The 210,644-nt window shown below is 70.6% G+C and carries 193 protein-coding genes, 1 tRNA gene and 1 riboswitch; of the genes, 124 read left to right on the top strand and 70 right to left on the bottom strand.

Annotation, left to right across the window (positions count from 1 at the left end; genetic code table 11):
• Positions 1-370 precede the first annotated feature (370 nt).
• A complete protein-coding gene (locus DEJ12_RS08485) occupies positions 371-766 on the top strand; it encodes a hypothetical protein (RefSeq protein ID WP_071405987.1) in 396 nt (131 codons plus the stop codon).
• 120 nt (positions 767-886) lie between these two features.
• On the opposite strand, the gene DEJ12_RS08480 is transcribed toward DEJ12_RS08485, so the two are convergent.
• From DEJ12_RS08480 to DEJ12_RS08470, 3 genes are all read right to left on the bottom strand, one after another.
• Positions 887-2,284, bottom strand: a complete 1,398-nt coding sequence (locus DEJ12_RS08480) for an FAD-binding oxidoreductase (RefSeq protein ID WP_111029645.1) — start codon at positions 2,282-2,284, stop codon at positions 887-889.
• A 61-nt stretch (positions 2,285-2,345) separates the two neighbouring features.
• Positions 2,346-2,570, bottom strand: coding sequence for a VOC family protein (locus DEJ12_RS08475; RefSeq protein WP_111029644.1), 225 nt, complete (start codon positions 2,568-2,570; stop codon positions 2,346-2,348).
• Positions 2,571-2,704: 134 nt separating this feature from the next.
• Positions 2,705-3,580: a DUF808 domain-containing protein gene (locus DEJ12_RS08470; protein ID WP_111029665.1), complete on the bottom strand. Its 876-nt coding sequence runs from the start codon at positions 3,578-3,580 to the stop codon at positions 2,705-2,707.
• A gap of 94 nt (positions 3,581-3,674) precedes the next feature.
• Between DEJ12_RS08470 and DEJ12_RS08465 the strand changes: the two genes are divergently transcribed.
• A complete protein-coding gene (locus tag DEJ12_RS08465; protein WP_071245932.1) occupies positions 3,675-3,944 on the top strand; it encodes a hypothetical protein in 270 nt (89 codons plus the stop codon).
• Between the two features lie 19 nt (positions 3,945-3,963).
• On the opposite strand, the gene DEJ12_RS08460 is transcribed toward DEJ12_RS08465, so the two are convergent.
• Positions 3,964-4,374 (bottom strand): VOC family protein, encoded by a 411-nt coding sequence (locus tag DEJ12_RS08460; RefSeq protein ID WP_111029643.1) that lies wholly within the window; start codon positions 4,372-4,374, stop codon positions 3,964-3,966.
• Positions 4,375-4,422: 48 nt separating this feature from the next.
• Positions 4,423-5,001, bottom strand: coding sequence for a TetR family transcriptional regulator (locus tag DEJ12_RS08455; RefSeq protein WP_111029642.1), 579 nt, complete (start codon positions 4,999-5,001; stop codon positions 4,423-4,425).
• Between the two features lie 68 nt (positions 5,002-5,069).
• On the opposite strand from DEJ12_RS08455, the gene DEJ12_RS08450 reads away from it, so the two are divergent.
• The 3 genes from DEJ12_RS08450 to DEJ12_RS08440 all read left to right on the top strand — a co-directional run bounded on the left by DEJ12_RS08450 (position 5,070) and on the right by DEJ12_RS08440 (position 6,928).
• Positions 5,070-5,831, top strand: a complete 762-nt coding sequence (locus DEJ12_RS08450) for an SDR family NAD(P)-dependent oxidoreductase (protein ID WP_111029641.1) — start codon at positions 5,070-5,072, stop codon at positions 5,829-5,831.
• A 72-nt stretch (positions 5,832-5,903) separates the two neighbouring features.
• On the top strand, positions 5,904-6,509 hold the full coding sequence (locus DEJ12_RS08445; protein WP_111029640.1) for a nucleotidyltransferase domain-containing protein: 606 nt from the start codon (positions 5,904-5,906) through the stop codon (positions 6,507-6,509).
• Entirely contained in the window at positions 6,506-6,928 is a 423-nt protein-coding gene (locus DEJ12_RS08440; protein WP_111029639.1) for a hypothetical protein, read from the top strand. Before DEJ12_RS08445 ends, DEJ12_RS08440 begins: the two co-directional genes overlap by 4 nt.
• A gap of 301 nt (positions 6,929-7,229) precedes the next feature.
• Here the strand turns inward: DEJ12_RS08440 and DEJ12_RS08435 are convergent, their stop codons facing one another.
• Together DEJ12_RS08435 and DEJ12_RS08430 are read right to left on the bottom strand one after the other, a co-directional pair.
• Positions 7,230-7,817: a TetR/AcrR family transcriptional regulator gene (locus tag DEJ12_RS08435; RefSeq protein ID WP_051596480.1), complete on the bottom strand. Its 588-nt coding sequence runs from the start codon at positions 7,815-7,817 to the stop codon at positions 7,230-7,232.
• A gap of 76 nt (positions 7,818-7,893) precedes the next feature.
• The gene (locus DEJ12_RS08430; RefSeq protein WP_258370598.1) at positions 7,894-10,113 is read right to left on the bottom strand and encodes an MDR family MFS transporter; all 2,220 of its coding nucleotides are present in this window, start codon (positions 10,111-10,113) and stop codon (positions 7,894-7,896) included.
• A 96-nt stretch (positions 10,114-10,209) separates the two neighbouring features.
• On the opposite strand from DEJ12_RS08430, the gene DEJ12_RS17980 reads away from it, so the two are divergent.
• The 3 genes from DEJ12_RS17980 (at position 10,210) to DEJ12_RS08415 (ending at position 14,225) form a co-directional block, all read left to right on the top strand.
• Positions 10,210-10,674, top strand: a complete 465-nt coding sequence (locus DEJ12_RS17980; protein WP_163343313.1) for a MarR family winged helix-turn-helix transcriptional regulator — start codon at positions 10,210-10,212, stop codon at positions 10,672-10,674.
• Between the two features lie 91 nt (positions 10,675-10,765).
• Positions 10,766-12,565, top strand: a complete 1,800-nt coding sequence (locus DEJ12_RS08420; protein ID WP_111029638.1) for a DEAD/DEAH box helicase — start codon at positions 10,766-10,768, stop codon at positions 12,563-12,565.
• Positions 12,566-12,884: 319 nt separating this feature from the next.
• Positions 12,885-14,225: a fibronectin type III domain-containing protein gene (locus DEJ12_RS08415; protein ID WP_181433147.1), complete on the top strand. Its 1,341-nt coding sequence runs from the start codon at positions 12,885-12,887 to the stop codon at positions 14,223-14,225.
• A 116-nt stretch (positions 14,226-14,341) separates the two neighbouring features.
• Here the strand turns inward: DEJ12_RS08415 and DEJ12_RS08410 are convergent, their stop codons facing one another.
• Positions 14,342-15,265, bottom strand: a complete 924-nt coding sequence (locus DEJ12_RS08410; RefSeq protein WP_111029636.1) for an NAD-dependent epimerase/dehydratase family protein — start codon at positions 15,263-15,265, stop codon at positions 14,342-14,344.
• A gap of 155 nt (positions 15,266-15,420) precedes the next feature.
• Here DEJ12_RS08410 and DEJ12_RS08405 point away from each other — a divergent pair, with 155 nt between their 5' ends.
• The 4 genes from DEJ12_RS08405 (at position 15,421) to opgC (ending at position 21,363) form a co-directional block, all read left to right on the top strand.
• The gene (locus DEJ12_RS08405) at positions 15,421-16,206 is read left to right on the top strand and encodes a TetR/AcrR family transcriptional regulator (RefSeq protein ID WP_111029635.1); all 786 of its coding nucleotides are present in this window, start codon (positions 15,421-15,423) and stop codon (positions 16,204-16,206) included.
• Between the two features lie 308 nt (positions 16,207-16,514).
• On the top strand, positions 16,515-18,470 hold the full coding sequence (locus DEJ12_RS08400) for a glycosyltransferase (protein WP_258370599.1): 1,956 nt from the start codon (positions 16,515-16,517) through the stop codon (positions 18,468-18,470).
• Positions 18,467-18,877 (top strand): ATP-binding protein, encoded by a 411-nt coding sequence (locus DEJ12_RS08395; protein ID WP_111029634.1) that lies wholly within the window; start codon positions 18,467-18,469, stop codon positions 18,875-18,877. Before DEJ12_RS08400 ends, DEJ12_RS08395 begins: the two co-directional genes overlap by 4 nt.
• Positions 18,874-21,363, top strand: a complete 2,490-nt coding sequence (opgC, locus tag DEJ12_RS08390; protein WP_146245588.1) for an OpgC domain-containing protein — start codon at positions 18,874-18,876, stop codon at positions 21,361-21,363. The genes DEJ12_RS08395 and opgC overlap by 4 nt, the downstream gene beginning before the upstream one ends.
• Before the next feature lie 139 nt (positions 21,364-21,502).
• On the opposite strand, the gene DEJ12_RS08385 is transcribed toward opgC, so the two are convergent.
• The 5 genes from DEJ12_RS08385 to DEJ12_RS08365 all read right to left on the bottom strand — a co-directional run bounded on the left by DEJ12_RS08385 (position 21,503) and on the right by DEJ12_RS08365 (position 26,621).
• Positions 21,503-22,606: a Gfo/Idh/MocA family protein gene (locus tag DEJ12_RS08385; RefSeq protein ID WP_111029632.1), complete on the bottom strand. Its 1,104-nt coding sequence runs from the start codon at positions 22,604-22,606 to the stop codon at positions 21,503-21,505.
• Positions 22,603-23,451 (bottom strand): ThuA domain-containing protein, encoded by an 849-nt coding sequence (locus DEJ12_RS08380; RefSeq protein ID WP_111029631.1) that lies wholly within the window; start codon positions 23,449-23,451, stop codon positions 22,603-22,605. The genes DEJ12_RS08385 and DEJ12_RS08380 overlap by 4 nt, the downstream gene beginning before the upstream one ends.
• Positions 23,452-23,495: 44 nt before the next feature.
• Positions 23,496-24,383: a carbohydrate ABC transporter permease gene (locus tag DEJ12_RS08375; RefSeq protein ID WP_017886803.1), complete on the bottom strand. Its 888-nt coding sequence runs from the start codon at positions 24,381-24,383 to the stop codon at positions 23,496-23,498.
• Positions 24,380-25,240: a carbohydrate ABC transporter permease gene (locus tag DEJ12_RS08370; protein ID WP_017886802.1), complete on the bottom strand. Its 861-nt coding sequence runs from the start codon at positions 25,238-25,240 to the stop codon at positions 24,380-24,382. The genes DEJ12_RS08375 and DEJ12_RS08370 overlap by 4 nt, the downstream gene beginning before the upstream one ends.
• Positions 25,241-25,388: 148 nt before the next feature.
• Positions 25,389-26,621 (bottom strand): sugar ABC transporter substrate-binding protein, encoded by a 1,233-nt coding sequence (locus tag DEJ12_RS08365; protein WP_111024619.1) that lies wholly within the window; start codon positions 26,619-26,621, stop codon positions 25,389-25,391.
• A 153-nt stretch (positions 26,622-26,774) separates the two neighbouring features.
• Between DEJ12_RS08365 and DEJ12_RS08360 the strand changes: the two genes are divergently transcribed.
• From DEJ12_RS08360 to DEJ12_RS08345, 4 genes are all read left to right on the top strand, one after another.
• Positions 26,775-27,791 (top strand): LacI family DNA-binding transcriptional regulator, encoded by a 1,017-nt coding sequence (locus DEJ12_RS08360; protein WP_181433146.1) that lies wholly within the window; start codon positions 26,775-26,777, stop codon positions 27,789-27,791.
• 363 nt (positions 27,792-28,154) lie between these two features.
• Positions 28,155-29,474 (top strand): ABC transporter substrate-binding protein, encoded by a 1,320-nt coding sequence (locus DEJ12_RS08355; protein ID WP_111029630.1) that lies wholly within the window; start codon positions 28,155-28,157, stop codon positions 29,472-29,474.
• A complete protein-coding gene (locus DEJ12_RS08350; RefSeq protein ID WP_181433145.1) occupies positions 29,471-30,439 on the top strand; it encodes a carbohydrate ABC transporter permease in 969 nt (322 codons plus the stop codon). Before DEJ12_RS08355 ends, DEJ12_RS08350 begins: the two co-directional genes overlap by 4 nt.
• Entirely contained in the window at positions 30,439-31,287 is an 849-nt protein-coding gene (locus DEJ12_RS08345; RefSeq protein ID WP_027464448.1) for a carbohydrate ABC transporter permease, read from the top strand. The genes DEJ12_RS08350 and DEJ12_RS08345 overlap by 1 nt, the downstream gene beginning before the upstream one ends.
• 95 nt (positions 31,288-31,382) lie before the next feature.
• Here DEJ12_RS08345 and DEJ12_RS08340 read toward each other — a convergent pair whose 3' ends face one another.
• On the bottom strand, positions 31,383-31,829 hold the full coding sequence (locus tag DEJ12_RS08340) for a MarR family winged helix-turn-helix transcriptional regulator (RefSeq protein ID WP_111029629.1): 447 nt from the start codon (positions 31,827-31,829) through the stop codon (positions 31,383-31,385).
• Between the two features lie 121 nt (positions 31,830-31,950).
• Between DEJ12_RS08340 and DEJ12_RS08335 the strand changes: the two genes are divergently transcribed.
• Entirely contained in the window at positions 31,951-32,934 is a 984-nt protein-coding gene (locus DEJ12_RS08335) for a helix-turn-helix domain-containing protein (RefSeq protein ID WP_111029628.1), read from the top strand.
• Positions 32,935-32,947: 13 nt separating this feature from the next.
• On the opposite strand, the gene DEJ12_RS08330 is transcribed toward DEJ12_RS08335, so the two are convergent.
• On the bottom strand, positions 32,948-33,991 hold the full coding sequence (locus DEJ12_RS08330; protein ID WP_181433144.1) for a LacI family DNA-binding transcriptional regulator: 1,044 nt from the start codon (positions 33,989-33,991) through the stop codon (positions 32,948-32,950).
• Between the two features lie 146 nt (positions 33,992-34,137).
• On the opposite strand from DEJ12_RS08330, the gene DEJ12_RS08325 reads away from it, so the two are divergent.
• The 4 genes from DEJ12_RS08325 to DEJ12_RS08310 are packed head-to-tail and all read left to right on the top strand — an operon-like array spanning position 34,138 to position 39,876.
• The gene (locus tag DEJ12_RS08325; RefSeq protein ID WP_071405208.1) at positions 34,138-35,433 is read left to right on the top strand and encodes an ABC transporter substrate-binding protein; all 1,296 of its coding nucleotides are present in this window, start codon (positions 34,138-34,140) and stop codon (positions 35,431-35,433) included.
• 2 nt (positions 35,434-35,435) lie between these two features.
• Positions 35,436-36,458, top strand: a complete 1,023-nt coding sequence (locus tag DEJ12_RS08320) for a carbohydrate ABC transporter permease (protein ID WP_027464452.1) — start codon at positions 35,436-35,438, stop codon at positions 36,456-36,458.
• Positions 36,458-37,339: a carbohydrate ABC transporter permease gene (locus DEJ12_RS08315; protein WP_017886791.1), complete on the top strand. Its 882-nt coding sequence runs from the start codon at positions 36,458-36,460 to the stop codon at positions 37,337-37,339. The genes DEJ12_RS08320 and DEJ12_RS08315 overlap by 1 nt, the downstream gene beginning before the upstream one ends.
• Positions 37,336-39,876 (top strand): glycoside hydrolase family 3 N-terminal domain-containing protein, encoded by a 2,541-nt coding sequence (locus tag DEJ12_RS08310; RefSeq protein ID WP_220034805.1) that lies wholly within the window; start codon positions 37,336-37,338, stop codon positions 39,874-39,876. The genes DEJ12_RS08315 and DEJ12_RS08310 overlap by 4 nt, the downstream gene beginning before the upstream one ends.
• Before the next feature lie 97 nt (positions 39,877-39,973).
• Here DEJ12_RS08310 and DEJ12_RS08305 read toward each other — a convergent pair whose 3' ends face one another.
• The 3 genes from DEJ12_RS08305 to DEJ12_RS08295 form a co-directional block, all read right to left on the bottom strand.
• A complete protein-coding gene (locus DEJ12_RS08305) occupies positions 39,974-40,999 on the bottom strand; it encodes a glycosyl hydrolase family 18 protein (protein WP_111089903.1) in 1,026 nt (341 codons plus the stop codon).
• Positions 41,000-41,054: 55 nt separating this feature from the next.
• A complete protein-coding gene (locus DEJ12_RS08300; RefSeq protein ID WP_071245963.1) occupies positions 41,055-41,432 on the bottom strand; it encodes an ATP-dependent DNA ligase in 378 nt (125 codons plus the stop codon).
• Between the two features lie 106 nt (positions 41,433-41,538).
• The gene (locus DEJ12_RS08295) at positions 41,539-42,297 is read right to left on the bottom strand and encodes an AraC family transcriptional regulator (protein ID WP_111029626.1); all 759 of its coding nucleotides are present in this window, start codon (positions 42,295-42,297) and stop codon (positions 41,539-41,541) included.
• Between the two features lie 196 nt (positions 42,298-42,493).
• Here DEJ12_RS08295 and DEJ12_RS17975 point away from each other — a divergent pair, with 196 nt between their 5' ends.
• Both DEJ12_RS17975 and DEJ12_RS08290 read left to right on the top strand, forming a co-directional pair.
• Positions 42,494-42,661 (top strand): hypothetical protein, encoded by a 168-nt coding sequence (locus tag DEJ12_RS17975; RefSeq protein WP_163343324.1) that lies wholly within the window; start codon positions 42,494-42,496, stop codon positions 42,659-42,661.
• Positions 42,658-43,620: a helix-turn-helix transcriptional regulator gene (locus tag DEJ12_RS08290; RefSeq protein WP_111029625.1), complete on the top strand. Its 963-nt coding sequence runs from the start codon at positions 42,658-42,660 to the stop codon at positions 43,618-43,620. The genes DEJ12_RS17975 and DEJ12_RS08290 overlap by 4 nt, the downstream gene beginning before the upstream one ends.
• A gap of 20 nt (positions 43,621-43,640) precedes the next feature.
• On the opposite strand, the gene DEJ12_RS08285 is transcribed toward DEJ12_RS08290, so the two are convergent.
• The 3 genes from DEJ12_RS08285 to xylA all read right to left on the bottom strand — a co-directional run bounded on the left by DEJ12_RS08285 (position 43,641) and on the right by xylA (position 47,426).
• Positions 43,641-44,630, bottom strand: a complete 990-nt coding sequence (locus DEJ12_RS08285; protein ID WP_111029624.1) for an acetylxylan esterase — start codon at positions 44,628-44,630, stop codon at positions 43,641-43,643.
• Between the two features lie 82 nt (positions 44,631-44,712).
• Entirely contained in the window at positions 44,713-46,170 is a 1,458-nt protein-coding gene (gene xylB, locus DEJ12_RS08280; protein ID WP_111029659.1) for a xylulokinase, read from the bottom strand.
• Positions 46,171-46,232: 62 nt separating this feature from the next.
• Positions 46,233-47,426: a xylose isomerase gene (gene xylA, locus DEJ12_RS08275; RefSeq protein ID WP_110865068.1), complete on the bottom strand. Its 1,194-nt coding sequence runs from the start codon at positions 47,424-47,426 to the stop codon at positions 46,233-46,235.
• A 97-nt stretch (positions 47,427-47,523) separates the two neighbouring features.
• On the opposite strand from xylA, the gene DEJ12_RS08270 reads away from it, so the two are divergent.
• From DEJ12_RS08270 to DEJ12_RS08225, 10 genes are all read left to right on the top strand, one after another.
• The gene (locus DEJ12_RS08270) at positions 47,524-48,720 is read left to right on the top strand and encodes a Gfo/Idh/MocA family protein (RefSeq protein WP_258370596.1); all 1,197 of its coding nucleotides are present in this window, start codon (positions 47,524-47,526) and stop codon (positions 48,718-48,720) included.
• Positions 48,717-49,424 (top strand): ThuA domain-containing protein, encoded by a 708-nt coding sequence (locus tag DEJ12_RS08265; protein WP_110865025.1) that lies wholly within the window; start codon positions 48,717-48,719, stop codon positions 49,422-49,424. The genes DEJ12_RS08270 and DEJ12_RS08265 overlap by 4 nt, the downstream gene beginning before the upstream one ends.
• Complete coding sequence (locus tag DEJ12_RS08260) at positions 49,409-50,521, top strand: Gfo/Idh/MocA family protein (protein ID WP_111029623.1); 1,113 nt, start codon at positions 49,409-49,411, stop codon at positions 50,519-50,521. Before DEJ12_RS08265 ends, DEJ12_RS08260 begins: the two co-directional genes overlap by 16 nt.
• Before the next feature lie 34 nt (positions 50,522-50,555).
• The gene (locus DEJ12_RS08255; protein WP_110865026.1) at positions 50,556-51,605 is read left to right on the top strand and encodes a sugar phosphate isomerase/epimerase; all 1,050 of its coding nucleotides are present in this window, start codon (positions 50,556-50,558) and stop codon (positions 51,603-51,605) included.
• A 46-nt stretch (positions 51,606-51,651) separates the two neighbouring features.
• Positions 51,652-52,914: an ROK family transcriptional regulator gene (locus DEJ12_RS08250; RefSeq protein ID WP_111029622.1), complete on the top strand. Its 1,263-nt coding sequence runs from the start codon at positions 51,652-51,654 to the stop codon at positions 52,912-52,914.
• Entirely contained in the window at positions 52,911-53,942 is a 1,032-nt protein-coding gene (locus DEJ12_RS08245) for an NAD(P)-dependent alcohol dehydrogenase (protein ID WP_111029621.1), read from the top strand. The genes DEJ12_RS08250 and DEJ12_RS08245 overlap by 4 nt, the downstream gene beginning before the upstream one ends.
• A gap of 665 nt (positions 53,943-54,607) precedes the next feature.
• Complete coding sequence (locus DEJ12_RS08240; protein WP_111029620.1) at positions 54,608-55,990, top strand: MFS transporter; 1,383 nt, start codon at positions 54,608-54,610, stop codon at positions 55,988-55,990.
• Between the two features lie 150 nt (positions 55,991-56,140).
• Positions 56,141-57,568, top strand: coding sequence for a bifunctional UDP-N-acetylglucosamine diphosphorylase/glucosamine-1-phosphate N-acetyltransferase GlmU (gene glmU, locus DEJ12_RS08235; protein ID WP_111029619.1), 1,428 nt, complete (start codon positions 56,141-56,143; stop codon positions 57,566-57,568).
• 61 nt (positions 57,569-57,629) lie between these two features.
• Positions 57,630-58,607, top strand: a complete 978-nt coding sequence (locus tag DEJ12_RS08230; RefSeq protein ID WP_027464468.1) for a ribose-phosphate diphosphokinase — start codon at positions 57,630-57,632, stop codon at positions 58,605-58,607.
• Positions 58,604-59,383, top strand: coding sequence for a putative protein N(5)-glutamine methyltransferase (locus tag DEJ12_RS08225; protein ID WP_111029618.1), 780 nt, complete (start codon positions 58,604-58,606; stop codon positions 59,381-59,383). The genes DEJ12_RS08230 and DEJ12_RS08225 overlap by 4 nt, the downstream gene beginning before the upstream one ends.
• A gap of 540 nt (positions 59,384-59,923) precedes the next feature.
• Here DEJ12_RS08225 and DEJ12_RS08220 read toward each other — a convergent pair.
• Complete coding sequence (locus tag DEJ12_RS08220; protein WP_111029617.1) at positions 59,924-61,558, bottom strand: molybdopterin-dependent oxidoreductase; 1,635 nt, start codon at positions 61,556-61,558, stop codon at positions 59,924-59,926.
• A 109-nt stretch (positions 61,559-61,667) separates the two neighbouring features.
• Here DEJ12_RS08220 and DEJ12_RS08215 point away from each other — a divergent pair, with 109 nt between their 5' ends.
• Positions 61,668-62,423, top strand: a complete 756-nt coding sequence (locus tag DEJ12_RS08215) for a hypothetical protein (protein ID WP_146245071.1) — start codon at positions 61,668-61,670, stop codon at positions 62,421-62,423.
• Positions 62,424-62,504: 81 nt separating this feature from the next.
• On the opposite strand, the gene gndA is transcribed toward DEJ12_RS08215, so the two are convergent.
• Entirely contained in the window at positions 62,505-63,962 is a 1,458-nt protein-coding gene (gndA, locus tag DEJ12_RS08210; RefSeq protein WP_027464472.1) for an NADP-dependent phosphogluconate dehydrogenase, read from the bottom strand.
• Between the two features lie 112 nt (positions 63,963-64,074).
• Between gndA and DEJ12_RS08205 the strand changes: the two genes are divergently transcribed.
• The 3 genes from DEJ12_RS08205 to DEJ12_RS08195 all read left to right on the top strand — a co-directional run bounded on the left by DEJ12_RS08205 (position 64,075) and on the right by DEJ12_RS08195 (position 65,368).
• Entirely contained in the window at positions 64,075-64,614 is a 540-nt protein-coding gene (locus DEJ12_RS08205; RefSeq protein WP_111029615.1) for a gluconokinase, read from the top strand.
• A gap of 176 nt (positions 64,615-64,790) precedes the next feature.
• Complete coding sequence (locus tag DEJ12_RS08200) at positions 64,791-64,994, top strand: ribbon-helix-helix protein, CopG family (RefSeq protein WP_175330845.1); 204 nt, start codon at positions 64,791-64,793, stop codon at positions 64,992-64,994.
• Positions 64,991-65,368 (top strand): type II toxin-antitoxin system death-on-curing family toxin, encoded by a 378-nt coding sequence (locus tag DEJ12_RS08195; RefSeq protein WP_111029614.1) that lies wholly within the window; start codon positions 64,991-64,993, stop codon positions 65,366-65,368. The genes DEJ12_RS08200 and DEJ12_RS08195 overlap by 4 nt, the downstream gene beginning before the upstream one ends.
• Positions 65,369-65,398: 30 nt before the next feature.
• Here DEJ12_RS08195 and DEJ12_RS08190 read toward each other — a convergent pair whose 3' ends face one another.
• From DEJ12_RS08190 to DEJ12_RS08180, 3 genes are all read right to left on the bottom strand, one after another.
• Complete coding sequence (locus DEJ12_RS08190) at positions 65,399-66,007, bottom strand: class I SAM-dependent methyltransferase (RefSeq protein WP_111029613.1); 609 nt, start codon at positions 66,005-66,007, stop codon at positions 65,399-65,401.
• 118 nt (positions 66,008-66,125) lie between these two features.
• Positions 66,126-67,622: a glucuronate isomerase gene (uxaC, locus tag DEJ12_RS08185; protein WP_111029612.1), complete on the bottom strand. Its 1,497-nt coding sequence runs from the start codon at positions 67,620-67,622 to the stop codon at positions 66,126-66,128.
• 47 nt (positions 67,623-67,669) lie between these two features.
• Entirely contained in the window at positions 67,670-68,755 is a 1,086-nt protein-coding gene (locus DEJ12_RS08180) for a LacI family DNA-binding transcriptional regulator (RefSeq protein WP_181433143.1), read from the bottom strand.
• Positions 68,756-68,875: 120 nt separating this feature from the next.
• On the opposite strand from DEJ12_RS08180, the gene DEJ12_RS08175 reads away from it, so the two are divergent.
• The 15 genes from DEJ12_RS08175 to mfd all read left to right on the top strand — a co-directional run bounded on the left by DEJ12_RS08175 (position 68,876) and on the right by mfd (position 87,066).
• Positions 68,876-70,231 carry an ABC transporter substrate-binding protein gene (locus DEJ12_RS08175; RefSeq protein WP_181433142.1) on the top strand — a complete coding sequence of 452 codons (1,356 nt, stop codon included), beginning with the start codon at positions 68,876-68,878 and terminating at the stop codon, positions 70,229-70,231.
• Positions 70,231-71,253, top strand: coding sequence for a carbohydrate ABC transporter permease (locus DEJ12_RS08170; protein ID WP_111029611.1), 1,023 nt, complete (start codon positions 70,231-70,233; stop codon positions 71,251-71,253). Before DEJ12_RS08175 ends, DEJ12_RS08170 begins: the two co-directional genes overlap by 1 nt.
• On the top strand, positions 71,250-72,209 hold the full coding sequence (locus DEJ12_RS08165) for a carbohydrate ABC transporter permease (protein ID WP_181433141.1): 960 nt from the start codon (positions 71,250-71,252) through the stop codon (positions 72,207-72,209). The genes DEJ12_RS08170 and DEJ12_RS08165 overlap by 4 nt, the downstream gene beginning before the upstream one ends.
• 93 nt (positions 72,210-72,302) lie before the next feature.
• Positions 72,303-73,139, top strand: a complete 837-nt coding sequence (locus DEJ12_RS08160) for a sugar phosphate isomerase/epimerase (protein WP_111029610.1) — start codon at positions 72,303-72,305, stop codon at positions 73,137-73,139.
• A complete protein-coding gene (locus DEJ12_RS08155) occupies positions 73,136-74,347 on the top strand; it encodes a Gfo/Idh/MocA family protein (RefSeq protein ID WP_111029609.1) in 1,212 nt (403 codons plus the stop codon). The genes DEJ12_RS08160 and DEJ12_RS08155 overlap by 4 nt, the downstream gene beginning before the upstream one ends.
• Entirely contained in the window at positions 74,344-75,231 is an 888-nt protein-coding gene (locus DEJ12_RS08150; RefSeq protein ID WP_111029608.1) for a sugar phosphate isomerase/epimerase, read from the top strand. The genes DEJ12_RS08155 and DEJ12_RS08150 overlap by 4 nt, the downstream gene beginning before the upstream one ends.
• On the top strand, positions 75,228-76,511 hold the full coding sequence (locus DEJ12_RS08145; RefSeq protein WP_111029607.1) for a mannitol dehydrogenase family protein: 1,284 nt from the start codon (positions 75,228-75,230) through the stop codon (positions 76,509-76,511). Before DEJ12_RS08150 ends, DEJ12_RS08145 begins: the two co-directional genes overlap by 4 nt.
• Complete coding sequence (gene manD, locus DEJ12_RS08140) at positions 76,508-77,860, top strand: D-mannonate dehydratase ManD (RefSeq protein ID WP_246521547.1); 1,353 nt, start codon at positions 76,508-76,510, stop codon at positions 77,858-77,860. Before DEJ12_RS08145 ends, manD begins: the two co-directional genes overlap by 4 nt.
• Before the next feature lie 31 nt (positions 77,861-77,891).
• A complete protein-coding gene (locus DEJ12_RS08135) occupies positions 77,892-78,794 on the top strand; it encodes a hypothetical protein (RefSeq protein WP_111029606.1) in 903 nt (300 codons plus the stop codon).
• A gap of 84 nt (positions 78,795-78,878) precedes the next feature.
• Complete coding sequence (locus DEJ12_RS08130) at positions 78,879-80,156, top strand: sensor histidine kinase (protein WP_111029605.1); 1,278 nt, start codon at positions 78,879-78,881, stop codon at positions 80,154-80,156.
• On the top strand, positions 80,153-80,809 hold the full coding sequence (locus DEJ12_RS08125; RefSeq protein WP_111029604.1) for a response regulator transcription factor: 657 nt from the start codon (positions 80,153-80,155) through the stop codon (positions 80,807-80,809). Before DEJ12_RS08130 ends, DEJ12_RS08125 begins: the two co-directional genes overlap by 4 nt.
• Before the next feature lie 8 nt (positions 80,810-80,817).
• Positions 80,818-81,792 (top strand): hypothetical protein, encoded by a 975-nt coding sequence (locus tag DEJ12_RS08120; RefSeq protein WP_111029603.1) that lies wholly within the window; start codon positions 80,818-80,820, stop codon positions 81,790-81,792.
• A gap of 328 nt (positions 81,793-82,120) precedes the next feature.
• Positions 82,121-82,744 carry a 50S ribosomal protein L25/general stress protein Ctc gene (locus DEJ12_RS08115; protein ID WP_071405234.1) on the top strand — a complete coding sequence of 208 codons (624 nt, stop codon included), beginning with the start codon at positions 82,121-82,123 and terminating at the stop codon, positions 82,742-82,744.
• A gap of 43 nt (positions 82,745-82,787) precedes the next feature.
• Entirely contained in the window at positions 82,788-83,375 is a 588-nt protein-coding gene (gene pth / locus DEJ12_RS08110) for an aminoacyl-tRNA hydrolase (protein ID WP_111029602.1), read from the top strand.
• 82 nt (positions 83,376-83,457) lie between these two features.
• Positions 83,458-87,066 carry a transcription-repair coupling factor gene (mfd, locus tag DEJ12_RS08105; protein ID WP_111029601.1) on the top strand — a complete coding sequence of 1,203 codons (3,609 nt, stop codon included), beginning with the start codon at positions 83,458-83,460 and terminating at the stop codon, positions 87,064-87,066.
• A 159-nt stretch (positions 87,067-87,225) separates the two neighbouring features.
• On the opposite strand, the gene nhaA is transcribed toward mfd, so the two are convergent.
• On the bottom strand, positions 87,226-88,404 hold the full coding sequence (gene nhaA / locus DEJ12_RS08100; protein WP_071406115.1) for a Na+/H+ antiporter NhaA: 1,179 nt from the start codon (positions 88,402-88,404) through the stop codon (positions 87,226-87,228).
• A gap of 90 nt (positions 88,405-88,494) precedes the next feature.
• Here nhaA and DEJ12_RS08095 point away from each other — a divergent pair, with 90 nt between their 5' ends.
• The 8 genes from DEJ12_RS08095 (at position 88,495) to DEJ12_RS08060 (ending at position 97,054) form a co-directional block, all read left to right on the top strand.
• The gene (locus DEJ12_RS08095) at positions 88,495-89,235 is read left to right on the top strand and encodes a MazG family protein (protein WP_111029600.1); all 741 of its coding nucleotides are present in this window, start codon (positions 88,495-88,497) and stop codon (positions 89,233-89,235) included.
• 251 nt (positions 89,236-89,486) lie between these two features.
• Positions 89,487-90,728, top strand: coding sequence for a histidine--tRNA ligase (hisS, locus tag DEJ12_RS08090; RefSeq protein ID WP_111029599.1), 1,242 nt, complete (start codon positions 89,487-89,489; stop codon positions 90,726-90,728).
• A gap of 123 nt (positions 90,729-90,851) precedes the next feature.
• Positions 90,852-92,135: a phosphopyruvate hydratase gene (gene eno, locus DEJ12_RS08085; protein WP_027464494.1), complete on the top strand. Its 1,284-nt coding sequence runs from the start codon at positions 90,852-90,854 to the stop codon at positions 92,133-92,135.
• Between the two features lie 460 nt (positions 92,136-92,595).
• Positions 92,596-93,129 (top strand): septum formation initiator family protein, encoded by a 534-nt coding sequence (locus tag DEJ12_RS08080; protein ID WP_111029598.1) that lies wholly within the window; start codon positions 92,596-92,598, stop codon positions 93,127-93,129.
• Between the two features lie 76 nt (positions 93,130-93,205).
• Positions 93,206-93,754, top strand: a complete 549-nt coding sequence (locus DEJ12_RS08075) for a DUF501 domain-containing protein (RefSeq protein ID WP_071406119.1) — start codon at positions 93,206-93,208, stop codon at positions 93,752-93,754.
• 40 nt (positions 93,755-93,794) lie between these two features.
• Complete coding sequence (locus tag DEJ12_RS08070; RefSeq protein ID WP_017886746.1) at positions 93,795-95,270, top strand: NAD(P)/FAD-dependent oxidoreductase; 1,476 nt, start codon at positions 93,795-93,797, stop codon at positions 95,268-95,270.
• Between the two features lie 71 nt (positions 95,271-95,341).
• A tRNA-Leu gene (locus DEJ12_RS08065) sits at positions 95,342-95,415 on the top strand.
• 298 nt (positions 95,416-95,713) lie between these two features.
• Positions 95,714-97,054, top strand: a complete 1,341-nt coding sequence (locus DEJ12_RS08060; RefSeq protein WP_027464496.1) for a threonine/serine exporter family protein — start codon at positions 95,714-95,716, stop codon at positions 97,052-97,054.
• A gap of 67 nt (positions 97,055-97,121) precedes the next feature.
• On the opposite strand, the gene DEJ12_RS08055 is transcribed toward DEJ12_RS08060, so the two are convergent.
• Positions 97,122-98,903: a class I adenylate-forming enzyme family protein gene (locus tag DEJ12_RS08055; RefSeq protein WP_111029655.1), complete on the bottom strand. Its 1,782-nt coding sequence runs from the start codon at positions 98,901-98,903 to the stop codon at positions 97,122-97,124.
• 240 nt (positions 98,904-99,143) lie between these two features.
• Positions 99,144-101,549 carry an Ig-like domain-containing protein gene (locus DEJ12_RS08050; RefSeq protein ID WP_146249183.1) on the bottom strand — a complete coding sequence of 802 codons (2,406 nt, stop codon included), beginning with the start codon at positions 101,547-101,549 and terminating at the stop codon, positions 99,144-99,146.
• Between the two features lie 218 nt (positions 101,550-101,767).
• On the opposite strand from DEJ12_RS08050, the gene DEJ12_RS08045 reads away from it, so the two are divergent.
• Both DEJ12_RS08045 and DEJ12_RS08040 read left to right on the top strand, forming a co-directional pair.
• Positions 101,768-102,349, top strand: coding sequence for a LemA family protein (locus tag DEJ12_RS08045; protein ID WP_027464499.1), 582 nt, complete (start codon positions 101,768-101,770; stop codon positions 102,347-102,349).
• 19 nt (positions 102,350-102,368) lie between these two features.
• Entirely contained in the window at positions 102,369-103,271 is a 903-nt protein-coding gene (locus DEJ12_RS08040) for a M48 family metalloprotease (protein WP_071406122.1), read from the top strand.
• A 4-nt stretch (positions 103,272-103,275) separates the two neighbouring features.
• On the opposite strand, the gene DEJ12_RS08035 is transcribed toward DEJ12_RS08040, so the two are convergent.
• Positions 103,276-104,559: a winged helix-turn-helix domain-containing protein gene (locus DEJ12_RS08035; protein WP_111029596.1), complete on the bottom strand. Its 1,284-nt coding sequence runs from the start codon at positions 104,557-104,559 to the stop codon at positions 103,276-103,278.
• Between the two features lie 92 nt (positions 104,560-104,651).
• Between DEJ12_RS08035 and DEJ12_RS08030 the strand changes: the two genes are divergently transcribed.
• The gene (locus DEJ12_RS08030; RefSeq protein ID WP_051596497.1) at positions 104,652-105,911 is read left to right on the top strand and encodes an AI-2E family transporter; all 1,260 of its coding nucleotides are present in this window, start codon (positions 104,652-104,654) and stop codon (positions 105,909-105,911) included.
• Positions 105,912-105,959: 48 nt separating this feature from the next.
• Entirely contained in the window at positions 105,960-107,219 is a 1,260-nt protein-coding gene (ilvA, locus tag DEJ12_RS08025; RefSeq protein WP_071406124.1) for a threonine ammonia-lyase, read from the top strand.
• 132 nt (positions 107,220-107,351) lie between these two features.
• Here the strand turns inward: ilvA and greA are convergent, their stop codons facing one another.
• Both greA and DEJ12_RS08015 read right to left on the bottom strand, forming a co-directional pair.
• Positions 107,352-107,840: a transcription elongation factor GreA gene (gene greA, locus DEJ12_RS08020; RefSeq protein ID WP_017886739.1), complete on the bottom strand. Its 489-nt coding sequence runs from the start codon at positions 107,838-107,840 to the stop codon at positions 107,352-107,354.
• Between the two features lie 71 nt (positions 107,841-107,911).
• Positions 107,912-108,403: a DUF4307 domain-containing protein gene (locus DEJ12_RS08015; RefSeq protein ID WP_017886738.1), complete on the bottom strand. Its 492-nt coding sequence runs from the start codon at positions 108,401-108,403 to the stop codon at positions 107,912-107,914.
• A 19-nt stretch (positions 108,404-108,422) separates the two neighbouring features.
• Between DEJ12_RS08015 and mca the strand changes: the two genes are divergently transcribed.
• A complete protein-coding gene (gene mca, locus DEJ12_RS08010) occupies positions 108,423-109,313 on the top strand; it encodes a mycothiol conjugate amidase Mca (protein ID WP_027464504.1) in 891 nt (296 codons plus the stop codon).
• The gene (locus DEJ12_RS08005; RefSeq protein WP_017886736.1) at positions 109,310-109,615 is read left to right on the top strand and encodes a hypothetical protein; all 306 of its coding nucleotides are present in this window, start codon (positions 109,310-109,312) and stop codon (positions 109,613-109,615) included. Before mca ends, DEJ12_RS08005 begins: the two co-directional genes overlap by 4 nt.
• A gap of 181 nt (positions 109,616-109,796) precedes the next feature.
• On the opposite strand, the gene DEJ12_RS08000 is transcribed toward DEJ12_RS08005, so the two are convergent.
• A complete protein-coding gene (locus DEJ12_RS08000; protein ID WP_071406128.1) occupies positions 109,797-110,510 on the bottom strand; it encodes a hemolysin III family protein in 714 nt (237 codons plus the stop codon).
• Positions 110,511-110,606: 96 nt separating this feature from the next.
• Here DEJ12_RS08000 and DEJ12_RS07995 point away from each other — a divergent pair, with 96 nt between their 5' ends.
• From DEJ12_RS07995 to DEJ12_RS07985, 3 genes are all read left to right on the top strand, one after another.
• Positions 110,607-111,392, top strand: a complete 786-nt coding sequence (locus tag DEJ12_RS07995; protein ID WP_110864496.1) for an isoprenyl transferase — start codon at positions 110,607-110,609, stop codon at positions 111,390-111,392.
• An 85-nt stretch (positions 111,393-111,477) separates the two neighbouring features.
• Positions 111,478-112,587 (top strand): aminotransferase class V-fold PLP-dependent enzyme, encoded by a 1,110-nt coding sequence (locus DEJ12_RS07990; RefSeq protein ID WP_071406125.1) that lies wholly within the window; start codon positions 111,478-111,480, stop codon positions 112,585-112,587.
• A 521-nt stretch (positions 112,588-113,108) separates the two neighbouring features.
• The gene (locus tag DEJ12_RS07985; protein WP_175330838.1) at positions 113,109-114,470 is read left to right on the top strand and encodes a PhoH family protein; all 1,362 of its coding nucleotides are present in this window, start codon (positions 113,109-113,111) and stop codon (positions 114,468-114,470) included.
• 93 nt (positions 114,471-114,563) lie between these two features.
• On the opposite strand, the gene DEJ12_RS07980 is transcribed toward DEJ12_RS07985, so the two are convergent.
• The 5 genes from DEJ12_RS07980 to xseA all read right to left on the bottom strand — a co-directional run bounded on the left by DEJ12_RS07980 (position 114,564) and on the right by xseA (position 118,949).
• Positions 114,564-115,967 carry an aspartate ammonia-lyase gene (locus DEJ12_RS07980; protein WP_111029595.1) on the bottom strand — a complete coding sequence of 468 codons (1,404 nt, stop codon included), beginning with the start codon at positions 115,965-115,967 and terminating at the stop codon, positions 114,564-114,566.
• Between the two features lie 126 nt (positions 115,968-116,093).
• Entirely contained in the window at positions 116,094-116,708 is a 615-nt protein-coding gene (locus tag DEJ12_RS07975) for a carbonic anhydrase (RefSeq protein WP_027464510.1), read from the bottom strand.
• Between the two features lie 56 nt (positions 116,709-116,764).
• Positions 116,765-117,400 carry a DUF4245 domain-containing protein gene (locus tag DEJ12_RS07970; protein WP_111029594.1) on the bottom strand — a complete coding sequence of 212 codons (636 nt, stop codon included), beginning with the start codon at positions 117,398-117,400 and terminating at the stop codon, positions 116,765-116,767.
• The gene (locus DEJ12_RS07965; protein ID WP_017886728.1) at positions 117,397-117,642 is read right to left on the bottom strand and encodes an exodeoxyribonuclease VII small subunit; all 246 of its coding nucleotides are present in this window, start codon (positions 117,640-117,642) and stop codon (positions 117,397-117,399) included. Before DEJ12_RS07965 ends, DEJ12_RS07970 begins: the two co-directional genes overlap by 4 nt.
• 71 nt (positions 117,643-117,713) lie before the next feature.
• Positions 117,714-118,949 carry an exodeoxyribonuclease VII large subunit gene (gene xseA / locus DEJ12_RS07960; RefSeq protein ID WP_111029593.1) on the bottom strand — a complete coding sequence of 412 codons (1,236 nt, stop codon included), beginning with the start codon at positions 118,947-118,949 and terminating at the stop codon, positions 117,714-117,716.
• A gap of 126 nt (positions 118,950-119,075) precedes the next feature.
• Between xseA and DEJ12_RS07955 the strand changes: the two genes are divergently transcribed.
• Positions 119,076-120,140: a 4-hydroxy-3-methylbut-2-enyl diphosphate reductase gene (locus DEJ12_RS07955; RefSeq protein ID WP_081827167.1), complete on the top strand. Its 1,065-nt coding sequence runs from the start codon at positions 119,076-119,078 to the stop codon at positions 120,138-120,140.
• The gene (locus DEJ12_RS07950) at positions 120,137-120,883 is read left to right on the top strand and encodes a DUF6264 family protein (RefSeq protein ID WP_111029592.1); all 747 of its coding nucleotides are present in this window, start codon (positions 120,137-120,139) and stop codon (positions 120,881-120,883) included. Before DEJ12_RS07955 ends, DEJ12_RS07950 begins: the two co-directional genes overlap by 4 nt.
• A 406-nt stretch (positions 120,884-121,289) precedes the next feature.
• On the opposite strand, the gene DEJ12_RS07945 is transcribed toward DEJ12_RS07950, so the two are convergent.
• Both DEJ12_RS07945 and fbaA read right to left on the bottom strand, forming a co-directional pair.
• Complete coding sequence (locus tag DEJ12_RS07945; RefSeq protein WP_111029591.1) at positions 121,290-122,549, bottom strand: M18 family aminopeptidase; 1,260 nt, start codon at positions 122,547-122,549, stop codon at positions 121,290-121,292.
• 105 nt (positions 122,550-122,654) lie between these two features.
• Positions 122,655-123,683 (bottom strand): class II fructose-bisphosphate aldolase, encoded by a 1,029-nt coding sequence (gene fbaA / locus DEJ12_RS07940; protein WP_017886723.1) that lies wholly within the window; start codon positions 123,681-123,683, stop codon positions 122,655-122,657.
• A gap of 159 nt (positions 123,684-123,842) precedes the next feature.
• Between fbaA and glpX the strand changes: the two genes are divergently transcribed.
• The 9 genes from glpX (at position 123,843) to DEJ12_RS07895 (ending at position 131,429) form a co-directional block, all read left to right on the top strand.
• The gene (gene glpX / locus DEJ12_RS07935) at positions 123,843-124,832 is read left to right on the top strand and encodes a class II fructose-bisphosphatase (protein ID WP_017886722.1); all 990 of its coding nucleotides are present in this window, start codon (positions 123,843-123,845) and stop codon (positions 124,830-124,832) included.
• A gap of 83 nt (positions 124,833-124,915) precedes the next feature.
• The gene (locus DEJ12_RS07930) at positions 124,916-125,731 is read left to right on the top strand and encodes a hypothetical protein (protein WP_111029590.1); all 816 of its coding nucleotides are present in this window, start codon (positions 124,916-124,918) and stop codon (positions 125,729-125,731) included.
• Between the two features lie 148 nt (positions 125,732-125,879).
• Positions 125,880-127,469: a toxin glutamine deamidase domain-containing protein gene (locus tag DEJ12_RS07925; protein ID WP_146245551.1), complete on the top strand. Its 1,590-nt coding sequence runs from the start codon at positions 125,880-125,882 to the stop codon at positions 127,467-127,469.
• Positions 127,470-127,475: 6 nt separating this feature from the next.
• Complete coding sequence (locus tag DEJ12_RS18325; RefSeq protein ID WP_081612280.1) at positions 127,476-127,757, top strand: YrhB domain-containing protein; 282 nt, start codon at positions 127,476-127,478, stop codon at positions 127,755-127,757.
• Positions 127,758-127,872: 115 nt separating this feature from the next.
• Complete coding sequence (locus tag DEJ12_RS07915) at positions 127,873-128,631, top strand: PoNe immunity protein domain-containing protein (RefSeq protein ID WP_111029588.1); 759 nt, start codon at positions 127,873-127,875, stop codon at positions 128,629-128,631.
• Positions 128,632-128,819: 188 nt separating this feature from the next.
• Positions 128,820-129,236, top strand: a complete 417-nt coding sequence (locus DEJ12_RS07910; protein ID WP_111029587.1) for an SMI1/KNR4 family protein — start codon at positions 128,820-128,822, stop codon at positions 129,234-129,236.
• A 3-nt stretch (positions 129,237-129,239) separates the two neighbouring features.
• On the top strand, positions 129,240-129,779 hold the full coding sequence (locus tag DEJ12_RS07905; protein WP_309147156.1) for an RNA 2'-phosphotransferase: 540 nt from the start codon (positions 129,240-129,242) through the stop codon (positions 129,777-129,779).
• A 221-nt stretch (positions 129,780-130,000) separates the two neighbouring features.
• Complete coding sequence (locus DEJ12_RS07900) at positions 130,001-130,780, top strand: ankyrin repeat domain-containing protein (RefSeq protein WP_111029585.1); 780 nt, start codon at positions 130,001-130,003, stop codon at positions 130,778-130,780.
• Between the two features lie 73 nt (positions 130,781-130,853).
• Positions 130,854-131,429, top strand: coding sequence for a hypothetical protein (locus DEJ12_RS07895; protein WP_056072871.1), 576 nt, complete (start codon positions 130,854-130,856; stop codon positions 131,427-131,429).
• 30 nt (positions 131,430-131,459) lie between these two features.
• On the opposite strand, the gene DEJ12_RS07890 is transcribed toward DEJ12_RS07895, so the two are convergent.
• Positions 131,460-132,560, bottom strand: a complete 1,101-nt coding sequence (locus DEJ12_RS07890) for a DUF1266 domain-containing protein (protein WP_111029584.1) — start codon at positions 132,558-132,560, stop codon at positions 131,460-131,462.
• Positions 132,561-132,583: 23 nt separating this feature from the next.
• On the bottom strand, positions 132,584-133,846 hold the full coding sequence (locus DEJ12_RS07885; protein WP_111029583.1) for a DNA recombination protein RmuC: 1,263 nt from the start codon (positions 133,844-133,846) through the stop codon (positions 132,584-132,586).
• Between the two features lie 190 nt (positions 133,847-134,036).
• Here DEJ12_RS07885 and iolC point away from each other — a divergent pair, with 190 nt between their 5' ends.
• The 11 genes from iolC (at position 134,037) to DEJ12_RS07830 (ending at position 146,389) form a co-directional block, all read left to right on the top strand.
• Positions 134,037-135,092: a 5-dehydro-2-deoxygluconokinase gene (gene iolC / locus DEJ12_RS07880; RefSeq protein WP_111029582.1), complete on the top strand. Its 1,056-nt coding sequence runs from the start codon at positions 134,037-134,039 to the stop codon at positions 135,090-135,092.
• Entirely contained in the window at positions 135,085-136,074 is a 990-nt protein-coding gene (locus DEJ12_RS07875) for a class I fructose-bisphosphate aldolase (protein WP_035807563.1), read from the top strand. Before iolC ends, DEJ12_RS07875 begins: the two co-directional genes overlap by 8 nt.
• On the top strand, positions 136,071-137,582 hold the full coding sequence (locus tag DEJ12_RS07870) for a CoA-acylating methylmalonate-semialdehyde dehydrogenase (RefSeq protein ID WP_110864410.1): 1,512 nt from the start codon (positions 136,071-136,073) through the stop codon (positions 137,580-137,582). The genes DEJ12_RS07875 and DEJ12_RS07870 overlap by 4 nt, the downstream gene beginning before the upstream one ends.
• 8 nt (positions 137,583-137,590) lie before the next feature.
• Entirely contained in the window at positions 137,591-138,514 is a 924-nt protein-coding gene (gene iolB, locus DEJ12_RS07865; RefSeq protein WP_111029581.1) for a 5-deoxy-glucuronate isomerase, read from the top strand.
• A 17-nt stretch (positions 138,515-138,531) separates the two neighbouring features.
• Positions 138,532-140,421, top strand: a complete 1,890-nt coding sequence (gene iolD, locus DEJ12_RS07860) for a 3D-(3,5/4)-trihydroxycyclohexane-1,2-dione acylhydrolase (decyclizing) (protein ID WP_111029654.1) — start codon at positions 138,532-138,534, stop codon at positions 140,419-140,421.
• A 33-nt stretch (positions 140,422-140,454) separates the two neighbouring features.
• Positions 140,455-141,408: a sugar phosphate isomerase/epimerase gene (locus DEJ12_RS07855; RefSeq protein ID WP_111029580.1), complete on the top strand. Its 954-nt coding sequence runs from the start codon at positions 140,455-140,457 to the stop codon at positions 141,406-141,408.
• Between the two features lie 44 nt (positions 141,409-141,452).
• On the top strand, positions 141,453-142,526 hold the full coding sequence (locus tag DEJ12_RS07850; protein ID WP_111029579.1) for a Gfo/Idh/MocA family protein: 1,074 nt from the start codon (positions 141,453-141,455) through the stop codon (positions 142,524-142,526).
• A 3-nt stretch (positions 142,527-142,529) separates the two neighbouring features.
• Entirely contained in the window at positions 142,530-143,399 is an 870-nt protein-coding gene (locus tag DEJ12_RS07845) for a sugar phosphate isomerase/epimerase family protein (protein WP_111029578.1), read from the top strand.
• Positions 143,396-144,508, top strand: a complete 1,113-nt coding sequence (locus tag DEJ12_RS07840) for a transaldolase family protein (protein WP_111029577.1) — start codon at positions 143,396-143,398, stop codon at positions 144,506-144,508. The genes DEJ12_RS07845 and DEJ12_RS07840 overlap by 4 nt, the downstream gene beginning before the upstream one ends.
• Positions 144,509-144,726: 218 nt before the next feature.
• Entirely contained in the window at positions 144,727-145,920 is a 1,194-nt protein-coding gene (locus DEJ12_RS07835) for a Gfo/Idh/MocA family protein (protein ID WP_111029576.1), read from the top strand.
• Between the two features lie 61 nt (positions 145,921-145,981).
• Positions 145,982-146,389 carry a tautomerase family protein gene (locus DEJ12_RS07830; RefSeq protein ID WP_111029575.1) on the top strand — a complete coding sequence of 136 codons (408 nt, stop codon included), beginning with the start codon at positions 145,982-145,984 and terminating at the stop codon, positions 146,387-146,389.
• 143 nt (positions 146,390-146,532) lie between these two features.
• On the opposite strand, the gene DEJ12_RS07825 is transcribed toward DEJ12_RS07830, so the two are convergent.
• Complete coding sequence (locus DEJ12_RS07825; RefSeq protein ID WP_071405736.1) at positions 146,533-147,291, bottom strand: GntR family transcriptional regulator; 759 nt, start codon at positions 147,289-147,291, stop codon at positions 146,533-146,535.
• A gap of 105 nt (positions 147,292-147,396) precedes the next feature.
• Entirely contained in the window at positions 147,397-148,032 is a 636-nt protein-coding gene (locus DEJ12_RS07820; RefSeq protein WP_051596555.1) for an exonuclease domain-containing protein, read from the bottom strand.
• 74 nt (positions 148,033-148,106) lie between these two features.
• On the opposite strand from DEJ12_RS07820, the gene DEJ12_RS07815 reads away from it, so the two are divergent.
• From DEJ12_RS07815 to DEJ12_RS07805, 3 genes are read left to right on the top strand one after another with little or no spacing between them, the layout of a single operon-like run.
• Complete coding sequence (locus DEJ12_RS07815) at positions 148,107-148,676, top strand: hypothetical protein (protein ID WP_111029574.1); 570 nt, start codon at positions 148,107-148,109, stop codon at positions 148,674-148,676.
• 59 nt (positions 148,677-148,735) lie between these two features.
• Positions 148,736-149,809 (top strand): redox-regulated ATPase YchF, encoded by a 1,074-nt coding sequence (gene ychF, locus DEJ12_RS07810; protein ID WP_110864417.1) that lies wholly within the window; start codon positions 148,736-148,738, stop codon positions 149,807-149,809.
• A gap of 37 nt (positions 149,810-149,846) precedes the next feature.
• Complete coding sequence (locus tag DEJ12_RS07805) at positions 149,847-150,236, top strand: DUF2510 domain-containing protein (RefSeq protein WP_111029573.1); 390 nt, start codon at positions 149,847-149,849, stop codon at positions 150,234-150,236.
• 98 nt (positions 150,237-150,334) lie between these two features.
• Here DEJ12_RS07805 and DEJ12_RS07800 read toward each other — a convergent pair whose 3' ends face one another.
• Positions 150,335-150,622: a hypothetical protein gene (locus DEJ12_RS07800; RefSeq protein ID WP_017887091.1), complete on the bottom strand. Its 288-nt coding sequence runs from the start codon at positions 150,620-150,622 to the stop codon at positions 150,335-150,337.
• A gap of 272 nt (positions 150,623-150,894) precedes the next feature.
• Positions 150,895-151,506, bottom strand: a complete 612-nt coding sequence (locus tag DEJ12_RS07795) for an HD domain-containing protein (RefSeq protein ID WP_111029572.1) — start codon at positions 151,504-151,506, stop codon at positions 150,895-150,897.
• A 139-nt stretch (positions 151,507-151,645) separates the two neighbouring features.
• Here DEJ12_RS07795 and DEJ12_RS07790 point away from each other — a divergent pair, with 139 nt between their 5' ends.
• Together DEJ12_RS07790 and DEJ12_RS07785 are read left to right on the top strand one after the other, a co-directional pair.
• Positions 151,646-152,455, top strand: a complete 810-nt coding sequence (locus tag DEJ12_RS07790; protein ID WP_111029571.1) for a hypothetical protein — start codon at positions 151,646-151,648, stop codon at positions 152,453-152,455.
• Positions 152,452-154,323, top strand: a complete 1,872-nt coding sequence (locus DEJ12_RS07785; RefSeq protein WP_111029570.1) for an amidase family protein — start codon at positions 152,452-152,454, stop codon at positions 154,321-154,323. Before DEJ12_RS07790 ends, DEJ12_RS07785 begins: the two co-directional genes overlap by 4 nt.
• An 84-nt stretch (positions 154,324-154,407) precedes the next feature.
• Here DEJ12_RS07785 and DEJ12_RS07780 read toward each other — a convergent pair whose 3' ends face one another.
• Positions 154,408-155,184 (bottom strand): isocitrate lyase/phosphoenolpyruvate mutase family protein, encoded by a 777-nt coding sequence (locus DEJ12_RS07780; protein WP_111029569.1) that lies wholly within the window; start codon positions 155,182-155,184, stop codon positions 154,408-154,410.
• 112 nt (positions 155,185-155,296) lie between these two features.
• On the opposite strand from DEJ12_RS07780, the gene DEJ12_RS07775 reads away from it, so the two are divergent.
• Together DEJ12_RS07775 and DEJ12_RS07765 are read left to right on the top strand one after the other, a co-directional pair.
• Positions 155,297-156,484: a MalY/PatB family protein gene (locus DEJ12_RS07775; RefSeq protein ID WP_258370502.1), complete on the top strand. Its 1,188-nt coding sequence runs from the start codon at positions 155,297-155,299 to the stop codon at positions 156,482-156,484.
• Positions 156,485-156,878: 394 nt separating this feature from the next.
• Positions 156,879-157,259: a hypothetical protein gene (locus tag DEJ12_RS07765; RefSeq protein ID WP_111029567.1), complete on the top strand. Its 381-nt coding sequence runs from the start codon at positions 156,879-156,881 to the stop codon at positions 157,257-157,259.
• Positions 157,260-157,287: 28 nt separating this feature from the next.
• On the opposite strand, the gene DEJ12_RS07760 is transcribed toward DEJ12_RS07765, so the two are convergent.
• Together DEJ12_RS07760 and DEJ12_RS07755 are read right to left on the bottom strand one after the other, a co-directional pair.
• The gene (locus DEJ12_RS07760) at positions 157,288-157,473 is read right to left on the bottom strand and encodes a hypothetical protein (RefSeq protein WP_017887087.1); all 186 of its coding nucleotides are present in this window, start codon (positions 157,471-157,473) and stop codon (positions 157,288-157,290) included.
• A 62-nt stretch (positions 157,474-157,535) separates the two neighbouring features.
• Complete coding sequence (locus DEJ12_RS07755) at positions 157,536-158,024, bottom strand: GNAT family N-acetyltransferase (RefSeq protein WP_111029566.1); 489 nt, start codon at positions 158,022-158,024, stop codon at positions 157,536-157,538.
• A gap of 68 nt (positions 158,025-158,092) precedes the next feature.
• Between DEJ12_RS07755 and DEJ12_RS07750 the strand changes: the two genes are divergently transcribed.
• Positions 158,093-158,977 carry a LysR substrate-binding domain-containing protein gene (locus DEJ12_RS07750; protein ID WP_111029565.1) on the top strand — a complete coding sequence of 295 codons (885 nt, stop codon included), beginning with the start codon at positions 158,093-158,095 and terminating at the stop codon, positions 158,975-158,977.
• 46 nt (positions 158,978-159,023) lie between these two features.
• Here DEJ12_RS07750 and DEJ12_RS07745 read toward each other — a convergent pair whose 3' ends face one another.
• Genes DEJ12_RS07745 through DEJ12_RS07730 form a run of 4 tightly spaced genes read right to left on the bottom strand, consistent with a single transcriptional unit; the run spans position 159,024 to position 160,920 of the window.
• Positions 159,024-159,278 carry a hypothetical protein gene (locus DEJ12_RS07745; RefSeq protein WP_017887084.1) on the bottom strand — a complete coding sequence of 85 codons (255 nt, stop codon included), beginning with the start codon at positions 159,276-159,278 and terminating at the stop codon, positions 159,024-159,026.
• Positions 159,275-159,757 (bottom strand): FBP domain-containing protein, encoded by a 483-nt coding sequence (locus DEJ12_RS07740; protein WP_027464546.1) that lies wholly within the window; start codon positions 159,755-159,757, stop codon positions 159,275-159,277. Before DEJ12_RS07740 ends, DEJ12_RS07745 begins: the two co-directional genes overlap by 4 nt.
• Before the next feature lie 37 nt (positions 159,758-159,794).
• Positions 159,795-160,532 carry a M56 family metallopeptidase gene (locus tag DEJ12_RS07735; protein WP_071404179.1) on the bottom strand — a complete coding sequence of 246 codons (738 nt, stop codon included), beginning with the start codon at positions 160,530-160,532 and terminating at the stop codon, positions 159,795-159,797.
• Between the two features lie 13 nt (positions 160,533-160,545).
• Positions 160,546-160,920, bottom strand: coding sequence for a BlaI/MecI/CopY family transcriptional regulator (locus DEJ12_RS07730; protein WP_110864431.1), 375 nt, complete (start codon positions 160,918-160,920; stop codon positions 160,546-160,548).
• Between the two features lie 229 nt (positions 160,921-161,149).
• Positions 161,150-161,255: riboswitch (glycine riboswitch) on the top strand.
• Between the two features lie 49 nt (positions 161,256-161,304).
• On the opposite strand from DEJ12_RS07730, the gene gcvT reads away from it, so the two are divergent.
• The 8 genes from gcvT to DEJ12_RS07690 all read left to right on the top strand — a co-directional run bounded on the left by gcvT (position 161,305) and on the right by DEJ12_RS07690 (position 172,316).
• Positions 161,305-162,450 carry a glycine cleavage system aminomethyltransferase GcvT gene (gcvT, locus tag DEJ12_RS07725; protein WP_111029564.1) on the top strand — a complete coding sequence of 382 codons (1,146 nt, stop codon included), beginning with the start codon at positions 161,305-161,307 and terminating at the stop codon, positions 162,448-162,450.
• Positions 162,451-162,454: 4 nt separating this feature from the next.
• Positions 162,455-162,832: a glycine cleavage system protein GcvH gene (gcvH, locus tag DEJ12_RS07720; protein WP_111029563.1), complete on the top strand. Its 378-nt coding sequence runs from the start codon at positions 162,455-162,457 to the stop codon at positions 162,830-162,832.
• The gene (gene gcvP, locus DEJ12_RS07715; protein ID WP_111029562.1) at positions 162,829-165,750 is read left to right on the top strand and encodes an aminomethyl-transferring glycine dehydrogenase; all 2,922 of its coding nucleotides are present in this window, start codon (positions 162,829-162,831) and stop codon (positions 165,748-165,750) included. The genes gcvH and gcvP overlap by 4 nt, the downstream gene beginning before the upstream one ends.
• 538 nt (positions 165,751-166,288) lie before the next feature.
• On the top strand, positions 166,289-167,914 hold the full coding sequence (locus tag DEJ12_RS07710; RefSeq protein WP_111022606.1) for an ABC transporter substrate-binding protein: 1,626 nt from the start codon (positions 166,289-166,291) through the stop codon (positions 167,912-167,914).
• A gap of 224 nt (positions 167,915-168,138) precedes the next feature.
• Positions 168,139-169,068, top strand: a complete 930-nt coding sequence (locus DEJ12_RS07705; RefSeq protein WP_111022607.1) for an ABC transporter permease — start codon at positions 168,139-168,141, stop codon at positions 169,066-169,068.
• Positions 169,058-170,008 carry an ABC transporter permease gene (locus DEJ12_RS07700; RefSeq protein ID WP_111022608.1) on the top strand — a complete coding sequence of 317 codons (951 nt, stop codon included), beginning with the start codon at positions 169,058-169,060 and terminating at the stop codon, positions 170,006-170,008. The genes DEJ12_RS07705 and DEJ12_RS07700 overlap by 11 nt, the downstream gene beginning before the upstream one ends.
• Positions 170,005-171,747: an ABC transporter ATP-binding protein gene (locus tag DEJ12_RS07695; protein ID WP_071404173.1), complete on the top strand. Its 1,743-nt coding sequence runs from the start codon at positions 170,005-170,007 to the stop codon at positions 171,745-171,747. The genes DEJ12_RS07700 and DEJ12_RS07695 overlap by 4 nt, the downstream gene beginning before the upstream one ends.
• Before the next feature lie 62 nt (positions 171,748-171,809).
• Positions 171,810-172,316: a PH domain-containing protein gene (locus tag DEJ12_RS07690; protein WP_071404172.1), complete on the top strand. Its 507-nt coding sequence runs from the start codon at positions 171,810-171,812 to the stop codon at positions 172,314-172,316.
• A gap of 104 nt (positions 172,317-172,420) precedes the next feature.
• Here DEJ12_RS07690 and DEJ12_RS07685 read toward each other — a convergent pair whose 3' ends face one another.
• The 3 genes from DEJ12_RS07685 to DEJ12_RS07675 are packed head-to-tail and all read right to left on the bottom strand — an operon-like array spanning position 172,421 to position 176,480.
• Entirely contained in the window at positions 172,421-174,565 is a 2,145-nt protein-coding gene (locus DEJ12_RS07685; RefSeq protein WP_111029561.1) for a dipeptide ABC transporter ATP-binding protein, read from the bottom strand.
• Positions 174,558-175,496, bottom strand: a complete 939-nt coding sequence (locus DEJ12_RS07680; protein ID WP_071404170.1) for an ABC transporter permease — start codon at positions 175,494-175,496, stop codon at positions 174,558-174,560. The genes DEJ12_RS07685 and DEJ12_RS07680 overlap by 8 nt, the downstream gene beginning before the upstream one ends.
• A 3-nt stretch (positions 175,497-175,499) precedes the next feature.
• A complete protein-coding gene (locus tag DEJ12_RS07675; RefSeq protein ID WP_110864437.1) occupies positions 175,500-176,480 on the bottom strand; it encodes an ABC transporter permease in 981 nt (326 codons plus the stop codon).
• Positions 176,481-176,735: 255 nt separating this feature from the next.
• Here DEJ12_RS07675 and DEJ12_RS07670 point away from each other — a divergent pair, with 255 nt between their 5' ends.
• Both DEJ12_RS07670 and DEJ12_RS07665 read left to right on the top strand, forming a co-directional pair.
• Complete coding sequence (locus DEJ12_RS07670; RefSeq protein ID WP_111029560.1) at positions 176,736-178,454, top strand: ABC transporter family substrate-binding protein; 1,719 nt, start codon at positions 176,736-176,738, stop codon at positions 178,452-178,454.
• Positions 178,455-178,665: 211 nt separating this feature from the next.
• Positions 178,666-179,130, top strand: coding sequence for a hypothetical protein (locus tag DEJ12_RS07665; protein ID WP_146245552.1), 465 nt, complete (start codon positions 178,666-178,668; stop codon positions 179,128-179,130).
• A 114-nt stretch (positions 179,131-179,244) separates the two neighbouring features.
• On the opposite strand, the gene DEJ12_RS07660 is transcribed toward DEJ12_RS07665, so the two are convergent.
• The 3 genes from DEJ12_RS07660 to DEJ12_RS07650 form a co-directional block, all read right to left on the bottom strand.
• Positions 179,245-179,796: a PH domain-containing protein gene (locus tag DEJ12_RS07660; RefSeq protein WP_111029558.1), complete on the bottom strand. Its 552-nt coding sequence runs from the start codon at positions 179,794-179,796 to the stop codon at positions 179,245-179,247.
• Positions 179,797-179,989: 193 nt separating this feature from the next.
• Positions 179,990-180,469, bottom strand: coding sequence for a peroxiredoxin (locus tag DEJ12_RS07655; protein ID WP_111029557.1), 480 nt, complete (start codon positions 180,467-180,469; stop codon positions 179,990-179,992).
• 112 nt (positions 180,470-180,581) lie between these two features.
• Entirely contained in the window at positions 180,582-181,331 is a 750-nt protein-coding gene (locus DEJ12_RS07650) for a CPBP family intramembrane glutamic endopeptidase (RefSeq protein WP_035807570.1), read from the bottom strand.
• A 121-nt stretch (positions 181,332-181,452) separates the two neighbouring features.
• Between DEJ12_RS07650 and typA the strand changes: the two genes are divergently transcribed.
• The 7 genes from typA to DEJ12_RS07615 all read left to right on the top strand — a co-directional run bounded on the left by typA (position 181,453) and on the right by DEJ12_RS07615 (position 189,483).
• A complete protein-coding gene (gene typA, locus DEJ12_RS07645) occupies positions 181,453-183,375 on the top strand; it encodes a translational GTPase TypA (protein ID WP_027464562.1) in 1,923 nt (640 codons plus the stop codon).
• Between the two features lie 100 nt (positions 183,376-183,475).
• Complete coding sequence (locus DEJ12_RS07640) at positions 183,476-184,669, top strand: amidohydrolase (RefSeq protein WP_220034787.1); 1,194 nt, start codon at positions 183,476-183,478, stop codon at positions 184,667-184,669.
• A gap of 115 nt (positions 184,670-184,784) precedes the next feature.
• Complete coding sequence (locus tag DEJ12_RS07635) at positions 184,785-185,333, top strand: hypothetical protein (RefSeq protein WP_071404165.1); 549 nt, start codon at positions 184,785-184,787, stop codon at positions 185,331-185,333.
• A 19-nt stretch (positions 185,334-185,352) separates the two neighbouring features.
• Entirely contained in the window at positions 185,353-186,537 is a 1,185-nt protein-coding gene (locus DEJ12_RS07630) for a PIG-L family deacetylase (RefSeq protein WP_111029555.1), read from the top strand.
• Between the two features lie 35 nt (positions 186,538-186,572).
• The gene (gene fdxA, locus DEJ12_RS07625) at positions 186,573-186,890 is read left to right on the top strand and encodes a ferredoxin (RefSeq protein WP_017887060.1); all 318 of its coding nucleotides are present in this window, start codon (positions 186,573-186,575) and stop codon (positions 186,888-186,890) included.
• 11 nt (positions 186,891-186,901) lie between these two features.
• Positions 186,902-188,020 (top strand): succinyldiaminopimelate transaminase, encoded by a 1,119-nt coding sequence (gene dapC / locus DEJ12_RS07620; protein ID WP_111235445.1) that lies wholly within the window; start codon positions 186,902-186,904, stop codon positions 188,018-188,020.
• A 164-nt stretch (positions 188,021-188,184) separates the two neighbouring features.
• Complete coding sequence (locus DEJ12_RS07615) at positions 188,185-189,483, top strand: citrate synthase (RefSeq protein ID WP_111029554.1); 1,299 nt, start codon at positions 188,185-188,187, stop codon at positions 189,481-189,483.
• Positions 189,484-190,317: 834 nt separating this feature from the next.
• Here DEJ12_RS07615 and dapD read toward each other — a convergent pair.
• Positions 190,318-191,283 carry a 2,3,4,5-tetrahydropyridine-2,6-dicarboxylate N-succinyltransferase gene (gene dapD, locus DEJ12_RS07610; RefSeq protein WP_111029553.1) on the bottom strand — a complete coding sequence of 322 codons (966 nt, stop codon included), beginning with the start codon at positions 191,281-191,283 and terminating at the stop codon, positions 190,318-190,320.
• A 151-nt stretch (positions 191,284-191,434) separates the two neighbouring features.
• Here dapD and dapE point away from each other — a divergent pair, with 151 nt between their 5' ends.
• From dapE to DEJ12_RS07590, 4 genes are all read left to right on the top strand, one after another.
• Positions 191,435-192,517 carry a succinyl-diaminopimelate desuccinylase gene (dapE, locus tag DEJ12_RS07605; RefSeq protein WP_111029552.1) on the top strand — a complete coding sequence of 361 codons (1,083 nt, stop codon included), beginning with the start codon at positions 191,435-191,437 and terminating at the stop codon, positions 192,515-192,517.
• The gene (locus DEJ12_RS07600) at positions 192,502-193,746 is read left to right on the top strand and encodes a hypothetical protein (protein ID WP_111029551.1); all 1,245 of its coding nucleotides are present in this window, start codon (positions 192,502-192,504) and stop codon (positions 193,744-193,746) included. Before dapE ends, DEJ12_RS07600 begins: the two co-directional genes overlap by 16 nt.
• 147 nt (positions 193,747-193,893) lie before the next feature.
• A complete protein-coding gene (locus DEJ12_RS07595) occupies positions 193,894-194,064 on the top strand; it encodes a DUF3117 domain-containing protein (RefSeq protein WP_017887054.1) in 171 nt (56 codons plus the stop codon).
• Between the two features lie 114 nt (positions 194,065-194,178).
• Entirely contained in the window at positions 194,179-194,907 is a 729-nt protein-coding gene (locus DEJ12_RS07590; RefSeq protein ID WP_111029550.1) for an AAA family ATPase, read from the top strand.
• Between the two features lie 27 nt (positions 194,908-194,934).
• Here DEJ12_RS07590 and DEJ12_RS07585 read toward each other — a convergent pair whose 3' ends face one another.
• Entirely contained in the window at positions 194,935-195,567 is a 633-nt protein-coding gene (locus DEJ12_RS07585; RefSeq protein WP_017887052.1) for an O-methyltransferase, read from the bottom strand.
• A 64-nt stretch (positions 195,568-195,631) separates the two neighbouring features.
• On the opposite strand from DEJ12_RS07585, the gene DEJ12_RS07580 reads away from it, so the two are divergent.
• Positions 195,632-196,000 carry a twin-arginine translocase TatA/TatE family subunit gene (locus DEJ12_RS07580; protein ID WP_110894138.1) on the top strand — a complete coding sequence of 123 codons (369 nt, stop codon included), beginning with the start codon at positions 195,632-195,634 and terminating at the stop codon, positions 195,998-196,000.
• A gap of 221 nt (positions 196,001-196,221) precedes the next feature.
• On the opposite strand, the gene DEJ12_RS17825 is transcribed toward DEJ12_RS07580, so the two are convergent.
• The 4 genes from DEJ12_RS17825 to DEJ12_RS07560 all read right to left on the bottom strand — a co-directional run bounded on the left by DEJ12_RS17825 (position 196,222) and on the right by DEJ12_RS07560 (position 203,183).
• On the bottom strand, positions 196,222-200,094 hold the full coding sequence (locus tag DEJ12_RS17825) for an NACHT domain-containing NTPase (RefSeq protein WP_146245553.1): 3,873 nt from the start codon (positions 200,092-200,094) through the stop codon (positions 196,222-196,224).
• A gap of 66 nt (positions 200,095-200,160) precedes the next feature.
• Entirely contained in the window at positions 200,161-201,321 is a 1,161-nt protein-coding gene (locus DEJ12_RS07570) for a P-loop NTPase (RefSeq protein WP_111029549.1), read from the bottom strand.
• Positions 201,314-201,811, bottom strand: a complete 498-nt coding sequence (locus DEJ12_RS07565) for a DUF1003 domain-containing protein (RefSeq protein WP_042539423.1) — start codon at positions 201,809-201,811, stop codon at positions 201,314-201,316. The genes DEJ12_RS07570 and DEJ12_RS07565 overlap by 8 nt, the downstream gene beginning before the upstream one ends.
• A gap of 52 nt (positions 201,812-201,863) precedes the next feature.
• A complete protein-coding gene (locus DEJ12_RS07560) occupies positions 201,864-203,183 on the bottom strand; it encodes a magnesium transporter MgtE N-terminal domain-containing protein (RefSeq protein ID WP_027464574.1) in 1,320 nt (439 codons plus the stop codon).
• A 130-nt stretch (positions 203,184-203,313) separates the two neighbouring features.
• Between DEJ12_RS07560 and DEJ12_RS07555 the strand changes: the two genes are divergently transcribed.
• Positions 203,314-204,204 carry a general stress protein gene (locus DEJ12_RS07555; protein WP_111029548.1) on the top strand — a complete coding sequence of 297 codons (891 nt, stop codon included), beginning with the start codon at positions 203,314-203,316 and terminating at the stop codon, positions 204,202-204,204.
• 371 nt (positions 204,205-204,575) lie between these two features.
• Here the strand turns inward: DEJ12_RS07555 and DEJ12_RS07550 are convergent, their stop codons facing one another.
• Complete coding sequence (locus DEJ12_RS07550) at positions 204,576-205,046, bottom strand: GNAT family N-acetyltransferase (RefSeq protein ID WP_071405472.1); 471 nt, start codon at positions 205,044-205,046, stop codon at positions 204,576-204,578.
• A gap of 15 nt (positions 205,047-205,061) precedes the next feature.
• A complete protein-coding gene (locus DEJ12_RS07545; RefSeq protein ID WP_111029547.1) occupies positions 205,062-206,546 on the bottom strand; it encodes an aminopeptidase P family protein in 1,485 nt (494 codons plus the stop codon).
• A 70-nt stretch (positions 206,547-206,616) separates the two neighbouring features.
• Between DEJ12_RS07545 and DEJ12_RS07540 the strand changes: the two genes are divergently transcribed.
• Positions 206,617-207,489 carry a PHP domain-containing protein gene (locus DEJ12_RS07540; RefSeq protein WP_027464577.1) on the top strand — a complete coding sequence of 291 codons (873 nt, stop codon included), beginning with the start codon at positions 206,617-206,619 and terminating at the stop codon, positions 207,487-207,489.
• Between the two features lie 177 nt (positions 207,490-207,666).
• Here the strand turns inward: DEJ12_RS07540 and DEJ12_RS07535 are convergent, their stop codons facing one another.
• Positions 207,667-209,181, bottom strand: a complete 1,515-nt coding sequence (locus DEJ12_RS07535) for a DEAD/DEAH box helicase (protein WP_111029546.1) — start codon at positions 209,179-209,181, stop codon at positions 207,667-207,669.
• A gap of 159 nt (positions 209,182-209,340) precedes the next feature.
• Between DEJ12_RS07535 and DEJ12_RS07530 the strand changes: the two genes are divergently transcribed.
• Entirely contained in the window at positions 209,341-210,054 is a 714-nt protein-coding gene (locus DEJ12_RS07530; RefSeq protein WP_239001467.1) for a ferritin-like fold-containing protein, read from the top strand.
• 42 nt (positions 210,055-210,096) lie between these two features.
• Here DEJ12_RS07530 and DEJ12_RS07525 read toward each other — a convergent pair whose 3' ends face one another.
• A complete protein-coding gene (locus tag DEJ12_RS07525; protein ID WP_111029545.1) occupies positions 210,097-210,393 on the bottom strand; it encodes a hypothetical protein in 297 nt (98 codons plus the stop codon).
• Between the two features lie 4 nt (positions 210,394-210,397).
• Positions 210,398-210,622 carry a DUF3107 domain-containing protein gene (locus DEJ12_RS07520; protein WP_031259670.1) on the bottom strand — a complete coding sequence of 75 codons (225 nt, stop codon included), beginning with the start codon at positions 210,620-210,622 and terminating at the stop codon, positions 210,398-210,400.
• Positions 210,623-210,644 lie beyond the last annotated feature (22 nt).

The following is a 210,644-nucleotide window of genomic DNA, read 5'->3' as shown; positions in this document are numbered from 1 at the left end:
GGCCTGGGCGGAGGAGATCCCGAACGCGGCACCGCCGAGGACGAGGGCGCCGGTCGTGGCGAGGGTGATGGAGGTCTTGAGGCTCTTACGCATCGTGATCAGTCCTTTGCTGTTGTCGCGCTCGGCGCGGCTGCTGTGTGCGCGCCGAACACACCCTTGGTGGGGTGGAGAACCAGCGATGTGCGGCTGGTGAGCGCTCCGGGTGTTTCCCGGTCGTTGCAGGTGATTCGGCACCCTGCCGCGAAGGGTTTGGACCGATCTGCCGTCGTTACCGCTCTGTGACCTTCGGGCACATCCGGACAGCGGTCACGCCCGCAAGTACGTTCTCTGAGAGGCCGCTGAACGTGGTCCATCGAGAAAGGCACTCCCCATGGCATCGACGTCCAGTCGTCCCACGTCCGTCACCGTCGCGTTCGTCATCTGGCTGGTGGTGGTCCTGGCGAACATCCTGCAGGGCATCATCAACCTCACGTCGGGCTCCTCCGCCGACGTCGCTGACAGTGTCGGCACGGCCCCGCTCGTCGGCGGCGCGATCTTCGCGTTCATCCTCGCCGTGATCGAGCTCATCATCGTCTTCAAGATGCGCGACGGCCGCAACTGGGCCCGCATCGTGCTGACGGTCCTCGCGGTCCTGCAGCTCATCGGTGTCGGCGTCGGCGCGGCCTCGGGTGGCAACGCCTTCGGGTTCATCGGTGGCATCGCGGTGCTCATCGCCACGATCCTGATGTACGTCGGCGGCGCGAACGGGTACTTCCGTCGCCACTGAGCGGGCGTGCGTGCGGATGCGCTCCTGCGTGACGCACACCGGTCGCTGAACGCGACCACCTGACGGACGGGAGGCCCGGTGCCAGCTGGCACCGGGCCTCCCGTCCGTCGTCCGCTCGGGTCAGAACGCCTTGCCCGGGTTCAGGGTCCCCGCCGGGTCGAGCGCGTCCTTCACGGAGCGGTGCATCGCGAGCACGCGGTCGCCGAGCTCGACGCGCAGGCCCGGCAGCTTCAGCAGGCCGACGCCGTGCTCACCGGTCACGGTCCCGCCGAGCGCCAGGCAGTCCGCCACGATCTGGTCGAACGCGGTCTTCGCGCGGGCCTTCGCGGCGTCGTCGCCCTCGGGCGCGATGATCAGCGGGTGCAGGTTGCCGTCGCCGGCGTGCGCGATGTTGGCGATCGTGACGTCCTGTGCGTCCGCGGTCACCTGGATCCGCCGGAGCATCTCGGGCACCGCGCTCCGCGGCACGCAGATGTCCTCGGTCAGCACCGGACCGAGCCGTTCGAGCGCCGGGTAGGCGAGTCGGCGGGCCTGGAACAGCCGGTCGATGTCCCCGGGGTCGGTGGCCCGCTCGACGTCCGTGCCGCCGGCCTCGGCGAAGACGTCCGCGACGTGGTCGGCGATCGCGTCCCCGGCGGCACCGCGCTCGTCGACCCGGGCGAGCAGCAGGGCGTCGACGTCCGCCGGCAGCCCGAGGTGCATCCAGTCGTCGACGGCGCGCAGGCAGGTGCGGTCGACGATCTCGAGTGCTGCGGGAATGATCCCCGCCCGCGAGATCGCGGCCACGGCGTCGCCCGCGGCGGTCAGCGAGGGGAAGTACCCGATCACCGCCCGTTCGTCACGGCCGGCCAGGGGGAGCAGCTGCACGGTGACCGACACGACGATGCCGAGCGTGCCCTCGGAACCGACCATCAGCCCCGTGAGGTCGTACCCGGCGACGCCCTTCGCGGTCCGGCGGCCGAGCTCGACCACCGACCCGTCGGCAAGCACGACGGTCATGCCGAGGACGTAGTCGCGGGTGACCCCGTACTTGACGCAGCAGATGCCGCCGGCGTTCGTCGCGACGTTGCCGCCGATCGTCGAGATCGCCGAGCTCGCGGGGTCCGGCGGGTACCAGAGGCCGTGCTCGGCGACCGCGGCGCGGAGTGCGTCGTTGATGACGCCGGGTTCGGTGACCGCGTACCGCTCGTCGGTGTTCACCTCGAGCACCCGGTCCATCCGCTCGAGCGACACGACGATCGAGTCGGCCATCGCGTTGGCGCCGCCGGACAGACCGGTGCCGGCACCGCGGGGGACGACCCGGAGACCGGCGGCGGCTGCCCAGCGGACGGCGGTGACGACGTCGTCGGTGCTGCGTGCCAGGACCACGGCGAGCGGTGCCGTGGAGTCGGCCCACTCGACGTCGTCGTGGCGGTAGCGCTCGAGCGACTCCGGGTCGCGGAGGACCTGGTCGGACCCCAGCAGGTGTTCGAGGGCGGTGGCGTCGGCTGCGGTGGCGGATGCGGCGGTGACGGTCATGCGGGGTGGGGGTCCTTCCGTGGCGCGGCGGTGCGGTTCGGGTCCGTCGACGATACGCCGGTCAGTGCAGGCAGAACTCGTTGCCCTCGACGTCCTGCAAGACGATGCACGACTCGTTCACCTGGTCCGCCGTCATCCGACGGACCTGGGTGGCGCCGAGTCCGACCAGTCGGGCGCTCTCGGCGTCGAGGGCCGCGAGCCGTTCGGCACCGACCATCCCGGTTCCGACCCGGACGTCCGGCTCGGCGCAGTCGAACGTCACCTGGACCTGTCGCACCGTTGCCATGGCGCCGAGGATACGACGATGCACGACCGGCGTCCGCTGAGCGCGGCCGCGCCGTCAGCGGTGGGCGTGCGGTGCGCCGGACGGGAGGCACGGTGCCGGGCCGCCACGGGCCTCCCGTCCGTCGCGCAGCCGCGTCAGTGCTGCGTGCCGCGCAGGCGGCCGATGCCCAGCACGATGCCGACGACGACCATGCCCAGCGCGAGGCCGGCCACGGCCGACACCGCGGTGTCGGCGACCCAGACGACGACGGGGCCTGCGGCCTCGAGTGCGTGCTCGATCACGTGCAGCAGGTCGTACGGTCCGTGCCAGACGGTCTCGGCGAGGTTCGCGATGACCAGGTGTCCGCCGACCCAGAGCATCGCGACCGTGCCGATGACGCTGATGACCCGGAAGACCATCGGCATCGCGCGGACGATGCGGGCACCGATCCGACGGGTGCGGCGGACCGAGTTCTTCATCATCTGCAGGCCGATGTCGTCGACCTTCACGAGCAGTGCCACGGCACCGTAGACGACGGCCGTCATGACCAGACCGATCACGATCAGGGCGCCGAGCGTCGGCCAGAGCCCCAGGTCGGGGTCGAGGCCCGCCAGCGCGATGAGCATGATCTCGGTGCTCAGGATGAGGTCGGTGCGGATGGCGCCGAAGACGAGCTTCGGTTCGGTGACGGCCTCGTCCGACCCGCCCTCGTGGTGCACACCGAACCACTCGGTCACCTTCTCGGCACCCTCGAAGCACAGGTACGTGCCGCCGAGCAGCAGCAGCCACGGCAGCACGCCGGGCGCGAAGGCAGTGAGCAGCAACGCCAGCGGGATGATGATGATGAACTTGTTGAACAGGCTGCCGAGGGCGATGCGCCCGACGACGGGGAGTTCACGAGCGGGCTCGAGGCCCTGCACGTACTGGGGCGTGACGGCGGCGTCGTCGATGACGACCCCGGCGGTCTTCGCGCTGGCCTTGAGGGCTGCGGAGAGGATGTCGTCCACCACGGCGAGCAATCCGACTGACAATGCGTTCTCCACTCGTCTGACCTGTGACCGTGCACAGCGTAGTGGCCGCGGGGCATCCTGAACGCCAGCCGCGGGGCGTCCGTAGGCTCGCGGCATGGCTGACTTCACCGCATCCCAGGCCGCCGTCGTCCGGATCGAGCGTTCCGAGCAGGGGCGCTGGGACCTCTCCGTCATCAGCGACGCCGGTGTCGCGATGGGGCACGGCGTGTACCTGTTCGACGCGGACCACGACGACGCCGAGGACGAGCAGGCCGCGGCCCTCGACTTCGTGCGCGACTACGGGTTCCGGTTCGAGCGCGACGCGGTGCAGGCCGATGGTCCCGACGCCTTCTGGGCACCGCTGCTGCCGTCCGACCAGCAGTAGGCGCTGCAGCGCGCGGGAGTCAGCGCGCCGAGTCCTCGAACCCGATCAGCCAGGTGACCCCGTGCGCGTCGCGGACGGTGCCGTCCCAGTCGCCCCACGGGCGTTGCTGCAGCGGGTCGATCACCGTGCCGCCCTCGGCGAGCTGGTCGAACCACCGACGCAGGACGTCCGGTTCCGCAGCGCCGAGCAGTGAGAAGAGCAGCCCGGTCGCCGAGAACGGGGTGTCGCCCTCGCTCGCGTCCGCGGCGAACAGCTGCAGCTCGCCGGTGAGCTGGCCGTGCGCGACGGCGTCGGCCGGGCCGTCCGTGCGGGAGAAGTCCGCGTAGGTCGCGATCTGCACGTCGCCGCCGAACACCCGCTGCCAGTGCTCGAGGGCCTGCCTGGCGGTGCCGGCGAACTGGAAGTACGGCGCGGGTCCGGTCGTGTGCATGCCCGGCAAGGTACTCCGGAGTGCGGCGAGCGGGAACCCCGGGGCTCGTCAGTCGAGCAGCGCCAGTGCGCGCTCCAGGACGTCCTCCGGACGGCCGTCGCCGTGCAGTGCCCACCAGGTCAGTGCGGCGCTCGCGGCGGCGGCCAGCGTGTGGGCGCGCACGGCGACGGCGAGGTCGTCGGCGGTGACCCCGTCCCGCTCGGCCACGTACCGCAGGATCTCGTCGGTCAGGGCTGTGACCGTGGCAGCGCCGACGTGCTCGAGCGACGGGTTCGCGCGGATGACCCGGAGCCGGTGTCGGGTGACCTCGACGGCGTCGTCCGGGAACGTGGCACCGATCCGGTAGGCCGCCCGGAGCGCCACCGCCGAGGGCTCGTCGGACGGCCGTGACCGCAGGGCCTCGCGGAACCGTGCGGCGAACTCGTCGAGGCCGCCCCAGACCAGCGCCGCCTTGTTCGGGAACAGCCGGAAGAGCGACCGGCGACTGACCCCGGCCGCCGCGGCGACGTCGTCCATCGACACCGCGTCGAAGCCCTGGTCGTCGAACAGCCGCAGTGCGACGAGGGACACGGCGTCGGGGTCGATGGTGCGCGGGCGCCCCGTCGGACGGTCGTTCGTCGAGCTCATGGAGACCTTTCGGCACTGAGTGCTATAACCGGTGTGGCGCAGCGAGCGCCCCGCATCGAGGAGACGACATGACCGACACCACCACCGCCGGACGGTTCACCGGCAGGACCATCATCGTCACCGGAGCGGGTTCCGGCATCGGACGCGCCACGGCGACGCGCATCGCGAACGAGGGCGGGCGGGTCATCGCGACCGACGTCGTGGCCGAGCGGCTCGACGCACTCCGCACGGAGCTCGAGGGCTTCGCCGTGGAGACCGTCGTCGGGGACGTCGCCGCGAGCGAGACCATCGACGCACTCATCGCCGCCGCAGGCGACCGGGTGGACGGGCTCGCCAACGTCGCCGGCATCATGGACGCGTTCCTGCCGCCGGACGAGGTTGACGACGCCACCTGGGAGCGTGTCTTCAGCGTCAACGTCACCGGCCCGATGCGCCTGACCCGCGCGGTGCTGCCGCTGATGATCGCCGCCGGCAAGGGATCGGTCGTGAACGTCGCGTCCGAGGCTGCGTTGAAGGCCTCGGCTGCCGGTGCTGCCTACACCTCGTCGAAGCACGCCATCGCCGGGTACACCAAGAGCGTCGCGTTCTTCCACGGGCCGCAGGGCATCCGGGCGAACGCCGTGGCGCCGGGGGCGGTCGCCACGAACATCGAGGCGCCGATGCGCAGCGAGTACGCGGCCCGCCGGGTCGGTCCGATCATGCAGACCACCATCCCGCCGGTCGCCCAGCCCGAGCAGCTCGCCGCCGCCATCACCTGGCTGCTGAGCGACGACTCGGCGAACGTCAACGGTGCGGTGCTGCCGAGCGACGGTGGCTGGTCAGTGGTCTGACGGATTTGCTCAGATACGAGTAGAAATCTACCTGGAGTGGTAGATTTCTACTCGATCTGATCGGACATCTCCATGCAGTTGCAATCTCCCCTCGCGACGGTCACCACCTCCGTGGACGGCGATGTCCTCGCGGTGTTGGCACTGGCCCCAGGGCCGTTGACTATCGCGGGCATCTGCAACCTGGTACCGGACCGGTCGTACGCCGGGGTCCGGAACAGTGCGGATCGGCTGGTCGAGCAGGGCCTCGTCGACGGGCATCGGACCGGACGGACGAAGTCCTTCACCCTGAACCGAGAGCACCTCGCCGCCGATGCGGTCACCGCCCTGGCCGACCTCCGGCGTGCCCTGCTCGAACGACTCCGCTCCGGCTGTCGGTCGATCCCCCTCCGGTACGCCGCGCTCTTCGGATCCGGGGCCCGCGGTGCGATGCGCCCGGACAGCGATCTCGATCTCTGCTTCGTCGTCACTCGCGGCCGACGCCCGGACGCCGAGGACCAGATCCACGCCTTGTGCCGCGCAGCCGGTCGTTGGACCGGCAACGCCGTGCGGCCGGTCGTCTTCGACGAGGACGAGATCGAGGGCACCGATCCGCTCCTCGCGTCGGTTGCTCGGGACGGGATTCCCATCGCAGGTGACGGTCGTTGGCTGTCCCGGAAGCTCCGTACGCTGACCGGATGACCCCGCGAACCGGCACCACCGCACCGGGCGACGATTCGTTCCGGAGGGGCCGGCTCGCCAAGGCGACGGAGTTCCTCGACGCCGCTGACGTCCTCCGCGCGTTGGGTGGTGACGGAGGGGTGTTCAGCGCCGGTTCACAGTTCGCGAACGCGTTCGTCACACAGTGCGTCCTCAGCGGCATCGCTGCGGCTGACGCGATCTGCGTGGCTCGGACCGGCAACTACTCGCGATCGGGAGCGCACCACGAGGCGGTGCCCGTGCTCCGCGCAGCTGCCGGGCCAGCGGTCGCGAAGCACCTCGAGGTGCTGTTGGCGGTGAAGACCAAGGCCGAGTACAACGCGAAGTCGGTCAGTGACGGTGACATCGTGCGCGCCGGCGAAGCCGCTGAGGCACTCGAGGCGGCCGCGCGGTCGGTCTGACGCGCTGGTCGAGCGAGCGACCACGACATCGTCGTGCTGCGCGTGCTCCGGTTCGCCCGCGACCGCTCGCGTGACGCCCTCGTGTGGCACCGGCCGGCGCGGCGGCGTCAGGGCGTCTCCACCTGACGGACGGGAGGCCCGTGGCGACGCCGCCACGGGCCTCCCGTCCGCCTTCGCGCACGTCGACGACGCGCGGTTCCTTCCCATTGCGCGTGCGCTGGAAAGCGGAATCGGGCGTACCTGGCGGGAAGTTCCTGCCAGGTACGCCCGATTCGACCAGGTACGCCCGAAGGGCCCCGCCTCAGGAGACGAGCGCCGCCATCTCGCGCACGACGGCACGGAGCCGGTCCGCGAGCTCGTCGTTGCTCCGCACGGTCTCGCGGTGCGCCACCTCGCTGAGCGCCGACATCACCAGGGTCACCGCGGTGCGGGCGGTCTGCGCGTCCGTGCGGGTGCCGACGACGCTGAGCAGGGACTGACGCGACTCGGCCATCCACTGCATCACCATCGAGGACATCTCCGGCCGGAGTACGAGCAGCTCCTTCATGCGACGGCGGTCCTGCGAGAGCGGGACGGTGGCCGCGACCAGGGCGCACAGGTCGTCGACCAGGGCACCGTCGGCCTCGGCGAACCAGGCCGCTGAGCGCTCCGGGACCTCGACGGAGTCGAGCCCGAGCGCGGCGTGCGCCTTCGATGAGAAGTAGTTGAAGAAGGTGCGGGGGGAGACGTCGGCATCGGCGCAGATCTGCTCGACCGTGACGCCGTCGAGCCCGTGCGCGGACACGAGCGTGAGCGCTGCGTCGTGCAGTGCCTGCCGGGTCTGCTGCTTCTTCCGTTCACGCAGCGTGCACGGCTCCGTTGCCGCAGCCGCTGCCGGGGTGGTGATCACGTGGACTCCTGCTGGGTTGGTGTGTGTGGGAGGGGCGCCCGCCCGGAAAGGGGGCACGGACGGACGCCCCGGTCGGTCACCGACGGTGCGTCGGCGTGGATCCGGTCGAACCCGAACCGGTCGAACCCGAGCCGGTCGGCACGGACCCGGTCGGCACGGACCCGGTCATCGGGCCCGTGAACGAGCCGGCCTCGGCTGCGGCGGCGCCCGCCTCGGCCTCGAGCTGCGCCTCGGCGGACATGTCGGCCTGCTCCTGCAGCGCGGACCGCTGGCGCAGCGGCGGCACCCGGAAGAACCAGGTCAGCACGAACGCGAGCAGGATGACGCCGAGACCGACCCAGTAGATCGTCACGGACGAGGCGTTGAAGCCCGCCATGAACGGCCGGGTCAGGCGGCTGTCGGCACCGGTCAGGAACGAGGTGTCGTTCGTGCTGGTGGCGCTGTCGCTCGTGGTGTTGCCGTCGTCGATCTTCTTCGCCAGCTCCGGGGTGAGCTCGTCGACCCAGTAGGAGCGCTGGTCGGCGTCCGCCCAGTCGACGGACACGGTGTCGCCCTGCACGCTGGCGTGCGCCTGGTCGGCGACCTGCTCGAGTGCGGACTGCTCGGCGGCCGGCGTGGCCGCGGCGACCTGCTGGTCGATGACGGTCTGCGCTGCTGCGGCGGGCACGGCACCGGCGGTGACCTGCTGCTGCACGGCCGCGGTGACCTGCTCGGTGACCGCGGCGTCGGCGGCCTGCTTCGCCTTGGCCGAGGCTGCGTCGAGCTGCGACTGCACGGTCTTCGTCAGCGGGGTGACGACGGGCGTCCAGATCTTGTCCATGGCGCCCTGGTTCGCCTTCGCGCTGGCGACGGTCGGGTTGAGCGCGGCGTCGAGCGCCGGACCGAGGTCCTTCTGGTTCGCGGTCGCGGTCAGGATGTTCGCCGGCATCACCGAGAACAGGATGGACAGCAGGACGGCGGTGCCGAGCGTGCCACCGATCTGGCGGAAGAACGTGGCGGAGGACGTGGCGACGCCCATGTCACGAGCCTCGACGGAGCCCTGCGACGCCAGGGTCAGCGACTGCATGACCGAGCCGAGACCGAGACCGATGAGGAACATGCCGATCATCAGGAACCAGAGCGGCTTGTCGATCGACATGAAGGTCAGGACGACGTAGCCGGCGGAGACGAGCGCGGTGCCGATGACCGGGAAGATCCGGTACCGGCCGACGCGGGCGACGATCTGACCGCTCGTGATCGAGGCGATCATCAGACCGCCGACGAGCGGCAGGGTCGCGAAACCGGACTCGGTCGGGGTGAGCCCGACGACGATCTGCAGGTAGAGCGGGATCGTGAGCATCGCGCCGAACATCGCGAAGCCGACCAGGAACCCGATGACGGTCGCCATCGAGAACGTGCCCGAGCGGAACAGCTTGAGCGGGATGATCGCCGCGTCGCCCATCTTCGACTCGATGAGCAGCAGACCGATCAGGCCGACGACACCGACGACGTAGCAGGCGATGGCGGCGGGGGAGCCCCAGCCCCAGATGCGGCCCTGTTCGGCGACGAGCAGGAGCGGCACGAGGGTGACGATGACGGCGGTCGCGCCCCACCAGTCGACCTTCGGCTTCGCGTCGCCGGCGCCGTGCACCTTCGGCAGGTGCAGGAACACGATGACCATGAGGAGCGCCGCGACGCCGATCGGCACGTTGATCAGGAGCACCCAGCGCCAGCCCGTGATCCACAGGATCTCGGAGGAACCGGCGAGCAGACCGCCGATGAGCGGGCCGATCACGGACGAGATGCCGAACACGGCGAGGAAGTACCCCTGGTACTTGGCACGCTCACGCGGGGCGAGGATGTCGCCCATGATCGCGAGCGGCAGCGACATCAGCGCGCCGGCACCGATGCCCTGCACCGCGCGGAAGGCGGCGAGCATGAGCATCGAGGTGGACATCGACGACAGGACGGCGCCGAGGATGAAGACGACGATGCCGAAGATGTACAGCGGGCGGCGGCCGAAGATGTCGGACAGCTTGCCGTAGATCGGCGTCGCGATCGTCGAGGTGATGAGGTACGCGGTCGTCACCCAGGCCTGCTGGTCGAGCCCGTGCAGGTCGTCGCCGATCGTGCGGATCGCCGTGCCGAACACCGTCTGGCCGAGCGAGGACAGGAACATGCCCGCCATCAGGCCGTAGATCACCAGGAGGATCTGACGGTGGGTCATCAGCGGCTGCTGGCCGGCGCCTCCGGAGGCCGCGGGGGCCTCGGCGGTGTGCCGACCGTGCTGCACCGAGACGGGTGCGGTGGCGGTCATCGAACTCCTTTTTCTGGCTGTGAAACTTTGCAGACCGCGCAACGATACATCTGTTGCTTCCGGCAAGCAACTAAATGTGCCCGCTACGCTGAGCGCGTGACCGACGACCGGCGTGCCGCCGAGCGACTCCTGCGATCCCAGCTCGACCGGCTGTGGGTCCGGCAGACCCTGCGCTCCTCGCTCATCGAGTCCCGAGGCGGCCTCGACCCGACGGCCCGCGTGATCCTGCGCGCCGTCGCCGGGCACGGCCCGGTCCGGGCGACCGCGATCGCCGACGCGACGGGGCTGTCGCGCCCGGTGATCAGCCGCCGGGTCGCCTCGCTGATCGAGGCCGAGCACCTGATCGGATCGCCGGACCCCGCGGACGGCCGCGCCACACTCGTCACGCTCGCCCCCGCCGGCCGACGGCTGCTCGACGAACTGGACGCCGCCGGTGCCGAGGTGTTCGACGACCTGACGGAGGAGTTCGCCTCGGACGAGCTGCGCTCGCTCGCCGAGATGCTGACGCGACTGAACGACCGGGCGGACGCGGTCCTGGGGATCGGCACCACGCGCTCCTGACGTGACCAACACGGCGGACGGGAGGCCCGTGGCGGCGCCGCCACGGGCCTCCCGTCCCTGCGGAGCGCGCATTCGAGATACCGTTGGTGGTATGAGCACGGACACCACCCCCACCACTGAGACCCTCGACGACGGGCCCGTGGTGACGTTCGCCGATCTCGGCCTGAGCGACGCTGTGCTCAAGGCCGTCAAGGACATCGGTTACGAGACCCCTTCCGCCATCCAGGAAGCCACCATCCCCACCCTCCTCGCCGGGCGCGACGTCGTCGGCCTGGCACAGACCGGTACCGGCAAGACCGCGGCCTTCGCGCTGCCGATCCTGTCCCGCATGGAGTCCGGCAGCAAGAAGCCCCAGGCGCTCGTGCTGTCCCCGACGCGCGAGCTCGCCCTGCAGGTGTGCGAGGCGTTCGAGCAGTTCGCGTCCCACATGAAGAACGTCCACGTCCTGCCGGTCTACGGCGGCCAGGCGTACGGCGTGCAGCTCTCCGCCCTGCGCCGCGGCGTCGACGTCATCGTCGGCACCCCCGGTCGCATCATGGACCACCTGGCGAAGGGCACGCTCGACCTGTCCGAGCTGAAGTACCTGGTGCTCGACGAGGCCGACGAGATGCTCAAGATGGGCTTCGCCGAGGACGTCGAGACGATCCTCGCCGACACCCCGGACGACAAGCAGGTCGCGCTCTTCTCGGCGACGATGCCCGCGCAGATCCGCCGCATCTCGCAGCAGTACCTGACCGACCCGGCCGAGATCACCGTCAAGACCAAGACGAAGACCGCCGCGAACATCACGCAGCGCTACCTGATGGTCTCGTACCCGCAGAAGGTCGACGCGCTCACCCGCATCCTCGAGGTCGAGGACTTCGAGGGCATGATCATCTTCGTCCGCACCAAGAGCGAGACCGAGACCCTGGCCGAGAAGCTCCGTGCCCGCGGGTACGCCGCCGCCGCGATCAGCGGTGACGTCGCCCAGGCCCAGCGTGAGCGCACGGTCAACCAGCTGAAGTCGGGCAAGCTCGACATCCTGGTCGCCACCGACGTCGCCGCCCGTGGTCTCGACGTCGACCGCATCACGCACGTCGTGAACTTCGACATCCCGGTCGACATCGAGTCCTACGTGCACCGCATCGGTCGTACCGGCCGCGCCGGTCGTTCGGGTGACTCGATCAGCTTCGTCACCCCGCGTGAGCGTCGCCTGCTGTCCGCGATCGAGCGCCACACCAAGCAGCCGCTCACGCAGATGCAGCTGCCGACCATCGACGACGTCAACGAGACGCGCCTGACCCGCTTCGACGACGCCATCACCGCGGCGCTCGAGGACCAGGGCCGGATCGCGGCCTTCCGCGACGTCATCGCGCACTACGTCGAGCACCACGACGTCCCCTCGGACGACGTCGCCGCCGCCCTGGCCGTCGTGGCGCAGGGCGACTCGCCGCTGCTCCTCACCGCAGCCGACGACGCCCTCCGCAGCCAGATGGAGCGCGACGCCCGCCGCAGCGAGCGCGACGAGCGTGGTGCCCGCGACGACCGTGGCGGCCGCAACGACCGCGGCGACCGTGGTGGCGACCGCGACCGCGGCGACCGTGGCCCGCGCCGTTCGCAGCCGATGTCCCCGTACCGCATCGAGGTCGGCCGTCGTCACCGCGTCGAGCCGCGCCAGATCGTCGGTGCCCTGGCCAACGAGGGTGGCCTGCGCCGCGACGACTTCGGTGCGATCCAGATCCGACCGGACTTCTCGATCGTCGAACTGCCGGCCGACATGGACCCCGGTGTGCTCGACCGCCTGACCGACACCCGGATCAGCGGCAAGCTCATCGAGATCCGTGCGGACCGCCGTGGTGGTGGCCGCCGCGACGACCGCGACGACCGTCCGGAGCGCAAGCCGCGCTACTGAGACGCGCCGCGTCCGAGACGCGACCCCCTTCTGACGGGAGGCCCGGTGCCAGCTGGCACCGGGCCTCCCGTCCGTCGTCGGTGCGGGTCCCGTGCCCGCGAGACGCCGTCGTGTCGTCTCCACGCCGCCGAGTCGGCGAGACGCCGTCGGATTCGGCGGCGTCTCGGGAACACGACGGCGTCTGCCGGTCCAGCCATGCGGCATCTTGCGGTGCGGGGAACCGCAGATCCGACCCGCAAGCGTTCCCCTGGGGTCAGCGCGGTGCTGTGATACGTGGAGCCGTGACGCAGGGAGCCGCGGAGAAGGCAGGGGAACCATCGTGTACCGAGCACTCATCACCGCGGTCGCCGCCGCGGCGCTCGTCTTCGGAGGTGCGGTGCCGGCGACGGCGCACACCTCTCCGTCGGTGCCGGGAGCACCGACCGCCGTCCGCGTCACCGGCGACGCGGACAGTGCCACGCTGACGTGGCGCGGCCCGAAGCACGGCGCGAAGGTGACGGGCTGGAAGGTCGCGGTCGCCGCCGTCGCGAACCGCCACGACCGCCAGGTCGACCGACTCCACCCGCGTGCCCGCTCCGACCGCTTCGACGAGCTCTCGCCCGCGACCACGTACCGGTTCTCCCTCCGTGCCCTCGGACACCGGGGGACCGGACGCACGATCACGCTGCGCTGGACGTCACCGTCGGTGCCCGAGCCGGAGACGACGCAGTCGCTGTTCGCGCTCGACGGCAACGGTGACGTCGTGCGGTTCGCGGACTCCGGCAGCGGTGCGAAGACCGTCGTCGCGACGGACGGCGAGGGCTTCACCGCGAACGCCGACGGTGACGTGTTCACCCCGTCGGCGGACGGCACCGACATCCTGCGGGACCCGGCCGACGGCAGCGGGGTCTCGATCATCGCGTCCGGCCTGCACCTGACCCCGGACCTGCGTTCCGACGCCGACGGCAACCTGTACTGGGTGGACTCGGTGAGCGGTGCGGTGCAGAAGCTGTCCGTCGGCACCTCGACCCCGAAGGTCGTGCTGGACCTGGGTGGCAAGGCCGTCGGGAGCGATCAGCGTTTCTGGACGGTCACCCCGGACGGCAAGGTCGTCGTGCTCGGCGGAACGGTCAGCCAGCCGTACGTCAAGGGCACCGGCATCGCGCCCCGCACGTTCACCGGGCCCGCCGGCTCGACCGTCGGCTACCCCGCCGGTGTGCTCGCGGACTCGCAGGGCAACGTCTACGTCGACATCCGCTCGCCCGGTGCCGCCGGGTCGTGGATCTGGTACCAGCTCAAGCCCGGGGCGACCGAACTGACGAAGATCGAACCGCGGTACGCGTTCGAGTACGCCGCCGCGAACGCGGACGGCTTCTCGCTCCTGCAGTCGGCGCAGTTCTGCCCCGCCCCGTCGGAGTACCCGACCAGCCCGACCGGTTGCACGATCGACCGCGGTATCCCGGACAAGCTCGTGGTGGGCAGCGGCGGGACGTCGACCGTGCCGGTGACCGGGCTGACTGCCGGGTCGCGTGGCGAGCACCTGGGTGCCGCCTCCGCCGACGGGGACGTGTTCGTCTCCATCGACAGCGGCCCCTCGGTCGGGCTGTGGAAGGTCCCCGCTGCGGGTGGAGCTGCGCAGCAGCTCGACGCGGCGCAGTACTCGAGGCTGCTGGTGATCTGACCGGCGGTGCGAGGCGGAAGGGGGTGGGACGCAACGGCGCGTCCCACCCTCTTCCGTGTGTGGCGTCGGCGGGTTGTGGCGCCGGCGGTGGCGGTGGCGGTGTCGGCGGCTTTGTTTCAGGCCGCGCCGGCGGCCGTCCGGCGGCACACCTCGTCCCACGGGGTCGGCTCGATGCCGAAGTGCGCCCGGCTCTCGCGGTCGTCGACCACGTACGGCGCGGTCCACTGGTAGGTCAGGTCGGCCAGCTCGCGCATCATCGGCGACACGAGCCCGCCGACGCGGAACAGCGCCGCGGGCATCCGGCGCACCGGCACCGCGGGCTTCCCCGCCGCCGCGAGGACGTCGGTGAGGGCCTGGCGCTGCGTCCGCGGCGCGTTGCTCGGCACCATCCACGTGTGGCCGTGGGCGCTCTCGTCCTCGGCAGCGGCGATCAACGTCCGAGCGACGTCGAGCACGTCCGTGAAGGTGTGCGGCAGGTCGGTGCGCCCGACCATCGCCACCGCACGGCCCCGGAGCGCGGCCGGGAGCACACGCGTCACGTGGCCGTTGGCACCGATCCCGGGGCCGAGGTAGTCCGAGGCGCGGACCTCGACGGCCCGGACACGGCCGGCGTCGTGCGCGGCGAGGGCATCGGCCCACAGCGTCGCCCGGAGCACCCCCTTGTGGTCTGTGGCGGCGTCCGGCAGTCCCTCGTGCATCGGCCCGTCGACCGGGCCGTACGGGTACAGGTTCCCGGTGATGGCGTAGGTCGACCCGGTCCGTTCGGCCGCGGCGAGCAGTGCTGCGGCGAGCGGGGGCCAGGTGCGCTCCCACTGCGTGTAGTCGCCGGGGTTCGCGCAGTTGTAGAGGGTGGCTGCTCCCTCGGTGGCGCGGGAGAGGGCGTCGGCATCGGAGGCGTCGAGCGCGAGGTGCTCGACACCGGCGATGCCCGTGCTGCGACCGGAGCGGGAGACGACGGTGACGCGGTCGCCCCGGACGGTCAACAGCTCCGCGACGTGCCGGCCGACGGGGCCGGCGCCGACGATGAGGTGGTGGGGCATGGGCTCCTGCTTCCTGGTTGATCGCTTCTTGGTCGATCGCTTCGTGGTCGTTGCGAGAGCACCGCTCTCGGAATCGAGCATGACGGCTCGCCTACGCGAAAGCAAGAGCAGTGCTCTCCTTTGTGTGCGCTGCTCTCTCGTGCCAGGATCGTCGGATGGCACCCACCGCCCGAGCACTCGCACGGCAGACGGTCACCGCGGACATCCTGGCCGCGGCACGCACCCGCCTGACCGAAGAGGGTCCGGCCGCCCTCAGCCTGCGTGCCGTCGCCCGTGACGTCGGGATGGTCTCGTCGGCCGTGTACCGGTACTTCCCGAGCCGCGACGACCTGCTGACGGCCCTGCTCATCACCGACTACGACGAACTCGGCGCCGCGGTCGAGGCCGCCGGTGCTGCGGCCGGACCGGCTCCCGGTGCACGCTGGGTCGCGATGTGCCGGTCGATCCGCGACTGGTCGATCGCGCACCCGGGGGACTTCGCGCTGCTGTTCGGTTCGCCCGTGCCCGGCTACGCGGCGCCGCGCGAGACCGTCGTGCCCGCGTCGCGGACGGCGCTGGCGCTGGTGCGCGTGGTCGCGGACGCCGTCGGGTCCGGTGCGCCCGGTACGTCCGGTGCGCCTGGTGCGTCCGGTGCGTCGGACTCGTCCGTCACGTCGACGCCGGGGGCGGCCGGGAGGCCCGGATCACCCACCGCTCCTCCGGCGGCTCCCGGGGTGGCCGGTCCCGCCGTCGCGGACGGGGTCGCCACCCTGCGCTCGTTCGGCATCACCCTGCCCGACGAGGTCCTGGTCCGCACCCTGATGGCCTGGACGACGGTGTTCGGGACGATCTCGTTCGAGCTCTTCGGGCACTTCGTCGGTTCCGTGTCCGACCCGGCCGCCTACTTCGACCAGGTCATCGTGCGCCTGGCGGATGACCTGGGGTTCACCGCCACGTTCTGACGGGCGTGCTGTCCCCAGATCGGGTGCGCTGCCTGACAGAGCACCCGCCCGTGCGGTAGACAGGTCGTCACGCCGAGGTCGTGCCCGATGACCGGAGCGGACGACCGGCACGGTGCCCTCCGGGTCAGCTGCCGGACGGAACCACACTCGGGCGTGCGACGCGGCCGGGGCCCGCGCGGGGATCAGGAGGAACGCTTGCGACGCAGCACGTCCGGCGACGCCGCGGACGGGGAGACCCGGTGACCGCGCTCGACGTCAGCAGACAGGACCGCCGCCGCCTGAGCACCGGCACCGCCCGCCGACGCCTGGTGGCCGTGCGCACGGTGGCGCTCCTGGCGTCCCTCGCCGGGGCGAACTACATCGTGTGGCGCTGGGCGGCCTCGGTGAACTGGCACTCGTGGTGGATCGCGGTGCCGCTGATCCTCGCCGAGACCTACAGCGTCATCGACTCCCTGCTCTTCGCCCTCGGGGCCTGGCGGCTCCGGGAGCGCGGCGAACCACCGGCGAAGCCGTCCACCGACGTCACCGTCGACGTCTTCATCACGACCTACAACGAGCCGATCGACCTGGTCGAGCGCACCGCCCGGGCGGCGAAGGCGATCACGCACCCGCACACCACCTGGATCCTCGACGACGGCAACCGCCCCGAGATGCGTGCGGCGGCCGACGCGCTCGGCATCGGCGTCATCACCCGCGGTGCCGACTGGGTGGACCGACCCCGGCACGCCAAGGCCGGCAACCTCAACAACGCCCTGCTCGCGACCCAGGGCGAGTTCCTGCTCATCCTCGACGCCGACCAGGTGCCCGATCCGGCGATCCTCGACCGCACCCTCGGCTACTTCAAGGACCCGAAGATGGCGCTCGTGCAGACGCCACAGTGGTTCGAGAACGTGCCGGACGACGACCCCCTCGGCAGCCAGGCGCCGCTGTTCTACGGTCCGATCCAGCAGTCGAAGGACGGCTGGAACGCCGCGTTCTTCTGCGGGTCGAACGCCATCCTGCGACGCGAGGCGCTCATGCAGCTCGGCATCTCGCGCTACGTGGCCGAGGTCGAGGCGTCCGTGCAGCGCACCCTCGCCACCTCGCGCAAGCTCCTCGCCCGCTCCCGTGAGACCGAGACCGACCCGCGCGTGCTCGCCGCCCTCGACGACGCCGAGGCCGTGGTGGACCAGGCGCGCGAACAGGTCCGCGCCGGTGAACCCCTCGGTGACGTGACGTACGGGTTCCAGCGGGGGATCGACGCCATCGCCTTCCGGTTCGCCGCCGCCGACCTCGAGTCCGTGCGGAACGACCTGCAGGAGCTCGCGGCGATGTCGACCGACGCCAACACCTTCGCCGGTCTCGACGACGCCGCGCTCGACGTGCTCGGCCGGCGCGAGGCTTCACCGGTCGCCGCCATCGAGTCCATCGCGGTGCTCGCCCGTGCCCTCGACGTCAACCGCGACGACGAGGCGCAGCCGATCATGCCGCTGGCGACGATCTCGGTGACCGAGGACATGGCCACGGCGATGCGCCTACACGGCCTCGGCTGGAAGTCGGCGTACCACGACGAGATCCTGGCGAAGGGCCTGGCCCCCGAGGACCTGCCGACGATGCTCGTGCAGCGACTCCGCTGGGCGCAGGGCACCATGCAGGTGTTCTTCCGCGAGAACCCCCTGGTGCAGAAGGGGCTGTCGTGGGGGCAGCGGCTCATGTACTTCTCGACGATGTGGAGCTACCTGTCGGGGTTCGCCGCGATCGTCTACATCGCCGCCCCGGTGCTCTGCCTGTCGTTCGGGGTCATCCCGGTGCAGGCCTACAGCGTCGACTTCTTCGCCCGGCTCATCCCGTTCCTGGTTTTCAACCAGCTTCTGTTCTGGGTGGTGGCCGCCGGCAGACCGACCTGGCGCGGGCAGCAGTACTCGCTCGCCCTGTTCCCGGTCTGGATCGAGTCGGTGACCAGCGCGTTCCAGAACGTCTACCGGGGCAGGCCGCTCGGGTTCCGCGTCACCCCGAAGGTGCGCGACGAGACGGAGCAGAAGCCGCGGTGGGACCTGGTCAAGCCGCAGCTGTACGCGATGGGTGCCCTGGTCGCCGCCCTGGTGATGATCGGCATCCGCTACCTGACCGGCCAGGCCGAGGGGATCGCACCGCTCGTGAACACCGCGTGGGTCGTCTTCGACCTGTTCATCTTCAGCATCGTGATCCGGGCCGTCCGGTACCGGGGCCCGGCCACCCCAGCCCAGTCCGAACACGAGTCGAGCACCGCCGGAGGACCCCTGTGAGCACCGAGACCACGTTCGAGGTAGGTGCGACGCCCGACTCCCTCGACGAGGTGCAGGACCGCTTCGCCGCGTGGTGGGACGGCCTGGGCATCGACGACGTGCGGCTCCGGTTCGCACTCGAGACCGCGTTGGCCGAGGTCGCCGCGAACATCGTCGAGCACACCGTCCGCGCCGACCGGGGGACCGGGCGCCGGTACTCCGTGCACCTCGAGGCCACCGACCAGGCCCTGACCGCGGTGCTCACCGACAACGGGATGCCCGTCGACATCGACCTGAGTGCCGTCACCATGGCCGACGTCGAGCAGGAGAGCGGCCGCGGGTTGGCGCTCGCCATCGCCGCCCTCGACCGCCTCGAGCACCGGCACGAGCCCGGCCACAACGTCTGGACGCTTGCGTGCGACCGGTGAAGCAGCCGGTGGTCCGCGCGGTCGCCCTCCTCGTCACGATCGCCACGCTCCTGCTCGGTGGTGCGCTGCCGGCGTCGGCTGCGTCCGTGCACCCGGCCGCCGCCGTCCAGCCGGCCGAGGGGACGACGTGGTTCGGCCCCGACCTCGACTGGGCCAGCGACTCGCCCGAAGGGTACGAGGGACGGCTCGGCGCGACGCCGTCGATGTACGGGGTCTCCGTCGACTACCCGCTCGACCGCACGGCGAAGCAGGAGCTCCTCCGCTCGGCGCGTGCGGCGGCGACCCAGGGCGCGGTGCTCGTCGTGAGCCTCGAACCCGACCGCGAACTGCGGTCGCTCGACACCGCGGACACCCGTGCCGTCAACACCGTGTTCGAGGACCTGCACGACCAGTACGACACCCAGGTACTCGTCCGGTTCGCACCGCAGATGAACGGCACGTGGGTCCGCTGGGGCCAGCAGCCGACGGAGTTCGTCCGGGCGTTCCGGGCGCTCGGGACGACCGTGCACGCGGGCACGTCGGACGCGCTCATGGTCTGGTCGCCGGGGTACGGTGCCGGCTACCCGTTCGGCGAGTCCGCCGGGCGGCTGCGGAACCTGTCCCCGGTCGACGTCGCGAAGGCGGACACGAACGGCGACGGACAGCTCACCGGTGCCGACGACCCGTACGGGCCGTACTGGCCAGGGGCGGAGGCCGTCGACTGGGTCGGGCTCTCGATGTTCTCGTACGGCAAGGGCGACCCGACCGAGGCCGCCGGTCGCGCCGTGCCGCTCACCCGCAGCGGTGAGGTCGAGTCGCGGTTCGACGAGGACTGGGGCTACGACCAGCCGCAGTCGGGCACGTTCTACGACCGGTTCGCCGCGGCCGACGACCGTCCGATGCTGCTCGACACCGGTGCCCTGTACAACCGCGAGCTGCAGGGCGACGCCGAGCTCCAGGTCAAGCGGAGCTGGTGGCGGCAGGTGCTCGCCGCGGTGCAGGAGCGCCCGCTGATCCGGGGCATGACCGTGCTCGAGGCGGAGCGACGCGAGCCCGAGGCCGGCAACCGCGTGGCCGACTGGCGGCTCACCGCGGACCCGGACGTCGCGGAGGCCTTCCGCGCCGATCTCGAGCGGTCCGGTGACTTCGCCTTCGGCCCGGTCACCGACCGCGTGACCGTGCAGCAGGGCAACGCCGCGATCTCCCAGGAGTACGAGACCGGCGGCGACCAGATGGCGTGGATCGTCTGGCTGGCCGCCGGCCTGGCGATCGTGTTCCTGCTGAGCGGGGTGTTCGGTCGGCTGCTGCCGAGCTGGCGCTACCCCGACGACGGCAAGCCCGGCCGTGACCTGCGCCTCGACCTGTTCCGCGGGTTCATCATCCTCGCCGTGGTGATCACCCACATCGAGATCGGCGGGCCGTACTCGTACCTCACGCTGCACGCCGTCGGGGCGATCACCGGCGCCGAGATGTTCGTGTTCCTGTCCGGCATGGTCCTCGGCATGACGTACCCGTTCGCCGTGAAGAAGTTCGGCGAGTGGGCGGCCGCGATCGGGGCGTGGAAGCGCGCGCGCAAGCAGTACGTCGTCACGCTCGTGGTGATCCTGGTGGTCTTCGCGCTGAGTTTTGTCCCGTTCCTGAACACCGACGCCATCACCACGTTCACCGACCGCGGCACGGGCACCGGCGGCGTCGAGGCCGAGGGCCGGGTCTACGACCTGTACCCGAACGCGATGCAGCTGCTCGCCTACCCGCCGCCCTGGTACGCGATCCGGCAGTTCCTGCTGCTCGAGATGGGGCCGTGGCCGTTCAACATCATGGGCCTGTTCGTGGTGCTGAGCCTGTTCATCCCGGCGTTGATCTGGGTGATCCGCCGCGGGTTCTGGTGGGTGGTCCTCGCCGCCAGCTGGGCGCTCTACGTGTTCCAGGCGCTCAACCCCGACTTCCGTCCGCTGAACTCACAGTTCGAGGCGGTGTTCCCCCTGTTCACCTGGCAGGTGGTGTTCACCCACGGGCTCGTGCTCGGGTACTACCGGCGGCAGATCGTCGGCGCGCTCACCGGACGTCTCGGCAAGGTCCTGGTCGGCGTCGCCGTCGGCGGGTACGCGGCGTTCCTGGTCTACGTGTGGGCCGGTGACCACTTCGGGTTCACCCCGGTGCCGTTCCCGGCGACGATGTACGAGTCCCTGTACAACACGGCGTACCAGCGGGTGGACCTGCAGTGGGGCCGCCTGGTGGACATCGCGTTCTTCGCGGTCGTGTCGTACGCGATCCTCACCGTGTTCTGGAAGCCCATCGCCGCAGCGATCGGCTGGCTCTGGATCCCGCTCGGGCAGGCGAGCCTGTACGTGTTCGTCTGGCAGGTGTTCTTCGCCCTGGCGATCGCGTCGATCCCCGGTGTGCCGTGGGGGGACTTCTGGATCGGGTTCGTGGTGCACACCGCGCTGATCCTGCTGGCCTGGTACATGGTCCGCAAGAAGTTCCTGTTCTCGGTCATCCCGCGCTGACCGCGCGCACGGATGGTGAGCAGGAATGGTCGGGTCCGACGTGCGGACCCGACCATTCCTGCTCACGAAGCGAGGCAGGACGGACGGGAGGCCCGTGGCGGTGTCGCCACGGGCCTCCCGTCCGTCCTGCGGTCGCGTCTCAGGACGCGGGCAGGCGCTCGCGCAGGGCGCCGCGGACCGACTCCCAGCCGGCCAAGCGGTCGCGGATCGCGTCGTCCTGCTCGGCGGCCAGGGCGTCCCGGTGCGCCTGTTCGAGCACCTCGTCGATGACGACCCGGCGGCCGCTGCGGGCCGACGTGATGGCTGCGTCGACCATCGTGAGGCTCATCACGTTGCCGTGCACCTCGCCGTCCGGCACCTCGCCCGAGCGGACCGCCCGGACGAAGGACGCCAGCGACCCGGCGATCTCGTGCCCGACCGACGGCGCAGCGGCAGGGGAACCGGGGGTGCCGTCGAGGTCGCTCGACGGGTCGTGGTCGCCGTCCCAGAGCGCCGTGCCGGCCGCGCCGGAGGCACGCCAGTCGCCGTTCCACGAGGTCTCGGCACCCGGCGCGCACCACGAGCCGTCGTAGACGTAGCGGACGTCGTCCTCGAACGTGAAGACGGCCGCGGCGGCCGCGTCGCCCCGGTACCAGGACCACGACGGGTTCCACGACTCGCAGTACACCGACACCGGGTCGCATTCGAGCACGTACCGGGCGGAGTCGAAGGCGTGGATGGCCATGTCGAGCAGCAGGACGTCGTCCATCTCCTCGCGGAACCCACCGAAGTGCGGCGCCTTCGCGAACCGGGTGCTCAGCCCGCCCACGGCACCGAGGTCGCGGACGTGCTGCCGGAACGCGACGAGCTGGTCGTTGTACCGGCGGGACTGCGACACCATGAACAGCTTGCCCGTGGCCTCGGCGGCGGCGGCGAGCGAGAGTGCCTCGGCGACGGTCTGCGCTGCTGGCTTCTCGCCGAGCACGGGGAGCCCGGCCCGGAGCGCCTGCAGCGTGACCGGGTGGTGCGCGACCGGCACGGTGATGTCGAGGACGGCCTCGGCACCGGTCTCGGCGGCCAGCGCGGTCAGGTCCGTGCCGACCGGGATCGACGGGTTGCCGGCGTGCTCGGCCCCGGCGCGTGCGGCGTCGAGGTCGAGGTCGACGATGCCGACCAGCTCGACCTCGGGGTCGGCGGCGACGGTGGCGAGCCAGGCCCGTCCCATCCCGCCGGCGCCGACCTGCAGGACGCGGAGCGGGCTCACGCCTGCGCCCCGTCGCGCTCGGCTGCCTGCTCGCTGGCTGCCGGCTCGCTGGCTGCCGGCTCTGCGGTCTCGGGCTCGGCGTCGTCGAACGGGCCGCGGTAGTGCTGCCCGTCGAAGTACTCGCCCAGGTCGTATCGGCGGAGCGTCGGGATCTCCCGCTCCCGCTCGGGCCGGGCCCACTCGGCGCCGTTCGCGATCACGCGGCGGACGTCCGGGTGGTGGTAGACGGGGAAGTCCTGGTCACCGGGGGAGAAGTAGAAGATCTTCCCGAGGCCGCGGCGGTAGGTCATGCCGCTCCGGAACACCTCGCCGCCCGTGAAGCCCGAGATGAACACGAGCTCGTCGGGCGTCGGGACGTCGAAGTACTCGCCGTACATCTCCTGCTCGGGGATGACGATCGGGTTCGGCACCCCGCGGGTGATCGGGTGCTGCGGGTTGACGGTCCAGACGAGCTCCTGGTCGTGCTCGCTGCGCCAGCGGAGGGTGCAGGTGGTGCCCATCAGCCTGCCGAAGATCTTCGACCAGTGCCCGGAGTGCAGGACGAGCAGCCCCATGCCGGAGAGCACGTGCTTGTGCACGCGGTCGACCACGGCGTCGTCGACGTCCTGGTGTGCGGCGTGCCCCCACCAGGTGAGGACGTCGGTGTTCGCGAGGACCTCGTCGGTGAGGCCGTGCTCGGGCTCCTGCATGGTGGCGGTCCGGACGACGGCCTCGGGCAGGTGCTCGCGGATGCCGTCCGCGATCGCGCCGTGCATGCCGTCGGGGTACCGCTCGGCGACGTGCTGCTCGACCTGTTCGTGGACGTTCTCGCCCCAGACGGTGATGCGGAGCGGGGTGGTGGTCATGGTGTGCCTTTCGGGGGATGCGTGGCGGCGTCGGTCCGGTGCCGTCACTTGACGGCACCGCCGAGGGCACCAGCGGAGATGTACTTCTGCGCGAAGATGAGCAGGACAGCAGCGGGCAGGGACGCCAGCACCGAGGTCGCCATGACGGGCCCCCAGTCGGTGACGTTCGACCCGATGTAGTTGTAGATGCCGAGCGTGATCGGTCGGACCGCTGTCGTCGACGTCAGGGTCAGTGCGATGAGGAAGTCGCCCCACGCGCCGAGGAAGGTGAAGAGCGCCGCGGTGACGATGGCGTTCCGGCTGATCGGCACGACGATCGACACGAACGCCCGGAAGTCGCTGGCGCCGTCGACCAGTGCGGCCTCGACCAGGCTCGGCGGGATCGACTCCATGAACGCCCGCATGAGCAGGATGGCGAAGGGCACCTGGACCGCGCTGTCGGCCAGGATCAGGCCGACGTAGCTGTTGAGCAGCCCGATGTTGTTGAACAGCGTGTACAGCGCGTTCGCGATGACGATCGCCGGGATCATCTGGGTGATCAGCAGCACGAGCAGGAACACCCGGCCGCCGCGCATCCGGAACCGTGCGAGCCCGTACGCGGCGGGTGTCGCGATGGCCAGCGTCAGCAGGACGGTGCCGAGTCCGATGATCATGCTCGACACGAAGTTCTGCCCCTGCTGGGCGAACGCGGCCTGGTACCCGGCGAAGGTGGGGGAGAACGGGAACCACGTCGCCGTGGCGGCCCCGGACGTCGCCTGCAGGCTGGTGTTCACCATCCAGTAGACGGGGAACACCATGATCGCGAGGAACACGCAGCCGAGGATCGTGAACGGGATGCCCTTGGCCGAACCGCGTGGCCGGGGAGCACGGGCGCTCTTGGTCGTGATCGCGCGGGTGGCGGTGACGGTCTGGTTCGCGAGTCCGACGCTCATTCGTCGACCGCCTTCCGTGAGATCGCGATGTACACCATCGCGAAGACGAACGAGACGACGATCAGCACGTTGCTGACCGCGGCTCCGATGCCGAACTGGAAGTTGATGAACGACTGGTGGTAGGCGTTCGTGGCCAGGGTCTGGGTCGAGTTCGCCGGGCCGCCGCCGGTCAGGCCGAGGATGATGTCCACGACCTTCAACGTGTAGACGACCCCGAGCACGATCACGACGCTGACCACCGACCGGATGCTGGGCCACGTGATGTACCAGAACGCCTTGAACCCGGTGGCGCCGTCGAGCGAGCCGGCCTCGTAGAGCTCCGGGGGCACGGACTGCAGACCGCTGTACAGGATCGTCGTGTTGAACGGGATGCCGAGCCAGACGTTGACGCCGATCACGGCGATGAGTGCGAGGCTCGGGCTGACCAGCCACGGCACGGGGGCGATGCCCACCACTCCGAGGAGCTGGTTGAGCGCGCCGCTGTCCTGGTCGAGCAGCCACTTCCACACCGCGCTGGACGCGATGAGCGGCAGGAGCCACGGCAGGAGCAGGAGCCCCCGCAGGAAGCCCGACAGCGGGAAGTGCCGGCGGAAGAACAGCGCCAGGCTCAGCCCGATGACGAACTGCAGGATGATCGAGCCCGCCGTGAACAATGCGGTGTTCACGAGGCTCGTCGTGAAGACCGAGCTCTGGAACACCGAGATGTAGTTGGCGAGTCCCACCCAGGGGGCCTCGCCGGTGAAGAAGGTCGCCGTCGTGTAGTCCTGGAAGGACATGACGATGTTCTTCACCACCGGGTAGCCGAAGAAGACGGCCACGAAGACCGCCGCTGGCACCACGAAGAGCCATCGGGTCACGCCGGATCGGAACCGGGCCCGTCGTTGCCCGGGTCGTGGTGTCGTCACGGGCGGGATCGTCCGTGGTCGTGTCTGTGTCGAGGCGCTCACGCCGGGGTCCTTTCCTCGTCGCCGGAGGGAGCCGACCGGTCGGCCGGCTCCCCGTGGACTACTGCTCTTGGGACTGCGCCTGCTTGAGCGCTGCCTCGGGGCTGGCCTTGCCGGTGAGGGCGAGCTGGACGGCGGTGTAGATCTTCGTGGCGGCCTTGGGCCAGTCGGGTCCGAGCTCACCGGTGCGGGCGCGAGCGGTCTGCACCGTGGTCACGAAGGACGCGACCTGCGGGTGGTCCTTCGCCCACGCGGCGCCGGCCTCGAGGTTCGTCGGCACGTTGCCGCTCACCTCGGACAGGGCCTTCTGCATCTTCTGGGTGTGCAGGCAGCCGACGAACTTGCCGGCGAGCTGCATCTTGTCCTTGTCGCCGGTCTGCGGGACGGTGAAGGCCTCGCCGCCGAGCGGTGCGACCGTGGCCTCGCCGGTGCGTGTCGGGATCGGCACGCTGTCGAACTCGAGGCTCTTCTTCTCGTTGAGCGCCGGGAGCTGCCAGGGGCCGTTGATCATCATCGCGGCCTTGCCTGCCAGGAACTGGTTGTTGACGTCTGCCTGGGCCCAGTTGATCGAGCTCTTGGACATCGAGCCGTCGTCCTGCAGGTCCTCGACGAGCTGCAGGGCCTGGGTGGCGTCCGCGGTGGCGATGTTCTTCTCGTCACCACCGTTCGACCAGAAGAAGGGCAGGAACTGCCAGGTGCCCTCGTACGTGTTGATGTTGCTCATCGCGAAGCCGTAGGTCGAACCCTTGGTGAGCTTCTTCGCGGCGGCCTTGAGCTCGTCCCACGTCTTGGGCGGCTGGACACCGGCGTCCGAAAGCAGCTTCTTGTTGTAGTAGAGCGCGATGGAGTTCGTGTTCGACTGCAGGCCGTAGAGCTTGCCCTTGTAGGTGCTCGCCGCCTTCACGCCGGGGACGTCGCCGTCGGCGTCGAGCCCGTAGGCCGACAGGTCGGAGAGGGCACCCGACGAGGCGATCTGCTGCACGTCGGGGTTGTCGAGCATGAGGACGTCGGGCAACGTCTTCGACGACGCCTGCTGCAGCACCTTCGAGATCAGGCCGGCGCCGGCGACGTGGTTGATCGTGACCGTCGCGCCGACCTCCTTCGCGCACTGCTTGTAGACCGGGTTGTAGTTCGCGTCGTAGTAGTCCTCGATCGTCAGGGCCTTGCTGCCGCCCGACGAGGCCGATCCGGAGCCGGAGCACCCGGACAGGACCAGGGGGACCGTGGCGAGCACGGCGACGGCGCCGACGAGGGCGCGGGTCCGGCGCGACTGGGAGGGGAATCTTTGCTTCATTGCAGAGCTCTTCTCTTGACGGATGCTGGGACAGGCACGCATCGACGAGGCCGCTGACGTCATCGTCGCTGTGCTCCTGGGGCGAGAAGCTAGCAGATAAGCGCTTCACCTGTAAAGCGCTTTTCTGACTTGACGAGCGCTAGGATCGGCGGCATGGCCACGATGCAGCAGGTCGCCGATCGGGCGGGGGTCTCGATCGCCACCGTGTCCTTCGTGGTGAACGGGACGAAGTACGTGACCCCCGGAACCACGGCGCGGGTGCGGACCGCGATGCGCGAGCTGAAGTTCCGCGGCAACGTCGTCGCCCGTGCGCTCGCGAGCCGGCGGACTCGGATCATCGCACTGCTGTTCCCGACCACCGGCAACCGCTTCAGCCCGACCACCTCGCAGTTCTTCATGAGCGCGGCGGAGCGTGCGTCAGAGCGGGGGTACCACCTCGTGCTCTGGCCCGTGGACCCCGCGGGAGACGACCTCGACGACCTCGTGTCCGGCGGGCTCGTGGACGGCGTCATCCTGATGGAGGTGCGGATGGACGACCCTCGCGTCGCCGTCCTCACCGACCTCGACGTGCCGTTCACCCTGATCGGCCGGACCCGCGACAGCAGCGGGCTGCCCTTCGTCGACATCGACTTCGAGACGACGATCGAGGACAGCCTCGACCACCTCCAAACCCTCGGGCACCGGCGGTTCGGGCTCGTCCTCGAGGACCTCGAGGGCACCCCGATGGCCGGCTACGCACCGCACCTGCGCGTCGAGTCGACGTTCCGGCACGCGATGGACGAGCGCGGACTGACCGGGACGATCGTCACGGCGGGGCCCGGGAGTGACGGCGGGCGGCAGGCCACGAGCGACCTGCTCGCGGCGGACCCCGACGTCACCGCCGTGCTCGTGATGAAGGACGACTCGTCCGCCGGCGTCCTGGTCGGGCTCTACACCGCCGGGCGGCGGGTCCCCGAGGACGTCTCGGTGCTCAGTATCGCGTCGTCCGAGGCGAACGCCGACCAGCACTACCCGCGGCTGTCGACGATGGTCGCTCCCGGCCCGGAGCTCGGTGTGCGGGCGGCCGACGCCCTCATCGAGCAGCTCGATGGCACCTCCGAGGACCTGCCGCACTTCCTGCTGCCGTGCACGCTGCGGATCGCCGAGTCGACGGCCCCCGCCCCCGCCTGACCCCCTGCCGGCCTGGAGGCGCGGGTCGGCCCCATCTGCGAAAGCGACAGATCTCCGCCAACGGTTCGCGGCACACTGTCGCTTTCGCGGGGACTGACGGGTTCGGCCGCGCGGGTTCTGTCGCTTTCGCGACCCCCTGCCGGCCTGGAGGCGCGGGGCGGCCCCGCCACGCGCCTCCAGGCCGCCGCCCCGCGGTCCCACGCCCCCACCCGCGAAACCGACAGATCCCTGCGGACGTTCCGCGGCAGGGTGTCGCTTTCGCGACAGCGACCGCGCAGGCGCCCCGCCGCCTGGCGGACAGACCAGGCTCCGCCTGGTTGTGTGGATGCACAGGTTCGCAGCACCACACGTCGAGGAGGACGGATGGCAATCGACCGGAGGACGTTCATGCTCGGGGGAGCGGGGGTGCTGCTGCTCGCCGGCTGCTCCACCCGACCCGAGCGCACGCGGGTCGAGGACTGGCCCACCGAACCGCCCGAGGGCGAGGCGACGATCAGCTGGTGGGCCGGCCAGGTCGCCTCGAAGGACGGCGGTGACCTGCGCCGCCGGCTCATCGCGGAGTTCCAGAAGGAGCACCCGAACATCCGCGTCCGGATCGTCAGTGCCCCGAGCGACACCGACACGAACCGCACCAGCCTGACGACCCAGATCGCGGCCGGCAGCAGCACGCCGGACGTCTACCTGGGTGACGTCGCCTGGCCCGGGCAGTTCGCGAAGAACAAGCTCGCGACCCCCGTGAACCAGCTCGTCGGCGAGGCCTTCTTCGACCAGTTCCCCGAGGGCCTGCGGCTGGCGGCGAGTGTCGACGGCACGTACTACATGTTCCCGCTCTACATCGACGAGTCGTTCTTCCTGTACCGGAAGGACCTGCTCGCGAAGCACTCCCTGCAGGTGCCGGGGTCGTGGGAGGAAGTGCGCGAGACCGCCGCGAAGCTCGTCGACACCGGCGACGTGTCGTACGGGTTCGCGTTCCAGGGCGACGTGTACGAGGGACTGACCTGCAACGTCACCGAGTTCGTCGCCGACGCGGGTGGGTCGCTGCTCAACGACGACCTCACGAAGCCCGAGACGACGAGTTCCGAGACCAAGCGCGCGTTCGAGTTCATGCGCTCGCTGGTCACGTCGGGGGCATCGCCACGGGCCACCCTGACGTACCAGGAGCAGGACACCAACGACGCCTTCTCCGGCGGCCGCGCGGCCTTCCTCCGCAACTGGTCGTACGCGTGGGGGATCGCGAACGGCCCGGACAGCCAGGTCGCCGGCAAGGTGGGGCTCGCCGCCCGGCCGACGTTCGACGGCATGGACGAGCACCACTCGACGATCGGCGGGTGGGGGAACTACATCAACCCGCACACCCAGGAGCCCGCGGCGGCACTGACCTTCGCGCGCTGGATGTCGAGTGAGACCGCGCAGCAGTTCCTGACCCGCGAGGGCGGGGTCCTGCCGGCCCGGTCGGCGAGCCTCGTCAGTGCGGACGCGAAGCGGCAGGAGCGCCCGACCTACGACACGGCGGCGGGCATCACGCTCGTGCCCCGCCCGACCTCGACGGCCTACTACCCGAAGGTCTCGCAGGGCGTCTACCAGAACGGCAACAGCATCCTCGGCGGGCAAGCGTCCGTCGACGGTGGCACCAGCGCGATGGCCTCCGCCATCTCGCTCGCCCTGCAGGGAGCAGCGCTGTGAGCGCCGGCACGGCGACACGACCGGCACGGCCTGGAGGCACGGGTCGCGTCGATCCGCCGCCCCGGCCTTCGGGGCGGTCGCGTCTCGACCGCATCCGCTCGCGGGGCGCGTGGGGCTTCGCGGCCCCGGCGCTCCTGGTGGTCGCGGCGGTGACGATCTTCCCGGTCGTGTACTCGGTCGTGCTGAGCTTCGCGGACGTCGAGGTCGGCTACGAGGCCTTCACGATCCAGTCGTTCGGGTTCGACAACTACGCGGCCCTGCTGCAGAGCGCCGACTGGTACCGGGCGCTGGGCTTCACGGTGCTCTACACGGTGGTGACGGTGTCGGTCGAGCTCGTGCTCGGCATGCTCGTCGCGCTGGTGCTCGAGCGGCTCGGGGCCACCCGCGGCTGGATGCTCGCGCTCATGCTCATCCCGTGGTCGCTCGTGACCATCGTCAACGCGCAGCTGTGGAAGTACATCTACGACAGCACCTACGGCGTCGCGACGTGGTTCTTCGGGTTGTTCGGGGACGCTCCGGTGATCCTCGGCGAACCGGTGCCCGCGATCACCGGGCTGATGGTCGCGGACATCTGGAAGACGACGCCGTTCGTCGCGATCATCCTGCTCGCCGGCCTCGTGCAGATCTCCGAGGACCACTACGAGGCCGCCGAGCTCGACGGTGCGAGCACCTGGCAGACGTTCTGGCGCGTGGTGCTGCCGCAGCTCACCCCGACCCTGACGATCGCGGTGCTGTTCCGCATCCTGCAGGCGTTCGGGGTCTTCGACCTGCCGTTCGTGCTGACGAACGGCGGCCCGGGCACCGCCACCCAGTCGCTCGCGATCATGGGCTACAAGGTGCTCTTCCAGGACATCAACATCGGACCGGGCGCGGCGATCGCGACTTCCACCGCGGTCATCGTCGCGGCCGGGTGTCTGCTGTTCCTCCGGGCGTTCCGGAACCAGGCGAAGGGAGGGGACGACTGATGCCCCGTCAACGTGTGCGCAAGGGTTGGCGCAAGTGGGTCAACACCGTCAACGTCAGCGGTGTCGTCATCGCGGTGCTCACCGCGCTGCCGCTCTACTGGCTCGTCACGACGTCGCTCAAGCCGGCGTCCGAGATCGGGCAGTCGCCGCCCACCGTCTGGCCGCAGTCGTTCACCTTCGACAACTTCGTGGTGGCCTTCCGCGACAACGCGCTCGGCCAGTACATGGTGAACAGCGTCATCGTGTCGGTGTCGACCACGGTGATCGTGCTCGCGCTGGCGTTCCTCGCCGGGTACGCCCTGGCCGGCCGGTTCATCCGGGGGCGGACGGCGATCATGACCTCGCTGCTCATGCTGTCGGTGTTCCCGGCGATCGCGGTGCTGACGCCGCTGTACCTGCTCGAGCGCAACCTCGGGCTGCTCAACTCGTACCCGGGTCTGATCGTGCCGTACGTGGCGTTCAACCTGCCGTTCGCCATCTGGATCATGCGGAACTACCTGCAGGGGATCCCGTCGACGATCGAGGAGGCGTCCGAGATCGACGGCGCCGGGGCCTGGCGGACCGTGCTGTCGGTGATCCTGCCGATGGCGAAGCCGGGCCTGTTCACGGTCGGCGTCTTCACCTTCACGGCCTCGTGGAGCGAGTTCCTGATGGCCTTGACGTTCAACAGCGAGAACTCGTTCCGGACGATCCCGGTCGGCATCGCGCTCTTCGGGACGCAGTTCACGGTGCCGTTCGCGCAGATCTTCGCCGCGAGCGTCGCTGCGACGGTGCCGATCGTCATCCTGGTGCTGGTGTTCCGCCGCTCGATCGTGTCCGGTCTGACCTCCGGAGCCGTCAAGGGGTGACGGGTGTCCGGCATGCGGAGATAGGTAGAGAACTTACCTAGCTGCGCATGCTGGACATTCGTCCGAGCGCCGTCCTGACCGCCCGTACCCTGCCGTCAGGGGCTCGGTGCGCCGAGATCGACGGCTGCGACGATGCGGTCGATGATCCGCACGAACCTGGCCCGCTCCCGTTCCGAGAAGGAGGCCATCAGGTCGTGCAGGTGCTTGTTCGTGCCGTCCATCGCGCGCGCGTAGTCGCGGCGGGCAGCATCGGTCAGCTCGATGTACCGGCTGCGGCCGTCGTCGGGGTTCGGGACACGGCTGAGGTGTCCGCTGTGCTCGAGGCGGTCCACCATGCCGGTGACCGCCGGGCCGGTGAGTCCCAGGTGCTTCGACAGGTCCTTCACGCGCACCGTCCGACCCGCTTCCTCGGCGCGCGAGACGAACTGCAGCAGCGTCAGGTCGCCGCCGGAGACGCCGAGCTCGTCGCGCAGTCGACCGCGCAGTTCGGAGACAGCGGCCTCGAGCCTGGTCAGCGCCGCGTTCAGGTCGACATCGCTCACGACAACGTCCCCTCTGCACGGGTCTCGTCCGGGTCACGATACGCCGCAGTCACCGCACCAGCGTATCCACATAACGCGGAGCGTGGAACGGTGCGGGTGACGGCATCGGGAGCGGGGCACCGTGGCTGACCCCGTCCCGAGTCCACAGTCCGCTGCACCCGCCGGGGAACCGGTCCGTTTCGAGGTCTCCGGCGGGGACCCTGACGCCGCCGAGCGCGACCTCGCCGCCGTCCACGGCGCCGATCGGTGGTCCGTCCGGCGCATCGACGAGGACTTCTCGTACCGGTACACGGCCGTCGGGGACTCCGACGTGAGCATCCGGCGTTCGCAGCTCCGCGGTGCCGTGCGCGGCTCGGTGCCCGTCGGTGCCGACTACGTGGTGACGTGGATCACCAGCGGGACCGCGCACCTGGACTCCGGGCGCGTCCGGATGGAGTTGCGCCGGGACGTCCCCGTGCTCCTGCCCCCCGAGGACGACTTCGTGTTCACGGCCGAGGACCATGACCAGCGGCTGGTGCACTTCGGGCGGGAGTACGTGCACCGCGTCGCGTTCGAGCACCTGGAGGTCGAAGCGGCACCGCTGCGGTTCGACCCGACCCGCATGCCGGAACCGGAGACCGCCGAGCGCTGGCAGGGGGCGCTCGTGGCGCTGTCCCGCGCCTTGCGCGCCGAGGGCCCCGACTCGGACGCTTGGCACGAGGCCAAGCGGTCGGCGGCCACCGCGTTCCTGGACACCTTCCCGCCGCAGGCCGACGACCTGCCCGCGGTGCTCGGCCTGCCCCGGAACGCCCGGCTGCGGGCAGCGGTGGAGTACATCCACGCGCACGCTGCCGAGCCGGTCACGGTCCAGGAGCTGTCCGAGGTCGCCGGCCTGAGCGTGCGGTCGGTCCAGGAGTCGTTCCGCCGGGTCTTCGACGTGTCGCCGCTGACCTACCTGCGCGAGGTCCGGCTCGATCGGGTGCGCGGCGAACTGCTCGAGCTCGACCCGCAGGCCGGGGTCGTCGGCGACGTTGCCCGCCGCTGGGGGTTCGCCCACCTCGGCCGGTTCTCGGCGGCCTACGCGGCCCGGTTCGGCGAGTACCCGAAGCAGACCCTGCGCCGCTGACGGCGGCGGGTGCTCAGCGGCCGGGCGTCGGCCTCGGCGCGGGGCCCGTGCTTGCCCGAACCCGCAGGGTCGTGGGGAGCCGGACGTGGTCCGTGGTCGGTTCGCCACGGAGCATCGTCAGGAGCATCTGCACGGCGTGCGACCCGAGTTCGGCGAGCGGCTGCGACACCGTGGTGAGCGGCGGGGTCGTGGTGGACGCTTGCGGCACGTCGTCGAAGCCCACGACGGACAGGTCCTGGGGGACGCGGAGCCCGACCTCGGCCGCGGCGCGGAGCACACCGATCGCCGACGAGTCGTTCGCGGCGAACACCGCGGTGGGGCGGTCGGCGAGGGTCAGGAGCTCGCGGGCGACGGCCGCGGACTGGTCCTCCTGGTAGCCGCCGTCACGCAGCAGGCACTCGTCGACCGTGATGCCCGCGGCGGTCAGGGCCGAGCGGTACCCGGCCGCGCGCAGCTGGGCGGAGGCCAGGTCCGCGCGTCCCTGCAGGTGCGCGATGCGGGTGTGCCCGAGGGACAGCAGGTGTTCGACGGCCTGCACCGCGCCGGCCTCGTTGTCCGCGTCGACGGTGGCGTGCCCCTCCGGCCCGGTGTGCGGGTCGATCGCCACGACGGGGATCGACGAGCTCGACAGTGCCGTGGTCGGGGTGACGACGATCGCGCCGTCGATCAGGGTGCCGGACAGGCGGGACAGCGACCGGCGCTCCCACCCGGGTCGGTCGGCGCCGGTCATCAGGCCGGCGTAGGCGAGGAGCTCGTAGCCGGTGCCGGTGGCCGCCCGCGAGATGCCGCGGAGCAGCTCGGTCGAGAACGGCTCGAACTCGGGCACCAGGATGCCGACGACCCCGGTCCGCGAACTCCGCAGGCTCCGGGCGACCAGCGACGTCTCGTACCCCAGGTCGTCGACCACCTGCTGCACGCGGAGCATCGTGGCGGGTGCGACCCCGTCCCGCTGGTTGATCACCTTGGACACCGTCGGGATCGAGACCCCGGCCACCCGCGCCACGTCGCCGATCGTCACCCGGCCGGCACCGGGACGCGCGCCGAGTGCCGAGTCCATGTGCACACCGTACCGCTGCGGCACCATGCGAACGGTAAAGAAAACGTTATCGATATCGATTGACATGGACCTGGAGCAGCAGGCATGCTCTCCGCAGCGGCAGTCGATGTCGCGCATGTCAACGACGACACTTCAGGAGTTCCACGATGACGAGGAAGATCCGTGCCGCGGCAGCCATCGCGCTGATCGGGGCCACAGCACTGGTGGCCAGTGGGTGCTCGGCGGGCAGCGATGCCTCCGAGGACGGCGGGAAGGTCACGATGACCTTCTGGCACAACTCGACCACCGGACCGGGCAAGGCCTACTGGGCCTCGACGGTCAAGGCGTTCGAGGAGAAGTACCCGAACGTCACCATCAAGACCCAGGCGATCCAGAACGAGGACCTGGACGGCAAGCTCCAGACCGCCCTCAACTCCGGCGACGCCCCCGACGTGTTCCTGCAGCGCGGCGGCGGCAAGATGGACGCGATGATCGCTGCCGGGCAGCTCATGGACATCTCCGACTCCATCAGCGCCGACGCGAAGAAGTCCATCAGCGCGGGCACGTTCGCCGGGTACGAGAAGGACGGCAAGACCTACGCCATGCCGGGCGCGGTGCTCCCCGAGGGCATCTGGTACTCGAAGGACCTGTTCAAGGAAGCCGGCATCGAGGGCACGCCCACGACCATGGACGAGCTGAACGACGCGATCACGAAGCTCAAGGCCAAGGACATCGACCCGGTCGCCGTCGGCGCGAAGGACGCGTGGCCGGCCGCCCACTGGTACTACAACTTCGCGCTCCGCGAGTGCAGCCAGAAGACCCTCGAGGACACGGCGAAGTCGCTGAAGTTCGACAACGCCTGCTGGACGAAGGCCGGCGAGCAGCTCGAGGACTTCAACGCCACCAAGCCCTTCAACAACGGCTTCCTGACCACCGCCGCACAGCAGGGCGCCGGCAGCTCGGCCGGTCTCCTCGCCAACCACAAGGCCGCCATGGAGCTCATGGGCGCGTGGGACCCGGGCGTGATCGCGTCGCTGACGCCGGACGCCAAGCCGCTGCCCGACCTCGGCTGGTTCCCGTTCCCCGCGATCGACGGTGGCAAGGGTGACCCGAAGTCGATGATGGGTGGTGTCGACGGCAACTCCTGCTCGGCACAGGCCCCGAAGAAGGCGTGCACCGACTTCCTGAACTTCATCGTGCAGAAGGACAACCAGGAGGCCTACTACAAGGCCTTCAACGCCATCCCGGTCAACAAGGAGGCCCAGTCGGTCGTCGACTCGGACTACCTGAAGTCGGCCCTGGCCGCCTACCAGGAGGCCCCGTTCGTCTCGCAGTACCTCGACACCCTGTACGGCCAGAACGTCGGCAACGCGCTGAACACCAGCGTCGTCGACCTGCTCGCCGACAAGGGCAGCGCGAAGGACATCGTCGAGACCACCAACCAGGCTGCGGCCAAGGGCTGAGCATGACCCTCGACACCTCGCTCGGTACGACTCCGACCACCGGGTCGGACACGGCCGCGGGGACGTCCCCAGCGGGGAGCGGTTCGCCGCTCCCCGCCGGTCGGCGGACCAAGCGCCGCATCGCGGACTGGCGGAAGCGCGTCGAGATCGCGGTCCTCGCCGGACCCGCGGTCATCGTCTTCGTCACGTTCGTGATCCTGCCCGTGGCGCTCGCCGCCTACTACGGGTTCTTCAAGTGGCAGGGCTACGGCCCACCCACCGACTTCGTCGGGCTGCAGAACTACCTGATCATCTTCCAGGACAAGGCGTTCCACGCGGTCCTGATGCACAACGGCTTCATCGTCGTGCTCTCGCTGGTGCTGCAGGGGCCGATCGCGATCGTGCTCGCGCTGCTGCTCAACCAGAAGATGCACGGCCGCGGGCTCGTCCGCGTGCTCGTCTTCGTGCCGTACGTCATCTCCGAGGTGATCGTCGGCACCGGGTGGAGCCTGATGCTCCAGTCGAACGGCGCCGTGAACGACCTGTTCCAGAGCATCGGCCTGGGCGGACTCCGTGCGGACTGGCTGTCGAACCCCGACATCGCCATCTGGACGCTGCTCGTGATCATCTCGTGGAAGTACATCGGCTTCGCGGTGATCCTGTTCCTCGCCGGCCTGCAGAGCATCCCCGAGGAACTGTTCGAGGCCGCCGCCATCGACGGCGCCGGCTACTGGCAGATCCAGCGGCGCATCACGCTGCCGCTGCTCGGTCCGACGATCCGCATCTGGGCGTTCCTGTCGATCATCGGCTCGCTGCAGCTGTTCGACCTCGTCTACATCATCTGGGGGCAGTACATCGCGTCGACCGCGGGCACCTCGACGATGGCGACGTACATGGTCGCCAACGGCCGGACCTCGGGCAACTTCGGCTTCGGCAGCGCCGTCGCGGTCGTGATGTTCGTGATCTCGCTCGTGGTCGCCCTGATCTACCAGCGCTTCGTGCTCCGCCGCGACACCGCGGGTGCACTCACCGAGAGGAAGAACTGATGGCCACCACGAGCATCGTCGCCCCCGGGCGCCGGGCCGTGCGGGAGCGCCGGTCCAGTGCCGCGATCGGACGCGCGAACCCGCTGACCTACGTCGTCGCGATCCTGTTCGTCGCCGCCAACCTGGCACCCGTGCTGTACATCGTGCTGGGCGGCTTCCGGACCAACTCGCAGATCACCACGAGCCCCGCCGGGCTGCCGGCACCGTTCGAGTTCGGCAACTACGGGTCCGTGCTGTCCAGCGGCATCTTCTGGCAGCAGCTCGGCAACTCCACGATCAGCGCCGTCACGACCACCCTCGGGGTCGTCGTGCTCGGGCTGATGGTGAGCTTCGTGCTCGCCCGCTACCGGTTCGCCGGCCGCGGGGCGCTGTACGCCCTGTTCGCTGCTGGTCTGATGTTCCCGATCACCGTCGCGATCACCCCGCTGTACCTGCTCGTCAAGGACCTCGGTCTGACGAACAGCCTGGCCGGCGTGATCCTGCCGCAGATCGCGTTCGCGCTGCCGACCACCGTCATCATCCTGGTGCCGTTCCTGCGGGCGATCCCCGACGAGCTCGAGGAGGCGGCGTCGATCGACGGAGCGAGCCGTCTCGGGTTCTTCTTCCGGATGGTCGTGCCGCTGTCGCTGCCCGGCGTCGTCACGGTCGGCATCCTGGCGTTCATCGCCAGCTGGAACAGCTACATCCTGCCGCTGTTCATCCTGAACAACGAGGCCGCGTACACGCTGCCGCTCGGGGTCCAGTCGTTCTCGTCGCAGTACTCCGTCGACACCGCCAAGGTGCTCGCGTTCACCTCGATGTCGATGATCCCGGCGCTCGTGTTCTTCACGATCTTCCAGCGCCGCATCGTCGGCGGCCTGACCGGGGCGGTGAAGGGGTGACCGCGACCGACGCGACGCGGACCGCCGGACGCGATCCGCGCCTCCAGGCCGACAGCACGACGGACGCGACGACCGCGACGGACGCAGCCGCGACGGACGCGACCGCGACGGCGACGGCGACCGACGCGACCGCGACCACCGCCGGACCCCGCGCCGACGCCCTGCTCGCCGTGATGACCCTCGACGAGAAGGTCGCCCAGCTCGTCGGCTACTGGCTCGACCAGAACGGCGTCGTCGCCCCCATGCAGGGCGAGATGGCGGCCGTGCAGCAGGGCAGCACCCTGGCGGACATCACCCGCGACGGCATCGGGCAGTTCACCCGCGTCTACGGCACCCGCCCCGTCGAACCCGACGAACGTGCTGCCTGGCTCTGGGCCGAACAGCGCCGCCTGCAGCGCGAGACCCGGCTCGGGATCCCGGCGCTCGTCCACGAGGAGTGCCTGACCGGCCTCGCCGCGTGGAAGGCCGCGACGTTCCCGACCCCGCTGGCGTGGGGCGCGTCGTTCGACCCGGAACTCGTCGAGCAGGTCGGCGCCGCGATCGGTGCGTCCATGCGCCAGCTCGGCGTCCACCAGGGGCTCGCACCGGTGCTCGACGTGATCCGCGACCCGCGTTGGGGGCGGGTCGACGAGTGCATCGCCGAGGACCCCTACCTGGTCGGCACGGTCGGCACCGCGTACGTGCGTGGCCTGCAGTCCGCCGGGGTCGACGCGACGCTGAAGCACTTCCTCGGCTACTCGGCGTCGCAGGCGGGGCGGAACCACGCCCCCGTGCACGCCGGGGCCCGCGAGGTCGCCGACGTCTACCTGCCGCCGTTCGAGATGGCGCTGCGCGACGGCGGCGCTCGGAGCGTCATGAACTCGTACGCCGAGATCGACGGCGTGCCCGTCGCGGCGAGTGGCGAGCTGCTCACCGACCTGCTCCGCGACCGGCTCGGCTTCGACGGCACGGTCGTCGCGGACTACTTCTCGGTGGCGTTCCTCGAGGTCATGCACGGCATCGCCGCCGACCGTGGCGAGGCCGCGGCGCTGGCGCTCGAGGCCGGCATCGACGTCGAGCTCCCGACCGGTGACGCGTACCTCGCGCCGCTGGTCGAGCGGGTCCGCAGCGGGCAGGTGGACGAGGCACTCGTCGACCGTGCCGTGCTCCGGGTGCTCCGGCAGAAGGAGCGGCTCGGCCTGCTCGAACCGGACGCGTTCGCCGAGGACGCCCCCACCGGGATCGACCTCGACACCCCGCTGCACCAGGCACTCGCACGCCAACTGGCGGCGAAGTCGCTCGTGCTGCTGTCGAACGACAGCGGCACCGCCGACAGCGGCAGCGCCACCGTCGACGGCACCACCCCCGTCCTCCCGCTCGCACCGGAGGCCTCCGTCGCGGTCATCGGCCCGAACGCCGACCGCGCCGAGGCCCTGCAGGGCTGCTACTCGTTCGCCAACCACGTGCTCGCCTCGCACCCCGACCTGCCGCTCGGCTTCGCGATCCCCACCGTCCGCGAAGCCGTCGCCCGGGCCCTCGGCCCGTCGGCGGTCCGCTTCGCCGCGGGCTGCGGCGTCACGGGCGACGACCGGGCCGGCTTCGCCGACGCGGTCGCCGTGGCCGCCGCCTCGGACGTCGCGGTGGTCGTCGTCGGCGACCAGGCCGGACTCTTCGGCCGCGGCACGGTCGGCGAGGGCAACGACACCGAGTCGCTCGACCTGCCCGGCGTGCAGCGCGAGCTGGTCGAGGCCGTCGTCGCGACCGGCACCCCCACGGTGATGGTGCTGCTGACCGGCCGGCCGTACGCGATCGGCTGGGCGCTCGACGGCGACCAACCGCGTCCGGCCGCGGTCGTGCAGGCGTTCTTCCCGGGCGAGGGCGGCGGGCTGGCGATCGCCGACCTGCTGACCGGCGCGGCCTCGCCCTCGGGCCGGCTGCCACTGTCCCTGCCCCGGTCCGCCGGCGCGCAGCCGTTCACGTACCTGCACCCGCGGCTCGGCGGTCCGTCCGACGTCACGGCCGCCGACTCGACGCCGGTGCGGCCGTTCGGCTTCGGCCTCGGCTACACCGACTTCGCCTACGAGGAGCTCGTCGTCGACCCGGACGTCCGATCCGACGGCGTCTTCACCGCGTCGGTGACGGTCCGGAACACCGGGTCCCGTGCCGGCGAGGACGTCGTGCAGCTCTACGGGCACGACGTGCACGGCAGCGTCACCAGGCCCGAGGTGCAGCTCCTCGGGTACGCGCGGGTCGCGCTCGCCGCGGGGGAGTCCGCGCGGGTCCGCTTCCGCGTCCCGGTGCAACGCTTCGCGTTCACCGACCGTCGGATGCGCAAGGTCGTCGAGCCCGGCGACGTGCAGGTCTGGGTCGCGTCGCACGCGGCGGCGTCCCGGCCGGGAGGCCCGGTGGCAGCGGGTGGGATCGTCGCCTCGGGCGACGGGCCGGTCCGACACCCCGTCCCCGGCACCGCCACGGAGCGCGCCACCGTCGCGGTCACGGGCGCGGTGCACGAGGTCACCCTCGACGACCCCCGCCTGGTGGAGTGGTCCCTCGTCTGACCTGCTGACGGACCACGCGCCCTGGGCGTGACCGAGTGACGGACAGGAGGCGCGGTGCGGGCTCGCACCGCGCCTCCTGTCCGTCAGCGGGTCGGGATCACCCGACCGGTTCGATCCGGTCGGACAGGTCCAGCGACCAGACGGCGACGCCCGTCAGGCCGAGCCGCTCCGCCAGGGCGACCCGTTCGCGCAGCGAGCGTGCGTCGGACCACCAGAGCACCTCACCGCTCGGCAGGGTCGCGGTCCACTCGCCGACCGTCGCGTCCCAGCGGGCGGTCGCGCCCGCCTTCCGGACCCGGAGCCGGGCCTGGGCGTCGGAGAGCTGACCGGCCGGACGCTTCCCCTTCCAGTGGTAGCCGTACCCGGCGACACCGAGCACGATCTGGTCGGCGGGAGCGAGGGTCGCGAGCGCGCGGGCGGCCTTCGACGACCACGCGAGCGACCCGACCGGGCCGGGTGCGTCCGGCTCCCAGGGGCCGTGCTGGTCGTAGGCCATGAGCGTCAGGTGGTCGAGCGGGGCGCGGAGGGCGCGCACGTCGTAGCCGAGGCGGGCGTAGCCGGCGGCGGTGGTCGACGCGGACAGGGCGATGTCGAGCCGGACGTCGTCGCCGACGGCGGCCCGGAGCTCCCGGGCGAAGGCGGTGAGACCGGGCTTCTCGGCCGGGGTCAGCGCCTCGAGGTCGATCATGACCGAGTCCCAGCCGCCCGTCGCCACGTCGGCGGCGAGCGATCGGACGACCCGGGCGCGGTTCGCGGGCGAGGTGAGCAGCTTCCGCGCGATCGGCTCGCTGAAGTCCCCGTCGGCCTCGGAGTAGTTGCTGACGAGCAGCTGCGCGGTGAGGCCGTTCGCGTGCGCCCGGTTGCGCTGGGCCTTGGCGGCGCGCGAAGGGACGGTGACCTTCGTGCCGGTGCGGTTCACCAGCAGGCCGTCGACGCCGACCACGTCCATCGCGGTGGCGTCCGCGTCCACCAGGGCGGTGTCGGCGTTCTCGGGCTGGAAACCGGTCACGTCGAACCCGTCGGCCTGGGCGGCGGTCGGGGCCGTGCAGCCGGCGAGTGCGAGTCCGGCGGTGAGCGTGGCGGCGAGCAGCGCGGAGCGGCGTCGACGCGGGGTGGTGGTCACGGGGAGGGGCATCCTGTCGTTCGTGCCCGGTCGGGGCGCGTCGTCGGCGCCCCGGTCAGGAGGCGCTGATGGTCGTGGTGGGTCGTGCCGGCGGGGCGCCGGCGACGTCGTCGGCGGAGACCGGGCCCTCGGCGTCCGTCGGTTCCGGGCTCAGGACGAGGCCGGAGCCGCTCGCCGCGCTCGCGTAGAGCTCGTCGAGCCACGAGCGGTTCACGCTCGGGGACTTGCCGCCGGCGAACTTGAAGTGCAGTCCGCAGTACGGGTGGATCCAGATGCTGCTGCGGCCGCCCCCGACGGCGGGGTCGTCCTTCCACGAGAACACGAAGCTCTCCCCGCGGCGGATGAGGTTCACGATGACGATCTGCAGGTGCGTGAGGGCACGGTCGTCAAGGCGGAGTTCGAGGGGTTGGGAGTCGTAGATGAGCTGGCCCATGGCGCTGCCTTCCGTTCGCCGGGGCCCGCCGCACGTGCCGGGCCCGCGGCGTCCATCCTCCCGCGGATCCACGAAGCGTGGCGCATTCCGTCCATCGACGGCGTGATCAGTCCCGGTCCGGGCCGATGCCCGACGGCGGGACGGCCGGTGCCGACCACGGCGGGAGCTCGGCGGACGGGTACCCGCCGTGCTCGTCCGGAGCCCGCAGCATCGGGTTGACCGCACGCAGCCGGATGCCGGAGGTGTCCCCGGCGACTCCGCGGACGGCGTTCGCCAGCAGGAACGCGACGACGTCCGCCGTGCTGCCGTCGGGGTCGTAGCCGTGCCAGGGGCGGTCGTCGCCCTGGGCGCGGCGCAGGGCATGGGCGAAGGCCGCGTCGGCGTCGTCGACCTCCACCTCGCAGTCGAGCACGATCCGGAAGCGTGATCCCTCGCCCGGGGACCCGGCGAGGTCCGACGTGGCGCGGGGGTCCGGGTCCTCCGGGTCGAACGACCGGAGCGCCGCCGACGGTGCGGTGCCGAAGGCGGCGCGGTACTCGGCCGCCATCCGGCCGGCGTTGCTGAAGTGCCAGTGCTTGGCGACGTCCGCGATGGTGCGACGGTCGGCCGGTGTCATCGACAGCAGGTCGCGGCGGACGCCCTCGAGCCGCACCCCGCGCAGGTACGACGCGGGTGAGGTCTGCAGCTCCCGTCGGAACGCGCTCTGCAGGCCGCGGGTCGACAGGTGTGCGGCGGCGGCGATGTCCGGTACGGAGATCGCTTCGCGGGCGTGGGCGTGCACGAACCGCAGCGCCTCGTGCACGGTGCGGGACAGCCGTGCTCCGCCGTGCTCGGGACCACTCGCCGTGGTCGGTGCCTGGTCCATACGTGGAGGGTACGAGTCGGTCGGGCCGATCGGCCTCCGACGCCACGACGCCGCCGTTATCCGGCGTGCGCGGATGTGGATCGCACCCGTTCGGGGGCCATTGTGGCCCCCGGTGAGGGCGCTTATCGTCCAAGAGGTACTCAAACTGTCCCCCTCCGAACAGGGTCGGAGGCACGGGGACAGATCGGAGGATCTGATGAGTGGTTACGAGCGTGCACCGGGGGTCGCCCCGGTCCACATCACCTCCTACCGGGCTCGGGCACGCGCTGCCCGACGCGGGTGGATCGTGCAGTCCGAGGACGACGTCGACCGCGAGCGGTTCACCTTCGCGGACCTCCGCGCCCGGCGAGGGTCGGGCCAGTGAGCAGCGACACCGTCCCGCGGGTCGCCGTCGGCAACGCGCCCCGGACCGCCGAGCGGTGCGGCCGGACCCCCGCGGACGCCGTCCGGACGGTGCGTGCCGTGTACGACGGTCGCGACGTCCGGTTCGCACCCACCGACCGGTTCGCGTTCCGCCACCGGACGGTGCGCCACCACAACGTCGCACTGCTGTCATCGGCGGTGTCGACGACCACCGCCGCCTCGTTCACGCCGGACGGCACACCGGTGCTGGCGTGGTCGACCGCGGGGTGCCTGCGGGTCGACGACGACGCGCCCACCCGGCCCGGTGTGCCGGTGCTCCTGCCGACGGACCGGCCGTTCACGCTGCTCGTGCCGGCGGGGACCGTCCAGGTCCTGCGGGTCGACCGCGGCTTCCTCGACGCCGTGAACGGGGTCGTGTTCGACCACCGCTTCGCCGGCCGACTGCGATCCCGCCCGACCGAGGCCGAGGTGTCCCAGCTGCTCGCCCGCATCGATGCGGTCGCCGTCAACGCGCTGCACCCCGACCGCAACCCGGGCGGGCACCTGTCGGCACAGGTGCTGCTGGCCGAGTCCGTGCTGCGGGCCTTCGGCGGGACGGACGCCGAACCCGACGCATCGCCGGTCCGCCGGACGGTGAACACCGTGCAGCTCGCACAGGCCTGGCTCGCGGAGCACTGCGACCGGCCGCTCCAGCTCGCGGACGTCTGCGGGGCCGTCGGGGTCAGCTCCCGCACGCTGCAGGAGAACTTCGTGCAGCACGTCGGCGTGAGCCCCATGACGTACCTGCTGCAGGTCCGCCTCGACCGGGTCCGGATCGCGCTCCAGCTCGCCGACGGTGCGCAGACGACGGTGGCCGAGGTCGCGCACCGGTGGGGCTTCCGCCACATGGGGCGGTTCTCGAGCACGTACTTCCAGCGCTTCGACGAGTACCCGAAGAAGACGCTCCAGACGAGCACCTGACCCCTGGCGCCCGACGTCCGTCAGCGCAAGCGGTCCGCCAGGAACGCCGCCTGACGCTCCCAGTGCCGGAAGCCGCCACCCTCGTGTCCGTTGTACGGGTACACGACGATCTCGCGGTCGGTGGAGCCGAGGGCGTTGAACGCGGCGAAGGTCGTGCGCGGCGGCACGACGTCGTCCATCAGCGCGACCGAGAACAGCGCCGGGGCGGTGATGCCGGCGGCGTGGTTCACCCCGTCCAGGTACGCGGCGGTCGCCCACACGGTGTCGGCCGCGTTGCGGTGGACGGCGAGGTACTGCGCGAGCTCCAGGTACGGCCCGCCGACCGCGACGTCGGTGCCGTTCCGCCAGTCGGCCAGGAACGCCACGTCGGGCAGCACCGCGGCGACCGGTCCGACGTGTGCCTCGACCAGGGCCGCTGCGGCGATCGTGATGCCGCCGCCCTGGCTGCCGCCGGTCAGGGCGATGCGCTCGGGGTCGACCCCGGGCAGCGTGCGCACCGCCTCGACGAGCCGCACGCCGTCGGTGTAGACGCGGCGGTAGTAGTGGTCGGCGGGCGAGCCGATGCCGCTCGTCATCCAGCCGCTGGCGTGCGGTGCGGAGCCGTGCGGGTCCGGGGTGTCACCGCCGGCCCACCCGGAGCCCTGGCCGCGGGTGTCCATCACGACGTGCACGTAGCCGGCGAGGGCCCAGTGCACGCGCTCGCCCGGGCGACCACGGCCACCGCCGTAGCCGAGGAACTCGACGACGACCGGCAGTGCGCCCGGGTCATCGGTCACGGGACGGTTGACCCACGCGCGCACCGGATCACCGGCGAACCCGGGGAACGTCAGGTCCTCGACGACGAGCCCGGTCACCGGGGTCTCGGCCGGCACGAGGGTCACCTCGATGCCCTCGCCCGCGGTCCGTGCAGCGGCGATCGTGTCCGCCCAGAAGGCGTCGAAGTCGGCGGGACGACGGACGTCCGAGCGGTGGGTGCGGAGCGCGTCGAGGGGCAGGTCGGTCAGTGGCATGGGGGTCCTCCGGGGACGATGATGCCCCCGGCGCCCTGCTGGAGGGCGCCGGGGGCGGGGAGTGTCGGATCCGGTGCGTCGGTCAGCGCGCCGCGGCGCGGTACTGCTCGAGCACCTCGGGGTGCGGGTCGGACGGCACGTTGGTCGTCGCGGTGTCCCACGTCGGCAGTGCGCCGGTGAGGGCCCACGCGGCCTGCTTCGCAGCACCCGCGGCGACGTACTCACCGGGCTCGGGCACCAGGACGTCACGGCCGAACACCTGCGCGGCGACGGCACGGACCGCCGGGTTCCGCGCCGCGCCGCCGATGAGCAGCAGCCGCTCGACGGTCACGCCGGTGTCCTGCACCGCGGCCAGTCCGTCGGCGAGGGCGCAGAGCATGCCCTCGACGGCCGCCCGGGCCAGGTGCGCCCGGTCGGTGGTCGCCGGCGTCATGCCGAGCAGCGATGCGGTCGCGTCCGGCCGGTTGGGCGTGCGCTCGCCGACGAAGTACGGCACCAGCACGAGGCCGTCGGCCCCGGCCGGCGCCTGCAGCGCCAGCTCGCCGAGTGCGTCGTGGTCGACGCCGAGCAGGCCGCCGATCACCTCGAGCACGCGGGCCGCGTTGAGCGTCGTGACGATCGGGAGGCGCGACCCGGTCCCGTCGGCGAAGCCCGCCACGGTCCCGCTCGGGTCACGCACCTCGGCGTCGCTGACCCCGAAGACCGTGCCGCTCGTACCGAGGGACACCGCGACGTCACCCGGGCCGAGACCCAGGCCGAGCGCTGCCCCGGCGTTGTCGCCGAGTCCGGCACCGACGACGAGGCCGGACCGGGCGACCGCGCCGCCGGGCAGCTCGACGTCGGTGGACAGGGTGCCCATCGCCTCGTCGGGAGCGACCACGCGGGGCACGACCACGGCGTCGTCGTCACCCATCGACGCCGGACGCATCGGCCGCCCGAGCGCGAGCTCGAACAGCTCCGGGTCGTACTCGCGGCGCACCGGGTCCCAGTACCCCGTGCCGCTGGCGTCGGACGCATCCGTCGCCAGGGCGTCGAGGTCGGGGCCGAGCGGGCTCTCGTCCGCCGGTCCGTACCCGCGGAGCCGCCACGACAGCCAGTCGTGGGGGAGCGCCACGGCCGCGACGCGGGCCGCGTTCTCGGGCTCCGCGTCACGGAGCCACCGCAGCTTAGTACCGGTGAACGACGCGACCGGCACCAGCCCCGTCCGGGCGACCCACGCCTCCTGGCCGAGCTCGTCGACCATCTGCGCGGCCGCGTCCGCACTGCGGACGTCGTTCCAGAGCAGGGCGTCGCGGACGACGCGGCCGTCGGCGTCGAGCGCGACCATGCCGTGCTGCTGCCCGGCGATGGCGACGGCACCGACGTCGTCGAGGCCGCCGGCGTCCGCGACGGCGGCACCGAGCGCGTCCCACCAGTGACGGGGGTCGACGGCGGTGCCGTCCGGGTGGGACGCGCGTCCCTCGCGGACGACCGCACCGGTCGCGGCGTCACGGATGGTGACCTTGCAGGACTGGGTCGACGAGTCGACGCCGGCGACCAGGTCAGCCCCCTCGGCGGCAGGCCGCCTCAGCGCGCGGAATGCAGCCGCTGGCGCGTCTGCCTTCAATTCCGCGCGCCCATCAGGTGCTCGATGGCGAGCTGCTGCAGACGAACGAAGCCGAAGCCCTTGCCGCCGAAGTACGCGTCGGCGTCGAAGTCCTCGTAGGCCGAACGGTCGGCGAGGAACGTGTCGTACGACTCGCCGTCGTTCAGCGTCGGCGTCGACAGCTCGCCGACCTTGGAGGCCTCGAGCGCTGCCTGCACCTCGGGGTCGGCGCGGAACGCCTGCGCACGCTCCTTGAGGAGCAGGTACATGCGCATGTTGGCCGATGCGGAGTCCCAGACACCGGTGATGTCCTCGGTGCGGCTGGGCTTGTAGTCGAAGTGGCGGGGGCCGTCGTACGCCGGGCCGCCCTGCGGGGCGCCGTGCTCGAGCAGGTCGACGAGCGAGAACGCGTTCTGCAGGTCGCCGTGACCGAACACCAGGTCCTGGTCGTACTTGATGCCGCGCTGGCCGTTGAGGTCGATGTGGAAGAGCTTGCCCTGGTAGAGCGCCTGGGCGATGCCGGCCGTGAAGTTCAGGCCCGCCATCTGCTCGTGGCCGACCTCGGGGTTGATGCCGAACATCTCCGGGCGCTCGAGCGTCTCGGTGAAGGCGATCGCGTGGCCGAGGGTCGGCAGGAGGATGTCGCCGCGGGGCTCGTTCGGCTTCGGCTCGATGGCGAACCGGATGCCGTAGCCCTTGTCGGTGACGTACTGGGCGAGCAGGTTGACGGCCTCGCGGTAGCGCTCGAGCGCGGCCTGCACGTCCTTGGCGCTGTCGTACTCGGAGCCTTCGCGGCCACCCCACATCACGAACGTCGACGCGCCGAGCTCGGCGGCGAGGTCGATGTTGCGGAGCACCTTGCGGAGCGCGAAGCGGCGGACCTGGCGGTCGTTCGAGGTGAAGCCGCCGTCCTTGAAGACCGGGGCGGAGAACAGGTTCGTCGTGACCATCGGCACGACGAGGCCGGTCGACTCGAGCGCGCCCTTGAGGCGGTCGATCTGGGTCTGGCGTTCGGCGTCGGTGGAACCGAACGCGAACAGGTCGTCGTCGTGGAAGGTCAGGCCGTAGGCCCCGAGCTCGTCGAGCTTCTCGACCGCCTCGACCACGTCGAGGGCGGGTCGGGTCGGCCCGCCGAAGGGGTCGGAGCCGTTGTAGCCGATGGTCCAGAGACCGAAGGAGAACTTGTCTGCACGGGTGGGCGTCGTTGCCATGGTGGTCACCGTTCGTCGTCGAAACAAAATGTTGCCGCGCCCAACATAAGCGGTAGTGTTGGCTGTGGCAAGCACGTGATCGCAAAGGAGCGAGCGGATGGCAAGTGAGTCGACGGTGCAGCAACGACTGCGGGTCGCGATGGTGGGGCACGGCTTCATGGGAGCCGCACACTCACAGGCGTGGCGGACCGCCCCGAGGTTCTTCGACCTCGGCGCCGAGCCGGAGATGGCGGTGATCGTCGGGCGTGATCCCGAACGCACCGAGGCCGCTCGGCAGCAGTACGGCTGGCAGGCGGCCTCCACCGACTGGCGTGCCGTCGTCGCCGATCCGGACATCGACGTCGTCGACGTCGTGTCCCCGGGGTCCTCGCACGTCGAGATCGCGATCGCCGCGCTCCAGGCCGGCAAGCACGTCCTGTGCGAGAAGCCGCTCGCGAACACCGTCGCCGAGGCCGAGGCGATGACCGCCGCCGCCGATGCCGCCCGTGCACAGGGTGTCCGGGCGATGGTCGGGTTCAGCTACCGCCGGGTGCCGGCCATCGCGTTCGCGCGGCAGCTGATGCAGGACGGACGGATCGGCACCGTGCGCCAGGTCCGCGCGCTCTACCTGCAGGACTGGTTGGCGGACGAGGACGGCCCGATGACCTGGCGCCTCGACAAGTCGCTCGCCGGCTCCGGTGCGCTCGGTGACATCGGCGCGCACGCCATCGACCTGGTCGAGCACGTCACGGGCGCGTCGCTCGCCACCGTGTCCGGCACACTCGAGACCTTCGTGACCGAGCGTCCGCTGATGGCCGAGGGGGTCGGGCTCTCCGGCACCGCGTCGAGCGAGCGCGGGCAGGTCACCGTCGACGACGCCGCGTTCTTCACCGCGCGGCTCGACGGTGGCGCGGCCGACGGTGCGATCGGCACGTTCGAGGCCACGCGCTACGCGACCGGGCGGAAGAACGGTCTGACGCTCGAGATCAGCGGGTCCGAGGGCGCGATCCAGTTCGACCTCGAGGCGATGAACGAGCTCCGGCTGTACGAGTCGAACGCCCCGGCGGGGGAGCAGGGGTTCCGCCGCATCCTCGTCACCGAGCCCGAGCACCCCTACATGGCCGCGTGGTGGCCGACCGGGCACCTCATCGGGTACGAGCACACCTTCAGCCACCAGGTGAAGGACTTCGTCGACGCGATCGTCGCCGGCACCGACCCGTCGCCCTCGTTCGCCGACGGCCTGCACGTACAGCGGGTCCTCGACGCGGTCGAACGCAGCGCCGCCGCCGGCAGCACCTGGACGGCGACGTCGTGAGCGCCGCCGAGCAGACCCGCCAGGCGCTCGTCGTCCGCGGCGGGTGGGACGGCCACCAGCCCGTCGAGACCACCGACCTGTTCGTCCCGTTCCTGCGCGAGAACGGGTTCGAGGTCCGGGTGTCGGACTCGACGGCCGTCTACGCCGACGCCGCCGTCATGGACGAGGTCGACCTGATCGTGCAGGTCGTCACGATGTCGACCATCGCCGACGACGAGTTCGCCGGGCTGCAGCGCGCGGTCCTGGGCGGCGCCGGACTGGCCGGCTGGCACGGCGGCATCGCGGACGCGTTCCGGAACACCGCCGACTACCTGCACATGGTCGGTGGCCAGTTCGCCCACCACGCCGGCAAGCACCCCGACGAGCGCGTCGGGGAACAGTCCGACAACTACATCCCCTACACGGTGCACCTCACCGACCTCGGGCACGAACACCCGATCACGCAGGGCATCGAGGACTTCGACCTCGTCACCGAGCAGTACTGGGTGCTGTCCGACGAGTACAACGACGTCCTCGCGACCACCACCCAGGACGCGCGCGACTTCGACGCCTGGAACCGACCGGTCACCGCACCGGCGATCTGGACACGGCAGTGGGGCGAGGGCCGCGTGTTCGTCTCCGCACCAGGGCACCGCCTCGAGGTCGTCGAGTCGCAGCCACTCCGCACCATCATCGAACGGGGACTCCTGTGGGCAGCACGGTGAACGAAGGGGTGCTCCGCGTCGGTGTCGTCGGCGTCGGGGTCATCAGCCAGCAGTACTTCGAGCACTTCCCGGCGCTGCCCGGGCTGTCGCTCGTGGCGGTCGCCGACCTCGACGTCGCCCGTGCCCAGCAGGTCGGTGCGGCACAGGGCGTTCGCGGCACCACCGTGGACGACCTGCTCGCCGCCGACAACGTCGACGTGGTGCTCAACCTGACGATCCCGGCCGCGCACGCCGACATCGCCACCCGGGCTCTCGCCGCCGGCAAGCACGTCTACGGCGAGAAGCCGCTCGCGATGTCCACCGCCGAGGCCGCACCGGTGCTCGAAGCAGCCCGCGCCGCCGGCCTGCGCGTCGGCAGTGCCCCGGACACCGTCCTCGGCACCGGCATCCAGACCGCACGGGCCGCCCTCGACGACGGCGCGATCGGCACCCCGGTCGGTGCCGCCGTCGCCTGGAGCGCCCCCGGGCACGAGCTCTGGCACCCCGCGCCGGCGTTCTACTACCAGCCTGGCGGCGGACCGCTCCTCGACATGGGGCCGTACTACCTGACCAGCCTCGTCACGTTCTTCGGGCCGGTCGTCCGGGTCAGCGGCAGCGCGACCCGCTCCACCCGCGAACGGACGATCGCGACCGGACCGAACGCCGGCACGTCGATCCCGGTCGACATCGACACCCACGTCGTCGCGATCCTCGAGCACGAGGGCGGCGTGGTCTCCACCGTGACCGTCTCGTTCGAGGTCTGGGCAACCCGCGCCCCGCTGTTCGAGGTGTACGGCACCGCCGGCACCCTGGGCGTCCCGGACCCGAACCGGTTCTCGGACACCGTGTCGATCGCCACCGCCGACGACCGCTCGTGGCGCGACCTGCCGGTCGCCGCCGGGTACGCCGACGCCGGCCGCGGCTACGGCCTCGCCGACATGGCCCACGCGATCGCGACGGACCGGCCGCACCGAGCCTCCGGTGACCTCGCGTTCCACGTGCTCGAAGTCATGGAGGCGGTCTCCGCCGCCGCCCGAGACCACTCGGTCGTCGACGTGCACTCGCGCGTCGAGCGACCCGCCACCGTCCCCGCCGGGTCCGCACCCGGATCCTGGTGACGGAACCCGACCACCGCGAAGAAGGACGACGACGATGACGACGACGGACGCGAGCGACACGACGGAGACGACCCGGGCCTCCCGGCCGGTCACCCTGTTCACCGGACAGTGGGCCGACCTGCCCTTCGAGGAGGTCGCCCGGCTCGCCGGCGAGTGGGGCTACGACGGGCTGGAGATCGCCTGCTGGGGTGACCACCTGGACGTCCGGCGCGCCGCGACGGATCCCTCGTACGTCGCCGAGCGCAAGGCGATCCTGGAACGCAACGGGCTGCAGGTCTGGACGATCGCCAACCACCTGGTCGGCCAGGCCGTGTGCGACGACCCCATCGACCAGCGGCACGAGGACATCGTCCCGCCGCACGTGTGGGGCGACGGCGACCCCGAGGGCGTGCGGCAGCGTGCGGCCGAGGAACTGCAGTGGACCGCCCGTGCCGCCGCGGCGCTCGGCGTGGACACCGTCACGGGCTTCTCCGGCTCGTCGATCTGGAAGACCGTCGCCGGGTTCCCGCCCGTGCCCCCGGGGATGATCGACGCCGGGTACCAGGACTTCCACGACCGCTGGTCACCGATCCTCGACGTCTTCGAGGAGGTCGGGGTCCGGTTCGCACTCGAGGTGCACCCGTCCGAGATCGCCTACGACTACTGGACCGCTGCGCGGACCCTCGAGGTGTTCCGCGACCGGCCGGCGTTCGGGTTCAACTTCGACCCGTCGCACTTCGTCTGGCAGGACCTCGACCCCGCGGCGTTCCTGCTCGACTTCGCCGACCGGGTGTACCACGTGCACTGCAAGGAGTCGGTGAAGCAGCTCGACGGGCGCAACGGTCGGCTGTCCTCCCACCTGCCGTGGGGCGACCCCCGGCGCGGGTGGGACTTCGTCACCGCCGGCCACGGGGACGTGCCGTGGGAGCGGGTGTTCCGCGTGCTGAACCACATCGGGTACGCCGGCCCGACCAGCGTCGAGTGGGAGGACGCCGGCATGGACCGGCTCGTCGGCGGGCCCGAGGCGCTGGCGTTCGTCCGGCAGCTCGGTACCATCGCGCCGCCGGACGCTTCGTTCGACGCCGCGTTCTCGCAGTCGCGCTGACCGGCCGACCACGACCCAGGACCCCACCCACCACCGAGGAGGACCCATGGCACGGCAGCCCACGGCGACGCCGGGCAACGCCGCGCGCGTCCTCCGGCTCGTCCACGAGGACGGCCCCGTCACCCGCGCCGAGCTCACCCGGCGCACCGGCCTGAACCGCTCGACGATCCTCGCGCTCGTCGGGGAACTCGTCGACGCCGGGCTCGTGCACGAGGAGACCCCCGCCGCGGGCACCCCCGGTGCCGGTGTCGGACGGCCGAGCGGGGTCGTCCGGGCGTCCGCCGACGTCCTCGCCGCCGCGGTCACGGTCGAGATCGACGCCGTCGGGGTCGCCCTCGTCGGCCTCGACGGCACCGTCCGCGACCGGCTGGTCGAGCCGCAGACCACCGTGCCCACCGCGGCGCAGGCGATCGACGCCGTCGCCCGGGTCCTCGCAGCACTCCTTGCCCGCACCGGACCGGCGGCCCGGATCGTCGGGGTCGGCGTCGCCGTGCCCGGCATCGTGCGGGTCGAGGACGGCACCGTGCGCGACGCCCCGCACCTCGGCTGGCGTGACGAACCCCTCGCCGCACCGCTCGCGGAACGCCTGGGGCTGCCGGTCCGGGCCGCGAACGACGCCAACCTCGGCGCCTGGGCGGAACGGCTGTACGGCAGCGCCCGCGGCGTCGACGACCTCGTGTACCTGAACGGCGGCGCGAGCGGCATCGGCGGTGGGATCGTCAGCGCCGGCCGGCCCTTCAGCGGCGCCGACGGGTACGCGGGCGAGCTCGGGCACACCTTCGTCGCGGCGAACGGGATCCGCTGCCACTGCGGTGCGGTCGGCTGCCTGGAGACCGAGGCCTCACGCTCCGCCCTCACCGCGGTGACCGGGACCCCGCCGGACGACCTCGACGCGCTCGCCGCGGCGCTCGCCGAGGGCCGGCCCGAGGTCGAGCGGGTCGTCGACCGACAGGTCACCGCACTCGCGACCGCACTGCGGAACGCCATCCACACCGTCGACCCGGAGGTCGTCGTGCTCGGCGGGTTCCTCGGTGCACTGCTCGGGCACGTCGGCGACCGGGTCGAGACCGACGTCCGGGCGCAGACGATGGCCGCGATGACCGATCGGCTCCGGATCGTCCCGGCGGCACTCGGCCGTGACGTCCTGGTCCGTGGCGCCGCCGAGATCGGCTTCGCGGTGCTGCTGCGCGACGCCGCGATGCCGGCGGCACCGGCACCGGCGACCATGTCCTCGGCGCCCGCAGCCGCCCCCTCCACCACCCTCACGTCCGGCCGCGACGACGCGGCCGAGGAAGCGAGAACCGCATGACCTCCACCCAGCGCACCAGCGTCCTGCTCGGCACCCAGGACCTCACCGTCGAGGACCGCCCCGTCCCCGCTGTCGACCCCGGCGACGTGCTCGTCCGGGTCGCCGCCGTGGGTGTCTGCGGCTCCGACGTGCACTACTTCCGCCACGGCCGCATCGGCGACTTCGTCGTCGAGGAGCCCCTCGTCCTCGGGCACGAGCTCTCCGGCACGATCGAGGCCGTCGGCGAGGGCGTCGACCCGTCCCGCGTGGGGGAGCGCGTGGCCATCGAGCCGCAGCGCCCCTGCCACCGCTGCGCGCAGTGCCTGGCCGGCCGCTACAACCTCTGCCCGCACATGCGCTTCTACGCGACGCCGCCGGTCGACGGGGCCTTCACCGAGTTCGTCACCATCGAGGCCGAGTTCGCGCACGTCCTGCCCGACGCCGTCTCGTTCGAGGCCGGCGCGCTCCTCGAGCCCCTGTCCGTCGGCATCGCCGCCGTCCGCAAGGCCGGCATCGTCCCCGGTTCGTCGGTGCTCATCGCCGGCGCGGGTCCCATCGGCATCATCTGCGCCCAGGTCGCGAAGGCCTTCGGTGCGTCGCGCATCGTCGTCAGCGACCTGGTGCCGGAGCGTCGTGCGCGGGCCCTGGAGTACGGCGCCACCGAGGTCGTCGACCCCACCGCCGTGTCCGTCGCGTCCGACATCGTCCCCGTCGACGCGTTCATCGACGCCAGCGGCGCACCCCGAGCGGTGTCGGACGGCATCAAGGCGGTCGGTCCGGCGGGTGCAGCGGTGCTGGTCGGGCTCGGCAACTCCGAGATGACGCTGCCGGTCGAGCACATCCAGAACCTCGAGGTCACGGTCACCGGGATCTTCCGGTACACGAACACGTGGCCGGTCGCCATCGAGCTGGTCGCGTCCGGGCAGGTCGACCTCGACTCGCTCGTCACCGGCCGCTTCGGGCTCGACGACGTCCGCGAGGCCCTCGAGAGCGACACCGACCCGGAGTCGCTCAAGTCCGTCGTCTACCCCGGCGGCGTCCCCGCCTGAGCGGGCACGGTGCGGGTTTCGCCGGCCCGGGCCGCGTTGCGCGCTTGGTGCGGCGTTGCCGCCGGGCACGGTGCGCGGAAGCTCGCACCGGGTGACGACGCACGCACGGTGCGGACGGGAGGCGCGGGGCCAGGCCGCCCCGGTCCTCCCGTCCGGCACGGTGCGCGGCCTGTCGGACGGTGCGGTGTTGGCCGCCTGGTGCGGCGTTGCCGCCGGGCACGGTGCGCGGAAGCTCGCACCGGGTGAGGACGCACGCACGGTGTGGACGGGAGGCGCGGGGCCAGGCCGCCCCGGTCCTCCCGTCCGGCACGGTGCGCGGTCTGTCGGACGGTGCGGTGTTGGCCGCCTGGTGCGGCGTTGCCGCCGGGCACGGTGCGCGGAAGCTCGCACCGGGTGGCGACGCACGCACGGTGCGGACGGGAGGCGCGGGGCCAGGCCGCCCCGCGCCTCCCGTCCCGCAGGGTGCACGGCCTGTCGGATGGTGCGGTGTTGGCCGCCTGGTGCGGCGTTGCCGCCGGGCACGGTGCGTGGAAGCGCGCACGGGGTGACGACGCACGCACGGTGCGGACTGGAGGCGCGGGGCCGGGCCGCCCCGCGCCTCCCGTCCGGCACGTGACCCGGAACGGGGCCACCGCCGCGTCACCGGGACGCGCTACGGTTCGCGCATGACCGCTTCACCGGCCGCCGTCGTGCCGCAGCGCACCGACCGGCGCGCGCTCGTCTCCTGGGCGCTCTGGGACTGGGGTTCCGCCGCGTTCAACGCGGTCGTCACCACCTTCGTGTTCAGCACGTACCTGGCCAGCCGGGCGTTCGTGGACCCGGCGCTCGTCGGCGACACGTCCGCGGCCGGCAAGGCGATCGTGGAACGTGAGCTCGCGCACAACGCGGCCGTCGTGTCCACCGCACTGACCATCGCGGGGATCGTCGTGGCCCTGGTGGCACCGGCCATGGGGCGGCTCGCGGACTCGTCCGGACACCGCCGCCGGTCGGTCCTCATCGCCACGATCGGCGTCGCGCTGTCGATCGGCGGCATGGTCTTCGTCGCGCCGAGCCAGCCGTACCTGCTGCTCGGCGCAGCCCTGCTCGGCATCGGGACCGTCGCCTACGAGATCGCGAGCGTCGGCTACAACGCCATGATCGGGCAGGTCGCCTCCGGGGAACGCACCGGCCGCGTCTCCGCCATCGGGTGGGCGGCCGGGTACTTCGGCGGGATCGTGCTGCTCGTCCTGCTGCTCGTGCTCTGCATCCAGGACTTCCGCGGCGACGGGGTCGTCGGCGGGCTCCTGCAGTTGCCGGCCACCGTCGCCACCGGGCAGTGGGACGTCCGCGTCGCGATCGGCATCGCCGCCGTCTGGCTGGCCGTCAGCTCGATCCCGCTGTTCCTCACCGTGCCCGAGGCGGTGCCCGACCGCACCCGCGGTGGCGGCGTGTTCAGCGCCTACGCGGACCTCGGCCGGGACATCGCGCGGCTGTGGCGCGAGCGCCGCAACGTCCTCGCGTTCCTGCTCGCCAGCGCGGTGTTCCGCGACGGTGTCGGGGCCGTCTTCACGTTCGGCGGGATCGTCGCCGCGCAGGTGTTCGGGTTCACGCCGTCGCAGGTCATCCTGTTCGCCATCGCCGCGAACGTCGTGGCCGGCATCGCGACGTTCGTCTCCGGACGCCTCGACGACCGGTTCGGGTCGCGTGCGCTCATCATGGTCTCGCTCGTCGGCCTCGCCGTGTGCGGGGTCGGGGTCTTCGCCGCCGGCAACGAGACGCAGTGGTTCTGGGTGCTCGGGCTGACCCTCGCCGTGTTCGTCGGCCCGGTGCAGTCGTCGTCCCGCGCGTACCTGGCGCGGCTGACGACCCCCGGCCGCGAGGGCGAGCTCTTCGGCCTCTACGCCACCACCGGCCGGGCCGCGTCGTTCCTCGCGCCGGCGCTGTTCGGCGTCGCGGTGACCGTCGGTGGGTCGACCCGGTTCGGGATCTTCGGCGTGGTCGTCGTGCTCGTCGCCGGGCTGGTGCTGATGGCGTTCGTCAAGCGGGAACCGCAGGGCGCGCGGGCCTGATCCTCGGCGTGCGGGGTCTGCCATAGGTCCCCGTCAGGCGGCCTGGAGGCGCGGTTCCCGTCCGTCCACAGGCTGCGGTTGTGCGCACGGTTCCGCACAGGGCCGTGGTCGCGTCGGGCGGCCCGGGCTGCGGTGCGCCAGGATGGGTGCATGACCGACCAGCGCATCGCCGTCGTCGTCCTCGCCGCCGGGCAGGGCACGCGCATGAAGTCGTCCACGCCCAAGGTGCTGCACCGGCTCGCCGGACTGCCGCTCATCGGGCACGTCCTGCGCACGGCGTCGTCGCTCAGCCCCGAGCACGTCGCCGTCGTCGTGCGGCACGAGCGTGACCTCGTCGCGGCCGAGGTCGTCGAGCGCGCCCCCGACGCGATCGTCGTCGACCAGGACGACGTCCCCGGCACCGGCCGTGCGGTCGAGGTGGCGGTCGAAGCACTGCCCGCCGACTTCGACGGCGCCGTCGTGGTGCTGTCCGGCGACGTCCCGCTGCTCGACGCCGCATCGCTCCGGCTCCTCGTCGACGCCCACGTCGGTGGCGGCAACGGGGCGACCTTCGTGAGTGCGATCGCCCCGGACCCGACCGGCCTCGGGCGGATCGTGCGCGACGCGTCCGGCGCCTTCGTCAGCGTCGTCGAGCACAAGGACGCGACGGCCGAGCAGCTGACCATCACCGAGGCGAACGCGGGCATCTACGCGTTCGACGTCGCACGCCTCCGGGCGGCCCTGCCGTCGCTCACCACGGCGAACGCCCAGGGCGAGAAGTACATCACCGACGCTCCGGCGCTGATCAGCGAGCGCGGCGGGCGCATCGACGTGGTCACCCTGACCGACCCGTGGCTCGTCGCCGGCATCAACGACCGTGCCCAGCTCTCCGACGCCGCGCGTGAACTCAACGCCCGCATCGTCCGCCGCCACCAGCTCGCCGGCGTCACCGTGCAGGACCCGGCGTCCACCTGGATCGACCTCGACGTCACGATCGAACCCGACGCCGAGGTCCTGCCCGGCACCCAGCTCATCGGCGCCACCGCGATCGCCGCCGGTGCCGTCGTCGGACCGGACACCACGCTCCGCGACACCGAGGTCGGGGCCCGCGCCACTGTGAACCGCGTCGACGCCACCCTCGCCGTGATCGGGGACGGTGCCTCGGTCGGCCCGTTCGCCTACCTGCGGCCTGGCACGATCCTCGGTGACGGCGGCAAGATCGGCACCTTCGTCGAGACGAAGAACGCCCGGATCGGCCGGGGCAGCAAGGTCCCGCACCTGTCCTACATCGGCGACGCCGAGGTGGGCGAGGACTCGAACATCGGCGCGAACACCATCACCGCGAACTACGACGGCGTGCACAAGCACCGCACCGAGGTCGGCTCGAACGTCCGTACAGGCTCGCACAACGTGTTCGTCGCCCCCGTTAGGATTGGTGACGGTGCGTACACCGGTGCCGGGACCACCGTCCGCAAGGACGTTCCGGCAGGATCGCTCGCGATCAGCTACGCCCCACAGCGCAACACCGACGGATGGGTCGAGGAACACCGACCCGGCACACCGGCGGCCGAGGCTGCTCGGCTCGCGAACGGCGAATAGATCCCGGCGACCACCCGTCGCCGACATCGACCCCTCGTGGGTCAGGGAGTGAGCACCGCACTTGTCCGGAATCAAGACAACCGGCCAGAAACGACTCGTCCTCGTCTCGGGGCGAGCACACCCGGCGCTCTCTGCCGAGATCGCGGAGGAGCTCGGGGTCGACCTCGTGCCGACCGATGCCCGGACCTTCGCGAACGGTGAGCTCTACGCCCGCTTCGACGAGTCGGTCCGTGGCTGCGACGCCTTCGTCATCCAGTCGCACACCGCGCCGATCAACGAGTGGCTCATGGAGCAGCTCATCATGGTCGACGCACTGAAGCGTGCCTCGGCGAAGCGCATCACGGTCGTGGCGCCGTTCTACCCGTACGCCCGCCAGGACAAGAAGGGCCGCGGCCGCGAGCCGATCTCGGCTCGCCTCGTCGCCGACCTGTTCAAGGCCGCCGGCGCGCACCGCATCATGAGCGTCGACCTGCACGCCGCGCAGATCCAGGGCTTCTTCGACGGCCCCGTCGACCACCTGTTCGCCATGCCGGTGCTGCTCGAGCGCTTCCGCCAGATCCTCGACCCGAAGACGCTCACCGTCGTGTCGCCCGACATGGGCCGCGTCCGTGTCGCCGACATCTGGTCCGAGAAGCTCGGTGCCCCGCTCGCCATCATCCACAAGCGCCGCGATCCGCTCGTGCCGAACCAGGTATCGGTGCACGAGATCGTCGGAGACGTCAGCGGCCGCGTGTGCCTGCTCGTCGACGACCTCATCGACACCGGCCGCACTATCGCCAAGGCTGCCGAGGCGCTCAAGAACGCCGGCGCCACGGGTGTCGTCGTCGCCGCGACCCACGCCGTGTTCTCCGACCCCGCCACCGAGCTGCTGCAGAGTGAGTTCATCGACCGCGTGGTCGTGACGGACACCCTGCCCCTGCCGATGGACAAGCGCTGGGACCGCCTCGAGGTCCTGCCGATCGCCCCGCTCATCGCCCGTGCCATCCACGAGGTCTTCGACGACGGTTCCGTGACGTCGATGTTCGACGGCGCCGCTTGACACATCCCGCGCGTGATGCCCTCGCGGCCCGGCTCCGGGCCGCGGGGTGCGTCTTCGCCGAGGACGAAGCCGACCTGTTGCTCGAGGCCGGCGACGGTGAGCCGGTGCGGCTCCGCACCCTCGTGCAGCGTCGGCTGGCCGGTGAGCCGCTGGAGTACGTGCTCGGGTGGGCTGCCTTCGACGGGCATCGCATCCGGGTGACCCCCGGGGTCTTCGTGCCGCGAGCCCGCACCACCGTCGTCGTCGAGCAGGCTGCGCGTCGGCTGCAGCGCTACGACCGCGTGGTCGACCTGTGCTGCGGTGCCGGCGCGATCTCGGTCGCCCTGTTCGGTCGGGTCGGCGCGCTCGACCTCGTCGCGACCGACATCGACCCGGACGCCGTCGACGTCGCAGCCGAGAACATCGGCGACCGCGGCATCGTCGTCGCCGGAGACCTGTTCGCGCCGCTGCCCGATCGGTTCCGCGGGGCCGTGGCGGTCATCGCGGTGAACGCCCCCTACGTGCCGACGGCCTCGATCGAACTCATGCCGAGCGAGGCCCGCGAGCACGAACACCGTGTCGCGCTCGATGGTGGTGCGGACGGCCTCGAAGTGCACCGCCGGATCGCAGCGGGTGCGGGGGAGTGGCTCCGTCCCGGTGGCGCCGTGGTCATCGAGGTGTCCGAGGCCCAGGCCGAGGCGTCCGCCGCTGCGTTCACGGCCGCCGGCTTCTCCACCGTGATCGAGCGGGACGCCGAGGTCGACGGCACCTGCGTCGTCGCGACCCTGCCCGCCTGACCCCGGTCTGTACGCCTGGTCCTGGTCTGCCTGGCCGTGGTGCCGAGCGGTCACGACATGCCGCTCAGGTTCGTCGAGCCGGCACGAAGTGTCGCCTGCGCGTCCGGGAACCGACGCTTTCTGCGCCCCCGGCGTGACGCACGTGGCGTGTCGCGCGGCCAGGGCGAGGGGCGGGGCGGGCTGTCACCGGGCCTCCAGGCCGTCTGGTGACCGGAGCGGGCCGGCGCCGAGCGGTCACGACATGCCGCTCAGGTTCGCCGAGGCGGCACGAAGTGTCGCCTGCGCGCCCGCGAACCGACACTTTCTGCACCCCCGGCGCGACGCACGTGGCGTGTCGCGCGGCCAGGGCGAGGGGCGGGGCGGGCTGTCACCGGGCCTCCAGGCCGTCGGGTGAGCGGAGCGCGCCGGCGTCGAGTGATCACGACATGCCGCTCAGGTCCACCGAGGTGGCACGAAGTGTCGCCTGCGCGTCCGCCTACCGACGCTTTCTGCCACCTCGACGGCCGTCTGCGGGCGTGTCGCGGACCCGCTCCAGGACGGTCAGCGCGCGTCGACCGTCACCGTGTGCCAGCCCGTCGCACCGTTGGGAGCCGGCGGCCGGTCCACGCTCGTCTGCACCTCGCCGTCCGCACTGGTCGCGCGCACCTCGATGCGGTGCGAGCCGGTGGTCGGCGTCCACCGCACCACCCACTGCCGCCAGGTGTCCGCGGAGACCGAGTCGGCGAGTTCGGCGCGCTGCCAGTCGCCGCCTCCGACGCGGACCTCGACGGCCTTCACGCCCTTGTGCGGCTGCCACGCGACCCCGGCGATCGCGACCGGCTTGCCTGCGGTCACGGTCGACCCGTTCCGCGGGGTGTCGATGCGGGACTCGAGCTTGACCGGGCCACGCTCCGACCAGCCACGCGGGGTCCAGTAGCCCTGCGCGTCGGCGAACCGGGTGACCTCGAGCTCGGTGACCCACTTCGTCGCCGAGACGTACCCGAACAGGCCCGGCACGACCATCCGCACCGGGAACCCGTGCTCGGTCGGCAGGGGCTCGCCGTTCATCCCGACCGCGAGCAGCGCCGCGGTGCCGTCGTCCTGCAGCACGTCGAGCGGGGTGCCGGCGGAGAACCCGTCGATGCTCCGTGAGAGCACCATGTCGGCATCGCCCGTCGGACGTGCCCGGGCGAGGAGCTCCCGGATGGGGTAGCCCAGCCAGCGGGCCGTGCCGATGAGGTCACCGCCGACCTCGTTCGACACGCAGCTCAAGGTGGCCACGTGCTCCTCGAGCGGCAGTGCGAGCAGCTCGTCCCAAGTCAGCGTGATCTCGTTCTCGACCGCGCCATGGATGCGGAGCGACCAGTCGGCGGGGTCGACCTGCGGCACCCGCAGGGCCGTATCGATCCGGTAGAAGTCGGCGTTCGGCGTGATGTAGGGGGTGATGCCGTCGACGTCCAGCGACGCACCCGCGGGGACCGCCGGTGCAGGGGTCGCGGCGGCGGGCAGCCGGATGGCCCGCCTGGCAGCAGCGGCCGCCTGCATCCCGGACGACCCCAGCCGGGAGGCGGTGCCCACCACGACCGCGACGGTCGCCGTCGCGACGCCCCAGACCAGGAACGTCCGCCGCTCCGTCGACGCCGGTCGCGGTGCCGCCGTCGGCACGGTCGCCGCGGCCTCCCACCGGCGCAGCCGCTGGAGCAGCAGGCGCAGGACGACCACTGCTGCCGCGATGCCGAGGACCGTCGGGGCGCCGTCGAGCGTCCCGCTGCCCGAGCGGGTACTGACGGCCAGCAGCGCCAGCACACCACCGGCGGCGAACACGAGGGCACCGAAGGGCGGTCGTGCACGTTCGAGGACACCGGCACCGGCGCTGATCGCGATGACGATCACCGTCATGAGCACGAACAGGGCGACCTTGTCCCCGGTGCCGAACACGGCGACCATGAAGTCCTTCGCACCCGGGGGAGCGAGGTCGATGACGGCGGATCCGACGGCGACCAGGGGGCTGCCCGCTCCGCCGAGCAGCAGCGCGCCGAACTCGGCGACACCGAGGAACGCGGCGGCGGCCACGACGCCGACGATCGCGGCGATCAGCGTCCAACGTCGGGTCGAAGGGGCATCGGGCCCGCCCGGGCCGTCCGACGGACCCGCCGTCGGTTGGCCGATCGGTTCGTCCGTCGTCTCGGTGGTCACCGCCCGAGCGTAGGTCGCCCGGCCGCTCGTGGGCTGTGTGTGCGGGCTTCCCCGCGCGTTCATCGGGTTCGGCCAGCAGGTGGCGCGCGGCTCGTGGGAGGATCGGACCGTGCTGCAGCGTCCGGATGGTGTCCCGCGGTCCGGTCGTGCCCGCGGTGCCGGGCGGACACCGATGTCTCCGGCACGTCGACTCGCCACCCTGCGCTGGGTCATCGTCGTCGTCTGGCTGGTCCTCCTGATCACCCGGATCGTCGTGGTCTCGACGGCGCCGGGCGTCGACCTCTCCTGGTACGGCATCGTGGAGTTCGGCGCGATCGCCCTCGGTGTCGTGGTCATCGTGGTCGCCGTCGTGCGGACCGCGACGGCACGGCGGCGGCAGGCGGACGAGGCCCTCGCGCTCGCCATCCGGCGGATCGACCCGACGGTGTGGCTGGTGCCGGCGGCGCCGACGCCCGAACTCCGTGGCGTCGTCGACGAGGTCCGTCCGGACACCCACCTCGGTTCGCGCGTGACTTGGGCCTTCGGCGCTACCGAGGCCTCCCTGTGGGAACTCGACGAACGGCGGGCGACCCGGCTGCTCGTGATCCGGTGGAGTCGTGTCGTGCACGTCGGACTCGAAGACGTGGCGGACGGCGTCGACGGCTCGGACGGCTCGGGGCGAGACGGTGGCTCCGAGCGCCCTGGCCGTTCCGCTGGCGCTCGCCGCGCGTGTGCGGTGGCGATCCACCACGTACGACCGGACGAAACCCCCGCGGTGGCGACGTTCTTCGTCCGGACCGCCCCCGGTTCGCGTCGGCTGCTCGGGCGCGGTCCACGGCTGGACCGGCTCGTCGCCGACCTGGCACGGGAACGCATCGTCGCCTGACGCGACGGAGGGCCCCGTGGTCAGCGAGGCCCTCCTTGCAGGACCCGCACCGACCTCCGTGGTCGGCAGCGGGTGCGGTCGTCAGTGCGTGGACGGCTCCTGCTCGACCTCGCGGCGGTCGTCGTCGGACCACAGCGTGTGGAAGGTGCCGTCCTTGTCGATGCGCTGGTAGGTGTGCGCGCCGAAGAAGTCGCGCTGGCCTTGGATCAGCGACGCGGGCAGACGGTCGGACGCGAGCGAGTCGAAGTACGACAGCGCGGACGAGAAGCCCGGAGCGGGGACGCCCGACGCAGCCGCGATGCCGACGATGCGGCGCCAGGCGGCTTCGCCCTCGGCCACCGCGTTCGCGAAGTACGGGTCGACCAGCAGCGACTCGAGCTTCGGGTTCTCGGCGTACGCCTCGACGATGCGGTTCAGGAACTGAGCTCGGATGATGCAGCCACCCCGCCAGATCTTCGCGACGTTGCCGAGGTCGATGTCCCAGCCGTACTCCTTCGCCCCGGCGATGATGAGGTCGAAGCCCTGTGCGTACGCGACGACCTTCGAGGCGTACAGCGCCGCACGCACGTCGTCGGCGAAGGTGTCCGGCACCTCGGCGATCTGCGGACGGTTCTTGACCGACTGCTGCACCGCGGCACGCTGCGTCGGCTTCGACGACACGGCGCGGGCGAACACGGCTTCGCCGATGCCCGAGACGGGGATGCCCAGGCCCACGGCGTTCTGCACGGTCCAGACGCCGGTGCCCTTCGAGCCGGCCGCGTCACGGATGACGTCGACGAGCGGCTTGCCGGTGTCGGCGTCGCGCTGCTTGAGGACCTCACCGGTGATCTCGATCAGGTAGGACTCGAGGTCGCCCTTGTTCCACTCGTCGAAGACCTGCACCAGGTCCTCCACCGAGAGCCCGCCGACGCGACGGAGCAGGTCGTACGACTCGGCGATGAGCTGCATGTCGGCGTACTCGATGCCGTTGTGCACCATCTTGACGAAGTGCCCGGCGCCGTCGGTGCCGATGTGGGTCACGCACGGTTCACCTTCGGCGACCGCGGCGATCGACTTCAGGATCGGCCCGAGCGTCTCCCAGGCCTCCTTCGAGCCACCGGGCATGATCGACGGGCCCTTGAGTGCGCCCTCTTCTCCACCGGAGATGCCGGTGCCGACGAAGTTCAGGCCCTTCTCGCGCAGGTCGTGCTCACGTCGGATGGTGTCGTGGAAGTTCGCGTTGCCGCCGTCGACGATGATGTCGCCCGGTTCGAAGCGTTCGGCGAGCTGTCCGATCACGGCGTCGGTGCCCTTGCCGGCCTGCACCATGATGATGGCGGTCCGGGGCTTCGACAGCGAGGCGACGAACCCGTCGATGTCCTCGGACGCGATGAACCCGGCGTCGCCGTGCTCCTGGAGCAGCTCCTCGGTACGGGCGTACGTGCGGTTGTAGACCGCCACCGTGTTGCCTTCGCGCGATGCGAGGTTGCGGGCGAGGTTCGAGCCCATCACTGCGAGTCCGACGACTCCGATGTTCGCCTGACCGTTGTTGTCTGCCACGAGGGCCTCCTTTGTCCTGACGTTGGCGCCCAACCTACGACCGGCGGTCTGGGATCGCACAGGTGTTGCGGGAACTGGGGACCAGAGTTCACCGGATCAATACTGTGGAGGGATGAGCGAGCTCGCTGTCCACCCGCCCGTCCTCGTGATGGGGGTCTCCGGCTCCGGCAAGTCCACCATCGGCCAGGCGCTCACCGACGCCCTGGTCGCGCAGGGCGAACCGTGCGTCTTCGTCGACGCCGACGACCTGCACCCGGTCGCCAACAAGGAGAAGATGCGGCAGGGGATCCCGCTCACCGACGACGACCGCTGGCCGTGGCTCGACGCCTGCGCCGAGCGGATCGCCGCGGTGGAATCGGACGGCTCCCGGTGCGTGATGGCGAACTCGGCGCTCAAGCGCGCCTACCGGGACCGGCTGCGCGAGTCCGCGCCGGGTCTCGTCATCGCCTTCCTCGACGGGTCGCGCGACCTGATCGCCGAACGGCAGTCCCACCGCCAGCACGAGTACATGCCGACGACGCTGCTCGACTCGCAGTTCGCGACCCTCGAGTGGCCGCAGCCCGACGAGGCCGCCGTCGCGGTGTCGATCGACGGATCGGTCGACGACACCGTGCGGGAGATCCTCGCCGCGCTCGCGGTCACCACCGCCTGACGAGCGTCGACGACCCGCGACGGATCCGGGCAGTTCCTCCACAGGGCGCAGTGCGGCCGTCGCCATCCCCAACCGATCCCCGGTCCCGTCCGCGTCGAGGGAGACGCTCGTACCGTCGCTCCATGACCACGATCACTGCCGCGCGTTCAGATACCACTCTTGATACCATCGACCCCATGGCCATGACCCTCCGACTCGACGACGACGAGGCAGCGGCGTTGCGCAAGCGTGCTGACCTCGAGGAGCGCTCGATGCAGGACGTCGCGCGCGCCGCCATCCGCGAGTACGTCGAGCAGCACAGCCGCAGCGATCTGATCGACGGCATCCTCGACCGAGAACTCCCGCGCTACGCCGAGGCGCTCGAACGACTCGGCAAGTGATCCACCTCACGACCGACGAGGCGTTGCACGTCGCTCGTCGGACCCTGGGAGCTGACTACGCGATCCGCGACGTCGGACTGCTCGAGGCGGCGGTCGCGCGACCCGCCGCGTCGGTGGGCGGGAACGACGCCTACCCGACGCTGGTCGAGAAGGCGGCGGCGCTCGTCCACTCCGCCGTCCGGAACCACGCCCTGGTCGACGGCAACAAGCGCCTCGGGCTGATGCTGCTCGTGGTCTTCCTCGGCGTGAACGGCGTCCGGCTCCACGCCTCGAACGATCAGGCGTACGACTTCATCGTCGCGATCGCCGAGGGGGAACTCGATGCCGTGCCGGAGATCGCTGCTGCTCTGACCGCGATGGTCTCGGACGCCTGACCGGCCGCTGGAACGGACAGCGGTCAGCGATCAGCGGCGCACCGCACTGATCGCCCCGTGCGGCCGGGCCCCCGGGTCCGTGCGGGTGTGGACGTCCACGACGTCGAAGCCCGCTTCGTCCAGCAGCGCCGCCAGGGACGCGACCGGCCAGCGGTAGGCGGTGACGACGGCGTGGTCGAAGGCCTCGACCGCGGCGCCCTCGAAGAACCCGAGCAGCAGCCCACCGCCGGGGGCGAGCACCCGACGGAACTCGGCGAGTGCCCCACCGATCTGCGACGGTTCGTGGTGGATCACCGAGTACCAGGCCAGGACCCCGTCGACGCTGCCGTCCACGAGCGGGAGCGCGTCGAGCGACGCGACCCGGAAGTCGATGTCCGCGTCCACGGCGCCGTGCGTCCGTCGTGCGTGCTCGACGAACTCAGGCGCCGCGTCGATGCCGCTGACACGGTGCCCCTGCCGTGCGAGGTGCGCCGTCCAGTGACCGGGGCCGCACCCGGCGTCGACCAGGGGACCGCTTCGACCGGCTGCCCAGGCGTCGACGAGGGCTCGGTCGTCGGGGTGGACGGTGTCCATCGACCCGAGCAGTGCCGCGTACTCGTCGGCCCGAGCGCCGTACGCCGCCGTCACCCGCTCCGTCATGCGCCCGACCGTACCGCCGCAGCGCCGAACCGTGCGAGGTTCCGTGTTCCGTGCGACCCGGCACCCCTCGCACCAGGCACGGAACCTCGCACCACGCGGCAGTGCGGCGCCGCCAGCGTCAGAGCTTGAACGTCGCCCGAGGGATGTCGGACACGATGCGGCGGGCGGTGCGGACGGCGTCCTCCTCGGAGACCTGGTGCGTGACCACGAGCGACGCCAGGTACGCCGCGTCTGCCCGCCGCGCCATGTCGTGCCTCGCGGGGATGGAGCAGTACGCGCGGGTGTCGTCGATGAACCCGGAGGTCTTGGTGAACGACGCCGAGTCGGTGACGGCCGACCGGTAGCGCCCGATGGCCGCCGGGGTGTCGATGAACCACCACGGCGCGCCCGCGTACACGGCGGGGTAGAAGCCCGCGAGCGGCCCGATCTCGCGCGAGAAGACGGTCTCGTCGACGGTGAAGAGCACGAGGTGGAACCCGGGAGCGGTGCCGAAGGACTCGAGCAGCGGCCGGAGCGGCTCGGTGAAGGACCCGACGGCCGGCAGGTCGTGCCCGGTGTCCGGCCCGAAGCGCTCGAGCGTCGGGGTGTGGTGGTTCCGGATCACCCCGGGATGCAGCTGCATGACGAGGCCGTCCTCCACGCTCATCTCCGCCCAGCGGTAGAGCATGTCGTGCCGGTACGCCGTCGCCTCGGCCTCGGTGACCGAGGACGCATCGCGCAGCGCCGCGGCGTGGATGCGCTCCCGCTCGCTCGACGGCAGGGGAGCGGAGCCCGCGTCGAGCACTCCGGTGTCCGTGGCGGTCGCACCGTGCTCGATGAAGTAGTGGCGACGTGCGCGGAGAGCCGCCAACAGCCCTGCGTGGCTGCCCGTGTCAATGCCGGCGGCCTCGCCGATCGACGCGACCACGGGCCTCCAGTCCGACCGCGTCGGGTCGAACACGGCGTCCGCGCGGAACGTGGGGAGGACCCGGCCGGTGAAGCCGGGGTCCGCCGCGAGCTGCGCGTGCGCAGCGAGGTCGTCCGCCGGGCCGTCCGTGGTGGCGAGGACCTCGATGCCGAAGGCGTCGAAGAGCGCGCGTGGCCGGAACGGGGGCGACGCCAGCAGGCCGGCGATGTGGTCGTACTGGTCGTCCGCGTTCGCCGCGGACGGCGCCTGGTCGAGCCCGAACACGTCGTGCAGCTCCGTCTCGAACCAGTAGCGCACGGGGGTCCCGAGGAAGTCGTCCCAGTGCTCCGCCAGCTGCCGCCAGATGGCACGGCCTGGCGGCGTCGGCTCAGCGGCATCGCGCCAGCGATGCGCCGACGCCGCCGGGCGAGCCTGCGAGCCCGGGCGGGGCCCCGACCGGTCCGCGCGTCCCAGCGCGGCCAGGTCCACCCCGTTCGCGTGCAGCAGGCGGAGCACGTAGTGGTCGGGCGTGATGAGCAGCGATGCGGGGTCGCTGAACGGCTGGTTCGAGGCGATCAACGCCGCATCGACGTGCCCGTGCGGCGAGATGATCGGGGCGTCCTTGACCGCCTCGTACACGGTGCGTGCCACGGCTCGCGCTCCGGGGTCGGCGGGGAACAGCCGGTCGGGGTGCGGTGCGAGCCGGGTGGGGGTGCTGGTGCGGGTCATCATCGACTCCTTCGGGGGCGGCGGGTTCGCCGGTGGCGAGTGCGGGATCAGTCGTTGTGGGCGCGCGGTGCCGGCCCGGTCGACTCGCGCACGGTCAGGTGGGTGGGCAGGGCGACGGCGCCGGACATGTGCTCCCCGGGCAGTTCGTCGGCGGGCAGGGCGCCGAGCCGTCCGAGCAGCATCCGGATCGCGACCCGGCCGGCCCGCTCGATCGGCGAGGTCATCGTGGTGAGCGGCGGGTTGCAGAAGTCGGCGCCGAAGATGTCGTCGCAGCCCACGATGCTCATGTCCTCGGGGACGCGGACCCCGCGCTCCCGCAGCCGGGCGAGCATCCCGATGGCGATCAGGTCGTTGAAGGCGATGCACGCGGTCGCACCGGCGTGCACGGCGGCGTCGGCGGCCGCGGCGCCGGAGTCGACGAAGGGTGCGTGCGGCCCGACCCGGGCGACGCGGATCCCCAGGCGCTTGGCGACCTGCACGAGCGCGCGCCACCGACGCTCGTTCGACCACGAGCTGTCCGGCCCGGCGACGTACAGGATCTCCCGGTGTCCCAGCGACACCAGGTGCTGCACCGCCTGCTCCACCCCGCCGGGGGTGTCGATGAGCACCGAGGGCACGCCGGTGGGCCGACGGTTCACGACGACCAGGGGGATCCGTTCGGCGAACCGTGCGATCTGCGCGTCGGACAGTCGTGACGCCGTGAGCACGACCCCGTCGGCCTTCGCCCCCACGGCGGTGAGTGCGGCCATCTCGGCGTCGGCGGACTCCTCGGTGTCGACGAGCAGCTGCGTCCAGCCGGCCCCGGCGAGCTGGTGCTGCGTGCCCCGGATGACGTCGAAGTAGAACGGGTTCGTGATGTCGGACACGAGCACGGCGACGGCACGGGTGCGGCCGGACGTCAGCGCCCGGGCCTGCGAGTTGGCGACGTAGCCGAGCTCGCGGGCTGCCCGCTGGATGCGCTCCTGGGTGACGGGGTTGACCCGGTCGGGCAGGGACAGGGCGCGGGAGACGGTGGACGCGGCGACCCCGGTGGCGTCGGCGATGTCGCGGATGGTGACGCGACGTGCGGCACCAGCGGCGGTGCCGGCAGCACCGCCCGTGCGCCCGCCGCCGTCCGTCGAGAGGTCCTTCACGAGGCCGAACGTATTCGCGTCTGGCAACAAGTGGCAACCGGTTGCCGCATGTTGCCAACGGCGGAACAGTGGTGCCACCGAGCAGCGCCGCTCGGAGGAGGTCTCGAGGAGGAAACCCCCGTGAAGACGCGAAGACTGCAAGTCCGCACCATCGTCGGTGCCGTCGCCGTGGTCGCCCTCGCCGCACTGTCCCTGCAGGGATGCGCTGTGGTGAACGGCAGCGGCGACGACCCGAACACCCTCCGCGTGATGATGGGCGCGGACACCACCTACCCCAAGGAACGCAAGCAGTGGCAGCGGGAGACCGCCGCCGAGTTCAAGCGCACGACCGGTGCGGACATCCAGTGGGAGACCTACTCGTCCGCGCAGGAGGAGTTGACCGCGATCCAGACGAGCGTCATCTCCGGGCAGGGCCCCGACGTCTACGCGATCGGCACCACCTTCACCCCGACCGCGTACGCGACCGGTGCCTTCGTCGAGATGGGCACGAAGGAGTGGGACGCGATCGGCGGCAAGGACCAGTTCGACCCCGCGTCGTTCGGCATCTCCGGTCCGAGTGCGTCGAAGCAGATCGGGATCCCGTTCGCCAGCCGTCCGTTCGTGATGGCGGTGAACAAGGACCTGCTCGCCAAGGCGGGGATCACCGACATGCCCACGACGTGGGACGAGCTGACCGCCGATGCGAAGGCCACCACGGGTGACGGTCGCCACGGAATGGCGATCGCCTACGCCGACGGCTTCGACCCCTGGAAGTTCGTGTGGGGGATGGCCCAGAACGCCGGCAACACGATCGTCGACGGTTCGAAGGCCGAGATCGACAGCAAGGCCGTCGAGAACGCGTACCGCACCTACTTCGACTGGGTCACGAAGGACGGTGTCGTCGACCCGGCCGCGATCGGTTGGAACAACGCCCAGGCCCTCGCGCAGTTCACCGAGGGCAAGGCCGCGTTCTTCCCGATGACGACCACCACCGCCATCAACTCCTTCACGGACACCAAGGTCGACGGCAAGTACGAGTTCGCCCTGCTGCCGACCGTCCCGCCGGGGGCGTCCGAGCGGCCGTCCGACGGGATCGAGGCCGCCAGCATCCTGTCCGGCGACAACTGGGTCGTCGCCGACTACGGCACGAAGCAGGAGCTGTCGTTCGCGTTCGTCAAGCAGCTCAGCGCCCCGAAGGCCCAGCTCGAGTACTACGACCTGTTCGGCAACCTGCCGACCAACGCGTCGGCCGCCGCCGACCTTGCAGCCGACAACCCGCAGCTCAAGCCGATCATCGACGCCGGCCGCCTGTCCAAGCCGACCGCGTTCACCGGCGCCTGGTCCGACATCCAGCTCGCCCTGGTCGACGTGGTCGTGCAGTCGATCCCGTCGCTGAAGTCCGGCGAGGTCACCGACGACCAGCTCCGCAAGCGACTGCAGGACGCCCAGAAGGACGCCCAGGCCACCCTCGACCGTCAGAAGAACGGAGGTCTGTGATGACCAGCACGCAGACCAGGCCCCGCACCGACGCGGCGCCGCCCCGGCCGGTCCGCCCGGCCGGCAAGACGCCCCTCTACAAACGCGAGCGCCCGCTGTGGATGCTCCTGCCCGGCGGGGTCCTCATGCTCGCCGTCATCTTGGTGCCGCTCCTGGTGGGCTTCTGGATCGCGATGCTCGACCTCGACCAGTACACGCTCCGCCAGTGGTTCAGTGCCCCGTTCGTCGGGTTCGCGAACTTCACCGAGGCGTTCACGAACTCGCCGCTGCTGCACTCCATCTGGATCTCGGTGTCGCTGTCGGTGCTCGTCACCGCGGTGACCGTGCCGATCGGGGTCGCCGCCGCGATCTCGACGCAGAACCGGTTCCCCGGTCGCGGGCTCGTCCGTTCGATCTACCTGATCCCGTACGTGCTCCCGGCATTCGTCGTCGGCACGTTCTTCCGCACGATGCTCCAGCCGCAGGGGGTCGTGAACTCGATCCTGCACACCGATGTGCTGTGGTTGAACGGCTCGGCGTCGTACTGGGCGCTCGCCGGCGTGATGATCTGGACGAGCTGGCCCTTCGTCTACCTGCTGTCCCTGGCCGGACTGCAGGCCGTGGACAACGAGGTGCACGAGGCCGCCGCGCTCGACGGGGTGACCTGGTGGGCGAAGCTGCGGTACATCATCTTCCCGTACCTGCGCGGACCCCTCAGCCTCGCGGTGATCATCTCGATCCTGCACAACATCAACAACTTCACGCTGCCGTTCGTGCTGTTCGGCATCCCGCTGCCGTCCAGCGTCGAGGTGATGCCCGTCCTGACGTACATCGCGAGCTTCCAGTCGTTCCGCTTCGGCCTGTCCGCCGCGATGGCGATCTGCTCGCTCGTGATCGTCGCGATCCCGCTGTTCGTCTACCTGCGGGCGGTCAAGCTCGACACCGGCGACGACGCCGGCCCCAACCGGAAGCAGCGTCGCGCCGACCGCGCCACGCTCGCCGCCGCCCCGACCGCCGCCGACATCGACGGAGCACGCGCATGACCACCCCGAGCACGTCCTTCAGCACCCGCACCCGCCCCACCGCGACGCTCACCGAGAGCATCACGACCGGCAGCAGCGGCCGACGGAGCAAGCGTCCCTACGACACCGACGTCACCCGGCTGCTGCCGCGCTGGCTGCTCGTCACCGTCATCGCGGTGATCATCGCGTTCATCGCCGTCCCGGTGCTCTACATCCTGTTCGGCTCCGTCAACTCCGACGTCGCCGTCGCCCGTGGCGAGTACTTCCCGTCCGAGTTCACGCTGTCGAACTACGTCGAGATCTGGTCGACGGTCGCCCTCGGCGAGGGACTGGTGAACTCGATGCTCACCGCCGGTGCCGTCGCCGTCGCGAGTGCCGCGCTCGCCGTGTCCACGGCCTACGTGCTCGTCCGGTTCCGGTTCCTCGGGCGGCTGACGATCCTGCGTGGGCTCCTCGCCCTGCAGTCGATCCCCGGCACGCTCCTGCTCCTGCCGGTCTTCGTGGTGTTCTCGAACATCGCCAGCGCCACCGGCGTGCAGATCATCGGCACCCGCTGGGGCCTGTTCGTCACCTACCTGACCTTCGCCCTGCCGTTCTCGACGTGGGTGATGGTCACGTACCTGCGCGGCCTGCCGAAGGAACTCGAGGAAGCGGCGCGCATCGACGGCGCCAGCTCGACGAAGATCCTGACGAAGATCGTCCTCCCGCTGTCGTGGCCCGGCATCGTCGTGTCCGCGATCTTCGCCTTCCTGCTCGGCTGGAACGACGTCCTGTTCTCCACGATCATGACGACCCCGAACACCCGGACGGTCGCCGTGGTCCTGCAGGTGCTCGGCACCACCCAGGAGGGCGGCGCCGTCCCGATCTACGGCCAGATGATGGCCGCCTCGATCGTCTGCGCCGTCCCCGTCGTCGCCCTGTACCTGATCTTCCAGCGCTACCTGGTCGGCGGGCTCACCGCCGGCTCCGTCAAGTAGCGCTGTGCAGTCTGCCGACTTGTCCACAGACTGCCTGGAGGCGCGGTGCCAGCCCGCCCCGCGCCTCCAGTCTGGTCGCATGAAGGGAATGCAATGACCCAGCCCAGTTGGGAACTCTCCGGTTTCGGCGACGAGATCGACGCCGACCCGGTCGTCCAGGTCGCGGTCCTCCAGGCGCTCGGCGCGAGCGCCATCGAGGTCCGCAGCGCCTGGGGCGTCAACGTCGTCGACCTCGACGAGGACCAGCTCGCCGGACTCCACCGGCTGCTCGACGAGCGCGGGCAGACCGTGTCCGCGATCGCCTCGCCGATCGGCAAGGTGCCCGTCGACGAACCCGTCGAGCACGAGGTGTCACGGCTCGCCCGTGCGATCCGTGCCGCGCACGCCCTCGGCACGACGAACATCCGGATCTTCTCGTTCTACTTCGACGGCCGCAGCCCCGACGACGTCCGCGACGACGTCCTCGTCCGGATGCGGGCGCTGGCCGACCTCGCCGAGCGCGAAGGCGTGACGCTGCTGCACGAGAACGAGAAGGACATCTACGGCGACGTCCCCGCGCGGGTGCTCGACATCGTCGAGAGCGTCGGTTCGTCCGCGCTCCGCCTGGCCTGGGACAACGCGAACTACGTGCAGTGCGGCGTCCGGCCCTTCACCGACGGCTGGGAGCAGCTCGCCCCGTACGTCGACTACCTGCAGGTCAAGGACGCCCTCGCCGCCGACTCGTCGGTGGTCCCCGCGGGCGAGGGTGACGGCGAACTGCTCCAGACCCTCACCGCGCTCCGCGACGCCGGCTACTCCGGGTACGCCTCGCTCGAACCGCACCTCAGCGACTTCACCTCCCTCGGCGGGTTCTCCGGCCCCGCGGCCTTCGGTCGTGCCGGCCGGGCCTTCCGCACCCTCACCGACCAGATCGGAGTCACCCTGCGATGACCGAACCCACCAACCCGCTCCGCCTGGCCGTCGTCGGCGCCGGTGTCATCGGACGCCACCACGCCACCGTCGCCGTCCACCACCCCGACCTGCAGGTCGTCGCCCTCGTCGACGCCGTGCCCGAAGCCGCCACGAGCGCAGCCGACGCGATCGAGGCGATGGGCGTCGCCCGCCCGATCACGACGTCCACCATCGAGGAGGCGATCGACCAGACCGACATCGACGTCGTCGCGATCTGCTCGCCGTCCGGCATGCACGTGCAGCTCGCCGAGGCCGCCCTGGCCGCCGGCAAGCACGTCGTCATCGAGAAGCCGCTCGACACCACGATGCCCCGGGCACGGCAGATCGCGGCACTCGCCGCAGCCGCGCGCGACCGCGGGCTCGTCACGAGCGTCATCAGTCAGCACCGCTTCGACCCGGCGTCGGCGGCCGTCGCCCGGGCCGCGCACGACGGCGGGTTCGGCACCGTGACCTCGGGGCTCGCGAGCGTCGCGTGGTACCGGTCGCAGGGGTACTACGACTCCGGTGACTGGCGCGGCACCTGGGCGCTCGACGGCGGCGGCGCGGTGATGAACCAGGGCGTGCACACCGTCGACCTGCTCGTCTGGGCGCTCGGCCGTCCGGTCGAGATCTCGGCCCAGACGGGGCTCCTCGCCCACGACCGGATCGAGGTCGAGGACACCGCCGTCGCCACCGTCCGGTTCGCCGGCGGGGCGCTCGGGGTCGTCCACTGCACGACCGCCGCGTACCCGGGGCTCTCCGCCCGGTACGCCGTGTACGGCACGCACGGCTCCGCCATCGTCGACGACGACCGGCTCGCGTACTTCCACATCGCCCCGGACACCGCCACGCTCGAGTCCGCGTCCACCACGTCGAACGCCACCGCGGTCGCCGGTGCGGTCGACCAGAAGGACCAGGTCGTCCCGCCCGAGCACGTCGTCGGCGGCCCGGCCGAACCCGACCACTTCGCCGCGGGGCACGCTCGGCAGTACACGGACATCGTCGACGCGATCCGGCAGGGACGCGAACCGGGTGTCACCGTCGACGCGGCCCTCGTGTCGCTCGCCACCGTCCGCGGGCTCTACGTCAGCGCGACGCTCGGGCGACCCGTGCGCATCGACGACGTGATCGAGGGAACGTACGACGATGTGGTGCCCGTCGTCGGCACACCCGCCACCGCCAGCGCGACCGAAGGAGCCACCCGATGAAGTTCTCCGTGTTCACCGCCTCGACCCCCGACTGGACCCCGTCCGAAGCCGCCGAGACCCTGGCGGCGCAGGGCTGGGACGGCATCGAGTGGCGCATCGTCGACGACCGCCCGGCCGACGGCACCGAGGTCCCCGCCGAGCGGTCGTTCTGGGCGGGCAACAACTCGACCTGGCAGTACACCGGCATCCGCGACCGGGTCGGCGAGATCGCCCGGGTCACCGACGCCGCCGGGCTCGAGTACTCGGGCATCGGCGGCTACCAGCCGGCCGCCGACCACGACGGTGTCGAGACGATGCTGCGCGTGACCAGCGAACTCGGCGCCCGGCAGGTCCGCGTCACGATGCCGCACTACCGGGCCGAGCGGGAACGCACCGGCGAGACCTACCCGCAGCTCTTCGACCGCACCCGCGCCGATCTCGAGTGGGTCGCGGCGCGTGCGTCGGAGCTCGGCGTGAAGGCACTCGTCGAGCTGCACCACATGACGATCACGCCGTCGGCATCCGCGGCACTGCGACTGATCGACGGTCTCGACCCCGCACACGTCGGCGTCATCCACGACCTCGGCAACCTCGTGATCGAGGGGTACGAGGACCACCTGGCCGCGTTCGAACTGCTCGGGCCGTACCTGGCACACGCCCACGTGAAGAACGCCCGCTGGGTCGACACCGGTGACGCCCGTGCCGACGGCAGTTCGATCTGGCAGCACGAGTGGGCACCCCTGCGCACCGGCCAGGCGTCGGTGTCCGAGTACCTCGACGCGCTCCGCCAGGTCGGGTACGACGGATGGGTCACCATCGAGGACTTCTCCACCGACCTCCCGCTCGAGGCCCGCACCGCCGACAACCTGGCGTACCTCCGCTCCCTCGTACCGGTGTCGGCATGACCGATCGGCGTCCGGGCATCGTCCACCTGGGGGTGGGGGCCTTTGCTCGTGCCCACCTCGCCTGGTACACCGCCCACACCACGGGGGAGCCGTGGGGGATCACCGCCTTCACCGGCCGCTCGCCCGCCGCCGCGGACGCGTTGACCGCGCAGGACTGCCGGTACACGCTCGTCACCCGAGCCGCGTCCGGCGACGGAGCCGAGGTGGTCGACACGATCGTGGCCGCCCACCCGGGCAGCGACGACACGGCTTGGAGGCACGTGGTCGCGTCCCCGGAGACGACCATCGTCACGCTGACGGTCACCGAGCAGGGCTACCGGCCCGGTTCCGACGTGCCCGCGCGGCTGGTCGCGGGGCTCGACGCCCGCCGTGCCGCCGGGTCCGGGCGCATCGCGCTGGTCAGTCTCGACAACCTGACGCACAACGGGGCGGTCCTGCGCGACGCCGTGCTCGACGCCGTCACCGACGACGCCCTGCACGACTGGATCGAGGCGAACGTCACGTTCCCGAGCTCGATGGTCGACCGGATCACCCCGGCCACCACCGACGACGACGTCGGGCGCCTGTCGGAACTGCCGGGTGCGCTCGCCGGCGACCGGGTCCCCGTCGTCACCGAGCCGTTCGCCGAGTGGGCGCTCGAGGACGCTTTCGACGGGATCGACCGACCGGCATGGCAGACGGCCGGCGTCCGGATCGTCGACGACGTCACGCCGTACGAGCAGCGGAAGCTCTGGCTGCTGAACGGCTCGCACTCGCTCCTCGCCTACCTGGGGTTGCAGCTCGGCCACGACACCGTGGCCGAGGCGATGGACGACCCGGTCTGCCGCACCGCCGTCGAGCAGCTCTGGGACGAAGCCGCGCTCGAGCTCCCGCTGCCCGAGGCCGAGGTCACCGACGCCCGCGCGGCCCTGGTCGAGCGGTTCGCCAACCAGCGCATCCGGCACACCCTGCGGCAGATCGCGTCCGGCGGCTCGCAGAAGCTGCCCGTCCGTGTCGTCGACGTCGTGCGGCACCGGCTCGCCCGCGACCCCTCGGCCGGCATCGGCACCGGAGCGGCCACCGCCCTCGCCGCGTGGTGGTTGCACGTCACCGAGCGACCCGACCTGGTGGACGACCCCGGTGCCCCCGGGCCAGACTCGGACGTGCACGACGTCCTGGCCGTCGTCGCGCCCGAACTCGACACCACCCCCGTGGTCGCCGCCGTGACGGCGGCGGCCGACCGCATCCGCACCGCCGCGGCACGCGCCCGCGAACGCTCCAACGGAGGAGTCCACGCATGACCGACACGAACACCACGAACCCCGCGGCCCCGGTCCCCGGCGCCACCGACAGCGGGCCGGCCGAGACCACCGCCGGCCGTCCGGACACCTGGGCCTCGGCGGACCGCGGCCAGCTGATCGAGCGGGCCGAGGTCATCGTGACCAGCCCGAACCGGAACTTCGTGACGCTCAAGCTCACCACGGCCGACGGCGTCACCGGCCTCGGCGACGCCACCCTGAACGGCCGCGAGCTCGCGGTCTCCGCCTACCTGTCCGAGCACGTCGTCCCGCTGCTCGTCGGCCGTGACGCCAGCCGCATCGAGGACGCCTGGCAGTTCCTCTACCGGTCGTCGTACTGGCGCCGTGGTCCGGTCACGATGGCCGCGATCGCCGCCGTCGACATGGCCCTCTGGGACATCAAGGCGAAGGTCGCCGGGATGCCGCTCTACCAGCTGCTCGGCGGGGCATCGCGCACCGGGCTCATGGCGTACGGCCATGCCTCGGGCAAGGAGCTGCCCGAGCTGTTCGACTCCATCCGCGAGCACCAGGAAGAGGGCTACCGCTCGATCCGGGTGCAGACCGGTGTCCCCGGCCTCGAGTCCATCTACGGCATCGCCTCGAACAGGACCACCGAGGGCAACGCCGGCGTCCGCTACGACTTCGAGCCCGCGCAGCGCGGTGCGTACCCGGCGATGGAGGACTGGGACACCCGCGCCTACCTGCGCCACGTGCCCACCGTGTTCGAGGCCGTCCGCAACGAGTTCGGCCCCGAACTGCCGCTGCTGCACGACGGCCACCACCGGATGACCCCGCTGCAGGCCGCCAAGCTCGGCAAGTCGCTCGAGCCCTACGATCTGTTCTGGCTCGAGGACTGCACCCCCGCCGAGAACCAGGAGGCCCTGAAGCTCGTCCGGCAGCACACCACGACGCCGCTGGCGATCGGCGAGGTCTTCAACACCATCTGGGACTTCAAGGACATCATCCGGGACCAGCTCATCGACTACGTCCGCGGTGCCGTCACGCACATGGGTGGCGTCACGCCGCTCAAGAAGACGATGGAGTACGCGGCGCTGTACCAGGTCAAATCCGGCTTCCACGGGCCGACCGACATCTCCCCGGTGGGCCTTGCCGCGCAGATGCACCTCGGGCTCGCGATCCACAACTTCGGCATCCAGGAGTACATGCAGCACGGACCGCAGACCAACCAGGTGTTCCACCAGACGTTCACGTTCACCGACGGCTACCTGCACCCGGGTGACGAGCCGGGCCTCGGGGTCAGCCTCGACGTCGACGAAGCCGGCAAGTACCCCTACGAGCAGGCGTACCTGCCGTTCAACCGCCTGGCCGACGGCACCGTCCACGACTGGTAGTCCCTGGCATCCTGGCTGGCACAGTGGTCGCATGGAGTTCGCCGACGTCGCGAGGGAGCTGCTGCTCGTCGCGCCGCAGGACTTCGTCGCCGAGCGCACCGCACGGCAGCGCGCGGCGCGGAAGGACGACCGTGCCCTCGCGACCGAGATCGGGAAGCTCCGGAAGCCCTCACCGGCCGCCTGGGTGATCGACCTGCTCGCCCACGACGGTGCCCTCGACGACGCCGTCGACCTCGGACCGGCGCTCCGCAAGGCCCAAGCCGACGCCGACCCCGACGCGATCCGGACCCTCCGTCGGCAGCGGACCGAGGTCGTCGACGCCCTCGCACAGGCCGGTGCGGACCTGGCGTCCGACGCCGGACACCCCGTCACCCCGGCGGTGCTCGAGCAGGTCCGGTCGACGATCGAGGCGGCGATGGCGGACCCGCACGCCGGCGCGGCCGTCCGGTCGGGGCTGCTCGTGACGGCGCTCGAGAGCGTGGGGTTCGACGCGGTCGACCTCGACGGGGCGCTCGCGGATCCGGACGCGGTGCCCGATGCCTGGTCCGGCAGCGATGCCCCACCCATCCCCATCTCCCAGGCGAGGGGTGCGCGGAAGGCGAGCCGTGCCTCCAGGCCCGCGCAGCGCGACGCCGCGGAACCGGACGCCGAACCCGAACCGAAGCGCGACCCGGCCGCCGACCGGAAGGTCGCGCGCCAGGCCGAGACCTCCGCGCGCACGGAGTCCCGCGACGCCGACGCAGCACTCGACACCGCCGAGGCCGATCTCGAACAGGCGGAGGAGCGGCGCGCGGAGCTCCAGCGTGCCCTCGAGCAGGCCGAGGCCGAGATCACCCGGCTCGAGGCAGACCGCGACGACGCTGAGGCAGCGAGCGACCGGGCGCGCGACGTCCTCCACGCCGCGCAGGAGCACCGTCGGCAGGTCGGCCGCTGAGCCGTCCGGCGCGACCTCATCACCTCGGATGAAAAGCGGCCGCACGGCTCGGTCCCCGTCCGGCGAGGCCCATACGCTCGCGTCATGACCTCCCTCCTCCGCCGGTACCGGCACCTGCTGGCCCCCGCCGCCGGCGCCGTGTACCTCGTGCTCTGGATCGTCGCCGAAGCCGGACGCGCGGGGCTCGCCGACCACGTCGTCGTGGTGTCGGCCTTCGCCGTCGCCATCGGCCTCGCCGCGTGGATGCCCGCGACCGCGCTCGGACTGGTCGTCGGCATCCCGCTCCTGCAGGCGGCCCGGCTGCTCACCCGGCCGACCGACACGACCTGGCCGGAATACCTGGCGATCGCGATCGTCGTCGGCATCGTCGGCGCCGGTCGGTCCGACCTGCTCCGCTACGTGGCGGTCCCCGTGCTCCTGCTCGCGAGTGCGGCAGCTGCCTGGGCGATGGCGGTCCCGACCGCTGCCGACCAGGACGTCTGGGGCAGCTGGGTGGGGAACTCCGGCGGGACCCGGTCCGACCTCGTCACGATCACCTTCGCGTTCGTCGGGGTCAGCGGTGTCGCCTGGGCGGTCGGCGTGGCCATCGGTGCCGCGTGGCGGATCGGCCTCGCGCGGGTCCGGGTGGTCGAGGCGCAACGCCGCACCGAGGTGACCACCACCGAACTCCGGGCCGAGCAGGACCGCGCGCGGATCGCCCGCGACGTGCACGACTCGCTCGCCCACTCACTGGCCGTCGTCGTGTCCCAGGCCCAGGGTGCCGCGGCCATCGCCGTGCGGGACGAACACGCCGCCCGGGCGCTGCAGGACATCGCCGACGTGAGCCGCTCGGCACTGGGTGACGTCCGGTCCCTGGTGGAACGCATCCAGGCGAGCGACGACGCCGACCGCCACGGGCTGTTCGACGTCCCCGACCTGGTCGAGGACATGCGGGAGCTCGGGATGACCGCGACGTTCGAGGAGCACGGCGCCGGACTCCTGCCCGCGGGCAGTGCCAGCGCGGTGCACCGGATCGTGCAGGAGAGCCTGACGAACGTGCTGAAGCACCAGGGGCGGACAGCGACGGCCCGGGTGGCGCTCGATTGGCGCGGCCCGGGGCTCGGCGTCGTCGTGACGTCACGGGGGACCGAACCCCTCGTCGAGCTCGACGGTGTCGGGTCCGGTGTCGCCGGGATGCAGGAGCGTGCCCGACTGGCCGGCGGCTGGCTGCGTGCCGGTGTCGGCGACACCCCGGACGAGTGGGTCGTCACCGCGTGGCTGCCGACGACCGCCGCCGTGCCGACCACGGCGACGGCGGACACCGACACGGACACCGAGGCCGGCACCGACACCGAGGCCGTCCGGCCGGAGCACGTCCGATGAGCGCCGTCCGCGTCGCCGTCGTCGACGACCAGCGGCTGTTCGCCACCGGGATGCAGATGCTCGTCGACGCCCAGGACGACATGACCTGTGTCGGGACCGCCGGCGACGGTGCCGCCGCCCTCGAGCTCTGCGCCGCCGAGCACCCCGACGTGCTGCTGCTCGACCTGCGGATGCCGATCATGAACGGCATCGAGGCCCTGACGCGGCTCGCTGCCTCGACCCAGGACCGCCCGCGGGTCGTCGCGCTCACGACCATCCGCCGTGACGACGCGGTCCTCGCAGCACTCCGTGCCGGAGCCGCCGCGTTCCTGACGAAGGACGCCCTGCCCGACGTCGTCACCGCGACCATCCGCGACGTGCACGCGGGCCGACCGGCCCCGACCGAAGCCGAGGCGCTGGACCTGCTGCGCGCCCAGGGCACCCCGGCCGTCACCGATCGGCGCGACGAGGTCCTCGACGCGTTGACTGCCCGCGAGCGCGAGGTCTTCCTGCTCGTCGCGAAGGGGCTCAGCAACGCCGAGATCGCCGAGTCGGTCTTCCTGAGCGACGCCACCGTGAAGACCCACGTCCGCGCCGTCCTGACGAAGCTCGGACTCCGGAACCGGATCCAGGTCGTCATCACCGCACACGAACGCGGCCTCGTCCGCGCCTAGGGGGAACCATGCAGATCACGAACCGCGTCGCGAAGACCGGCACCCTCGTCGTCGTCCTCGCCGGACTGGCCACCGCCGTCGTCCACGGCCTGCCCGAGCGTGCCGACGTCGCGGTCGCACCCACCGTCGAACAGGACAGCACGGCGTGGGCGATGCCGCTCGACGCCTTCGTCGCACCGGCCTCGTCGAAGACCACGTACGCGGAGGACCTCGTGGCTGAGCCCTGCCTGCGGAAGGCCGGCATCGACGACCCGGCTCCCTGGGCGACCGCGGCCGGGCTGCAGGCCGACGACGACGCGGCCGACACCGCCGCCCGGGCGAACCCCGCACCCGCACTCGCGACCACCCGGCCCCTCACCACGGCGCTCGCCGAGGCCCGCGGCTACCACGGGCCGTCCGTCGCCGGTGCGAACCAGGAGGGCATGCGGAAGTGGGGGTACGACCCAGACCGCCAGGCCGCGTTCGCCGCGCTCCCGGACGACGTGGCCGCCCGCTGCTGGAAGGCGGCCCGGAAGACGCTCAGCACCACGCTGCGCGGCACCGAGCAGACCGCGTCCGAACTCGCCCAGCGCCTGACGTACCTGGCGGCGCTGGACGCACGCCAGGACGACCCGGTCCGCACGGCCGCGGCCGGGTGGCGCACCTGCATGGCGCCGTCCGGTGTGCCGGACCTGCCGGAGGGTCCGGAGGGCATGCCGACCCCCTCGATGCACGTCAGCGCCCGTGACGGCGACCAGGTCGTCCTGTTCTCGGACGATCCGGGGAAGGCCGAGGTCGCCGTCGCCGAACGGGACGTCGCGTGCCAGGAGTCATCCGGCTACCGCAGCGCGCTGTACGCGGCGGAGTGGGAACGGCTGCTGCACGTCACCGCGACCGACGCGGCCGTGCTCCGGAGGGGTTCGACGCGGCAGCCGCAGGTGGAGGCCCGCCTCGACCGGGTGATCGCGCGGCTCGCGCCGGCGGCACCGACGGACGTCGACTGACGCGGCGGTCGCGGGGAGCGGTCCTGGGGGGAGCGCCCCGCGCCCGCCGCGTGGGGACGACGGACGGGAGGCCCGTGGCAGGACCGCCACGGGCCTCCCGTCCGTCCCGGTGTGCGTCCGGATCGTGACGCGCGACACGCCCGGACAGCCCTGCTAGACTCAGTCCCTGACTTCGGCGAGGGCTGCGTACGCGCGGCCGTGATCGACGCGGTGGGATACCCGGCAAGACCCTGGGATCGTTCCTCACGCGTGCACGCGTTCGAGTTGCAACACCACAGACCCCCACGATGCCGGCACCCCGGCGTCGTCCCCGACACCAGGAGGCACCATGGCCGACTACACCAAGCTCGCAGCGGAAGTCCGCACCAAGTTCGGCAAGGGCGCTGCTCGCAAGCTCCGCGCGGCCGACAAGATCCCCGCGGTCGTCTACGGCCACGGCACCGAGCCGAAGCACATCTCGCTGCCCGGTCACGAGACCATGCTGCTCGTCCGTACCGCCAACGCGGTCGTCGACCTCGACATCGAGGGCGCTGCGCAGCTCGCCCTCGTCAAGGACGTCCAGCGTGACCCGGTGCGCCAGATCATCGAGCACATCGACCTCGTGGTCCTCCGCCGCGGCGAGAAGGTCACGGTCGACGTGCCCGTCGTCATCGAGGGCGAGTCCTTCTCCGGCACCATCCACGTGCAGGACCTCAACACGATCTCGCTGCTCGTGCTCGCCACCGACATCCCGGAGCACGTCTCCGTGAACGTCGAGGGCCTCGAGGACGGCGTGCAGATCCACGCCGCGCAGCTCGAGCTCCCCGAGGGCGCCGAGCTCGAGACCGACCCCGAGGCGCTGGTCGTCGCGATCGTCACCCCGCGTGGCACCGCTGACGACGACGCTGCGGACGAGGCCTCGGCCGAGGCCGGCGCCGAGTCGGGTGCCGAGGGCGCCGCGGACTCCGAGTAACACCCCTTCGAAGACATCTGGTCGACGCTGTGACACTGCGCTCATGAACGGCAGCAGCATCCTCGTGGTGGTCGGGCTCGGGAACCCCGGGCCCGACTACGCCGGCAACCGCCACAACGTCGGCCAGATGGTCCTCGACGAACTCGCCTCCCGCATGGGAGCGACGTTCAAGAAGCACAAGACGCCGAACCAGGTCGCCGAGGGGCGCCTGGTGCCCGGCGGCACCCGACTCGTGCTGGCGAAGCCCGGGTCGTTCATGAACACCTCGGGCGGACCGGTCTCCTCGGTGCTCGGGTTCTACAGCGCCACCCCGGCCGACCTCGTCGTCGTGCACGACGAGCTCGACCTGCCGTTCGACACCGTCCGCCTGAAGGGCAGTGGCGGGCACGGTGGGCACAACGGGCTGCGCGACATCATCAAGGCCACCGGGACGAACGAGTTCATGCGCGTCCGGGTCGGCATCGGGCGTCCGCCCGGTCGGCAGGACCCGGCCGACTACGTGCTGCGTGACTTCTCCGCAGCCGAGAAGAAGACGCTGCCGATCCTGCTGGCCGACGCCGCCGACGCGGTACAGGCGATCGCCGAGGTCGGGCTGCTCGCCGCACAGCAGCGCGTGCACGCTCCGTCCTGAGCGCTCCGTGCCGGGCGTCGGCGCTGTTCGCCCGTCGCGCACGTCGCGGCCGGTGTCGGTGGCGGCCGGTACCATCTCCTGAGTGACGATCTCGGGCATCATCCCTGCGCTCTCGCGCGCCTCCGCCTTCGATCGCGTGCTGCGCGCCGCACCGCGCGACGCCGACTTCTCCGTCGTGGACGGCCTGCGCGTGCCGCTGCTCGGCGCGCTGCTCGCCGAGCGCAACGGTCCGCAGTGCGTCCTCGTCATCACGGCGACCGGGCGTGAAGCCGAGGCGGTCCGCGAAGCGTTCGGCAGCTACGTCCCCGATGCCGACGTGCTCGAGTTCCCGGCGTGGGAGACCCTGCCGCACGAACGCCTCAGCCCGAGTGCCCAGACGGTCGGTACCCGCATCGCGACGCTCCGGAAGCTCGCGGCGTGGCAGGCGGCGGACCCGGCCGAGCGTCGCCAGACCATCGTCGTCGCGAGCGTCCGCGCCGCGCTGCAGCCGATCGCGAGCAACCTGACGTCCCTGGCGCCGGTGGTGCTGCGGACCGACTCGCGGGGCAACGACTTGGCTGCGATCGCGTCCCAGCTGGTGGACCTCGCCTACTCGCGTGTCGACCTCGTCACACGCCGTGGTGAGTTCGCGGTGCGCGGTGGCATCCTCGACGTCTTCCCGCCGACGGCCGACCACCCGGCACGCGTCGACTTCTTCGGCGACGAGATCGAGGCGATCAAGGCGTTCTCCGTCGCCGACCAGCGCACGACCGAGGACGACCTCGGCTCGGTCGAGCTGACCGCCTCGCGCGAACTCCTGCTCAGCGACGAAGTCCGGCAGCGGGCGCGCGAGATGCTGCACGAGTTCCCGAACCTGTCGCAGATGCTCGCGAAGATCGCCGAGGGCATCCCGGTCGAGGGCATGGAGTCCCTCGCCCCGGCGCTCGTGCAGGACCTCGTGCCGATGACCTCCTACCTGCCGGACGACGCCACCATCGCGGTGTTCTCGCCCGAGCGGGTGAACGGCCGGGCGAACAGCCTCGCCGAGACGAACACCGAGTTCCTGCAGGCGGCCTGGAGCGCAGCGGTCGCCGGAGCCCAGGCCCCGATCGACCTCGACGCCGGCAACTTCCTGACCGTGCAGCAGCTCAAGAACACCCGGGGGCAGCGCACCTGGTGGACGGTGTCGCCGTTCGACTCCGGCCTCGACGAAGGGGACACCGAGCGTGTCCTCACCGACGCCGAGGCCGCTGCCGAGGCCGGCGAGTACATCCGCGTCCGGGCCGAGGCCGTCCCGAGCTTCGCCGGCAGCGCCGACGGGGCGATCGCGCACGTCAAGTCGCTGACCGACGACGGGTGGGCCGTGGTGGTGACCGCGCAGGGCCAGGGCCTCGTCGAGCGTGCGGTGCAGGTGCTCGCCGACGCCGGGGTCGCCGCCCGTGCCGCAGTAGTCGACGCGCCGCCGGAGCCGGGGTTCGCCGTCGTGACGACCGCGACCGTCGAGCACGGCTTCGCCATCCCCGACCCCCGCATCGCGGTCCTGAGCGAGGCGGAGTTCTACGGCCGCAGTGTCCAGCAGGGCGCCCGCACCGTCAAGAAGCTCGCGAGCCGCCGCAAGAACGTCGTCGACCCGCTGCAGCTCAAGCCGGGCGACGTCGTCGTGCACGCGACCCACGGCATCGGCAAGTTCGTCGAGCTCGTCAGCCGCGAGGTCTCCAGCGGTGGCCGGAACGCCGTGAAGACGCAGCGCGAGTACCTCGTGCTCGAGTACGCGCCGTCGAAGCGCAACTACCCGGGCGACAAGCTCTTCGTGCCGACCGACCAGCTCGACCAGCTGTCGCGCTACGTCGGTGGCGAGTCCCCGACCCTGTCGAAGATGGGCGGCTCGGACTGGTCCGCCGCCAAGTCGAAGGCCCGCAAGGCCGTCCGCGACATCGCCGTCGACCTGGTCAAGCTCTACTCGGCGCGCATGGCGTCGAAGGGGCACGCGTTCGGTCCGGACACCCCGTGGCAGCGCGAGCTGGAAGAGGCGTTCCCGTTCGCCGAGACCGCCGACCAGCTCACCACGATCGACGAGATCAAGCGCGACATGGAACGCCCGATCCCGATGGACCGCCTGCTGTCCGGCGACGTCGGCTACGGCAAGACCGAGGTCGCGATCCGTGCCGCGTTCAAGGCCGTGCAGGACGGCAAGCAGGTCGTCATGCTCGTCCCGACGACCCTGCTCGTCCGCCAGCACATGGAGACGTTCCAGGAGCGCTTCGCCGGGTTCCCCGTCCACCTGCGCGCCCTGAGCCGCTTCCAGACCGAGAAGGAGTCGAAGGAGACCATCGCCGGGCTCGCCGACGGCACGGTCGACATCGTCATCGCGACCCACCGGATCCTGTCGCAGGGCATCACCTTCAAGGACGTCGGGCTCGTCATCATCGACGAGGAACAGCGGTTCGGCGTCGAGCACAAGGACCAGCTCAAGAAGTTCAAGACGAACGTCGACGTCCTGGCGATGTCGGCGACCCCGATCCCGCGCTCGCTCGAGATGGCGGTCACGGGCATCCGCGAGATGTCGACCCTCGCCACCCCGCCCGAGGACCGCCACCCGATCCTGACCTTCGTCGGCCCGCAGTCCGACCTGCAGGTGGCGGCGGCGATCCGCCGCGAGCTGCTGCGCGAGGGCCAGGTGTTCTACGTGCACAACCGCGTGAAGGACATCCAGTCGGTCGCCGCGCACCTGGCCGAGATCGTGCCGGACGCGCGCATCGCCGTGGCGCACGGGCAGATGTCGGAGACCGCCCTCGAGCAGGTCATGGTCGACTTCTGGGAGCGCCGCTTCGACGTCCTCGTCTCGACGACGATCATCGAGACCGGTCTGGACATCGCCAACGCGAACACGCTGATCATCGACAAGGCGGACAAGTACGGCCTGTCGCAGCTGCACCAGCTGCGCGGTCGTGTCGGCCGTGGGCGGGAGCGCGGGTACGCGTACTTCCTCTACGACTCAGACAAGCCCCTGTCCGAGACCGCACAGGACCGCCTCGAGACCATCGCCGCGAACAACGAGCTCGGCGCGGGCATGCAGGTCGCCATGAAGGACCTCGAGATCCGCGGGGCCGGCAACCTGCTCGGCGGGGAGCAGTCCGGCCACATCGCGGGCGTCGGGTTCGACCTGTACCTGCGGATGATCGGCGAGGCGGTGTCGCAGTTCCGTGGCGACGTCGCCGAGGGGCAGACCGAGCTCCGGCTCGAGATCCCCGTCGACGCGCACATCCCCGAGGACTACGTCGAGTCCGAGCGACTCCGGCTCGAGGCGTACCAGAAGCTCTCGGCGGCCTCGGCCCCGATGGCCCAGCCGAACGCGATCGACATGGTGCTCGACGAGCTCACCGACCGCTACGGGCAGCCGCCGCAGGCTGTTCAGACCCTGGTCGAGGTCTCCCGCCTCCGTCGCATGGCGCAGCAGGTCGGCCTGTCCGACGTCGTGGTGATGGGCTCGAACCTGCGGGTCGCCGGCAAGGAGCTCGCCGACTCGTCGCAGGTGCGCCTGAAGCGCATGTTCCCGGGCGCGCGCTGGTTCCCGCAGCAGAACGCGACGAGCATCCCGATGCCGCGTCCGCACGACCAGGCGCTGCCGGACGACGCCCTCATCCAGTGGGTGGAGAGCATCCTCACCGCCGTGTACGGCGCGACGACCCCCGCAGAGGCACCGGCCGCGTAGACGCGAGCGCCGACGGACTGGAGGCACGGTGCGGGCCCGCACCGTGCCTCCAGGCCGTCATCGGCCACGTCCACGGCGCGCACGCCGTCAGCGACGATCCACGCGTCGAACGACGCGTGGCCTGTCGTGGAACGGGTGCGAACCGCGGGCCGCGAGCCGCTACTCGGTGTCCTCGGCCTCGGACAGCTCGCGGCGCGCGCGGTACGCCCGCGCCCGCAGGGTGACGACGACCGCCGACGCGACGATGGCGATGCCCGAGCCGACGAGCACGGCGAGGACGCCCTCGTCGAGGATCTCCTCGTTGCGGGCGAACGCCAGCTCGTTCATGAGCAGCGACACCGTGAACCCGATGCCGCCGAGCACGCCGACGGTGATGATCGAGAAGAACGACAGCGACGAGCGGCCGGGCGAGCGGAAGATCCGCGTGGCGATCGTGCCGAACAGCGTGATGCCGATGACCTTGCCGACCGGCAGGGCGAGGACGACCGCCCAGAACGTGGGGGAGAGCTCGCTGATGCCGACCGAGGGGATGATGACGGCGGCCGACGCGAACGCGAACACCGGCAGGACGATGGCGTTCGACCACGGCTCGACGTTCTCGTGCAGGGTGTGGCCCGGGCGGCGGGGCAGCACGAGCCCGAGGGCGACGCCGGCGATGGTGGCGTGCACACCGGAGTGGTAGACGAGCCACCATGTCAGGAGTCCGACGACGACCATCGCCACGATGATGAACGTCTGCCCGCTGCGCCCCGGACGGAGCATCCGGCCGAGCAGCCAGAACACCGCGAGGGTGACGACAGCGCCCGCGAGGGCCAGGAAGTCGGTGTCGTGGGCGAACACCACGGCGATGATGATGATCGCGATGAGGTCGTCGAGCACGGCCAGCGCGAGCAGGAACACCCGGATGCCGCTCGGCAGCCCGCGACCGAACATGGCGAGCACCCCGAGCGCGAACGCGATGTCCGTCGCCGTCGGGATCGGCCAGCCGTGCGTGTACTGCGTGCCCGCGGTGACGAGCAGGAAGATGCCGGCCGGGACGAGCACGCCACCGACCGCGGCGATGGCGGGGATGATCGCGGTCTTGGGGTTCGACAGCTCGCCGTCGACGAGTTCCTGCTTCAGCTCGATCGCGACGAGCAGGAAGAAGACCGCGAGCAAACCGTCGCTGATCCAGTGCGCGATCGACAGGTCGAGGCCCAGGGCCCCGAGCGGCAGGTGCGCGTCGAGCAGCCGTTCGAGGCCGGGGCCGATCGGGGAGTTCGCCACGACCAGGCCGAGCACGGCGGCGGTGAGGAGCGCGATGGCGCTGAAGCGGGGGGAGCGGACGAGGGACGACATGGATCTCCGTCTCGAGGGGTCGGGTGAGTGTCCGTCGACCAGACTTCCCGACACACCACGACCAGTCTACGCGGGTGGCACGATGACGTGATGACCGCCGTACCGGACCTCGTGACCGTCGTCGACCGCCTGCTCGCCGAGGACGGCGGGTGCGTCTGGAACCGGGCGCAGACCCACGCCTCGCTCGCCCGTTACGCCGTCGAGGAGTCGTACGAACTCGTCGACGCGATCGACGACGGCGACCCGGACGATGTCCGCGAGGAACTCGGCGACCTGCTCTACCAGGTGGTCCTGCACGCGGGGATCGCTGCCCGCGCGGGGGACTTCACCCTCGAGGACGTCGCCGCCGGGGTCCGGGACAAGATGACCAGGCGGCACCCGCACGTGTTCGGCGACGAGACGGCGGACACCGTCGAGGACGTCGTGCGGGTCTGGCGTGCGGCCAAGGCGGCCGAGAAGGCGAGTCGGCGGAGTGCGTTCGACGGGGTGCCGCGGGCGATGCCGCCGCTGGAGCGCGCGGTGAAGCTGCTGGAACGCCTGGAGGAACGTGGGGACGCCGACGCGGTCGTCGCGTCCGTCGTCGGGGCCGGTTCCGGCGTCGGCCCGGAGGCCCGTGGTGCGTCCGCCGCGTCCGCCGCGCCCGCCGCGCCCGCCGCGCCCGCCGCGCCCGCCGCGCCCGCTGCGGACGACGGGGTGGGGACCGTCGACGCCGAGTGGGGGCGGGCGGTGCTCGGGGAGGTCGCGGCTGCGGCAGGACGCGGGGTGGACCCGGTCGCGAGTCTGCGGGCCGCGGTGTCGGCGCTCGAGGAGGCCGGTCGCGCCGTGGAGTGATCCCCGGTCGTGAGAACGGGCGCCCTCCCAACCCGAAAAAGAGAGGGCGCCCGTGAGCGGGCGTCGGCTCCACCAGGGAGAGGGGCCGACAGGGAAGCCCGCTCGAACCGCGGGACGCACTGCAGCACGTCGCCCCGCGAATCGGTCCGGAGCATGGATCAGGCACGATCCGGACCGAGGTTCTGCATGCAGTATGCCAGTGGGTCGGCAGGCGCGCAAGCCGGAGACGCCCGTCTGCCAGAATTGACCGCATGGCAACGACCGTGACGGCACCCCGTGGCATGCGTGACTTCCTCCCGGCGGACAAGGCCCGGCGCGAGCACGTGCTCGGTGTCGTGCGGGACGTCTACTCGCGGCACGGTTTCGACGAGATCGAGACCCCGGTGGTGGAGGACGCCGCGCGGCTGCACTCCGGGCTCGGCGGCGACAACGAGAAGCTGGCGTTCGCGGTGATGAAGCGCGGCCTCACCACCGAGGACCTGCAGGCGGCCGAAGCGCCGCTGGACCTCGCCGACCTCGGTCTCCGGTTCGACCTGACGGTCCCGCTGGCCCGGTTCTACGCCTCGCACCGTGCGGAGCTGCCGTCGGTGTTCCGGTCCGTGCAGATCGCGCCGGTCTGGCGTGCCGAGCGCCCGCAGAAGGGCCGCTACCGCCAGTTCGTGCAGTGCGACATCGACATCCTGGGGGAGCCCGGGCAGCTCGCCGAGATCGAGCTCATCCGCGCGACGACCGCGGCCCTCGACGCCCTCGGGGTCCGCGGCACGACGATCCGGATCAACGACCGCCGGATCCTGCTCGCGCTCCTCGCGTCGTGGGGGATCACCGAGCCCGCCGCCGACCGCGCGCTCATCACGATCGACAAGCTCGACAAGATCGGTGCGGACGGCGTCGCGGCGGAACTCCGCAGCACCGTGGGCGCCGACCTGCCCGGGCTCGAGGACACCATGCGTGCGCTCGAGGCCGCCGACTGGACGTCGGTCGAGGGGGCGCCGTGGCTCGACGCCGAGGCCTTCGCCGACCTGCTCCGCCTGCGCGAGGCGCTCCCAGGGGTGGATCTGCGCTTCGACCCGACGCTCGTGCGCGGCATGGGCTACTACACGGGCACGATCTTCGAGGTCGCGCACCCCGACTTCGGCTACAGCCTCGGTGGCGGCGGCCGGTACGACGGCATGATCGGCCGGTTCCTCGGGCAGGACGTCCCCGCGGTCGGGTTCTCGCTCGGGTTCGAGCGGCTCGTCGACCTCGTGACCCTCCCGGAGTCCGCCGAGGCCGACGCCGTCGTGCTCGTGTACGACAAGGACGTCGACCCGGTCCGGCTCGCCGCGCTGAAGACCGAGGCGCTGGCGTCCCACCGACGCGTCCGGCTCGAGCGCCGCACGAAGAACACCAAGAACCTGCTCGCCGGCCTCGCCGCCCAGGGCTTCACGGCGTTCGCGACCGTCTCGGCGGACACCGCGTCGCTCGAGGGCGTCGAGTTCCGCCCGCTCGACTGAGCACCCAGTCCTCGTTCCAGCACGGACTCGTCGACAGCGGGGCGTCACGGCCGACGTCGTGTTCACCTCCGCTCGCTAGGATCGACACCGCAATCACCACAACCAATGTGTAGGGAGTACCCCGTGGCCCTGATCGATGCCGTAGGCGCACGCGAAGTCCTCGATTCCCGAGGCAACCCGACGGTCGAGGTCGAGGTCCTCCTCGACGACGGCGTCGTGTCCCGCGCGCTCGTCCCGTCCGGTGCATCCACCGGCGCGTTCGAGGCGTACGAGCTGCGCGACGGCGACGCCTCGCGCTACGGCGGCAAGGGCGTCCTCAAGGCCGTCGACGCCGTCCTCGACGAGATCGGCCCGGCGCTCGAGGGCTTCGACGCCACCGACCAGCGCCTCGTCGACGCCGCGCTCATCGAGCTCGACGGCACCGAGAACAAGTCCCGCCTCGGCGCGAACGCGATCCTCGGCGCCTCGCTCGCCGTGGCCCGTGCCGCAGCCGACTCGGTCGACCTGCCGCTCTTCCGCTACCTCGGCGGCCCGAACGCGCACACGCTGCCCGTCCCGCTGATGAACGTCGTCAACGGTGGTGCCCACGCGGACACCAACGTCGACATCCAGGAGTTCTTCCTGGTGCCCTACGGCGCCGAGTCCTTCTCCGAGGCACTCCGCTGGGGCGTCGAGACCTACCACGCCCTCAAGGGCGAGCTGAAGAAGCAGGGCCTGGCCACCGGCCTCGGCGACGAGGGCGGCTTCGCGCCGGAGCTCGCGTCGAACCGCGCCGCGCTCGACTTCCTGCTCACCGCGATCGAGAAGGCTGGCTACACGCCCGGCAAGGACATCGCCGTCGGCCTCGACGTCGCGTCCACCGAGTTCTTCTCGGACGGCAAGTACCAGTTCGAGGGCAAGCAGCTCTCGAGCCAGGAGTTCACCTCCTACTTCGCCGAGCTCGTCGCGAACTACCCCCTCGTCACCATCGAGGACCCGCTGGCCGAGGACGACTGGGAGGGCTGGTCGCACCTGACCGCCGAGCTCGGCGACAAGGTCCAGATCGTCGGCGACGACCTGTTCGTCACCAACCCGAAGCGTCTGCAGCGGGGTATCGACGAGAAGGCCGCGAACTCGATCCTCGTCAAGGTCAACCAGATCGGCACGCTCACCGAGACCCTCGACGCGGTCTCGCTCGCGCACCGCCACGGCCTGACCTCGATCCTGTCGCACCGCTCCGGCGAGACCGAGGACACCACGATCGCGGACATCGCGGTCGCGGTCGACGGTGGTCAGATCAAGACCGGCGCCCCGGCCCGCTCGGACCGCGTCGCGAAGTACAACCAGCTGCTCCGCATCGAGGAAGAGCTCGGCGACGCCGCGGTGTACGCCGGTCGCTCGGCCTTCCCGCGCGCCGCGTCGCTGTAACCAGCCGCTCAGCAGTACCCGCACCACCGAGACGCCGTCCTCCTCCAGGAGGACGGCGTCTCGTCGTGTGTGCGGTCCCGAGGTGCCGAGCGGCCAGGACGTGCCGCGCGCGCTGCGTCGAGTGGTCGCGAGTCGTCGGCTGGCCCGGGCCCGGCCGACAGGACGTGACCACCGGACGTGCACCGGGCGGTGTGTGGTGACCACTCCGGGTGCGGGAATTCAGGGGCGGGCCGAAGCCGTGCCTCCCGGCTGCCTCGACCGGACCCGCCCGCCGTCGGCGTGACGCCGTCGTGTCAGCCTGACGCCGCGAAGTACGTGAGACGCCGCCGAATCCGGAGGCGTCTCGAGGAGACGACGGCGTCTTCTGCTGGGCGGCACCGTGGGACGCGAGACGCTGAGAGGGCGCCGAACGGCCGCGTGCCGGGCGGCCCGACCGACCGTGCCGGGTTATCGTCGGACCGTGCCCAGCCAGAAGCCCCGCGTCCGCCGCGTCCCCGTGGCGATGCCCGACGGCAGCACACCCGCGCAGCCCTGGTACCGCTCGATCCACTTCTCCGGGTTCAGCCTGCTCATGCTCGCGATCATCGTGCTCTTCGTGGTGGTGCTCGCGCCGTCGCTCCGGACGCTCATCCAGCAGCAGGAGCAGATCGCCCAGCAGCAGCAGGAGGTCGCGAGCCAGAAGGCCGACGTCACGCAGAAGAAGCAGGACGTCGCACGCTGGGACGACCCGGCGTACATCGAGGCGCAGGCCCGCGACCGACTGCTCTACGTGTACCCGGGCGAGGAGAGCTACCTCGTGATGGGCACCGAGGACAAGCGGGCTGAGAAGACCCCGACCACCGACTCGGGCACCCCCGTGAGTGCGAAGGTGCAGACGCCCAAGGTCGACTGGGTGCAGGCGATGCTCTCGTCGGTGCTGCAGTCCGGACTGACGGACGAGCGTGCCGCCGACCTCGTCGCCCCCGACGTCTCCGGGACGGGCGACAGCAAGTAGTCCCGGACCGCAGGGCGCGGAGCCGTCCGGCCCGACGGTGCGAGGGGTTCCGCTTCTCCGGTAGGCTCACGTTCCCGTGACGACCCCTCCCTTCGACCCGCCCTCCGACCGCGACGTCCAGGTCGTGTCGGCGCAGCTCGGCCGACCGGCACGTGACGTCATCGGGATCGCGGCACGCTGCGTCTGTGGCAACCCCACAGTCGTCTCCACGAAGCCCCGGCTGTCGAACGGCACCCCGTTCCCGACGTTCTACTACCTGTGCCACCCCGCGGCCACCGCTGCGGTCAGCACCCTCGAGGCCAACCAGGTGATGCCCGAGCTGGCAGCCCTGCTCGAGGATCCCGAAGTCGCCGCGCAGTACCGCGCGGCCCACGAGTCCTACCTGGCCGATCGCGAGTCGATCGAACACGTCGACGAGATCGACGGCATCAGCGCCGGTGGCATGCCCACCCGCGTGAAGTGCCTGCACGCCCTCGTCGGCCACGCCCTCGCCGCCGGACCCGGCGTCAACCCCATCGGCGACCTCGCGCTCGAGCGCGCGGACTGGTCGCCCTCCCGGTGTGAGTGCCGGGCGTATGATGACGGTGCAGACGCTGGAGTCGGGGCGGGTGGCGGCGAAGTCTGACCCGACTCCCGCACACCCCCATCCAAGGAGATCATCCCCCGTGCCCAAGATCCTCGTCGTCGGCGGCGGTTACGCCGGTTTCTACACCGCATGGAAGCTCGAGAAGCACCTTCGCCAGGGCGAAGCCGAGGTCGTCATGGTGGACCCGCTGCCGTACATGACGTACCAGCCGTTCCTGCCCGAGGTCGCCGCCGGTTCCATCGAGCCGCGTCACGCGGTCGTCGCGCACCGTCGTCACCTCAAGAAGACCCGCGTCGTCACGGCGAAGGTCACCAAGGTCGACCACGCCACCAAGACGGCGACGATCACCCCGACCGAGGGCGAGGCGTGGGAGGAGTCCTACGACCAGATCGTCATGACCGCCGGCGCGGTGTCGCGCACGTTCCCGATCCCGGGCGTCGCGGACGAGGCCATCGGCCTGAAGACCATCGAGGAAGCCGCGTCGATCCGTGACCGCATCCTCAGCAACTTCCACAAGGCGGCGAACCTGCCGGCCGGTCCCGAGCGCGACCGCCTGCTCACCGTCGTCGTCGTCGGTGGTGGCTTCGCCGGCATCGAGGTGTTCGCCGAGCTCCGCTCCTTCGTCACCGACCTGCTGAAGAGCCACCCGCAGCTGTCCTTCGACGACACGCACTTCCACCTGGTCGAGGCGATGGGCCGCATCATGCCCGAGGTCTCGCTCGAGACCTCGCACTGGGTGCTCAAGAACCTCGCCGAGCGTGGCGCGACCGTGCACCTCGAGACCCAGCTGGCCTCGGCCGTCGGTGGCGTCTGCGAGCTCAAGACGAGCGACGGCGCGATCGAGACCATCCCGTCCGACCTCATCATCTGGACCGCCGGCGTCATGGCGAACCCGATGGTCAAGGGCACGGACTTCCCGCTCGAGCAGCGTGGCCGCATCCGCGTGCAGCCCGACCTGCGCGTGGTGGACGACAACGGCGTGATCGCCGATGCATGGGCCTGCGGCGACGTCGCAGCCGTGCCGGACCTGACCGGTGGCGGTGTCGGCGGGTTCTGCGTGCCGAACGCCCAGCACGCCGTGCGCCAGGCCAAGCAGCTCGCGAAGAACGTCGTCGCGACCATCCGTGGCGAGGCGACGACCGACTACAAGCACGAGAACCTCGGCGCCGTCGCGGGTCTCGGCCTCGGCACCGGTGTGTTCCAGTCCGGCAAGTTCGCCATGAAGGGCTTCCTGGCCTGGGGTGCCCACCGCGGCTACCACGGCCTGGCCATGCCGTCGTGGGAGCGCAAGTGGCGCGTCATCGGCGACTGGGTCGGTGGCTTCTTCCTGGGCCGCGACATCGTGTCGCTCGACGACCGCGAGACCCCGCGCGCCGCGTTCGAGGCGTTCGCGTCCCGTCCGAAGCCCGCTGCCGAGGCCCCGGCCGCGCCCGCCGCGGCCCCGGCTCCGGAAGAGGGCAAGGTCGCCGGTGCCGCCGGTCCCGTCTACGGCGAGCCCGCGAAGGACGTCTCCAACGCCCCCGAGCCGGTGACGGCCCCGGCCGACGCCAAGTAGCAACGCTCGTCACGAAGGCGGTCACCCGTGAAGGGTGGCCGCCTTCGTGCATCGGTAGGCTGTTGCGGCCCGCCCCCGTGGCCCAATCGGTAGAGGCACGCGACTTAAAATCGCTGAGTTGTGGGTTCGAGTCCCACCGGGGGTACCGCCGAGGCTCTGGCGCGGCGCCCGCCGCGCGGCGCCCGCCGCGTGGCGCCCGCCGCGTGCCGCTGCGAAAGCGACAGAACTCTGCGAACAGTTCGCGTCGTTCTGTCGCTCCGGCCGCACAGTCCGAGCGATGGTCCTGCCATCTGTCGCTTCGACGGTGGGATCGGGTCGCCCTGGGCATCGGACTGGAGGCGCGGCACCGGCCCGCCACGTGCCTCCCGGCCCGCGGACCGTCGCCTTCCCGCGAAGACGGCGCGACTGCACGACCGGCTCGCCGCCCAGTAGCATCGACGATCGTGGTCGGACTCGGAAGCGCACTCGCCAACCTGCAGAACGCCCTCCGCCGACCGGAGGCCCACGTCGAGGTCGTCGACGGCGAGAGCGTCCCGGTCGGCATGCTCCTCGGCACCCTCGGAGCCCTGCTCCTGGACGCCGGCAGCTCCGTCACCGACGTCCGGTCGGCGCTCGAGAAGGCCCGGGACGCCGCCGGGGTCGGACCGACGCTCGCGATCGGCGTCCTGCCCGCCCTGGTGATGGTGAGCGAGGTCTCGACGGGCGCCGCCACCATCGTCAACGCCGAGGGCGTCGAACTGTCCTCCCGCCAGGCCGCCCGCGCCAACCGCGTCGTGCTCGGGCTCGAGAGCGGCTCCATCGCCCTCGCCGAGATCCCCGCCCGCGTCCGGGCCATCCGGGCCGGCACCGTCCCGCCGCCCGCGCTGCCGTGGATCCTCGGCAACGCCCTGACCTCGGCCGGCCTGGCCGTCGTCTTCCGCTGCCCCTGGTGGGCGATCGTCCTGGCGCTCGTCGTCGGCGGCCTGGTCGGCGTGATCGGACTGGTCCTCCGGCGCTTCCGCGAAGCCGTGGCGATCATCCCGTTCCTGGCCGCGTTCGTGTCGACGGCGATCGTCGGCCTGGTCGCCGCGGGCACCGGGTTCGAGCAGGTCCCGCTCTTCGCGGTCTGCGCCCCGGTGGCGGTGTTCGTCCCGGGCGCGCTCATCACCAACGCGTTGCTCGAACTCACCGCCGCGGACATCGTCACCGGGTCGTCGCGCCTGGTGCAGGGGCTCATCATGCTCGGCTTCATGGCCGCAGGCATCGCGTCCGGCAGTGCCCTGACCGGGTTGCACGTCGACCCGTCGTCGGCCGCGCTCGTCGGCGAGGTCGCGGGGGTCGGCACCGACCTGGCCGGCTGGGAGTCCGTGCCCGCGTACTGGGTGTCGTGGGTGGCCGTCGTGGTGCTCGCGGTCGGGCTCGGTCTGGTGTTCCGGTCCGGGTGGCGCCTGACGCTCGTGTCGGTGGCGGTCATGGTCACCGCCTACGCCGTGGTGAGCACGACGACGCCGCTCTGGGGCAGCGTCGTCGCGACCGGGGCCGCGGCGGCGCTGCTGTTCGTCGCGACCCGGTTGCTCGAGCGGCTCGTGCCGGCGATCCCGGCGACGGTGTCGTTCTTCCCGGCGTTCCTGCTGCTCGTGCCGGGGACGGTCGGGCTGGTGGCGGTGGCCACCTTCGATCCCGAGGCGCTCGCGACCCCGCTCGCGACCTTCGTCAGCCTGTGCATCGGGACGAAGATCGGCGGGCTCCTGCCCGGCCTCTTCGCCCGCAACGCGCCCCGGCGCGCGGTGGACGCGACCAGCTGACGGACGGGAGGCCCGTGGCGGCGCCGCCACGGGCCTCCAGGCCGTCACCGGCCGGGTACCGGGCCCGCTACGGCTCGATCAGCCGGCCGGCTGCCTGGTCCGCCGCGGCCGTGTCCTTCGCCAGGTAGTGCACCTTCTTGCCGGTGGCGTTGTAGGGGAGGTCCGTGACGAAGCGGTACCGCCGCGGGCGCTTGTACCGGGCGAGGCCCGGGTGGGAGCCGGTCCACTCCTCGAGCGCGGCCGCTGCCTCGGCGTCGTCGGCCGGCAGCCGGTCGCCGGTACGGACGACGTACGCCGTGACGACCTCGCCCCACCGCGGGTCCGGCACGCCCACCACGATGGAGTCGGCGACCCCGGGGTGCTCCTGCAGCACCGCCTCGACCTGGACGGGGTGCACGTTCTCGCCGCCGGAGATGACCATGTCGTCCTTGCGGCCCACGATCGTCACCCGCTCGTGCTCGTCCCACGTGGCGAGGTCGCCGGGGTAGAACCAGCCGTTCGCGAACTTCTCGGCCTCGAGCCCGGGGTTCCGGTACGAGTAGCCGGACTTCACGGTGCGGACGGCGAACTCGCCGATCTCGGTGCCGTCCTTCGCCACCGTGTCGGTCGGGTCGGCCAGACGGTCCTCGTGCACGCGGACGACGGCGACGTCGTCGTCGGTCGATGCGCGACCGGTGGACCCGGCGCCGTCCGGGAAGTCCTCGGGGCGCAGGAACGTGTTCCAGAAGGTCTCGGTGGTGCCGTAGCCGTTGAAGATCCGCGGCGACAGCAGCTCCTGGTACCGCAGTGCCGCGGCACGGTCGAGCGGCGCGCCCATCGTGACGATGCCGTTGAGGCTCGACAGGTCCCGCGCCCGGCGTTCCTGCGCGTCGGCGAGCTGCACCAGGTTCGGCGGGGCGCCGATCAGGAACGTCAGGCGCTCGGACTCGACCAGGTCGAGTACCCGGTCGGCGTCGAAGTGCCGCAGCGTCGTGAGTTCCGCGCCGACGTAGAACACCGGGTTCGGGCCGCCGGAGTACAGGCCGCCACGGTGGAACAGCGGTGACATGTTGAGCGTCTTGTCGAACGGACTGAGCGGGAAGTGCATGACCACGTCGTGCGCGCTGAGCACCTCGACCAGGCTCGGCAGCGGGACGGGCTTCGGCCGACCGGTGGTGCCCGAGGTGTAGAGCCGGGTGGACTCGTCGTAGGTGCTGCGCGGGCCGATCGCCGCGAGTTCCTCGGGGGAGACGGGATCGGACGCGAGCAGCTCGGCGAACCGGTCGTGGTCGCCGCCGACCGGGACGACGTGGTCCGGCCGGTGCGGCGAGGACTCGATCGCGGCGGCGATCGCACTCGTCCGCTCGGTGTCGTGCACGAGGACGGCGGGTGCGGAGTCCTCGATGATGAACGCGACCTCGTCGGGGGCGAGCCGGAAGTTCGTCGGCGAGAACACCGCGCCGATGCGGTGGCAGGCCAGGTAGAGCATCGCGAACTCGGGGGTGTTGAAGAGCTCGACCATCACGACGGAACCCCGTCCGCCACCGTGCCGGACGAGCCACCCGGCGATCCGGTCGACGGCGTCGCCGAGCTCGGCGTAGGTCCACGAGCGGTCCGTCTCCGGCTCGCGGAGCGCGGGTCGGCCGGCGAAGCGGTGGGTGTTGCGGGCGAAGCCGTTCGCGTAGGTGAAGCTGCCCTCGAACACCTCGCGGAAGCGCGTCGCGTCGTAGTCGGACCGGGTGTCGGCGTGGGGTTCCGGGTCGGACCGGGTGTCGGCGTGGGGTTCCGGATCGCGTCGGGTGTCGGTGTGGGGTTCCGGGTCGGGTCGGGTGTCGGTGCGGGGTTCCGGGTCGGGTCGGGTGTCGGTCATCATCGCTCCTGCCGCGGTCGTGCGGTGCACACCGTCGATGCTGCGCGGGCACCGGTCGCGCGGCACTGCTGCACCGCTGGTCCGGTGCGGCGTCGGTCGTCCGTGCGGGACGGCGAGCGTCCTCCGTGCGGTGCGACCAGCACCGATCGTCACACTAGCCCGCTGTCCGCGAAGCGGCCCGGAAGTGCGTCTTCTGTCCGACGGGTGGTGCGGTGCGCCGCTCTGGAGGCCCGGCTCGGGTCAGACGCGGGCCGCGCGCCGGTCGGTGCGCAGCCAGACCAGGGCCGCGATCGCGGCCGCCACGCAGGCCGCGGCGATGCCGACGAGCAGGGCCGGTGCGGCGTGCGTGCCGGTCGTCCCCGAGTAGACCGCGGTGGTCAGCGCGACGGCGACCACCGCGAGCGCGACGTACCGACCGCGAGAGGCGGCGAGCAGCGCGCTGCCGGCGGACCCCGCGACGGGCAGCAGGGTCGCGACCACGGCACCGAGGCCGCCGACGCACAGCGTGATGGCGAACTCCGAACCGAGTGACACCCAGAAGCCACCGCCCGCGAGCAGGCTGTGCAGCACCCAGCCGGCCGCGGCGAGTCCGAGCAGGGCCAGCACCCGCCAGGTCGCACCCCGGGCACTCGCGGCGATCCCGGTACCGAGGCGGAGCGGTCCGGTCCCCAGCCCGGGGCGGACGGACGGCACGAGGACGACCCCGACAATGAGTGCGGGGGACAGGTCCGCCGCGCGGGTGACGCCGCACGCCACGAGGGCTGCGAGCACGAGCCACGGCGACACCCGGAACCCGATCGTGCGGTGGTCGCTGCCGGCTGCCCACCGCGTGGCGAACACGACGGCGGCGGTCAGGACCCCGGTCCCGGCGAGGACAGCGATCGCCAGACGGGCGTACCGCACCTCGAGCTCGACGCCCACCCCGAGCAGGGTGCACAGCGCCGCGACGGACACCGCGATGGTGATCGACGCCCAGGTCGGCAGGACGTCGTCGCCGCGTGCGCGGTCCGACCGCGAGCGGTTGCGGCCGAGCAGCCCGGCGAACGGCGAGCGGAGGCGACCCCGGGTGGCCGCGGCCACGAGGGCGAGGGGCGCGGCGATCAGCAGGAGGAACCCGGCGGCGACGGCGGTGGCGACCAGGACGGTCCGCCACGAGAACGCGGCCTGGATGGTCGGGACGGTGCGGTCGTACGTCGTCGCCGCGGTCCAGTCGCCGGCGGGGCCGGACCAGTCGGGGTGGCCTCCGGCGCTGCCGACGCCGGCCGGGGTGCTGCCGGTGCCGTCGCTGGGGCCGTTGCCGGTGCCGTTGCCGGTGCCTGCTGCGCCGCCGTCGTCGTTGCCGTTGCCGTTGTCGCCGTCGCCCCCGTGGCCGGCGGCGTTCGCGCCGTTGCCGTTGCCGTTGCCGGTTCCACCGTGGCTGGTCGCGCCGGGGGTGTCCGTCGTCGAGCCGGATCCCGGCGTCGACGTGCCCGGCGTCCCCGGGGTGTCCGTGGCGCCCGGGGTCGGTGTGGCGGTCGGGGCCGTGGTGGTGGACCACACCGTGACCCGGACGGCGGTCGACGACCGGGAGTAGTTGCCGGCGACGTCGTGCTGCGTCGCGGTGAGCTGGTGCCCGCCGGCGCGCAGCGTCGACCCCGCGGTGGAGCACGACCACGAGGTGTCCGACGCGACCACCACGCCGCACACCGGCGCACGGTCGACGTACACGGTCACGCGGGCGCCCGGCTCACCGGTCCCGGCCACCGTCGTCGAGCGGGTGCCGATCCGTTGGCCGTCGTCCGGTGTCGTGATGCGCGGGGCAGCGGGCGCCGTGCGGTCGACCGTGATCGTCACGGGAGCGGAGGCCGCGCTCCGCAGGTCCGACCGGTAGCCGCGCGCCGTGCTGGCGGTCTGCGACGCGGTGACGGTGAACCGGCCGTCGGCGAGCGACCCGAGGGCGGCCACCCACCGGCCGTCCGCACCGACCCGGGCGGTCTGCTGGGCCGAGGACCCGGACACCGACAGCAGCACCGTCGATCCGGGGTACCCCGTACCGGAGACCGTTCCGCCGGTGGGCCCGGCGGCCGCCAGGGTCGGCGGGACGATGACGTCCGAGGCCGGTGCACTCGCGACGGGCAGTGCGGCGACGAGGTCGCGCACCGTGAAGACCTGTTGCGGGCCGGAGCGGACCGTGCCGAGGCAGGCCCAGGAACCGTCCGGGTCCACCCGGGTCGTGCACCCGGACGAACCCGTCGCGGCCGGGCCGGTCACCCGGACGGTGTGCCCGGGGGTGCCGGTGCCGTGGAAGCGCGTCGTCCCCGTCGTGACGTCACCCGGGTCGGCGATGGTGGGCCGAACGGCGGGACGCGTGGGGGTGGGCGTCGGGGCGCCCGGCCGGCCGGGGCTCGGCGGAGCGATCTCGCTCGGCTCGGGGGTGGCGGGGGGGGTGGCGGCTGCCCGGGCGGCGGGGGCTGCCGGGGCGTCCGCAGCGGCAGCGTCGACCGACGTGCCGTCCGCGGCGACCGCGATGGCCGGGGCTGCTGCGGCCCCGAGGAGCGCGGCGACGAGGACCGTCGTCGCAGCTGCGAGCAGGGCGAAGCGGGGACGACGACGAGGGCTGTCGCCCCCGACAGCCCTCTCGTCCACGTTCTCCCCGGTCGTGTTCACCGGACCCATCCCACGGGATCGGCGGCCTCCGGTCAATACACCTCGCGGATGAGGTTCGGGATCGGGCCGCAGTCCGGGAACCCGGTGTGCGTGACTCGGGAATCGGCCGTGAACACTGCTCACGGAACGGAGCATGCTCAGCGCGTCGATAGACTTCACGATGGCCGTTCAGGCCAACGCAGCACCGCGGATCCCGACGCGCAAAGGAGTACGCCCGCATGGACACCGGACTCGTCACGACGCTCATCGTCGTCGGAGTGGTGGTGGTCGTCCTGGTGATCATCGGGATCTACCTCTGGGTGACGTACAACTCCCTCGTCACGCTCAAGGTCCGGGTCGACGAGGCCTGGAGCGACATCTCGGTGCAGCTGAAGCGCCGCGCCGACCTGATCCCCACCATCGTGGACACGGTCAAGGGGTACGCCACGCACGAGAAGGCGGTCTTCGACGACGTGACGAAGGCCCGCGCCGAGACCCTGTCCGCCGGTGACGCCGACACGGCCTCCACCGCCGAGGGGCACATGCAGAAGGCCCTCAAGAGCGTGTTCGCGGTGGCCGAGGGGTACCCGCAGCTGCAGTCGAGCCAGAACTTCCTGCAGTTGCAGTCCGAGCTCGTCGACACCGAGGACAAGATCCAGGCCGCCCGCCGCTTCTACAACGGTGGCGTGCGTGAGCTGAACACGAAGATCCGGGTGTTCCCGAACTCCACGTTCGCGAAGAACCGCGGTTTCTCCGAGGCCCCGTTCTTCGAGACGAACGAGCCGGCGGCCATCGCCGAGCCGCCGCGCGTCCAGTTCTGACCCCACCGTCGGATCCGACGTGTACAGCGCCATCGCGCGGAACAAGCGCAACACCGTGGTCATCGTCCTGGTGTTCCTGCTGATCATCGGCGCGCTCGGGTTCCTCGGCGGGTACCTCGCCGGCAACGTCTCGATCGGCTTCATCGTGCTCGTGGTCGCGCTCGGGTACGCGGTGCTGCAGTACTTCCTGGCGGCACGACAGGCCACCGCGATCGCCGGTGGAGTCGAGATCGACCGTGCCTCCGAACCACGGCTGTGGCGCACCGTCGAGAACCTCGCCATCGCGACCGGCATGCCGATGCCCCGGGTGTTCGTCATCCCCGATCCCTCGCCGAACGCCTTCGCCACCGGGCGTGACCCGGAGCACGCGGTGGTGGCGGCGACGACGGGGCTGCTCGAGCTCATGGACGACCAGGAGCTGCAGGGCGTGATGGCGCACGAGCTCGGACACGTCCGGAACTACGACATCCGGGTGTCCACGATGGTCTTCGGACTCGTCGTGGCCGTCGGCCTCATCGCCGACGTCCTGCTCCGCATCTCGATCTTCAGCGGCCTGTCCGGCGGGCGGAACCGCAACTCGGACAACGGCGGCAGCGCCAACCCGGTGCTGCTCATCGCCGGGATCGTCGCCGTCATCGTGGCCCCGATCGCCGCGGCCGGCGTGCAGGCGGCGGTGTCCCGGCAGCGCGAGTACCTGGCCGACGCGACGGGTGCGATGACGACCCGGCACCCGGAGGGCCTGGCCCGGGCCCTCGAGAAGCTCGGCGCGTACGGCCGACCGATGCAGACGCAGAACTCCTCGATGGCGCACCTGTGGATCGCCGACCCGATGCGCCCCGGTGTGATGGACCGACTGTTCTCGACGCACCCGCCGCTGCCCGACCGCATCGCGCGGCTGCGGGCGAACGCCGACCGGTTCTGACGGGTCAGCCGATGCCGTCGGCGACCGTGTCCTCGGCCGTCTCGATCGGTTCGGGGGTGTCCGCGTCGTCAGCGGACTCGTGCGGCACCAGGGGCACTCCGAGCGCCCCGGCGACGGCCGCAGCAGCGGTGCCTCGGTCGGTCACCTCGATCGCGCCGAGACCCTGCCAGCTCGCGGTCCGTCGCAGTGTGTCGGCGAGCCGCTCGGGGTCCAGGTGCTCGCCCGGCTCCTGCCACGCGGTCCGGACGCGGAGCACACCGCGCTGCCGGTCGCTCTTCAGGTCGATCCGCCCGACGAGCCGGTCGTCCTGCAGCACCGGCAGCACGTAGTAGCCGAAGACCCGCTTCGGCGCCGGCGTGTAGATCTCGATCCGGTAGTGGAAGCCGTACATCCGCTCGGCCCGCCGCCGGAACCAGACGACCGGATCGAAGGGGCTCAGCACCGCGTCCGCCGTCAGCTGCCGGGGGACCCGAGCCCCGACGTGCAGCCAGGCCCGCTCGCCCCAGCCCTCCACCCGCACCGGCAGGAGCTCGCCCGCGTCGGTGAGCTCGGCGATCGCGGTGGCCGTGTCGTCGGAGCGCAGTCGGTAGTAGTCCGCGATGTCCGCTCGGGTGCCGATGCCGAGCGCCCGTGTGGCCTGGCGCACGAGCTCGAGCACGGCGTCGGCACGCGGCGGGGCGGTCTCGAGGAAGCCCGCGGGCAGCACCTGCTCCGGCAGGGCGTACACCCGCTCGAACCCGGCTCGTCCGGCACTCACCGCCTCGCCCCAGCGGAACATCTGCTCGAGCCCGAGCTTCACGTCGCTCCACCCCCACCAGGGGCCGCGTCGCACGTTCGACTCGTGCTCCACCGCGCTCGCCCGCATCGGCCCCTCGGCCCGGAGCAGGGCGTGCAGTTCGCGCCGGACGGCAGCGGTCCGCGTGACGCCGTCGACCCGGGTGGGGCCGGCGTCCCGCTCCCGCAGGGCGTCCATCCGCCACCGGAACAGCCGCAGGTCGTCGCGGGGGATGAACGCCGCCTCGTGCGCCCAGTACTCGGTGTACGGGCCGGATCGGCCGAGCGTCAGCCGGTCGAGCGTCGACCGGTCGTACGCACCGAGCCTGGCGAAGAGCGGCAGGTAGTGACTGCGCTCGAACACGTTGACGGAGTCGATCTGCAGCAGCCCGAGCCGGCCGAACGCGGCGTTCAGCGCGCGCGTCGAGACCGGCTCAGCGGGTGGCCGTCCGAACCCCTGCGCGGCGAGTGCGACCCGGCGGGCCTCGGCGGCGGAGAGCGTCGACCTGGGCATGCCGCGACGCTACCGAACCCCGCCGACATGAGCGTCCACGAACGTATGCCGTATCTGGCACCTGACGGGAAGCACATCGATACACTCGGGCCATGGCATGGGGAAGCAAGCAGACACACCCCGACCCCGTGGTCGAGGAATCCGTCCCGGTCGGCGTGCGCATCGCCGGCGCGTGGTCGTGGCGGGCGCTCGTCGTCGTGGGCGTGATCGCCGTCTTCATCTGGCTCGTCACCGTCTTCAGCGAGATCCTCATCCCCTTCCTGGTCGGCATCGTGGTCTCGGCGCTCCTCGTGCCGATCTCCAACTGGCTGCAGCGGCACCACGTGCCGAAGTGGCTCGCCGTCGTGATGAGCCTGCTCGGCGGCATCGCGGCGCTCGGTGGCCTGATCTGGCTCGTCGTCGACCAGATCATCGCGTCCTACCCGTCCCTGCGTGACCGGACGGTCGACCAGTACGCGAACATCAAGGACTTCGTCCTGAGCTCCGGGTTCGGCATCAGCCAGTCCGACGTCAACGGCTGGCTCGACGACGGCACGAAGTGGCTGCAGGACAACTCCGCGTCGATCCTGTCCGGGGTCGCCAGCGCGGGTTCGGGTGCGACGCACGCCTTCGAAGCGCTCTTCATCATCCTGTTCACCACGATCTTCCTGCTGATCGACGGCAAGAACGTCTGGCGCTGGTCCGTCCGGCTGTTCCCGAAGAAGGCCCGCGCAGCGGTGGACGGCGCCGGTGTCGCCGGCTGGATCACCCTGACGAGCTTCATCCGTGTGCAGATCTTCGTCGCCTTCGTCGACGCGGTCGGCATCGGCCTGGGCTCCTTCATCGTCGGGCTCTTCTTCGGCGGCATGCCGCTGGTGATCCCGATCGCCGCGTTCGTGTTCCTCGGCGCGTTCATCCCGGTCGTCGGTGCCATCGTCACGGGCTTCCTGGCGGTGTTCGTCGCGCTGATCTTCAACGGTCCCCTCGCGGCGGTCCTGGTGCTCGGCGTCGTCCTGCTGGTCCAGCAGATCGAGGGTCACATCCTGCAGCCGCTCGTCATGGGCAACGCTGTCAAGGTCCACCCGCTGGCGGTCGTCCTCGGTGTCACCGCGGCCTCCGGGCTCGCCGGCATCGCCGGAGCCTTCTTCGCCGTGCCGCTGATCGCGACGCTGAACGCCATGGTCACCACCATCGCGAGCGGACGCTGGCGGCGGCTCGACTCTGACCACGTCCTCGAAGCGACGCCGAAGCGCGGGCAGCACGGGCAGATCCAGTTGCTCCGACGACGTCGGCACAAGGTCGGGGACGACGTCCCGGCACCGGGCGTCGACTCCGGTCCCTCGGCCGAAGAAGACACCGCCAGCACCAACTGAGCGTCACACGAGTTCGCCGCGGGGCCCCGGAACGACGATGATGGGGGAGTGACCGACACCAGCGCCTCCCCGCACACGCTCGCCGCGATCCCGACCCTCGCGGACATCGAGGCGGCGCGCGAGACCATCAAGGGCGTCGCACGCGTCACCCCGATGGAGACGTCGCAGTTCCTCGCCGAGCTGCTCGGGTCGCCGGTGCACCTGAAGTGCGAGAACCTGCAGCGCACCGGTGCCTACAAGGTGCGCGGTGCCTACAACCGGCTCTCGACCCTGTCCGCTGAGCAGCGCGCCAAGGGCGTCGTCGCCGCGAGCGCCGGCAACCACGCGCAGGGTGTCGCCCTCGCCGCCCGCGAGCTCGGCATCCCCGCGACGATCTTCACGCCGGTCGGGGTCGCCCTGCCCAAGCTGCAGGCCACGCGCCACTACGGCGCCGACGTCGTGCTGCGCGGCCACTCCGTGGAAGAGGCGCTGAGCGCCGCGAAGGACTTCGCCGCCCACACCGGCGCCGTGTTCATCCCGCCGTTCGACCACCCGGCCGTGATCGCCGGGCAGGGCACGCTCGGCCTCGAGATCATCGACCAGGTGCCGGACGTCGACACCGTCGTCGTGCCGATCGGTGGCGGCGGCGTCATCTCCGGCATCGCGCTCGCCGTGAAGGGCATGGCCGAACGGCTCGGACGGCCGATCCGGGTCATCGGCGTGCAGGCCGAGAACGCTGCGGCCTACCCGTCGTCGATCACCGCCGGCGAGCCCGTCACCATCACCACGAAGCCGACCATCTCCGACGGCATCGCGGTGGCGCGCCCCGGCGACCTGAACTTCCCGATCATCCGCGACCTGGTCGACGACATCGTCACCGTCTCGGACGACGACACCGCCCGAGCACTGCTCGTCCTGCTCGAGCGCGCCAAGCTCGTGGTCGAGGCAGCGGGGGCCGTCGGCGTCGCCGCGATCATGTCCGGTGCCGTCCGCGACACCGGCCGCACCGTGGTGCTGCTGAGCGGCGGCAACATCGACCCGCTCATGATGGAGCGCGTGATCACCCGCGGGCTCGTCGCGGCCTCGCGCTACATCGGCATCCGCATCATGCTGCCGGACCGTCCTGGTCAGCTCGCCCGCGTCGCGCAGGTCATCTCGGACGCCGGCGCGAACGTGGTCGAGGTGCTGCACACCCGCCACGGGCAGGGCCTGGTCATCAACGAGGTGGCGCTGGACCTGTCGATCGAGGCGCGCGGCCCCGAGCACGCGCAGGAGGTCATCCAGCGCCTCCACGAGGTCGGCTTCCGCCCGGAACTCCTCGAGCACTAGTCCGCGACGATCCACGAGTCGTTCGACGCGTGGACTGTCGGAAATGCGGTGCGCGCTCTGGGCGCGACCAGCTGACAGACGGGAGGCCCGTGGCGGTGTCGCCACGGGCCTCCCGTCTGCAGTGGGCCGGGTCTACGGCTCGTAGCGCTCGATCTTGACGACCTCGACGGCGATCTCCTTGCCGTTCGGCGCCGTGTACGTGGCCTTGTCGCCGGCCTTGAGGCCGACGATGGCCGCGCCGACGGGGCTGACCGGGCTGTAGACCGTCAGGTCCGAGCCCTCGGCGACGATCTCGCGGCTGCCGACCAGGAAGGTGGACTCGTCGCCGGCGATGACCGCCGTGACGACGGTGCCCGGCTCGACGGTGCCGTCGAACTCCGCTTCGCTGACGGTGGCGTGCTTCAGGAGCTCGGTGAGGACGCGGATGCGTGCCTCGATCTTGCCCTGCTCGTCCTTCGCGGCGTGGTAGCCGCCGTTCTCCTTGAGGTCGCCCTCTTCGCGAGCGGCCTCGATGCGGCGCGCGATCTCGGCACGGCCCTCGCCGCTCAGCTCGTCGAGCTCCGCCTTGAGACGGTCGTGCGCCTCCTGGGTCAGCCAGGTGACCTGCGTGTCGTTGCTCATGTTCTGTCCCTTCGACCATGAAAAAACGAGACCGGCCGAGTGGTCGGTCTCGAGAGGCGAATCAGGACAGTCTAGGGAATCCAGCAGTCGTGGATCAAGCCGGTCACGCCCCGCGTCGTCGTGGTGACCTGCGTGGAGATGCTCCGGCTGCGCTGTTCGGACGCCGGCACGGTGATCTCCTTCCAGCCCACGATCGAGTAGCTCTTGTCGAGGACCTGCACGGCGCACTTCGCCTCGACCCCCGGGTCGACGGACACCTGCGAGTGGACGACGGTGCTGTGCTCGGACAGCACCTCGTACCCGATGACGTCCTGGTCGAGGCCGCGGTCGGACTGGTCGAGCCCGGCCCAGATCACCCACGCACCGAAGACCACGACGACCGCGATGGCCGCGACGATCGCGAAGAGGCGGCTGCGGCGCTTGCGGGCCGGGGTGCGGCCGTAGCGCTCGTCGAGGGTGGCGGTCTGGTGCTGTTCGGACAGTTCGGGGCTCCCGGGGTGGATATCCTGATCCCAGGGTAGTTCACGCGATGCTGTGCGCTGCCCGCGTCCGACGCCGCTCACCCGCAGTGAGGAACCCCACGTGCCCTACCGTCTGCTGGCCGTCCACGCCCACCCCGACGACGAGTCGAGCAAGGGTGCCGCGACCGCCGCGAAGTACGTGGCCGACGGGCACCAGGTACTCGTCGTGTCCTGCACCGGTGGCGAGGCCGGCGACATCCTGAACGACCAACTCGGCGAGCCGGCCACGAGCCGTGCCCACCGTGACATGGCCGGGTACCGCCGCACCGAGATGGCCGCGGCGCAGCAGGCGCTCGGCATCGACCACGTGTGGCTCGGCTACCACGACTCGGGGCTGCCCGACGCCGAGAAGGGCGAGACGGTCCGGCCGGGCACGTTCTCCACGGTGCCGCTCGAGTACAGCACCGAGGCCCTCGTCCGCGTGATCCGCCGGTTCCGCCCGCACGTGCTCGTCACCTACGACGAGAACGGCGGCTACCCGCACCCCGACCACATCCGCACGCACGAGGTGTCGATGGCCGCGTGGTCCGCCGCCGCCGACCCGTCGGCGTACCCGTCCGCCGGTGCCCCGTGGTCGATCGCGAAGCTCTACTACGAGCGCACGATGAACCCGCGCCGCTTCAGCACGATCTTCGAAGCCCTGCAGGAGCGCGACCCGGACAGCCCCGCGATCGAGCAGCTGCGCGAGTGGGTCGAGCGGTTCGCCGACCGGCCCGACCTCGCCACCACCCACGTCGACGTGCACGAGTACTTCGACCAGCGTGACGCCGCACTCCGCGCGCACGCCAGCCAGGTCGCACCGGACAGTGCCTTCTTCTACTGGCCGAACGACCTCCTCGCGACGGTGTGGCCGACCGAGGACTACCAGCTCGTGGAGGCACGCGTGCCGACCGAACTCCCGGAGACCGACCTGTTCGCCGGGATCCCAGCCGACAAGGAACCGACCTCGTGAGCACCATCGCGGCGGCACTCGCCGCCACCCCCAGCCCCAGCCCCTCGGTCGTCCCCGACGTCGACGTCACCCCGGGTGTCGTCGGGTTCATCGCGATCGCACTCGTCGCGATCGTGACGATCCTGCTCGTGGTCGACATGACCCGACGCATCCGTCGGACCCGCTACCGTGCCGAGGTGCGTGAGCGGCTCGAGGCCGAGGCGAACGGCACCGCGGGCGACGGCACCGCGACGGACGAGCCGGAGCGGCGGGCGGCCGAGGACGGCCGAGCCGACGTCGGCGACGACACCGAGCGCGGCTGACGCGACCGGGTACTGACTGGAGGCCCGTGGCGATCCCGCCACGGGCCTCCAGTCCGCCTCGTGCGCACCTGCCGGAACCGGGCGTACCTGGTCGAATCGGGCGTACCTGGTCGGAACTTCCTGGTGAGTACGCCCGGAACCACCAGGCATCGCACCCGTTCTGGGAAGGAACGTGCGACGGTCAGCGCACCGGGTCCAGCGCGACGATGAGCACGCCGACCCACTGCGCACCGAACGCCACCACGGTCAGGGCGTGGAACACCTCGTGGAACCCGAACTGCGTCGGCACCGGGTTCGGCCGCTTGAAGCCGTAGACCAGGGCCCCGATGATGTACGCGACGCCGCCGGACAGGATGAGCACGGTCATCGGGACGCTCGCCGCGAAGAACTGCGGCAGCAGTCCGAGCGCAGCGCACCCGAGCACCAGGTAGATCGGCACGTACAGCCAGCGGGGCGCGTTGATCCAGAGCACCCGGAACGCGATGCCGAGCGCGGCGCCCGACCACATCACCCAGAGCACGACGACCATCAGGGTGTGCGGCAGGGCGCAGATCGCGACGGGCGTGTAGGTGCCGGCGATGAGCAGCAGGATGTTGGTGTGGTCGATGCGCTTCAGCACGGCCTTCACCTTCGGCCCCCACGGGAACCGGTGGTAGGTCGCCGAGACGCCGAACATCGCGAGCGACGTCGCCATGAACACGGCGCTGCCGACCTTCGCGGCGGTGCTGTCGGCGAGGGTGATCAGGACGATCCCCATCGCGATCGCGAACGGGAACGCGCCAAGGTGGATCCAGCCGCGCCAGGCCGGACGAGGTTCGGCGGCGGTCGCGGTCGCCGACGCCTCTTCCGTGAACGGGACGTGGGGGAGTGTTCCGGTCTCGTGCTCGTCCTGCATGGTCCCGACCATAGGGCCTGACCCCGAACGACAGCCACGTGTCCGCAGAGCGGGAGCCTCAGGGATCTGGTGTCGGTGGTGCACTACGCTCGGTGCGTGACCGGGACGGCGGGATGGACAGGGCGAGGGATCCTCTACCGCGCCTACCAGCGCCGGATCCGCCGCCAGCTCGAGGGGGCAGCGAAGCCCAAGCACGTCGCCATGATCGTGGACGGCAACCGCCGCTGGGCGAAGCAGCTCGGGCTCGAGTCCGCCGCACACGGCCACCGCGCCGGCGCCGCGAAGATCCCGGAGTTCCTGACGTGGTGCGACGACCTCGGCATCGAGGTCGTGACGCTGTACCTGCTGTCGGCCGACAACCTGACGGGTCGCGGCGGCGAGGAGCTCGAGGAACTCGTCGGCATCATCGCCGACCTCGCCGGGGTCCTGGCCGACAACCGTGACTGGCGCGTGCAGCACGTCGGGTCGAACGAGGGGCTGCCGGACAACCTGGTGACCGCGCTCGAACAGGCCGAGCAGCGCACCGCCGGGCGCACCGGCCTCCACGTCAACCTGGCCGTCGGGTACGGCGGCCGTCGTGAGATCGCGGACGCCATGCGCAGCATCGTGCAGGCGCACGGCGCGGGTGGCGGCACCATCGACACCCTGGCCGAGGTGCTGACGCCGGAGCTCATCGGCGACCACCTGTACACGCAGGGCCAGCCCGACCCCGACCTGGTGATCCGGACCTCGGGCGAGCAGCGGCTCTCCGACTTCATGCTGTGGCAGAGCGCGCACAGCGAGTTCTACTTCGTCGAGGCGTTCTACCCGGACCTGCGCGAGGTCGACTTCCTCCGCGCGGTCCGCGACTTCGGGCTCCGGTCGCGTCGCTTCGGCGGCTGAGCAGCCACCTCCCGCACCGGGTTCGTCGGCGGAGCCGCGTCCCAGTAGGCTCTCAGGGTTCAACCCTGTGAAAGGTGCACCACCTGTGAACATCGACGAGTACGCCGCCGGCTTCTCCGAAGACCCCGGTTACCTCGACCACGCTGCGTTCGGCCCCGTGCAGACCGCCGTGCTCGAGGAGCAGCGTGTGCTCGGCACCATCCAGGCACACATGCGCTTCGGCGCCATGGAGACCCTCGACGAGCAGGACGCCCGCGTCCGCACCGTCGCCGCCCGCCTGGTCGGCCGCCGCGAGGACCAGGTCGTCTCGCAGGCCGCGACGACCCCGGGCCTGCTGCACACCGCCTTCGGCCTGACCGGGGGCGTGCTCGTGTCCGCCGACGAGTACCCGTCGCTGCCGCTCGCACTGGCCAGCGCCGCCTCGGCCACCGGTGGACGGGTACAGCCCGTCGTCATCGAGTCGGGTGCCGGCTGGGTGACCCCCGAGCTGATCCGTGAGCGCCTGTCCGACGAGGTGACCGCCGTCGCGGTGTCCCTGGTCGACTGGCGCACCGGCTACCTGACCGACCTCGCCGCCATCCGCGAGGTCATCGGCGACCGCCTGCTCATCGTCGACGCGATCCAGGGCTTCGGCGTCGTCGACGCCCCGTACGAGGTCGCCGACGTGGTCGCCACCGGCGGGCAGAAGTGGTTGCACGCCGGGTGGGGCACCGGGTTCGTGGCGTTCAGCGACCGCGCCCTGAACCGGATCCGTCCGGCGCTGTCCGGCCCGCACGGCACGTCCGGCTGGCCCACCGAGGTCCCCGCGGTGCGTCCGGGGGCCGCCGGCTTCCAGATGTCCCGCATCGACCCGGTCGCGCAGGCCCGGCTCGCGGTGTCGCTCGAGCGCCTCACCGCGGTCGGCGTCGCCGCCGTGCAGGAGCGGGTCACCGACCGCGTCGAGCGCGTGTTCGCCATCGCCGACGAGTTCGGGCTCGAGGTCGAGTCCAGCCGCGACCCGGCCGAGCGCGCCGGCATCGTGGTGCTCCGGCCGACGCAGGGTCGCGTGACGGCCCTGTCCGCCGCGATGCACAACCACGGCGTCACCGCGACCACGCGGCTCGGCGTCGCGCGGGTGTCCGTGTTCCCGTCGACCACCGACGAGACCCTGGACATGTTCCGCGACGCTTGCGTCTCGTACGCCACGATGCAGTAGCAGCGGCTGGGCTGCTGCGCTTGCTGCCTCCCGTCCGCGTCCGGCGAGCGGTCACGACACCCCGCTCACGTCCGCCGAGTGGTCACCACCTGTCGCCTGGCGCCGTCGCACCCGACGGTTCGTGACCACTCGGCGCTGCGCGCGCGACGATTCGCGACCAACGGACGGCCTGGAGGCGCGGTGCCAGGCCGCCACGGGCCTCCCGTCCGCAGCACGCGAGCGGTCACGGCACCCCGCTCACGTCCGCCGAGTGGTCACCATCTGTCGGCCGGCGCCGCCGCACCCGTCGGTTCGTGACCCTTCGACGCCACCGCCGCGCGCGGCGTCGCGAGCCACGCTCGCGTTGTTCACGCGACCGTAACTCCGGAAACCGCGTGTCGCTGTCGGGGTGTCGGGGGCCGGACGTACGTTGTCCCCATCGGGCACCGCGCCCGATCGAAGCGGCCACAGTCGGTGCTTCGGGACCCGCTCCGTGGCCGCGTTCGAGGACAGGACCGGGCCCGTCGCGGCCCGGGGATGGAGTGGTCGTGACCTCTCAGAACGTCTCTCGCGGAGCACAGCAGCAGCACACCGCGGACTCGTCCACATCGGTCGCCCAGCGCACGTACGTGCTCGACACATCGGTGCTGCTCAGCGATCCGCGGGCCTTGTTCCGCTTCGCCGAGCACGCCGTGGTCCTGCCCGTGGTGGTCGTCAGCGAACTCGAGGCGAAGCGCAACGACCCGGAGATCGGGTACTTCGCCCGGCAGGCCCTCCGGCTGCTCGACGAACTGCGCATCGAGCACGAGCGGCTCGACTTCCCGATCGCGATCGGCGACGGCGGCTCGTTCCGCGTCGAACTGAACCACTCCAACCAGTCCGTCCTGCCGTCGGGCCTGCAGCTCGGCGACAACGACTCCCGCATCCTCGCCGTCGCGTCGAACCTCAAGAACGACGGACTCGACGTCGTGGTCGTGTCGAAGGACCTGCCGCTCCGGGTCAAGGCGTCGTCGATCGGCATGGCGGCGGAGGAGTACCGCGCCGAACTCGCGGTCGACTCGGGCTACACCGGCATCGCGGACCTGCAGGTGTCCGGCGAGCAGATGTCCGACCTGTACGAGAAGGAGGAGATCCGGTCCTCGAAGCTCGACGGCGTCCCGGTGAACACCGGCGTCGTCATCCACTCCGAACGCGGATCGGCCCTCGGCCGCGTGCACGTCGCCGGCGCCGTCGCACTGGTGCGCGGCGACCGCGAGGTCTTCGGCCTCCGCGGGCGCTCGGCCGAGCAGCGGCTCGCCATCGACGCGCTGCTCGACTCCGAGATCGGCATCGTCTCGCTCGGCGGCAGCGCCGGCACGGGCAAGTCAGCGCTCGCCCTGTGCGCCGGACTCGAAGCGGTGCTCGAACGGCAGCAGCACAAGAAGATCATGGTGTTCCGGCCGCTGTACGCCGTGGGCGGGCAGGACCTCGGCTTCCTGCCCGGCGACGCCGGCGAGAAGATGAACCCGTGGGCGCAGGCCGTCTACGACACCCTCGGTTCGGTGGTGTCGGACAACGTCCTCGACGAGGTGGTCGAGCGCGGCCTGATCGAGGTGCTGCCCCTGACCCACATCCGCGGCCGCTCCCTGCACGACGCCTTCGTGATCGTCGACGAGGCGCAGTCGCTCGAACGGAACGTGCTGCTCACGATGCTCTCCCGCATCGGTCAGAACTCGCGGGTCGTGCTCACCCACGACGTTGCGCAGCGCGACAACCTGCGGGTCGGCCGGCACGACGGGATCGCGTCGGTCATCGAGCGGCTCAAGGGGCACCCGCTGTTCGCGCACGTCACGCTGACGCGGTCCGAGCGCTCCGCCATCGCCGCCTTGGTCACCGACCTGCTGGACTCGCCTGACCTGGTGTAGCGCGCGTCGAGCCGCCATCGGACGGACGGGAGGCCCGGTGCCAGCTGGCACCGGGCCTCCCGTCCGTCCTGGGGGCGCGCCAGGAGCGTCGCGCTAGTTCGGGTGGGTCATGCTCAGGACGTCGAGCGCCTCGTCGAGCTGCGCCTCGGTGACCTCGCCGCGCTCGACGTGGCCGAGGGCCACGACGGCTTCGCGCACGGTCATGCCCTCGGCGACGGCGTACTTCGCGACCTTCGCCGCAGCCTCGTAGCCGATGACCCGGTTGAGCGGGGTGACGATCGACGGTGAGGACTCCGCGAAGGCGCGGGCACGCTCGAGGTTCGCCTGCAGCCCGTCGATGGTCTTGTCCGCGAGCACCCGCGAGCTGTTCGCCAGCAGGCGGATCGACTCGAGCAGCGCCGTGCCCATCACCGGGATGGCGACGTTGAGCTCGAACGCACCCGAGGCACCGGCCCAGGCGATGGTGGCGTCGTTGCCGATGACCCGGGCGCCGACCATCAGGGTGGCCTCGGGGATCACCGGGTTCACCTTGCCCGGCATGATCGAGGAGCCGGGCTGCAGGTCGGGGATGTGCAGCTCGCCCAGGCCGGTGTTCGGACCGGAGCCCATCCAGCGCAGGTCGTTGTTGATCTTCGTCAGGCTGACGGCGAGCACCTTGAGCGCACCGGAGGCCTCGACCAGGGCGTCACGCGCGCCCTGCGCCTCGAAGTGGTCGACGGCCTCGGTGATCGGCAGGTCGGTGTCGCTCGCGAGCTGGGCGATGACCCGCTGCGGGAAGCCCTTTGGGGTGTTGATGCCCGTGCCGACCGCGGTGCCGCCGAGCGGGACCTCGGCGACGCGGGGGAGCGTCGCCTGCACCCGCTCGATGCCCAGGCGGATCTGGCGTGCGTAACCGCCGAACTCCTGCCCGAGGGTGACGGGCGTGGCGTCCATCAGGTGCGTCCGGCCGGACTTCACGGCGTCGGCCCAGAGCGTGGCCTTCGCTTCGAGGGACTCGGCGAGGTGTTCGAGGGCGGGCACGAGCGTGCGGAGCAGTGCCTCGGTCACGGCGACGTGCACGGAGGTGGGGAAGACGTCGTTCGACGACTGCGAGGCGTTGACGTGGTCGTTCGGGTGGACCGCCGAGCCCGCGATGTCGGACGCCAGTGTCGCGAGCACCTCGTTCATGTTCATGTTCGACGACGTGCCGCTGCCGGTCTGGTAGACGTCGACCGGGAACTGGTCGTGGTGCTGGCCGCCGATGATCAGGTCGGCGGCGCCGGCGATGGCGTCGGCGACGGCGGGTTCGACGACGCCGAGTTCACCGTTCACGATGGCCGCCGCACGCTTGATCCGTGCGAGCGCCACGATCTGCGCCGACTCGAGCCCGGTGCCCGAGATGGGGAAGTTCTCGACGGCGCGCTGGGTCTGGGCACGGTAGAGCGCCGACTTCGGCACCCGTACCTCGCCCATGGTGTCGTGCTCGATGCGGAACTCGGTCGGGGTGGTGTCGGTCACGTCGTCGTGGTCCTTCCTGGGGTGCTCGCCGGTCGCGGTCGCGCCGGCCCGTGCCTGCGCCCCGGGGTCGCCGGGGCGGTCGTCGTCGGAGTCGCTCTTCGTCTGGCTCGGTCGTCGTCGGGTCGGTCAGACCTGGCCGACGACGGTGTCGATGGTGACTTCTCCGGTGGCGAGGTCGTACGTCGCCCCGACGACGGCCAATCTACCCTCGGCCACGGCGTCGGAGACCGCGCCGGAGCGCTCGATCACCTGGCGGAGAGTGGCTTCGAGGTGTGCGGCGCCGACGGCTTCCTGCGGGAGCTCGGCGTCGGTGAGTCGGACCTTCTCGACGCTCGGGGCGATCGCGTCGACGAGGGCCTGCAGGTGCGGAGCGGGGACGGGCTCACCGGAGCGCGCTGCCGCGACGGCACCGCACCGGGTGTGCCGGAGCACGACGACCAGGGGCGTGCCCAGTGCGACGACCGCGAACTCGATCGAGCCGAGCACGACGTCGTCGACGATCTGGCCGGCGTTGCGGATGGCGAACAGGTCACCGATGCCGGCGTCGAAGACGTGCTCGAACGGCACCCGCGAGTCCGAGCAGCCGAGGACGGTCGCGAACGGCGACTGCGATCCTTCGAGCTCGGTGCGGCGGTCCGGGTCCACGCGGCCCATCCGGCGCTTGTCGGCGGCGAAGCGGGCGTTGCCGTCGACCAGCAGGCGCAGGGCGTCGGACGGGGTGGAGGCGGCGCGGTCGGGCATGGGGCTCCTCGGTTCGGGTGGGACGGGGTGGTGACTGGCGGGGCGGTGCCCGTCGTCTACTCGGTCAGTTCTCGGGAGACGGCGGTCGCGACGGTCCGGAACGCCTTGTCGTCGGCGGTGCCGGAGAGCACGATCGTGTTCTTGCCGAACGTCGAGACGAGCGAGTACGCGTGGTTGCCGGCATCGGTGCCCTCGGCGCGGCGGTCGTAGACGGTCCACTCCGTGTCGCCGATGGTGCGGTCACCGGTGGACGGGCGCTGGTCGAGCTGGTTCGACACCCACGAGGCGTTGGCGTCGATGCCCTGCTGCAGACCGAGGTACTGCTTGTCCGGCGTCACGAAGCCGACGGTCCAGACGTCCACGCCGTCGGTGGTCTTGCTGGCGAAGTCTGCGCGGTTGGCGCTGTAGCCGTCGGGCAGCGGAGGCGCCACCAGGGTGACGTCGTCGACGTTCGCCTTCGCCGCGATCTGCTGGTAGTCGACGGTGCGGTCCACCGTGGTGTCGGGCCGGACGACGACCGCCACCAGGAACAGCACGATGCCGAGCGAGGCGATGAGCGCGATGACCAGGTTGAACGCGGTCTGGTGCTGCCGGCGGGCGGTGCGGGCGGCGTCCTTGCGGGCCCAGGTCTCCTCTGCCGTCTCGGGGCGACCGAGCTCGGCGACGATCGGGCGGCCGTCGGGGTCGGTCATCGCCCGGAGCCGTCCTGGGCATCGCTGGCGGCACGGGCCGCGTCGAGCCGTGCGCGGGCGCCGACGAGCCACTCTTCGCACCGGGCGGCGAGGGCTTCGCCCCGCTCCCAGAGCGCCAGCGAACGCTCGAGGGTCGCGGAGCCCTGTTCGAGCTCGCTCACGACGCGCACGAGTTCGTCGCGGGCCGCTTCGTAGCTCAGCGACTGGACGTCGGTCTGCTCGGGTTCCTGCTGGGATGGCACGGGTCGATCCTACCGAGCGTCCACCGACGATCCGTCGCCCGGACCCAGGCTGTGGAGAACACCCGTGGTGGTCAGGAGCCGTCCGGGCCGGGGCCGTCCGGTTCGAGCGTGCCCGTGGCCGTGCCGGCACCGAGCGTGACGTGCACCGGCGTCGCTCCGGACAGGTCGTCGGTGCCGCGGACGACACCCCCGTCGGCCCGCTGCACGATGGCGTACCCGCGGCGCAGGGTGTCCCGCGGCGAGAGTGCCCGGAGCCGGGCGGTCAGGTGCCCGACCTCGGAGTGCCCGCGCTCCAGTCGGCGGTCGAGCAGTTCGCGGGCGCGGGACAGGTCGCGGGCGACCTCTTCCGCACGGGTGTCGACGAGCCACGCGGTCGACGCCAGGGCCGGGCGCGACCGCAGCGCGGCGAGCCGGTCGGCCTCGACCGACAGCGTGTGCGAGAGCCGGAGCCCGAGCCGAGCGCGGGCTGCCCGCACGTTGGCGAGCTCCTCGGCGACGTCGGGCACGACCCGCTTGGCGGCGTCCGTCGGGGTCGAGGCACGCAGGTCGGCGACCTCGTCGAGGATGGGGCGGTCGGCCTCGTGGCCGATCGCCGAGACGATCGGGGTCGACGCCGCGGCCGCCGCACGGACGAGCCCTTCGTCGCTGAAGCCGAGCAGGTTCTGGAAGTCGCCGCCGCCGCGCGCGATGATGATGACGTCGACCTCGGGGTCGGCGTCGAGCTCGAGGATCGCCGCCGTGACCTCGCCCACGGTCCGTTCGCCCTGCACGGCGGTGTGCACGGTGCGGAACTCCACCTGGGGCCACCGCAGCTGCGCGTTCCGCTTGACGTCCTTCTCTGCGTCGGAGTCCTTGCCGGTGATCAGGCCGATGCGGTGCGGCAGGAACGGCAGACGTTGCTTGCGAGCCGGGTCGAACAGCCCCTCCTCGGCGAGGGTGCGGCGGAGACGCTCGAGGCGTTCGAGCAGGTCACCGAGCCCGACGTGCTTCATCTCGACGACCTGCATGGTCAGCGAGCCGCCCTTGACCCAGTAGTTCGGCTTGAGGGCGGCGACGACGCGGTCGCCCTGCTTGATGTCCGCCGGCACCCGGGAGCGCACGCTCGACCAGATGGAGAACGACACGGTGGCGTCGACCTCGACGTCCTTGAGCTTGCCGTACACGTTGCCGCCGGCGACGTTCCACTGCGTGATCTCGCCCTCGACCCACGCGGTGCCGAGCCGGTCGATCCAGTCGCGGAGCTTCGCGCCGAGGAGCGCCACCGGCCACGGGTTGTCGGCCGTCGGCGGGCCCTGTTCGATCGCCATGTCGCTCCTCGTCCTGCTGGGACGTCCATCGTGCCCGAGACCGGTGACAGGGGACGGACGTCGTGTTCTCCACAGGCACCCCGCGCGCCCAGGTCGCGTGCGTGCCGCTCACCTATCATCGGGGACGTGACGATCACCAACGGCCACACGGTCCCGCTCGCCCCGCCGCGTGTGCACGCGGCACGGGGCCGACTGCGTGACGAACCGGTCGCCGGACCCAAGAAGGTGCTGCTCGCGGCCCCCCGTGGTTACTGCGCCGGGGTGGACCGTGCGGTCGTCGCGGTCGAGAAGGCGTTGGAGCAGTACGGTGAGCCCGTCTACGTCCGCAAGCAGATCGTCCACAACGTGCACGTGGTCTCGACGCTCGAGCAGCGCGGTGCCGTCTTCGTCGACGACGTGGCCGAGGTCCCCCGGGGCTCGCACGTCGTCTTCAGCGCGCACGGTGTGTCGCCGGCCGTCGTCGCGGGTGCCGCCGAGCGCGACCTGCACGCCATCGACGCCACCTGCCCCCTCGTCACCAAGGTCCACCGCGAAGCCACCCGGTTCGCCAAGGCCGAGCGCACCATCATCCTGATCGGCCACGCCGGCCACGAAGAGGTCGAGGGAACCATGGGACACGCCCCGGACCGCACGATCCTGGTGAACGGCCCCGACGACGTCGCCGCGCTGTCGGTCCCCGACCCGGACAACCTCGTCTGGCTGTCGCAGACCACGCTCAGCGTCGACGAGACGATGGAGACCGTGCGGCTGCTGCGCGAGAAGTTCCCGGCCATCCAGGACCCCCCGTCGGACGACATCTGCTACGCCACCCAGAACCGCCAGGTCGCGATCAAGAAGGTCGCGCCCGGCGCCGACCTGGTGATCGTGGTCGGCTCCGCGAACTCGTCGAACAGCGTCCGCCTCGTCGAGGTCGCGCTCGAGCACGGTGCCCGTGCCGCCCACCGCGTCGACTACGCGGAGGAGATCCAGCAGGAGTGGCTCGACGGTGTCGAGACGGTCGGCGTGACGAGCGGTGCGTCCGTGCCGGAAGAACTCGTGGCCGAGGTGCTCGAACAGCTCGCCGACGCCGGCTACGCCGCCGTCGAAGAGGTCGTCACCGCACACGAGGACCTGATGTTCTCGCTCCCCAAGGAGCTCCGCACCGACGCCTCGGGCAACCCGACGCGCGCGCTCGGCGGGCGTCGGGCATGAGCGGCTCGGACGGCTGGTCCTCGGTCCCGCGTCGCGACCCGGCGAACCACGGCGACGCCGGCGCTGGTACCGGCCAGGAGGCCCGGGGTGCGTCCGCGACGTCGGCCGCCGGTCCCGCGAACGGTCGGCCCCGGGGCCGTCCCGCCCCCGGCTACGGCGAGTACGCACCAGAGGGCTGGGTGAACCCGGTCCTCGTCGAGCAGGAACGCCAGGAGCGGGAGCGCCAGGCACGGGAGCGGCAGGACCAGGCCCCCGCCACCGGCGTGCGCGACGCTGCTCCGAGCGACGGCGTCCGCGGCGAACGCGCCGGTGCGGACGCTCGCTCTGGTGCAGTCCCTGCCGGGGCGCAGCGGTCGATGGCCCGCAGCCGGTTCGGTCGCACACCGGCCGACTTCGTGCTCACCGTCGGGCTGCTCGCCTTCGGGCTCGTCTCCGTGGTGCAGTCCCTGTCCGTGGGCGAGGTCGCCTCCACCGTGCGGCGCACCCTCGAGACCCAGTACACGGCGCTGAACGACCCGAGCGCCCTGAGCACGGCGGCCGCCATCGCCGCGATCACCAACGTGGTCGTCTTCGCCCTGGTCGCCTGGTGGTCCATCCGTCGGCTCCGCGCACGGAAGCGGACGTTCTGGGTGCCGCTGGTCGGCGCGGTCGTCGCCACGGCGATCAGCACGATCGCGTTCGTCGTCGTGGTCATGCAGGACCAGGCCTTCGTCGACTTCATGCTGCGACAGTCCGGCGCCTGACCGCCTGACCGCCTGACCGCCTGACCGCCTGACCGCCGGGCTCACGGCGCCGGCATCCGCGCGCCGAGTGGTCGCAACACGCCGCGGGCCCGCCGTCGAGTGGTCACGAAGTGTCGTCTGGCACCGGCGCGACCGACAGTTCGTGACCCATCGACCCTGCGCGCGCGGGGAGTCATGACCTCTCGGCAGCCCGTCCGTCGGCCAGCCGCGGTGCCGGTGCCCCTCTGGCGAGCGTCGTCAGCCTCCCGGGCGAGCGCAGCAGCCACCGCCGAGTAGTCGCAACACGCCGCGGCCTCGCCGTCGAGTGGTCACGAAGTGTCGTCTGGCACCGGCGCAACCGACAGTTTGTGACCCCTCGGCCCTCCGCGTGCGGGGAGTCGTGACCACCCCAGCCAGCAGCCGGAGGTCAGCCGGCCAGGAACGCCGCGACCGCTCCGTGCAGGGCAGCCAGGTCGTCGACGTGCACGAGCTCCCGGATCGAGTGCATCGACAGCAGCCCGACGCCGATGTCGATCGTCGGGATCCCGAGCCGGGTCGCCGCGATCGGGCCGATGGTCGAGCCGCCGGGGATCGTGTTCACGTTGACGAACGGCTGCCACGGCACACCGGCGGTCTCGCAGGCGGCGGCCCAGACGGCCTCGCCCTTCGCCTCGGTCATGTAGCGCTGGTTCGCGCTGATCTTCAGCAGCGGTCCGGCCCCGGGGCGCGGACGGTTCGTCGGGTCGTGCTTCTCCGGCTGGTTCGGGTGCACCAGGTGCCCGGCGTCGCTCGACAGCAGCCACGACGCACGGAACGCCCGGGCGGCTTCGGAGCGGGTGGCGCCGAGGCCCTCTTGCACACGGCCGAGGACGTCCTCGAGGAACGGACCACCGGCACCGGACGGCGTCGACGACCCGATCTCCTCGTGGTCGAACGCCGCGAACACCGGGATGTGGTCACCATCGGTGGGAGCGTCGACGATGCCCCGGAGTCCGGCGTGCACGCTCGTCAGGTTGTCCATCCGGCCGGACGCCAGGAACTCCCGCTCGATGCCGATCCGGGCCGGCGCCTGGGTGTCGGCGAGGAACAGGTCCCACGACACCGCGCCCTCGCCCAGCCGGGCGAGCAGCCACTCCACGACGGAGGTCCCACCGGCGTCGCCGTCGACCCCGACGATCGGCAGGGTGTGGCGCTGGCGGTCGATCTCCTTGCCGTCGTTCACCCCGCGGTCGAGGTGGATGGCCAGGTTCGGGATGCGGGCGACGGCGTCGGTGCTGACGAGCCGCACGCTGCCGTCGGCGTCGACGACGCGGCCGGCGATCCGCAGGTCACGGTCGAACCAGGTCGACAGGAGCGCCCCGCCGTAGACCTCGACGTTGAGCTGCTCCCAGCCCCCGGTGCGCACGCCGGGGTTCGGCTTCACGCGGAAGCCGGGGGAGTCGGTGTGGGCGCCGAGGATCCGGAACGGCGTCGTCGGGACGGCACCGTCGGGCAGGCGCCACGCGATGACGGCGCCGTCGCGGACCACCACGTACGCACCGGGTTCGGTCGGCCAGGCGTCGAGCTCGGACAGCTCGGTGAACCCGGCTGCGACGAGACGGTCACGGGTCGCCGCCGCCGCGTGGAACGCGGTGGGCGACTCGGTGACGAACTGGGCGAACTCGGAGGCGATGGCGTCGACGGTCACCCGCCCATCGTGGCACGCGGTGGAGGCGACCCGACGCAGAACGGGGCGCGTCCGTCGGACGCACCCCGTTCCTCCAGGCCGGTGGACCCGGCCGGACGGACCTGCTCAGCCCTTGGCGTGGCCTGCCGAGCCGAGGACCTTCGCGGCCTCGACGACGCGAGCCGCCATGGCGGTCTCGGCGACCTTGCCCCAGGCGCGGGGGTCGTACTGCTTCTTGTTGCCGACCTCGCCGTCGATCTTCAGGACACCCTCGTAGTTGCGGAACATCGAGTCCGCGATCGAGCGGGTGAACGCGTACTGGGTGTCCGTGTCGATGTTCATCTTGATGACGCCGTTGCGGACGGCTTCGTGGATCTCGTCGTCGGTCGAGCCGGAGCCGCCGTGGAAGACGAGGTCGAGGGGGTTCTCGCCGGTGCCGTGCTTCGCCGCGACGGACGCCTGGATCTCGCCGAGGAGCTCGGGACGGAGCTTGACGTTGCCCGGCTTGTAGACGCCGTGCACGTTGCCGAAGGTGAGCGCCGCGATCCAGCGGCCCTTGTCGCCCAGACCGAGCGCGTCGACGACCTTCTCGACGTCGTTCGGGGTCGTGTAGAGCGCGTCGTTCGTGCCCTCGTGCTGGACGCCGTCCTCTTCGCCGCCGACGACGCCGATCTCGACCTCGAGGATCGCGTTGATGTTCCGCGTCTTCTCGATCATGGTCTTCGCGATCTCGATGTTCTCGTCGAGCGGCACGGCCGAACCGTCCCACATGTGCGACTGGAAGATCGGGTTGCGACCCTGCCGGACCTCTTCCTCGCTCGCCGCGATCAGCGGCAGGACGAAGCCGTCGAGAGCATCCTTCGGGCAGTGGTCGGTGTGCAGCGCGACCGTGATGTCGTAGTTCTTGGCGACCTCGTGGGCGAACTTCGCCATCGCGAGGGCACCAGCTGCGCGGTTCTTGATGGTGTGGCCGGCGAAGTAGTCGGCACCGCCCGTCGTGACCTGGAGGATGCCGTCGGAACCGGCTTCCTGCAGGCCCTGGAGGACCGCGTTGATGGTCTGCGAGGAGGAGACGTTGACCGCGGGGTACGCGAACTTGCCCGCCTTCGCGCGTTCGATCATCTCGGCGTACTGTTCCGGCGTTGCGATGGGCACGTGGATCTCCTTCGACTTCGGTGATGTCCCCGCCGATCGTAGTCAGCCGGACTGGAGGCGCGGTCCGGGTTACGCGGTCGGCTCACGTCCGGCGTGCACATGCGTGCACGGGCCCGGTGTCCGGACCGTCGGTCGGCCGCCGGTCGGTAGGCTCGGGTCGTGACTCCCACGACTGAGACCGGCTCCCTGTTCCTCCAGCCCGACCGCAACCTCGCGCTCGAGCTCGTGCGTGCGACGGAGGCCGCCGCGATCCGTGCGCAGCCGTGGGTCGGGCGTGGTGAGAAGAACCTCGCCGACGGCGCCGCGGTCGACGCGATGCGCAAGTTCCTCGGCACGGTGAACTTCGACGGCGTCGTCGTCATCGGCGAGGGCGAGAAGGACAACGCCCCGATGCTCTACAACGGCGAGCACGTCGGCAACGGTCACGGCCCGGCCTGCGACATCGCGGTCGACCCGATCGACGGCACCTCGCTCACCGCCGCAGGCCGCCAGAACGCCATCTCCGTCATGGCCGTCTCGGACCGTGGCTCGATGTACGACCCTTCCGCTGTCTTCTACATGGACAAGATCGCCGCCGGCCCCGAGGGTCGCGGTGTCCTGGACCTCGAGAAGCCGATCGGTGACAACATCCGCGCGCTGGCGAAGGCCAAGGGCAAGGACCTCGAGGACATGGTCGTCGCCGTGCTCGACCGCCCGCGCCACGACGAGCTGATCCGCGCCATCCGCGCGACCGGTGCCGGCACGCGACTGCTGCTCGACGGTGACGTCGCCGGTGGCATCGCCGCCGCCCTGCCCGGCTCGACCATCGACATGTGCGTCGGTGTCGGCGGCACCCCCGAGGGCATCATCACGGCGTGCGCGATCAAGGCGCTCGGCGGCGTGATCCTCGGCAAGCTCCAGCCGAAGGACGACGAGGAGCGCGAGCGCGCCATCGCCGCCGGCCACGACCTGGACAAGGTCCTCGACCAGGACGACCTGGTCACGGGGGACAACACGTTCTTCGTCGCCACCGGCGTCACCGACGGCGTCCTGGTCGACGGTGTCCGTCGTTCGCGCGGCGTCATCCACACCGACTCGCTCGTGCTCCGCTCGCGCTCGAACACGATCCGCCGCATCCAGGCGGACCACCGTGCGGAGAAGTGGTTCTAGGCCGGACGATCGTCCGCCGCTTCGGGGCGTCGCCGGTCTTCCGGCGGCGCCCCGTTGTACGAGCCCTTGCGTAGGCTCGACGCATGACTGCGACAACGGCACGGATCGTCGGACTGGACACCGCGGGCATCCGCACGCTGCACGCGGAGGCGGACGGCACGGCCGACCGGCTGCCGCACGTCGTGCCGGTGGCGCCCGACCTCGGCGTGATCCTGGCGGACGAGGACGGCGTGATCCTCACCGCGCCGGCGCTCGCCGAGATGGGCTGGGCGGACGACGACGTCCTGCGTGCAGCCGTCGCCGCCGCGCAGGAGCAGGCCGGAGGCGACGTGGCGGTGATCCAGCCCGGCACGATCGTCATCCAGGACCCCGACCTCGCCGTGGTGCTCGTGCTCGCACCGCAGGCGTTCCAGGGGATCGAGTTCCGCGGCAGCGCAGTGGTCTTCCCGGTCGCGCCGACGACGTTCATCGTCACCGGCGACCAGGACGAGGACGGGCTCCAGGTCGCGGCCGGTGTCGCCCAGCAGATCCTGGCCGACGACGAGGGCGAGGTCCTGAGTGGACCGCCCATGGTGCTGCGCGGTGACGGGTGGGTCCGGTTCGAGCACCCGTCACTCGACGGCGAGCTCCGGACGATCCGCGCGCTCTGGACGGCGACCGCCGCGAACCTGCAGCAGGACGCCCTGCAGGAGTCGTTCGACCGGCGGGGCGAGGACGTCCACGTCGGTGCGGTCTCGGTCGCCCGGCTCGCCGAGGACGACCCGGCCTTCTCGTACTCGTCGTGGACCGAGGACGTCGAGACCGTCGTCGCCGCGGTCGACACGATCGTGCTCGTGACCTCGATGGGCAGACGCAGCCCGTGCCGTTCGGTCGGCTGCGGGAGCTGGCCTCCGGGTTGATCGAGGAACTCGAGGTCCGCCCGACGCGCTACCGGCTCCGCGGTTTCCCGGATCTCGAGTCGGTCCGCGCGGCCCTCTGACGGGTCGACCCCGGTCGGCGGCACTCGTCCCCGTCGCTGCCCCCTGATATGGTCACACTCGCGCGCTTGTGGACAACGGCGCGAGAGATCGGACCTGGGGAGGAATGATGGGGCGACCGTCGGGGTGGGACGTTGTCGATCAGGGGGATGATCCGGTCAAGGGGGATCCGTCGACGTTGCGGATGATGGCGCGGGAGTACCAGCGCATCTCCGACGCGGCCGATGACGCGTCGACCCGGTTGCAGTCGGTGAAGGGGTCCGGGTGGCTGACCGACTGGGAGGGTGAGGCCGCGGATGTGTTCGTCGACGCGATCGAGGACACCCCGTCGGACCTGACCAAGCTCGTCGATTCGTACGAACTCGCCGCGACGGCGTTGTCGGGGTGGGCTGACACGGTCGATGACACCCAGTACCGGGCCGATGGTGCGTTGGCGGACGCGAAGGACGCCACCGGGGACCTCGCCGCGGCGCAGGACCGGCTGGCGGATGCGCAGTCGACGCTGTCGCACTACGAGTCCGCGTCGAAGGACCTGTCGAAGGTCGCCGACAAGTACCCGGCGGGTTCCGACGTGCCGGACGGGGTGGATGTTCCCTCGCCGGCGCAGTTGCGGGCAGCGTCCGACAACGCTTCCGTCGCGCAGGGGTCGGTGTCGTCGGCGCAGGGGGACATCTCGGCGGCGCAGTCGCGGATCGATGCGGCGAAGCGGCTCGTGGCGGATGCGAAGGGTGACTGGCAGGACGCGGAGCAGCGGACCGCGACGAAGATCGGTGAAGCTGCGGACGCGGGCCTCGGGAAGCAGTCCACGTGGGACAAGATCTTCGGGTCCGAGGCGTGGGAGACCATCGTGTCGGTGGCGAAGGTCGTCGTCGCGGTGGGTGGGATCATCGCGATGATCATCCCGGGGCCGTGGACGTTGATCATCGCGGCGATCGCGCTCGTGGTGTTGGCGGACACGTTGTACAAGATGAGCAAGGGCGAAGCCGACGGGTGGGACCTCGCGTTCTCCCTCATTGATTGCGTGCCGGCCGCTGGTGCCTTGTCGGCAGGAGCCCGCACGGCAAAGTTCACGGGGATGCTGACCGCGGCCGGGGATGTCACGTCCGGCACCAGGGCAGTCCGTTCTCTGAATGCCGGTGTGCCGATGGTCCGCGACCTCGCAACCAGCGTTCCTCGCGGTCTCCGTCGGGCGATTCATGCTGACTCCGCAGACCCGCAAGTTCTCCGCTCAGTCTTCGAGCGGGAGTACGGACCACTGAAGATGGTCAACGCGGAGCGGCTCGCCCGGGGTGTGGACGGGTTCAGCATGAACTGCACGAGGTGTGTCATCGCGACAGAGCATGTGCTCGATGGGAAAGCCGTCTCGGCAATGCCCGTCTTCACGCGAGGCGCGAGCGTCGCCGACGTCGCTGAGCACTTCGGCAAGTCCATCCGAGACTTCCAACCGGTGCGGTCGTACGATTCGATCGTGGCTAGGCTCGAGTCCGCTGGCGAGGGGGCTCGTGGCGTTGTATTCGGGACCAGGGCGGGTACCAATCCAGTCGGCCACGTGTTCAACGTTGTTCACGATCGGAATGGTGTTGTGTTCCTCGACGGACAGTCAGGAACGTTTGCCAAGTTGGAGAACTTCGATCAACTCTTCCTACTCAAGACACGGTGATGGTGCATGCGAACTCTCAAAGATGCTCAGGATGAATTTGCGAAGGAAGTGCGCGCTGACGAAGACCTTATTTGGGATAGGGGATGGATCGAGACCGACGATTGGTGGATCGTTCTTTACAACAGCCGAGAGTATTACGAGACACAAAACCCGTTGTTTAGCCTAGCTGGAAATGGCCCCTTTGTTGTACCAAAAGACGGCAGTGCCTGTTTCACTCTTCAAACGAACACATCGGTTGAATCACAAATAGAGGAACGGGGCCAGCGGGTCATCAGTCGGTCTCGGTGAAGCCAGTTCCGGCTCGAGCGGATGAGACGCTCGAGCGCGCAGTCATCAAGATCAGTCCGGACGGCTCGTGCATACCGCAACTGCTCGATGCGGCGGCACGTTTACGCTAAAAGACATGACTCCACGCGACAGCCGAGTGAGTGCGGCCTACTGGACCGATGCGATAGAAGTCTTGACGCGCGGCGTCGAGGGGTTTCGCCCGTTCAGTCATGTGTTCCGGGCCGACGACGTGCGAGCTGGGATTATTCGAACGACCGCGAGCTTCGACAACGCGCTCTTTCTGTTGGGCGCGCGGTACTCGGCGGGCTTTCCGACGTCACTCCTCGCGGATGATCTCGAGTCGGTCGTCACTATCTGGGAGAACTGGAACCGCTACGCTGCCGTGCCTGACGGTGGCTCCCCGCTAGAAGCGCTGACGTTCAACGACAAGCCGCCGTACTACTACGCACTGTGCTTGGCGTCGGTGGCGCGGTGCATCGGCGTCAATTCGGCGTTGACGGATCGGTTGATCGAGATCGTTGCTGCTGCTGGAGGCGCTGACCCAGTGCTCGGGACACTGTTGGGGGTCGAACCGGTGCGGGACTCCGTGTGGCACAAGCGGCTGTTCCAGAACCTCGATACGGCCGCGACCGGGACGCCGGATCGCGCCATTTCTGCGCTGAACAGGTACGTGCAAGCCTGGCAGAAGAACATCTCGTTCATTTGGTGGGCCCCAGCGCTGAAGGCAGTGCAGGGGGATAGCTTTGAAACGTACTTCGGGTACTGGGCTTGGGAGGCGGCTGGGCTCGTCGTGGCGCGCGGGCTCGACGACTCCGTGTTGCGGTCGTCGCCGTACTATCCAGTCGACCTCGTCGACGGCCAGCAGGACGGATGAGCCGCCCGGCTGCCCGAACGAGGACCTCTGGGAGGGGCCATGAGTGATTCAAAGGTGTATTGGGGCCATCGTGGAACCCGGGGCCGTTCGGTTCTCGCAGAAGTCCGTCTCCTGCAAACAAGACCGACCGACTTACCGGCGAACCCTACAGCTACGACGACACATTCCGTCTCGCAAGGGGGTGCAGGATGAGAGCTCTTCGTCACCTCACCGTCGACGAACGCCTGGTCGTTATCCGGCTGATCCAGCCAGAGTTCTTCCTCTTCCCGAATCGCTTCCTGCACCTGGTCGCCGCTGATGATCTGCCGGCGGTCGAACCATGGTCGTGGCTTGTTAAGTATGAAGACGACTTGTACTTTTGGGCTGAAATCGTCGCGAAGCAGTATCCGACCCGTTCCCTCGTACCCTTCGCAAAGCACCAGGACACAGACGATGTGTTCTGCTTTGACGGTGGCGACCATTCGGGCGACCCTCCCGTGCTGATCATCCATACGTTTGCTTCACCTGGGACGGAGTACCGGGGGCAGTGGACGTCCTTCGACGTCTGGTGGGAGGAGATGGAGGAGCATCGAGCAGCGTGGCTCGCGGAGCAGGAAGAGGACTGAGACCTGCCTCGTAGGGACACGTCGATCAGCAAGGCGATGTCGCACGCGTTGCGGCACGAACCGGGTGCGTACGGGCTGGAACTCGGCGCTGACGGGAGTGTCCCGCTCGCAGATCTTGCCGACGCTTTGGATCGGTCGGGCATTCAGGCATCGTTGGAAGATCTGCGCCGCGTGGTCGCCGAGTCCGACAAGCAGCGCTTCGCCGTCGAAAGCGACCGGATCCGTGCTCAGTACGGGCACTCGACGGACGAGCGCATGGTGAAGCCGTCGGTCGTTCCGCAGCCGGTGCTCTGGCATGCAACTTCCCCCGCTGCGGCTGAGTCGATCCTGCGCGAAGGGCTCTTACCGATGGGGCGCCAGTACGCGCATCTGACGACCGATCGCGAGTTGGCTATGCAGGCTGGGCGGCGCAAGTCCACCGCTCCCGTCCTGTTGCGAATCGATGCAGCTCGCGCGCACCGGGAGGGCGTGGAGTTCACGGAGGGCCACGGCCGGGTGACCCTGGCCTTGCTCGTTCCCGCGCGGTACATCTCGGCGGAATGACGCGCCTGCCTCAGCCGCGCGAGTAGCGGGGCTCCTGCATTGCTTGGGCGATGCGCTCGAGACGGTCACCCGTCGAACGGATCGATTTCTCAGTCACCCGCGAGTGCGAGGGGGCGACGGCAGTCTCATCTCATCAGACGTGAGACTGCTCGGAAGAAGCGCAGGCCCGACCAGCTGGGCTTGCAGTCGGGTGGCGTGGACGTCCTGGATAACATCATCCGATGAGCACAGCGATGGACAGTTCTGCGTTCTGGGATGCGATCATCGCGGACGATCCGCAGGCGATCACGAGGATCGCGTCGGAAGGCTTCGAAGTGTCTTCAGCATCACGCGCCAATGCCGACGCCCTCACGCCCCTCCACTTCGCGGCTCAGACCGGTGCGGTGCATGCGATGCGAGCACTCCTGGACCTCGGGGTGGAGGTGGACTCGCCGGACCGTTGGGGGACGACGCCGCTGCAGCTCGCAGTGACGAACTCAGGCGACGGCGGACTTGATCCGGTCGCCGTCTTGCTCGACGCCGGCGCTGATCCGTGCCATGTCAACGACCTTGGTGCGACCCCACTGAGCTATGCCCGGATCTTGGGGGACGCACCCGCCGGGCTCATCACCATGCTGCAGCAGGATCGGGTGTTCGAGGATGATGAGGCGGGCGTATCCGTCGTGTTCGAGGCCGCTACGCATGGGTCCCTCATCGACATCCAATCAGCAATTCGTGCCGATGCGGCTCTGCTCAACTCTGCCGTGGCTGGAGAGACTCCGCTCCGACTGCTCGTACGACGTTCTCTCCCCGTGCGACCGAATCGGTCGAACCCACACCCGGTCTCTGTGGACGACGCGGTGGCTGGCGCCAGTGCAATGCTGAGTGCCGGAGCGAAGGCCAGGTTGGTCGGTGCAGACGGCTTCACCGCTCAAGGGCTGGCACGAGCGTTCCTGGCGCCGAAGCCGTTGATCAAGGTGCTCGATCGTGCGGCGAAGCTCGAGCGGAGGCAGACGGCGTGAATGATCAAGAGGCAATGAAGTGCGCTATCGCGGCGAAGGCTCCTGGTCGCGACACGAACGAAGGTGGTTCAAGGTGATCGACGTCGAAGTGCTCCGCACAGCGCTCGATCCGTCCTCGATGGACGTTCCGAAGCAGGTCCGGAACGCCTTCGAGAAGGCGGCTCGGGTGAAGTCGTTCGTCACGGTTCCGGGCGGGGCTGCGCTGATCTGGGGATCGGTGTTGATCGCGGTCTACGGGGACGCTCCCCGTGTGAGCACGGCGGCACGCGCGCTGCGCGTCCCTGACGAGGGTGTGTCCCACACCCAATGGACGAGGCAGCGTGGTGCCTACGCGGCGGTGGCATTCGCAGCCGCTCGCGATTCCGACCCACCATCGGTTGCGGCACGGACTGCCGGATGGACGGTGAGAGAGCCGTTGATGCAAGGGAAGGCGCTTCGGCACCACATCGACCGGTCCGCCGAGGAACGGGAGATGGACGAGTTCATGCCGGTTTCGGGGCACCTCGCCGCCTTCGCATCGGACATGGTGATCCTGGGGACCATGTGGCTGTTCGGCGGGTCTGACGCGTGGCCGATCGGGCGGATCGCAGCGGAGTGGGACCGCAACGCCGAGGCCGTCCGCGCGCTCCCCGGGTACTCCGACGCATGAGCCGTCGCCCCGAGGGCGATCCTGTCGTGGTCAGGAGACCGACGCGTCGTCCTCGTCCGCCCACAGCGGGTCGCTGACGGTCCGCGGCAGCAGCGCCCCCGGCGACCCCGGCCACGGCAACCGCGTGACCGGCCAGTTCGAGGCGAAGAGCTCACGCCGCCCGGCATCGAACTCCTGCACCGTCTTGAGCTCGTCGTAGACCAGGGCGTACGCGGCCCGCAGGTTGTCGAAGTAGTCGTCCCACGAGTCGAAGAGGGTGAAGGCGACATCGGAGACCAGGTCGATCGACGACCAGGCATCGTCCTCGCTCAGGAGCCCGGCGGCGTACGCACCTCTGACGGCGGTGACCGCGTTCTTGACGTCCATCGACCAGAGCAGCTTCGGCGGGCGGTCCGCTCGGCGTTCGAGCAGGCTCGACCCTGCCCACGGGTCGGTGCCGAGCAGTGAGGACAGCCGGGTGAGCCGGGTCTCACCCTCGGCGGATCGGCTCAACGCGAGGAACTGCCACGACACGCTCTTCGGACCGAGCAGGTCGACGGCGAAGGCCTGTGCGTCCCGCCCGCTGGCGATCTTGTAGGTCTCGTCGAGTTCGCGGCGCAGGAACGTCAGCGGGGGCAGGGGGATGGTCACGAAGGGCGACGGCGTGGTGTCCTGCAGGTACTCCCCGCCGAGCTCCACCCGCGAACCGTACGGGGCGAGCGACGCTGGCCACCATCCTTCGTGGAAGTCGCCGAACGAGGCGAGCGCCAGCTGCTGCAGTCGGTGGACGGGCAGCTCGCGGGCACCGGTGCGCTCCCGGTACCGCCGCTGTTCCCGCACCGGCAGCCCGATGTCACGGAGCGAGGTGATGAAGGTCAGCACGAACCACACGACGACGGCGATCAGGAAGCAGCGCCACACCGCCTGGATGCCGTACCCGAAGTGCTGCCGGACGTCGTACGGGGCGAGGATCGAGATCAGGAGCACGACGAAGAACGCCACGATCGCGATCGCCATGATGATCCACGCTGCGGCGCGGTCCCGTCGTCGCCCGGTCTGCTTCCGCGCCTTGGCGACCATCGCCCGGTGCCGCCAGCGTGGACGGACCGGGAACTCGCGGTCGCCGGGATGGTTCTGCAGTGCTTCCCCCATGACGATCGATCGTAGCGAGCAGCTCAGTCCTCGTCGACGGCGCCGACGAGCTCCGGCGCCGTGAGCAGCCGCGGCTCGTCCTCGATCGAGGACGGGTCCGCGATGACCTTCGACTCGTCGAGCAGCGAGAGCCGACGGGCGCTCGGCAGCACCTGGCGTTCGAGCGACCCGACGAAGCGGTTGTAGTCGACGACGGAGCCGCGGATCGAGCGGCCGAGCTTGTCGACGTGCCCCGCCATCGTGGACAGCCGGCCGTAGAGCTCGCGGGACACCTTGAAGAGCTCGTGCGCCTCTTGCGAGACGACGTCCTGCTGCCACGAGAACGCCACGGTCTTGAGCACGGACCACAGGGTCACGGGAGAGGCGAGCGCGATGCGCTTGCGGAAGGCGTGGTCGAGCAGGCCGGGGTCGGCGGCGAGTGCGCTCGAGATGAGCGACTCGGACGGGATGAAGGCGACGGTGAGCTCGGGGGAGGCGTCGTAGCCGGTCCAGTACTCCCGTGCGGCAAGGGCGTCGACGTGCGCTCGGAGCGCCTTGACGTGCTGGGCGATGAGCTGGTCGCGTCGAGCTGCCTCGGCACCGGTGGCGGTCGCCGGGATCTCGGCGGCCTGCAGGTAGGCGCTGAACGGCACCTTGGCGTCGACGGCGATGGTCTTGCCGCCGGGCAGGTGCACGACCATGTCCGGGCGGGCGGAGCCGACGGCGGTGGTGACTGACGACTGCACGTCGAAGTCGACGCGTTCGAGCAGCCCGGCGGCCTCGACAACGTTGCGCAGCTGCGTCTCGCCCCAGACGCCGCGCGTGCTGTTCGACGACAGGGCGCTGGCCAGGGTGTCGGCAGTGGCGCGCAGGCGCTCTTCCGACTCGGCGGCCGACCGGAGCTGCGCCGACAGCGCGCCGTACTGCTCGCTCCGCGATTGCTCGAGCTCGGCGATCTTCGTGCGCATCACGTCGAGCGTCTGCGCCACGGGGCTGAGCGCGGAGAGCACCTTGGACTCGTTCTGGTTCCGTGCCGCGTCGACGCCGTGCATGCGCTGCACCAGGTGCTCGAGCTCGGCGGAGCGCCGCTCGAGCGAGTCGACCTGGCGACGGTACTGCGTGTCCTGGGCGTCGAGGCGTTCCTCGGCGTCGCGTCGGGCCGCCTCGAGCTGGCCGCGGAGCGCCTCGGCCGTCGCACGGGACGACGCGGCGTCGACGCCCGCGCGCGAGCGGGCGAGCGACCAGGCGACGACCGCACCGACGGCGATGCCGATCACGAGACCGATGACCAGGGCGAGGATCTGCATGTCGCGACCCTGGCAGAACCCACCGACACCGCGCCTCCCGGCACTCCGGCGCGCCCCGCAGAACCAGCGTGACCAGCGCCACGGGACCAACGTGACGGACCACGGAATCCATGTCATGACATTAGGGCAAACAGGGTGTACAGTCGTGATCGTCCGCCGATGAAGCCGCACGGAAGGTCCACCGCGTCGCATGACGAACCAAGCTCCCCACGCCTACGACGTGATCACGATGGGACGCGTCAGCGTCGACATCTACCCGCAGCAGACCGGCCCGCTCGAGGACGTCTCGACCTTCTCGAAGTCCGTCGGCGGCAGCGCCACGAACGTCGCCATCGCCGCTGCTCGACACGGCGCGGACGCCGCGGTCATCACCCGGACGGGCAACGACCCCTTCGGCCGGTACATCGCCCGCACGCTGCCCGAGTACGGGGTCGCGAACGCGTTCGTCGAGACGGTGGAGGGGCTGAACACCCCCGTCGCCTTCTGCGAGATCTTCCCGCCGGACGACTTCCCGCTCTACTTCTACCGGGCCCCGAAGGCGCCGGACCTGATGATCACGGCGAAGTCCCTGCCGCTGCACGAGATCGAGCGCGCGAAGATCTTCTGGACCACGGTGACCGGCCTCAGCGAGGAGCCGAGCCGACAGGCGCATCACGTCGCCTACGAAGCCCGGTCCGCCGCGCAGAACAGCACGAAGACCCACACCGTGCTCGACCTGGACTACCGGTCGATGTTCTGGTCGAGCCCCGAGGCCGCGACGCGCGAGGTCGCGATCGCCCTCGAGCACGCCACCGTCGCCGTCGGCAATCGCGAGGAGTGCGAGGTCGCGGTCGGTGAGACCGACCCGGTCCGCGCCGCCGACGCGCTGCTCGACCGCGGTGTCGAGATCGCGATCGTCAAGCAGGGGCCGAAGGGCGTGCTGGCGAAGACCCGCGACGAGTTCGTCGAGTTCCGTCCGCACCACATCGACGTCGTGAACGGGCTCGGCTCGGGCGACGGCTTCGGCGGCGCGCTGACGCACGGACTGCTGCAGGGCTGGAGCCTCGAGCGGATCCTGGCGTTCTGCAACGCCGCCGGCGCGATCGTCGCGACGCGGTTCGAGTGCTCGACGGCGATGCCGACGAGCGACGAGATCGAGCAGTTCCTGACCGACAACCCGGCCGAGGGCACGACGCACGCGGGTGCGACGCACACGGGTGAGACGCACACGGGTGAGACGTACACCGAGGAGAAGACCCATGCCTGAGCTCAGCCCCGCTGACTTCCAGCGCCTCCGCGACATCCGTGCCGGCCAGCCGGACCTGGTGCGCGCCACGCTCGACGCCCGCCGCAAGCGCTCCCTGCTCGCCGACGACGGCAAGCTCTTCATCGTCGCCGCCGACCACCCCGCACGCGGTGCGCTGGCGGTTCGCGACGACGAGTCCGCGATGGCGGACCGCTACGACCTGCTCGAGCGGCTCGTCACGGCCCTCGGCCGGCCGGGGGTCGACGGCGTGCTCGGCACCCCGGACATCCTGGAGGACCTCGCGCTGCTCGGCGCCCTCGACGGCAAGGTCGTCGTCGGGTCGATGAACCGCGGGGGACTCCGCGGCGCCACGTTCGAGATGGACGATCGGTACACGGCGTACTCGGCGCAGGCGATCAAGGACTCCGGGCTCGACTTCGCCAAGCTGCTGGTGCGCATCGCCCTGGAGGACTCGGGCACCGCGCCGACGCTCGAGGCCACGGCCCGCGCCGTCAGCGAGGCCGCGGCGCTCCAGCTGCCGATCATGCTCGAGCCGTTCATGTCCGAGTGGCGGGACGGCCGGGTCGTCAACGACCTGTCGGCCGACGCAGTGATCACCTCGATGGCGATCGCTGCGGGACTCGGCGAGTCCAGCGCCTACAGCTGGCTCAAGATCCCCGTGGTCGACGACATGGAGCGCGTGATGGCCGCGACGACGCTGCCGACGCTGCTGCTCGGCGGCGACCCGGCTTCGCGCCCGCTGGAGACGTACGCCAAGTGGGCTGACGCCCTGGCCCTGCCCGGCGTCCGCGGCCTGGTCGTCGGACGCACCCTGCTCTACCCCTCGGACGGCGACGTCGCCGCCGCCGTGGACGTCGCCGCCGGTCTCGTCCACAGCCAGGAGGCCCGGGGCGGGTTCTCCACAGATGCCCACGACCCAGCCGCTCGGCTCGCGGGCGCCACCACCATGGACTCGTCCATCTCGGAAGGAAGCAACGCATGACGCTCACCGACACGACCACCACCACCGTCGGGCACTGGATCGACGGCAAGCGCGTCGAATCCGCGTCGGGCAACACCGCCCCCGTGTACGACCCGGCGCTCGGCGTCGCGACCAAGCAGGTCGCGCTGGCCGACGAGTCCGAGATCCAGGCGGCCATCGGCAGCGCCAAGGCGGCGTTCCCCGGCTGGAGCAACCTGTCGCTGGCCAAGCGCCAGGCGATCCTGTTCTCGTTCCGCGAGATCCTGAACCGCGACAAGGCCGAGCTGGCCGAGATCATCACGAGCGAGCACGGCAAGGTCATCGACGACGCCATGGGCGAGATCGCCCGCGGGCAAGAGGTCGTGGAGCTCGCCACCAACATCCCGAGCCTGATGAAGGGCGAGTTCTCCGACCAGGTCTCGACCGGCATCGACGTCTACTCGATCCGCCAGCCGCTCGGCGTCGTGGGCATCATCAGCCCCTTCAACTTCCCGGCGATGGTGCCGCTCTGGTTCCTGCCGATCGCGATCGCCGCGGGCAACACCGTCGTGCTGAAGCCGAGCGAGAAGGACCCGTCGGCGGCCATCTGGCTCGCCGAGAAGTTCAAGGAGGCCGGGCTGCCCGACGGCGTCTTCAACGTCCTCAACGGCGACAAGCTGTCCGTCGACGGCCTGCTCACCAGCGACGACGTCGAGTCGATCTCGTTCGTCGGCTCCACGCCCATCGCGCAGTACGTCTACGAGACCGGCACGAAACACGGCAAGCGCGTGCAGGCCCTCGGCGGCGCGAAGAACCACATGCTCGTCCTGCCCGACGCCGACCTCGACCTGGTCGCCGACAACGCGATCAACGCCGGCTTCGGTTCGGCCGGTGAACGCTGCATGGCGATCTCGGTCGTCGTCGCCGTCGAGCCGGTGGCCGACGAGCTCATCCAGAAGATCAAGGACCGCGCGGCGACCCTGCGCATCGGCGACGGTCGTCGCGGGTGCGACATGGGGCCGCTCGTCACGAAGCAGCACCGTGACAAGGTCGCCTCGTACATCGAGGTCGCAGAGCAGGACGGTGCGGTGGTTGTGGTGGACGGCCGCACCGTCCGACCCGACGGCGACGAGAACGGCTTCTGGCTGGGCCCGACGCTGATCGACCAGGTGCCCACCACCAGCCGCGTCTACACCGAGGAGATCTTCGGTCCGGTGCTGAGCGTGGTGCGGGTCGCCACCTACGAAGAGGGCCTCGAGCTCATCAACTCCGGCGCGTACGGCAACGGCACCGCCATCTTCACGAACGACGGTGGCGCCGCCCGACGGTTCCAGCGCGACGTGCAGGTCGGCATGATCGGCATCAACGTCCCGATCCCGGTGCCCGTCGCCTACTACTCGTTCGGCGGCTGGAAGAACTCGCTGTTCGGTGACCACAAGGCGTACGGGGCCGACGGCGTGAGCTTCTTCACCCGCCAGAAGGCGATCACGAGCCGCTGGCTCGACCCGTCGCACGGCGGCATCAACCTCGGCTTCCCGTCGAACAACTGACCCGCAGCATGGCGAACGAACAGCACCAGCACGACCAGTGGTTCATCCCGGCGGGCTCCCGGCCCGAGGCGGGCTGGACCGACGTGGTCGACGGTCGCATCGAGGGGTGGGCGCACACCGGGCTCCGGACCGGCGCGCTGACCGACGGGGGCGAGCTGCGCCTCCCGGCCGACGCCGTCGAGCGCATCGTCGTGCCGCTCGCCGGGTCGTTCCACGTGACCCACTCGGGCGCTGCCGGGGACGGCGAGCAGACCCTGCAGGGGCGGGGGAGCGTCTTCGACGGTCCCACCGACGTCCTGTACCTGGGATCGGGCTCCACGGCCACCATCACCGGCAGCGGCCGGTTCGCCGTCGCGGAAGCCCCCACCGACACGGTCAAGCCGACCACCTACGTGGCCCGGCCGGACGTACCCGTGGAACTCCGCGGCGCCGGGCAGTCGAGCCGCCAGGTGCACAACTTCGGCACCCCGGCGGCGCTCGACGCCGACAAGTTCATCGTGTGCGAAGTGATCACGCCGGCCGGCAACTGGTCGTCGTACCCGCCCCACAAGCACGACACGAACGTGCCCGGTTCGGAGTCGAACCTCGAGGAGATCTACTACTACGAGGCCGCGGTGTCCCGTGGGCTCGAGTCGATCGCGCCCGAGGCCGCCGACCCGTTCGCCCTGCACCGCACGTACGCCTCGGACGACCGCGCCATCGACGAGTTCCGGCAGGTCCGGACCGGCGACGTCGCCCTGGTGCCGTACGGCTGGCACGGTCCGGCGGTCGCCGCTCCGGGCTACGACATGTACTACCTGAACGTGATGGCCGGGCCCGACCCGGAGCGCGTCTGGAACATCACCGACGACCCCGCCCACGGGTGGGTCCGGCAGGCGTGGGCATCGGAATCGATCGACCCACGACTGCCCTACGAAAGGAAGCAGGCGTGACCACCACCACGCGGAAGATGACGGTCGGCCAGGCACTCGTCGAGTTCCTGGCCAACCAGTGGACCGTCGACGGCGACGTCCGCGAACGCACCATCCCGGGGATCTTCGGCATCTTCGGGCACGGCAACGTCGCCGGGGTCGGTCAGGCCATCAAGCAGCTCCACGTCGAGCAGCCCGGTCTGCTGCCGTACCACCAGGCCCGCAACGAGCAGGCGATGGTGCACGAGGCCGTCGGCTTCGCCCGCATGCACCGCCGCCGCGCGACCTACGCGTCGACGGCGTCGGTCGGCCCGGGCGCCGCCAACATGCTGACCGCCGCGGCACTCGCCACCACGAACCGGCTGCCGGCACTGCTGCTGCCGTCGGACACCTTCGCCACGCGCACCACGGACCCGGTGCTCCAGCAGATCGAGCTGCCGCACGACACGTCGTTGCAGGTCACCGACGCCTTCCGTCCGCTGTCGCGCTACTTCGACCGTGTGGAGCGTCCGGAGCAGCTGTTCTCGATCGCCCTCGCCGCGATGCGGGTGCTGACCGACCCGGCCGAGACCGGTGCGGTGACGATCGCGCTGCCCGAGGACGTCCAGGCCGAGGAGTTCGACGTCCCCGTCGCGTTCCTGCAGCCGCGGGAGTGGCACATCCGCCGCCCGCTGCCCGAGCGCGGCCCGCTCGAGCGTGCCGTGGCCGCGATCCGTGCCGGCCGGCGTCCGGTCATCGTGGCAGGCGGCGGGGTGCTGTACTCCGACGCCGCCGACGAGCTCCGCGCCTTCGTCGAGGCCACCGGGATCCCGGTCGGCACGTCGCAGGCCGGCGGCGGATCCCTGGTCTGGGACCACCCGCAGTACCTCGGCGGCATCGGCGCGACCGGCACCGCGGCCGCCAACGCGATCGCCGCCCAGGCCGACGTCGTCATCGGGATCGGCACCCGCTACAGCGACTTCACCACGGCGTCGCGCACGGCGTTCCAGAACCCGGACGTCACGTTCGTCAACGTCAACGTCGCCGCGTTCGACGCCTACAAGCACGGTTCGCAGCTGCCGCTGATCGCGGACGCCCGGGAGGCCCTGGTCGCCCTGACCGAGTCGCTCACGTCGGACACGGCGTACGTCGTCGAGCCCGGCTACGCGTCCGAGATCGCCTCGCTGAAGGCGGCGTGGGACGCTGCCGTCGACGGCGCGTTCGCGCCGTCCGGCGCGGACCTGCCCGGCCAGCCCGAGATCATCGGCGCCGTGCAGTCGGTCTCCGACCCGCGCGACGTCGTGATCCAGGCAGCGGGCTCGCTGCCCGGCGACCTGCACAAGCTCTGGCGGGTGCGCGACGAGCTCGGGTACCACGTCGAGTACGCGTTCTCGTGCATGGGCTACGAGATCGCCGGCGGCATCGGCGTCCGACGCGGGGCTCCGGACCGCGACGCGATCGTGATGGTCGGCGACGGCAGCTACCTGATGCTGCACACCGAGCTCGTCACCGCCGTGGCCGAGGGCATCAAGATCATCGTCGTGCTCATCCAGAACCACGGGTACGCGTCGATCGGGCACCTGTCCGAGACCGTCGGCTCCGAGCGCTTCGGCACGAAGTACCGCTACCTCGACGAGACCGAGTCGTTCGAGAACGGCGAGCCCCTGCCCGTCGACCTCGCCGCCAACGCCCGCTCGTACGGCGTCGACGTCATCGAGGTGCAGCCCGGCCCGGACAGCATCGAGGACCTGAAGGCCGCGCTGCGTCAGGCGAAGGCGAACGACCACACCACCCTGGTGCACATCAACTCCGACCCGCTGGTCTACGCCCCCGAGGGCGAAGGCTGGTGGGACGTGCCGGTCGCGCAGACCTCCACCCTCCCCAGCACCCAGGCCGCCCGCGCCGAGTACGAGCAGCAGGTCGCCACGCAGCGTCCGCTGCTCGGCTGAACCGTTCACGAGACAGAAAGCGACAGCGACGTCATGACCGACACCGCCACCCCCATCGGCAGCCCCGCCACCGACGCGGCGCCCGCCTCGATCCGCATCGGCACCGCCCCGGACTCGTGGGGCGTCTGGTTCCCGGACGACCCGAAGCAGGTGCCGTGGCAGCGCTTCCTCGACGAGGCGTCCGCCGCCGGCTACGAGTGGATCGAGCTCGGCCCGTACGGGTACCTGCCGACCGACCCGTCGCAGCTGTCCGACGAGCTCGAGTCCCGCGGGCTCAAGCTGTCGGCGGGCACGGTCTTCACCGGGTTCCACAAGGGCGAGGACCAGTTCCAGCGCGCGTGGGACCAGGCCGTCGCGGTCGCCGGTCTGGCAGCGAAGCTCGGCGCCGAGCACCTGGTGACGATCCCCGACCTGTGGCGCTCGGACGCCACCGAAGAGGTGCTCGAGTCGCGCACGCTCACCGACGAGCAGTGGGAGCGGCTCGGCAAGGGCCACGACCAGCTCGGCAAGGCGCTGCTCGAGGAGTACGGCGTCCACCAGCAGTTCCACACGCACGCGGACAGCCACGTCGGCACCTACAAGGAGACCGTGCGGTTCCTCGAGGTCACGAACCCCGAGTACACGAACCTCTGCCTCGACACCGGCCACTTCGCCTACTACGGCGGCGACAACCTCAAGCTCATCGCCGCCCACCCGGAGCGCATCGGCTACCTGCACCTCAAGCAGGTCGACACGGACCTGCTGTTCGACGTGCTCAAGAACGACGTGCCGTTCGCGACCGCCGTGTCGCAGGGCATCATGACCGAGCCGCCGCACGGCACCCCGGAGCTCGCCCCGATCATCGAGGCCGTCGCCGCGATCAACCCGGACATCTTCGGCATCGTCGAGCAGGACATGTACGGCTGCTCCGTCGACGCCCCCGGCCCGATCGCCGAGCGCACCTTCCAGCACATCTTCGGCTCGACCTCGGCCGCCCGCGCCTCCTGACGCGCCGTCCACGCAGCGTCAACAACCACCAGGAGAACACCACCATGACCACCACGCAGAACCTCCGCGTCGCCGTCGTCGGCGCCGGCATGATGGGCGCCGACCACGTCCGCCGCATCACCGCCAAGATCTCGAACGCCGACGTCGTCGCCGTCGTCGAGCCCGACCAGGCCCGTGCCGCTGCGGCAGCCGCCCTGGCGCCCGGCGCGATCACCGCCGCGTCCTTCGACGAGGCGCTCGAGCAGACCGAGATCGACGCCGTCATCATCGCGACGCCCGGTTTCCTGCACGAGCCGATCCTGGTGACCGCGCTCGAGCGCGGACTCACCGTCCTGTGCGAGAAGCCGCTGACGACCAGCGCCGAGGACTCGCTGCGCATCGTCGAGCTCGAGCAGCAGCACGCCGCCCGACCGGTCATCCAGGTCGGCTTCATGCGCCGGTTCGACGCCGGGTACCAGGAGCTCAAGGCCCTGCGCGAGTCGGGGGCGAACGGCGCCCTGCTCGCCCTGCACCACGCGCACCGCAACCCGACGACGCCGCCGAACTTCAGCGAGTCGATGCTCATCCACGACTCGGTGATCCACGAGATCGACATCATCCCGTTCCTCACCGGTGAAGCGATCACGAGCGTCGAGGTGAAGAAGCCGCGCAAGAACTCCCTCGCGCCGGCCGACCTGCCCGAGCCGCAGTTCGTCCTGTTCACCACCGAGTCCGGCACGATGGCGATCGTCGAGATCAACGTCAACGCCCAGTTCGGCTACCAGGTCACCACCGACGCCGTGTTCGAGTCCGGTGTCGCGTACATCGGCCGCGACACGTCGCTCTCGCTCGTCGCAGCCGGAACGACCTCGCAGGGCATCACGCCGTCCTTCAAGGAGCGCTTCGGTGCCGCCTACGACGAAGAGGTCCAGCGCTGGGTCGACGCTGCCCGGACCGGTGGCATCGACGGGCCGAGTGCCTGGGACGGCTACACCGCCTCCGTCGTCGCCGAGGTCGCGGTCCGGGCCCAGCAGTCCGGCGCGCACGAAGTGGTCGAGTACGCGGTCACGAAGCCGGCGTTCTACGACGAGACGAGCGACGCGACGAGCGATGCGACCGCCGCGCTCGCCGGGGCCTGATCGATGTCGAAGATCGCGCTCGACCCGACCCCGTTCCACCACGACCTGTCGCTGCTCGAGTTCCCGCGCAAGGTCGCGGAGCTCGGCTACGAGTACCTGCAGCTCACCCCGCACAAGGACTTCATCCCCTTCTACCGGCACCCCAAGGCCGACGACGACCTGGTCGACGCGTTCGCCGCGGCCTGCCGTGACGCCGGGGTCCAGGTGGCGAGCGTGCTGCCGGTGCTGCGTTGGTCGGGTCCGGACGAGGACGCCCGACAGGCTGCGGTGCGGAAGTGGAAGCGGGTCATCGAGATCACGAAGCGCCTCGGCGTGGACACCATCAACACGGAGTTCTCCGGCCGCCCCGAGCGTGCCGAGGAGTCCGAGGACCAGTTCTACCGGTCGATGGAGGAACTGCTGCCGATCATCGAGGACGCCGGCATCCGTGTGCTCATCGACCCGCACCCCGACGACTTCGTCGAGGACGGGCTCGAGGCGCTCCGGGTGATCCGCGGCCTGAACTCGAAGCACGTCGGCTTCGTCTACGTCGCCTGCCACACGTTCCACTACGGCGGCAACATGGACGAGATCATCGACGCCGCCGGTGACTCGCTGCAGCTGGTCCACGTCGCCGACGCGTACGACCACCGTCGCTCGCACGGCCTGCGCTACATCACGAACCCGCCCGGCAACCCGGTCCGCGTGCACCAGCACCTGCCGGTCGGCCAGGCGGACGTCGACTTCGACGCCTTCTGGGCGGCACTCGACCGGGTCGGTTTCTCGGCACGCGAGGACACCGTCGCGGTCTCGAGCGTCTTCGCCGAGGACGAGAACGCCGACGCGGTGTCGCGGTTCCAGCTCGACACGATCACGAAGGGACTCCACCGATGACCACCACCCTCGAGACGCAGGCGTCCACCGACGCCGACTCCCGTCCCGTCACCCTGCAGGCCGCGGAGCAGACCCCGACCGCCCTGTGGAACGACTCCGCCGACCCGCGCGAACTGTCGACCGCCATCCACGAGTACGGTGCCGTCGGTGCGACCTGCAACCCGGTGATCGCGTACACCTGCATCCAGCAGGACCCGGAGACCTGGGTCCCGCGCATCCGCGAGATCGCCGAGGAGCACCCGACGGCGGGGGAGTCCTGGATCGGCTGGAAGGCCGTCGAGGAGCTCTCCATCGCCGCCGCGGCGCAGCTGCTGCCCGCGTTCGAGGCGTCCGGCGGCCGGAACGGTCGACTGTCCATGCAGACCGACCCCCGGTTCCACCGCGACGCCGACGCGCTCGTCGAGCAGGCCGTCCGGTTCTCGCAGCTCGCGCCGAACATCATCGTGAAGATCCCCGCCACCAAGGTCGGCATCGCCGCGATCGAGGAAGCCGCCTACCGCGGGGTCTCCATCAACGCGACGGTGTCGTTCACCGTGCCGCAGGTCGTCGCCGTGGGCGAGGCCATCGAGCGCGCCCTCGACCGCCGTGCTGCCGAGGGCCTGCCGGAGCAGGAGTTCGGTCACGTCGTCACCCTGATGGCCGGCCGCTTCGACGACTGGCTGAAGACCGTCGTCAAGCGTGACCACGTGATGGTGGACCCGGGCATCCTCGAGTGGGCCGGCGTCGCCGCGGTGAAGAACGCCTACCGCGTCTTCCAGGAGCGTGGGTTCCGCTCGCGCGTGCTGGTCGCCGCGTTCCGCAACGCACTGCAGTGGTCGGAGTTCCAGGGCGGTGACCTCGTCGTGTCGCCGCCGTTCCAGTGGACGAAGGACATCAACGACAACGCGTTCCCGTTCCGTCCGCACGCCATCGACGACGAGGTCCCCGTGCACGTCATCGAGGCGCTCCGGGCCGCGACGCCGGAGTTCGCCCGCGGCTACGACGTGGACGGCATGACGATCGACGAGTTCGACCGCTTCGGTGCGACCGTGACGACGCTCCGACAGTTCCTGGACGCCGACGCGAAGCTCGACGCCCTGGTCCGCGACATCATCGTCCCCGCGATCTGAGACGCGATCCGAGTCGCGGTCTGATGCGCGGCGCGATCCGCGGTCGCAACCACGGGTCGCGCCCCGCGCGCTGACGCACCAGCCTGGAGGCCCGGTGCCGGTCCCCGAGACCGGCACCGGGCCTCCAGGCGGTTGCGTCATGTGCTGACAAAGTCAGCCACATCGGCTACGCTCGTTGTCGCGCTCCAATGCGCGTCACCTGAACGAAGGAGTTCTCCATGGACAGCATCGGCGTCGGGCTGATCTCGGTCGGCTGGATGGGGCGGTTGCACTCGCGTGCCTACCGAGCGTTGCCGGACCACTTCCCGGAGCTCGGCGTCCAGCCGCGGCTCGTCGTCGCGGCCGACCCGATCGAGGCGGCACGCGACCAGGCGGTGACGCGGCTCGGGTACGAGCGGGCCGTCGCCGACTACCACGAGGTCCTCGCCGACCCGGCGGTCGACGTCGTGTCGATCTGTTCGCCGAACTTCCTGCACCGCGAGATGGCCGTCGCCGCGGCCGAGGCGGGCAAGCCGTTCTGGATCGAGAAGCCCATGGGCCGGTACGCCAGCGACTCGCGCTCCATCCACCAGGCGGTGCAGCGGGCCGGCGTCATCACGAGCGTCGGCTTCAACTACCGGCACGCCCCGGCGATCGAGCGCGCCCGCGAACTCGTCCGCAGCGGGCGGCTCGGGCGCATCACGAACGTGCGCGGATCGTTGCTCGCCGACTACTCGTCCGACCCTGCTGCACCGCTGACCTGGCGCTTCGAGCGTGAGCGTGCCGGATCGGGTGTGCTCGGCGACCTGCTGTCGCACGGACTCGACCTGGCGCAGTACGTGGTCGGCCGGATCGCCTCGGTCAGTGCGCTCGCCGAGACGTTCATCGAGTCGCGTCCCCGCCCGGGTGCCGGCATCGTCGACCGCAGTGCCGCGGCGACCGGCGAGCTGGGTGCCGTCGAGAACGAGGACTACGCCGCGCTGCTGTTCCGGTTCGAGGACGGTGCGGTCGGCACGATGGACTCGAGTCGGGTGATGCGCGGGCCGCACGCCGAGTACACGCTCGAGATCTACGGCACCCGCGGCTCGGTCCGGTGGGACTTCCAGCGCCTCAACGAGCTCGAGGTGTACCTGGACGGGCAAGAGGTCGACGGGTACGCGACGCACTACGTCGCTCCCGGGGACGGTGACTTCGGTCGCTTCCAGCCCGGCGCCGGGACCGCGATGGGCTACGACGACCTGAAGACGATCGAGGCGGCGCAGTTCATCGCGAGCGTGCAGCGCGGGGAGCAGCTCGCACCCTCGGTCGCCGACGGGCTGGCCGCGGCGTCGATCGTCGAGGCGGCGGAGGCCTCGCTGGTCGACGGCGCGTGGCACGACGTCGCTCGTGTCGACGGGCCGCTGACGTACGGGGCACCGACGCCGAGGTTCTAGACACGTGGCGGCGCCCACTTGTTAGTATGTAAGGACAAAGTCCGAGCAACCAGGAGGCACCATGCCGCTCGTCCGTATCGACCTCGCCACCGGCCGCACGCCGGAGGCCGTCCGTGGCATCGCCGACGCCATCCACCACGCCATCGTCGACGTGTACGGGATCCCGGTGCGTGACCGGTTCCAGGTGATCACCGAGCACCCCGCCCAGCAGATCATCGCCGAGGACGCCGGCCTGGGGTTCGAGCGCACCGAGGGCGTCATCGTCATCCAGGTGTTCACGCAGCGCGGGCGGACCGACGAGGCGAAGGCGACGCTGTACCGGGCGATCCACGATGCCCTCGCGGCGATCGGTGTCGCGTCCGAGGACGTCTTCATCGGCTACGTCGAGAACGGGCCGCAGGACTGGTCCTTCGGCTTCGGGCGTGCCCAGTACGTCACGGGTGAGCTCGGGGTGCCCGCGCTCGGCTGAGGTGGTGCGGGTGCGGGGTGGTCACGACACCCCGCTCAGTTCCGCCGAGTGGTCACGAACTGTCGGTTGCCGGGCGTCCGGGCGACAGTTCGTGACCACTCGGCGCATCACCGACAGCGTGTCGTGACCAATCGCCGAGCGACCTACTTGTCGACGAGCGTGACCTCGAACGAGTACCGGTCGGGGCGGTAGCAGTGCACGCCGTACTCGACCGCACGGCCCGAGGCGTCGTACGCGGTACGGCTCATCGTGAGCACCGGGTCGCCGTCCTCGATCTCGAGCAGGCCGGCCTCTTCGTCGGTGACCGCACGCGCCCCGATCCGCTGCTTCGCCACCCGCATCGTCACGCCGCGGCCGCGCAGCAGCTGGTACAGCCCGTACGCCTGCAGGTCCTCGTCGGTCAGGTCGAGGAACTCCGGCGGCAGGTAGTTCTCGAGGATCGCCATCGGGACGTCCTCGGCGAACCGCACCCGCCGGATGTGCGCGACGGTCGTGCCGGGCTCGATGCTCAGCGCCGCGGCGACCTCGTCGGACGCGGGGACGTCGTTGCGCTGCAGGAGCTTCGTCGCCGGAGCCTGCGCACCCTGCGCCAGGTCGTCGTACAGGCTCGTCAACTCGACCTTGCGGGTCACCGGCCCGTGCACGACCTGGGTGCCGATGCCGCGGCGGCGCACCAGCAACCCCTTGTCGACGAGGTCCTGGATCGCGCGCCGGATCGTCGGCCGCGACAGACCGAGACGCTCACCGAGGGCGATCTCGTTCTCGAGCCGGGCCCCTGGTGGCATCGCGCCGGAGCGGATCGACTCCTCGATGCGCGAGGCGACCTGGAAGTAGAGGGGCATGGGACCCGACCGGTCCAGGTCCATGAACAGGTCGGACGGCAGCTGGCCTTCGTTGGTCATCGCGGTCCTTCACACGTGCGGAGATGCCGGCGTCGGTGCCGACGGCATTGTCGTGACAATACCACCGGGGATGTGACACCCCGGCCGCGCGCAGCGGGCGTTGCGTCAGTCGGCGAACACCATCGGCCGGTTCGACAGCCGCGGCTGGTTCGCGGCCTTCGGCTTCTCGGCACGCGCACGGACCGGGGCGATCGTCACCCGGGTCACCGCCCCGAGCGCCTCGACCGTCTCGACCCCGTGGTGCCCGGCTGCGTGCACGACGATCGCGGCGCAGGCCTCGGCGTCGGCGGCGGCGTCGTGGTGCTGGAAGCCCTCGAACCCGGCGGCCATCGCGGCGACCGGCAGACGGTACGAGTCGAGCGTGTAGGTCTTGCGGGCCACCGCCAGGGAGCACAGCGAGTGGTGCTCGGCCAAGTCGATGCCCGTCGCAGAGCAGCCACCGGCGATGACGCCCATGTCGAAGCGGGCGTTGTGCGCCACCAGGACGTCACCCTCGGCGAAGGCCACCAGGTCGGGGTACTGCTGCTCCCACGTCTTGGCGTGCGTGACGTCCTCGGCGACGATGCCGTGGATCCGCGTGTTCCACTCCAGGAACGCGTCGTGCCCGAACGGCGGGCGGATGAACCACGACGCCCGATCGACGACCCGGCCGGCGCGGACCTTCACGAGCCCGACGGAGCAGGCGCTGGCGGGCGAGCTGTTGGCGGTCTCGAAGTCGATCGCGGTGAAGTTCAACGGCACGGTCCCGATCGTCGCACGGGGTGCCGACATCGCCCTCCGTTCCCGTCGGCGTTGCGTGTGGCTACTGTCGGCGCATGGGGAACGAGGCCGACCGACGTCCGCTCGTCCTGGTGCTCGCCGGCGCCGGCTACGGGCAACAGGCGCCGCTGCTCTGGTGGACGAACGAGATCGCTCTCGCGTCGGGGTGCGAGGTCGTCGCGCCTCGATGGCACGTCGACGACGCTGCCGGTGCCGATCCGGTCGGGTTCGTCGAGACCGCTGTCGCCGCCGCCCTGGGGGACCGGCTACCGGACCTCGTCGTCGCGAAGTCGTTCGGCTGCTTCGCCCTGCCGTGGGCGATCCGCCACGAGGTGCCCGGGGTCTGGCTGACGCCGGTCCTCACCCACGACGACGTCGCGGCAGCGCTCGCCGCTGCCACTGACGTGCACGACGCGATCGGGGGTGGAGGCGACACCATGTGGCGGCCCGAGCGGGTCCCGGGGACTGCTGCGCGCCTCCAGACCGTCGACCATGCCGACCACTCGCTGCAGGTGCCGGGGGACTGGCGGCGATCGCAGCGGCTGCAGGCCGACGTCTTCGACGTCGTCGAACGCCGGATCACGGCCCTGCGGCCTCCGATGGGCGGGTCGCGTCCGCTGATCTGACGGACGGACTGGAGGCCCGGGTCGGCTCCGACAGGCCGCCGCCGGTAGGCTCTTCTTCCGTGGCTCTCACCATCGGAATCGTCGGTCTCCCGAACGTCGGCAAGTCGACCCTGTTCAACGCCCTGACCAAGAACCAGGTCCTCGCCGCGAACTACCCGTTCGCGACGATCGAGCCGAACGTCGGGGTGGTGAACCTGCCCGACTCGCGGCTCGACCAGCTCGCCGAGCTCTTCCACTCGGAGAAGACCGTGCCGGCGCCGGTGTCGTTCGTCGACATCGCGGGCATCGTCAAGGGCGCGAGCGAGGGTGAAGGTCTGGGCAACAAGTTCCTCGCCAACATCCGCGAAGCCGACGCCATCGCGCAGGTCGTCCGCGGCTTCACCGACGACGACGTCGTGCACGTTGCGAACAAGGTCTCCCCGAAGGACGACCTCGAGGTCATCAACACCGAGCTGATCCTCGCCGACATGGAGACCATCGACAAGGCGCTCCCGCGGTACGAGAAGACCGTGAAGCTCAAGCAGACCGAGCCGATCGTGCTCGAGACCGCTCGCGAGGCCCGTGCCGCGCTCGAGCAGGGCACCCTGCTGTCCGCCACGAAGATCGACCTGTCGCCGATTGCCGAGCTCGGCCTGCTCAGCGCCAAGCCCTTCATCTTCGTCTTCAACGTCGACGAGGCGATCCTGACCGACGAGTCCCGCAAGGCCGAACTGGCCGCGCTCGTCGCCCCGGCGCAGGCCGTGTTCCTCGACGCCCAGGTCGAGTCGGAGCTCATCGACCTCGACCCGGCCGACGCCGCCGAGCTGCTCGAGTCGACCGGGCAGACCGAGTCGGGCCTCGACCAGCTCGCCCGCATCGGGTTCGACACCCTCGGGCTGCAGACCTACCTGACGGCCGGTCCGAAGGAAGCCCGTGCGTGGACGATCGGCAAGGGGTGGAAGGCTCCCCAGGCTGCCGGCGTCATCCACACCGACTTCGAGAAGGGCTTCATCAAGGCCGAGGTCATCTCGTTCGACGACCTGGTCGAGACCGGCTCGATCGCCGAGGCCCGCGCTGCCGGCAAGGCCCGCATCGAGGGCAAGGACTACGTCATGCAGGACGGCGACGTGGTGGAGTTCCGCTTCAACAACTGATCTGCCCACGTGGTTCGTCGTGCGCCAGGATGAGCGCATGACGAATGCACAGGCAGGGTGGTACGACGACGGCTCCGGCACCATGCGGTGGTGGGACGGTTCCGCGTGGACGGAGCAGGTGCAGCAGCAGGCGCCCGCGGCGTCGGGTGTCGATGGAGTGATCGGCCGGATCCAGGCGGAAGCCGCTTCGGGTGGTCAGCCGCGTCCGGCACAGAACGGCATGAGCTACGTCGTGCTGCAGGTGGTGCTCAAGGAGAAGTTCTTCGGGACCGGTTCGGGCAACCTCACCGAGCTCGAGAAGGCGATCAACGCGCAGGCTGCGCTCGGCTACAGGCTGCACACGATCACGACGGCTTCCTCGGGGAGCACGGGTTTCGGCGGCGGCGACCGGGTGCAGGCCACGATGGTCTTCGAGCGCCTGAACTGAGTCGATCGCACGAAGCCCGCAGTGACCCACGCTGCCCCGTGAACGACGAAGCGCCGCCGAGCGGACTCGGCGGCGCTTCGTGGTGGTGCTGGTCGGACCTAGGCCGCGAGGGCCATCTCGCCCGCCTGCACGGACTGTGCCTGCAGCAGGGTGCGGCTGGCCTCGCCCGCCCAGGAGCGGCCCGGGACGGTCCAGCCGGCCTCGCCGACGGCGTCGAGCCGGGTGCCCCGGGTGACGAAGGTCCCCAGGTCGTCGGCTGCGATGCGGACGAGGTACTCGCGCTGCGAGCGGTCGTCGCGCACCGGGAACTCGGCGATGCGGTCGGGGGTGATCGTCGGGGCCGCGAGTGCGGTCCCGAACACGGTGATTCGTTCGTTGCTGGTCATGGTGCTGTACTTCCTGGTCATTCGGCGCCAGGGCGACTCGGTGTCGGCGGACGTCTCAGTCCAGCGCGACGCATCGAGTGCGGGGCGCGCACGTCGAGTTTCAACGTGCAGCTCGTCCGTTCGGATCAAGCGGTGTCTCGAGTGGAATGCGACTCGGGTGAGTCGGTGTCGAGAGGTTGGTGTGCGCGAGTCAGATGGGTTCGCTGCAGTGCACCAACCTGAGACTATACGCCCACCCCGCCGAGAAGTCCAGCGAGCGACCGGACCGAGCGTCAGGACGCCAGGAACGCCGTCCAGCGGTCTCCGCCGGCGGCCACGTTGCCCGACCCGTCGAGGCGGGCTGCGGCCGAAGACGGCTTGCGGTCAGCCTGCTCGTGGATCAGCCCGTCGAACGTCGCCGAGAAGTCCAGACGGGGCAGCGCGGCCGTGACGTCCCGTAGGTCGTCCGACGACCACCTGTCGAAGCCCACGCCGGAGACGTCGAGCGAGGTCGCCACCTCGAGCAGGTGCCTCTCGGCGTCGAGCCCCGGGTCGACGGACCGCCACATGTGCCGCTCGATGATCTCGCCGACCCGACGGGCTCGCACGGCGTCCCACCCGGCACCGAGCGCGAAGACCGAACCGACCGCGCCGCCGGCGTCCTCGAAGGGCACCCGGTGGGCGTCGAACGACGGGGTCACGCCGAGGTCGTGGAGCATCGTCGCGACGAAGAGCAGCTCGGGGTCCGGTTCGAGGTCGACCGTCGGGGCGAGCAGGACGGCCCAGGCCCACGAGCGCAGGCAGTGGTTGACGAGGGCCGGTTCCGACCACGCCCGCACGACGTCCAGTGCGCGCGCAGCGGCGGGGGAGGGCGGGGTGAGCAGGGCTTCGACGTCGAGCGACATGGCACGACAGTAGCGGCAGGAACGAGCCGTAACGGGGCGGAAACGTGCCGGGCCAGAACCGGAAACAGCGCCCCGTTAGCTTTCGCTTCACTGAGTACCCGCTCAGCACCCCTCCACCCCACCCGAAGGAACTGCGCCCATGCAGCACCGACCACGGCTGCGCCCACGCGCGACGATCGTCTCCTCGACGCTCGTCGCCGCCGGGGCGTTCGGCCTCGCCGTCCTGACGGCCGCTCCGGCCCAGGCAGCGCCCACCGCGACCACCGCCACCATCGACGCCCCGGCCACCGTGACCGTCGGCACGGCGTTCGACGTCGACCTGACGATCCCGGACACCGCCGACGTCTACGCGTACGAGATCACGCTCGAGGCCGACTCGGTGGAGTACCGGGACGACAGCGTCACCGGCCCGGACGGCGGCTTCGACACTGTCGAGCAGGACGGCGACGCCCTGACGATCGTGCACACCCGCCTCGGCACCTCACCGGCACTCGACGGCGACCTGACCACCGCGATCTCGCTGACCCCGACCGCGGTCGGCAGCGTCGACCTCGACGTCACGAGCATCACCCTCGTCGGCTCCGACGGCACGTCGACGACCCTCGACGACCCGGCGAGCACCACCGTCGTGGTCGCCGCGGCCGCGACCACCGCCCCGACGGCCACGCCGACCCCGGGCGCGACCACGCAGCCCGGCGCCGGTGGCGGCACGGGTGGCCCCAGCGTCCCCGGCGACCCGACCGCCCCGGGCACCGACCCGACCAGCGGCGCCACCGCCGTGGCGGCAGCCGGCGGGGACGACCGTCCGACCGGCGGCGACCTCGCCTGGACCGGCGCGGCCGTCGCGCCGTGGATCGCCGCGTCCATCGCCCTGCTCGCAGCCGGCGGCACCCTGATCACCCTGCGGGCCCGTCGTGCCCGCCGCGACCGCACCGGAGCCTCCGCATGACCGCCACGAAGCAGGCCGCCACGAAGCGGGCCTCCAGCAAGAAGCGCACCACCGTCGCCGGCGCATCGCTGATCGCCCTCGTCGGCACCGTCCTCGCCGCGACCCCCGCGATCACGGCCGCTGCAGCACCCGCAGCCGTCGACGCCAGCCCCGCCGCCATGCTCGCGCCGTATTACACGGACCTCGACCTGACCGGCGACGACCAGGTGACGAAGGCCGACCTCGCCGTGCTCACCGACCACCTCGGTGCGACGTCCGCGAGCACCGACTGGACGACGGTCAGCGCCGCGGACACCGACGCTGACGGCACCATCACCGTCGCGGACCTGGCCGGGTTGTCCCAGCGGATGATCTTCGACGACGGCCCGTTCCAGCTCGTCGAGGCGTCGACCATCGACATGCAGGCCGCGATGAACGCCGGCGTCACCACGTCGGTCGCGATCACGCAGGACTACCTCGACCGCATCGCCGCGTACGACCGCACGACGGTCGACACCGCGTCGACCGGGCGCGCGCTCAACTCGATCGTCACCACCAGCGCCGACGCCGTGGCTGCCGCGAAGACCGCGGACGCCGAGCGCGCCGAGCACGGGATGACGAGCATGCTGCTCGGCGTGCCGATCGCGGTGAAGGACAACTACGACACGAAGGACATGCCGACCACCGGTGGCTGCGGCTGCTGGGACGACAACCAGACCGACACCGACGCCGCCATGGTCACCGGCCTCCGCGACGCCGGCGCCGTGATCCTGGCGAAGGCCAGCCTCGACGAGTTCGCCTTCGGCTTCGTCTCCGAGTTCTCGTCGAACCAGCCCGCCGGCTCGTCGCTCCTGGTCGCCAGCCCGTACAACACGGCGCAGACGGCCGGTGGCTCGAGCGGCGGCACCGGTGCGGCGATCTCCGCGAACCTCGCGGGGATCGGCTTCGGCACCGACACCGGCGGCTCGATCCGCGTGCCGTCGACGTACAACCAGCTCGTCGGCATCCGGCCCACGGTCGGACTGACCAGCCGTGACGGGATCATCCCGCTCGCCCTGTCGCAGGACACCGGCGGCCCGATCACGCGCTCGGTCACCGACGCGGCGGTCGCGCTCGACGCCGTCACCGGCGTGGACGCGGCGGACCCGGCGACGAGTGCGCAGGCCGGCAAGGTGCCGACGTCGTACACGTCGTCGCTCGACGCCGACTCACTGCAGGGTGCCCGCATCGGCTACGTGACGAGCATGGTCGGCACGAACGCCACGACGAAGCGCCTGTTCGACGCCTCCGTCGCGAAGCTCGAGGCCGCCGGTGCCACCGTCGTCCCGATCACCGCGACGACGGCCTTCAACCGGGTCCTGTCCGAGGGCAGCGGCAGCACGAACGAGTTCAAGCACGACCTGGACGAGTACGTCGCGAAGCACCTCGACCCCGACGTCACCGCGCGTTCCCTGCAGGGCATCCTGGCCTCGGGTGAGTACGTGCCGAGCCGCAAGAGCACCTACCAGTCGCGCGACCTGATCACCGACACGCAGTACCAGGCGTGGGCCGGACCGACGGGGTCGCACACGACGCAGCTCGCCACCGGTAGGCAGCTCGTGACGCAGATGCTCGACGACCAGGACCTCGACGCGCTCGTCTACCCGTCGGGCACGCCGTACGGCACGCAGTCGACGAACATGCGCCTCAGCCCGAACACCGGCATGCCGGCGATCACCGTCCCGATGGGCCAGGCGACCGCTGCCGACAACACCATCACCGGTGCCGGCGTGAACCTGGAGTTCCTCGGCCGTTCGTTCGACGAGAGCACCGTCATCGGCCTCGGCTACGCCTTCGAGCAGGAGACGCACGCGCGCACCACGCCCGCGCTGTACCCGGCGCTCGGCTGAGCTGAGCGGGTCGCGTGACGTGACCACAGGACGGACGGGAGGCCCGTGGCGACACCGCCACGGGCCTCCCGTCCGTCTGCTCCGTCAGTTCAGGGCCGGGGTGTCCTCCGGCACGACGCCGTCGGCGTACAGGTCGGTCGCCAGGTCGCGGAGCGCGCGCAGCGCGACCCGCTGCGTGAGCGGGCCGTAGGAGATGCGGGCGACGCCGAGCGCCTCGTACTCGGCAGCGGGCAGGGCGCCGGGCAGGCCGATGACCGAGAGCTTGCCGCGGCCGAGACCGGCGACGAGCCGCTCGACCACCGAACGTTCGATCGCGCCGGGCACGAAGACCAGGGCGGCGCCGTTGTCCAGGAACGCCCTGCCGCGGGCGATTGCGTCCTCGATGCTCTCGTCGACCGGGCGCTCGCCGCCCCGCACGATCGCGTCGGTGCGGGCGTTCAGCTGGAAGTCGACGCCCTCGGCCTGCGCCGCTGCGGTGATCGCGGCGACGCGGGCGACCGCCTCGTCGAAGGGACGCAGCCGGTCCTCGACGTTGGCGCCCACGATGCCCGAGCCGATGGCGCGGCGGATCGTCTCGGCGGGGTCCTCGTAGCCGTCGTCCAGGTCGGCGGTGACCGGCAGGTCCGTGGCTGCGGCGACGATCGCCGCCCCGGACAGGGCGAGGTCGAGGGGCATGCCGCCGTCCTCGTACCCGTACGAGGCGGCGATCGAGTGCCCGGCGGTGGCGATCGCCTTCGTGCCGGGCAGGTCGCTGACGACCTTGGCGGTGATCGCGTCCCACACGTTCACGACGCGCAGGATCTCGGGGGCTTCGTGCAGCTGCTTCAGGGTGACGGCCTTGTCGGCGGTGCTCGTGCTCATGCTGCCGACAGTAGGCCGACGGGACGGCCCCCGGCCGCGAGCCCACCCGAAGACGACGTGGGATGACGTCGGGAGTCGCGCCGGGCCTCCCGACAGGGGCATGCTGGGACGCATGGCGAGCGACGAGAAGGACCCGGTCGGCACGCTCCGCGGGGTCCGGACGAGCATCAAGTGGACGCGGTACGCGCCCGACGTGCTGCCCCTGTTCGTCGCCGAGATGGACCACGACGTCGCGCCGGCGATCCGGCAGGCCCTGATCGAACGGGTCTCGCAGTCCGACCTCGGCTACCTCGACGGCCCCGGGCCGCTCGCTCCCGCCTTCGCGCAGTTCGCGCTGGACCGCTGGGGCTGGCAGATCGATCCGTCGCGGATCCACCTGGCCACCGACGTCAGTGTCGGGATCGTCGAGTCGCTCCGGCTCGCGCTGCCCGACGGCGGCCGGGTCGCGATCACGCCGCCGGTGTACCCGCCGTTCTTCGAGCTCGTCGAAGAGGCCCGATGTCAGGTCGAGGAGGTCCCGCTGCTCGAGCAGTGGGGGCAGTACCGGCTCGACCTCGAGGGCCTCGAGCGGGCGTTCGCCGGCGGGGTCGGCGTCTTCCTGCTCTGCAACCCGCACAACCCGGTCGGGCTCGTGCACGACCGGGCCGACCTCGTCGCGATCGCCGAACTCGCTGCGAAGTACGACGTCCTCGTCATCAGCGACGAGATCCACGCACCCCTGACCCACCCCGGCGTGCAGTTCACCCCGTTCGCCGCCGTCGCCGAGCCGCTCGGTGCCCGGAGCGTGTGCGTGACCTCGGCGAGCAAGGGCTGGAACCTCGCCGGTGTGAAGTGCTCGGTCATCGTCGCCGGCGATCCCCGGACCGCCGCGCTCCTCGACACCCTGTGGGAGGAGGTCGCCTGCCGCACGAGCATCCTCGGGCTGCACGCGAACCTCGCGGCGTTCACCCTGGCGACGGACTGGCTGGACGACGTCGTGGCGCGCATCGTGGCGAATGACCGACTGCTCGCCAAGCTCCTCGCCGAGCACCTGCCCGGGGTCGTCTACACGCGGCCGCGCGCCGGGTACCTGGCGTGGCTCGACTTCCGGGGTATCGGCCTCGGTGACGACCCCGCGGTGCCGCTGCGCGAGAACGCGTACGTCGCGCTGAACTCCGGGCTCGGGTTCGGGTCCGAGGGGCGCGGGTTCGTCCGGCTCAACCTGGCGTGCTCACCGGAGACCCTGCGCGAGGCCGTGTTCCGGATCGCTTCGGCGTACCCGTCGAGCGCGCAGGAGGGGCTGGTCTGGCACGTCGCCTGACCTGCTCCTGACCGGCGCGTGCCGGGAGGCTCGTCCTCCACAACTCGCCGTTGCTGAAATCTGTCCACAGATCAGGTTGGGTGTCCTGGATCGTGCTCCGCGGAGCGCCACGGTCGGTGCATGCAGAGATCCGATCCGACAGTGTCCAATCGAGATAGGCAAGATTGCCTCGTCACGGTTGGCCAGCTACGGTGAAGCGCACGGAGTTGCTCCGCCGGCTCGCTCGGAAGGCTGACGAGAACGCCGTCGAGTTCGTGTTCCACCGCCACGGCGGGAGCCACGACCTGTTCCGCTTCGGTCGGAACACGGTCGTCGTTCCGAGACACCGAGAGGTGGAGGAGATGACGGCTCGCGGCATCCTCCGTGACTGCGACCGACGAGGAGATGGGCGACGATGAGCCGACACACGGTGCGCGCGGAGCGCGGCAAGAAGTACTGGGTGATCTGGATCGACGGCGTCATCCGGACGCAGGCGAAGCGCGAACGAGAGATCGAGCTGATGGCCCGCGACTGGCTCTCGCTGATGAACGACGACCGCGATCCGGAGTCCTTCGAATTCGTCGTCGAGGTGGCGATGCCCGAAGCGGCGCAGGCGCACCTGGACCGCGCGGTGGCGCTCCGCGAGGAGTCCGAGCGCGCACGCATCGAGGCAGCGAAGGAGACGGCCGCCGCGGCGTTGGTCCTGCACGAGTCCGGGCTCACGGTGCGTGAGATCGGACCACTGCTCCACGTCTCGCACCAGCGAGCACAACAGCTGGTCGCCGCGGCTCGCTGACCGACCTGGTCATCGCGCTCCGCTGCGGTCAGGCCACGTACTGGTTGCGGCCGACGACGCGGATGCGCAGGTCGTCGTCACGGTCCATCGCGAGGAGCTCGCGGGCCACGAACCCGACGGACGGCCACCGGGACACCTCGGTCACCATGAAGCCGTCGATGAAGACCTGCCACGCGCCGGCCTCGCGGACCGCCTGCACCTCGTACGTCGCCATGCCGCGAGCGTACCGGGACCGGGGCGCCGTCAGTGCAGGTCGAACGCGGTGCAGGTGGAACGTCAGTGCAGGTCGAGGGTCATGTGCACGTCGGCCCGGACGTACGGGCTCGGGGCGATCTCGTCCGCGCGCAGGTGCCGGAACCCGAACGCCTCGTACAGGTGCACGGCGCTGGCCAGTTGTGCGTTGCTCTCCAGGTCGATGCGGCGGGCGCCGAGTTCGCGCGCCCGGTCGAGCGCCGCGGTGATGAGCTTCCGCCCGGTGCCGTGCCCCTGGTGGTCGGGGGAGACGGCCATCTTCACGAGCTCGAACACGCCGGGGGTGGTGGGCACGACCCCGATGCACCCGATGACCTGGTCGTCGAGCCGGGCGACCAGGACGGCCCCGCCCCGCTCCACGACGCGGCCGACGGGATCGGAGAGGAACACACGGTCCTCGTCCTCGAGGGTGAAGTACCGGGTGATCCAGGCCTCGTTGAGCGTGCGGAACGCCTCGGCGTCCACGGGGGTGGCGAGGTCGGCGATGGTGACGGTGGAGGTTGCTTCGGGCATGCATCCATCCTCGATCGACGATGCAGTCACGTCCAATACTCGTTCGCGCTGATCGATAGCCTGTGTGCATGGATCGAGAACCGGACGTCGACCTCCGGCAGCTGCGGGCGTTCCTGGCCGTCGCCGACGAGCTGCACTTCGGCCGCGCGGCCGAGCAGCTGCGGATCGCGCAACCCGCACTGTCCCAGCAGATCCGGCGGACCGAACGCGCGCTCGGCGTCGACCTGTTCGTCCGGACCAGCCGCAGTGTGGCCCTGACCGCCGCCGGCCGGGTGCTGCAGGGCCGTGCGCGGTCGCTGCTCGGGCAGGTGCGACGGGACATCGACGAGACGGTGCGGGTCGGGCGCGGCGAAGTCGGTCGGCTCGACGTCGGGTTCGTCGTCTCCGCGCTGCCTCTCGGCCCGATCGAACGCGTGCAGGCGTTCCGGGAGCGCTACCCCCTGGTCCGGGTCGAACTGACCGAGGGGTACTCGTCGACCCTGCTCGCCCGGATCGTCCGCGGCGAGCTCGACCTCGCCGTCGTCCGCGATGCCGACCCGGACCCCGCCGTGCGGCTGCTGCCGTTCCGGTCCGAGGCCTTCGTCGCCGCCGTCCCGCGCGGGCACCGGTTGGCGGATCGGGATCGCATCCGCGGCACCGAACTGGTCGACGAGCCGTTCGTGTTCTTCCCGGCGGTCGCGGGGGCTCTGGCGACCGAGCGCAACCTCGCACCGGTCACCGCCGGTGGCCGCCGCCCGGTCATCGTGCAGGAGGCCACGACCTGGGCGACCGTGCTGCACCTGGTCGGGGTGGGCCTCGGTGTCACGGTGGTGCCGGAGAGCGCCGCGCTCGCCGCACCCGACACGGTGGCGCTCCTGCCGCTCGAGTCCAGCGACCACCGCAGCGAGCTCGCCTGGGCGATGCGCGCCGACGACGACCGCGAGATCCTGCGCAACTTCGTCGCCGCGGACTGACTGAGCGGACCGCGCGCGCCAAAGGAAGCCGTCCGGGCGTCCTCGTTCAGCCGAGCGACAGGACGGGCGCCCGGTGGTCACCGAGTTCGTCGATGCGCCACGGCCGAGCCCCGCGCAGCGTCAAGCCGAGCTGCACGAGCACGAACCCGACGTGCGGCTCGACGTCGGGGTCCCACGGCCCCTCGACGCCCAGACCGAACGCGCCGAGTTCGTCGTCGGCCTCGTCCCGCAGCGTCAGCCGCCACCGTCCGTCGCCGAGCTCCTCGACCACAGCCCAGCGGGCGGTGCCGAACCGGCTCACGCCGTCTTGGTGATGTCCGCGGTGAAGTTCTGCACGCGCTGCAGCAGGGAGGCTCCACGCATCGCGATGGTCGCCGGCGGATTCAGGTGCGGGGGTGCGGTGCGGATGAGCATCGGGCACCCGAGGTCTTCGCAGATGTACGTGCCGATCGTGTTGCCGTTGCGCCCGGACTCGCCGGCACGCGCTGCGGAGAACAGCCGGACCTGGGTCGCGGGCTGCGGCGAGTGGCAGAACGAGCACATCGCGGCGATGCCGGGGCGCAGCGAGCCACCGGCGGACCGGACGACGATGCCCACGGGGCGCTCGTCGATCCAGGACACGATGTACCCGCGGCGGGCGGCCTGCGGGTCGCGCCAGCCCAGGAACTCGCGTTCGTCCCAGAGTGTCTCGTGCAGGCCCGGGATGGGCAGCTGTGCGAGTTCGTCGGGGGTGGCGTTCACGAACGACGATCGGATGTCGGCTTCGGTCAGTGGCTTCACGGTGCTGACACCCTATGCCTCGCCTCCGACAGGGGCGCTACGACAGTCTGGAGGCGCGGATTGCCCCGAGCGCGCTGCTCCCGTCCGCCACCAGCACCGCACGGCGCAGGGCGTCGCGTCCGACGCGACGGGCCGCCGCGTCGTCCGCGGCGAACTCCACGAGCACACGCGTCGACCGCGCCATGGCGCGCGCACCGGGCACCCACGGGACCGCACGCTCGATCGATTCCGCGACCGCGACCGCAGCCGCGTGGTGCTGGGTCAGGTGGGCGCGTTCGTGGGCGACCACGGCCTCCAGTTCGTCGGTGCGCAACCGGTCTGCCAAGCCGGTGCTGACGAGGACACCACCGCTCCGACCCGGCACGGCGCACGCCAGTGCGTGGTCGGCCTCGACGACGGCGACGGGGGTGCCGTCGATCTCGCGGTGCGGGGCGACGCCGGAACGCATCGCCTGCCGGACGGCCTCGTGTTCCGGGCCGGGCCGCACCCGGACCGCGACGACGAACGCGACGACCGCGAGGAGCGCGACGCCGACGTTGAAGCCGTGCGTGGGGGAGCCGTCCCCGCCGAACAGCTCGGTGACCGGACGGTCGGCGAGCACCACGAGGGTGATGCCGGCCACGAAGCCGACGACGCCGAGCAGGACCGCGACCGACCAGCAGACCAGCGCGGTGCGGGGCAGGTCGATCGTCCAGGCGGAGCGGGTCAGGACCCGGGGCGCGAACACCACCACCGCGAGTGCGAGGACGATGAGCGCGATGCCGGCGACGACCACGGTGCGCAGCCGGTCAGGAGCGGGCGCGGGCGTCGAGGGCGCGGCGCAGGGCCTCGAGGTCGTCCGAGGCGAGCGAGCCGGTGAACTGCAGCAGTGCGGCCTCGCGGTCGGACGACGCGGCCAGTGCGCTCGACATCAGCGACGCGGTCTGCTCGTCACGACTGTGCACGGCGCGGAACGTCAGGGGAGCGTCGTCGTGCTGCTCCCGTTCCACCTGGCCCTTGCGGCCGAGGCGGTCGAGCACGGTGAGGACGGTCGTCAGCGCGGGGCGGGGCTCCGGGAACGCGTCGAGCACCTGGCGTGCGGTGCGCCCGGAGTCGGCGGAGCGGAGGGCATCGAGCACCGCCTGCTCCAGCTGCCCGCGGGGGCGCGATCGTTGTCCGGCCATCCCCGCATTCTACGAGATGTCGAAGGCCCGCTCGCGACACACGCTCGAAACGCGGCCTCGGTATGCTCGTCGCGGACAACTGAACACACCGGCCGTTCATCCGTCGCGGGAGACGCCGTGCAGTGCCTCTGGGTACATCGTGCCTCTGGGTACGTCGTGCCCTCGGGCGCACGCACGGCACCGAAGGAGCAATCCCCCCGTCAATCTCTCAGGTCCCACACCGCAGCGGACAGGCCACTCTGAAAAGCAGACGCTCGGTCGTCTCGCCCACGGTGAAAGCCGCCGGACCTCACGGGCCGCGGTGAAACTCTCAGGCCCATGACAGAGGGGGAGTTCCACCCGGCGATCGTCGCCGGGCCCTGCCGATGCCAGGAGAACTCCGCCATGAGTCCGTCCCCACTGCCCACGCCGGGTCAGCGTTCGTCGCCGCTCGAAGCCGTGCACGAGGCCGCCGGTGCGACCTTCACCGACTTCGCCGGGTACCGCATGCCCGTGCGCTACTCGTCGGACCTCGCCGAGCACCACGCCGTGCGCCAGGCCGCCGGCGTCTTCGACCTGTCGCACATGGCCGAGATCGGGGTGACCGGCAGCGATGCCGTCGCCTTCCTCGACCACGCGCTCGCCGGTTCCTTCGGCACGATGCCCATCGGCCGCGCCAAGTACTCGCTGCTGCTCGCCGAGGACGGCGGGATCCTCGACGACCTCGTCGTGTACCGGACCGACGACGACGTCTTCCTCGTCGTCGCGAACGCGTCCAACCGCGACGTGGCCGTCACCGCGCTCACCGCCCGGGCCGACGGCTTCGACGTCGAGGTCTCCGACGACTCCGACACGACGGCCCTCGTCGCGATCCAGGGCCCCACGGCTGCCGGCACGCTCGACGCGCTCGTCGTCGCCGACCGCCTGCAGCCCGAGACACCGCTCGACGAACTCGGCTACTACCGCGTGCTGCACGCGCTGTTCGACGGTGCCGACGTGCTCGTCGCCCGGACCGGGTACACCGGCGAGGACGGCTTCGAGGTCTACACCGACCCGGACACCGCCCCGGCGCTCTGGGACGCCCTGCTCGAGGCCGGTGCCGACCGCGGCGTCGTCCCCGCCGGGCTCGCCGCGCGCGACACCCTGCGACTCGAGGCCGGCATGCCCCTCTACGGGCACGAGCTCGGCACCGACGTCCGTCCGGCCCAGGCCGGCCTGGGCCGCGTCGTCGCGAAGGACGGCGACTTCGTCGGTGCGGCCGGCGTCACCCCGTCGGCGGACGCCCGCGTGCTCGTCGGTCTGGTGACGGAGGGCCGCCGTGCTCCCCGAGCCGGCTACGACGTCGTGCTCGACGGCACGGTCGTCGGCACCGTGACCTCGGGCGCGCTCTCGCCGACGCTCGGACACCCCGTCGCGATGGCCTTCGTCGACCCGGCTGCGCTCGCCGCCGTGTCGGACGGGGCACAGGTCCTCCACATCGACGTCCGCGGGACTGCCGTCCCCAGCACGGTCTCCGCGTTCCCCTTCTACCGCCGCGCTTCGAAAGGCTGACCCCATGACCGACCAGACCGCACTCCAGTACACGGCCGACCACGAGTGGCTGCTCGTCGAGGGCGACACCGTCACCGTCGGCATCACCGACCACGCCGCCGAGCAGCTCGGTGACGTCGTCTACGTCGAGCTCCCCGCCGTCGGCACCGCGACCACCGCCGGCGACCAGATCGGCGAGATCGAGTCGACCAAGAGCGTCGGCGAGCTCTTCGCCCCGATCGAGGGCGAAGTCGTCGAGGTCAACGACGCCGTCGTCGACACCCCCGACACCGTCAACCAGGACCCGTTCGGTGCCGGCTGGCTCGTGAAGATCAAGGTCGACGGCACCTCGTTCCCCGAGGACCTGATGGACCACGACGCGTACCGGGCCTGCATCGCATGACCGCGTTCGAGAACCTCCAGACGTCCTTCGCCGACCGCCACATCGGCACCACCCCGGCCGACCAGCAGGCCATGCTCGACGTCGTCGGACAGCCGTCGCTCGACGCCCTGGTCCGTGCGGCGATCCCGGAGTCCATCCACGTCGGCCCAGTCGCCGACTCGGTGATCCCGGCCGCCGTCGGCGAGACCGAAGCGCTCGCCGAACTCCGCGCGAAGGCCGGCCGCAACACCGTGCGCCGCGCGATGATCGGCCTCGGCTACCACGGCACCCACACGCCCGCGGTGATTCAGCGGAACGTGCTCGAGAACCCGAGCTGGTACACGGCGTACACGCCCTACCAGCCGGAGATCTCGCAGGGCCGCCTCGAAGCACTCATCAACTTCCAGACGATGGTGTCCGACCTGACCGGCATGGCCACCGCCGGCGCCTCGATGCTCGACGAGGGCACCGCCGTGGTCGAGGGCATGCTCCTCGCCCGCCGCGCGTCCAAGGTCAAGGGCGACGCGTTCCTCGTCGACGCCGACCTGCTGCCGCAGACCCGTGCACTGCTCGACCACCGTGCCGACGCCGTGGGCATCACGCTGCGCGCGTTCGACGCTGCCGCCGGCCCGAGCGACGACCAGCTCGACGGCGCGTTCGGCGTCATCCTGCAGTACCCGGGCGCGTCGGGCCGCATCGTCGACCCGTCGTCCGTCATCGAGCGGGTCCACGCCGGTGGCGGCATCGCCGTCGTCGCAGCCGACCTGCTCGCGATGACCCTGCTCGCCAGCCCCGGCGACCTGGGTGCCGACGTGGCCGTCGGGACGAGCCAGCGCTTCGGCGTCCCGCTCGGCTTCGGTGGCCCGCACGCCGGCTACCTCGCGGTGCGCGCCGGCCTCGAGCGCCAGCTGCCCGGTCGCCTGGTCGGGGTGTCCTTCGACGCCGACGGTCAGATGGCTTACCGCCTCAGCCTGCAGACCCGCGAGCAGCACATCCGCCGTGAGAAGGCGACGAGCAACATCTGCACCGCGCAGGTCCTGCTCGCCGTGATGGCCTCGATGTACGCGGTGTACCACGGGCCCGAGGGCCTGCGGTTCATCGCCGGCCGGGTCGCGCGGACCACCGGTGCACTCGCCGCCGTGGCGCGTGACGCCGGGGTCGAGGTCGTGCACGACGCCTTCTTCGACACGCTCACCCTGCGGGCCGTCGGTCGCGCCGAGGCGATCGTCGCGGCAGCGCAGGACGCCGGCTACCTGCTGCACGTCGTGGACGCCGACACGTTCCAGCTGTCCGTCGACGAGACGACCACGCCCGACGACGTCGTGGCGCTGGCGGGCGTGCTCGGGGCGGTGGACGTCACCGTCCCCGCGACCGAGACCGCCGTGCGCGACGCGGCCACGGGCCTCCCGGCCGCCCTGCAGCGCGAGAGCGACTACCTGACGCACCCCGTGTTCAGCGCACACCGCAGCGAGACCCGCATGATGCGGTACCTCAAGCACCTGTCCGACAAGGACTACGCGCTCGACCGCGGCATGATCCCGCTCGGCAGCTGCACGATGAAGCTCAACGCGGCGACCGAGATGGCTGCCGTGACCTGGCCGGAGTTCGCGAACATCCACCCGTTCGCACCGCGCGAGGACGTCGAGGGGTACCTCGACATGATCGGCGACCTCGAGTCGTGGCTCGCCGAGGTCACCGGCTACGACACCGTGTCCCTGCAGCCGAACGCCGGCAGCCAGGGCGAGCTCGCCGGGCTGCTGGCCATCCGTGGGTACCACCAGGCTCGTGGCGACGAGGACCGGACGGTCTGCCTGATCCCGTCGAGCGCGCACGGCACGAACGCCGCGTCCGCGGTGCTCGCCGGCATGAAGGTCGTCGTGGTGGCCTGCGACGAGAACGGCAACGTCGACCTCGAGGACCTCCGGGCCCGTGTCGCCGCCCACGCCGACACCCTCGCGGCGCTGATGATCACGTACCCGTCCACCCACGGCGTCTACGAGCACGACATCCGTGAGATCTGCGACGCCGTGCACGACGCAGGCGGCCAGGTCTACGTCGACGGCGCGAACCTCAACGCGCTGCTCGGCCACGCCCGCTTCGGTGACTTCGGCGGCGACGTGTCGCACCTCAACCTGCACAAGACCTTCTGCATCCCGCACGGCGGTGGCGGCCCCGGCGTGGGACCCGTCGCCGCGAAGGCACACCTGGCACCGTTCCTGCCCGGTCACCCGTTCGCGCAGCAGGCCGACCGGCGCTCCGGCGCGACCGCTGCCGAGGCGGACGACCGCCTGGCCCACGCCGGCGGCCCGGTCAGTGCGGCGCCGTACGGCAGCCCGAGCATCCTGCCCATCACCTGGACCTACGTCCGGATGATGGGGCTCGAGGGCCTCACCCGTGCGACCGAGGCCGCGGTCCTCGGGGCGAACTACATCGCGGCCCGTCTGCGCGACGCGTTCCCGGTGCTGTACACGGGCGACGACGGACTGGTCGCGCACGAGTGCATCCTCGACCTCCGCCCGCTGCGTGACACCACCGGCATCACGGTCGACGACGTCGCGAAGCGCCTGGTCGACTACGGGTTCCATGCCCCGACGATGTCGTTCCCGGTGGCGGGCACGCTCATGGTCGAGCCGACCGAGAGCGAGGACCTCGCCGAGCTCGACCGCTTCGTCGACGCCATGCTCGCGATCCGGGCCGAGGCAGCGGCGGTGGAGCGCGGGGAGTGGCCGGCGGACGACAACCCGCTCGTGCACGCGCCGCACACCGCCTCGTCGGTGATCTCGGGGGAGTGGGCACACGCCTACACCCGCGAGCAGGCCGTCTACCCGTTGCCGGGCATCAGCGGCCGGAAGTACTGGCCGCCGGTGCGTCGCATCGACCAGGCGTACGGGGACCGCAACCTGGTGTGCGCGTGCCCGCCGATCGAGGCGTTCGCCTGATCCCGACCGGCGCCGACACCCCGTCGTCGTCGTGCGCCCCGTGCCCCGTCCGGTCCTCCGGGCGGGGCACGGTCGTGTCCGGTCCTCCGGGCGGGGCACGGTCGTGTCCGGCCGGCGGCACGGTCCCGTCCCGGCTGGTCACGACACCCCGCTCAGTTCCGCCGAGCGGTCACGAACCGTCGTCCGGACCCTCGCCAACCGACAGTTCGTGACCACTCGGCGTGCCACCCACGGCAGGTCCTGACCGCTCGACGCAGCCCCCGAGCCGTACCCCTGAGCGATGCTCGGCCGTCCCCCGACTTGCACAGAAGTGTGACGGAGTGCAATGGATTTCATGCGGATGCAACAAAAACGCACCCTTCACCGGCAGGCGCGCGAATGTTGCATCTTGTCGCAAGGATCGTGCAAGTTGGTTACCGGCGTGTAACCGTTCGCCCCTGGGTTTGGACGCCGCTGTTCACCTTGCCTACGCTGCAAAGGTCAAACGCGCCCGGGCGACACCGCTGTGCCCTGCGCGTCCCATGCACCAGGAGGAACCTTGATCAAGAAGCGCGCCGGGCTTTCCGCCCTCGCCGTGCTCGGGGCCACAGCACTCGCCCTGACCGCCTGCTCCAGCAACAGCTCCGACGGGGGTGGCTCGGGCTCGGCGAACGCGTCCGGGATCGTCACCACGAACGGGAGTGAGCCGCAGAAGCCCCTCATCCCGTCGAACACCACCGAGACCGGTGGCGGCAAGGTCATCGACTCGCTGTTCGAGGGCCTCGTCTCGTACGACGCCGACGGCAAGCCCGTCAACGAGGTCGCGAAGAGCATCGACACCGATGACTCGAAGACCTTCGACATCAAACTGAACACGGGTTACACCTTCACGAACGGCGAGAAGGTCACCGCCGAGTCCTTCACGAAGGCGTGGAACTGGGCGGCCCAGTTCTCGAACAAGCAGAGCGCCTCGTACTTCTTCGAGAACATCGAGGGGTACAACGCCGAGAAGGACTCCGAGCTCACCGGCCTCAAGGTCGTGAACGACGACGAGTTCACCGTGAAGCTGAAGTCGGCACAGTCCGACTTCCCGCTCTCGCTCGGCTACTCGGCCTTCGTGCCGCTGCCGTCGGCGTTCTACGACGACACCAAGGCGTTCGGTGAGAACCCGATCGGCAATGGTCCGTACAAGCTCGACGGCAAGAAGGCCTGGACCCACAACCAGTCCATCAAGCTCGTCGCCAACAAGGACTACGAGGGCAAGCGCAAGCCGAAGAACGGTGGTCTGACGATCACGTTCTACACCTCGCAGGACACCGCCTACGCGGATGCTCAGGGCGGCAACCTCGATGTCCTCGACGCCGTGCCGGACGCCAACTTCCAGACGTACAAGTCCGACTTCCCGGACTCGAACGTCAACCAGCCCGCCGCGATCTTCCAGGGCATCTACCTGCCCTACTACCTGGACCACTGGAAGGGTGAAGAGGGCAAGCTCCGTCGCGAGGCCGTCTCGATGGCGATCAACCGCAAGGAGATCACCGACAAGATCTTCGACGGCACCCGCACCCCGGCCAAGGACTTCACCTCGCCGGTGATCGCCGGTTGGAACGACGACCTCGAGGGCTCTGACGTCCTGGAGTACGACAAGTCCGAGGCCAAGAAGCTCTGGGCCGAGGCCGACAAGATCTCGAAGTACGACGACACCCTCACCATCACGTACAACGCCGATGGTGGCCACCAGGCATGGGTGACCGCGGTCACGAACTCGATCTCGAGCACGCTCGGCATCAAGGCCGAAGGCAACGCGATCCCGACGTTCCAGGAGGCCCTCGACCTCCAGACGAACGACAAGCTCACGGGCGGCAGCCGCACCGGTTGGCAGGCCGACTACCCCTCGCTGTACAACTTCCTCGGCCCGACCATGGGCAAGGGCTCGTCGAGCAACTACGCGCGCTACGACTCGGCCGAGTACAACGAGCTGCTCGCGAAGGGCCGTTCGGCAGCCACTGTCGAAGAGGGCAACAAGATCTTCGACCAGGCTCAGGAACTCCTGTTCGAGGACCTGCCCGAGATCCCGCTCTGGTACTCCAACGTGACCGGTGTCTGGAACGCGGACAAGGTGTCGAACGTCAAGTTCGGCTGGAACTCGGTGCCGCTGTACTACGACGTCGAGGTCAAGAACTGACCCTGGTCTCGTAGAGACCACCACGCGAGCAGGTATCCTGCCTCGCGACCACCGGACGGGGGTTCGGGGGCCACATGGCCCCCGAACCCCCGTACCGCGGCGGTAAGACCTTCCCCCACACCGCGGGCGCCCTCCCGCACCGGACTTCCGTGCCGACCCTCGGACCGTCCACCCCTCACCACAATGAACCTGATCGACATCGCTCCGGACCGGGCAGTGATCTGATGCTCTGGTACCTCGGCAAGCGCCTCCTGCAACTCATCCCCGTGTTCTTCGGGGCCACGTTCCTCATCTACTTCATGGTCTTCTCGCTGCCCGGCGACCCGATCGCCGCGCTGTTCGGCGACCGCCAGCCGACACCGCAGGTGATCGAGCAGCTGCGACAGCAGTACAACCTCGACAAGCCGTTCATCGTGCAGTACCTGCTCTGGATCGGCGGCGTGTTCCGCGGCGACCTCGGCGTGACGTACTCGGGTCTGCCGGTCAGCTCGCAGCTCGCCTCGGCGTTCCCGATCACCGCCCGTCTGGCGATCCTGGCGCTGCTGTTCGAATCGGTCGCCGGCATCGTCGTCGGTGTCATCGCTGGTCTGCGCAAGGGCAAGCTGTTCGACGCCACCGCACTCGTCGTGTCGCTGCTGCTCATCTCGGTCCCGACCTTCGTCGTCGGGTTCCTGCTGCAGTACGTCTTCGGCATCAACCTCGGACTGTTCCGGGTGACGGTGTCCGGCGAAGCGCCGTGGGACGAACTCGTGTTGCCCGCGATCGTGCTCGCCTCGGTGTCGTTTGCGTACATCGTGCGTCTGACGCGCGCGAGCGTCGCCGAGAACATGAGTGCTGACTTCGTCCGCACCGCGACGGCCAAGGGCCTGCCCCGTCGTCGTGTCGTCGGCGTGCACATCTTCCGCAACTCACTCATCCCCGTGGTGACGTACCTGGGTGTCGACATCGGCAACCTGATGGTCGGCGCCGTGGTGACCGAGGGCATCTTCAACATCCACGGTGTGGGTGGCACGGTGTTCCAGGCCGTCAAGCTCGGCGAAGGTCCGACCGTCGTGTCGTTCGTCGCCGTGATGGTCATCATCTTCATGCTCGCCAACCTCCTGGTCGACCTGCTCTACGCCGTCCTGGACCCGAGGATCCGCTATGCCAAGTAACGCCGCATCCCGCTCGGCGACGCACTACGTCGCTCCGATCGAGGAGACCCCGCTCCAAGCGGTCGACCAGGTCGACGAGAACGAGAAGACCCGGTCCACCTGGACCGATGCCTGGGACTCCATGCGTGTCCGCCCGATGTTCTGGGTGTCCGCCGTGCTCATCCTGCTCATCATCGTCGTGGCGTTGTTCCCTGGCCTCTTCACGCACATCGACCCGAGGAAGGCGATCCTCGCCAAGAGCAACGAAGGCTCGGAAGCAGGCCACATCTTCGGGTACAACCGCCAGGGCTACGACGTGTACTCACGTGTCATCTGGGGTGCACGGAACTCGCTGATCGTCGGCATCGTCGCCACGGTGCTGGTCACGATCGTCGGTGTCATCATCGGCGCTCTCGCCGGCTTCTACGGCGGATGGCTCGACACGATCGTGTCCCGCATCGCGGACATCTTCTTCTCCATCCCCACCGTGCTCGGCGCAATCGTGATCATGTCGGTCATCCCGGCGCGGAACGCGATCACAGTGGCGTTGGTCCTCGCCGCGTTCGCCTGGCCGCAGATCGCTCGCATCATGCGTGGTGCCGTGCTCAGCGCGAAGCAGTCCGACTATGTGATGGCCTCGGCCGCGCTCGGCGTGAGCCGCTTCAAGACGCTGGTCCGTCACGTGATCCCGAACTCCGTAGCCCCGGTCATCGTCGTGTCGACGGTGTCGCTCGGCACGTTCATCGTGGCTGAGGCGACCCTGTCGTTCCTCGGCATCGGGCTCCCGGACTCAGCACTCAGCTGGGGCCTCGACATCGGAACCGCACAGGTCTCGATCCGAACGGCACCGTCGACGATCTTCTGGCCGTCGGCAGCCCTGTCCATCACCGTGCTCGCGTTCCTGCTCCTCGGTGACGTGGTGCGCGACGCGCTCGACCCGAAGGCGAGGGCCCGCCGATGAGCGAGACACTGACCCAGACGAACAGCAGCCGCACCGGTGGTTCCGGCGCGCCGCTGCTCGAGATCACCGACCTGCAGGTCGGCTTCAAGACCCAGAGCGGCCTCGTGCAGGCCGTCCGCGGCGTCAACCTCACCCTCGAGCAGGGCGAGCGCCTGGCCATCGTCGGCGAGTCCGGTTCGGGCAAGTCGACGAGCGCCCAGGCGATCATCAAGCTGCTCCCCGGCACCGGTGAGGTCACCGGTGGCTCGATCAAGTTCAACGGGCGCGAGCTCGTCGGGCTGAGCGACAAGGAGATGTCGGAGATCCGCGGGAAGGAGATCGGCTACGTCCCCCAGGACCCGATGTCGAACCTCAACCCGCTGTGGTCGATCGGCTTCCAGGTCGAGGAGGCGATCCGTGCGAACGGCATGGCGACCGGCAAGAAGGCCGTCCGTGACCGTGCCGTCGAGGTCCTGCAGGAGGCCGGCCTCGGCGACGCCTCGACCCGCCTGAAGCAGTACCCGCACGAGTTCTCCGGCGGCATGCGCCAGCGCGTGCTCATCGGCATCGGTCTGTCGAGCCGCCCGCAGCTGCTCATCGCCGACGAGCCGACGAGCGCGCTCGACGTCACCGTCCAGCGCGTCATCCTCGACCACCTCGAGAGCCTGACCCGCGACTTCGGCACCTCAGTGCTGTTCATCACGCACGACCTCGGCCTCGCCGCCGAGCGCGCCGAGAAGCTCGTCGTGATGTACAAGGGCCAGGTCGTCGAGGCCGGTCCCTCGAAGGAGATCCTCGCCAACCCGCAGCACCCGTACACGCAGCGGCTCGTCGCGGCGGCCCCGTCGCTGGCCAGCCGTCGCATCCAGTCGAAGGTGCAGCACGCACGCGTCGACATCGCCGACGCCGGCAACGACGACGCCGAGCTGATCGCCCGGGCCCAGGAGCGCGAACACCGTCCGGCCGAGGACCTCATCGTGGTGAAGAACCTCGAGAAGGTCTACAAGCTGCGCGGCAAGAGCCTCGCCACCCGCGAGCTCAAGGCCGTCGACGACGTGTCGTTCTCGATCCAGAAGGGCACCACCACGGCGCTCGTCGGCGAGTCCGGTTCGGGCAAGTCGACCGTCGCGAAGCTCGTCCTGCAGCTCGAGAGCATCACGAGCGGCACAGTGCAGTTCGACGGCATCGACATCGGCGCGCTGAAGGGCAAGGACCTCTTCGACTTCCGCCGTCGCGTGCAGCCGGTGTTCCAGGACCCGTACGGCTCCCTGGACCCGATGTACAACGTCGGGAACACGATCGCCGAGCCGCTCGCCACGCACAAGGTGGGCGACAAGGCATCGCGTCGCGCCCGGGTGCTCGAGCTGCTCGACCAGGTCGCGCTGCCGAAGTCGATGGTGAACCGCTACCCGAACGAGCTGTCCGGTGGCCAGCGACAGCGCATCGCCGTCGCTCGCGCGCTGGCGCTCAAGCCGGAGGTCATCGTCCTCGACGAGGCCGTCTCCGCGCTCGACGTGCTCGTGCAGGGGCAGATCCTCGACCTGCTCACCGAGCTGCAGACCGAGCTCGGCCTGACGTACCTGTTCATCACGCACGACCTCGCGGTCGTCCGCCTCGTCGCGGACAACGTGTGCGTCATGCGCCGTGGGCAGATCGTCGAGAAGGCGACGACCGACGAGGTCTTCGCCGCCCCGAAGGAGCAGTACACGAAGGACCTCCTGGCCGCCATCCCCGGCGCCGGGTTCGAGTTCGGACGCTGATCCACCTGGACACGAACGAGGCCGGACGCCCCGTCGTCCTCCGCGCTGGTCGCGGGGGCGCGGTGGCGTCCGGCCTCGTCGCCGTCCTGGGCCTGTTCCTGCTCGGCGATGCGGCGTTCCGGGGGAGCTGGGACGTCGTCCTCCGCGCCGCCGGCCCGATCGCCGTGCTCGTCTGGGCGCTCTGGGTCCTGACCTACCGCCCGTGCATCGTCATCGACGAGCGCGCGGTCACCGTGGTCAACCCGCTCCGCCGCACCGTGGTGCCGTGGCAGGCCGTCGCCGACGTCCGGCTCCGCTGGCAGATCGTGATCGAGACGGTCGCCGGCCGGAAGGTCCAGTGCTGGGGCGGGCCGTCGCTGCCGCGGCCGAAGCCGGCCCGGCGCGGTGAGCGGGCCGTCCTGCGACAGCCCGACGAGATGACGGTGCTGCTCGACCGCTGGTCCGAGCACCGCGACGGCACCGGCGCCGGCGACGCCGTGCGCGGCTGGGACGTGCCGGCCCTGGCGGTCGGCGCAGCGGCGCTGGCGCTGCTCGCCGCCTCGCTGCTCAGCCTGTGGCTCGGAGCCTGACGCGGCTCGCGATCGCGACCACACGACGGACGGGAGGCCCGGTACCAGCTGGTACCGGGCCTCCCGTCCGTCCGTTGGTCACGTCCACGGCGTGACCGGCGTCGTCAGACGACCGCACCGACCCGCTCGGTGAGCAGGTGCTCCTGGTCGGTCTGGATGCAGGCGACACCGCGGCCGTGCACGGGCTCGAGACCCGGGTCGATCGTGCGGCACTGCTCCTGCCGGCCCTCGTCGAGGAGCAGGTAGAGCGGGCAGCGCGTGCGGAACCGGCAGCCGTCGATGCGCTCCGTGGGGGAGGGCAGGTCACCGTCGAGCAGGATGCGCCCGCGGGCGGCCTCGGCCATCGGGTCCGGCACCGGCACGGCCGACAGCAGGGCACGGGTGTACGGGTGCTGCGGGTCCGAGAAGACCGCGTCGCCGTCGCCGTACTCGACGATGCGGCCGAGGTACATGACCGCGACGTCGTCGGCGATGTGCCGGACGACGGACAGGTCGTGCGCCACGAACAGGTAGGACAGCCCGAGGCGGTGCTTGAGGTCCTCGAGCAGGTTGATCACACCGGCCTGCACCGAGACGTCGAGCGCGGAGACCGGCTCGTCGAGCACCAGGATCTTCGGCTCGACGATGAGCGCACGGGCGATGCCGATGCGCTGCCGCTGGCCGCCGGAGAACTCGTGCGGGTACCGGTCGATGTAGCTCGGCTCGAGCCCGACCAGCTCGAGGACCTCGCGCACCCGCCGGCGGATCTCGTCCTTCGCGACGCCGTGCACGGTGAGGGGTTCACCGATCACCGAGCCGATGTCGAGGCGCGGGTCGATCGACGCCATCGGGTCCTGGAACACGACCTGGATGTCGCGGCGCAGTGCCAGACGGTCCTTCTTGGACAGCGAGGCGGTGTCGACGCCGTTCACCCGGATGGTGCCGTGCTGGGCCCCGGCGAGCTCGAGGATCTCCATGATGGTGGTCGTCTTGCCGCAGCCGGACTCGCCGACCAGACCGAGCACCTGGCCGCGCTTGAGCGTCAGGGAGATGCCGTCCACCGCGTGCACCTCGCCGATCTGCCGGCGGAAGAGCGCGCCCTTGGTGAGCGGGAACGTCTTGACGACGTCCTGTAGCTCGAGCACGACCTCGTCGCCGTGGTCGACCGCTGCCTCGGGGACGTCCTCGGGGCGGGGGAAGATCTCCGAGCGCTCGAGGGTGCCCGCGGCGATCTCGTCGCGACGGATGCACGCGGCGGTGTGGTCGTCGAGCAGGGTGCCGTTGCCGATCGTCTGGACGGCACCGGTCAGGACCGGGTTGTCGGCGCTCTGCGGCACCGTCGGTGCGACGAGGGCGGGTTCGCCGTCGCGGCACGCGTCGATGACGGCGGGGCAGCGGTCGGCGAACGGGCAGCCGGTCGGCTTCTGCGTGAGCAGGGGCGGGCGGCCGTCGAGCGGGACGAGCCGCTCGGTGCGGGCGGACGTCATGTTCGGCATCGAGCGGAGCAGCCCGATCGTGTAGGGCATCACCGGTTCACGGAACAGGGGGAGCACCGGCGCTGTCTCGACGATCCGGCCGGCGTACATCACGGCGACGCGGTCGGCGTTGCCGGCGACGACGCCGAGGTCGTGCGTGATGAGCACGACGGCCGCACCGGTCATGTCCTTGGCGGTCTGCAGCACGTCGAGGATCTGCGCCTGGATCGTCACGTCGAGCGCCGTGGTGGGCTCGTCCGCGATGATCAGCTTCGGGTCGTTCGCGATGGCGATGGCGATCATCGCGCGCTGGCGCATGCCGCCGGAGAACTCGTGCGGGAACGCGTCCAGTCGTCGCGCCGGGTTCGGGATGCCGACGATGCGCAGGAGTTCCTCGGCGCGGGTGCGTGCGGCGTGCTGGGTGAGGGAGCGGTCGTGCAGGCGCAGGCCCTCGATGATCTGCTGGCCGATCGTGTACACCGGCGTCAGAGCGGACAGCGGGTCCTGGAACACCATCGCGATGTCGCGGCCGCGCAGCGCCGACATCTCGCGGTCGTTCCGGCCGACGAGCTCCTGGCCGTCGAACCGGATGCTGCCCTGCACCTGGGCGGACGACGGCAGCAGACCCATCACGGCCATCGAGGACACCGACTTGCCGGAACCCGACTCGCCCACGATGCCGAGGAACTCACCGGGGGCCACCGAGTAGTCGACACCCCGGACCGCGTAGACGGGCTTGGTCTTCGGGTTGAACGTGACCGACAGGTCGGACACGGTGAGCAGCGGCTCAGTCACGGTTGGCTCCGGAGGTGGGGTCGATGGCGTCGCGCAGGGCGTCGCCGAGCAGGCTGGTCGAGAGCACGGTCGCGACGAGCGTCGCGGCGGGCAGGACGAACAGCCACGGGCGGGTGACGGCGGACTGGCTGCCGGCGGCGAGCAGGGTGCCGAGCGACACGTCGGGGATCTGGATGCCGAAGCCGAAGAAGCTCAGCGAGCTCTCCGCCAGGATCGCGGCGCCGACGCCGAGCGTGGCGTCGATGATGAGCAGCGACGCCACGTTCGGCAGGATGTGCCGACGGATGATCGTGAACGCCGGGACGCCCATGAACCGGGCGGCCTTGACGTAGTCGCGTTCGCGGAGCGACATCGTCTGACCGCGGATCACCCGGGCCATCACCATCCAGCTGAACACCGCGAGGCCGACGATGAGGGCAACCCACGTCAGGTTCTTGAACACCGGGCTGAGCAGCACGAGCGCGTAGAACGACGGGATCACGAGCAGCAGGTCGATGACCCACACGAGCAGCCGGTCGGTGAGGCCGCCGAAGTACCCGGCGATCGCGCCGACGATGCCGGCGATCAGGGTCGCTGCCGGTCCGGCGATCAGGCCGATGAGCAGCGACTTCTGCAGGCCGACCAGGGTCTGCGCGTAGATGTCCTGGCCGATGTCGTTCGTGCCGAACCAGTGCGCAGCGCTCGGCGGCATGCCGAACGCCAGCCCGTCGGAGTCGACGGCGTTCCAGTGGTACAGGTACGGGCCGAGGAACGCCCAGAGGATGATGAGGAGCAGGGCGCTGCCACCGATGCGTGCGCGCCAGGTGCCGAACACCTTGCGCCAGAGCGGGGTGCGGCCGCCCTTCACCTCGATGACGTGCGCCGGCGTCCCGGCGTTGCCGTCGCCGGGGTCACCGGCGGTGGTCGTGGTCGTGGGGTCGAGAACAGACACGGGTCACACCCTCACTCGCGGGTCGAGCGCGGCGTACAGCAGGTCCGCGAGGGTCCCTGCGATGAGCACGAGGATCGCCGTGAAGAGGATCGTGCCCGACGCCGCGTTGATGTCGTTGTTGCTGATGCTCTGGACGAAGTACTCGCCCATGCCGTGCCAGCTGAAGACCAGCTCGGTGATGCTCGCGCCGGTCAGGATGAGTCCGAACGAGTACGCGAAGAAGGTCGACATCGGGATGAGGGCGACCCGCACACCGTGGCGCATGATCGCCGACCCGCGGGTGCGGCCCTTTGACCGTGCGGTGCGGATGAAGTCGTTCGACAGCACGTCGAGCATCGCCGAGCGCTGGTAGCGCGAGTAGGTGGCGACGGCGCCGATGGTCAGCGAGATCGTCGGTAACAACAGGTGCACGAGCCGGTCGCCGAGCACCGGGAAGAACCCGGTCACCCCCGGCGTGTACTCGCCGGTGAACCGGATCACCTGCGTCCCGACGCCCTGGTTGAGCGTGGTCGCGAGGATCATCAGCACGACCGCGATGACGAAGGTCGGGGTGGCGAGCACCGCGAACGACAGGTACGTCGACACCTGGTCGGAGGTGCGGTACTGCCGGACAGCGTTCCAGACGCCGAGGAGCACCCCGAGGATCGCGCCGAGGAGTGTGCCGATCACGAGCAGCCGCAGGCTGGTGCCGGAGCGGGCGATGATGTCGGCCGTCACCTCGGTGCCGCGGGTGCTCATGCCGAGTGAGCCGTGCGTCACCAGACCGACCCACCAGTCCCAGGTGCGGACGAGGAGCGGGGTGTCCGGATCGGCGCCGAGCTTGCGGAGCGACGCCTGGATGGTGCCCGGCGGCACGGCCGGGTTGCGCCCCAGGAACCGGGCGGCCGGGTTGAGCGTCGTGCTGGCGAGGATGTACCCGAGCGTGGTCGCCACGATCGTCAGGACGATGTAGTTGACGATCCGCTTTGCGATGAAGGCGAGCATGTGGTTCGTGACCTCTGGGTGCGGCCGTCCGACCGGACGGCGTTGTCGGTGGCGACAGGCTAGCCGTTCGAGCGACTGGGTGGGACAACGGAAGTGACGCTATGCAACATTCGTTACGAGCGTGTTTCGATTCATCGCACAGACCCTTGTGCCGCCTTCGGATGTGGCTAGGGTTCTCAACCAACAGGCGCGACGGCGGGGGCCGCCGCGGTCCAGCGCGATCTGCGCGAACCACAACGAAAGGGAATCCTCGCCATGCGAAAGAGGATCAAGGGCATCGCCGTCCTGGCCACCGCTGCGGCTGCTGCCGTCGTGCTGGCCGGCTGCTCCGGCGGCGGAGAAGCGGGCGGCGACAACTCCGCGGTCGCCGAGTCGTCGCTGAAGTCGACCGGCTGGACCGTCGCGGACCGCGCCGACGTCAAGGACGGCGGGTCGATCACCCTGCCGATCGACACGGCTCCGGCGAACTGGCAGCTGGCCAACCTGGACTCGGGGACCGTCGACGACACGACGATCTCGCAGACCTACCTGCCGGGCTTCATCCAGTTCAAGGAGAACGGCGAGTGGGAGGCGAACAAGGACTACGCGACGTCCGTCGAGCTGACCAAGGACTCGCCCCAGACCGTCGAGATCAAGATCAACCCGAAGGCCGTGTGGTCGGACGGCACCCCGATCAGCGCGAAGGACGTCATCGCGAACTGGAAGGCGCTGAACGGCACGAACAAGGCGTTCGCGCCCCTCGCCACCAACGTGTGGGAGGACGTGGACTCGGTCAAGCAGGGCTCCGACGAGCGTGACGTCATCATGACGTTCTCGAAGACCAACGCCGACTGGGCGAGCGTCCTCACCGCGATCTACCCGTACTGGGCCGTCGACACCCCGGACCACTTCAACAAGGCCTGGGCCAAGGCGCCGTACGCCGCCGACGGCAAGACCTACGTCTCCGGTGGTCCGTACATCCTGAAGTCCTTCGACACCAACGGTGGCGTCGTGACCTTCGAGAAGAACTCCAAGTGGTGGGGTGACCCGGGCAAGCTCGACACGATCGTCTTCAAGACGGTCTCGCGTGACGGCGTCGCCCAGGCGTACGGCAACAAGGAGCTCGACGCCTTCAACCTGAACGGCAGCGCCGACAACCTCAAGACGGCGAACTCGCGGTCCGACTCGAAGATCGAGCGCTCGCTCGGCACCACGCAGCGTCAGATCACGCTGAACGGCACCTCGGACGTCTTCAAGGACCAGGACGTGCGCCAGGCGTTCGCACAGGCCATCAACCGCAAGGTCGTGGCCCAGGCGATCCTGTCGCCGGTGAAGAGCCCGGGCGACGTGCTCAACAACCTCGTCTACCTGCCCGGACAGCAGGGCTACGAGGACGACGCGTCGAGCGTCTACGGCTACAGCACCGACAAGGCGAAGTCGAAGCTCGAGGACGCCGGCTGGAAGATCGGCTCGGACGGCTACGCAACCAAGGGCGGCAAGGAACTCGACGTCCGCTTCGTGATCCCGTCGGACAACCCGAACTCGGCGAACGTCGCGCAGCTCGTGCAGCAGCAGACCAAGCTCGCCGGCTTCAAGGTGACCATCGACACCGTGCCCACCGATGACTTCTTCACGAAGTACATCACCACGACGACCCGTGACTTCGACGCCACGTACTTCGCGTGGCAGGGCACCCCGTTCCCGATCTCGTCGCTGAAGTCGATCTACTACCCCGCCGACGCCGGCCAGAACTACACCGGCGTGACGGACGACTCGCTCGGTGCCGCGTGGGACAAGGCGAACGGCGAGCTCGACCCGGATGCCCGCATCAAGGACGCGCAGGCCATCGACAAGAAGATCGTCGCGGTCGCCGGCACCATCCCGCTGTTCGCCGAGCCGTACGCCTGGGGTGTGCGCAAGGACCTGGTGAACTACGGTCCGGCGCAGTTCCAGCAGTCCTCGGTCAAGTGGCAGGACGTCGGCTACACGAAGTAGTCGGCACCGCGTTCACGAACAACACCGTTCACGAACGACACCGTTCACGAACGACACCCTCGACGTCGCACGACGTCGGGGGTGTCGTTCCTTGCCGGGCCTGTCGGCTGCTCAACTGCCAGGACCTTCATTTGACGCGTGATGTTGTGTCCTGCAACCCTTGCCGAGGGCGGTAGGGGCTATCGCCCTTCGCGAGACAAGGGGCAAATTCATGCGAAAGAGGAAGATGATGATGGGCGTCGCAGCGATGACGCTCGCGTTCTTGGGGTTCACCGCCACGTCGGCGAGCGCTGCCGAGGTCGTCATCGTGCACATCGGCGGGAGCACGGTCGTCGGTGGGTCGAACACCTTCAAGGACGACAGCGGCAAGACCAACGTTTACCGGACCACTGCAACCTTCAGTGAGGTGAAGTCGACCAGCGCACGGTTGGTGAGCTTCCGTGTGTGCTTCAGCCGCACCGGTGGCGGGCAGGCGACGCTGTCGCCGTACACGCGGAACTCGACTGGGGCCAGCGGAACGTTCTGGGATTCGGGCGTCTACAAGGTGATCACTTCTGGCACTTGCTACACGTACAAGCCCAACAAGGTTTACAAGAAGGGATCCAACGGTGAGATCGTTCGGGTCGTGAACCGCATCACGCCGAACCGCGAGGAGACCGTCGGCTTCTACCGCTGAGCACAGCTGTGGACGGAAAGTCCCAACGACACCCCCGACGTCGCACGACGTCGGGGGTGTCGTTCTGCGTCGGGCTGCCGGCCGACCGGACCGGCCGCGACGACTGCGCGACCGCTAGAACCGTGCCGCCGCGAGCGACGCCGCGACCCCGAGGACGACCATCGCCAGGATCGTCCAGCCGTGGGTGCGGTGCGTGATCGGCGCAGCCGTCACGGTCGACGGGGGCGGGCCGTCCTGCTCGGCCGGGGCGGGCACGTGGGCCAGCATCTGCGCGGCCGCAGCGTCGACGTCCAGGCGATCCGGGCCTCCCGGCCGGTCACCGGTGTGCGCGGCGAGACGCGCCGTCGGGCGGGTCGCGATCCAGACGCGGCGGACGCCCTCGCTGGTGACCACCTCGATGCCGTACTTCGTGCGCACCTCGCTGATGCGGGACCAGGTGTAGGTGCTGGTCCGCCGGACGTCCACGATGCGCAGGTGCTCCGGCGTCAGCTCGATCCGGGGACGCCACAGCGCTGCCCAGGCGACGAACGCGACGGCGATGCTCGGGATCGGCACGAGCCAGGGGGCGCCGCCGCCGAGCAGCGCCAGCGGGACGAGCGCGACGGCCACGACCCAGAGGACGACGGCGAGGGCGCGCAGGCCGGGGGCGACGATGGTGGAGGGCACCGGACGAGGGTACGAGATGCCTCCCCGGAGACGCCCGGGGAGCGGGTGTGACACACCGGCGCGTATCTCCGGACGACCCGATTCCCCGGGGAGGCAGATCCTGGACGGACCCTCGTGCCGTCAATGGTCGTCGCCCCCAGTTGGGGTGTCAATACCCCATCGCGACGCATTCAGGGGAATCCCACGCCGAGGACTACGAAACGAGTAGTTCGATCTGTTCGCGGATGGTCTCGGCCTTCGGGAACCGCAGGCCGACCAGACCGATGTGCCGCCACCGGACCACGCCGTCGGGGCCGATCACGAAGACCGACCGACGCAGGCCGATGCCCGGGGCCTGCACCCCGTAGGCGCGGATCACCGAGCCCGCGGTGTCGCTGAGCAGCGGGAACGCGAGCGAGGATCCGCGGGCGAACCCCTCGTGCGAGTCGAGTGCCTGCGGGCTGATGCCCCACACCGTCGCGCCGAGGTCGGTGAACTCGTCGAGTTCGGCCTGGTAGCTGCAGAGCTGGGCCGTGCAGACCGCGGTCGCGTCGCCCGGGTAGAAGGCCAGCACGACGGTCCGGCCGATCTCGGCGGACAGGTCGTACTCGTCGTCGGAGCGGACGCCGCCGCGCACGACCATCCCCGGCAGGGTGAACGACGGGGCGGACTCGCCGATCGCGGGGATGCTCATGCGTCTCACGGTAGGGCGGCCCGGCGGTGGTTGCCCCTCGGCGCGCTGTGCGGGGGCTGTGGATGCGCCCGCGACGCGCTGAACGGCCAGCGGAGCGTCGACGCGCCGCCGCCTACGAGAACAACTGCGGGAACGCGTGCGCCACCCAGGGGTACCCGACGAAGACCACCGCGTCGAGCAGGGCGTGCGTGATGACGAGCGGCAGGAGCCGGCCCCACCTCGTGTAGATCCAGCCGAACACGACGCCCATCACCGCGTTGCCGATGAACGCCCCGAACCCCTGGTACAGGTGGTAGCTGCCGCGCAGCAGAGCGGTCGACAGGATCATCTGCCAGCGGCCCCACCCGAGGTCGCCGAGACGGGCGTAGAGGTACCCGATCACGATCACCTCTTCCTGCAGGCCCGAGCGGATCGCGGACAGCAGCAGGACCGGGACCGTCCACCAGTACGAGTTCAGCGCGGCGGGGTCGACCGCGACCGTGATGCCGAGCGCCCGCCCCGCGAAGTACAGCGCGAGCCCCGGGATCCCGATGCACAGGGCGATGAGCGCCGGGCCGCCCAGGTCCGGCTTCGCCCGGAACCGGTCGATCCCGAGCCGGCCCAGGTGGGGTCGCGACGTGCTCCACAGCAGGTAGCAGACGAGCGCCACCGGGGCCAGGTCCACCGCGATGCCGAGGAGCTGCCGGGCGAGGTCGACGTACTGCACCGTCGTCGACGAGGTGTTCAGCGCCGTCGACTGCTCGCCGAGCGGGGTCGTCTGGGACAGGTCGTCGATGATCTGCAGGATCGAGTAGAGGGCGCTGGCACCGAGCGAGAGCAGCAGGACGATGGTGATCTCGACCCACGTTCGCCGACGGCTCATGCGCTGTACTCCTGTCGCTTGCGAACTACCGGTAGACTGGCGTGTCGGGCGTTCTGCCCACGGGTGCGGTGCTGTGAAAACACTGGCCCGACACTCTCCCAGAAATTGAAGGATGTCCTGTATGGCGCTCGCCACCCGGTCCGACCTGCGCAACGTCGCCATCGTGGCACACGTCGACCACGGCAAGACCACCCTCGTCGACGCGATGCTCACGCAGACCAACTCGTTCGACGCCCACTTCGAGGGCGAAGACCGCATGATGGACTCGAACGACCTCGAGCGCGAGAAGGGCATCACGATCCTCGCGAAGAACACGTCGGTGCTCTACAACGGCAAGCACGCGACCGAGTTCGGCGCGGACGGCCCCATCACCATCAACGTGATCGACACGCCCGGCCACGCCGACTTCGGTGGTGAGGTCGAGCGCGGCCTCTCCATGGTCGACGGTGTCGTGCTGCTCGTCGACGCCTCCGAAGGTCCCCTGCCCCAGACCCGCTTCGTGCTGCGCAAGGCGCTCGCCGCGAAGCTCCCGGTGATCCTGCTCGTCAACAAGACGGACCGGCCCGACTCCCGCATCGACGAGGTCGTCTCCGAGTCCCAGGACCTGCTCCTCGGCCTCGCCTCCGACCTGTCGGACGAGGTCGACGACCTCGACCTCGACGCGATCCTCGACGTCCCGGTGGTCTACGCCTCGGGTCGCAACGGCGCCGCGTCGCGCAACAAGCCGAACGACGGCGAGCTGCCCGACAACGACGACCTCGAGCCGCTGTTCGAAGCGATCCTCCAGCACGTCCCGGCCCCGAAGTACGACGACGAGCACCCGCTGCAGGCGCACGTCACGAACCTCGACGCCTCCCCGTTCCTCGGTCGCCTGGCGCTCCTGCGCATCTTCCACGGCACCATGAAGAAGGGCCAGACGGTCGCGTGGGTCAAGCACGACGGCACCGTCGTCAACGCCCGCATCACCGAGCTCCTCATCACGAAGGCGCTCGACCGCTACCCGGCCGAGTCGGCGGGCCCCGGTGACATCGTCGCCGTCGCCGGCTTCGACACGATCACCATCGGCGAGACCCTGACCGACCCCGAGGACGTCCGCCCGCTGCCGACCATCACGGTCGACGACCCGGCGATCTCGATGACGATCGGCACGAACACCAGCCCGCTCGTCGGCAAGGTCAAGGGCCACAAGCTGACCGCCCGCATGGTCAAGGAGCGCCTCGACCGCGAGCTCGTCGGCAACGTCTCGCTCAAGGTCCTCGACATCGGCCGCCCCGACGCGTGGGAGGTCCAGGGTCGTGGTGAGCTCGCACTCGCCATCCTGGTCGAGCAGATGCGTCGCGAGGGCTTCGAGCTCACCGTCGGCAAGCCGCAGGTGGTCACGAAGCGTGACGAGAACGGCAAGCTGCAGGAGCCGTACGAGCACATGACGATCGACACGCCGGAGGAGTACCTCGGCGCGATCACGCAGCTCATGGCCGCTCGCAAGGGCCGCATGGAGAACATGACGAACCACGGCACCGGCTGGGTGCGCATGGAGTTCATCGTCCCGTCGCGCGGCCTGATCGGCTTCCGCACGTCCTTCCTCACGGAGACCCGCGGCACCGGCATCGCCAACGCGATCTTCCACGGCTACGACGAGTGGGCCGGCGCGATCCAGACCCGCATCAACGGCTCGATCGTCTCCGACCGCTCCGGTGTGGTGACGCCGTTCGCCATCACGAACCTCCAGGAGCGGATGTCGTTCTTCGTCAACCCGACCGAAGAGGTCTACGAGGGCATGGTCATCGGCGAGAACTCGCGCGCCGACGACATGGACGTGAACATCACCAAGGAGAAGAAGCTCACCAACATGCGGTCGGCCAACGCCGACACGTTCGAGTCGATGACGCCGTCGCGTCAGCTCTCGTTGGAGGAGTGCCTCGAGTTCGCCCGTGAGGATGAGTGCGTCGAGGTCACCCCCGCCGCCGTGCGCATCCGCAAGGTCGAGCTGGACGCGTCGGCTCGCCAGCGCTCCTACGCGCGTCTCAAGCGCCAGGACGCGTAAGCACCAGCACGAGCAACACGCGCGGAGGCCCGTCCTCCGTCCGACGGCCCGGTCACCTGCCACAGGTGGCCGGGCCGTTCGCGGTTGTACCGTGGTCAGCGTGACTCTCGACCTGCTCTCGATCTACCAGGACCTGCACGCCCACCCGGAGCTCGGCTTCCAGGAGCACCGCACCGCCGGTGTCATCACTGCGAAGCTCGCCGAAATCGGTGGGATCGAGGTGACGACGGGCGTCGGTGGCACGGGCGTCGTCGGTGTCGTGTCGAACGGCGAGGGCCCCGTGGTCTGGCTCCGCGCCGACATGGACGGCCTGCCCGTGCAGGAACGCACCGGCCTGTCCTACGCCAGCGAGCACGTCGGCACCGACGACGAGGGCCGCGAGGTCCCGACCATGCACGCCTGCGGCCACGACATCCACGTCACGTGGCTGCTCGGCACGCTGGAGCGCCTGGTCGCCACCACGGGGGACTGGCGCGGCACGGTCGTCGCCGTCTTCCAGCCTGCTGAGGAGGTCATCTCCGGCGCCCGGGCGATGGTCGAGGACGGCCTGGTCGAGCGGTTCCCGAAGCCGGACGTCGTGCTCGGGCAGCACTCCGCACCCGCACCGGTCGGCATCGTCGCGGTGGGCACCGGCCCCGTGATGGCGTCGAGCGACCGGCTGACGGTGACCTTCAACGGTCGTGGGGCGCACGGTTCGGCACCGCAGGCCTCGCTCGACCCGGTCGTCACCGCGGCCTCGGCCGTCGTGCGGCTGCAGACCGTCGTCGCCCGTGAGGTCTCGCCGAGCGACGCGGGGGTCGTCACCGTCGGCAGCTTCCACGCCGGCACGCGGGCGAACATCATCCCCGACGAGGCCGTCATCGAGATCTCGACCCGGGCCCGCAACGAGGAGACCCGCCAGCGCATCATCGCCTCGATCGAGCGCATCGTCCGGTCCGAGAGCACGGCCGGTGGCCTGTCCGAGCCGACGATCGTGCGCGCACCGGGCGCCGAGGTCACCGTGAACGACGCCGAGGCCGCCGCCACCGTGCTCGAGGCCATCCGCGCCGAGGTGCCGGGAGCCCGCGACCTGGAGATCGGGCTCGCCATGGCGTCGGAGGACGTCGGCCAGCTCGCCACCGCCGCCGGAGCGCCGCTCGTGTACTGGTTCACGGGCATCACCGACCCGGAGCGCTTCCGCCGCGGCGAGGAGATCCCGAGCAACCACTCGCCGTTCTACGCGCCGCAGGCCGAGACCGCGATCCCGGTCGGCGTCGACGCCCTGGTCGCGGCGACGCGCGCCTACGTCGCCTGACACGTTCTTCGGGAAGGAGGCCCGGGGCGGCCCCGCCGCACGTGACCGCCCCGGGGACGGCACGTTCACAGCCAACTCGCGCCGGGCCTCCCGGCTCGTCCGTTACGGTCGCGCCATGCGTTCCCTCCGTACCCCGCTGATCGCCGCCGTCGCTGCCGGCATCGCCCTGGCCGGACTCACCGGCTGCTCGACCCAGGCCGTGCAGCAGGCCACCGACCTCGGGTCCTCCGTCGCGTCGAACGTCGCCGACGGGGTCGCGGGGATCGACGGCAAGGCGATCCAGGACGGCATGTCCTCGGTCGCCGGTGGCATCGACGGGGCGCTCGACACGGCGCTCAAGGGCGCGGACGTGACCTCCGACGGCAAGGTGCCGGACGGGTTCCCGTCGGCCGACGTCCCGCTCGTCGACGGCACCGTGCTCGGCGGGGGAGCCGGCCCGAACGGCTCCGGGTGGGTCGCGCAGGTCCGGGCGGCCTCGGTCGACGACTTCCAGGCCGCCGTGCAGCAGCTCACCGACGCCGGGTACACCGAGTCGGCCAAGCGTGCGGACTCGTCGAGCGCGTTCGGCATGTTCCGGAGCGACGCCTACCGCGTCGTCCTGACCTTCTCGGAGACCAAGGACAGCGGCGGCGTCACGGCGACCTACATCGTCACGCCCCGCTAGTCCCGTACCCTTGGGGACGATGTCGAAGGCCCCCGCCACGCGCCCCGAGCGCGTCCTGATCGTGCACGCCCACCCCGACGACGAGACGCTCTCGTCGGGCGGGACCATCGCGACCCTGCTCGAGCGCGGCGCCGAGGTGACCGTGCTCACCGCGACCCGGGGCGAGCGCGGTGAGATGCTCACGGAGCAGTTGGCCCCGCTGGCCGGCGACCCCGCGCGGGTGGCACGGCACCGGGAGACCGAGATCGCCGCTGCCCTCGCCGCCCTCGGCGGTCCGCAGCACCTGTGGCTCGGCGGGCGCGGTGCCCGGCCGACCGACCTGCCGGAGCGTCGCTACGTCGACTCGGGCATGCAGTGGGGCCCGGACGGGCGGGCCACCGCCGCGGACGACGCCCCGGCCGACTCGCTGACCGCGGCGGACCTGGGCGAGGTCGTCGACGACGTCCGCGCCGCGATCCGCTCCACCGGTGCCGACGCCGTGATCAGCTACGCCGACGACGGCGGCTACGGGCATCCCGACCACGTGCGGATGCACCACGCGGCGCAGTACGCGGCCCGTGCCGAAGAGGTCCCGTTCTCGATGATCGTCGACCCCGCCAACGGCCAGGCCGACGTCACGGTCGACGTCCTGCCGGTCCGGGCCAAGGTGCGTGCGGCGGTCGAGCAGTACCGCTCCCAGGTCGACGTCGACCCCGTGGACCCCGCCGACCCAGCGGCCCTGTCGTGGGTGATGCCGCACGGCGTCCGGCAGCACGCCCCGGCGGTCGAGGCGTTCCGGCACGACGCGGCCCCGCAGCCGGCGGCCCCGCAGACCTACGCCGAGATGTCCGGCCAGGGCAAGGCCGCGGCGGTCGTCGTCTCGCTGCTGCTCGGGCTGCTCGCCGGCGGGCTCGGGACGGTCACGCACCAGCAGACGCTCGGCGCGTTCCCGGTCGGACTCGTCATCACCACCCTCATCGTGCTCGGCCTGACCGTGGGCGTGCGGCTCGTCTACCGCTCGCGGACGATGGTCGCCGCGATCGGCATCGGGATCCTCGTCGCGACGCAGGTGCTCGTGTCGGTCGGCGGGGAGAGCTCGCCGCTCGTCCTCGCCAACGCGGCCGGGTACGTCTGGACCTTCGCCCCCGCGGTCATCGCCGCCCTGGTCCTCGCGTGGCCGGACCTGTCGGGGCTGCGGTCCCGGACGGCCCCGGGCCGCGAGTAGACTCGAACCCGCTCGTCGAAGGGAGCACCCGAACCGTGACCTACGTGATCGCCCAGCCCTGTGTCGACGTCAAGGACCGTGCCTGCATCGACGAATGCCCGGTCGACTGCATCTACGAGGGTGACCGCTCGCTCTACATCCACCCCGACGAGTGCGTCGACTGCGGTGCGTGTGAGCCGGTCTGCCCCGTCGAGGCCATCTACTACGAGGACGACCTGCCCGACCAGTGGGCCGACTACTACAAGGCCAACGTCGAGTTCTTCGACGAGGTCGGATCGCCCGGCGGCGCTGCGAAGGTCGGCGTGATCCACAAGGACCACCCCGTCGTCGCGGCCGAGCCCGTCCGCGGCTGACCGGACACGTCGTGGCGCTCGACCTCCCCGACTTCCCCTGGGACCAGCTCGTCCCGTTCAAGCAGCGCGCCGCGGCGTACGAGGGCGGCATCGTCGACCTCAGCGTCGGGTCGCCCGTCGACCCCACGCCCGAGGTCGTCCGCACCGCCCTGGCCACCGCGACCGACGCGCACGCCTACCCGCAGGTCGCCGGCACCCCGGCGCTGCGACAGGCCATCGCCGACTGGTACGGCCGCCGGCACGGCGTCGCCCTGACCGAGGCGAACGCGCTGCCGACGATCGGCTCGAAGGAGTTCATCGCGGGCCTCGCGCTCTGGCTCGGCATCGGCCCCGGTGACACCGTGGTGTTCCCGGCCGCCGCGTACCCGACGTACGAGCTCGGCGCCGCACTGGTCCGCGCCGAGGCCCTCGCGTCGGACGACCCGGCGGCGTGGCCGTCCAGCACGAAGCTCGTGTGGCTGAACTCCCCGGGCAACCCCGACGGCCGCGTGCTGACCATCGACGAGCTCCGTGCCGCCGTGGTGCGCGCCCGCGAGCTCGGAGCCGTCATCGTCGGCGATGAGTGCTACGCCGAGCTCGGGTGGGACCCGGAGTACGCCACCACCCCGACGCCCACCATCCTCGACCCCCGGGTCGTCGGTGACTCGCTCGACGGCGTGCTCAGCGTGTACTCGTTGTCGAAGCAGTCGAACCTCGCCGGCTACCGTGCGGCCTTCGTCGCCGGTGACGCCGCGATCCTGGCCGACGTCCTGGCCGTCCGGAAGCACGCGGGGCTCATGCCGCCGCTGCCCGTGCAGCAGGCCATGGTCGTCGCGCTCCAGGACGAGACCCACGTGCAGCAGCAGAAGGCCCGCTACCGGGCGCGCCGGAACATGCTCCGGCGAGCACTCGAGGATGCCGGGTTCCGGATCGACCACAGCGAGGCCGGGCTCTACCTCTGGGCCACCCGCGGCGAACCCGCACTCGACACCGTGGCCTGGCTCGCCGACCGCGGGATCCTCGTCGCACCGGGCACGTTCTACGGCGCAGCGGGGGGAGAGCACGTCCGCGTGGCCCTGACGGCGACCGACGAACGCATCGCCGCAGCGTCGCAGCGACTGGCGAGCAGCCGTCGCCTCGGCACCGCGTAGCACGGACACGAGTCGTTCCGGTGGTGCCCGCAATCCGTGGGAACCACCAAATCGTCACCTGGGATGTGTGCACGACCGACAGGTGCCGCGATTAGGCTGTCCTCGTGACTGACACTGCCAATGACGCTCAGAAGACGGCCACACCGCCCACCACGCCCGTCCCCGTGAGTCCCGCCGCCGAACAGCAGGGCGCGACCGCGACGCTGACGTTCCCGGGTGGCACGGCGGAGTTCCCGATCCTGCAGAGCGTCGACGGCGCGTCCGCGATCGACATCTCGACCTTCAAGAAGCAGACCGGGATGAACACGCTCGACTACGGGTTCGTGAACACCGGTGCGACGAAGAGCGCGATCACCTACATCGACGGCGACCAGGGGATCCTGCGCTACCGCGGGTACCCGATCGACCAGATCGCCGGCAACTGCACCTTCCTCGAGGTCGCGTGGCTCCTGATCTACGGCGAGCTGCCGACCCCCACCGAGCTCGAGCAGTTCGACGCCCGCATCCGTCGGCACACCCTGCTGCACGAAGACCTCCGCCGCCTGTTCGACGCCCTGCCGCACTCGGCGCACCCGATGTCCGTGCTCTCGAGCGCCGTGAGCGCCCTGTCCACGTACTACGAGGACGACATGGACGTCGACGACCCCGAGAAGGTCGAGCTGCAGACCGTCCGGCTCCTCGCCAAGCTCCCGGTCATCGCGGCGTACGCCCACAAGAAGGCCATCGGGCAGGCGTTCCTGTACCCGGACAACTCGCTGTCGTTCGTCGACAACTTCCTGCGGCTGAACTTCGGCACCATGGCCGAGACCTACAAGCCCAACCCGGTGCTCTCGAAAGCGCTCGAGCGGCTCCTGATCCTGCACGAGGACCACGAGCAGAACGCCTCGACCTCGACGGTGCGCATGGTCGGCTCGACGAAGGCGAACATGTTCGCCTCGATCTCGGCCGGCATCAACGCCCTGTACGGCCCGCTGCACGGCGGTGCGAACGAGGCCGTGCTCGAGATGCTCCAGCAGATCAAGGACTCGGGCGAGCCCGTGACGCGCTTCGTCGAGCGGGTGAAGAACAAGGAGCAGGGCGTCAAGCTCATGGGCTTCGGGCACCGCGTCTACAAGAACTACGACCCGCGCGCGAAGCTCGTCAAGGAGTCCGCGCACGAGGTCCTCGAGTCCCTCGGCGTGCAGGACGACCTGCTCGACATCGCGATGGAACTCGAGCAGATCGCACTCGAGGACGAGTACTTCGTCAGCCGCAAGCTCTACCCGAACGTCGACTTCTACACCGGCATCATCTACAAGGCGATGGGCTTCCCGCCGCGGATGTTCACCGTCCTGTTCGCCATCGGTCGCCTGCCGGGCTGGATCGCCCAGTGGCGCGAGCTGAACAACGACCCGCTCAACAAGATCGGTCGCCCCCAGCAGCTCTACGTGGGTGCACCCGAGCGCGACGTCCCCGCGCGCTGATCGACCCCGAGCGCCCCGCCCCACGGTTCCGTGGCGCGGGGCGCTCGTGCGTGCGCGCCGCGTGCCGCCGTCCGGCGGGACGCGCCACTCGCCTCCGCCGAGTGGTCGCGAACGGTCGTCCGGCGGGTGTCGAAACGACGGTTCGTGCGCCCTCGGTGCGCGCAGGCGGCGTGTTGTGACCACTCGCGGGGCTCTGGACGCGACGGCCTGGAGGCGACGGCCTGGAGGCCCGGTGGCGGTCTCGGGGACCGGCACCGGGCCTCCCGTGCGTGCGTGTCGGGCGCGGGGCGGCGGGGCGCGCCGCTCACCATTGCCGAGTGGTCGCGAACGGTCGTCCGGCGGGTGTCGAAACGACGATTCGTGCGCCCTCGGCGCCCGCGGACGGCGTGTTGTGACCACTCGCGGGGCGGGTTGGGGCTCTGGATGCGACGGCCTGGAGGCCCGGTGCCGGTCTCGTGGACCGGCACCGGGCCTCCAGGCGGGTGCGTCGGTGGGAGCGCGATCGTGGGCCGCGCCACTCGCCTCCGCCGAGTGGTCGCGGACTGTCGTCCGGCGGGTGTCGAACCGACGGTTCGTGCGCCCTCGGAGCGCGCGGACGGTGTGTTGTGACCACTCGCGGGGCGGGTTGCGGCCCTGGACGCGACCGCCTGGAGGCCCGGTGGCGGTCTCGTGGACCGGCACCGGGCCTCCGTGCGGGCGTGTCGGGCGCGGGGCGGCGGGGCGCGCCGCTCACCTCCGCCGAGTGGTCGCGAACTGTCGTCCGGCGGGTGCCGGAGCGACAGTTCGTGCGCCCTCGGCGCGCGCAGGCGGCGCGTCGTGACCGCTGGCCGAGCGCTACGCGTGCAGCGCGGTGTTCAGCTGGATGCCCTCGCCCTTGCGCTGCAGTGCCTCGACGGCGCCGCTGATGCTGTTGCGGCGGAACAGGATGTTCGGGGTGCCGGAGAGCTCCGCGGCCTTGACGGTCTTCGGGGTGCCGTCGGGGTTCGGTGCCGCGCCGACCAGCACCACCTTCGTGCCGGCCGTGACGTAGAGACCGGCCTCGATGACGGAGTCGTCACCGAGCGAGATGCCGAGGCCCGCGTTCGCGCCGAGCAGCGCGCGCTCGCCGAGCGAGACACGGTGCGTGCCGCCGCCGGACAGGGTGCCCATGATCGAGGCGCCGCCGCCGATGTCGGTGCCGTTGCCGACGACGACGCCCTGCGAGACGCGGCCCTCGATCATGGCGTCACCGAGGGTGCCGGCGTTGAAGTTCACGAAGCCCTCGTGCATGACGGTCGTGCCCGGCGCCAGGTGTGCGCCGAGGCGGACGCGGTTGGCGTCGCCGATGCGGACGCGGTCCGGCACGACGTAGTCGAGCAGGCGCGGGAACTTGTCGATGGCGTGCACGGCGATGCCGGCGCGCTGCAGGGACGGGCGCAGGCGCGTCAGGGACTCGGGGTGCACCGGGCCGGCGTTCGTCCACGCGACGATCGGCAGGTGGCCGAAGACACCGTCGAGGGAGACCTCGTTCGGGCGGACGTGCAGGTGGCTCAGCAGGTGCAGGCGGAGGTACGCGTCCGGGGTGCTCGTCGGGCCGGCGTCGATCGTGATCTCGGTGGTGACGGCCTCGATCCGGACCTCGCGGCGGGGGTCGTCACCGACGTGCGCCTGCAGCTCGGCGGGGAACACGGCGTCGGAGGGCAGTGCCCCGAGGTGCGTCTCCGGGTACCAGGTGTCGAGCGTCGTGCCGTCGGCGGCGATCGTCGCGAGGCCGTGGCCCCAGGCGTGGGTCGGGCGGTCGGTGGCAGTCGTGTCGGTCACGGCTCCAGGGTACCGAGCGCCGGTCCGCGGGCACCGTCCGTCCGGACTGCCGGGGCGGTGCGGTCGCCGACCGTCCTGCCTGTTGGGTCGGCGGGTTCCCGACCGTCCGGACTGCCGGGGCGGTGCGAGGGACGGCCGGTAGGCTGCCCGCATGCCGGAGCACCTCGACCTCACCGCCTCGTCCATCGACATCACCCGTGCCATCTGCGACATCGAGTCGGTGTCCGGGAACGAGCAGGCCCTCGCCGACGCGATCGAGGCCGTGCTCGCACCGCTGCCGCACCTCGAGGTGATCCGCGACGGCGACGCGATCGTGGCGCGGACGAACCTGGGCCGCGACCGCCGCGTCGTCATCGCCGGTCACATCGACACGGTGCCGCTCAACGACAACCTGCCGACCGAGTTCCGGACCGCCGAGGACGGCACCGAGATCCTCTGGGGCCGCGGCACCGTCGACATGAAGGCCGGCTGCGCGGTGCAGCTCAAGCTCGCGTACGACCTGGTCGACCCCTCGGTCGACGTCACGTGGGTCTGGTACGACCACGAGGAGGTCAGCGACGCCCTGAACGGCCTCGGCCGCCTGGCCCGGACGCGACCCGAACTCCTCACCGCCGACTTCGCGATCCTGGGCGAGCCGTCCGGGGCGCAGATCGAGGGTGGCTGCAACGGCAACCTCCGCGCCGAGATCCGCACGTTCGGCAAGCGATCGCACAGCGCCCGGAGCTGGATCGGCGACAACGCGATCCACAAGACCGCCCCGATCCTGGCCACCCTGGCCGCGTACGAACCGCGGACCGTGACGGTCGACGGGCTCGAGTACCGCGAGGGCCTGAACGCGGTCGGCATCAGCGGCGGCATCGCGGGCAACATCATCCCCGACGAGGCGATGGTGCACGTGAACTACCGGTTCGCCCCCTCGCGCTCGGCCGACGAAGCCGTCGCCCACATCCGCGAGCTGTTCGCCGGGTACGAGGTCACGATCGTCGACCTCGCCGCCGGTGCCCGCCCCGGACTCGACGCCCCGCTCGCGCAGGACTTCGTCGCGGCCGTCGGCGGACCGGAGCCCCGTCCGAAGTACGGCTGGACCGACGTCGCACGCTTCTCGGCGCTCGGGGTCCCCGCGGTCAACTACGGCCCCGGCGAGCCGGTCTTCGCCCACCACGACGACGAGCAGGTCCCGGTCGCGCAGATCACCGCGGTCGAGGCCGGGCTGCGTCGGTGGCTGACGGCCTGACGACGGCGGGGGCCACCCGGAGGACCCCTGCCCGGAACCGCTGGCGGGCCCGGTACCGGGTCGTCCCGTGGTGGGTGCGCATCACGGTCGTGTACGTGCTGGCGCGGCTCGTCACGGGCGCCATGATGCTCGCCTTCGCCCGCGTGCAGGCGGCGAACTCGTTCACCGTGCAGAGCCCGGGCTACCTGTCGTTCGCGTCGATCTGGGACGGTGCCTGGTACCGCGTGATCGCCACGGGCGGGTACCCGTCGACGCTGCCCGTCGACGCCGCCGGGCACGTGACCGAGAACGCGTGGGCGTTCATGCCCGCGTACCCGTTCCTGGTGCGCGCGCTCACGCTGCTCACCGGAGCATCGTTCGAGTTCGTCGCGGTCTCGGTGTCGTTGCTCGCCGGACTCGGGGCCGCGCTGGTGTTCCGCCGCCTCATGGGACGGTTCCTCGACCCCGCACGGGCGACGTTCGCCACGGTGCTGTTCTGCGTCGCACCGGTGTCGGCGATGTTCCAGGTGGCCTACGCGGAGTCGATGGGCCTGTTCCTGCTGCTCGTCGCGCTGCTGCTCATGGTGGATCGACGGTGGTGGGCGATGCTGCCCGTCGTGCTCCTGCTCGGCATGACCCGACCGACGGGGCTCGCCTTCGCGTTCCTGGTGGTGCTCTTCGTGGTCGCGTGGGCGATCCGCCCGGCGTGGGTGCGCTCGTCGGAACCGCTGACCCTCCGCCGGCTCGTCCCACCAGCGGTGGTCGCCACGGTGTCGGGTCTGGTCGGTCTGGCGTGGCCGGCGATCGCGTGGGCGGTCACCGGGGCGCCGAAGGCCTACACGGACACCGAGCTCGCCTGGCGGTCGTCGTACATCGGGTGGAAGGAACTCGTGCCGTTCGCGCCGTGGGTGCAGGGGTTCGGGTGGTGGTTCGGGCAGCCGGCCGGCGCGGTGCTGCTCGTCGTCGTGCTCATCGGGTTCGCCGCGTTCGTGTGCATGCCCGCTGCGCGCCGGATCGGCATCGAGCTCCGACTCTGGGGCGTGGCGTACCTGGTGTACCTGCTGGCGGTGTTCTTCCCGCAGTCGAGCACTTGGCGCATCCTCGTGCCGATCGCACCGCTGCTCGGGATCGTGGCGCTGCCGCGGTCGCGGGTGTACCGCGTGGCCGTCGTCGTCGCGTTCGTCGGGCTGCAGTGGGTCTGGCTGTACTACACGTGGTGGGTCGACGGCTACGACTGGACCCCGCCGTGATCGATGCGGGGCGCCGGAGGCCCGTGGATCCGCGCTCTGCGGAGCATCCGGACGGCACATCCGACACCCCCAACCTGGGCGGTTTCGCAGTTGCCCCCTCCATACGGGATAATGGGGCTGCATTTACTGCACGAAAGGGGACATCTGATGGCAGCCATGAAGCCGAGGACCGGTGACGGGCCGATGGAGGCTGTTAAGGAGGGTCGACTCATCATCGTGCGGGTTCCGCTCGAAGGTGGAGGCCGCCTGGTCGTCTCGGTCAACGATGCCGAGGCCAAGGAACTCCACGACGCACTCGCTGAGGTCGTCTCGGCCTAGTACGTCGAAGCACCAGAACGGAAGGCCCGGAGCGCGTACGCTCTGGGCCTTCCGTCTGCCCGCCGGTAGCGGGCGTCCACACGCGGTGTCGGTCGGCTCCGGCAGGATGGGGCCGTGCCGAGGACCCACCTGCCCATCCGACGCGTCGAGGAGTACCGCGACCCGGACCCGATGCCGCGCGACGAGTGGCCGGCCACGCTCCCGCCGATCCGGCAGCTGCTCGACGAGGGCCTCGACCTGGACCCGGTGACGGTGTTCGTCGGGGACAACGGTGTCGGCAAGTCGACCCTGATCGAGGCCATCGCGCTCGCGTTCGGGATGTCCCCGGAAGGCGGCTCGACCGGGGCACACCACTCGACCCGTCCGTCCGAGTCGGACCTGTGGCAGCACATCGCCCTGCGACGTGACTTCGGTGCGCCCCGCGGTGGTTTCTTCCTGCGTGCTGAGACGATGCACGGCTTCTTCACCTACCTCGAGGAGCACCCGAACCGCAGTCGCCCCGAGCCGGTGTTCCACGAGCGCAGCCACGGCGAGGCATTCCTGGACTTCGTCATCGACCGGGCGCGTTGGCCCGGCCTCTGGATCCTCGACGAGCCGGAGTCCGCCCTGTCGTTCTCGGGCTGCCTCACCCTGATCGCACTGTTGCGCTCGATCGTCGAGAGCGGCGTCGGCCAGGTCGTGCTCTCGACCCACTCACCCGTGCTCGCCGCGTTCCCGGGCGCGACGATCCACGAGGTCGGCGAGTGGGGCCTGCGGCGCACCGAGTGGCGCGACCTCGACCTGGTGCGGAACCAGCGGGCGTTCCTCGAGTCCCCGGAGCGGTACCTGCGGCACCTCGACTGACCTGCGCGAGCGCCGGCGGGTCGAGCGCTAGTTGGTGACCTTCGTCAACTGCAGCAGCCCGTCGCCGGCGGGCGACAGCGCGCTGCGCACCGCACCCGAGGTCGACACCTCGGTCAGGAGCAGCCGGAAGTCCGTGGTGGCGCGGTCGCGCTTCACCGGGTCGGCCACGCGTCCGCGCCACAGGGCGTGCGGCACCAGGACGGTGCCACCCAGGCGGGCGAGCCGCAGACCGTGCTCGACGTACTCGATCACGTGCTCGGGGTCGGCGTCGACGAGGACGACGTCGTACGAGGCCTCGTTCATGCGGGGGAGCACCTGGTTCGCCCGACCGGGGATGAGCCGGATCCGTGCGGGAGCGGTGCCGGCGCTGATGTAGGCGTCGCGGGCGAACTGCTGGTGGTCGACCTCGACGTCGATCGTCGTCAGGGTCGCGTTCGGGGCGCCGGCGAGCAGGTACAGGCCGGAGACCCCGAGGCCGGTGCCGATCTCGATGATGCTCGTGGCTCGCGAGGCTGCGGCGATGACCCCGATCTGCGCACCGATCGCGGGCGAGATCGCTTCGACCCCGAGTTCCAGGGAGTGCTCACGAGCACGGGCGATCGCCTCGGTCTCCGAGACGATGTCCTCGGCGAACTTCCAGTTCGACTCTTTCTCTGACACGCACACTCCGTTCGGGAGACAACTCTAGAGGTGCAACGCAGCAGCACGCGTTAGGCTCGCTCGCGTGGACATCCCGCTCGACAAGATCCTGATCATCGGGGTCATCGGCGTCCTCTTGCTCGGGCCGCAGCGCCTGCCGATGTACGCCCAGAAGCTGGCCGAGTTCGTCAAGGCCGTCCGTCGGTTCGCCGACACCGCGAAGGAGCGGATGCGCGACGAGATGGGCCCCGAGTTCGACGACATCGAGTGGCAGAAACTCGACCCGCGCCAGTACGACCCGCGCCGCATCATCCGAGACGCCCTGCTCGACTCCGGTTCCAGTGCGGCCGCCGTGCAGACCGCGCAGGTGACGGCCTCCAAGGTTCGCGCGACGGCTCCCGTCGTGCCCCTGGCCGCCGGTGAACCGGCACCCTTCGACGCCGAGGCGACCTGACGCCCGTCACGTCCCCACCTGACGGATTGGAGGCCCGGTGCCAGCTGGCACCGGGCCTCCAATCCGTCAGGGGGGTTGCGTCGTCAGTCGCGGGTGGCGACGATCGTGTAGGTCGTGGGGATCCGGGCGCGGTCGTGTTCCGGCCAGGCCCACGAGCCGGTGTCGGTCTCGACCATGCGGGAGCTGAAGCGCCACGGCAGGGTCCGGCAGGCCTGCACCCGTCAGATAGCTTCGAAAGACCCCGCTTCTCCGCGAGCGATTTCGAGGCTGGCAGCAGCGGCGATGGCGGCAACGTTCTCGTCGAGACCGAACGTGATCATGGCAGCGTTGGCCATCGCTTCTTCCTGCGTCGTGAATTCACTGCGACGTAGGCCCTCCAGCCACAAGCGCAGTACCGATGGCTCGAAAACGCTTGCATGGGGGCCGTCGGCGACGAGTCGTCCAAGCAACGCTTCAAGTTCGCCTGACCCCGGCGAGGCTTGAATCAAACGCGCCGCATCCATTGCCGCAGACAGAGTTGCGGGGAGACCTTCTGTGCCTGTCCAGTCTTCCATTGCCGGTGAGAAAATGAGTCGAGGATCAAATAGGACGCAAAGTCGAAGAATACCTGCAGTGGAATTCTCGAGAGCGGCCCCGTAGAGTGCAAGCGCAAGACTCTCGTTTGGCTCTGGCCGAGAAATACGAGACGCGGCAAGTTTCGCAAGGTAATCAGACTCGATTAATTCAGGTGAAGCGATCGATCCTAGCCAGTCGATCCACAATGCGCCGCTGAGGGGAGTCGCTAGGGGAATTGGAGAGGCCAGGAGGTTCATGGTAAATCGGTCGAGGGCTCGCTGGCTTTCGTGAAGAACAACAGCGTCGAGATCGCCATCCGCGTTGTCGATGATCGCTCGCGAAGATAGTGATGCCATGAAATGCAACAGATCAAGGTAAGTGGCTCGCAGTGAGATATGAGACGTTGAGGCTGATACCTCGGAGAGTATCTCGCAGTCGCGGATTGCGGCAGCCAAGCTCTCTGCGTCGTATGGGGAACTTGCCTCAAAAGATCCACCGTGGAGTAGAATGGCGTCTAGGCGGTCCTCCAGCGAGTATTTGTCGTCGAGAGGATGTGTACCACTGTGCTCGAGTTGAACCCCGTTAGCTACAGCACGGTCCTCTGCGGCAGTCCACTCCTCGATGGAACCCAGTACTCCATTTCGGACCGCTGAAGTGATGCCGTCCAGGTAGTCCATGTTCGCACCGTCATCGCCTACGCACCACTTCAGCAACCCCTCGACGAGCCAGCTGTGCCGGATCTGCAGGCTCGCAAGCGACGGATTCTTCGCGAGCGAGGCGAGTACAACGGCGACTCCGTCCGCTGTGTCGGCACGCGCAGCAGCTCGAACGTAACTCCACTCCGAGCCGGGCAAATTTTCAAGCGCAGGGTGCTTAAGTGGCCTCGCGCAATCCAGAACGCGTCGCAGAACTATCGACAGTTGAAGAGAGTGTTCTCCGTGCAGCACCTCTATCCGGTCGGAATCGACTGCCGGGCTACAGGAAATCTTGAGTCGTGACAGGAGGTTACTCGGCAGATTTTCGGGATCAGCGTAACCGACGATCGAATTCTGTTCACCGAGGAAATTTGACGGCTGTAAATCCTCGAGCAAGCTACTCGCGGCTTCGTCCATTGTGAGAGAATGTTGTCCCCAGGCGAATTTGACGAGATGGGCTTGTGCAGAAGGCATCGCGTTCTCGAAGTGGGAATTCACCGCAGCTGCCGATTCCTCATCGCCAGCCGCTGCCTCGCGCGCGAAATAGCTCAAAGCGCCGAATGAGGCAGGCTCGCCGAGTCGCATGAGGCGGCTCGCTTCAGCTCGAACGACCTTCCTAGCGTGCCCTTCTGGAAGCCGCTCAAGACCAGCGAGAAGACGAAGGTCGACAGCGGATAGCAGCGAGCCGGCCCGAGCTGCAAGAGTGCGTGCGTACTTAGGCTGGTTCGCGCAGGACCCATCTAGGAGAATGTCCAGAGCGAGCCTCCCACCGCTTCTGTTAACGGAGTGAGCAGGGCTGGCCGAGTCTAGATCTGCGCAAAGGTGGTCGACGCCTGGCTTCAAGAGTTCCTTCTCGAAGAAGATCCGACCAACCGCAAAGAGAATGACATTCCGCCAATGCGGTACTAGTGAGCGCAACCGCAAGTGATCGAGAACCGAGCTCTCGGGACAGTCTAGGACAACGTGCTCGGCTGCCATGAACTCTTGGATAGAGCGAATCTCGAACCCTATTGACTCTGCGGAAAGGCGCGCGAGGAATACAAGGCGCTCGGTGGCTAGGGAGAGAATGCGGTCCGTGAGGTGTTTTGCCTCGCCTGGCGAGTGCTCCATCTCGAGGAGGCGCTCTTCGACAATCGACGCAAAGTCTCGTGTAGTGAGACTGGCGCTGGCGCGTCCGGATTGCGCGCTGCTTTCCTGAAGCAGGATTCCCACTTTTCGATGCAGATAATTGATGTCCGACGTGTATTGTCTGAGCAGTTGTGCAAGTTCACCGGGCTTCTCCTGCTCGCGTTGCATGATCACCTGGTAGTAGTTCCAGAAGAGCTGCCAGCGGTCACCGGGAGTGTGGCCTAGCCGCTCCAGCAAAATTGCGAGAATGGTTACCTGTAAGGGTGATTCAAAGAGTCGTCGGGTGGCATCGACTCTCACGGCCTTTCTGAGTTCGCGGTTCGTGCGGTCGTTGGCCGCTGTGTTCGCGCCATTGCGTGCGGTGAGGAACTCTTCGGCGTACCCCAGTGCTTCGGACGGAGAAAGCGGTGCGAGGTGAATATTGCGGGATCTGCTAAATTCGTTGGAGTACCCCTGAGGGCGCGTCGTTGCGACGAAATGTACGTCTGCTCCGACGGTATTCGCGTGCGATACCAAATCGGCGACGGACTGCAGTACAGCTTGTCGGTCGCTCGTTGCTGGAACTTCGTCGAATCCGTCGAGGATCACGAGCCAGGGGTGATCCTCCATCCACTTTGAAAGGTCCCCTGAGGTGACGGGCTGCCCGGCCTGACTTATCTCTGCGGCGAGAAAGTCCAGTACCGTTTTGGTTTCTCCCGCTGCTAGGCTGTCCGCGAACTCGCTCAGGACTATTCGGGCAGGCCAGCGTCGGCTAGCGATATGAAGGGAGTTGTGTTCCTGTCGACGCTCGATATCGGCTGCAATTTTTGAGGTCTCTGCGTCATTTATTACCGTGGAACCTCCAAGAAAAGCCGCACGGTATGACAGTGCAATGAATTGACTGACCGTGCTTTTGCCCTGGCCGGGGCCCCCGATCAGGACATGGAAGTTAGAGCCGGTGGGGCGTTGGTTCGAATGACTGTCAAACGTGTCAAAGAGGTGAGCGGTAACGCGCGGCTCTCTTTGTAGTGTATCAATCCCGATGTATGGAAGGTCCATGTAGACAGCCGAGATTGGTAGGGGGGTGTCCTTTGCTTCGCCGGCTTGCCCCAATTTGAGGCGGTGCTCTCGCCTCATTTGATTTGCGGCATGTAGCTGCAATGCGAGGTCGAAACGTTCGGAGAATCGCGAAGGTTCCAACAGGTTGAAGAGGACGTCGCCTGGCGTCACCAGCGCGCGATATGCCCGACGCACTTCGCCATGCTTGTCGAGCAAAAGGCGAAGGTCGTCGTAATCCCAAATCCTCCAGCCGGTCAACCTGAGACCCTGTCGGCTGAATTCTGCTCCAAGCCATTTGGCAATCTCGTCCTTGCCCCCGCCGTCGGCTGCACTTAAGCGAACATTGGTGGAGACGAGATAAAATTCTGGTAGCTTCCTCGATTTTGAAGCTCTATGAGCGCTCCACCGTGCTATTTCTTCTCGCAGCTGTCGCTTCAGCCAAGTCAGATTACTCGCTGGTGCTTCTGGAAATTCACGGTGTTTGGCTTGGAGTACGGAGTACCCCCGCCAGTCTCCGTGCGTGGACAGTGCAATATCCCCTCCGGTCCATGTCGCTTCGCGACCTCCGTCGGCGCCAGCCCCGAATGTACTGACTCGCGCACCCACTTCAGCAGCAGTCAGACTCTGCGAGAGATGTTCGAACTGCTTGTTCCCTAGACGGTCAAGGTCATAGTCCATCTCGATATATTGTCGGGTTCTCTGGAGAGCGCGCGTGTTGGTTGAGGTATCCGCGTTTTCGGGAGCCTAGGACAGCGACAACCCGAGCTTCCGGCCGGCGAGCCCGCGTCCCATCGTGGTGATCCGGTCGGCGATCGCCGTCAGGGCCACGGCGGACGGGTCCTCCGGGGCACCGAGCACCACCGGGACGCCTGCGTCACCGCCCTCGCGCAGCGGCACGGACAGCGGCACGCTGCCGAGCACCGGGACGGGGGCGTCCTGCCCGCGGGAGAGCCGTGCGGCGGTCTCGGCGCCACCACCCTCGCCGAACAGGTGCAGCACCGAGCCGTCGGGCTGCACGAGCCCCGCCATGTTCTCGACCACGCCGATGACCCGCTGCCCGGTCTGCCGGGCGACGATCCCGCTGCGCTCGGCGACGTCGGCCGCGGCGGCCTGCGGGGTCGTGACGACCAGGACCTCGGCGTGCGGCAGCAACTGCCCCACCGAGATCGCGACGTCGCCGGTGCCCGGGGGCAGGTCGAGCAGCAGGACGTCGAGGTCGCCGAAGAACACGTCGGTCAGGAACTGGTTCACGGTGCGGTGCAGCATCGGTCCGCGCCACGACACCGCGGTCGAGACGTCGTCGACGAACATGCCGATCGAGACGACCTTCACGTCGTGCGCCACCGGCGGCAGGATCATGCTGTCCACGCGGGTCGGGCGGGGTGCGACCCCGTGCTCGTCGGTCAGACCCATCAGGCCGGGGACGCTGAAGCCGTGCACATCGACGTCGACGACCCCGACCCGCAGGCCCCGGCGGGCGAGCGCGACGGCGAGGTTCACGGTGACGGTGGACTTGCCGACGCCACCCTTGCCGCTCGTGACGGCGATGACGCGCGTGAGCGAGTCCGGGGTGAACTGGACGCCCTTGGGACGGCCGGCTCGCAGCCGCTCGGTCAGCGCGGCACGAGTGGCCGGGTCCATCACGGACACGTCGACGTCGACTGCGACGACCCCCGGGACGGACCCGGCGGCGGCGCGGACGTCGCGCTCGATGGTGTCGGCGGCGGGGCATCCCACGATCGTGAGCTGCAGGTCGACGCGCACCGCGCCTCCTGGCTGCACGTCGACACCACGGATCATGTCGAGCTCCGTGACGGGGCGGCGGATCTCGGGGTCGATGACGCGGTCGAGCGCGGCGAGGACCGCCGTGCCGAGCTGTTCGTCGGTGGGGACGGCGTCAGCCACGGGTGGAGCTGTCGTGTTCGTCCGCGTACCCGGCCTCGTCGGCGTCGCGGCGGTCGAGCTCCTCGAGCAGGGAGCGGAGCTCAGCGCGGATGAAGTCCTTCGACGCCATGTCCCGCATCGCCAGGCGCAGGGCAACGACCTCGCGGGCCAGGTACTCGGTGTCGGCCAGGTTGCGTTCGGCACGCTGGCGGTCCTGCTCGAACTGCACGCGGTCGCGGTCGTCCTGCCGGTTCTGCGCGAGCAGGATCAGCGGGGCGGCGTACGAGGCCTGCAGCGAGAGCACGAGCGTCAGAGCCGTGAAGCCGATGGCCGCCGAGTCGAACTGCCACGGCTTCGGCGCCAGGGTGTTGTAGCCCATCCAGACCACGCAGAACAGCGTGAGACCGATGAGGAACCACGGCGTGCCCATCCCGCGAGCGATGCCCTCGGTCGCACGACCGAAGGTGTCCCCGCGACCACGGCGGCGGCTGGGGAGCACACGCGTGCGCATGCCCTTGGGGGAGTCGAGCCGGACCTCTTGGCGGTCACGGTCGCGACGGTTGTCATCCGTTCGGGCCACGGGTGGTCCTCCTTCCCGTCGTCACGGGTGTCCTGCGCGGGCGTTGGCGTGGAAGCGGTGAGGGTTCCCCCTCGCCCTGACTTCGCCAGTCGTCCGGCAGGACGTGGTCGAGGACATCGTCGATCGTCACCACCCCGACGAGACGGTGGGCGTCGTCGACCACGGGGACGGACAGCAGGTTGTAGGTCGCCATGATGCGGGTGACCTCGGCGGCGCTCGCGTCGACCCGGACCGGTTCGGTCTGCTGGTCGATGAGCGTGCCGAGCCGCTCGTTCGGCGGGTAGCGGAGCATCCGCTGGAAGTGCACGAGTCCGAGGAACCGACCGGTCGGTGGCTCGTACGGCGGCAGGGTGACGCAGACGGCGGCGCCGAGCACCGGTGCGAGCTCGTGGCGGCGGACCAGCGCGAGGCCCTCGGCCACGGTGGCGTCGGCCGAGACGATCACCGGTTCGGTGGTCATCAGACCACCGGCGGTGTCCGGCTCGTACTCCAGGAGCATGCGGACGTCCTGCGCCTCCTCCGGCTCCATGAGCTGCAGGAGGGCTTCACTCCGCTCGTCGGAGAACTGGGCGAGGACGTCGGCCGCGTCGTCCGGCTGCATCTGGTCGAGGACGTCGGCGGCACGGGCGTCGACCAGCCGGGTGAGGATCTCGATGCGCTCCTGGTCGGGCATCTCCTCGAGCACGTCGGCGAGGCGGTCGTCGGGGAGTTCCTCGGCGACCTCGAACCGGCGCTCGGCGGGCAGGTCGAGCAGCGTCGACGCGAGGTCGGCGGGCAGCAGGTCGGAGTAAGCGGCGATGACGTGCTCGGCGGACTGGGCCTCGCCGGGGAGCTCGTCCTCGGTGACCTCGTTCCAGGTCGCGAACGTCGTGGGGCCCTTGCCGAACGGCGACGGGGTGGTCTTCGGCTTGCGGAGGAAGAGCTGCGCGACCTCCCAGTCGCCCTGCCCGCGGTCCTCGATCGCGACGTCCTCGATGGTGGCGCGGATCCGCTGGTTCTTGATGAGCACCTTGCGGCCGAGCATCTCGGCGATGACGCGGACCTCGCCGCCACGCTGCTCGAAGCGGCGCATGTTCACGAGGCCGGTCGTGATGACCTGCCCGGCACCGATGGAGGTGATGCGGCCGATGCTCACGAAGATGCGGCGCTTGCCGGGCACCTCGACGATGAGCCCGACGACGTGCGGGGGATCGGCCCGGCGGTAGACGACCAGGACGTCCCGGACCCTGCCGACGCGGTCGCCCGCGGGGTCGAAGACGGAGCACCCGGCGAGGCGGGCGACGAAGACCTTCGTGGCGCTCACCCGACCCAGCGTAGTCGCTCGGGTGTGCGCGTTCGCTCGCGCCGCCGACGGCACCGGTCGGTGGCTTCCGATCGGCTGCTTCCCTGAGAGTGCACGTGCGATTGCAAGGTGTGCGGTGAATGATGGCTGTGTGAGCAATCAGAGCCCCTTCGCCGGCAGGACCGCCCAGGCGTTCCCGACGCTGCCCAAGGGCGACGTCCTGGGAACGTACGACAGCTACCCCGACGCACAGCGCGTGGTGGCGAAGCTGGCCGAGGCCGACTTCCCCGTCAACCAGCTCTCGATCGTCGGCAACGACCTGAAGACGGTCGAGCGGGTCACCGGCAAGATGACCTACGGCCGTGCCGCCATCGCCGGTGCGCTGTCCGGCCTGTGGCTCGGCATCTTCTTCGGCATCGTGCTCACGCTCTTCTCGCCGAGCGCCGGAGGTCTGATCCTGGCGGCCGCGATCATCGGTGCCGCGTTCGGCATGCTCTACGGCATCGTCTCGTTCGCGATCACGAAGCGGCAGCGCGACTTCACGAGCGTGCACCAGGTGCTCGCCACGAACTACCAGATCGTCGTCAACCCGCAGCTGACCGGGCAGGCGCAGCGCATCCTCGGTGAGCACGGGGCGACCCCGTCCACGCACTGGAACGACGCTCCCCAGCAGCAGCAGCAGCAGCAGCAGCAGTGGCGTCCGGGCCCCGGTGGGGTCCCGCCGCAGCAGCAGTCGCCGTACGGCGGGCACGCCACACCGCACCAGCAGCCGGGAGGCCCGCAACACCCCGGCACGTCGGCCCCCGGCGCGCAGACGGGTGCGCCTTCGGGCCCGCCGCGCTACGGCACGAACGACGGACCCCGGTACGGGGAGACCCCCGAGACGGCTGCCGCCCCCGCGGCCCCGCCGGTGCCGGAGCGTCGACCCGAGGAGCCGCCGCGCTACGGCGAGCGGGTCGCCGGTGCCACGCCGCCGGAGCCCTCGTCGTCGTCCTCGCCGGATGCGCCGCGCGAGGGCGACAGGGACAGCGACCGCCGCTAGCCGCGCTCCGGCTGGCGCGACCGGCCTTCGTCTTCGGGTTGTGCGCGATCGGATCGTGGTCGGGTCGCGCGAGATCGCTCGACACGCCGTTCATGTCCGCCGAGGTCGCAGGAACTGTCGCCGCCGAGCTCCGCGGGCGGCACTTCGCGCGACCTCGGCGGCGCCGGGTGGTCGTCCGGACGGTCGGGCGGTCGCAACACCCCGCGCGCACGGCCTCGAGCGGTCGGAGATCGTCGTTCGGCGCCGGCCCAGACGACGGTTCGTGACCGCTCGACCTCGGGCCGACGGCACGTCGTGACCGAGAGCCGAGCGGGCTCGGGCGCGGGCGGGCTTGCTCGCGGCGCGGCGCGCTCCGGGCAGGCTCGCGCCGGCTAGAGGACCTTCGAGAAGCAGACCGACAGGGGCGCCCCGACGTACGGCCCGAAGTTCGCGATCCGCCGGAACCCCTCGCGCTGGTAGAACCCGACGGCGCGCTGCTGCTCCGTGCCCGTCTCGAGGACGAGCGCCGGGGACCCGAGGTCGAGCGCCGCTTCTTCCAGCCGGCGCAGCAACGCAGCCGCGGCGCCGGACCCGCGGGACTCCGGCCGGACGTACATCCGCTTGATCTCGGCGATGCCGTCGTCGACGATGCGCAGGCCCCCGCACCCCAGGGGAGTCCCGGACTCGTCCCGTGCGACGAAGAACACCGCGATCGACTCGGCGGTCGGCTTCTCACCCGGTTCGGTGTCGCCGCCGTGCGCCCGGTCGATCTCCAGGCGCTGGGCGGCACGGAGTCGCTGGGCGTCGGGGGAGTCGAAGTGCTCGACCTCGATCGAGATGGTGTTCGGGGAGGCCTCGGGCATGGTCACCCGATCAGGCTAGCGGCCCGAGCGGGCGATCCACCCCTCCACTTCCGAGGGGGTCCGGGGGATGCCGACCGACAGGTTCTCGGCGCCGTCCTCGGTCACCAGGATGTCGTCCTCGATGCGGACACCGATGCCGCGGAACTCCTCCGGGACGGTCAGGTCGTCCTGCTGGAAGTACAGTCCGGGCTCGATCGTGAAGACCATGCCGGCCTGCACGGTGCCGTCGAGGTACATCTCGCGGCGGGCCTTCGCGCAGTCGTGCACGTCGAGCCCGAGGTGGTGGCTCGTGCCGTGCACCATGTAGCGACGGTGGAACTGGTTGTCCGGCTCGAGCGACTCGGCGGCAGAGACCGGCAGGAAGCCCCACTCGGCGGTCTTGCGCGCGATGACCTCCATCGCGGTGGCGTGCACCTGGCGGAACGTGATGCCCGGCTTGACGATCGCGAACGCGGCGTCGGCGGCCTCGAGCACGGCTTCGTAGACCATCCGCTGCACGGGGGAGAACGTGCCGCTCACCGGCAGCGTGCGGGTGATGTCGGCGGTGTAGAACGAGTCGACCTCGACCCCGGCGTCGATGAGGATGAGGTCGCCCGGCTGCACGGCACCGTCGTTGCGCGTCCAGTGCAGGATGCAGGCGTGGTGGCCCGAGGCGGCGATGGTGTCGTAGCCCACGGTGTTGCCGTCGGCGCGCGCCCGGCGGTTGAACGTGCCCTCGACGATGCGCTCACCGCGCGGGTGCGCGAGCACGGCGTCGAAGTCGCCGATGACGTCGTCGAACCCGTGCTTCGTGGCGTCGACGGCCTTGCGGAGCTCACGGACCTCGTACGCGTCCTTGACCAGTCGCAGCTCGGACAGGTCGCGGGCGAGCAGGTCGTCGGTGGCCGGCGACCCCTCGGTCTCGTCCGCGCCACCGATGGCCGCGCCGATGCGGGCGTCGAGGGAACGGGTCAGGTCGTCGTCGGCTTCACGCACGAGCAGCGCCGATGCGTCGAGTGCATCGGCGACGGCCGTGAACGCCCCGAGGTCGGCGGTGGCCAGTCCGAGGTCGGCGGCGACGGCGTCGAGCGAGGGGCGCGGCCCGACCCAGAACTCCCCGATCTCGGGGTTGGCGTAGAACTCTTCCGAGTCGCGGCCCGCGGTGGCGCGGAAGTACAGCGTGGCGTCGTGGCCGGAGCCGTTCGGCGTCATCACGAGCACGGAGCCGACGACGGTGTCGGTGCCCCAGCCGGTCAGGTGCGCGAAGGTGGAGTGCGGGCGGAACGGGTAGTCGCAGTCGTTCGAGCGGACCTTGGCCTGCCCGGCCGGCACCACGATCGTGCGGCCCGGGTGCAGCTCGGAGATGCGCGCGCGACGCTCGGCGGCGAACGCGGCCTGCTCGCGGGGCTCGGGCTGCGCTTCCGAGCGCTCGGCCCACTGCGACCCGATGAAGTCCTTGAAGGTCGAGGACCCGGGGGTCGTGGATCGGTTGCTCGTCGCGCGGGGAGTCGTGTCGGCCATGCGTCCATCATCGCACCGCCGGGCGACACCCGGCCTGTGCGGCCGCTCACCTGTGGATAGCATTGGCCACGTGCCAGACCCGTTCATCGACCTGCACGCGCACTCCAGTGTCTCCGACGGCACCGAGCGTCCCGCGGAGCTCGTCCGAGCGGCCGCGGCCGCCGGACTCGACGCCGTCGCGCTGACCGACCACGACACGACCGCGGGGTGGGCGGACGCCACGGCCGCGGCGCACGAGCTGCCCCTGACCCTGCTGCCGGGCCTCGAGCTGAGCACGCGCATCGGCTACCGCAGCGTGCACGTGCTCGGCTACCTTGTGGACCCCGAACACCCCGGACTGGTCGAGGAGACGACCCGGATCCGCGACGGCCGGCTGTCCCGCGCGCACCGCATGGTCGACCGCATCGCCGAGGACCACCCGATCACCTGGGCGGACGTCCTGGCCCAGTCCAGCCCCGGTGCCACGATCGGCCGTCCGCACATCGCCGACGCCCTGGTCGCCCGCGGGCTCGAGTCCGACCGGTCCGCGGCGTTCCGCGGCATCCTGCACCCGGCGTCCGGCTACTACGAACCCCACGAGGCACCGTCGCCCCTGCGCGGCGTCGAACTCATCCGGCAGGCCGGCGGCGTGCCCGTCATCGCGCACCCGGCGGCGTCCTCGCGCGGGATCGTCATCGACGAGCCGATGCTCCGCGACCTGGTCGACGCCGGGCTCGGCGGGCTCGAGGTCGACCACCGCGAGAACCTGGCACACGGCAAGCGCACCCTGCTCGACTGGGCGACGCGCTACGGCCTGTTCGTCACCGGTTCGAGCGACTACCACGGCACCGGCAAGCCGAACCGGCTGGGGGAGCACCGCACCGCACGCGTCTCGTTCGACGCGATCGTGTCCGAGGCGACGGGCAGCGCTCCCGTGGTCGGACCCGGCTCGCGCCTGGCCTGACGCGTCGCGTCGTCCCACCGAAGCGACAGATCTCGGTCGGCGCGGCTTGACCCATCCGCGAAAGCGACAGATACCCGCTGACAGTTCGCGGCGATCTGTCGCCCTCGCGGGGCAGTCGGCGGGCGGGGACGACGAAGGGCCCGTCGCGTCAGCGACGGGCCCTTCGGTCTGGAGGCGCTACTCGCCGTCCGACGTGCCCTGCGGTGCCGAGGCGGTCGCCGAGGCATCGCCGGTGCCGGCTCCGCGACGGCGGCGACGGCGACGACGCTTCGCGGCACCGTCGGTGGTGGAACCACCTTCGACGGCCGAGCCGTCCTCGGTGCCCGCCGCGGTGGTGGGGGCGACCGACTCGGTGGCCGGAGCCTGCGGGGCGGACTGCTCCGAGCCTCCTGACCGGGTGCGGCTGCGCGACCGCGAACGCGACGCGTCACGCGAACCCGAACCCGATGCCGGGCGGTCGCTGCTGCGCTTCTCGACGGGGGCGCCAGCCGAGGCGGCGTGCGACGACGAGCCGGGCAGACGGCCCTTGGTGCCCTTGGGGATGTCGAGTTCCTCGAACAGGTGGGGCGACGACGAGTAGGTCTCGACGGGCTCGGGGATGCCGAACTCGAGCGCCTTGTCGATCAGCGTCCACTTGTGCAGGTCGTCCCAGTCGACGAACGTGACCGCGATGCCGGTCTTGCCGGCGCGGCCGGTGCGGCCGGCGCGGTGCAGGTACGTGTCCGGGTCGTCCGGGATCGTGTGGTTGATCACGTGCGTGACGTCGTCCACGTCGATGCCGCGGGCGGCGACGTCGGTGGCGATGAGCACGTCGCGCTTGCCGGCCTTGAACGCCGCCATCGCGCGCTCGCGCTGCTCCTGGTTGAGGTCGCCGTGCACCGCTGCGGCGTTGAACCCGCGGTCCTTCAGCTCCTCGACGAGCTTCGCCGCGGCACGCTTGGTGCGGGTGAAGATCACGGTCTTGCCGCGGCCCTCGGCCTGGAGGATGCGGGCGATGACCTCGTCCTTGTCCAGGGAGTGCGCACGGTAGATGAGGTGCTTGATGTTGGCCTGCATGAGGCCCTCGTCCGGGTCGGTCGCCCGGATGTGCACCGGACGGCTCATGAACCGGCGGGCGAGCGCGACGATCGGCGCGGGCATCGTCGCCGAGAACAGCATCGTGTGCCGCACCTCGGGGACGGCCTGGAAGATGCGCTCGATGTCCGACAGGAACCCGAGGTCGAGCATGCGGTCGGCCTCGTCGAGCACGACCTCCTGCACGTGGGAGAGGTCGAGCAGCCGCTGCCGCTGCAGGTCGATGAGCCGCCCGGGCGTGCCGACGACGATCTGGGCACCGGCCTTGAGCTGCTCCACCTGGCCCTCGTAGGCCTTGCCGCCGTAGATCGAGACGACCGTGGTCGGACGGTTCGAGGCCGCGAGTTCGAGGTCCTCGGTGACCTGGACCGCGAGTTCACGGGTCGGGACGACGACGAGCGCCTTCACGCCGTGCGCCGGATCGGCACCGAGTCGCTGGATCAGCGGCAGGCCGAAGCCGAGCGTCTTGCCGGTACCCGTCTTGGCTTGGCCGATGATGTCCTGGCCGGTCAGGCCGAGCGGGATGGTCTGTTCCTGGATCGGGAAGGGCTCGATGATGCCCTTGCCGGCCAGTGCATCGACGATGTCCTGGTCGATGTTGAGGTCTGAGAAAGTCAAAGAATCACCTTAGTTCTGGTGGAAGTCCGGGCCAGTCTACCGACGGGGCCGTCCTCCGGGGCGCGGCGGGGTGCTTCGGGGAGTCGGGCGGTCCGGTCCGGGCGCCGAGCGGGGCGACCGGCGGGTCCCACGGGGCGCGCCCTCTATGCTGGTCGGGTGGTGTCGTGGTGGAACCGGAAGCGCGCGGCGCAGCTCGCTGCAGCATGGCTCGCGTCGCGGAACCCGCGCGGAGCTGCGCAGGTCAAGCGGCTCGCGCTCGACGACGTCACCCCCGAGCTCGACGTCTACCTGGGGCAGGCCGCATACCTGCAGCTCTCCGTCTACGAGACGATGGGACGAGCCGGTGCTTCGGCACCGACGCTCTCCGGCCGTCTGGTCACCGGGGTCCTCGCGACCACGGCGCTCGAGCGGCACCGCACGATCGTGGCCGAGATCGAGCGCAGCGGCGGAGACCCGGCGGCGCTGATGGCCCCGCACCGCGAGGCGATCGACCTGTTCCTCGAACGGACGAGCGGCGCCGACTGGTACGAGTCGATGCTGACCGGCTACGTGACGGCCGGCATCCTGAACGACCTGTTCGGCAACCTGCTCCGCTCGCTGCCGCTCGACGTGCGGCAGCGGCTGCGGTCGGTGTTCGACGCGCGCGAGGAAGCGGCGGTCGTCGAGGAGCTGACGGCTCACATCGAGGACGACCCGCAGATCGGTTCGCGTCTGGCGATGTGGGGACGCCGTCTGGTGGGCGACACCCTGCTCGTCGCCCGGTCGGCGCTGGCGTCGCACGCCCGCGAGGACCAGGAGCGGCTCGAGCCGGTCTGGACCGAACTCATCGCCGCGCACACCCGACGGATGGACGCGCTCGGGCTGACGGCCTGAGCGGTCGAGCGTCAGTCGCCGCGCGTCTGAGTTGCTCGAGCGTCAGGCGCCGCGCGTCTTGAGCTGCTCGTAGTACTCGGCGTCGCGCTTGTCGCGCTGCGTGCCGAGGAGCCACTCGATGACGAGGGCGATCGCGCCGGACCCCACGAGGGCCACGACCCAGATCCAGGTGCCGTCATACCGCCACCCGGCCCAGGTCAGCGCTTCCCAGAGCACTGCTGCGGCGATGCCGCCGACCGCTGGGCCGACGAGCACGCCACGGTTCGACCGCCACGGCAGGATCACGTGCGCGACCGCACCGATGATGATGCCGCCGAGGACGGCGAAGAGCAGTTCCACGTCGTCAGGCGACGAAGCCGATGCGCCGTGCCTCTTCCGCGCCGACCTCGACGTACGCCAGGGCCGAGACGGGGACGATGAAGCGACGGCCCTTGTCGTCCTGCAGCGACAGGTGCGTCGACTTGGCGGTGAGCGCCTCGGACACGGCCTTCTCGACCTCGTCCGCGGTCTGGGCGGTCTCGAAGGCGATCTCGCGGGGGCTGTTGATGATGCCGATCTTGATGTCCACGAGCACAGCGTATCCGAGCGGT

This window comes from Curtobacterium sp. MCLR17_059, from assembly GCF_003234665.1.
GTDB classification, from domain to species: domain Bacteria; phylum Actinomycetota; class Actinomycetes; order Actinomycetales; family Microbacteriaceae; genus Curtobacterium; species Curtobacterium flaccumfaciens.
Note: the sequence above shows the minus strand (reverse complement) of the source record. Positions and strands in the feature narration are given on the sequence as shown.

Coding starts and splice junctions, on each gene's coding strand:
- DEJ12_RS08255 (WP_110865026.1), top strand. CDS start 50,556: ATGACGACGACGGACGCGAGCGACACGACGGAGACGACCCGGGCCTCC.
- DEJ12_RS08485 (WP_071405987.1), top strand. CDS start 371: ATGGCATCGACGTCCAGTCGTCCCACGTCCGTCACCGTCGCGTTCGTC.
- iolC (WP_111029582.1), top strand. CDS start 134,037: ATGACGAACCAAGCTCCCCACGCCTACGACGTGATCACGATGGGACGC.
- DEJ12_RS07780 (WP_111029569.1), bottom strand. CDS start 155,184: ATGAGCACGAGCACCGCCGACAAGGCCGTCACCCTGAAGCAGCTGCAC.
- DEJ12_RS17975 (WP_163343324.1), top strand. CDS start 42,494: ATGAGTGGTTACGAGCGTGCACCGGGGGTCGCCCCGGTCCACATCACC.
- DEJ12_RS08145 (WP_111029607.1), top strand. CDS start 75,228: ATGACCGATCGGCGTCCGGGCATCGTCCACCTGGGGGTGGGGGCCTTT.
- DEJ12_RS08035 (WP_111029596.1), bottom strand. CDS start 104,559: ATGCCCAGGTCGACGCTCTCCGCCGCCGAGGCCCGCCGGGTCGCACTC.
- DEJ12_RS07915 (WP_111029588.1), top strand. CDS start 127,873: ATGACTCCACGCGACAGCCGAGTGAGTGCGGCCTACTGGACCGATGCG.
- DEJ12_RS07870 (WP_110864410.1), top strand. CDS start 136,071: ATGACGCTCACCGACACGACCACCACCACCGTCGGGCACTGGATCGAC.
- DEJ12_RS07545 (WP_111029547.1), bottom strand. CDS start 206,546: ATGGCCGACACGACTCCCCGCGCGACGAGCAACCGATCCACGACCCCC.
- gcvH (WP_111029563.1), top strand. CDS start 162,455: ATGACCGACCAGACCGCACTCCAGTACACGGCCGACCACGAGTGGCTG.
- DEJ12_RS08150 (WP_111029608.1), top strand. CDS start 74,344: ATGAAGTTCTCCGTGTTCACCGCCTCGACCCCCGACTGGACCCCGTCC.
- xseA (WP_111029593.1), bottom strand. CDS start 118,949: ATGGCGATCGAACAGGGCCCGCCGACGGCCGACAACCCGTGGCCGGTG.
- iolB (WP_111029581.1), top strand. CDS start 137,591: ATGGCGAACGAACAGCACCAGCACGACCAGTGGTTCATCCCGGCGGGC.
- DEJ12_RS07775 (WP_258370502.1), top strand. CDS start 155,297: ATGGCGAGCGACGAGAAGGACCCGGTCGGCACGCTCCGCGGGGTCCGG.
- typA (WP_027464562.1), top strand. CDS start 181,453: ATGGCGCTCGCCACCCGGTCCGACCTGCGCAACGTCGCCATCGTGGCA.
- DEJ12_RS07565 (WP_042539423.1), bottom strand. CDS start 201,811: ATGCGCACGCGTGTGCTCCCCAGCCGCCGCCGTGGTCGCGGGGACACC.
- DEJ12_RS07950 (WP_111029592.1), top strand. CDS start 120,137: ATGAGCGGCTCGGACGGCTGGTCCTCGGTCCCGCGTCGCGACCCGGCG.
- DEJ12_RS08135 (WP_111029606.1), top strand. CDS start 77,892: ATGGAGTTCGCCGACGTCGCGAGGGAGCTGCTGCTCGTCGCGCCGCAG.
- DEJ12_RS07730 (WP_110864431.1), bottom strand. CDS start 160,920: ATGGCCGGACAACGATCGCGCCCCCGCGGGCAGCTGGAGCAGGCGGTG.
- DEJ12_RS08445 (WP_111029640.1), top strand. CDS start 5,904: ATGCAGTTGCAATCTCCCCTCGCGACGGTCACCACCTCCGTGGACGGC.
- DEJ12_RS07655 (WP_111029557.1), bottom strand. CDS start 180,469: ATGAGCATCCCCGCGATCGGCGAGTCCGCCCCGTCGTTCACCCTGCCG.
- DEJ12_RS08245 (WP_111029621.1), top strand. CDS start 52,911: ATGACCTCCACCCAGCGCACCAGCGTCCTGCTCGGCACCCAGGACCTC.
- DEJ12_RS07900 (WP_111029585.1), top strand. CDS start 130,001: ATGAGCACAGCGATGGACAGTTCTGCGTTCTGGGATGCGATCATCGCG.
- DEJ12_RS07845 (WP_111029578.1), top strand. CDS start 142,530: ATGTCGAAGATCGCGCTCGACCCGACCCCGTTCCACCACGACCTGTCG.
- glmU (WP_111029619.1), top strand. CDS start 56,141: ATGACCGACCAGCGCATCGCCGTCGTCGTCCTCGCCGCCGGGCAGGGC.
- DEJ12_RS08315 (WP_017886791.1), top strand. CDS start 36,458: ATGGCCACCACGAGCATCGTCGCCCCCGGGCGCCGGGCCGTGCGGGAG.
- DEJ12_RS08440 (WP_111029639.1), top strand. CDS start 6,506: ATGACCCCGCGAACCGGCACCACCGCACCGGGCGACGATTCGTTCCGG.
- DEJ12_RS08125 (WP_111029604.1), top strand. CDS start 80,153: ATGAGCGCCGTCCGCGTCGCCGTCGTCGACGACCAGCGGCTGTTCGCC.
- DEJ12_RS07790 (WP_111029571.1), top strand. CDS start 151,646: ATGCAGCACCGACCACGGCTGCGCCCACGCGCGACGATCGTCTCCTCG.
- DEJ12_RS07930 (WP_111029590.1), top strand. CDS start 124,916: ATGACTGCGACAACGGCACGGATCGTCGGACTGGACACCGCGGGCATC.
- DEJ12_RS07670 (WP_111029560.1), top strand. CDS start 176,736: ATGCGAAAGAGGATCAAGGGCATCGCCGTCCTGGCCACCGCTGCGGCT.
- iolD (WP_111029654.1), top strand. CDS start 138,532: ATGACGGTCGGCCAGGCACTCGTCGAGTTCCTGGCCAACCAGTGGACC.
- DEJ12_RS08360 (WP_181433146.1), top strand. CDS start 26,775: ATGGCCACGATGCAGCAGGTCGCCGATCGGGCGGGGGTCTCGATCGCC.
- DEJ12_RS08330 (WP_181433144.1), bottom strand. CDS start 33,991: ATGGACTCGGCACTCGGCGCGCGTCCCGGTGCCGGCCGGGTGACGATC.
- DEJ12_RS08190 (WP_111029613.1), bottom strand. CDS start 66,007: ATGACGGAGCGGGTGACGGCGGCGTACGGCGCTCGGGCCGACGAGTAC.
- DEJ12_RS08200 (WP_175330845.1), top strand. CDS start 64,791: ATGGCCATGACCCTCCGACTCGACGACGACGAGGCAGCGGCGTTGCGC.
- DEJ12_RS07795 (WP_111029572.1), bottom strand. CDS start 151,506: ATGTCGCTCGACGTCGAAGCCCTGCTCACCCCGCCCTCCCCCGCCGCT.
- DEJ12_RS07835 (WP_111029576.1), top strand. CDS start 144,727: ATGGACAGCATCGGCGTCGGGCTGATCTCGGTCGGCTGGATGGGGCGG.
- DEJ12_RS08240 (WP_111029620.1), top strand. CDS start 54,608: ATGACCGCTTCACCGGCCGCCGTCGTGCCGCAGCGCACCGACCGGCGC.
- DEJ12_RS18325 (WP_081612280.1), top strand. CDS start 127,476: ATGCGAACTCTCAAAGATGCTCAGGATGAATTTGCGAAGGAAGTGCGC.
- DEJ12_RS07885 (WP_111029583.1), bottom strand. CDS start 133,846: ATGCAGATCCTCGCCCTGGTCATCGGTCTCGTGATCGGCATCGCCGTC.
- DEJ12_RS07850 (WP_111029579.1), top strand. CDS start 141,453: ATGACCACCACGCAGAACCTCCGCGTCGCCGTCGTCGGCGCCGGCATG.
- DEJ12_RS08450 (WP_111029641.1), top strand. CDS start 5,070: ATGACCGACACCACCACCGCCGGACGGTTCACCGGCAGGACCATCATC.
- DEJ12_RS07550 (WP_071405472.1), bottom strand. CDS start 205,046: ATGCCCGAGGCCTCCCCGAACACCATCTCGATCGAGGTCGAGCACTTC.
- pth (WP_111029602.1), top strand. CDS start 82,788: ATGAACGGCAGCAGCATCCTCGTGGTGGTCGGGCTCGGGAACCCCGGG.
- DEJ12_RS17825 (WP_146245553.1), bottom strand. CDS start 200,094: ATGGACTATGACCTTGACCGTCTAGGGAACAAGCAGTTCGAACATCTC.
- DEJ12_RS08375 (WP_017886803.1), bottom strand. CDS start 24,383: ATGAGCGTCGGACTCGCGAACCAGACCGTCACCGCCACCCGCGCGATC.
- DEJ12_RS08115 (WP_071405234.1), top strand. CDS start 82,121: ATGGCCGACTACACCAAGCTCGCAGCGGAAGTCCGCACCAAGTTCGGC.
- DEJ12_RS08130 (WP_111029605.1), top strand. CDS start 78,879: ATGACCTCCCTCCTCCGCCGGTACCGGCACCTGCTGGCCCCCGCCGCC.
- DEJ12_RS08475 (WP_111029644.1), bottom strand. CDS start 2,570: ATGGCAACGGTGCGACAGGTCCAGGTGACGTTCGACTGCGCCGAGCCG.
- DEJ12_RS08325 (WP_071405208.1), top strand. CDS start 34,138: ATGACGAGGAAGATCCGTGCCGCGGCAGCCATCGCGCTGATCGGGGCC.
- DEJ12_RS08455 (WP_111029642.1), bottom strand. CDS start 5,001: ATGAGCTCGACGAACGACCGTCCGACGGGGCGCCCGCGCACCATCGAC.
- DEJ12_RS07595 (WP_017887054.1), top strand. CDS start 193,894: ATGGCAGCCATGAAGCCGAGGACCGGTGACGGGCCGATGGAGGCTGTT.
- DEJ12_RS08300 (WP_071245963.1), bottom strand. CDS start 41,432: ATGGGCCAGCTCATCTACGACTCCCAACCCCTCGAACTCCGCCTTGAC.
- DEJ12_RS08270 (WP_258370596.1), top strand. CDS start 47,524: ATGGCAAGTGAGTCGACGGTGCAGCAACGACTGCGGGTCGCGATGGTG.
- DEJ12_RS08480 (WP_111029645.1), bottom strand. CDS start 2,284: ATGACCGTCACCGCCGCATCCGCCACCGCAGCCGACGCCACCGCCCTC.
- DEJ12_RS08055 (WP_111029655.1), bottom strand. CDS start 98,903: ATGACCGACACCCGACCCGACCCGGAACCCCGCACCGACACCCGACCC.
- DEJ12_RS08000 (WP_071406128.1), bottom strand. CDS start 110,510: ATGCAGGACGAGCACGAGACCGGAACACTCCCCCACGTCCCGTTCACG.
- DEJ12_RS08380 (WP_111029631.1), bottom strand. CDS start 23,451: ATGACCACCACCCCGCTCCGCATCACCGTCTGGGGCGAGAACGTCCAC.
- DEJ12_RS08205 (WP_111029615.1), top strand. CDS start 64,075: ATGAGCGAGCTCGCTGTCCACCCGCCCGTCCTCGTGATGGGGGTCTCC.
- DEJ12_RS08170 (WP_111029611.1), top strand. CDS start 70,231: ATGACCAGCACGCAGACCAGGCCCCGCACCGACGCGGCGCCGCCCCGG.
- DEJ12_RS08430 (WP_258370598.1), bottom strand. CDS start 10,113: ATGACCGCCACCGCACCCGTCTCGGTGCAGCACGGTCGGCACACCGCC.
- gcvT (WP_111029564.1), top strand. CDS start 161,305: ATGAGTCCGTCCCCACTGCCCACGCCGGGTCAGCGTTCGTCGCCGCTC.
- DEJ12_RS07785 (WP_111029570.1), top strand. CDS start 152,452: ATGACCGCCACGAAGCAGGCCGCCACGAAGCGGGCCTCCAGCAAGAAG.
- hisS (WP_111029599.1), top strand. CDS start 89,487: ATGGCAACGACCGTGACGGCACCCCGTGGCATGCGTGACTTCCTCCCG.
- DEJ12_RS08165 (WP_181433141.1), top strand. CDS start 71,250: ATGACCACCCCGAGCACGTCCTTCAGCACCCGCACCCGCCCCACCGCG.
- DEJ12_RS07665 (WP_146245552.1), top strand. CDS start 178,666: ATGCGAAAGAGGAAGATGATGATGGGCGTCGCAGCGATGACGCTCGCG.
- DEJ12_RS08285 (WP_111029624.1), bottom strand. CDS start 44,630: ATGCCACTGACCGACCTGCCCCTCGACGCGCTCCGCACCCACCGCTCG.
- DEJ12_RS07840 (WP_111029577.1), top strand. CDS start 143,396: ATGACCACCACCCTCGAGACGCAGGCGTCCACCGACGCCGACTCCCGT.
- DEJ12_RS07765 (WP_111029567.1), top strand. CDS start 156,879: ATGAGCCGACACACGGTGCGCGCGGAGCGCGGCAAGAAGTACTGGGTG.
- DEJ12_RS08420 (WP_111029638.1), top strand. CDS start 10,766: ATGAGCACGGACACCACCCCCACCACTGAGACCCTCGACGACGGGCCC.
- DEJ12_RS08460 (WP_111029643.1), bottom strand. CDS start 4,374: ATGCACACGACCGGACCCGCGCCGTACTTCCAGTTCGCCGGCACCGCC.
- DEJ12_RS07695 (WP_071404173.1), top strand. CDS start 170,005: ATGAGCGAGACACTGACCCAGACGAACAGCAGCCGCACCGGTGGTTCC.
- DEJ12_RS07800 (WP_017887091.1), bottom strand. CDS start 150,622: ATGACCAGCAACGAACGAATCACCGTGTTCGGGACCGCACTCGCGGCC.
- DEJ12_RS07675 (WP_110864437.1), bottom strand. CDS start 176,480: ATGCTCGCCTTCATCGCAAAGCGGATCGTCAACTACATCGTCCTGACG.
- DEJ12_RS07700 (WP_111022608.1), top strand. CDS start 169,058: ATGCCAAGTAACGCCGCATCCCGCTCGGCGACGCACTACGTCGCTCCG.
- DEJ12_RS07760 (WP_017887087.1), bottom strand. CDS start 157,473: ATGGCGACGTACGAGGTGCAGGCGGTCCGCGAGGCCGGCGCGTGGCAG.
- uxaC (WP_111029612.1), bottom strand. CDS start 67,622: ATGACCCGCACCAGCACCCCCACCCGGCTCGCACCGCACCCCGACCGG.
- DEJ12_RS08160 (WP_111029610.1), top strand. CDS start 72,303: ATGACCCAGCCCAGTTGGGAACTCTCCGGTTTCGGCGACGAGATCGAC.
- greA (WP_017886739.1), bottom strand. CDS start 107,840: ATGAGCAACGACACGCAGGTCACCTGGCTGACCCAGGAGGCGCACGAC.
- DEJ12_RS07970 (WP_111029594.1), bottom strand. CDS start 117,400: ATGACCGACCCCGACGGCCGCCCGATCGTCGCCGAGCTCGGTCGCCCC.
- DEJ12_RS08405 (WP_111029635.1), top strand. CDS start 15,421: ATGGCACCCACCGCCCGAGCACTCGCACGGCAGACGGTCACCGCGGAC.
- DEJ12_RS07910 (WP_111029587.1), top strand. CDS start 128,820: ATGAGAGCTCTTCGTCACCTCACCGTCGACGAACGCCTGGTCGTTATC.
- DEJ12_RS07975 (WP_027464510.1), bottom strand. CDS start 116,708: ATGCCCGACCGCGCCGCCTCCACCCCGTCCGACGCCCTGCGCCTGCTG.
- DEJ12_RS07805 (WP_111029573.1), top strand. CDS start 149,847: ATGACGAATGCACAGGCAGGGTGGTACGACGACGGCTCCGGCACCATG.
- manD (WP_246521547.1), top strand. CDS start 76,508: ATGACCGACACGAACACCACGAACCCCGCGGCCCCGGTCCCCGGCGCC.
- DEJ12_RS07650 (WP_035807570.1), bottom strand. CDS start 181,331: ATGAGCCGTCGGCGAACGTGGGTCGAGATCACCATCGTCCTGCTGCTC.
- dapE (WP_111029552.1), top strand. CDS start 191,435: ATGCCGGAGCACCTCGACCTCACCGCCTCGTCCATCGACATCACCCGT.
- gcvP (WP_111029562.1), top strand. CDS start 162,829: ATGACCGCGTTCGAGAACCTCCAGACGTCCTTCGCCGACCGCCACATC.
- DEJ12_RS07855 (WP_111029580.1), top strand. CDS start 140,455: ATGACCGACACCGCCACCCCCATCGGCAGCCCCGCCACCGACGCGGCG.
- nhaA (WP_071406115.1), bottom strand. CDS start 88,404: ATGTCGTCCCTCGTCCGCTCCCCCCGCTTCAGCGCCATCGCGCTCCTC.
- DEJ12_RS08410 (WP_111029636.1), bottom strand. CDS start 15,265: ATGCCCCACCACCTCATCGTCGGCGCCGGCCCCGTCGGCCGGCACGTC.
- DEJ12_RS08120 (WP_111029603.1), top strand. CDS start 80,818: ATGCAGATCACGAACCGCGTCGCGAAGACCGGCACCCTCGTCGTCGTC.
- DEJ12_RS07750 (WP_111029565.1), top strand. CDS start 158,093: ATGGATCGAGAACCGGACGTCGACCTCCGGCAGCTGCGGGCGTTCCTG.
- DEJ12_RS07875 (WP_035807563.1), top strand. CDS start 135,085: ATGCCTGAGCTCAGCCCCGCTGACTTCCAGCGCCTCCGCGACATCCGT.
- DEJ12_RS07815 (WP_111029574.1), top strand. CDS start 148,107: ATGGGGAACGAGGCCGACCGACGTCCGCTCGTCCTGGTGCTCGCCGGC.
- DEJ12_RS08465 (WP_071245932.1), top strand. CDS start 3,675: ATGGCTGACTTCACCGCATCCCAGGCCGCCGTCGTCCGGATCGAGCGT.
- DEJ12_RS07755 (WP_111029566.1), bottom strand. CDS start 158,024: ATGCCCGAAGCAACCTCCACCGTCACCATCGCCGACCTCGCCACCCCC.
- DEJ12_RS07825 (WP_071405736.1), bottom strand. CDS start 147,291: ATGACCAACGAAGGCCAGCTGCCGTCCGACCTGTTCATGGACCTGGAC.
- DEJ12_RS08095 (WP_111029600.1), top strand. CDS start 88,495: ATGACCGCCGTACCGGACCTCGTGACCGTCGTCGACCGCCTGCTCGCC.
- xylA (WP_110865068.1), bottom strand. CDS start 47,426: ATGGCAACGACGCCCACCCGTGCAGACAAGTTCTCCTTCGGTCTCTGG.
- DEJ12_RS08030 (WP_051596497.1), top strand. CDS start 104,652: ATGGCATGGGGAAGCAAGCAGACACACCCCGACCCCGTGGTCGAGGAA.
- DEJ12_RS08355 (WP_111029630.1), top strand. CDS start 28,155: ATGGCAATCGACCGGAGGACGTTCATGCTCGGGGGAGCGGGGGTGCTG.
- DEJ12_RS08045 (WP_027464499.1), top strand. CDS start 101,768: ATGGACACCGGACTCGTCACGACGCTCATCGTCGTCGGAGTGGTGGTG.
- DEJ12_RS08365 (WP_111024619.1), bottom strand. CDS start 26,621: ATGAAGCAAAGATTCCCCTCCCAGTCGCGCCGGACCCGCGCCCTCGTC.
- DEJ12_RS08250 (WP_111029622.1), top strand. CDS start 51,652: ATGGCACGGCAGCCCACGGCGACGCCGGGCAACGCCGCGCGCGTCCTC.
- DEJ12_RS08295 (WP_111029626.1), bottom strand. CDS start 42,297: ATGGACCAGGCACCGACCACGGCGAGTGGTCCCGAGCACGGCGGAGCA.
- DEJ12_RS08345 (WP_027464448.1), top strand. CDS start 30,439: ATGCCCCGTCAACGTGTGCGCAAGGGTTGGCGCAAGTGGGTCAACACC.
- DEJ12_RS07890 (WP_111029584.1), bottom strand. CDS start 132,560: ATGGGGGAAGCACTGCAGAACCATCCCGGCGACCGCGAGTTCCCGGTC.
- DEJ12_RS08155 (WP_111029609.1), top strand. CDS start 73,136: ATGACCGAACCCACCAACCCGCTCCGCCTGGCCGTCGTCGGCGCCGGT.
- DEJ12_RS07705 (WP_111022607.1), top strand. CDS start 168,139: ATGCTCTGGTACCTCGGCAAGCGCCTCCTGCAACTCATCCCCGTGTTC.
- DEJ12_RS07630 (WP_111029555.1), top strand. CDS start 185,353: ATGTCGAAGGCCCCCGCCACGCGCCCCGAGCGCGTCCTGATCGTGCAC.
- DEJ12_RS08320 (WP_027464452.1), top strand. CDS start 35,436: ATGACCCTCGACACCTCGCTCGGTACGACTCCGACCACCGGGTCGGAC.
- DEJ12_RS07830 (WP_111029575.1), top strand. CDS start 145,982: ATGCCGCTCGTCCGTATCGACCTCGCCACCGGCCGCACGCCGGAGGCC.
- DEJ12_RS07635 (WP_071404165.1), top strand. CDS start 184,785: ATGCGTTCCCTCCGTACCCCGCTGATCGCCGCCGTCGCTGCCGGCATC.